154 protein-coding genes, 1 tRNA gene and 1 riboswitch (1 of these 156 only partly in view) are annotated in these 204614 nt (G+C 37.6%); of the genes, 62 read left to right on the top strand and 93 right to left on the bottom strand.

What is annotated here, in order from left to right; translation table 11 throughout:
• Nucleotides 1-180 precede the first annotated feature (180 nt).
• Nucleotides 181-1161 carry an acyl-ACP desaturase gene (locus J1905_RS21260; protein WP_173093376.1) on the top strand — a complete coding sequence of 327 codons (981 nt, stop codon included), beginning with the start codon at nt 181-183 and terminating at the stop codon, nt 1159-1161.
• 100 nt (nt 1162-1261) lie between these two features.
• Here J1905_RS21260 and J1905_RS21255 read toward each other — a convergent pair whose 3' ends face one another.
• The 15 genes from J1905_RS21255 to rpsA all read right to left on the bottom strand — a co-directional run bounded on the left by J1905_RS21255 (nt 1262) and on the right by rpsA (nt 22679).
• Nucleotides 1262-4624: a methylmalonyl-CoA mutase family protein gene (locus J1905_RS21255; RefSeq protein ID WP_214229229.1), complete on the bottom strand. Its 3363-nt coding sequence runs from the start codon at nt 4622-4624 to the stop codon at nt 1262-1264.
• A 119-nt stretch (nt 4625-4743) separates the two neighbouring features.
• Nucleotides 4744-6405, bottom strand: coding sequence for an alkaline phosphatase PafA (pafA, locus tag J1905_RS21250; protein ID WP_214229234.1), 1662 nt, complete (start codon nt 6403-6405; stop codon nt 4744-4746).
• Nucleotides 6406-6489: 84 nt separating this feature from the next.
• Complete coding sequence (locus J1905_RS21245; protein WP_214229228.1) at nt 6490-7776, bottom strand: bifunctional folylpolyglutamate synthase/dihydrofolate synthase; 1287 nt, start codon at nt 7774-7776, stop codon at nt 6490-6492.
• A 43-nt stretch (nt 7777-7819) separates the two neighbouring features.
• On the bottom strand, nt 7820-8635 hold the full coding sequence (locus J1905_RS21240) for an energy transducer TonB (RefSeq protein ID WP_214229227.1): 816 nt from the start codon (nt 8633-8635) through the stop codon (nt 7820-7822).
• A complete protein-coding gene (locus J1905_RS21235) occupies nt 8635-9036 on the bottom strand; it encodes an ExbD/TolR family protein (protein ID WP_214229226.1) in 402 nt (133 codons plus the stop codon). Before J1905_RS21235 ends, J1905_RS21240 begins: the two co-directional genes overlap by 1 nt.
• On the bottom strand, nt 9036-9746 hold the full coding sequence (locus J1905_RS21230) for a MotA/TolQ/ExbB proton channel family protein (RefSeq protein ID WP_108206839.1): 711 nt from the start codon (nt 9744-9746) through the stop codon (nt 9036-9038). Before J1905_RS21230 ends, J1905_RS21235 begins: the two co-directional genes overlap by 1 nt.
• A 5-nt stretch (nt 9747-9751) precedes the next feature.
• Nucleotides 9752-11176 (bottom strand): hypothetical protein, encoded by a 1425-nt coding sequence (locus J1905_RS21225; RefSeq protein WP_214229225.1) that lies wholly within the window; start codon nt 11174-11176, stop codon nt 9752-9754.
• A gap of 54 nt (nt 11177-11230) precedes the next feature.
• Nucleotides 11231-12934, bottom strand: coding sequence for a TonB-dependent receptor (locus tag J1905_RS21220; protein WP_214229224.1), 1704 nt, complete (start codon nt 12932-12934; stop codon nt 11231-11233).
• A gap of 11 nt (nt 12935-12945) precedes the next feature.
• A complete protein-coding gene (locus J1905_RS21215) occupies nt 12946-15963 on the bottom strand; it encodes a tetratricopeptide repeat protein (protein ID WP_214229223.1) in 3018 nt (1005 codons plus the stop codon).
• A 133-nt stretch (nt 15964-16096) separates the two neighbouring features.
• Nucleotides 16097-17029 (bottom strand): aspartate carbamoyltransferase catalytic subunit, encoded by a 933-nt coding sequence (locus tag J1905_RS21210; RefSeq protein WP_214229222.1) that lies wholly within the window; start codon nt 17027-17029, stop codon nt 16097-16099.
• A gap of 1 nt (nt 17030) precedes the next feature.
• Nucleotides 17031-17579, bottom strand: coding sequence for a bifunctional pyr operon transcriptional regulator/uracil phosphoribosyltransferase PyrR (gene pyrR, locus J1905_RS21205; protein ID WP_068891580.1), 549 nt, complete (start codon nt 17577-17579; stop codon nt 17031-17033).
• 85 nt (nt 17580-17664) lie between these two features.
• A complete protein-coding gene (locus tag J1905_RS21200) occupies nt 17665-18429 on the bottom strand; it encodes a CPBP family intramembrane glutamic endopeptidase (RefSeq protein WP_214229221.1) in 765 nt (254 codons plus the stop codon).
• A complete protein-coding gene (locus J1905_RS21195) occupies nt 18430-18951 on the bottom strand; it encodes a hypothetical protein (protein WP_214229220.1) in 522 nt (173 codons plus the stop codon).
• Between the two features lie 67 nt (nt 18952-19018).
• Nucleotides 19019-20629, bottom strand: a complete 1611-nt coding sequence (locus J1905_RS21190) for a beta-N-acetylhexosaminidase (RefSeq protein WP_214229219.1) — start codon at nt 20627-20629, stop codon at nt 19019-19021.
• A 115-nt stretch (nt 20630-20744) separates the two neighbouring features.
• Nucleotides 20745-22679 (bottom strand): 30S ribosomal protein S1, encoded by a 1935-nt coding sequence (gene rpsA / locus J1905_RS21185; protein WP_108206833.1) that lies wholly within the window; start codon nt 22677-22679, stop codon nt 20745-20747.
• 255 nt (nt 22680-22934) lie between these two features.
• Here rpsA and J1905_RS21180 point away from each other — a divergent pair, with 255 nt between their 5' ends.
• Nucleotides 22935-24284: a PepSY-associated TM helix domain-containing protein gene (locus J1905_RS21180; RefSeq protein ID WP_214229218.1), complete on the top strand. Its 1350-nt coding sequence runs from the start codon at nt 22935-22937 to the stop codon at nt 24282-24284.
• On the opposite strand, the gene J1905_RS21175 is transcribed toward J1905_RS21180, so the two are convergent.
• From J1905_RS21175 to J1905_RS21165, 3 genes are all read right to left on the bottom strand, one after another.
• Nucleotides 24265-25239, bottom strand: coding sequence for a GlxA family transcriptional regulator (locus tag J1905_RS21175; RefSeq protein ID WP_214229217.1), 975 nt, complete (start codon nt 25237-25239; stop codon nt 24265-24267). The two genes, J1905_RS21180 and J1905_RS21175, sit on opposite strands and share 20 nt — an antisense overlap.
• 137 nt (nt 25240-25376) lie before the next feature.
• Nucleotides 25377-26522: a PepSY-associated TM helix domain-containing protein gene (locus tag J1905_RS21170; RefSeq protein ID WP_214229216.1), complete on the bottom strand. Its 1146-nt coding sequence runs from the start codon at nt 26520-26522 to the stop codon at nt 25377-25379.
• A gap of 13 nt (nt 26523-26535) precedes the next feature.
• Complete coding sequence (locus J1905_RS21165) at nt 26536-28932, bottom strand: TonB-dependent receptor (protein ID WP_214229215.1); 2397 nt, start codon at nt 28930-28932, stop codon at nt 26536-26538.
• 315 nt (nt 28933-29247) lie between these two features.
• On the opposite strand from J1905_RS21165, the gene J1905_RS21160 reads away from it, so the two are divergent.
• The 3 genes from J1905_RS21160 to J1905_RS21150 all read left to right on the top strand — a co-directional run bounded on the left by J1905_RS21160 (nt 29248) and on the right by J1905_RS21150 (nt 32404).
• Nucleotides 29248-30270, top strand: coding sequence for a LacI family DNA-binding transcriptional regulator (locus tag J1905_RS21160; RefSeq protein ID WP_214229214.1), 1023 nt, complete (start codon nt 29248-29250; stop codon nt 30268-30270).
• 173 nt (nt 30271-30443) lie between these two features.
• Complete coding sequence (gene serC / locus J1905_RS21155) at nt 30444-31553, top strand: 3-phosphoserine/phosphohydroxythreonine transaminase (protein ID WP_214229213.1); 1110 nt, start codon at nt 30444-30446, stop codon at nt 31551-31553.
• Nucleotides 31550-32404, top strand: a complete 855-nt coding sequence (locus J1905_RS21150; RefSeq protein WP_214229212.1) for a sigma-70 family RNA polymerase sigma factor — start codon at nt 31550-31552, stop codon at nt 32402-32404. Before serC ends, J1905_RS21150 begins: the two co-directional genes overlap by 4 nt.
• Before the next feature lie 66 nt (nt 32405-32470).
• Here J1905_RS21150 and J1905_RS21145 read toward each other — a convergent pair whose 3' ends face one another.
• From J1905_RS21145 to cmk, 7 genes are all read right to left on the bottom strand, one after another.
• Nucleotides 32471-32674 carry a hypothetical protein gene (locus J1905_RS21145; protein WP_214229211.1) on the bottom strand — a complete coding sequence of 68 codons (204 nt, stop codon included), beginning with the start codon at nt 32672-32674 and terminating at the stop codon, nt 32471-32473.
• A gap of 77 nt (nt 32675-32751) precedes the next feature.
• Nucleotides 32752-34065 (bottom strand): sensor histidine kinase, encoded by a 1314-nt coding sequence (locus tag J1905_RS21140; RefSeq protein ID WP_214229210.1) that lies wholly within the window; start codon nt 34063-34065, stop codon nt 32752-32754.
• Nucleotides 34066-34093: 28 nt separating this feature from the next.
• Nucleotides 34094-34771 carry a response regulator transcription factor gene (locus J1905_RS21135; RefSeq protein WP_214229209.1) on the bottom strand — a complete coding sequence of 226 codons (678 nt, stop codon included), beginning with the start codon at nt 34769-34771 and terminating at the stop codon, nt 34094-34096.
• A gap of 89 nt (nt 34772-34860) precedes the next feature.
• Nucleotides 34861-36261, bottom strand: coding sequence for an efflux transporter outer membrane subunit (locus tag J1905_RS21130; RefSeq protein ID WP_214229208.1), 1401 nt, complete (start codon nt 36259-36261; stop codon nt 34861-34863).
• A gap of 10 nt (nt 36262-36271) precedes the next feature.
• Complete coding sequence (locus tag J1905_RS21125; RefSeq protein WP_214229207.1) at nt 36272-39448, bottom strand: efflux RND transporter permease subunit; 3177 nt, start codon at nt 39446-39448, stop codon at nt 36272-36274.
• A 45-nt stretch (nt 39449-39493) separates the two neighbouring features.
• A complete protein-coding gene (locus J1905_RS21120; RefSeq protein ID WP_214229206.1) occupies nt 39494-40660 on the bottom strand; it encodes an efflux RND transporter periplasmic adaptor subunit in 1167 nt (388 codons plus the stop codon).
• Between the two features lie 165 nt (nt 40661-40825).
• A complete protein-coding gene (gene cmk / locus J1905_RS21115; protein ID WP_214229205.1) occupies nt 40826-41506 on the bottom strand; it encodes a (d)CMP kinase in 681 nt (226 codons plus the stop codon).
• Between the two features lie 91 nt (nt 41507-41597).
• Between cmk and arfB the strand changes: the two genes are divergently transcribed.
• Nucleotides 41598-42008: an alternative ribosome rescue aminoacyl-tRNA hydrolase ArfB gene (arfB, locus tag J1905_RS21110; protein ID WP_214229204.1), complete on the top strand. Its 411-nt coding sequence runs from the start codon at nt 41598-41600 to the stop codon at nt 42006-42008.
• A gap of 3 nt (nt 42009-42011) precedes the next feature.
• Here arfB and J1905_RS21105 read toward each other — a convergent pair whose 3' ends face one another.
• From J1905_RS21105 to lon, 3 genes are all read right to left on the bottom strand, one after another.
• Entirely contained in the window at nt 42012-42965 is a 954-nt protein-coding gene (locus J1905_RS21105) for a lipid A deacylase LpxR family protein (RefSeq protein WP_214229203.1), read from the bottom strand.
• A gap of 65 nt (nt 42966-43030) precedes the next feature.
• Nucleotides 43031-43531: a hypothetical protein gene (locus tag J1905_RS21100; RefSeq protein ID WP_214229202.1), complete on the bottom strand. Its 501-nt coding sequence runs from the start codon at nt 43529-43531 to the stop codon at nt 43031-43033.
• Between the two features lie 41 nt (nt 43532-43572).
• The gene (gene lon, locus J1905_RS21095) at nt 43573-46044 is read right to left on the bottom strand and encodes an endopeptidase La (protein WP_214229201.1); all 2472 of its coding nucleotides are present in this window, start codon (nt 46042-46044) and stop codon (nt 43573-43575) included.
• Nucleotides 46045-46363: 319 nt separating this feature from the next.
• On the opposite strand from lon, the gene J1905_RS21090 reads away from it, so the two are divergent.
• Nucleotides 46364-46990, top strand: coding sequence for a tetratricopeptide repeat protein (locus J1905_RS21090; protein WP_214229200.1), 627 nt, complete (start codon nt 46364-46366; stop codon nt 46988-46990).
• 59 nt (nt 46991-47049) lie between these two features.
• Here the strand turns inward: J1905_RS21090 and J1905_RS21085 are convergent, their stop codons facing one another.
• Entirely contained in the window at nt 47050-47580 is a 531-nt protein-coding gene (locus tag J1905_RS21085; RefSeq protein WP_214229199.1) for a hypothetical protein, read from the bottom strand.
• Nucleotides 47580-49100 carry a 2,3-bisphosphoglycerate-independent phosphoglycerate mutase gene (gpmI, locus tag J1905_RS21080; RefSeq protein WP_214229198.1) on the bottom strand — a complete coding sequence of 507 codons (1521 nt, stop codon included), beginning with the start codon at nt 49098-49100 and terminating at the stop codon, nt 47580-47582. Before gpmI ends, J1905_RS21085 begins: the two co-directional genes overlap by 1 nt.
• A 212-nt stretch (nt 49101-49312) precedes the next feature.
• On the opposite strand from gpmI, the gene J1905_RS21075 reads away from it, so the two are divergent.
• From J1905_RS21075 to J1905_RS21060, 4 genes are read left to right on the top strand one after another with little or no spacing between them, the layout of a single operon-like run.
• The gene (locus J1905_RS21075; RefSeq protein WP_214229197.1) at nt 49313-49705 is read left to right on the top strand and encodes a DUF4783 domain-containing protein; all 393 of its coding nucleotides are present in this window, start codon (nt 49313-49315) and stop codon (nt 49703-49705) included.
• A gap of 35 nt (nt 49706-49740) precedes the next feature.
• Nucleotides 49741-50583 (top strand): carboxylating nicotinate-nucleotide diphosphorylase, encoded by an 843-nt coding sequence (gene nadC / locus J1905_RS21070; protein WP_214229196.1) that lies wholly within the window; start codon nt 49741-49743, stop codon nt 50581-50583.
• A 3-nt stretch (nt 50584-50586) separates the two neighbouring features.
• Complete coding sequence (gene plsY, locus J1905_RS21065) at nt 50587-51237, top strand: glycerol-3-phosphate 1-O-acyltransferase PlsY (RefSeq protein WP_214229195.1); 651 nt, start codon at nt 50587-50589, stop codon at nt 51235-51237.
• Nucleotides 51238-51247: 10 nt separating this feature from the next.
• A complete protein-coding gene (locus J1905_RS21060) occupies nt 51248-52075 on the top strand; it encodes a M48 family metallopeptidase (RefSeq protein WP_214229194.1) in 828 nt (275 codons plus the stop codon).
• Between the two features lie 366 nt (nt 52076-52441).
• On the opposite strand, the gene J1905_RS23665 is transcribed toward J1905_RS21060, so the two are convergent.
• The 5 genes from J1905_RS23665 to J1905_RS21040 all read right to left on the bottom strand — a co-directional run bounded on the left by J1905_RS23665 (nt 52442) and on the right by J1905_RS21040 (nt 57867).
• Entirely contained in the window at nt 52442-53125 is a 684-nt protein-coding gene (locus tag J1905_RS23665; protein ID WP_350027995.1) for an anthranilate synthase component I family protein, read from the bottom strand.
• Nucleotides 53110-53697: a chorismate-binding protein gene (locus J1905_RS23660; protein ID WP_250318162.1), complete on the bottom strand. Its 588-nt coding sequence runs from the start codon at nt 53695-53697 to the stop codon at nt 53110-53112. The genes J1905_RS23665 and J1905_RS23660 overlap by 16 nt, the downstream gene beginning before the upstream one ends.
• A 92-nt stretch (nt 53698-53789) precedes the next feature.
• The gene (locus tag J1905_RS21050; RefSeq protein ID WP_173093315.1) at nt 53790-55067 is read right to left on the bottom strand and encodes an adenylosuccinate synthase; all 1278 of its coding nucleotides are present in this window, start codon (nt 55065-55067) and stop codon (nt 53790-53792) included.
• 37 nt (nt 55068-55104) lie between these two features.
• Entirely contained in the window at nt 55105-55596 is a 492-nt protein-coding gene (locus J1905_RS21045) for a Fur family transcriptional regulator (protein WP_214229193.1), read from the bottom strand.
• A 63-nt stretch (nt 55597-55659) separates the two neighbouring features.
• Nucleotides 55660-57867, bottom strand: a complete 2208-nt coding sequence (locus tag J1905_RS21040) for a RelA/SpoT family protein (protein ID WP_214229192.1) — start codon at nt 57865-57867, stop codon at nt 55660-55662.
• A 315-nt stretch (nt 57868-58182) separates the two neighbouring features.
• Between J1905_RS21040 and J1905_RS21035 the strand changes: the two genes are divergently transcribed.
• From J1905_RS21035 to J1905_RS21020, 4 genes are all read left to right on the top strand, one after another.
• Complete coding sequence (locus J1905_RS21035) at nt 58183-58800, top strand: DUF4294 domain-containing protein (RefSeq protein WP_214229191.1); 618 nt, start codon at nt 58183-58185, stop codon at nt 58798-58800.
• A gap of 5 nt (nt 58801-58805) precedes the next feature.
• Nucleotides 58806-59282 (top strand): glutathione peroxidase, encoded by a 477-nt coding sequence (locus tag J1905_RS21030; protein WP_214229190.1) that lies wholly within the window; start codon nt 58806-58808, stop codon nt 59280-59282.
• Nucleotides 59283-59309: 27 nt separating this feature from the next.
• The gene (gene bshB1, locus J1905_RS21025; protein ID WP_214229189.1) at nt 59310-60026 is read left to right on the top strand and encodes a bacillithiol biosynthesis deacetylase BshB1; all 717 of its coding nucleotides are present in this window, start codon (nt 59310-59312) and stop codon (nt 60024-60026) included.
• Between the two features lie 70 nt (nt 60027-60096).
• On the top strand, nt 60097-61458 hold the full coding sequence (locus J1905_RS21020) for an acyl-CoA dehydrogenase family protein (protein ID WP_214229188.1): 1362 nt from the start codon (nt 60097-60099) through the stop codon (nt 61456-61458).
• Here the strand turns inward: J1905_RS21020 and J1905_RS21015 are convergent, their stop codons facing one another.
• The 9 genes from J1905_RS21015 to J1905_RS20975 all read right to left on the bottom strand — a co-directional run bounded on the left by J1905_RS21015 (nt 61459) and on the right by J1905_RS20975 (nt 67728).
• A complete protein-coding gene (locus tag J1905_RS21015; protein WP_214229187.1) occupies nt 61459-61863 on the bottom strand; it encodes a hypothetical protein in 405 nt (134 codons plus the stop codon).
• Entirely contained in the window at nt 61863-63194 is a 1332-nt protein-coding gene (lat, locus tag J1905_RS21010) for an L-lysine 6-transaminase (RefSeq protein ID WP_214229186.1), read from the bottom strand. The genes J1905_RS21015 and lat overlap by 1 nt, the downstream gene beginning before the upstream one ends.
• A gap of 223 nt (nt 63195-63417) precedes the next feature.
• Nucleotides 63418-63906, bottom strand: a complete 489-nt coding sequence (locus tag J1905_RS21005; protein ID WP_214229185.1) for a hypothetical protein — start codon at nt 63904-63906, stop codon at nt 63418-63420.
• Nucleotides 63907-64408: 502 nt separating this feature from the next.
• A complete protein-coding gene (locus tag J1905_RS21000; protein ID WP_214229184.1) occupies nt 64409-64996 on the bottom strand; it encodes a YdeI/OmpD-associated family protein in 588 nt (195 codons plus the stop codon).
• A gap of 26 nt (nt 64997-65022) precedes the next feature.
• Nucleotides 65023-65589: a DUF4256 domain-containing protein gene (locus tag J1905_RS20995; protein WP_214229183.1), complete on the bottom strand. Its 567-nt coding sequence runs from the start codon at nt 65587-65589 to the stop codon at nt 65023-65025.
• 12 nt (nt 65590-65601) lie between these two features.
• On the bottom strand, nt 65602-65985 hold the full coding sequence (locus tag J1905_RS20990; protein ID WP_214229182.1) for a DoxX family protein: 384 nt from the start codon (nt 65983-65985) through the stop codon (nt 65602-65604).
• Between the two features lie 6 nt (nt 65986-65991).
• A complete protein-coding gene (locus J1905_RS20985; protein WP_214229181.1) occupies nt 65992-66459 on the bottom strand; it encodes an SRPBCC family protein in 468 nt (155 codons plus the stop codon).
• A 6-nt stretch (nt 66460-66465) separates the two neighbouring features.
• Nucleotides 66466-66789, bottom strand: a complete 324-nt coding sequence (locus J1905_RS20980; protein WP_173093289.1) for an ArsR/SmtB family transcription factor — start codon at nt 66787-66789, stop codon at nt 66466-66468.
• Nucleotides 66790-66855: 66 nt separating this feature from the next.
• Nucleotides 66856-67728 (bottom strand): 1-aminocyclopropane-1-carboxylate deaminase/D-cysteine desulfhydrase, encoded by an 873-nt coding sequence (locus J1905_RS20975; RefSeq protein WP_214229180.1) that lies wholly within the window; start codon nt 67726-67728, stop codon nt 66856-66858.
• A 300-nt stretch (nt 67729-68028) separates the two neighbouring features.
• Here J1905_RS20975 and J1905_RS20970 point away from each other — a divergent pair, with 300 nt between their 5' ends.
• Together J1905_RS20970 and J1905_RS20965 are read left to right on the top strand one after the other, a co-directional pair.
• A complete protein-coding gene (locus tag J1905_RS20970; RefSeq protein WP_214229179.1) occupies nt 68029-69060 on the top strand; it encodes an RluA family pseudouridine synthase in 1032 nt (343 codons plus the stop codon).
• Nucleotides 69061-69900 (top strand): aminotransferase class IV, encoded by an 840-nt coding sequence (locus J1905_RS20965; protein ID WP_214229178.1) that lies wholly within the window; start codon nt 69061-69063, stop codon nt 69898-69900.
• Between the two features lie 34 nt (nt 69901-69934).
• Here J1905_RS20965 and J1905_RS20960 read toward each other — a convergent pair whose 3' ends face one another.
• From J1905_RS20960 to J1905_RS20940, 5 genes are all read right to left on the bottom strand, one after another.
• Complete coding sequence (locus J1905_RS20960; protein WP_214229177.1) at nt 69935-71257, bottom strand: sulfatase-like hydrolase/transferase; 1323 nt, start codon at nt 71255-71257, stop codon at nt 69935-69937.
• 137 nt (nt 71258-71394) lie between these two features.
• Nucleotides 71395-74568, bottom strand: coding sequence for an efflux RND transporter permease subunit (locus J1905_RS20955; protein WP_214229176.1), 3174 nt, complete (start codon nt 74566-74568; stop codon nt 71395-71397).
• Nucleotides 74569-74587: 19 nt separating this feature from the next.
• Nucleotides 74588-75754: an efflux RND transporter periplasmic adaptor subunit gene (locus tag J1905_RS20950; RefSeq protein WP_214229175.1), complete on the bottom strand. Its 1167-nt coding sequence runs from the start codon at nt 75752-75754 to the stop codon at nt 74588-74590.
• Nucleotides 75755-75765: 11 nt separating this feature from the next.
• Nucleotides 75766-77112, bottom strand: coding sequence for a TolC family protein (locus tag J1905_RS20945; protein ID WP_214229174.1), 1347 nt, complete (start codon nt 77110-77112; stop codon nt 75766-75768).
• A gap of 42 nt (nt 77113-77154) precedes the next feature.
• Nucleotides 77155-77739, bottom strand: a complete 585-nt coding sequence (locus tag J1905_RS20940; protein WP_214229173.1) for a TetR/AcrR family transcriptional regulator — start codon at nt 77737-77739, stop codon at nt 77155-77157.
• A 156-nt stretch (nt 77740-77895) separates the two neighbouring features.
• Between J1905_RS20940 and J1905_RS20935 the strand changes: the two genes are divergently transcribed.
• The 4 genes from J1905_RS20935 (at nt 77896) to J1905_RS23895 (ending at nt 81318) form a co-directional block, all read left to right on the top strand.
• Complete coding sequence (locus tag J1905_RS20935; RefSeq protein WP_214229172.1) at nt 77896-78816, top strand: DUF6263 family protein; 921 nt, start codon at nt 77896-77898, stop codon at nt 78814-78816.
• A gap of 74 nt (nt 78817-78890) precedes the next feature.
• A complete protein-coding gene (locus J1905_RS20930; protein WP_214229171.1) occupies nt 78891-79922 on the top strand; it encodes a fasciclin domain-containing protein in 1032 nt (343 codons plus the stop codon).
• Nucleotides 79923-79982: 60 nt separating this feature from the next.
• Nucleotides 79983-80936, top strand: coding sequence for a sugar phosphate isomerase/epimerase family protein (locus J1905_RS20925; protein WP_214229170.1), 954 nt, complete (start codon nt 79983-79985; stop codon nt 80934-80936).
• A gap of 103 nt (nt 80937-81039) precedes the next feature.
• Nucleotides 81040-81318: a CBU_0592 family membrane protein gene (locus J1905_RS23895; RefSeq protein ID WP_502928750.1), complete on the top strand. Its 279-nt coding sequence runs from the start codon at nt 81040-81042 to the stop codon at nt 81316-81318.
• On the opposite strand, the gene J1905_RS20920 is transcribed toward J1905_RS23895, so the two are convergent.
• The gene (locus J1905_RS20920) at nt 81271-81897 is read right to left on the bottom strand and encodes a TetR family transcriptional regulator (protein ID WP_214229169.1); all 627 of its coding nucleotides are present in this window, start codon (nt 81895-81897) and stop codon (nt 81271-81273) included. The two genes, J1905_RS23895 and J1905_RS20920, sit on opposite strands and share 48 nt — an antisense overlap.
• A gap of 187 nt (nt 81898-82084) precedes the next feature.
• Between J1905_RS20920 and J1905_RS20915 the strand changes: the two genes are divergently transcribed.
• From J1905_RS20915 to J1905_RS20900, 4 genes are read left to right on the top strand one after another with little or no spacing between them, the layout of a single operon-like run.
• Nucleotides 82085-85312 carry a SusC/RagA family TonB-linked outer membrane protein gene (locus tag J1905_RS20915; protein WP_214229168.1) on the top strand — a complete coding sequence of 1076 codons (3228 nt, stop codon included), beginning with the start codon at nt 82085-82087 and terminating at the stop codon, nt 85310-85312.
• A gap of 35 nt (nt 85313-85347) precedes the next feature.
• Nucleotides 85348-87138: a RagB/SusD family nutrient uptake outer membrane protein gene (locus J1905_RS20910; RefSeq protein WP_214229167.1), complete on the top strand. Its 1791-nt coding sequence runs from the start codon at nt 85348-85350 to the stop codon at nt 87136-87138.
• Nucleotides 87139-87172: 34 nt separating this feature from the next.
• Nucleotides 87173-88093, top strand: a complete 921-nt coding sequence (locus tag J1905_RS20905; protein ID WP_214229166.1) for a metallophosphoesterase family protein — start codon at nt 87173-87175, stop codon at nt 88091-88093.
• Nucleotides 88094-88099: 6 nt separating this feature from the next.
• Nucleotides 88100-89341 carry an alkaline phosphatase family protein gene (locus tag J1905_RS20900; RefSeq protein ID WP_214229165.1) on the top strand — a complete coding sequence of 414 codons (1242 nt, stop codon included), beginning with the start codon at nt 88100-88102 and terminating at the stop codon, nt 89339-89341.
• A gap of 66 nt (nt 89342-89407) precedes the next feature.
• Here the strand turns inward: J1905_RS20900 and J1905_RS20895 are convergent, their stop codons facing one another.
• Together J1905_RS20895 and J1905_RS20890 are read right to left on the bottom strand one after the other, a co-directional pair.
• A complete protein-coding gene (locus J1905_RS20895; protein WP_214229164.1) occupies nt 89408-89914 on the bottom strand; it encodes a molybdopterin-dependent oxidoreductase in 507 nt (168 codons plus the stop codon).
• 36 nt (nt 89915-89950) lie between these two features.
• The gene (locus J1905_RS20890; protein ID WP_214229163.1) at nt 89951-91942 is read right to left on the bottom strand and encodes a TonB-dependent receptor plug domain-containing protein; all 1992 of its coding nucleotides are present in this window, start codon (nt 91940-91942) and stop codon (nt 89951-89953) included.
• Between the two features lie 284 nt (nt 91943-92226).
• Between J1905_RS20890 and J1905_RS20885 the strand changes: the two genes are divergently transcribed.
• Genes J1905_RS20885 through J1905_RS20875 form a run of 3 tightly spaced genes read left to right on the top strand, consistent with a single transcriptional unit; the run spans nt 92227 to nt 94547 of the window.
• Nucleotides 92227-92595, top strand: a complete 369-nt coding sequence (locus J1905_RS20885; protein ID WP_214229162.1) for a YybH family protein — start codon at nt 92227-92229, stop codon at nt 92593-92595.
• 9 nt (nt 92596-92604) lie between these two features.
• Nucleotides 92605-93513 carry an energy transducer TonB gene (locus J1905_RS20880; RefSeq protein WP_250318161.1) on the top strand — a complete coding sequence of 303 codons (909 nt, stop codon included), beginning with the start codon at nt 92605-92607 and terminating at the stop codon, nt 93511-93513.
• Between the two features lie 50 nt (nt 93514-93563).
• Nucleotides 93564-94547 carry a 2-hydroxyacid dehydrogenase gene (locus J1905_RS20875; RefSeq protein ID WP_214229161.1) on the top strand — a complete coding sequence of 328 codons (984 nt, stop codon included), beginning with the start codon at nt 93564-93566 and terminating at the stop codon, nt 94545-94547.
• Nucleotides 94548-94552: 5 nt separating this feature from the next.
• On the opposite strand, the gene fmt is transcribed toward J1905_RS20875, so the two are convergent.
• Both fmt and J1905_RS20865 read right to left on the bottom strand, forming a co-directional pair.
• On the bottom strand, nt 94553-95461 hold the full coding sequence (gene fmt / locus J1905_RS20870) for a methionyl-tRNA formyltransferase (protein ID WP_214229160.1): 909 nt from the start codon (nt 95459-95461) through the stop codon (nt 94553-94555).
• 100 nt (nt 95462-95561) lie between these two features.
• Nucleotides 95562-96836, bottom strand: a complete 1275-nt coding sequence (locus tag J1905_RS20865; RefSeq protein ID WP_214229159.1) for an exo-beta-N-acetylmuramidase NamZ family protein — start codon at nt 96834-96836, stop codon at nt 95562-95564.
• 80 nt (nt 96837-96916) lie between these two features.
• On the opposite strand from J1905_RS20865, the gene J1905_RS20860 reads away from it, so the two are divergent.
• The 4 genes from J1905_RS20860 (at nt 96917) to J1905_RS20845 (ending at nt 102990) form a co-directional block, all read left to right on the top strand.
• Nucleotides 96917-98137, top strand: a complete 1221-nt coding sequence (locus tag J1905_RS20860) for an ABC transporter permease (protein WP_214229158.1) — start codon at nt 96917-96919, stop codon at nt 98135-98137.
• A 212-nt stretch (nt 98138-98349) separates the two neighbouring features.
• The gene (locus J1905_RS20855) at nt 98350-100914 is read left to right on the top strand and encodes a TonB-dependent receptor (RefSeq protein ID WP_214229157.1); all 2565 of its coding nucleotides are present in this window, start codon (nt 98350-98352) and stop codon (nt 100912-100914) included.
• Nucleotides 100915-100945: 31 nt separating this feature from the next.
• Complete coding sequence (locus tag J1905_RS20850) at nt 100946-102238, top strand: PepSY-associated TM helix domain-containing protein (RefSeq protein WP_214229156.1); 1293 nt, start codon at nt 100946-100948, stop codon at nt 102236-102238.
• 38 nt (nt 102239-102276) lie between these two features.
• The gene (locus tag J1905_RS20845; RefSeq protein WP_214229155.1) at nt 102277-102990 is read left to right on the top strand and encodes a DUF4198 domain-containing protein; all 714 of its coding nucleotides are present in this window, start codon (nt 102277-102279) and stop codon (nt 102988-102990) included.
• A 70-nt stretch (nt 102991-103060) separates the two neighbouring features.
• Here J1905_RS20845 and J1905_RS20840 read toward each other — a convergent pair whose 3' ends face one another.
• The 6 genes from J1905_RS20840 to J1905_RS20815 form a co-directional block, all read right to left on the bottom strand.
• On the bottom strand, nt 103061-103606 hold the full coding sequence (locus J1905_RS20840) for a YfiT family bacillithiol transferase (RefSeq protein ID WP_214229154.1): 546 nt from the start codon (nt 103604-103606) through the stop codon (nt 103061-103063).
• Nucleotides 103607-103637: 31 nt separating this feature from the next.
• The gene (locus J1905_RS20835) at nt 103638-104732 is read right to left on the bottom strand and encodes a winged helix DNA-binding domain-containing protein (RefSeq protein ID WP_214229153.1); all 1095 of its coding nucleotides are present in this window, start codon (nt 104730-104732) and stop codon (nt 103638-103640) included.
• Nucleotides 104733-104739: 7 nt separating this feature from the next.
• Nucleotides 104740-105690, bottom strand: coding sequence for a hypothetical protein (locus J1905_RS20830; protein ID WP_214229152.1), 951 nt, complete (start codon nt 105688-105690; stop codon nt 104740-104742).
• A gap of 295 nt (nt 105691-105985) precedes the next feature.
• Nucleotides 105986-108424, bottom strand: coding sequence for a phosphocholine-specific phospholipase C (locus J1905_RS20825; protein WP_214229151.1), 2439 nt, complete (start codon nt 108422-108424; stop codon nt 105986-105988).
• Between the two features lie 129 nt (nt 108425-108553).
• Nucleotides 108554-110044, bottom strand: coding sequence for a SusD/RagB family nutrient-binding outer membrane lipoprotein (locus J1905_RS20820; protein ID WP_214229150.1), 1491 nt, complete (start codon nt 110042-110044; stop codon nt 108554-108556).
• Between the two features lie 36 nt (nt 110045-110080).
• Nucleotides 110081-113224 (bottom strand): SusC/RagA family TonB-linked outer membrane protein, encoded by a 3144-nt coding sequence (locus J1905_RS20815; protein ID WP_214229149.1) that lies wholly within the window; start codon nt 113222-113224, stop codon nt 110081-110083.
• Between the two features lie 227 nt (nt 113225-113451).
• Here J1905_RS20815 and J1905_RS20810 point away from each other — a divergent pair, with 227 nt between their 5' ends.
• Nucleotides 113452-114744 carry a DEAD/DEAH box helicase gene (locus tag J1905_RS20810; protein WP_214229148.1) on the top strand — a complete coding sequence of 431 codons (1293 nt, stop codon included), beginning with the start codon at nt 113452-113454 and terminating at the stop codon, nt 114742-114744.
• Here J1905_RS20810 and J1905_RS20805 read toward each other — a convergent pair.
• From J1905_RS20805 to mnmC2, 8 genes are all read right to left on the bottom strand, one after another.
• Nucleotides 114741-116144: an aryl-sulfate sulfotransferase gene (locus tag J1905_RS20805; RefSeq protein ID WP_214229147.1), complete on the bottom strand. Its 1404-nt coding sequence runs from the start codon at nt 116142-116144 to the stop codon at nt 114741-114743. The genes J1905_RS20810 and J1905_RS20805 overlap by 4 nt on opposite strands.
• A 107-nt stretch (nt 116145-116251) precedes the next feature.
• Nucleotides 116252-117769, bottom strand: a complete 1518-nt coding sequence (locus tag J1905_RS20800) for a RagB/SusD family nutrient uptake outer membrane protein (RefSeq protein ID WP_214229146.1) — start codon at nt 117767-117769, stop codon at nt 116252-116254.
• A gap of 19 nt (nt 117770-117788) precedes the next feature.
• The gene (locus J1905_RS20795) at nt 117789-120815 is read right to left on the bottom strand and encodes a SusC/RagA family TonB-linked outer membrane protein (protein ID WP_214229145.1); all 3027 of its coding nucleotides are present in this window, start codon (nt 120813-120815) and stop codon (nt 117789-117791) included.
• A gap of 564 nt (nt 120816-121379) precedes the next feature.
• Nucleotides 121380-122189 (bottom strand): nucleoside triphosphate pyrophosphohydrolase, encoded by an 810-nt coding sequence (gene mazG / locus J1905_RS20790; protein ID WP_214229144.1) that lies wholly within the window; start codon nt 122187-122189, stop codon nt 121380-121382.
• An 8-nt stretch (nt 122190-122197) separates the two neighbouring features.
• Nucleotides 122198-122494, bottom strand: a complete 297-nt coding sequence (locus J1905_RS20785) for a hypothetical protein (RefSeq protein ID WP_214229143.1) — start codon at nt 122492-122494, stop codon at nt 122198-122200.
• A gap of 22 nt (nt 122495-122516) precedes the next feature.
• Nucleotides 122517-123629 (bottom strand): AI-2E family transporter, encoded by a 1113-nt coding sequence (locus J1905_RS20780; RefSeq protein ID WP_214229142.1) that lies wholly within the window; start codon nt 123627-123629, stop codon nt 122517-122519.
• Nucleotides 123630-123737: 108 nt separating this feature from the next.
• The gene (locus J1905_RS20775) at nt 123738-124691 is read right to left on the bottom strand and encodes an aldo/keto reductase (RefSeq protein WP_214229141.1); all 954 of its coding nucleotides are present in this window, start codon (nt 124689-124691) and stop codon (nt 123738-123740) included.
• A gap of 122 nt (nt 124692-124813) precedes the next feature.
• Nucleotides 124814-125485: a tRNA (5-methylaminomethyl-2-thiouridine)(34)-methyltransferase MnmC2 gene (mnmC2, locus tag J1905_RS20770; protein WP_214229140.1), complete on the bottom strand. Its 672-nt coding sequence runs from the start codon at nt 125483-125485 to the stop codon at nt 124814-124816.
• A gap of 52 nt (nt 125486-125537) precedes the next feature.
• Between mnmC2 and J1905_RS20765 the strand changes: the two genes are divergently transcribed.
• Nucleotides 125538-125873, top strand: a complete 336-nt coding sequence (locus J1905_RS20765; RefSeq protein ID WP_214229139.1) for an MmcQ/YjbR family DNA-binding protein — start codon at nt 125538-125540, stop codon at nt 125871-125873.
• 3 nt (nt 125874-125876) lie between these two features.
• Here J1905_RS20765 and J1905_RS20760 read toward each other — a convergent pair whose 3' ends face one another.
• Both J1905_RS20760 and J1905_RS20755 read right to left on the bottom strand, forming a co-directional pair.
• On the bottom strand, nt 125877-128336 hold the full coding sequence (locus tag J1905_RS20760; RefSeq protein WP_214229138.1) for a TonB-dependent receptor: 2460 nt from the start codon (nt 128334-128336) through the stop codon (nt 125877-125879).
• Nucleotides 128337-128582: 246 nt separating this feature from the next.
• Nucleotides 128583-128789: a hypothetical protein gene (locus J1905_RS20755; RefSeq protein ID WP_214229137.1), complete on the bottom strand. Its 207-nt coding sequence runs from the start codon at nt 128787-128789 to the stop codon at nt 128583-128585.
• Nucleotides 128790-128895: 106 nt separating this feature from the next.
• Here J1905_RS20755 and J1905_RS20750 point away from each other — a divergent pair, with 106 nt between their 5' ends.
• Nucleotides 128896-129546, top strand: coding sequence for a TetR/AcrR family transcriptional regulator (locus J1905_RS20750; protein WP_214229136.1), 651 nt, complete (start codon nt 128896-128898; stop codon nt 129544-129546).
• 33 nt (nt 129547-129579) lie between these two features.
• On the opposite strand, the gene J1905_RS20745 is transcribed toward J1905_RS20750, so the two are convergent.
• On the bottom strand, nt 129580-131616 hold the full coding sequence (locus J1905_RS20745) for a M13 family metallopeptidase (protein ID WP_214229135.1): 2037 nt from the start codon (nt 131614-131616) through the stop codon (nt 129580-129582).
• Between the two features lie 312 nt (nt 131617-131928).
• The gene (locus J1905_RS20740; protein ID WP_214229134.1) at nt 131929-132807 is read right to left on the bottom strand and encodes a DMT family transporter; all 879 of its coding nucleotides are present in this window, start codon (nt 132805-132807) and stop codon (nt 131929-131931) included.
• Nucleotides 132808-132922: 115 nt separating this feature from the next.
• Here J1905_RS20740 and J1905_RS20735 point away from each other — a divergent pair, with 115 nt between their 5' ends.
• Together J1905_RS20735 and J1905_RS20730 are read left to right on the top strand one after the other, a co-directional pair.
• The gene (locus tag J1905_RS20735; RefSeq protein ID WP_214229133.1) at nt 132923-135076 is read left to right on the top strand and encodes a S9 family peptidase; all 2154 of its coding nucleotides are present in this window, start codon (nt 132923-132925) and stop codon (nt 135074-135076) included.
• A gap of 145 nt (nt 135077-135221) precedes the next feature.
• Nucleotides 135222-137888, top strand: a complete 2667-nt coding sequence (locus tag J1905_RS20730) for a valine--tRNA ligase (protein ID WP_214229132.1) — start codon at nt 135222-135224, stop codon at nt 137886-137888.
• Between the two features lie 49 nt (nt 137889-137937).
• Here the strand turns inward: J1905_RS20730 and J1905_RS20725 are convergent, their stop codons facing one another.
• Entirely contained in the window at nt 137938-138540 is a 603-nt protein-coding gene (locus J1905_RS20725; protein ID WP_246254575.1) for a helix-turn-helix transcriptional regulator, read from the bottom strand.
• 310 nt (nt 138541-138850) lie between these two features.
• On the opposite strand from J1905_RS20725, the gene J1905_RS20720 reads away from it, so the two are divergent.
• From J1905_RS20720 to J1905_RS20710, 3 genes are read left to right on the top strand one after another with little or no spacing between them, the layout of a single operon-like run.
• Entirely contained in the window at nt 138851-139963 is a 1113-nt protein-coding gene (locus tag J1905_RS20720) for an efflux RND transporter periplasmic adaptor subunit (RefSeq protein ID WP_214229131.1), read from the top strand.
• Between the two features lie 6 nt (nt 139964-139969).
• Entirely contained in the window at nt 139970-143104 is a 3135-nt protein-coding gene (locus J1905_RS20715; RefSeq protein WP_214229130.1) for an efflux RND transporter permease subunit, read from the top strand.
• Nucleotides 143105-143123: 19 nt separating this feature from the next.
• Nucleotides 143124-144503: an efflux transporter outer membrane subunit gene (locus J1905_RS20710; RefSeq protein WP_214229129.1), complete on the top strand. Its 1380-nt coding sequence runs from the start codon at nt 143124-143126 to the stop codon at nt 144501-144503.
• 28 nt (nt 144504-144531) lie between these two features.
• Here J1905_RS20710 and J1905_RS20705 read toward each other — a convergent pair whose 3' ends face one another.
• Nucleotides 144532-144993 (bottom strand): type I restriction enzyme HsdR N-terminal domain-containing protein, encoded by a 462-nt coding sequence (locus J1905_RS20705; protein WP_214229128.1) that lies wholly within the window; start codon nt 144991-144993, stop codon nt 144532-144534.
• 46 nt (nt 144994-145039) lie between these two features.
• On the opposite strand from J1905_RS20705, the gene holA reads away from it, so the two are divergent.
• Nucleotides 145040-146065, top strand: a complete 1026-nt coding sequence (gene holA / locus J1905_RS20700) for a DNA polymerase III subunit delta (protein WP_214229127.1) — start codon at nt 145040-145042, stop codon at nt 146063-146065.
• A 26-nt stretch (nt 146066-146091) separates the two neighbouring features.
• Nucleotides 146092-147132, top strand: coding sequence for an NAD(P)-dependent alcohol dehydrogenase (locus tag J1905_RS20695; protein ID WP_214229126.1), 1041 nt, complete (start codon nt 146092-146094; stop codon nt 147130-147132).
• 55 nt (nt 147133-147187) lie between these two features.
• Here the strand turns inward: J1905_RS20695 and J1905_RS20690 are convergent, their stop codons facing one another.
• The 3 genes from J1905_RS20690 to J1905_RS20680 all read right to left on the bottom strand — a co-directional run bounded on the left by J1905_RS20690 (nt 147188) and on the right by J1905_RS20680 (nt 149790).
• A complete protein-coding gene (locus J1905_RS20690) occupies nt 147188-148528 on the bottom strand; it encodes a serine hydrolase domain-containing protein (protein ID WP_214229125.1) in 1341 nt (446 codons plus the stop codon).
• A gap of 93 nt (nt 148529-148621) precedes the next feature.
• Complete coding sequence (locus J1905_RS20685; RefSeq protein WP_214229124.1) at nt 148622-149221, bottom strand: hypothetical protein; 600 nt, start codon at nt 149219-149221, stop codon at nt 148622-148624.
• A gap of 68 nt (nt 149222-149289) precedes the next feature.
• Nucleotides 149290-149790: a hypothetical protein gene (locus tag J1905_RS20680; protein ID WP_214229123.1), complete on the bottom strand. Its 501-nt coding sequence runs from the start codon at nt 149788-149790 to the stop codon at nt 149290-149292.
• A gap of 108 nt (nt 149791-149898) precedes the next feature.
• Here J1905_RS20680 and J1905_RS20675 point away from each other — a divergent pair, with 108 nt between their 5' ends.
• A complete protein-coding gene (locus tag J1905_RS20675; protein ID WP_108206730.1) occupies nt 149899-150303 on the top strand; it encodes an EVE domain-containing protein in 405 nt (134 codons plus the stop codon).
• Nucleotides 150304-150332: 29 nt separating this feature from the next.
• Here the strand turns inward: J1905_RS20675 and J1905_RS20670 are convergent, their stop codons facing one another.
• Genes J1905_RS20670 through J1905_RS20660 form a run of 3 tightly spaced genes read right to left on the bottom strand, consistent with a single transcriptional unit; the run spans nt 150333 to nt 153547 of the window.
• Complete coding sequence (locus J1905_RS20670; RefSeq protein ID WP_214229122.1) at nt 150333-151532, bottom strand: cation:proton antiporter; 1200 nt, start codon at nt 151530-151532, stop codon at nt 150333-150335.
• A 41-nt stretch (nt 151533-151573) separates the two neighbouring features.
• Entirely contained in the window at nt 151574-152095 is a 522-nt protein-coding gene (locus tag J1905_RS20665) for an acyl-CoA thioesterase (RefSeq protein ID WP_108206728.1), read from the bottom strand.
• Nucleotides 152096-152134: 39 nt separating this feature from the next.
• Nucleotides 152135-153547, bottom strand: coding sequence for a phosphatase PAP2 family protein (locus tag J1905_RS20660; RefSeq protein ID WP_214229121.1), 1413 nt, complete (start codon nt 153545-153547; stop codon nt 152135-152137).
• A 101-nt stretch (nt 153548-153648) separates the two neighbouring features.
• Here J1905_RS20660 and J1905_RS20655 point away from each other — a divergent pair, with 101 nt between their 5' ends.
• A complete protein-coding gene (locus J1905_RS20655; RefSeq protein WP_214229120.1) occupies nt 153649-155139 on the top strand; it encodes an alpha-amylase in 1491 nt (496 codons plus the stop codon).
• Nucleotides 155140-155157: 18 nt separating this feature from the next.
• Here the strand turns inward: J1905_RS20655 and J1905_RS20650 are convergent, their stop codons facing one another.
• Both J1905_RS20650 and J1905_RS20645 read right to left on the bottom strand, forming a co-directional pair.
• The gene (locus tag J1905_RS20650) at nt 155158-156426 is read right to left on the bottom strand and encodes a type IX secretion system plug protein (protein ID WP_214229119.1); all 1269 of its coding nucleotides are present in this window, start codon (nt 156424-156426) and stop codon (nt 155158-155160) included.
• Entirely contained in the window at nt 156423-158351 is a 1929-nt protein-coding gene (locus tag J1905_RS20645; RefSeq protein ID WP_214229118.1) for an ABC-F family ATP-binding cassette domain-containing protein, read from the bottom strand. Before J1905_RS20645 ends, J1905_RS20650 begins: the two co-directional genes overlap by 4 nt.
• A 39-nt stretch (nt 158352-158390) precedes the next feature.
• Between J1905_RS20645 and J1905_RS20640 the strand changes: the two genes are divergently transcribed.
• Nucleotides 158391-159428 (top strand): quinone-dependent dihydroorotate dehydrogenase, encoded by a 1038-nt coding sequence (locus J1905_RS20640; RefSeq protein ID WP_214229117.1) that lies wholly within the window; start codon nt 158391-158393, stop codon nt 159426-159428.
• A gap of 250 nt (nt 159429-159678) precedes the next feature.
• Here the strand turns inward: J1905_RS20640 and J1905_RS20635 are convergent, their stop codons facing one another.
• The 3 genes from J1905_RS20635 to J1905_RS20625 all read right to left on the bottom strand — a co-directional run bounded on the left by J1905_RS20635 (nt 159679) and on the right by J1905_RS20625 (nt 160754).
• A complete protein-coding gene (locus J1905_RS20635) occupies nt 159679-159855 on the bottom strand; it encodes a spore protein (RefSeq protein ID WP_214229116.1) in 177 nt (58 codons plus the stop codon).
• A gap of 29 nt (nt 159856-159884) precedes the next feature.
• Nucleotides 159885-159955: transfer RNA gene (locus J1905_RS20630), tRNA-Cys, on the bottom strand.
• Nucleotides 159956-160010: 55 nt separating this feature from the next.
• Nucleotides 160011-160754, bottom strand: coding sequence for a TrmH family RNA methyltransferase (locus tag J1905_RS20625; RefSeq protein WP_214229115.1), 744 nt, complete (start codon nt 160752-160754; stop codon nt 160011-160013).
• On the opposite strand from J1905_RS20625, the gene tamL reads away from it, so the two are divergent.
• The gene (gene tamL / locus J1905_RS20620; protein WP_214229114.1) at nt 160745-163138 is read left to right on the top strand and encodes a translocation and assembly module lipoprotein TamL; all 2394 of its coding nucleotides are present in this window, start codon (nt 160745-160747) and stop codon (nt 163136-163138) included. The genes J1905_RS20625 and tamL overlap by 10 nt on opposite strands.
• Before the next feature lie 9 nt (nt 163139-163147).
• Here tamL and J1905_RS20615 read toward each other — a convergent pair whose 3' ends face one another.
• Genes J1905_RS20615 through J1905_RS20600 form a run of 4 tightly spaced genes read right to left on the bottom strand, consistent with a single transcriptional unit; the run spans nt 163148 to nt 169551 of the window.
• A complete protein-coding gene (locus J1905_RS20615; RefSeq protein WP_214229113.1) occupies nt 163148-163678 on the bottom strand; it encodes a hypothetical protein in 531 nt (176 codons plus the stop codon).
• Nucleotides 163675-166020, bottom strand: coding sequence for a patatin-like phospholipase family protein (locus tag J1905_RS20610; RefSeq protein ID WP_214229112.1), 2346 nt, complete (start codon nt 166018-166020; stop codon nt 163675-163677). The genes J1905_RS20615 and J1905_RS20610 overlap by 4 nt, the downstream gene beginning before the upstream one ends.
• Before the next feature lie 46 nt (nt 166021-166066).
• Nucleotides 166067-166540, bottom strand: coding sequence for a TspO/MBR family protein (locus J1905_RS20605; RefSeq protein ID WP_214229111.1), 474 nt, complete (start codon nt 166538-166540; stop codon nt 166067-166069).
• 32 nt (nt 166541-166572) lie between these two features.
• On the bottom strand, nt 166573-169551 hold the full coding sequence (locus J1905_RS20600; protein ID WP_250318160.1) for a glycoside hydrolase domain-containing protein: 2979 nt from the start codon (nt 169549-169551) through the stop codon (nt 166573-166575).
• A 175-nt stretch (nt 169552-169726) separates the two neighbouring features.
• Here J1905_RS20600 and J1905_RS20595 point away from each other — a divergent pair, with 175 nt between their 5' ends.
• The 5 genes from J1905_RS20595 (at nt 169727) to J1905_RS20575 (ending at nt 176429) form a co-directional block, all read left to right on the top strand.
• Nucleotides 169727-170974, top strand: coding sequence for a cystathionine gamma-synthase family protein (locus tag J1905_RS20595; protein ID WP_214229110.1), 1248 nt, complete (start codon nt 169727-169729; stop codon nt 170972-170974).
• Nucleotides 170975-170988: 14 nt separating this feature from the next.
• The gene (locus J1905_RS20590; RefSeq protein ID WP_214229109.1) at nt 170989-173343 is read left to right on the top strand and encodes a TonB-dependent receptor; all 2355 of its coding nucleotides are present in this window, start codon (nt 170989-170991) and stop codon (nt 173341-173343) included.
• A gap of 208 nt (nt 173344-173551) precedes the next feature.
• Nucleotides 173552-174754 carry a di-heme oxidoredictase family protein gene (locus J1905_RS20585; RefSeq protein WP_214229108.1) on the top strand — a complete coding sequence of 401 codons (1203 nt, stop codon included), beginning with the start codon at nt 173552-173554 and terminating at the stop codon, nt 174752-174754.
• Nucleotides 174755-174756: 2 nt separating this feature from the next.
• Nucleotides 174757-175203 (top strand): QcrA and Rieske domain-containing protein, encoded by a 447-nt coding sequence (locus tag J1905_RS20580; RefSeq protein ID WP_214229107.1) that lies wholly within the window; start codon nt 174757-174759, stop codon nt 175201-175203.
• The gene (locus J1905_RS20575) at nt 175200-176429 is read left to right on the top strand and encodes a hypothetical protein (RefSeq protein ID WP_214229106.1); all 1230 of its coding nucleotides are present in this window, start codon (nt 175200-175202) and stop codon (nt 176427-176429) included. Before J1905_RS20580 ends, J1905_RS20575 begins: the two co-directional genes overlap by 4 nt.
• Before the next feature lie 76 nt (nt 176430-176505).
• On the opposite strand, the gene J1905_RS20570 is transcribed toward J1905_RS20575, so the two are convergent.
• Both J1905_RS20570 and J1905_RS20565 read right to left on the bottom strand, forming a co-directional pair.
• Nucleotides 176506-179112: a DUF7133 domain-containing protein gene (locus J1905_RS20570; protein ID WP_214229105.1), complete on the bottom strand. Its 2607-nt coding sequence runs from the start codon at nt 179110-179112 to the stop codon at nt 176506-176508.
• A 34-nt stretch (nt 179113-179146) separates the two neighbouring features.
• Nucleotides 179147-180004, bottom strand: a complete 858-nt coding sequence (locus J1905_RS20565) for a 3-keto-disaccharide hydrolase (protein WP_214229104.1) — start codon at nt 180002-180004, stop codon at nt 179147-179149.
• Between the two features lie 210 nt (nt 180005-180214).
• Here J1905_RS20565 and J1905_RS20560 point away from each other — a divergent pair, with 210 nt between their 5' ends.
• From J1905_RS20560 to J1905_RS20530, 7 genes are all read left to right on the top strand, one after another.
• Nucleotides 180215-182389, top strand: a complete 2175-nt coding sequence (locus J1905_RS20560) for a DUF5916 domain-containing protein (protein WP_214229103.1) — start codon at nt 180215-180217, stop codon at nt 182387-182389.
• Nucleotides 182390-182557: 168 nt separating this feature from the next.
• Entirely contained in the window at nt 182558-184042 is a 1485-nt protein-coding gene (locus J1905_RS20555; protein ID WP_214229102.1) for a L,D-transpeptidase family protein, read from the top strand.
• A gap of 184 nt (nt 184043-184226) precedes the next feature.
• A complete protein-coding gene (locus tag J1905_RS20550; protein ID WP_250318159.1) occupies nt 184227-187538 on the top strand; it encodes a cytochrome c biogenesis protein in 3312 nt (1103 codons plus the stop codon).
• Nucleotides 187539-187555: 17 nt separating this feature from the next.
• Nucleotides 187556-188134, top strand: a complete 579-nt coding sequence (locus tag J1905_RS20545) for a 2'-5' RNA ligase family protein (protein ID WP_214229101.1) — start codon at nt 187556-187558, stop codon at nt 188132-188134.
• Nucleotides 188135-188189: 55 nt separating this feature from the next.
• On the top strand, nt 188190-189155 hold the full coding sequence (locus J1905_RS20540; protein ID WP_214229100.1) for a carboxylesterase family protein: 966 nt from the start codon (nt 188190-188192) through the stop codon (nt 189153-189155).
• A gap of 137 nt (nt 189156-189292) precedes the next feature.
• Nucleotides 189293-191563 carry a glycoside hydrolase family 95 protein gene (locus J1905_RS20535; protein WP_214229099.1) on the top strand — a complete coding sequence of 757 codons (2271 nt, stop codon included), beginning with the start codon at nt 189293-189295 and terminating at the stop codon, nt 191561-191563.
• 99 nt (nt 191564-191662) lie between these two features.
• Complete coding sequence (locus tag J1905_RS20530) at nt 191663-194314, top strand: family 78 glycoside hydrolase catalytic domain (protein WP_214229098.1); 2652 nt, start codon at nt 191663-191665, stop codon at nt 194312-194314.
• Between the two features lie 74 nt (nt 194315-194388).
• Here the strand turns inward: J1905_RS20530 and J1905_RS20525 are convergent, their stop codons facing one another.
• Together J1905_RS20525 and J1905_RS20520 are read right to left on the bottom strand one after the other, a co-directional pair.
• On the bottom strand, nt 194389-195825 hold the full coding sequence (locus J1905_RS20525) for a SusD/RagB family nutrient-binding outer membrane lipoprotein (protein ID WP_214229097.1): 1437 nt from the start codon (nt 195823-195825) through the stop codon (nt 194389-194391).
• 6 nt (nt 195826-195831) lie between these two features.
• Entirely contained in the window at nt 195832-198960 is a 3129-nt protein-coding gene (locus J1905_RS20520) for a SusC/RagA family TonB-linked outer membrane protein (RefSeq protein WP_214229096.1), read from the bottom strand.
• Nucleotides 198961-199211: 251 nt separating this feature from the next.
• Nucleotides 199212-199320, bottom strand: a riboswitch (SAM riboswitch).
• 167 nt (nt 199321-199487) lie between these two features.
• Between J1905_RS20520 and J1905_RS20515 the strand changes: the two genes are divergently transcribed.
• The 4 genes from J1905_RS20515 to J1905_RS20500 form a co-directional block, all read left to right on the top strand.
• Entirely contained in the window at nt 199488-202154 is a 2667-nt protein-coding gene (locus J1905_RS20515) for an alpha-L-rhamnosidase (protein WP_214229095.1), read from the top strand.
• A 53-nt stretch (nt 202155-202207) separates the two neighbouring features.
• Entirely contained in the window at nt 202208-203236 is a 1029-nt protein-coding gene (locus J1905_RS20510; RefSeq protein WP_214229094.1) for a GntR family transcriptional regulator, read from the top strand.
• A 119-nt stretch (nt 203237-203355) separates the two neighbouring features.
• Nucleotides 203356-204435 carry an L-rhamnose/proton symporter RhaT gene (gene rhaT, locus J1905_RS20505; RefSeq protein WP_214229093.1) on the top strand — a complete coding sequence of 360 codons (1080 nt, stop codon included), beginning with the start codon at nt 203356-203358 and terminating at the stop codon, nt 204433-204435.
• A 28-nt stretch (nt 204436-204463) separates the two neighbouring features.
• A protein-coding gene (locus J1905_RS20500; RefSeq protein WP_214229092.1) for a bifunctional aldolase/short-chain dehydrogenase crosses the window boundary here: on the top strand, nt 204464-204614 show its beginning. The gene runs 1970 nt beyond the window's last position; only the first 151 of its 2121 coding nucleotides appear in the window; its start codon is at nt 204464-204466; its stop codon lies off the right edge, out of view.

Below are 204614 nucleotides of genomic sequence, written 5' to 3'. Positions count from 1 at the left end.
AACCCTGTAGCTAATCACTACAGGGTTTTCTTGTTTATAGCTATTTCTAAGCTAATTGTTTAAATATTTAACCATAATCGCTTGATTAAGCCTTAGATTATTTCTTAATAAAGTATTTTCGTAACCATCTTTGTACAATAATTTTGGTATCTTTGATACAAATTTAAATAACATAAACGAATGAATTTATTCGCGGAAAAGAGAAGGGAAGTAATGTTACATATAGAAAGCTATATGCTTGATATGATGGAAACATACCTGAAACCGATTGATACAAATTGGCAGCCATCTGATTTTTTGCCTGATTCTACTAGTGAGACATTTTACCAAGATATTAAGTTTTTGCGTGAGAATGCGAAGGATCTTTCTTACGATCTTGTAGCTGTTCTAATAGGTGATACAATTACTGAAGAGGCATTACCTACTTATGAGTCTTGGCTTTGTATGGTTGATGGAATCACTAGAAATGAACAAGGGGGATGGATGAAATGGGTACGTCACTGGACTGCGGAAGAAAACAGACATGGTGATTTATTAAATAGATACCTATACTTATCGGGACGTGTTGATATGCGCCAGATGGAGATATCTACTCAGTATTTAATTGCTGATGGATTTGATATAGGAACAGGACATGATCCATATAGAAATTTTATATACACTAGTTTTCAGGAATTAGCTACTAATATTTCTCACAGAAGGGTAGCCTCTCTAGCTAAAAAAGATGGAGATACGTTGCTTTCTAAAATGTGTGGAGTAATTGCTTCTGATGAAGCGCGTCATGCTAAAGCCTATAAAGATTTCATGTCTAAAATATTTGAGGTAGATCCGAATGAAGCAATGATAGCTTTTGAGGACATGATGAGAAAGAAAATTGTAATGCCTGCTCATTTTTTACGTGAAATGGGTATGAAGATAGGTCAAACATTCGGACATTTTACTGATGCTGCACAACGCTTAGGTGTTTATACTGCGATTGATTATGTTGAGATTATGCAACAGTTAATTGAAGAATGGAAGTTGGATAGTATGCGCGACTTAAATGAAGCTGGCGAAAAGGCCCGTGATTATATCATGGCTTTACCTAACAGACTAATACGTGTAGCAGAAAGAATGAGTAATCCTACAATGGAATATAAATTTAGCTGGATACATTCTTAAAAAAAGGAGCTTTAATTAATACTAAAAAGGCGTGAGTTGTACAACTCACGCCTTTTTAGTATTAAGCATTTTTGGGGTTTAATCTGATACAGAATGTTTGTTACATATTCCGTCTATATTGGCCACCCACTTCATAAAGGGAATTAGAAATTTGCCCTAATGAACATATTTTACATACTTCCATCAGTTCATTGAATATGTTCTCGCCCGCTATAGCAACTTTTTGTAGTTTCTTTAAGGCGAGAGTCGACTGATCTATATTTCTATCCTGAAAGGCTTTTAGTGCTGTAATTTGAAATTGCTTTTCATCTTCTGTTGCTCGTATTACCTCTCCAGGGATAATAGTAGGTGAGCCATTCTTATTCAAAAAGGTATTTACACCGACTATAGGATACTCTCCGGTATGTTTTAATGTTTCGTAATAGAGACTTTCTTCTTGTATCTTACCTCGCTGGTACATAGTTTCCATGGCTCCTAGTACACCTCCTCTATCATTGATGCGTTTAAATTCTAACAGTACGGCTTCTTCAACTAAATCAGTTAAATCTTCAATAATAAACGCTCCTTGTAATGGGTTCTCATTTTTTGCTAAACCTAGTTCACGATTAATAATCAGTTGAATTGCCATCGCTCTGCGTACAGATTCTTCTGTAGGAGTAGTTATGGCTTCATCGTAGGCATTTGTATGAAGAGAATTACAGTTGTCGTAAATAGCGTAGAGTGCCTGTAAGGTTGTGCGTATGTCATTAAAGTCTATTTCCTGAGCGTGTAATGATCGGCCTGAGGTTTGGATATGATACTTCAGTTTTTGTGACCTGTCGTTCCCTTTGTATTTGTTTTTGATTGCTTTGGCCCATATGCGTCTTGCAACTCGGCCAATAACTGAATATTCAGGATCGATACCATTAGAGAAAAAGAAAGACAGATTAGGGGCGAAATCATCAATGTTCATTCCTCTGCTTAGGTAATACTCAACAAAAGTAAAACCGTTACTTAAGGTAAAGGCTAGCTGAGATATTGGATTTGCTCCTGCCTCTGCAATGTGATATCCGGAAATTGATACTGAATAAAAGTTACGTACTTTTTCTGTGATGAAATAGTTTTGGATATCGCCCATCATTCTTAATGCAAATTCTGTAGAGAAAATGCAGGTATTCTGCGCCTGATCTTCTTTTAAGATATCTGCCTGAACAGTGCCGCGAACTGTACTTATTGCATAGGCCTTGATTTTCTCGTATGTATCTGATGGCAATACCTGATCTCCGGTAATCCCAAGTAACATTAAGCCTAATCCATCATTGCCTTCAGGTAAAGATCCATTGTATGATGGTTTTTGCAGACCTCTGGACTGGTAGATAGAATTGATCTTATTTTCTACTTCCTTTTGTAGCCCATTTTCAACGATGTATTTCTCGCATTGCTGATCTATTGCGGCATTCATGAAAAAACCTAGCAACATAGGAGCAGGGCCATTTATTGTCATGGATACTGAAGTTGATGGGGCACAAAGATCAAAGCCTGAGTACAGTTTTTTAGCATCATCAAGTGTTGCAATACTTACTCCCGAGTTACCTATTTTGCCGTAAATATCAGGACGAATGTGTGGGTCTTCTCCATAAAGGGTTACAGAGTCAAAAGCGGTTGATAGGCGGTGTGCCGGCTGACCGAGTGAAACATAATGAAATCTCTTATTTGTTCTTTCAGGTCCGCCTTCCCCAGCAAACATTCGGGTAGGATCTTCACCTTCTCGTTTTAAAGGAAAAACACCAGCAGCATAAGGGAATTCACCTGGAACATTTTCTGTTAACAACCAGAAAAGAATATCTCCCCAATCTTTATAGCGGGGAAGAGATACCTTCGGAATTTGCAATTTAGAGAGAGATTCGTAAAAGAGAGGTTGTTTGATTTCTTTGTCTCTTACTTTGTAGGCAAAGAATTCTTGTTTGTACTTGCTTTTAGTTTCTGGCCATTCTCGGAGTAGTTTTTTACATTCTCCGTCCAGTTGTTCTTCTAAATGTTGATAAATCTCTTTTAATTGATTTTTTAACTCTTCCTCCGTTGAAAGATCAATGACACCTTGTAACTGATATAGTTTCCTAGCTATTGTAGTGTGTTTATCTACCCATTCGCTGTAAGTCTGACTAGATTCAGCTATTTCTGCAAGGTATCGTATTCTATCCGGTGGAATTATATAGATCTTTTCAGATTCGCCTCCTATGAGCTCCATTTGGGCTTTAAAATCGATTCCCGTCTTCTCTCTTATCTTATGCATAAGAGCAGTAAACAGATTGTTCATGCCGGGGTCGTTAAACTGCGATGCCATTGTGCCATACACTGGAATGCTGTCATCATCCGCATTGAAAAGATTATGGTTGCGTTTAAATTGTTTTCGCACATCACGTAAGGCATCTAAGGCACCACGCTTATCGAATTTATTGATGGCAACAAGATCTGCAAAATCGAGCATATCTATTTTTTCCAACTGAGTAGCGGCACCAAATTCTGGTGTCATTACATATAAGGAAACATCACAATGCTCCGTTATTTCGGTATCTGATTGTCCAATACCGGATGTTTCAACTATGATTAAATCATAGCCTGCCGCTTTACATATATCTATGCTTTCCTGAACGTTTTTTGATAAGGCTAAATTGGCTTGTCGGGTGGCCAATGAACGCATATATACCCTGGGATTGTTGATTGCATTCATCCTGATCCTGTCTCCAAGCAAAGCTCCTCCGGTTTTACGTTTGGATGGGTCGACAGAGATAATTGCCAATGTTTTGTCTTGTACTTCTATTAAGAAGCGTCTTACCAATTCATCCACTAAGGATGATTTTCCTGAACCACCTGTTCCTGTAATACCAAGAACCGGAGCATTGTTACTACTGGTAAGTTTTTTTAGTTCATTTACAAAGGATTGAGCCGCCTCAGGATCATTTTCGGCAACTGTTATTGCAGCGGCAATACTTTTGATATCTTTTTTAGGGATAGCTTTTAACTCACCATTTAATGAGGTTGTGGTAATGAAATCAGTTTGCTCAAGCATGTTGTTAATCATGCCTTGCAAGCCCATTTTTCGACCATCATCTGGAGAGTATATTCTTGTTATGCCATAAGCCTGAAGTTCTGCAATTTCAGAAGGTAAGATTACACCGCCACCTCCACCAAATATCTTAACATGAGATGCACCACGTTCCTGCAGCAAATCATACATATACTTAAAATATTCAATATGTCCACCCTGATAAGACGTCATTGCAATTCCCTGAACATCTTCTTGTATGGCGCAGTTTACAACTTCTTCTACCGAACGGTTATGGCCTAAATGTATTACCTCTACGCCGGAAGATTGAAGAATTCTTCTCATGATGTTGATTGTAGCATCATGTCCATCAAATAATGCAGCAGCAGTTACAAAACGAATTTTATGTTTGGGCTTATAGATTTCAATTTGTTCCATACCTTGTTTTATAATTGGTAAACAAAGGTAGCAAAAACTGAGCGTGAGGAGGTTATATTAAAAGCAAGAAGGCCACTCAAATACATTAATGAGTGGCCTTCTTGCTTCTACGGAGAATTTTATTGATGAGTTAGTTCTGTTATAGGTTCACCTATGCAGCCACTAGGCATTTGAATATGGAGCATTGCAGCTAAGGTAGCAGCTATGTCTGTCATATAATGAGTTTTATTGGTCTTTCCTGGTTTTACATTCCAGCCCATAAATACACATGGAATATGTGAATCATACGGAAACCATGCACCATGGGTTGTTCCTGTTTTACCACCTTCAAAGTAGTTTGATTTCAGTATGTAATAAACATCACCACTTCTGCGTGCATTGTATCCATTAGTAATGGCTTTCTTTATTGGTTCTGGTAGGGTTGAACTAGCCAATTTGCTGAGGTCTACAGCATCCATAATACCATCTTGCTCTTTTAACGTTTCAATAGTAAGTGACTTTATTGCATCAAAGTCAGCATTAGCATCTTTAATTGCCTGATGATTGAAATAGAACTGGCTATTGGTAGAAGTGATAATTGCTTTTTTAACTTTGAATTTCTCTTCAATAGTAGTGTTTAAGCTTTTAATTACCGGAGAATCATTGAATAATCCGCCCGGTAGTTTATTCTCAGCCATAAAGCCCGGAACATGCGCCGCGCCATGATCAGCCGACAAAAAGACAAGGTAATTCCCTTTACCAATTTTAGTATCCAGGTAGTTAAAGAACTGTTCAAGATCTTGGTCTAATCTAAGGTAAGTATCCTCAGCCTCTATTGAATTTGGTCCATATTGATGTCCAACATAGTCTGTTGCAGAACAACTAACTGCAAGAAAGTCAGTTGAGCCACTCTGACCTAACTTCTCTGCGTTAATAGCAAGTTTAGCCAATTCTAAAGTCATCGTATTTCCGTAAGGGGAACTTTTGATCATATCGTAGTTCTTACCTGCATACAACTTGAATGGATGAGGGAAAGTAGGGGTTTGCTCTCCTCTTGATTTTCCTTCGTATTCTTTGTCATCAGTAGTACTTTGGTTATAAGTGTCGATTGGATACAATGTATTCCAATTCTTCTCAAAGTACTTATCGGCCATTTTCAATTTGTTATAATCTGTTAGCCATGTAGGTAATTGAGTCATATAATGTGTACTGGTAATCCAATCACCGGTTCCACCATCATACCAATATGCTGCATTTGCAGAATGACCCGCCGGTAAAATTGATCCACGATCTTTTAATGAGATACCGATTACTTTACTTTTAAAATTTGTTGCTAGGCGAAGCTCATCAGTAATTGTTGTGGTAAGCATATTTTTTGGAGACATTAAGCCTGCTCTTGTATCGCTACCAACAGTTTTAACCGTAGTATCTTCAGCACAGTAAACACCACGTTTTAATTGTGGGTCATACCAATCGTTTCCAATTATACCATTAATGGCAGGAACTGATCCAGTATAGATACTTGAGTGGCCACAAGCTGTATAGGTAGGAGTGTAGGGAATAAACGTATTTTCAGCAGAGAATCCTTCGTTTACCATTCGCTTAAATCCACCTTCTGAATATCTGTTATAGTAACGGTATAGGTAATCCCATCTCATTTGATCTACAACTAATCCTATTACTAATTTTGGTCTGTTTAATGTAGTGGAAGATGTTTTCTTAGCAGGCGTTGCCTTTTTTTGAGCCATGGATCCTGCAGAGAACAGGGCGAGAACGGTAAATAAAAGGATAAATCTTTTCATCATTATATACTTCATTAAGTTTTGTTAGGAAATTTTAAAGTTAGTTACTTCATAATAAGTATTCTTTAACATTATGTAAAGTTTTTATGGTACTTCTGCAACGACAAAAGTGCTTCCTCCTATAAAGATCAGATCTTGTGGCTTGGCATCTTTTTTGGCTGCATTTATTGCCAGTTCAACAGTTGAAAATGTGCTTCCTTTCAGTTCATATTTCGCCGCTTCATCGGCAAGTTCTTGCACTGGTAAAGCTCTTTCGAGTTGAGGCTGACAAAAGTAATAACGCGCATTTACGGGAAGGAGATTTAACACACCGCTGATGTCTTTATCCTTAACCATCCCTATCACCATATGTAGATTATCATGAGGAGTACTATTGATGTTTTGCATTACTTCTGTTATGCCGGCAATATTATGGCCGGTATCACAAACTATCAGAGGGTGTTCGTCTAGTCTTTGCCAACGACCCATTAAACCGGTTAAACCTTTTACATTTTTTAGAGCAGAGTGCAGCGCATCATTATCTATTTTAAAGCTTAATGCTCTCAATGTCTCGACTGCTTGAATAACGGTTAGAATATTTTTTAACTGATAGGTGCCCGTAAGATCTAATAAGAGATCCTCGATAATTGACTTTCCATTTTCTGATATGGATATACTTAAATACTCATTGTTTTTTGTCGACTTTGTAAGTTGAATTTGCTGATCAGCAAAAGTTATAGGACTATTTGTTTCTTTTGCTTTTTGAATAAAAACCTGATCAGTTTCAGAATGGCTCTCGCCAATTACAACTGGAATGCCGGGTTTTATAATTCCGGCTTTTTCTCCTGCGATCTCTTTTAATGTATTACCCAGGATATTGGTATGATCAAGACTTATATTGGTGATAACCGAGAGTTCGGGTGTTATAATATTTGTTGAATCTAATCGGCCACCTAAACCAACTTCTATTATAGCTATATCAACATTCTGTTTCTCAAAATATGAAAATGCCATGGCTACGGTTACTTCAAAAAAAGAGGGGTTAATTTCTTCAATGATCTCCTGTTGTTCACCAACAAAGTCTATTACGAATTCCTTAGAAATCATTTCACCATTGATTCTGATGCGCTCTCTGAAATCTTTTAAGTGAGGGGAGGTGTATAGTCCGGTTTTGTAGCCGGCTTGTTGAAAAATAGCGGCAAGCATATGGGAAGTTGAACCCTTCCCATTTGTGCCACCGATATGTATCGTTTTAAATTTATTTTGTGGATTATCTAGCCTTTCGCACATGGCGATGGTATTGTGTAAGTCCTTTTTAAAGGCCACAGCACCAACCCTTGTGAACATAGGTAGTTTGCGGTATAAATAATCAATGGTTTGCTCGTAATTCATTTCTGATGCTTATTAACATCACAAAAGTATTAAAGCTACCGGATTATTTAACTTTAAAGTTGAAAACAACTACACCGATTTGAACATCGGGAGCAGTTTCTGATGGTGCTAAACGAGCACCAAGCAACGCTTCTTTACATTTTTGCCATAACTCTCTGTCGTTTAGGGTGGTTCCCTTAACTCCCGGAGTAGCATCTATAACAAGACCGGCTTTGTTTATTTTTATACGTACAGCAATTTTACCTGTTTTCTGGCCATCATCCTGAGGCGTAACCAAATTGGTAAACTTTCTTAATGCAATGGGAGTTTCGCCAAAACCAGAACCACCTTCGCCATAGTTATTGGCAAGTGGATCTCCATTTACACTTCCTTGATTCCCTGGTGTATCACCAGTTCCATCACCTCCACCAGTCCCTTTGCTCGATTTCCCTTTATACAAGGCGTTTACATTTACAGCTGGTTTTGAAGGCTTGGTCTCTGCATTAGTTGCAGTAGGGGTAGCTTCTTTTTTAGTTGCTTTGCTCTTTACAACTACAGCATCTTCAGAGTTTTGGGTAACGATCTCCTTTTCACTTGTTTGCGGAGTAGGAGTCTCTTTAGTTACTTCTTCTGGTGTTACTTTATCTGGTTTACGGTTATTTGCATTCGGATCGGCAGATGGCTCTTCGATACTGGTGTAATCTGACCCCATACCTGTAGGAGAAGTTCCATAGTTAACAACCATACCGCCCATACCTGCCTCTTCAGGCTCAAAACTTCCAATAACTATAAAGAAGCTTAAAGCAAGCAATGCAGCCATGATACCGGTAGATATTGCCAGTGCCTTGGGATAATTGTTTTCTTCTTTAGGATAAGTCATTATTTCTTAGGTTCTACAGCGAGTACAACTTTTAGTTTTAATTTGTTACCTACATCATAGATAGACATTACATTTTCAATAGAAACTTTTCTTTCAGCATAAACAACTATAGTTAAATCCGGTGATGCCTTTTGCATGGTTTCAACTACAGCTAGAATATTTTCAGGCTTAGTAGGTTGCTTGTCTACAAAATAATTTAATTTATCATCTATAGATATAGTAACGGTTTTTTGGGAATTTGATTGTTGTCCTGCTTCTGAACGTGGTAATAATAGCTTAACTACCTGTGGATTAACTACGGCTGACGCCAATAGGAAAAACAAAAGCAGGAAGAACATAATATCGTTCAGTGCAGAGGTATGTACCTCTACTGTTCCTTTATTTCTTTTGCGTAAATTCATTATTTTCCTGGCTCCTCTAATAGATCAATAAATTCAATAGCATCAGTTTCCATTCTTAAGATGATGCGTTCAACCATCATATTTAAGATATGATATAGTACATAAGCAATGATACCGATAATTAGTCCTGTTGCAGAAGTGATCATTTTGGTATAAAGACCTCCAGAGATTGTTCCGATTTCAATAGCTCCCTTAATGGAAACATCATGGAAAATAGTAATAACCCCAATAATTGTTCCTACGAAACCTAACATCGGTGCAATACCAGCTATAATTCCTAATATGCCAATATTCTTTTCTAGTTTAGAAACTTCTAGTTTTCCATTGTTTTCAATAGCAGCTTCAATATCTTTAATTGGGCGACCAATACGTTTTAGCCCTTTCTCTAGCATTCTTGCTAAAGGAGAGTTATTATTACGACATAAAGTTATTGCATTTTCTAGTCTCCCATCGTGGATATATTGCTTAATTTGAAGCATTAGGTTAGATTCAGTTTTAGAAGCTTTTCTTATTGTTAGGTATCTTTCAACAAAGATTACTAATCCAAGAAATGCCAAAAATGCTAGAGGTAACATTACCCATCCACCTTTAAATAAAAGGTCGATAAAGTGAAGTTCAGGTGGGGCAGTAGTAAGGGCTTGGTTTAAGTTATTAGCAGAATCAATAATCTTGTTAGCGGTATCAGTTGCACCTTGTAGTAAAACGATCATATTTATTATGGTTTGTGTGTGTTTTTATTTTGATATATATATATTCCCGGATCTTTTAATTTTGTAACGAGCAATTTGCGTCCTTCTTTTGCACTTTCTTCATCTTTAAATGTTGCAATGCTAATTTTTAATCTTCTTTTACCCGGCATAGTTGGGATAACTTTAGCCGTTATACCTATAGCCTTCATTTGGGCAATAAATCTGTCGGCCTCTTTTTGATTAATTACGGATGCGCCAATAACCTCCCAGGTGATCGGTCCTTCAATAGGGGCAACAGTTGTAGCGGTAACAGTAGGTGCTACTGAAGGTTTAGCGGTAACAGCGGCCAAGCTATCTTTTTTTAAGGAATCGGCAGTTTGAATTGCTTTTTCATTACTTAGTCTTAAGCTATCAGCAAGTGTGATTGAGTCGGTCTTAAGTTTATCATTATTTTTGATCAGATCAGAATTGTCACGAAGAACATTCTCCTGAAGAGTATCGGCTTGAATAGTCTCAGACTTATTAAGCACTGAATTAAACAACTCGGGCTTGATTAAATATGTAGCCACTCCAACAGCAAGGAGTATAGCAAAAGCAATAATAATCTTTACGTAAAGAGGAAGGCCTTGGTTTTGCTCTTCAACCCCAATTGATTCAATTATTTGCTTATCTAATGGACTTGGTGTGTTAAAGAAAGGTGGCGTTGCAACCTTTGGTATTATGGTTTCTTCAACCACATCCAAATTATCACTAATACCCTCAGGAGTTTCAATGGCAATTTGCTCAGCAGGTTTTGGAGTTATTTTAACTTCTGATATTTCTTCATAAACAGGCTGTTCATCAAGCGCAGGCTTTTCTTCGTGATGAACAACTTCTAACTCTTCAGATCCATCACTTAAGTCCGCGTTGTTGTCTTCAAGACTGAGTTGCTCCTCAGTAATTATAGGCTCTTGTTCAAACGAAGGTATTTGCTCCTCCGTCTGTTCTTCTGCTTTAACGTCACTAATTATTCCAGCTTCCCGAATACTATCATTGGTAGTGGCAATTGGTTCTTCTTTTAAAAGAGGTAATCCGTAAAAATCAAAACCAAAGTTCAATTGATCTTTAGGATTGAAAATTAAACTTCCAGGGATACCGGTTAAAGTCCCCATTTCTCCAAAATCAGCATTTTGTTTTTCAGAAAGCTGTTTTAAAGTTTCTGCTGCAAACTGATCAGTATAATAGGTTGCTGCCTCTGTTGATATATTTCTTTTTTTACTAATGTAGTTAACAAGAGATTGTGTTTCTCTAATCTCATCTGTAAAATCCAGTATATAGCTTGGAGGCAGAAATGAGTGTGCTTCAGCATCATACCTTCCTGGCGATTTCTTTTTATAAAAGGTACCCAGTCCAGAAATTCCCACCTCTTTACGGGTTTTTATAAGTTCAGTAAGGTATGATAAGATATCCATTCTGGTAAAAATAAATTTTAATTCCGTATCAACCAATTATTAATTAAAAACCTATTAGAATGAGTAGCTTATACCTCCGAAAACATTAAGTCCAATCACTTCATAATGTAGGTATCTGCTATACGATGTGTTTAGTAAATTGTTTGCTCTTGCAAAGGCAGAAAACTTATTGTTTATCTTGTAAGATACTCCGGCTCCTAAATCAACAAAGCCTTTTACGGTAACTACTCTTTCAGTATTAGGATCTGGTGTATAGTAAGGATTAGCTGGTGCTGCAGTATAAATTTTCGCTTTGCTATCATCTTGGATAGCCACAGAAGCATTAAGGGTTACTTTCTTATTAATCACATATGAAAGATCTGAACTTAAACGCATCTGAGGTTTAAACCAGCTTTGTGTTTCAGCAGCTGGTTTATAATCTTCAAAATTTAATTTACCAGTCCATTTTAATGCGTCACTTACCTGTACAGAAAGCTCTCCTTCTAATCCAATAAGTTTCATTGTTCCGAAATCGTAGATGACATCAAACTTATTGAAGTTTGAAAAATTGTTTACGAACAACGGCATGTCTTCAATGCTTTTGTGATAAACTCTGGCTTTGTATCCAAATCCAGGACCACCTGTTCCCTTAATACCTCCACTAATGCTCAGTTTTTCAATAGAGTTTCTGATGGTAATATTGTTGTTCAGGAATGGGTTGTCGTCTGTAAATTGTTTTAAAGAGTTACGATTTACATCGCCTTTTACTTCACCGAATATTTGTAGATAATCAGGTATTAATGTAAAGTCTGCAGTTACCGCAGGGAAGATTCTGGTAGATGAAAATGCTCCAAATTCTTGTACAAAGTTAATTCCTGCGGTTATTTTTACTCCGCTGGCTTGTAATCTTATGTAGGGGTTCAGTTTTAGAAGGTTGTTACCTACGCTTACTAATTCATCTTTAGTACTTCCAAATTCAGTTGATGCCGCAAGACCTAAATTAAAACTGCTGATCCTTTTATTTACATATCCATTTAAAACAACTGAGTTTTCTTTGGCATTAAATTTATCACTCCAGATATATCCGTTAAGTTTTAAGGCATAGCTAAGTGCATCAGGATCTTCAGTGTATTTATTAACAAGTTCGCCTTCTGCTTCAAAGAAATTAAGTGTTTGTTTCTCAGGGTTAGGATTTAAGGTAGGGTTTTCCTTATCAATTCCATAGAAATACAATCCATTTCTTTGGAAGTTAACACGACCACTTAGCGTAACAACATCACCTATACTACGACCAAAAACACTTAGTTTCTGCTGACTAGACTGTTGCTTATTTAGTTTTCCTGATTGGCTAAAATGCTGGAAGTAACCTCCGGCTTGCATTGCCTCATCACGTCCGATGTTTATATAAGCTTCACCAAAAATAGTCTGTGCAGACCCAAATCCACCTTTAACATAGTTATTTATTAGTTCTTCTTGTTTTGCAGCAACAACTTCCTGAGCCTGTAATTTATTAATGTCAGAGTTTAATTCTAACTTTCTATCCGTAAGGCTATAGTTAAATTTGGCTTTATATGTTTTTATGTCGTTTAAGTCTGGACTTCTTCTCAGCTTTACAGCTTCTGCTAAAATGGGTTTGTAAGGTCTTACAACTTCAATTTCTTCAGTAACAGCTTTATCATCCGTTTTCTTTTCAGTGGTTTTTGTATCCTGAGCTTTTAATCCTAAGGCTGCAGCCGTGATAAAGAAAAGGGTACTATATATTAATTTAGTTAATCTCATGTTGCTTAATCTTATTTAATTTTTTGTAATTTCTCTTTAGCAGTTGGAACGATGTCATCTTTACCATCATAGTTGTCGATAATACTTAAGAGAGTGCTTTTAGCTTGTAACTTATCTTTCAGGGCTACATAATTATCAGCCAATAAAAGGAATGATTTAGCTACCCAATAGTCATAAGAAGCCATGTTATTAATCAGATCAAAACATGTTTTAGTTGAAGTTTTGTAATCACCCTTTGCGTATTGAATGGCTGCGATATTGTATTTAGATTCGGCAGCTGCCAGAGTTTTAGTTTTACTAACCACATTATTAAAGGCTTTTACTGCACTGGTAGTATCAGCTTTTAACAAATATGCTTTACCGGCATATAGATCAGCACTGTTTTTTTCTTCTTCAGAGCCTTTTTCAGACTCCTTAATAAGCTGAACATACTTAATCATATCATCCGGCATATTTAAAGCGCTGTAAGCTTTTAGTAGATTATTCAAGGCATAGTTGTAATGCACTTTATAATCAGCTGTTGTTTCTAATCTTTTTAGGTAAACAATTGCTTCGTTGTATTTTTTCTGATCTAAAAACAACTGAGAGATACTTACTAATGATCGTTCAGTATAATCACTTGTCCAGTCATTAAGAATGTACTCATAATCGGCAACAGCTTCTAAAGGGCGACCGAGTTTAACTAAAGACTCAGCTCTTACGAACTTAGCCTCTTTGTCATGTATAGCTTTTGGATACTTGTCGAAATACGCATTAACCGCTTCAAAAGCACCTTTAAAATCACCTTTTAAATAAAGGTTGTTAGCCCCCTGGAAAACAATATTATCCTGTTCGGATTCAGTGAAGTTCCCAAGAGGAGTTGAGTTTGCATAAGTAATGAAACCTTGAGAGTCACCGCGATCAACGTAGATATTCTTAATAGATTCAAGCGCTTGTTTAGCCTCTTCGCTGCTGGCGTAATCTCTGATGACTTTTTTGAAAGATTCTAATGCCTCATCATCTTTATCCTGATTGTATTGTACAAGACCAATAGTAACTAATGCTCTTGGAACATAACTACTATTTGGATATTGGCTAACTAAACTAATAAGGTCAGTACTTGATTTATCGAAGTCCCCAATATTGAAATAAGTATAAGCAGTTTCGAAACCTGCATCATCAGCGTAATTAGAATTGGGGAACTGTTTAAGTAGATCCTGCATGGTTCCAATTTTAGCTTCATTTTGGTTTTCCAATCCCTGGATCATACCACGTTGAAACAGTGCATAATCCTCACCGGTAGATCTTGCATTAATGATCTTGTTATAATTTACAAGTGCATTTCCGTAGCTTTTATTAACAAAATAAGAGTCGGCCAGTCTTATAATGGCATCATTAACTGTTTTTTGATCTTTATCATTGCCTCCTAAAAAGCGTTCAAAATAGGTAGCCGCTTTTCCGTAGCTCTCATTTTCAAATGCAGCGTAAGCAAGTGCATAGTTCGCAAAATTATAAACACCTGTTTTATCTGCACCTGGCATTCCAAGGAATGTTTCGAAATGCTTAACCGCCTCACCAAATTTTCTTAATTCATAAGAAGCTTCAGCTTTCCAGTAGGTACTTAATGCGTGTATTTCCTTGTCTTCAGGGAATTTTTCAGAACGTAAAAACATAGACAATGCATTAGGGAATGCACGTTCATTATAAAATTCTAATCCTCTAAAGTAGGTTACTTTTTGATAAGCTTCCTGAGCTTCTGGAGACTTATTTTGTATTGGCTCAAGTATATCGATAGCTGCCTGATAGTTTTTACTGGTCAATAGAATTTCGCCCAATAAGGTTTTGGCTTCGTTTATTTTACGTGAGGTTGGGAACTGTTTTAAAAAATTTTGAGTGGCTTCAAGTGCTTGTTGGTTAAAGTCAAGCTCATAGCTTAATCTGGCATAGTTTATCCACGACTCTTCTTGAATTACTTTATCAAAATCAAGTCTCGATGCTCTGAAGAAAGCACTTCTTGCTTTCTCTTTGTTTTTTAGGACAATGAAAGAGCGACCTAAGGTGTACATCCCGCTTTGAAGGTAGATGTCATCTGTATCAAGTTTCTCTAATATAGCAACTGATTCAGGGTATCTCTTCAACTGAAATAATGAGTAGCCATACTGATAAATGAACAGGTTGTTTTTAACGTTCGATTTATCTTTGGTATAGAACTCTTTAAAATACTTTTCAGCATTTACAAAATCGGATTTTGCAAAATAAGAAGCAGCAATAAGGCTTAACATTTCAGCCTCATACTGTTGCTTAGAAGATTTAAGGATAGGTAAAGCATATTCCAATACATCATCATATCTTTCATCAAGATAGTACATCGAGGTTATGTAATATGGGTAACTAGACTCATATGTTGGAGAGCCTTTTAGCTTTTCAAAATTACTTAGCGCAGTTTTGTATTCCTTGTTCAGGTAGTTGATGTATGCAAAATAGTAAGTAGCACTTTCCTGAAAAGGAGACTTCTCTTTTTTAACAAGCTCAAATAATGGCTCTGCTTTTTCAATATCGTTTTGTACAAAATAAGCGTAACCCTGTTTAAACTGATATTCTAAACGCTGTTTACCAGAAAGCGTAGAAGGATCTGTTTTTTCAAACCATTCTAATGCTTTCTTATAGTTTTTCTGATCAAAATAAGATTTACCTACATGAAAATAGGCAAGTTTTGTATTAGAGTTAAGTGGGTAATCTTTTATGAAATTTTGGAACAAACTCTCAGCATCACTATTACCTAATTCTAATGCACAAACGGCAGCGTAGAATTTTGCATTTTCTTTTAGCAAAGAAAGTTCAGAATTACTCTCTTGTTGTGTACCTGGTTTTTGTCTAAGTTGTTCAACTAGTTTGAATTGCTGAGCTGCAGCAACGTATTTTTCATTGTCAAGCAGTTCAAGGCCTGTTTGGTAGTTTTTATTGAGGTTAACTAGTAGGCTCGACTGCCCATAACTTGCAGTAAAACCGCCTGCTAGTAACAGCGGAATAAAAAAGTATTTTTTTTGCATCTGATTTCAAATATGGTTGGTACTAATATAGATATAGTATTGTGTCTTCTTTACATAAGAAATTAACATGTGTTGATAACACAGGTTTAACGAACAGAAAAAGGAAATGGTATAAAAAAGCTGTTAAAGAAAGTTAATATCTTTGAGAAGCAAGTAGATAAAGTACTGCCATCCTAATTGCCACCCCATTTTCAACCTGTTCTAAAATGATTGATTGTTTGCTGTCAGCAACATCACTGGTAATCTCCACACCACGGTTAATTGGACCTGGATGCATTACAATGATTTCTTTATCTAGATTATCCAAAATCTGCTTATTTAAGCCATACATCATAGCATATTCTCTTAAAGAAGGGAAGTACTTAATGTCTTGTCTTTCCAATTGAATGCGCAGCATGTTTGCTACATCACACCAATTAAGTGCTTTAATTAGATCGTGTTCAACCTTTACACCAAGACTATGAATATGCTTGGGAATTAGAGTGGTTGGTCCGCAAACCATTACCTCAGCACCTAGTTTTTGCAGGCATAAGATATTAGAAATAGCAACTCTTGAATGAAGAATATCTCCAACGATTACCACTTTTTTACCAGCTACATCACCTAGTTTCTGACGAATAGAAAAAGCATCAAGTAAAGCCTGGGTTGGATGCTCATGTGCGCCATCTCCGGCATTTACGATTTGTGCTTTGATATGTTTACTTAGAAATTGTCCTGCGCCTGCATATGGATGTCTCATCACTACCATATCCACTTTCATAGCCAGGATATTGTTAACAGTATCTATTAAAGTTTCACCTTTACTTACAGAGGAAGAAGAGGCTGCAAAATTAACAACATCTGCAGAAAGTCTCTTTTCTGCTAGTTCAAATGAAAGCTTGGTTCTTGTTGAGTTTTCGAAGAAAATATTGGCAATAGTGATATCTCTTAAAGATGGGACCTTTTTGATCGGTCTATTAATTACATCTTTAAAATTATCTGCAGTTTCAAAAATCAATTCAATATCATTCCGGTTAATATCTTTGATACCTAAAAGATGTCGGGTTGATAATTTCTCTACTGCCATACTATTTATTGCTTTCTGATAATAAGATAACTTTGTCTTCTCCTTCGGTTTCTTTCCAACTTACCTTAACTCTTTGAGAATTTAGGCTGTCAACCTGCTGACCAATATAATCTGGTTCGATAGGTAGTTGTCTGGAAAAACGCCTGTCAATTAACACCATTAGCTCAACCTTTTCAGGTCTGCCATAAGCCAACAATGCATCCATAGCAGCCCTAATAGTTCTGCCTGTCCACAATACGTCATCTATTAGGATAACATTTTGGCCTTCAATTATAAAATCTATGGTATTGCTGTTTGCTGAAACTATTCCGTCCTTTCTCCTAAAGTCATCTCTAAAAAAAGTAATGTCTAAATTGCCTTTTTTAATATTGGTTTTCTTAAGGATTTGGGAAAGCTCTTGTTGTACCCTGTCGGCAAAGTAACTACCTCTTGGTTGTATACCTATTAAAACAGTATTAGAAAAATCGATGTGATTCTCAATTAATTGGTGACAAAGTCGCTTAATTGTGATCTGGAATTTTTGTCCGTCTAGCAGGGTTCTCTTTTGCATTGACTTAATAGTTGCACAAATATAGCCAAAAAGTTGTAACAGCAAACCTCTACGCAAGCTTTTTGAAAATATTCTAGATTTTTACTTATATCGGGACATCAAAAGCTAAAATCTCCATCATACATGCCGTGAGATTAAACGTGAAATGTATTATAATTCCATACCAAAGTGTATTTTCTCTAATTCTTATATGAGCCAGAACAATGGAAAATGGCAACATCCAGAAAAATGATATCATGCTGAGATGCATAAAAAAGAATAAAATTGAGGTGATGTATATAGCTTCTTTTTTGTCTACGATAGTAAGCAACTTTTGCATCAGATAGCCCCGATAAGCTAGTTCTTCAAATAATGCAGGGAATAAAGCAACTGAAATAATCATGATATATTTGCCGTATTTATGTGGTTTATATATGCTGTAAAAGGAGTAATCTGTATTGAAAAGTAATTGGTTTAAATGCTCAACAAGAAATTGAACTAAAATAGATGCAGCAATGCTTATTATAATGCAGACAATAGTTTTTTTAAGGGAAAAATTTGGCCATTTTAACAGATGCATATTCTCCTTCCAGTTATAAGAAAAGAACAGCATCGCTGTTCCTGCCAATATTATGTCAAAGAGAATTGCTTTAGATATATCGAAATTATCTGTCGACAATACTGCGATACAGCAGATAAGCTCTATACCAAAAAATAACCCGATCTGTTTAAGTCCGGGCCATTTTCTAGAGTCTATAAGGGTTTGGTCTTTTTTCTGCTCTTTACCACAAATGCTGCAATATTTATTGTTGATTGATATTAAACCATCACAATGGCTGCATTCTATTTGCTGAATTTCCTGCTTTTCCAATTAATTGATGTTCAGTTCTTTTTTTAGTTTGTCGACTTCTAAAACTGATCTAATCCCTTTTATCAAGTAAACAATAATGATCACCTTTAAAATAACGCCCGAAAATATTGTATTTGGATCAACAATGGCATTTAAAATATGGATAATCACATAAAGTGATAACCCCGATATCAGAGCTACTGTTGGTTTGGTTTTACTCCATATGCCAAAAACTAAAAAGGCTCCTATAAGTATTACTGAGGTAAATAGAATAGCAAATTTATCATGTTCGTCTTTAGCTGTAAAGTATCCAATTAAAAATGATATTACACTAAGTCCTGCAATCCAGTACAGCGATTTTCGGGCAGATTCAACATTGTTATTTAAATCTGCTAGATCGATTTCTTTGGCATTCCTTTCAGAATAAAAAAAGTCTTGTTCCTGTTGAGTTCCTTGGAGGGGGAAACCGCATCCATTACAAAATAAATCGGAGGGTTCAGGCTTGTTATTACAACAAGGACATGAGTTAGTATGGTATTCCATATAAGGCATTAATTTACTTAAAGATATAACTGTAACAGGTAATCACAAAATTAATTGAAACTTACCTTTACTTATTTACGTACCTTTTACTATAATTTATCTTTAATAGGTTGTAACGCTTAAATTGAGTGTTTAGCCTTTTCTTAAAATCGACATAATTGCGTTTGTTTTTCGGGCTCCATAAAACTTCACTAAGTGCATCTAATCTAGGGAAAAGCATGTATTCAGCTTTCGCTGGGTTAGCAATATATTCCGACCACAGGTTTCCCTGTGCACCCCAAATATATTCAGCTTCTTTGGTAGTAAGTTCTGCGGGTACAGGTTCATAGTCATATACAGTTTTTAATGGTAAAAATCTTGCTGCCGTTAGTGAGTCATCTTTCATAAATTGGGCATGATTAAAGTACATCGAATTTTCAGGAGTCATAATTACTTTGTGTTGTTGCTTTGCTGCTGCAATCCCACCCTTCTCTCCACGCCAGCTCATTACAATGGCATTAGGAGCAAGGCCACCATCTAGAATTTCGTCCCATCCGATAATAGTTTTTCCTTTGCTGTTTACAAATTTTTCCATTCTATGTATAAAATAACTTTGCAACCCATTTTCATTTTTCAATCCTTTTTCTTTAATCAGTTTTTGAGCAAATGCAGATTGTTTCCACCAGATTTTTGAACATTCATCTCCTCCAATATGTATGTATGGAGAAGGAAATAGCTCCATTACTTCAGTCAGTACTTCTTCCAAAAAGGCAAATGTTTTTTCTGTTGGTTGCAATACATTATTAAATTTATTGAAGATTCCCCATGTTTGAGCAACTTGAGTTGGGGTACGCGGAGTAGTTCCAAATTCAGGGTAAGCTGCTAAAACTGCCATACTATGTCCAGGCATTTCAATTTCAGGAACAATGGTAATGTATCTGTCTGCTGCATATTTTATTACCTCTTTAACTTCCTCTTGTGTATAATACCCTCCGTATCTTATTTTATCATTGCCTGTCCCGGGATAGAGACCGATAATAGTTCCATTACGCCATGCACTAATTTCTGTAAGCTTAGGATGTTTTTTTATCTCTATACGCCAGCCATGATCATCAGTAAGGTGCCAATGGAAGTAGTTTAATTTATGGAGTGCCAGATAATCAATATATTTCTTAACAAAGTTGACATCAAAAAAATGTCTGCTTACATCAAGATGCATGCCTCTGTAAGCGAAACGAGGATAATCAATAATCTCGACAGTGGAAACATCTAGTTTTTCAGTATTAACGGGTGATGATGGCAAGAGCTGTATAATAGTTTGTACAGCGTAGAAAATGCCCTGAGGAGAAGGAGAGCCTGCGTTTATTGTAGTTGAAAGGACAGAAACAGAGTACTTGTCAGGATTGGGATATAATTCGCGGTCTATAATTAAATTTATCGATCGCCGGGGACCAATTTTCATTAGTTCAGTAACTATAGGAAGTCTTAGGTTATAATATTTATAGATGTAATCTGATAAGAACTGTGCAGAAGGCTTTGCTTCAATGGTATTAATAAAGATGACCATGTTCTTATTTATACTGAATTTCTCATTAGGGGATGACCCTGGATTCATCTCAACAGGAGCGGGTATTATGTCCTGAGCATTTAGTTTAAAAGTGAGAATTATAAACAAAAATAAGCATAGGATTATTCTCATAGTAGGAGGTGTAATGTGTGTTGCTCAAAAGTAACAAATAAGTGCCCAAATATTAATGCAAAAAAAAGCCCCTCAAATTTTGAGGGGCTCTTAAATTATATAAAGTTAAATGGAACTAGCCTTTTTTAGCTTTGTTCTCTTCACCTTCCATTTGTTGTTTTAATTGTGCAAGCACGCCTAAATCACCTAATGTAGATTTTTCAACTGAATCTTTAACTTTTTTCACTGCACTGCTAGATGCTTTAGCTTCTTTTTTCTTAGTAGCTCTTTCTTCAGCAACAGCTTCAGCTTTAGCCTCTTCCCAGATACGGGCGTGAGAAACAACGATACGTTTAGCATCTTTGTTAAACTCGATGATTTTGAAATCATTAGTTTCTTCAGCTTTGATAGTAGTACCATCTTCTTTAGCCATGTGCTTAGTAGGTACGAAACCTTCAACACCATATGGTAAAGCAATAACAGCACCTTTATCAGTTACTTTAACAACAGTTCCTTGGTGGATTGAATCTACAGTAAAGATAGTTTCGAAAGTATCCCAAGGGTTTTCTTCTAATTGTTTGTGGCCTAAGCTTAATTTGCGGCTTTCAACATCTAATTCAAGAACAACTACGTCTAATGTATCACCTACTTTAGTGAATTCGTTAGGGTGGTTAACTTTTTTAGACCAAGAAAGATCAGAGATATGGATTAAACCATCAATACCTTCTTCGATTTCAACAAATACACCGAAGTTAGTCATGTTTTTAACTACAGCAGTATGTTTGCTTCCGATAGGATATCTTTCAGCAACATTTTGCCAAGGATCTTGAGTTAATTGTTTAATACCTAAGCTCATTTTACGCTCGTCTCTATCTAAAGTTAAAACTTCAGCTTCGATTTCGTCGCTAACTTTCAGGAATTCCTGAGGGCTGCGTAAGTTTTGAGACCAAGACATTTCTGATACGTGAATTAAACCTTCAACACCAGGAATGATTTCAAGGAAAGCACCGTAATCAGCAACAGTAACAATTTTACCTTTAACTTTAGAACCAACAGCTAAGTTAGCATCTAAAGATTCCCAAGGGTGAGGTGTTAATTGTTTTAATCCTAATGCAATACGTTTTTTCTCGTCATCAAAGTCAAGAACTACAACATTGATTTTTTCGTCTAAGCTCAATACTTCTTTTGGATGCTCTATGCGGCCCCAAGAAATATCAGTGATGTGAAGTAAACCATCAACGCCACCTAAATCGATGAATACACCGAAGTCAGTGATGTTTTTAACTGTTCCTTCAAGAACCTGACCTTTTTCAAGTTTAGATACAATCTCAACTTTTTGGCTTTCTAAGTCGTCTTCAATTAAGATTTTATGAGATACAACTACGTTTTTAAACTCGTGGTTGATCTTAACAACTTTGAATTCCATTGTTTTACCCACGTATACATCGTAATCGCGGATAGGTTTGATGTCAATTTGAGAACCTGGTAAGAAAGCCTCAACACCCATAATGTCAACGATAAGACCACCTTTAGTACGGCTTTTAACAAATCCGTTGATGATTCTGTCATTGTCAAGGGCTTCATTGATAGTTTCCCATGATCTCTGAGTTTTAGCTCTTTTACGAGACAAGATTAATTGGCCGTTAGCATCTTCAGGGGCTTCCACGAAAACGTCAACTTTATCGCCAACTTTCAAATCAGGTGTATCACGGAATTCAGAAGTAGATACTAAACCGTCTGATTTAAATCCAACGTTCAATACCACGTCCTTGTTGTTTATTGAAACAACAGTACCGCTAATGATTTCACCTTGAGTGATTTGATTGAAAGTATCGGTATACATGTCTTCAAACTTTTTACGGTCTTCATCAGAGTATTTTCCGAAAACTTTATCATCAGCATCCCAGTCAAAATCTTGATCAGGTGTTGCTAACGATGATTTGATCTGTTCGATCGACACTGAATCAGCTTCTGATTCAATGGTTTCTTTTTCAGCAAGACGAGCGTCTGCGCCTTGAAGTTCAGCTGTTTTAGCCTCTAGTTCTTTTTCTGCTACTTGTTTTTTAGCCATTAAAATTAAATCTCCTTTTCCCGTTAGGGACGGCAAAGATAATAATTAATATTTTTAAAGAAAAGATTTTTTTGATAAATGTTGTTGATTTAGAACAGATTGTGGTGATATTATCACGGTATTTAAATTTAACGATATATATATGTAATGTTCAGTCGTGGTAGTACTTTAGTTACAAATAAGTATTTAGAAGTAGTCTAAATAATTGTAAATTTATTTTACTTTTGCAGAAAACACCATCAATTCTTACAGTAAATGAAACAAGGGAGAACTAAAACAGCCTGGCAAAAAACACGCAAATTCTTTAACGACATTCACCTTTGGCTAGGTTTAGCCAGTGGTATCATTGTAATTCTTATTTGTTTAAGTGGTACTATCTATGTATTCAATACTGAACTTAAGGAAATGGCTTCACCTGAATTATATAAAGTAGAGGGCAAAGGAGCTAAACCAATGCAAATGGAGGCATTGATGGCAAGAGTTAAAGCGAGTACCGGTGGTAAGGTCACCTCTGTTAAAATACCGGCTGATCCTAACAAGACGTATCAGTTTATGGTTAAGATGAAAGATAAAGATGGAGAAGGAAAAAAGGACGGAGGAGATAGGAAAAAAGGAGCAGCTGAATTATCAGGACCTCCTTCAAAAGATAAAAAGAAAGGTGGTAAAGGAAAAGATGGACCAGGAGAAGGAAAACGCCCATCAGCCTTTGCAGTAAATCAATATACAGGAGAAGTACTTGGTAATGTTTCTGAAGCAAAAACTGCAACAGGAGAATTTATGAAAACTATGTTTAGTTTGCACAGATGGCTACTACTAGATAAAATAGAGAAACCATTGTTCGGTGAGTTAGAAAACCGCAAACTAGGTAGCTATATTTCAGGTACAGCTACGATCCTTTTCACATTAGGAGTAATAACAGGAATTGTAATCTGGTTTCCTCAAAAGATGAAAGCATGGAGACAGGGTTTAAAAGTGAAATGGAGCGGAAGTTGGAAAAGAACCAATCACGATTTGCATAATAGTTTAGGTTTTTATGCCTGCATATTTTTGTTTTTGATGGGTATTACCGGACCTCAATGGTCGTTTCCTTGGTATAGAGAAGCGTTAAGAAAAACATTGGGTACTTATCAGCCTGAAGGATTTGAACCTCCTGCTGATCCAGTTTCAAAAATCAACGCTGAGAATGCTAAATCATTAAGTATAGCTGAATATATAGATAAAGCTCAGGAAGTACTTCCTTACACCGGTGATTATTTGGTTTCGTTGCCAAAAGATTCTCTTTCAGCAATTGCCATTACCAAGAATCGTACAGGTTTTTTTGCTCCTTCAGCAGGGGATAAGTTATTGCTTGATCAATATACTGCCGGAGTTTTAAAAGTAGACGTATTTAAGGATAAGCCTTTTAACGAGAGGGTTTCAGGGTCAATTAAAGCATTGCATCTAGGTGATGTTTATGGTATGTTTACCAAGATAATCTATTTCTTTGCATGCTTAGTTGCTACCACATTGCCAGTTACCGGTACATTAATATGGCTTAATAAACTGAAAAAGAAACGCAAGCCTAAAAAGGTAAACCCTGTTCAAGCTATGCAGCCCGCACTTTAAATTTATCACGATAATCTTTAGGTGGCATTCCTGAATTCTTTTTGAACAGCTGCCTAAAGGTTTTAAGATCATTATACCCCGAGTTTAGCATAACTTCCATAATACTTTGGTTTGTTTGTTCAAGCAGTTTTTTTGCTGCCTCTATCCTGGTTTTCTGCAGGTATTCAATTAGTGTATTTCCTGTGGCATGTTTAAACCTACGTATAATGTTACGTCTACTTGATGGGATTTGTTTCAGTATATCTTCAATGGTTATTGGCTCGCTGTAGGTGTTTTCCATACAGTGTTGTATTTTCGACACCAAGTCATCTCCATGATCACGTATAGGGGTAAATGAACCAAAATGGCTTTGCTGATCGCGGTTCATATCAATTGAAAATATTTTAGCCACACGTACCGCTACATCCCTATTACAATAATTATGAATTAAGCGCAGTAACAGATGGAAACTACTTGTTGCTCCTCCACTGGTATAAATTCTTGTATCGTGGGTAACTACCGCATCCGGTTTAAATGTTACATCAGGAAAATAAGAAGCAAATGCTGTACTGGCATTAATGTGTGTCGTAGCTTGTTTGCCATTTAACAAACCGCTGGCAGCAAGTAAGAAAGCCCCAGTGCAGAAGCTAGCAATTTCAGCGCCCTTTTTGTATTGATGTTGCAGCCATGGTAAAAATTCAACATTCTCATTTAATGAGAGACTTATTTCTCCGGTATCAAAGGCAGGTATTAGCACGATGTCTTGCTTATCTGTTGCAGTTAAAAGTTTGGGAATATATTTCTCAAAGGTGGCTACTTCATTGGTGTAATCTCCTATATAGAATAGATTGAGATTAAAAATAGCATCCTTGCCATTGGATTTATAGTAATTATTTACAGTATCAAAAACATCTAAAATAGCAGCGATACTAAGTAGTCGATATTTTTTAGTTAACAGCAGTGCAACTTGTACCATGATTTTGCATTTAGATATGCAAATTAGGAAAAAATGTACAAAGAGTTTAAGGTTAAAGATTTGTTCAAGTATTGCTTGTTTAGACCAGAACTGATAAACAGGCCATTTTTATCAGTTCTGGTCTAAACAAGCTATTACTATGTGAGTGATTTTTTACTTTTCTTTTTACGTCCACGCCAAATAAGAAAGCCGGTTATAGGCAAACTTGCAGCAACAAGGCTGGCTGCAAAGGCCATTATCTTTCCTGGTAATCCGGCTATTGCGCCAATATGAATGTCATAATTCATTCTCATCATCTTATCTGCAAAGCTGGCATTAGCGAGTTTTCCGTATACATGTTTAACCTCTATTTCTTTTAACGTATATTGGTCGTAGTACAAGAAATCTGCCTGCCAGTAGGTGTCTGTATCCGGATTTATTGCAATTTCGATTGCCGATTTTTTGTTTTCAGGAACATGTACCTCCAAACCTCCAGTATATCCAGGCATATTGCCTAACGTTCTAGCCCATAAAATATCAATAGCAGGCTTACGTCCAATGGCAGAGTTAACCAATGTGCTATCTGAGAAGCTTTCCTCAAACTGGTTCAGCGTTTTACCTCCAGAGGCTATCCAGTAACTTGATTTAGCAAACCATTGAAAACCCATAACCAAGCCTGTAAAGGCGATAAAAATAAGGATCCATGTCATGTAAAAGCCAAACACGTTGTGCAGATCGTAGTTTACCCTTTTCCATTTGGCATTCCATTTAATAGTAAATCTTTTCGCGCTGGCGGCTTTGTTTTTTGGCCACCATAAAATCAATCCGGAAATTAATAGAAAGAAAAACATTAAAGTAGCACTGGCTAGAAGTGGCTGACCAATGTTTGGTGGGAGCCATAGATAGTAGTGACCCATGATCATTATTCTGAAGAAATCATCGTCCATATTTTTAACCTTAAGTACCTCTCCAGTGTAAGGGTTAAGAAATACGATCCAATAATATTCAGGGTTTTCGGCAAAATAGACTACACGTGTGGAGGCTCCTTTTTCATAGCTAACACTATGTGCATGTTTGCCTGGAACAGTCTTGTCAGCAATCAATTTTAATTTAGAAGGCTCAATAAAAGGCTTGTTTTGGATTTCTACGAAACGATATGGTTGGGTAACGTTTTCTATTTCACGTTCAAAGGCGAGTATGCAGCCTGTGATGCCTAGAAAACATACAAATAGCCCGGATGTTAATCCGAGCCATAAGTGTATTTGTCCGATCCAATATTTGAATCTGTTTTTCTTTTTATTCAATTTAACCTAAAGTTTAAAATTTATAAGATAAACTAAGTCTATAATTTCTTGGTGCTTCTGCTTGCCAATAGAACGTTTTTAGCCAACTGTAATATGAACCGGTGTACAAATACTTGTTAAGTACATTAAAAACATTAGCATTCAATCTCAGCTTACTGTTTTCCCAAAATAAGCCGCCGTCGACTTTAAAATAATCAGCTAAACGCACATCCGACTCACTCCAGGAATCTGTTTCACGATCGGCCAAGTAAGTAAATCCAGCTGATATGCCTGTACCTTTTAATGCTCCGTTTTGTAACTTGTAGCTTAACCAGGCATTGGTAGTATGTTTAGCGTACCCAGGAACGATATCTCCTTTATTTATATTCATACTTTCAGGTACATCACTACCCACTTTTGTTACGCGGGAATCAGTAAGGGCGTAATTTGCTGTTAAGGTTAAACCGGGTATGATTTCGCCACGAAGGTCGAATTCAATTCCTTGGGATCTTTTTTGTCCAAGTAAAAAGCTTTCAGGGTTGGTTGGTGAGCTGTTTACCGTAGCACTGGCTTCGCCATTTTTAATAATACGGTACACAGCTAATGTCGTGTTCCAGTTGCCATTTTTGCCCCAGTCTTTTTTAATACCGAACTCTAAATTATTACCAGTAATAGGCTTAACCTCACCACCACTTACCAATTTAGCTGCTGCTTGCGGTATAAATGCCTGGTCATATAAACCATATATTGATGTTTGATTGTCAATTGAATAACTTGCACCAAAGCGTGGAGTGAACTTTTTACCAGTTGTGCTGCCAAAGTAAAATTGTTTAACATAGGTGTATCTACCAGCGAGGGTTACTCTTAATTTATTGTCTGCAAAACCTAATTCATCTTGCGCATATAAACTAGAATATTCCTGAGAGATAACACCTCCCGCTGTTGTGGCGCGTGCTTCGAGATTTTGTGTGCGATCAAATTTAGGGAAACCGTTTGAAGGTACGCCATAATTAGGATTGTTGTTGTCAAAAGGCAAAGCCTCTGTGTCAAGGTCATGTGATTGACCCCAGTCTGCGAAATAGTTTTTGGTACCTATGTCAAATCCACCAAGAATTCTGTGCTTAATTGGACCAGTAGTTACATTGCCATTAATAAAACCTTGGGCCATGGTCATTTCACTTTTTGCATCCCATATGCTTGCATTACGTATTAGTGTGCCATTATCATTTACCCTAGTTGGCCACATTGAAGAGCCATTTTGCTGGTAGTTAAAATATGAAGCGGCAGCTGTTATTTTCCAATTATTGTTTAGCTCATGCGTAAGATTTAGAAATAAGCTATTGTCATTAATTTTGGTTAGGGGCAATCCAGGTGCTACTTGTGTGAAATTTTGAGGCAGTTTAGCATACCCATCGGTAGCAAATACGTAAAATGAACCAACATTGGTCATGGCAGCATGTTGGAGGGTATATTCAGCAGTAAACTTTGTTTTATCATCTATTTGGTAAGAAATAACAGGGGCAATGCTGTAGCGGTTATTTGATTCATAATCTCTGAATGATTTTTTGTTTTGACCGGCTAAATTTAAGCGGTATAGTAATTTACCATCTTTACTTAATTTGCCATCCAGATCAACGGTTGCACGGTACAAACCAAAACTTCCGGTAGTTAATGAAAGTTCGCCTTTTTCCTGACCAGTTGGTTTTTTAGTGACTACATTATACAAACCTGCAGGATCACCGTTTGAAACCATAAAGCCAGCAGGGCCTTTTACAAATTCAATGTGATCAACAAAACTCATGTCCTCCGTAAGAGGACCCCAGTAAGAACTTACCACGTTAAAGCCATTGCGCAATGCTTGTATTTGGGACCCACGCATGGTAATGTTGGTATACAAATCACCCCAGTGCTCAAGTCTAACCGCACCACTTACGTTGCGAATAAGTCCATCGCTCATGCTAATTACCTGCTGATCTGCCAAAGTTAAGGAGTTGACAATTTGAATGTTTTGAGGAATTTCTAATAAAGGTTGGTTTAATCTTAAAGAAGATGAAGGTTGGTCTACTTTGTATCTTTTGGCATTTGTAGATATGTTTACTTCTTCCAATGTACTAAGGTCTTCTCTCAATACAAAATCAACGATAGTATTTCCCGATTCTGTAATCTCTACTGTTTTTTCTTGAGGGCTTAAGCCAATAGCCGATACCCTTATGGTATATTTTCCAGTATTTACTTTTTTGATTTCATAGTTGCCGTTTTCATTTGTGGTAGCCCCAAAAGGCTTTCCAATTAATTTAACGGATACAAATGCAGCATTATGTCCATCTGATGTGGTGATCTTTCCGCTAATGCTGCCAGTTTGTTGTGCAATAGCGCTAACGGAGAGGAATAGAAGCGTTATAAGTAAATTAACTACTCTAAGATTATTCATTTATTTTTTTGTTTGTTTATTTGGATTAATTCTAATTAAATGCAAAGTAAGCGCCTAATTATTTATAATCAAAATTTATTTAGAATTAATCTAATTTGTGTGATTTCAAGAATTTTATAATTTTGATAAGATGTCTCTTAAGAAATAGATGTTTTATGAGGAAAACAGGGATAAATAATTGTTGATTCTGCATTTAGGTGAAACATAATTATACATTTTTATACAAGTTTAGACATGTGCATACATAGCTTTAATTGATGAGTAGGAAATAACCGCTGAATTACTATATTGCAGGATTAATACGGAATTAAACTAATGGAAAAAAAGGTTTCAATTAAAGATATCGCCAAATTATTAGGCATCTCAATCAGTACAGTTTCTTTTGTGGTAAATGGTAAAGCTAAGGAGAAGAGAATTAGTGAACCTTTAACTAAAAAAGTTTTAGAACTTGTTGAGGAATTGGGGTATAAGCCTGATGCCTTGGCCAAAAGTTTTCGTACTGGAAAAACCAATATTATTGGCTTTTTAGTTGACGATATTTCAGAACCATTTTTCTCTGGTATTGCAAGATTTATTGATGAAAAGGCATCTCAAAATGGTTATAAAATCATTTATAGTAGCACAAGAAATAACAAGACAAAAGCTCAGGAATTACTGCAGATTTTTCAGGATAGGCATGTTGATGGATATATTATAGCCCTTCCGAATGGGTTGGAAGATGAAGTTAAATCTTTAACCATGAGTAGAAAACCTGTTGTTTTGTTTGATAGATATTTTCCTGATATAAAAGCTGATTTTGTAATTATCAATAACCATCAAGGTACTTTTAATGCCGTTAAACACTTAAAAGACAAGGGATATAGAAATATAGGATTTATAACAATAGATACAATTGAGCAGCAAATGCTTGATAGGTTGAGTGGTTATGAAGATGCTGTTAAATCGGAGGGGTTAAAATCATGCGTTAAAAAATTAACTTACGGTTCTTCATCTGAATTAATTCATGACGTTGCAGATTTCTTAAAGGAGGAAAAGGGGCTTGATGCTATTATATGTGCTACCAACTATATTACCATGGCAGGTTTAAGAGCTATTCAGCAGCTTGGTTTAAAAATTCCTGATGATATTGCGCTATTGTCTTTTGATGATTTTGAATTGTTAGAATTCTCTGCACCCCCAATTACAGCTGTAGCTCAGCCTCTTGAGGAGATTGCTGAGAATATTATGAAAATTTTGTTAAAGAGATTGGGTAGTTCAAAGAGTGATGAAGAACAGCAGATTGAAGTTGTATTACCTACTGTTTTAAATGTCAGAAGTTCCACTGTAGTAAAACTTTAAACGCAGATTCTATTTTCACCTAAGAATTATATTTGGCTAATGCTAGAATTAGTTTGGTAGAGCCAATAAGATTTGGTTTATCTTCTTAATATAGGAGAGTTTACTGAACTTTATTCCAAACGCTTTTTTCAAAAAACTGCTTCCGACTTTTGCGGGTACCAATATAAACCGCAATGGCTAATAAAAAGTATAATTTTGGGGCAGGTCCATGTATTTTACCCGATATTGTTTTAAATGGGGCTTCTGATGCTGTTAAAGATTATAATAGAACAGGGATAAGTATTCTGGAGATTTCACATCGATCATCAGAATTTGAAAATGTAATACATGAATGCCAGAGTCTTGTTCGAGAACTTTTAGCTGTACCAGATAATTATAGTATCTTATTTTTGCAAGGAGGGGCTAGTACTCAGTTCTCTATGGTACCCATGTGCCTAATGCAACAGCATAAAAGAGCTTCCTACCTGGATACGGGATATTTTTCTTTGAAAGCTATAGCAGAAGCTAGGTTATTTGGCCCCGTCCATATTGTTGCTAGTTCTAAGGATAGCGATTATGACCATATCCCTTATGATTATTACATTCCTGGCGACTCTGCCTATTTTCATTGTACTTCAAATAACACTATTGAAGGAACAGAAATTTTTACTTTTCCTGAAACAGATGTGCCAGTGGTGTGTGATATGTCCTCTGATATTTTTAGTAGGCAAATTAATGTTGCTGATTTTGACCTGATTTATGCAGGTGCTCAAAAAAACATAGGTCCAGCTGGACTAACACTCGTTATTGTTAAAAAAGCGCTTCTGCAGCGCATTGAAAATTTAATTCCTTCAATGTCCGACTACCGCATTTATGAAGCGCATAATTCAATGTTTAATACTCCTCCTGTATTTTCTATTTATGTTGCGATGCTGAATTTGCGTTGGTTAAAGGGAATAGGTGGAGTAAAACAAGCGGAGCAAAATAATATAGCCAAGGCAAACCTACTTTATGATGTAATTGATAGCAGTGACTATTTCTATGGATTGGCAGATAACCCTGATAGATCCAGAATGAACGTGACTTTTAAAATGTACAATAGAGAGCGGGAGAACGAGTTTTTGAATTTCACAGAAAGCAGGGGGATACTAGGTATTAATGGTTATCGTTCCATCGGTGGCTTTAGGGCTTCACTATACAATGCTATGGAAATTTCAGGTGTAGAGGCTTTGGTGGAATGTATGACCGACTTTATGAGTAAGGATCAATTTAAGAGCTTTAAATTAAAATCAAATACAATATGAGACGACTAATGATCACCCAGTCTATTTTAAACAGGGATTCAGGAGAGCTATCGTTATACCTGAATGATATAAATAGAATTCCTTTGATTGGCCCGGATGAGGAGGGGGAGCTTGCGAAAAAAATTAGGGAAAATATGGAGGGAGCCAGAGATAAATTGATTAGGGCAAATCTTCGTTTTGTAGTTTCCATAGCAAAGACATTTCAAGGTAAAGGGCTTCCACTGACCGATTTAATTAGTGCTGGGAATATAGGACTTATATATGCTGCTGAAAGATTTGATGAAACTAGAGGTTTTAGATTTATTTCCTATGCCGTTTGGTGGATTCGCCAAAATATCTGGACATATTTACAAGAAAGTAACCGCATAGTAAGACTGCCAGGGAATAAAATATTAAACCTGTTGAATATTAATAAGGCCATCAATGCCTTTGAGCAAAAGAATGAAAGACTGCCAACTTATCAGGAGCTTAGTGAAGAAACCGGACTTTCGGTAGAGAAAATAGTTGATTGTATTTTAAGTTCGCAAAAGACATATTCCTTGGATATGGTGACGAACAATGAAACGGGTTATACTTTAATTGACACTATAGCTGACGAGAATTCGCCCACTGCTGATGCCTCTTTAATGCTTGAATCTTTTAATATAGATTTAGATAAAACTCTTAAGATATTACCTTTTAGACAAGAAATGATATTAAAAATGTTTTTTGGAATAGGGCAAACTGCACGAACTTTGGATGATATATCTGTGCTTTTTAATCGCAGTAAAGAGCGAGTACGACAGTTAAAAGATGAGGCATTGATAATTTTACGTCTTTACCTAAAGGGCAATCCTGAGCTTAAGTTTTAAATATAAAAAAACCGCCTGTTAATAGAACAGACGGTTAGACAAAACTATTGAACCTAATTATTTGCCTTATTTTTTATTTTCAGCTGGTTTTGGAGCAACAACTGCGGTGGTTTTTTTAACTGTAGCTTTTTTATGTGATCTGGTTTTGTGAGCTACAGGTTTTTGAGCAGCTGCAGTTGTTTGAGTAGCTGGTTTTTGAGCAGTAGGAGTTTGTGCAAATGCGCCAAAAGTTGTTGCAACTAATGCTAACGCTAAGATTGTTCTTTTCATGTCTAAAATTATTTTGTGTTAATTGTTAGATCAAAGTTGCAAAGTGAACATGAAGATTTAATGAAGATAGGAGAGGGTTAAAAAGGGAAGATAATCTCAACTGTTGTACCCTTATCTTTTTCAGATTTAATTGCTATTGTAATTTGATGGAATGCTGCAATGCTTTTGGCTATTGCCAGACCAAGACCATAGCTATCCTCCTTTTTAGACTGAAATTTTTCGAAACGAATAAAAGCATTTTCAACTTCCTCAGAACTCATTCCCTGGCCAGTATCGGCAATGTAAAGATGAAAGCCATCAGGTTCATTACTGCCGTAGATGTTTATCCGGCCAGACTGAACATTATATTTAATGGCATTGCTAACTAAATTACTTATCAAAGTGTGGAGTAATGAACGATTACCCGTAAAAGTATAATTTTCAGGAAGATTAATGCTTAGTGCCAATTTCTTCATAAGTAATCGGTGTTCTAATTCTTCATACACTTCGGTTACTGTTTCTTTTATTGAAATCTGATCCGGTTTGTTAAACTGATTGTTTTCAACCTTAGAGATTAAAAGCAAACTATTTATGATTGATTTTAATCGACTTAGTGTTTTTAAACAAGCAAATAATTTATTCTCACCTTCCTGAGTTAATTTCTCATCATTGAGCAAATTCTCTAATCGGGTACTTAAAATGGAGATTGGTGTAAGTAATTCATGAGACACATTGGCTATAAATTCCTTTTCCGTAAGAAAAAGAGTAGCAATCTTATTCATTAAAATGCTGATGCTTTTATCCAATATTTTGAAATCCTCTGTTGAGGTTTTTACGGGTTTATAGTTGAAGTTGATCGGATCATTTACCCGGTTTAATTTTTGATCAATGATCCGATAAAATGGCGCAAGTAAAAATTGTGTGAAAGCGAGGTCGGTTATTAAGGTTAGGATAACAGCTGCCAGTAATATGACAAATGTGAAGACCGAAATAGTATGCTCCAATTGAGATACTGCTGCCATAGTTTCACCTAGTTCAAGTTGGTATCTTTTACCTTCAAACATCAGATCAGTAGTTAATATCTGATACTCCTCCTCAATATCCTCAATACTGCGAACTTCTTGACTAAAATGGTTTTTAAGTGGTTTGTTATTTTGTTTAACCTCTTTTAGAATAATGTATTCTTCCTTAAGTAAATTGTAATCAGTAAAGGTTTTTTGTTGGGTAAGTAAATCATTAATCTCAACAGTGGAAAGGTTTGATACAAATTTGGCTTTCTTTTGAACTAATCGTTGCTGAAGGTGCTTTACCGAAATGTGATTTATGGATACCAGGATCAAGATACCTAGAAAGGTGATAATTGCAACCTTAGTTAGTGTGTTATATAAAGCAAGCTTAAATTGTAATTTCATAATTGAATTGCTTGAATGAAATTCTAAATTAGAAGTTGATTCTGTAGCCAATACTTCTAACGGTTTCAAACCATTCTATTTGAGCATATGCAGATAGTTTTTTACGTAAGTTTTTAACATGAACGTCAACAAAGTTCGAATCTGAATTGATTTCAAGAATATCTCCCCAAACATGTTCAGTTAAGTTTACTCTGGAAATTACTCTGTTTTTGTTTAATACCAGATAGTTGAAAATTTCAAATTCCTTATTCGTCAAATTAACCTTTTCTCCATTGAAACAAACTTTATGATTTTTAATGTCTAAAGTAAACTTGTGGATATTTATCTCATTCATTTCAAGTTTATGCTTGCGTCTGATAATAGCATGCATTCTCGCTAATAGCTCTGTTAAGGAGAAGGGTTTTGCCAAATAATCATCAGCACCGGCTTCCAAACCTTTAATGCGGTCATCAACATCACCTCGCGCTGTTAATATAATTACAGCATCCTCACGCCCACCTATTTGCTTTAATTGATGGAGTAATTCAAAACCGTCGCCACCCGGTAACCCTAAGTCAAGTAGAATAAAGTCATAAGAATTTACAAAAATCTTTTCTTCAGCCGTCGACTTTTTCCAGGCATGTTCAATTGTGTATCCTTCCTTGCCTAGAAATTCAGCCATTTCCAGCGCTAGTGTTTTTTCGTCTTCAACAATCAGTATTTTCATCAGAATCTAAACGCTAAAAACCTGCATGAGTATATTATTCTAAAATAATAAACCCATGCAGGTTTCCGTAATATTAATCAATTTGATTGCTATTTCCAACCGCCACCTAAGGCCTTGTATAAATTAACAATTGATTGAAGTTTTTGAAGTCTGTCATTTGTACTATTTAACTGTGCCGCCAGTAGGCTCTGCTCAGAAGTTAGAACATCGGTATAATTAGTTGCAGAGCTATAACGAAGTAATTCTTTTGTGTAGTCTACAGCTTTAGTAAGCGATGCAATTTGCTTTGCTCTGGTTGTTTCTTTTTCTGCAGCAGTTTGGTATGCAAATAATGCATTTGAAACTTCTTGTCCACTAGTTAAAAGTGTTTGTTGAAATCCGTAAAATGCTTGTTGTTGTTGAGCCTGGGCAGTTTTTAACCTTGCTTTATTTTGTCCTTTATTAAAAATTGGCTGTGTAATACCTCCAATTAAGTTATAAAAGATGGACTGGTCAAAGAAGTTTTTCAGATCAAGAGTTGATAATCCTCCGTTGGCAGTTAAAGTTAAAGCAGGGTAGAAGTACGTTTTCGCCGTATTTGTATTTTCAAATGCAGCTCTGAATGCAAATTCTGCGGACTGCACATCTGGTCTGTTTTGTAATAGTTGAGAAGATACACCTGCTTGCAAATTATTAAACGGTTGTTGCTCATCTAAAGTAGTACGGGTAATACTACCTGGCCCTTTTCCTAAAAGAATGCTAAGTGCATTTTCTGTTTCTTTTATCCCTTTTTTAAGATCAGGAATAGTTACTTGGGCTGCATATAAGTTTGCTTCACTTTGTACAACAGCAGCACCATTCACTATTGCTCCTTCTTTTAAAGATTTCATAGTCTCAACATCTGTTTCCCTTATTTTTACAGTTTGTTCAGTAATAGCTAGTTGCTTATCCAATGCAAGTAAGTTGTAATAAGTATTGGCAATGTTGGCTATAAGTTGCGTTTGCACGGCCCTTTTTGCAGCATCTGTTTGTAGTAACGAAGCATATGCTGACCTTTTAGCGCTGCTAAGTTTACCCCAGATATCCGCTTCCCAACTTGTACTCAATTGAGCCTTGTATGTTTGAGTCTCGGTATTGATATTTATTCCAGGAGGGAAGTTTAAAGCAGCTCTTGATTGTTTAGTATCTGTTACAGATAGATCAGCACTTAAGCTTGGTAAAAAAGCTGCTTTACTTAATCTTAATGCAGCTTCAGCAATTTTAATACGTTCTATCGCCTGCTTTAAATCTAGATTTTCATTTAAGCCTTGTTGAATTAAAGTTTGTAAAGTGGCATCAGCGAATAAGGTTTTCCAGGGTAAATTGGCAATAGTCGCAGTATCGGTGCCAGTGTTGTCGCGATAAAGGTCATTGCTGTTTAATGCCGGACGTTCATACTTTTTAGTTACGCAGGCAGTTAAGCAGAGTGTAGCAAAACCGATGATTATATAAGATTTATATCTAAAGTTCATGTGATTAATTTTAATGTTCACGGGTATCTATTGCCGGGAAATCAAGTTCTCCTTGTTCTTTAACAATCCCCTCCTCAAAAGGAGATTTGTTGCTTACCTTTTCTTGTAAAGTCTGGAAAATGATAAATAAAGCAGGGATAACAAATATTCCAAATATCGTTCCTATAAGCATACCACCGACAGCACCTGTACCAATAGATTTATTACCTGCAGCACCAACTCCTGTTGAAAGCATTAAAGGTAATAACCCAAGGATAAAAGCAAACGAAGTCATTAAAATAGGACGTAAACGTGCCGTTGCACCATTGATTGCAGAATTTACTATGCTCATACCTTTTCTTCTCCTGTCTACAGCAAACTCGACAATCAAAATGGCATTTTTCGCGAGTAGCCCAACAAGCATGATTAGGGTAATTTGAGTATAAATATTGTTGTCGATTCCGAAGATCTTATCAAAAATAAATACACCTGCCAATCCAATAGGAAGAGAGATTAGAACTGCTAGCGGTAATATGTAACTCTCGTATTGAGCACAAAGCAAGAAGTACACAAACACAACGCAAAGCAGGAATATAAAAATGGTTTGACTACCGCTCGACATCTCCTCGCGAGATAGACCTGAAAATTCATAACCATAACCAACCGGTAAGTGTATCGCAGCTTCTTCTTGCACAGCTTTTAGTGCATCACCAGAACTATATCCATTATTTGGATTTCCGGTTACTGCAATAGAAGTAAACAAGTTAAAACGAGAGATTGCCTGAGGGCCATAAACTTTAGTTAAAGTTATAAACTCACTTACAGGTGCCATTTTTCCACTCGCATTTCTTACATATATGTTATTTAAACTAGCCTGGTTTGCTCTGTATTGAGCATCAGCCTGGAACATTACACGGTATTGTTTTCCGTATTTATTAAAGTTTGATGCATAAACACCACCATAATAACCTTGTAAAACACTTAAAACATCAGTAACAGTTAGCCCTGCTTGTTTTACAGTGGCAACATTCACATCAATTTGGTATTGTGGGAAGTTTGGATTAAACGATGTAGACGCATATTGAATTTCAGGTCGTTTACTAAGCGCAGCTAAAAACTCGTTCCCTACAGCATTAAACTTATTAATATCTCCACCTGTTTTATCTTGTAATTGGAACTCAAAACCGCCACTTGTACCAAAACCCTGGATTGTAGGTGGTGCAAAGAAAATGACTTTGGCACCTTTGATACCTGCAGTTTTACCAAATAATTCACCGATAATCTGTTTCACGTCACGGGTTCTTTCATTCCATGGTTTAAGTCGTGAAATTACCATACCATAAGAACTACCTGATCCACTGATCATACTTCTACCAACTACTCTAATTGAGTTTTTAACCTCTGGAATAGAGTGTACAATACTGTCAATTTGTGCAATAACCTCATTAGTGCGCTCTTGTGATGTAGAAGCTGGCAATGAAATATCAGACATAATGGTACCCAAATCCTCATTAGGAACAAATCCTTTTGGAGTGGTATTCATTGTCCAAACTAAAACAACGGTGAAAACAGCTATACCTAAACCAGCAATCCATTTCCTTCTTGCAAGAAATTTAACAGATCTCTTGTATCTGTTGGTCATCATGTCAAATGATGTATTAAATCCTACATAGAATTTTTGCAGGAAGCTTTTCTTCTTATCATGATCTTCTTCATGTGGTTTTAAGAACAACGCACAAAGGGCCGGACTTAATGTTAATGCATTAATAGCTGATAGTATGATGGCAATAGCTAGTGTTAAACCAAATTGCTTATAGAATACCCCCGAAGAGCCCTGAATAAAACTTACAGGGATAAATACAGCAGCCATAACCAAGGTAATGGATATAATTGCACCTGTAATATCTTCCATGGCATCGATGGTAGCTTTCTTGGCTGATTTATACCCATGGTCGAGCTTGGCGTGTACTGCTTCAACTACCACGATGGCATCATCCACAACAATACCAATGGCTAGTACGAGAGCAAATAGTGTTAGCAAGTTTATGGTAAAACCAAAAAGGTTTAAGAAAAAGAATGTACCAATAATAGCTACCGGAACACTAATTGCCGGAATTAAGGTTGAACGGAAATCCTGAAGAAATATAAATACAACTAAAAACACAAGTATAAATGCTTCAACCAGTGTATGTATTACTTTTTCAATTGATGCATCAAGAAAATCATTAACGTTTACAAGTGGTGCATAATGAACACCTTTAGGGAAGTTAACTGATGCATCATCCAAAACCTTTATTGCACCTTCAATAACATCTTTTGCATTAGATCCAGCGGTTTGATTTATGGCGATACCTAATGCAGGCTTACCATCAAAACGTACAGAACTGGCATAACTTTGAGCTCCCAATTCAATTCTGGCAATATCTTTAAGTCGTAGAACCTGGCCATTAGCCGCAGTTCTGATAATGATATTACTAAACTCGCTTTCATTTTTTAAGCGTCCTGAATATTTTAGTGTGTATTGGAAAGATTGGTTACCCTGCTCTCCAAACTGACCTGGCGCTGCTTCAACGTTTTGTTCTGCAAGGGCTACGTTAATATCGTTTGGTACTAAACCATAAGTTGCCATTATCTCAGGTTTAAGCCAGATACGCATGGTATAATCCATTAAACCAAAAGCAGTAGCATCACCAACTCCATTAATACGCTTAATTTGAGGGATCAAATTGATATTGGAGTAGTTTTGAAGGAAGGTTTGGTCATAGGATGGATTATCACTGTAAATACCAAATATCAAAACGTTACTTGCTTGCTTCTTTGCTGTAATTACTCCGGAACGTGTAACTTCTGCGGGTAATAAACTAGTTGCCCTTGATACACGATTCTGAACGTTTACTGCTGCAAGATCCGGATTTGTACCCAGTTTAAAGTTCACAGTAATTGTAGCAGTACCATCATTACTAGCTGTTGAGGTCATGTAAGTCATATCCTCAACACCGTTAATTTGTTCTTCTAGTGGAACAACAACACTGTTCATTACAACGTCAGCATTAGCACCCTGATAGGATGCAGATACCTGGACAGTTGGTGGGGCAATTTCTGGATACTGAGATACTGGTAAGGTAATTAAACCTAGTATCCCCAGTATTACAATTATAATGGATATAACTGTCGATAAAACAGGTCTCTCTATAAATTTCTTAAACATATATTCTGTTTCAACCGGCTATTGCCGGATTGGATAAACTGTTATTTATTTTTTAAGATCAGCGAATACTGAATCTGTACTTTTCTCTTCCGGTTTGATCTCTGCACCATCTTTTAAGGATTGGAAACCTTCAAGTACAATCTTATCTCCGGCATTAAGGCCTTTGGTTACTACATAGAAATTACCTTTTGCAATTTCCATGATCTCGATTTCAGTGTTTTTAATGATTCCTTTACTATCAACAACATATACAAACTTTTTACCTTGTAAATCTGTAGTCGATTTTTGAGGGATGAGAATAACATTCTCTAAATGTTGAGGAATACGTACCGATGCGCTGGCACCACTTCTTAGAAGTTTATTTGGGTTCGAAAAAGTAGCCCTTAAGCTAGCAGATCCTGTGGTAGTATTTATTAGACCATTTATCGACTCAATTTTTCCATTCTCAGCATATGGGCTTCCATCTGCTAACACTAATGATACAGCCGGAATATTTTTCATCTGAGCTTCAAGAGTTGCACCTTTAAAGTTCCTTGAAAAGTCTAGTAGCTGCTTCTCATTTAGAGAGAAATAAGCATAAACCTTTGAAATGTTTGATACTGTAGTTAGTGGTTGAGCACTAGTGCCGCTTACCAAACTACCGGTTTTAAAAGGAATACTACCAATTACACCGTCAACAGGACTCGTAATTGTAGTGTAACCAAGGTTTACTTTCGCATTAACGAGCTCAGCTTTGGCTTGTGCCAATGCCGCTTTTCTACTTTGAAGAGTAAGTTGTGCTGCGTCAAGGTCATACTTACTAATGATATCCTTTTCTACTAGCGGTTTTGTTTTGTTTACTTGCAATTCGGCTGCATTTACATCCGCTTCAGCACTGCTGATCGCTGCGGCTGCAGTTCTAACCAATTGTTCATATTGTGGAGCATTAATACTAAAAAGCTGTTGGCCTTTTTTTACTACGGCACCTTCATCAACGTAAATTTTCTCAATAAAACCATCAACTTTTGGTCTGATGTCTACATTTTGGATACCTTCAATTGTAGCAGGATAATCTGTTTCAAGAGTGGTAGATTGAGCTGCTAATGCAACAACAGGATAGGCCTGGACCTGATTTGCAGCTCCGGCATCCTTTTTCTTATCATTACTTCCGCAAGAACTAATGATAAATAAAATTGGTAATAAAAAGTAAATAGATTGGATCTTTGTTTTCATTGTTGTAGCAGTTTTTTAGGATATTAACTATCGGGTTGCGAAATTATTGATACTTTAAAATAGATAAAACATCAAAATGTAATGTTTAGGCTACCTGAGCTTTTGTAACTAAAGCTTTGCAGAAAAGTAATGAAGTGATTAATTATTTGGCTAGAGTCAAAAAAATCAGACGGGTAAATGCTGGTGGGCCTGCTCAAGAGCAAAATTGAGTTGCTCTTCCTGTGTCAATTCAGTATTGTCAAGGATAATGGCATCCTCAGCCCGGGTTAAAGGGCTCTCAGTACGGGTAGTATCTGCATAGTCCCTGTGTGCAAGGTTTTCAAAAACATCTTCAAGTGAAGTTGTCGTGTCGCCCTTACTTTGTAATTCTTTGAAACGACGTTCAGCCCTGATTTTAGGGTCAGCAGTCATAAAGAACTTTACCTGTGCATCAGCAAATACTGTGGTGCCTATATCTCGGCCATCCATTACAATATTCTTCGATTTTCCCATGCGTTGTTGCTGTTTTACCATTTCTTTACGCACAAGCTTATTCGCAGAGACCTCGCTAACTCTTTCAGAAACAGGCATTTGTCTAACTTCCTCAGAAACTTCTTCTCCATTTAAAGTGATGTGAGATTCGTAATCCCTAGAGTGGAAGTTTAATTCGATGTGTTGAAGGGCGTCTTTAACGGCTTCATCGTTACTAATGTCTACTTGATTGCGGATAAAGAATAATGTAACAGCTCGGTACATAGAACCACTGTCAATATAAATAAAACCTAGTTTTTTGGCTAAAGCTTTTGCAAGAGTACTTTTTCCGCAAGAAGAATAGCCATCAATTGCTATAACCAGGTTTTTTCTCATATAAAGCAAAGTTAATATTTTGAAGAATGATTTTCAACCAAAATTTCTAATAAATTAAAATGGTGGTAGCAGAAATATTTACTTTTGCCATATGATACCCACTAAGGAAGATATTGTTAAGGTTGTGCTATTTAAAACTTCTCGAAGTGGAGGTAAGGGTGGTCAAAACGTAAATAAGGTTTCAAGTAAGGTTGAATTGATTTTAAATATCAATTCAGTTCCTTTCTTAAATGACGAGGAAAAAGCGCTTTTAAATGAGAGATTGGCTCATCGATTAGATCAAGAAGGTAACTTACACATCGTTTCTCAAGAAGATCGGAGTCAGTTAATGAATAAAGAGCGAACTATTGTTAAGTTAATTGCATTGCTGAAATCTGCACTTCATATTCAGAAAGATAGAAAGCCCACTAAGATTCCTAAATCAGTAATTAGAAAAAGATTAGCCGATAAACAAATAAAAGCGACTAAAAAAGAAAGCAGAAGACGTCCGCAGTTTGACTAATTTCTAATTAAACCGGTAAAACATACTGATCGATCCGAATTGGTGCGCTTTAGCAGAGCTTTTGATTTCTTTTGTTTTAAACAGCATTCCAAAATCAAATGTGAAGCGTTGAGAACTGTAATTAAATCCAACTTGTTGAGCAAAAACAATAGGTTTTACACCAAATGTAACCGGGCTATCATTGTTAAACATGCTTCCTTGAACTGTAGCGTCATATGCAACAAAGTTCAATTGCGGCTTGGCATAAAAGAAGATTTCTCTTTTTACTAGTGCCTTTGTTTTTGCATTATTTCCAATTACAGCATTTGTATAGGCTGAATTGAACAACTGGTTAATCCCTCCGGCTCTAAATAGAATTCCTGCACCAGCACCACTAAATGTAGTACCTACGTTTGCATAACCATCAAATGAAAAATCTATTGCATTACTGGAGGTACGGTGTAATAGCTTCGTATATTGAGCGGATAGATTCAGGGCCATTTCGTTTTTAATTTGATATTGCCAGCCATCAAGCTCATAAAAGCCCACTGTATTATGCAATAGTTCCTGCCCATCTTCACCTAATGAATTAGGACCCGTGGTACCTACTTCTACACTTGTTTTTAATACACTTTCATTACTATGAAACCAACTTAGGGCACCTCCAACATATAAATATCCGGCAAATGGCCTGTCCTGTTTTGTAGGGTCAGGTGCGTAACCTGAAATAGGATTGTACAATTTTTGCCCTGCAGATATCTCATAGATTTTCTTTTCTAGTCCGGTTTTTAGTTTACTCTGATCCATCGCTCTGCGATAATCAATAAATAAACCATTGGTATAATAACGATCCGAGCCTTGAGCAAGATAGGAGTCATTGTCGCTTTTAAAGCCGAACTCATTTTTATAGGTTTGAGCAGAAGCACCAAATGCTAATATAGAAAGGAATGAAAATAAGAGAATAGATTTGCTGTTCATTTGATGATTTTATAAAAAAAAAAACTCCGGTATAAATTACCGGAGTCTAATATAGTACTTAATGACTAAAATGTATATCCTAAACTAAGTCCACCATAATAGGGTAGAAAGAAGTCTTTACTAAAGACAGGACTCAAACCTGCTCTAAATGAAAAGCCACCATCAGCAGGCTGTACTCTATAAAAGAAACTTAGTGTTCCAATTACATTACTTTCATTTTTATTGAACAAAACTTCGCTATTACCGCTCGTTGAGATAAAAGTTGCACCTAAGCCCATTTCAAAAAACTTATTCCCTTTTCCCATCAAATAATTTAGGGAAAGTGGCACCGTTGTTATTTTATCTCCATCTTGAGCGTAGTAACCTATACCAGCTCTTCCGCCCAGTCCGTCTCTGTTATTGGTGAAACGGGAATCATAATTTGCGGTAAATGTTAAGCCTTGTCCGCCTAATTCAATAAAAATGTTTTGTGCTCGCTTTACTGCAGGGTCACTTTCCTGTGCAAAAACACTACCGAATCCTATTGCTAAAAACAGGATGGTCAGTAGTAGGGTATTTCTCTTCATCTTAAATAGTTTGTTTGACCGCAATATTAAACAAAAAATGATTAGTTGGCAATTGGGCCTAATTTAAGAGTAAGATTTTGAGGGTTTTTAACCTTTTCCTTAGTTAATGCAATTTCAATTACTTCTTTCATTTCAGATACATAATGGAAGTTAAGGTCTTTAATATAACTCTCTTTAATTTCCAGTATATCTTTCTTATTTGATTTGCAAAGAATAACATCTTTAATATTTGCTCTTTTTGCTGCAAGTATCTTTTCTTTTATTCCGCCAACAGGTAAAACTTTGCCACGTAATGTGATCTCCCCGGTCATTGCCAGATTAGGTTTTACTTTACGTTGAGTAAATGCAGAGGTTAGCGCTGTTAACATAGTTATACCAGCCGACGGCCCATCTTTAGGTGTTGCTCCTGCCGGAACGTGGACATGGATATCCCATTGGTCAAACAATAAATGATCGATGTCAAATAAATCAGCATGAGCTCTTAAATAAGCCAATGCTATTATGGCAGATTCTTTCATTACCTCGCCCAGATTACCGGTTAGGGTTAACTTCCCTTTACCTGGACTTAAGCTTGCTTCAATAAATAAAATATCACCACCAACCTGAGTCCAAGCTAATCCTGTTACTACCCCTGCAACTTCATTGCCTTCGTACAAGTCCTTGTCGTAAATTGGAGCACCAAGTATGCGCTCAACATCTTCAGTACTTAAATTAGGTTCATAAGCTTCATCCATGGCAATTTTTGTTGCCACACCACGTACAAGAGAGCCGATTTTTTTCTCTAAACCACGAACTCCTGACTCACGGGTATAATCTTCGATTACCTTTTCAATTAAATTACTTTTTAAAGCAATATCTTTTGATTTAATACCATGTTGTTCTTTCTGCTTTGGAAGTAAATACTTTTTGGCAATTTCTATTTTTTCTTCAATAGTATAACCATTCACCTCAATGATCTCCATACGATCCAATAAGGCTGGCTGTATAGAACTTAAAGAGTTAGCAGTTGCAATAAAAAGTACATTCGACAGGTCATAGTCTGCCTCAACATAATGATCATTAAATGCATTGTTTTGCTCAGGATCCAATACTTCTAAAAGTGCAGATGAAGGATCCCCTCTAAAGTCAGATCCTACTTTATCAATCTCATCCAAAACAAATACGGGATTAGCTGCACCTGCTTTTTTAATAGATTGTATGATTCTGCCGGGCATTGCACCAATATAGGTTTTCCTATGTCCGCGAATTTCAGCTTCATCACGTATGCCACCCAGAGCCATACGAACATATTTCCTGTTTAAAGCCTTTGCAATTGATTTTCCTAATGATGTTTTACCAACTCCCGGAGGGCCAACTAAACAAATGATAGGAGCTTTCATATCACGTTTAAGCTTTAGTACAGCTAAATACTCAATGATCCTCTGTTTTACTTTTTCCAGACCAAAATGATCTTTATCTAAAATGCGTTGTGCACGTTTTAGGTCAAAATTATCCTTGGTGAAATCATTCCAAGGTAAATCCAGAAGCAGTTCAAGATAGTTAATCTGAACAGAATAATCTGGTGCAGCAGGGTTCATTCTGCCTAATTTTTCAAGCTCCTTATTGAAATGACTTTCAATTTGCGAAGCCCATTTTTTCTTTTTAGCACGTACTTGCAGCGCTTCATACTCCAGATCTGAAGAATTACCACCCAGTTCTTCCTGTATGGTTTTTAATTGCTGATTCAGGAAGTAATCTCTTTGCTGCTTATCAAGGTCTGTTCTTACCTTAGATTGGATCTGGCTTTTAAGCTCCAACATTTGAAGCTCTAGTGTTAATAGTTCCATTACCATCGTAGCACGTTCACGCAGGTTGGTCATTTCAAGCATTTTTTGCTTGTCAGCCACATCTGCATTCATATTAGATGATATGAAGTTAATCAGGAAAGAAGTGCTCTCAATATTTTTTAACGCAATTCCGGCCTCACTTGGGATGTTCGGAGACAGTTGTATAATCTGGCTCGACATCTCTTTAATAGAAGCAACAAGGGCTTTAAACTCTTTGTCGCTTTTATGCTTAGCCTCTGTAAACTTATTGATAGTTACCTTAATATAAGGTTCAGATTGAACCTCTTCAATTAATCTGAAGCGTTGTTTACCCTGGATAATTACAGTCGTATTACCATCAGGCATTTGAAGCATTTTTATAATATGGGCAACCGTACCTACACTATTTAATTGTTCAAAGGTTGGGTCTTCTATTGAAACATCGCGCTGTGAAACAACTCCAATAATTCGATCTCCTTTATAAGCTTCTTTTATTAATTTAATTGATTTATCTCTTCCTACAGTAATAGGGATCACCACACCTGGAAATAAGACTGTGTTTCTAAGTGGGAGTATTGGCAGGACCTCTGGTGTTTCTTCATTGTTCATTTCATCTTCGTCTTGTTGAGACATCAATGGAAAGAACTCTGTATCTTCATTTATGATAGGTAGTGCATTGCTAAAATCAAACTGATCTTGTTTACTCATTAAATAGTCTTTCTTAAAATTAAAAAAAACGACAATCTGACAGCATGTCGCTTGCGAAATTATTAATTATATTGAATAGCTATAATTTCAACTCCTGTGCCAAAGTTAAGATAAGTTGTTTTCTATGTTAAAAAGTCAGATAAAAAATAATAATTTGGTGACCTATCATAATTTCACTTATTTAACGTTAACTATAACATATTTGTAAATGGTATGATAGTTGCCTATTGTAAATTCTGAGGTCCCTGGGGAAAAAATGTTTTAAAATTTGTTAGGGTATTGAATAAAACTAAATATATTTATTTTTTAATAAAATTTAATGAACTATTTCAAGCAAACAATTCTGGTATTACTCGTTATTTCGGCCAACAGCAGTATTGCACAAAACAATAACTACGATAAGTTAGGTATGCAAGCATGGCTTAAAGGCGATTATAAGGGAGCTGTAGCTCAGTTAGAAAAAGCCGATACAAAAGACCCTAATAATTCTAATGTTTTAAAAATGTTGGGTTATTCATACTACCAGTGTGGCGATTTTGAAAATGCAATAAATACATACAGTCGTTTTATAACTTTAAAACCTTCAGACTATTCTGCATACTATTATAGAGGTAAAGCTAGACTAAATGTCGCAAATGATCCTAAGGAATCATTGAATCAGATGAGAGAGAGCTTCTATCTTGCTGCAATTAAAGATTTCTCAAAAGCCATAGAGATAAATGGGGAAGAAGATCCTCAGTTGTTACAGAATAGAGGACTTGCCTTTAAAGATTATGGGATTTATAAATCTTATAAGATCAAAAAATCAGTAGAGAAAAAGGCTTGTGTTGCTTTATTTAATAATTCAGTTGCAGATTTTCAAAAAATACTACTGGTACAACCACAACGTAAAGACATTATATCTCTGATAGATTATGTAAAAGCTCAGGTAGCTAGTTTGAAGTAATAGCAGTATAACTTAATAATAAAAAAGACCAATTTGATTAATCAGATTGGTCTTTTTTATTATTTGAAAATCCCTGTAACTGTATAAGTCTTTTCAGATAGCAACTTAATATTCTGCATCTTCTTTATCTGGTACAAGCTATCGGGGTAGTAGGTTAAAGTGTCAACAGAGGTATATAAGGAATTTGTATTCTTTATTAGAAATTTAAATCCAGACACCTTATCTTTTTTATAAAAAACCAATAACTCCTTTACAGGTACTTTCTCATTATTTGAAGTATAGCGCTCCTGATCTTGCGATTTTTTGAGTTGAAATAAACCTTTCCACGAAGCTCGGTTAATATCAGCGTCAGAAAAAAGCGTTAATTCCTTTTTCCAGTCTGAGATTTTCATGGATTTGCTCTCTCCCTCGCCGTTTACATTTACAGCCTTGTTGATTAAAGGATTTGTTTTTGTAAGCCTAGCAGCTTCTTTTTCAAAATAACCTTTAACATCAAAATAAGTAAGATCATTCTTTTGTTTTTTATCAGCTGAATTACTACAACTGATAAAAAACAAAAGAATGCAAAATAATAAGATTGTGTTTCTCATTATACTAAACTGTTTCCAGTCATGATTTCTGGTTTTTGGATACCTAAAATTTGTAAAATAGTAGGGGCAATGTCACCTAATTTACCATCCGCAACAGTTTTGAAATCTTTATCTATTAAAATACAAGGAACAAGGTTGGTTGTATGAGCCGTGTTAACGGATCCATCACCATTTACCATATATTCAGAGTTACCATGATCGGCTAGTATAATAAACGAATATCCATTTTCAATTCCTTTATTTACTACAATTTCAGCACAACTATCAGCTGTTTCAACAGCTTTAACAACAGCGTCAAATACTCCAGTGTGGCCTACCATATCAGGATTAGCAAAGTTTAAGCAAACAAAATCAGGCCAGCCAGTTTCCAATTCTTTGCAAATTGCTTCTGTAATACCTGCAGCACTCATTTCGGGCTGTAAATCGTAAGTCGCTACTTTTGGAGATGGAATAAGGATTCGTTTTTCATTTTCGAATTCTTGTTCTCTACCGCCTGAAAAGAAGAAAGTTACGTGAGGGTACTTTTCTGTCTCTGCAATTCTGATTTGGTTTTTATGATTTTTTTCTAATACTTCGCCAAGAGTTTGAGAAAGATCATCTTTAGTAAACATAACTTTTACATTGTTGAAGCTTTCGTCATAAGTAGTCATTGTTACATAATACAATGGCAATTTATGCATTCCAAAATCTGGGTAATCAGCCTGACTTAATACAGAAGTAATTTCTCTTCCTCTGTCTGTTCTATAATTGAAACAGATTACCACATCATCAGGTTGTATAGTTGCAACTGGTGAACCATCCGGATTTGTAATTACAACGGGTTTAATAAATTCATCTGTTATACCATCTTTATATGATTGCTCTATTGCGAAAGCCGGGTCACTTGCAGTTTCACCGATTCCTTTTGTCATCAGGTCATATGCAAGTTTAACTCTTTCCCATCTCGAATCTCTGTCCATTGCATAATAACGGCCAATTAAGCTGGCTATTTTCGCCGAAGAAGTTTCTAAGTGGTGGTTAAGGTCTTTTATAAAGTTTAGTCCTGAATTAGGATCCGTATCTCTTCCATCTAAAAAAGCATGTACAAACACATCTTTCAGCCCTTGCTCGGTAGCAGCATCACATAATGCCTTTAAATGATTAATGTGAGCGTGAACACCGCCGTCTGAAACAAGACCTATAAAATGAACTTTCTTATTGTTGTTTTTAGCATAATTAAAAGCATCTAGTAAAATCTCATTCTGATGTAATGTTCTGTCGCTTATTGCTTTGTTGATTCTTCCCAGTTCCTGGTACACTACGCGTCCGGCACCTAAGTTCATATGTCCAACTTCCGAGTTTCCCATTTGTCCGGCTGGTAAACCAACAGCTTCTCCCGAAGCCTCAAGCTTTGAGTTTGGGTAATTTTCTAATAGAGAATCAAAGAATGGGGTGTTAGCGGCATAAGCAGCATCAGATTCGTCTTTTTTTCCATAACCCCAGCCATCAAGGATAAGTAATACTAGTTTCTTATTATTCATTATTGTCTACTTTTCGTTTATTAACAAAGATAAGTCTATTGTATCTTTTTTTAGAACCTAATTAAAATTCATATTAATATTTGTCTGTTTTTACAAGAACATGTCAATGTATTTTATGGTCAGGCATAAAGTGTAGTTTGTATTATAAGTCATTTTTATGCTATTAATGGCATAGTTTATGTGCATTAATATGTATTAGCTATTTAGAGATTATGAAGCCCCTACTTTCATTACTTATATTTTTTGTGCACTTTTCCTCTTTTGCAGCTAAACAAGCCGATATTATTGATGGCCTGTCGGCGCATTTTAAAGCCGGTAACTCAAAAGAAATAGCTGCAAATTTTTCTCCATCTGTTGATTTAATCATAATTGATGATGAAGATGTATATTCAAAAGCACAAGCCGAACAGATATTAAGAAGTTTTTTTACAAAATATGTACCACTAAAATCATCTGTAATTCATCGGTTAAATACCAATCCTAATTACAGATACGGAGCACTTTCTCTTGTAACAAAGAATGGAACTTTCAGGGTTTCCATAACAATGAAAAAGGCCGGCAATGCTTTTTTTATTACTGAATTGAGAATTGAGACTGAGAAATAGTTGTAAAATGCTATTTTTGGGTTTAAATTTAAGTTTTGGATAAGCAAATCATAGATCAATTTATAAAGAACGCAATTGCTGAAGATTTAGGAGATGGAGATCATACCTCCTTATCTACCATACCAGCAAATGCTCAGGGGAAAGCAAAACTGCTAATTAAAGAAGATGGGATAGTTGCCGGAGTTGAATTGGCATTGCAAATCTTCAGTCATATTGACCCTAGATTAGAAATAGAAGTATTTATCAATGACGGTGCTGCGGTAAAGTACGGAGATATTGTTTTAACGGTATCAGGTAGTACCCATTCTATTTTACTCGCTGAACGTTTGGTTTTAAACTGTATGCAGCGCATGAGTGGCATTGCAACAAAAACCAATCAAGTAGTAGCTCTATTAGGTAATTATAAAACAAAGCTTTTAGATACAAGGAAAACTACCCCCGGATTAAGATATTTAGAGAAATGGGCAGTAAGAATTGGTGGTGGAGTAAATCATCGTATCGGTTTATATGATATGATTTTAATTAAAGACAATCATGTTGACTATGCCGGTGGTATTGCTAATGCCATTAACTCTGCAAATCAATATTTAAAAGACAAGAATAAAGCTCTGGATATAGAGATTGAGGTTAGGAATCTATCAGAGTTGAACGAGGTACTTCAAAGTGGCAATGTAAATAGAATTATGCTGGATAATTTTACTTTTGATAACCTTAAAGAGGCTGTTAAATTAATCGACGGTAAGTATATTACAGAAGCCTCTGGTGGTATTACTGAAGAAAATGTTGCTGAATATGCTGCCTGTGGAGTAGATTTTATTTCTATGGGCGCATTAACCCATTCTGTTAAGAGTTTAGACATGAGTTTAAAAGCCTTTTAGGTTATGATTTCCATCTATTCTATTTCGGCAGTTCTTTTAGCCTACCTGTTTGGTTCTATACCAACAGCGGTTTGGCTTGGTCAGGCATTTTACGGTGTAGACGTAAGGGAATACGGGAGTGGTAATGCCGGGGCAACCAATACATTCAGGGTACTGGGTAAAAAAGCCGGTATTGCTGTAATGACAATTGATATTGCAAAAGGTTACACTGCAACTAAGCTTGCATACTTTATAGGTCTGTCCGTTACCGGCCCTCAAAATTCTTCTCAGTTTATTAATTATGAACTTGCCTTGGGTGTTACGGCGGTTATGGGGCATTTGTTTCCAATATTCGCCGGATTCAGGGGAGGTAAAGGTGTAGCAACTCTTTTTGGAATGATTTTGGCAGTTAACTTTACAGCAGCAATGTTTTGTGTTCTTGTATTTGTAGTAGTATTACTGGCAACTAAATATGTTTCTTTAAGTTCTATCTGTGCAGGGTTTACCTTTCCATTAAGTATAGTGTTTATCATCCATTCATCGATAAAGTCAGAGGTTTTGTATGGTATGTGCGTTTGTATACTTATTCTGGTTACCCACCAAAAGAACCTGGAACGACTACTCAAAGGCAAAGAATCCAAAGTGTATCTGTTTAAAAAAAGACAAATTAACTAACCTTAACCTAATGAAAAAGATATTAATAATAGGGGTAACCGCAATTGGACTGGCCTTTTCCTCATGCTCTACTGTTCCGTTAACAGGTAGGAGCAGGTTAAATTTAGTGAGCGACGATCAGGTATTGCCAATGGCTTTTCAGGCATATAGTGAATTCCTTACTGAAAATAAAACAGCTGTTTTACCAACAACAAATGCCCAGGCTCAGCGCGTTAAACGTATTGGAAATAGCCTTATCCTATCCGTAAAAAGCTATATGAATAATAATGGCTATGCGGATTTAATTAAAGACTATAAATGGGAAGTAAATGTTGTAGAAAATAAAGAAATGAATGCCTGGTGTATGCCTGGTGGTAAAATTGTAGTTTATACAGGATTATTGCCAGTTACACAGGATGATGCCGGTTTAGCAACTGTAATGGGGCACGAGATTGCTCACGCTATCGCAGGCCATTCAGCGGAACGTATGTCGCAGCAAATGGTTACTCAGGGAATAGGGGCTGCCGGAAATGTAGCATTATCAAAAAATTCAAAAACGCAGTCGATATTCAATACCTTGTATGGAGTAGGTACACCTTTAGTGATGCTTAACTACTCTCGTAATCAAGAGCTTGAAGCCGATAGGATGGGGCTTATATTTATGGCAATGGCAGGATACAATCCTCAAAGCGCAATTGCTTTCTGGCAAAGAATGGCTGCGGCCGCTCAAGGTAGCCAGAAACCACCTGAATTTTTAAGTACTCACCCTAGTGATGCAACCAGGATAGCTCAGATACAAAGAATCATTCCTGAAGCTCAGAAATATTTTAAATCTACAACAGGAAAACCAATAAAATAAATTTGATTATGCTCATCTTTTGAGCGTGTTGCATTAGAAAAAATAATCAGAAGTGGTAGTGATAAATTTCACTATCACTTTTTTTATGGAATTTTTTTGGGTTCGAAAGATGCGTCGTACTTTCTACCTATATTGTTCGGACCTCGTTCGGCCCTGGTCGAACGAGGTCCGAACAAGGTGCGTTTAAAGGTGGTGTTAGAGACGACTATATTTTAGGTCGATGACAGAGCCTTTTTACGACTCATAACTCATGTAATAAGAGTTTAAATAGGTTGCAATTCCAATTTAATTACAATCTCAATTCGTTCTTATTGATTTCAAGAATTAAATATATGAAAAATATAAGTGTATAGCAAATGTACTCGTTTAGTTTTCAAGTGTTTGCATTATCGCTGATGCTTTAAGCATGCACTCTTCATATTCACTTGCCGCATTTGACGCATATGTTATCGCTCCACCAACCTGAAAAGAAAGGTATTTTGAAGATGATTGATATAGTATACTTCTGATAATCACATTAAAATCGAAATCTCCCTCAGGAGTGATATACCCAAATGTTCCTGAATAAGCACCGCGACTACTAAATTCATACGCCTCAATTAACTCCATAGCTTTAATTTTAGGCGCTCCGGTCATTGAGCCCATTGGAAAAGCATTTCTTATAGCATCTATAAAATGTACCTCAGGGTTTAACTGACAAGTAACAGTTGATATCATTTGATAGACCTGGGGGAAACCATATATGCCAAAAAGTTCTTCAACAAGGACGCTACCCTTTACAGCACTTTTGGTTAAGTCGTTTCTCACAAGGTCAACAATCATTACATTTTCAGCTTGTTCTTTAGCGTCATTCTGTAAATGGAGCTTTATAAGCTCATCTTCTTTAGCATTGTTGCTTCTTTTGGCTGTTCCTTTAATTGGTTGCGTAATCAGTTTATTTCCTCTTTTACAAAGAAATCTCTCGGGACTTGCCGATAATATGTACTGATCATTTATTTTAAAAAAACCAGAAAATGGAGTGGGAGATACCTTTTTTAATCTATTATATATATATATAACGGATCTATGTGAGCATGTTCAGCAAAAAACTCCTGACAGAAATTTACCTCATATATATCACCTCTTACAATATGTTCCTGTAGTTGTTCAACAGTTTTGATGTAAAGTTCTCTTGATATTTTACTTTCAATTTTAATAGCAGAGTGGTGGGCTGTATTTTTGATACTGAGTGCTTCAATGTGATTTAATACGGTTTCTTCTCCAAGAATTATTTGAATCTCTCCATCAACCACTGCAATTAAATACTGAGGGACAAAGAAAAATAGGTCTGGAAAATTAAGGCCGTCAGCATTATTAGAACTTAGTTTTTCAACTTCGTTTTTGAGATCATAACCCAGTAGTCCGAACATCCAGTTTTTCTGGATATCATAGAAGTTTTTTAGCGCATCAAAAGCGGAACCGTACTTAAGATTGATTGAGTCTTTAACACCAACTGCCAATAGAAAATCAAATTTTCCATAAGCATCGGGATAACTATTTGAGTCATAACAACAGCAAACATCAAATGTGTTAGCCCATTGCAGTGCTTTTTGTTTAAACGAACCTAAATCCTGTACTTTCATTTTATTAGTGCAAATGTATAGATTCTGGATCAGAATAGCACAAATGAAAAAAGCGACTATTAGTCGCTTTTTTCATTTGTATTTCAGAGAAATTAGTTTAAAATAAGTGTTTGAACTCTATCTGGTCCAACAGAAAGATATTTCACTGGAACTTCAAGTTCTTTTTCTAAGAAAGCGATGTAGTCGCTAAGTTGTGAAGGAATTTCTTCAACTTTGCTTACTTTAGTTACATCAGTTTTCCAACCTTCAATAGCTTTTAAAACTGGAGTAGGTTTTACAGTGATAATATCATATGGCATATAATCAATGGTTTCTCCGTTGTGCTCATAATGTGTGCAAGCATAAATGGTATCAAAACCATCTAATACATCAGCTTTCATCATAATTAACTCAGTAACACCATTAAGCATGATTGCATATTTAAGTGCCGGAAGATCTATCCATCCACAACGACGGGCACGGCCTGTTGTTGCACCAAATTCGTGACCAACCTGACGTAAAGTTTCTCCAACCTCATCATCAAGTTCAGTAGGGAACGGGCCACCACCAACTCTTGTGCAATAAGCTTTAAAAATACCGTAAACGCTTCCAACTTTATTAGGAGCAATACCTAAACCAGTACAAGCACCAGCAGTAGTAGTGTTAGAAGAAGTTACAAAAGGATAAGATCCAAAGTCAACATCTAACAAAGTACCTTGTGCACCTTCAGCAAGAACAGTTTTTCCTTCTTTTAAATATCCGTTAACAAAATGCTCGCTGTCAACATGAGGGATGTTTTTAATGAATTCAATTGCTTCAAAGAAAGCAGCTTCTTTTTCAGTAAGGTCGTATTCGAAATTATAATGAGAAAGCATCTCTTTATGTTTCTCAACCAATTTATTGTAACGCTCTTTGAAGTCAGGAAGAGTAGTATCACCAACTCTCAAGCCATTACGGCCTGTTTTATCCATATAAGTTGGGCCAATTCCTTTTAAAGTTGAACCAATTTTATCCTTACCCATTTTTTGCTCATTTGCTGCATCCAACAATTGGTGAGTAGGTAAAATTAGGTGTGCCTTACGAGCAATAACAAGTTTGCCTTTTGCTACCGGATCATGACCGGCTTTTTGTAAGTTATCTAATTCTCTTTTTAAAATGATAGGGTCTATAACCACACCATTTCCGATTAGATTCATTGTTTTTTCGTTAAAAATACCTGATGGTATGGTATTTAAAACAAATTTTTTACCATCAAACTCTAAAGTATGTCCAGCGTTCGGACCGCCTTGGAAACGAGCTATCAAATCATATTGTGGACTTAATACATCAACAATTTTACCCTTGCCTTCGTCGCCCCATTGCAGGCCAAGAAGCACGTCTACTTGCGTCATTATTTAAATTTAAAAATGGAAATATAATAATTGAATTTTAACTTGCATGTTTAATACCGGCATTCTGAGTTTCCATTGATGCCTTAGCAGAGCAATCGAAGCAAACGCCATAAAGGTTTAAAGAGTGGTGTTTGATCTCGAATTTTAACAATTCGCCAACCATACTCTGAATCTGATGAATACGTGGGTCGCAGAATTCTACAACTTTACCGCAATCAATACAGATAATGTGATCATGTTGATGATAACCGTATGATTTTTCAAACTGAGCCATGTTTTTGCCAAACTGATGTTTGGTAACCAAATCACATGAAACCAATAACTCTAAAGTATTGTATACTGTAGCCCTACTAACACGGTATTTTTGGTTTTTCATATGGATATAGAGGGTCTCTACATCGAAATGATCATCTCTTGAATAAATTTCTTCTAAGATGGCAAAACGCTCCGGTGTTTTTCTCAGGCTTTTATTTTCGAGATAGGCTTCGAAAATCTTTCTTACCAACTCGCTGTTGTGGTTTGTAGACATAGTTTTTAAACTCCTTTCAAAGGTACCATTTTTTATATAAAACTCTATGATTTTTTAGCAATTTTAGGCATCGAAGCGTGTAACTCCCGTTACGCCTTTCACACGAAGCAGGTTTTCGATCAGGTTGTCTAAGTGCTCCTTATCATTTACAAAGATCATTATAGACCCATCAAAAATACCATTATCGGTATCTACGGTGATAGAACGCATATTTACCTTAAAATCATTAGAGATAACTTTTGTAATATTGTTAATTAACCCCACATCATCAATCCCAATAATGTGTAAACCTGTTAAAAATGTAAGCTCTTGTTGTTTGTTCCATTTCGCTTTCACCACCCTATATCCGTAGTTGGCCATTAATTGAGCTGCATTCGGACAATTTGTACGGTGTATTTTAATGCCTTCATTAACAGTTACAAAACCAAAAACGTCGTCTCCAGGTATCGGATTGCAACAAGCAGCTAAGGTATAGTCTATTTTTTGCAAGTCTTCTCCAATCAACAAAGTATCAGATCCAGGACCTTTTACCTTGTTAAGTAGGGTCTCAATTTTTTGGTGGTCATTTTTGTCAGAACCTCTATTTTCAATCTCTTTCTCACTTGCCAGGTAATCTTTTAGGTCTTTTACCTCAATTTTGCCATTTGCAACTTCTATGAAAAGCTCTTGTGTAGATTGTAGCTTAAAGAAATAGGTAAGCTTGTTTAGATTGTCGGTATTATAGGTGATTTTTAAAGATTTAAGCTTACGCTCTAAAGTTTCTTTACCTAAATCAGCTATTTTTCTTTTCTCTTCTTTTAGCGAAGATTTTATTTTAGACTTAGCCTTGGCTGTTACAACAATATTTAACCAATCTTCTTTCGGTGTTTGCTTGCTAGAGGTAATAATCTCTACCTGATCGCCATTTTGAAGCTTGTACGAAAGTGGTACGAGTTTATGATTTACCTTAGCGCCAATACATTTGGCACCTACGTCGGTGTGTATCTCAAAAGCAAAATCAAGTGCCGTTGCACCAAGTGGTAACTGTAACAAGGCGCCTTTAGGAGTGAAAATAAAGATCTCATCAGAGAACAAATTCATCTTAAAATCGTCCAGAAAATCCAATGCATTCGCTTCTGGATTATTAAGCATCTCCCTAACCTTCATGATCCATTGATCCAGACCATTGTCGTTACTAGACTCTTTATATTTCCAGTGCGCAGCAAATCCTTTCTCTGCAATTTCATTCATTCGTTGAGTACGGATTTGCACTTCTACCCACTGACCTTTAGGTCCCATAACAGTAGTGTGCAATGATTCGTAACCATTTCCTTTTGGTGAAGAAACCCAGTCGCGCAACCTGTCAGGATTAGGGCGGTAAAGATCCGTTACAATAGAGTAGGCCTTCCAACAATCCGCTTTCTCATGTTCAGGAGTGCTGTCTAATATAATTCTGATGGCAAAAAGATCATAAACCTCCTCAAAAGGAATGTTTTTGCTCTTCATTTTATTCCATATTGAATGGATAGATTTTGGCCTGCCGTAAATGTCTGCTGTTAAACCTTGTTCTGCCAAAATTTCATTAATCGGTTCAACAAACCTTTTTATGAATAACGTTCGTTCAGCCTTTTTCTCATTTAACTGAGTCGCAATGTATTTATAGGTATCCGGTTCAAGATATTTCATTGAAAGATCTTCCAGTTCCGATTTAATGGCGTATAAACCCAACCTATGCGCAAGAGGAGCATAGAGATAGATGGTTTCAGATGCGATTTTTAATTGCTTTTGCCTTGGCATAAAATCCATAGTCCGCATATTGTGCAGTCTATCAGCTAGTTTAATTAAAATTACCCTTACATCATCAGCAAGCGTAAGCAGCATTTTTCTGAAATTCTCTGCCTGCAAAGAACTGTTATAGTCAAATACGCCAGATATTTTGGTTAGCCCATCAATAATCTTTGCTGTTTTCTTGCCAAACTCGCGCTCAATATCTTCAAGAGTAATATCTGTGTCTTCTACTACATCATGCAGTAATGCACATACGATGGAGGTGGTTCCAAGTCCAATTTCTTCTGCTGCAATCTGAGCCACGGCAATTGGGTGATATATATATGGCTCTCCAGATTTTCTACGCATGTTTTTATGGCTTTCCAGGGCCATGTCAAATGCTTTTCTGATCTCCTTTTTATCTCCCCTTTGAAGTGTCGGCTTGCAGGCGCGTAACAGTGCCCTGTATCTTTTTAAGATCTCTTGCTTTTCTGCTTCTAAATCAATCACTAAAGCGTTTTTCATTCGTGTTTCTTTTTTCGGTGGTTATGAATTCTGCCAGCTACAGAACTCATTTTTATTGCTTTTCTACTAGTTATTGGTAATTAACGGCTGAGCTGGTTTGCCCAGTTGATTACGCTCCCTTTCATCAATATAAGTTTTTTATAAAGATGTAACTAATATGAGCAATAATTCTTCCAAATTTTAGTTTGTCATTATTTGGCAGGTATTGTATTTTTTACGTAAAAAATACGGCTCTTTATCGTTAAAAGATTATATTAGAGTTGAAAATGAAAACTAAAATATAAATTAGCTTTACCTTTATAGGGGTATAAATTTATGAAATTTTATAGGTTATTTATTCTGTTAATTGTCATTATTAGCGCTGCCCAAGCCAAGGCGCAGGTTAATGGCGTTACTATAAAAATGCCTGTACTTGGAAAAAATGATACAATTCGTGTTGCGGGCACTAATGATAATGGTGAAATGATACCATGGATACCGCTTCAGGAGGTGGTTATTTATGGGGTAAGGATATTCAAAACCCCAGCCGAGCGCGCTGCCTATAGCAGATTAAGATATAATGTAATGAAGGTTATGCCTTATGCACTGTATGCTAAACAGAGATATGAGCAGTTGGAAAAGGACCTGGCTTTAACAACAGAAAAAAAGGAGCAGAAAAAACTGGTTAAACAATGTGATAAAGAAATTAAAGACATGTTTAACAGAGAGATAAAAGAACTTACCATAACCCAGGGACAAATACTAACAAAACTGGTCGACCGTGAACTTGGTCGGACTACATACGATATTGTAAAAGAAACTAAAGGAGGATTTACGGCCTTCCTTTATCAGTCTGTTGCAAGAGTAGTAGGGCATAATTTAAAAAGTACATATAACCCACAGGAAGAGAGAGATATCGAATCCATCATTATTTCCTCAGGGTTTTATCAATAGAACCTATGGCTGATAATTCCAAAAGCATACACCAATTTAAAGCAAAACTGATTAATGGGTCCGATAAAAATCTTTCCGATTATAAAGATAAAGTACTTCTGGTTGTAAATATTGCTTCAGGATGTGGTTTTGCTCCTCAGCTAAAAGAATTACAGACATTAAGAGATGAATATAGAGCTCAGGGTTTTGAAGTGCTTGCTTTTCCTTCAAATGATTTTGGCCGACAAGAGCCTTTGGAAGGTAGTGAAATAGACACCTATTGCGAGGTTAACCATGGAGTACAGTTTCCTGTATTCGATAAAATCATGATTCGTGGAACCCATGCACACCCACTTTTTAAATTCCTAACTCAGAAATCGACCCCACGATGGAATTTCCACAAGTATTTAATCAATAAAGATGGAGAGGTGGTAGATTATTTTTTCCCGTTTACAACACCACTTTCATCTAAAATAAAAAAGAAAATACAGAAATTGCTTTAAGGCAATATTTTATAAACTACACACATCATGAAGTTAGATATATTGGTGCTTGCCGTTCATCCCGACGATGCAGAGTTAGGGTGTTCAGGAACTATAGCCAAACACATTGCCCTAGGTAAAAAAGTAGGAATAGTTGATTTTACCAGAGGAGAATTAGGTACACGCGGTACAGCAGAAACACGGGATGAGGAAGCCGCCGATTCTGCAAAAATACTAGGTATACAAGCCCGTGAGAATTTAAGATTTAGAGATGGGTTCTTTAAAAATGATGAAGAGCATCAGCTTGAAGTCATCAAAATGATCCGTAAATATCAACCGGAGATCATATTAACCAATGCTTTGCATGATAGGCATCCTGATCATGGCAGGGCTGGAGATTTGGCAAATGATGCTTGTTTTCTTTCAGGCCTGCCAAAAATAAGTACCGAACTTGATGGAGTGCAGCAACAAGCCTGGCGCCCTAGATTGCAGCTTCAATACATTCAGGATCGTTATATCAAACCAGATGTTATTATAGATATTACCCCATACATTGAAACTAAACTGGCCTCAATAAAAGCATTTAAAACTCAATTCTTTAATCCGGAATTGGATGGGCCGGATACTTATATTTCGTCTCCTGATTTCTTTGAAAGTGTGATTGGCAGGTCGCGTGAGTTTGGTAAATCTATAGGAACAACCTATGCTGAAGGTTTTACCTGTCGCAAACTTTTAGGAGTAAACAGCCTTTTTGATCTGATCTAATTAGTATATAATATTGGCCATACTCCAACAAAAGGAGTTAATTTCTGTTTTATCTGTAAAACAGTTTAATATGGCCAATATATTTTCTTCCCTAAAGAACGCGTACACGCTTTTTAAAAGTGTCGATTTTAAGAAACTTGAAGAGCTTTCTAAGAAGGTAGATTTACCTAAGATTATGGATTCTGTATCTAATCTTGATGATACTCAATTGCAAGGGCTCATGAAGATGATAGGAACACCTCATAAAAAGAGGGAACTTCCTCCAATTGATGGCGATTTTTACCATCTGGGTGATGAAGCTTTAAAAGATGAGGACAGAGCGCTTCAGTTAAAAGTTAGGGCGTTTCTGGAACGAGAAGTAAAGCCTATCGTAAACAAATACTGGCTTAGAGCCGAATTTCCTTTTGAACTAATTCCTAAAATTGCCGAATTAAATATCTGTGGTTTAACCTATGAGGGATACGGATGCCCCAATAAATCTAACCTTATGGAAGGTATGCTTGCCATGGAAATGGCAAGGATAGACACTTCTATTTCTACATTTTTTGGAGTGCAGAGTGGTTTAGCCATGGGGTCAATATATCTACTGGGTTCTGAGGCTCAAAAACAGGAATGGTTGCCAGATATGCAACAGTTGAAATTAATTGGAGCATTTGGGTTAACTGAACCTGAAGTAGGCTCGGGTGTAGCAGGTGGACTTACCACTACTGCTAAGCGACAAGGAAGTAAATGGATCTTAAACGGACAAAAGAAATGGATCGGGAATTCAACTTTTTCGGATGTTACTATAATTTGGGCCAGAGATTTAGATGATAATGAAGTAAAAGGTTTTCTGGTTAGAAAAGGCACAAAGGGATTTTCGGTTGAGAAGATGCAGGATAAAATGGCGTTAAGGATTGTGCAAAATGGATTAATAACACTTACCAATTGTGAGGTTGATGAGGAAGACCGCTTACAAAATGCGAATTCATTTAAGGATACGGCAAAAGTGTTAAAAATGACAAGGGCAGGAGTGGCATGGCAAGCTGTAGGTTGTGCCAGAGGTGCTTATGAAAGTGCGCTTAGCTATACGAGAACCAGAAAGCAATTCGGTAAGCCTATTGCATCCTATCAACTTATACAAAACCATTTGGTAGAAATGCTTTCTAACCTTACGGCCATGCAAACACTTTGTTTTCGCCTATCTCAGTTACAGGATCAGAATTTGCTTACAGACGAACATGCTTCATTAGCCAAAGTTTTCTGTTCAATGCGAACGCGCGATGTAGTGAGCAGAGCACGTGAGGTTATGGGTGGAAATGGCATCTTACTGGAGTATGATGTAGCTCGCTTTGTAGCCGATGCCGAAGCCATTTATTCTTACGAAGGAACTAAAGAGATTAACACCCTTATTGTTGGACGTGCTATAACAGGTTTTTCTGCCTTTGTGTAATTATTTAAATGGGGCCTTTTGTAAACTTGGATTGCCCATTGCTGTCTTTTCGTAAAGCGCAATGCAGTGTATGTTAAAGCTGTTGTCAAAGTTTACTTTACCGGCATATAATTTATCCGGCACTGGACTTCCTTCCAAAAAGTAGTACACTTTGGTGTTGCCTCCTTTATGATGGGGTTTAAAGTTGCCGTAAGTTGTCATTTCGCTCCATACGGTGTCTTTTACAGTAACAGCAAATACGTGTTGTATAGGGCCTGTATTGTTGTCGTTTCTATAGTGCGCGATTTCTTTGAATTCGCCCTTTAATCCATCAATTCCCGGTTGCGTAAACGTACCTTTTAACATCCATCCAACTAAAACCAAAACAAGTACACCCAAAAGGATATTAAAATACTTTCTCTGCATTATAAAGTCGGTAAAATGGTTTCCATAATACTTAAGCCCTCATCAATGTGTTTTTTCTCCATGCATAATGCAGGTCTGAATCTTATGGTTTGATTTCCACAGCCTAAGAACATTACATTGTGCTCCATGCCTTTTTTGATGAACTCATCACGCATGCTTTTGCTTGGGAAATCGAAAGCACAAAGTAAACCTTTGCCACGTACATTGCCGACTTTATCGTGCTTTCTGGCAAGTGACTGGAGGCTTTCTTTTAAATATTGGCCAACAACTGCAGCGTTATCACATAGATTGTCTTCGGCAACGATTTGAAGGATTTGAGATGAACGTACCATGTCTACTAAATTACCACCCCAGGTTGAGTTAATTCTTGAAGGAACTCTAAACACATTGCTATCTATCTGATCTACTTTATTGCCTACTAAAATTCCACATACCTGCATCTTTTTACCAAATGCAATGATATCTGGACGGGCTTTTTCACTATAATTTTGGTGGCACCAGAATTTTCCGGTTAAACCAACTCCTGTTTGTACCTCATCGTAAATCAGAAAAGCATCATTCTCATCTGCCAGAGCTTTTAATTGTATTAAGAATTCTTCACGTAAGTGATTGTCGCCACCTTCCGATTGAATTGGTTCCACTATGATTGCGCAGATATCGTCTTTATTGTCAGCAAAAGCTTGTTTTATCTGAGCAATGGATGTTTCTTCAGTATCAATAGCCACTTTTAGGTTTTCGCCATCTAATGGGAATTTTACTACCGGAACCGAAACCCTTGGCCAGTCGAACTTAGCAAACCATTTGGTTTTATCTGGAAGCGTATTGGTTAAACTTAGTGTGTAGCCGGTTCTGCCATGGAAAGCTTTTTCGAAGTGAAGTACTTTAAAGCCTCTTTCTTCTTTGTAGCCTTTGGCAAAATTCTTTTGGACTTTCCAATCCATAGCTACTTTTAGGGCATTTTCAACAGCTAGTCCGCCACCTGCTATAAAAAAAGCATGAGGTAAATAAGAAGGGATACCAATTTTAGAGAAAGTGTCAACAAATTGAGCATACTGCTGGGTATAAACATCAGAATTTGATGGGTTAGCTAATGCAGCCAGCAAAAGGTTTTTCTTGAAAGCCTCATCGTTTATCATTTTCGGATGATTGTATCCTAAAGGAACAGAAGCAAAGCAGGTGAAAAAATCAAGTAAAGAACGTTTGTATTTTGAGTCATAAATATAAACACCTTCGCTTTTTTCCATATCATATGTTAAGTCGAAGCCATCAGCTAAAATATGTTTACCTAAAGTTTCATTTACTTGCTCTGGAGCTACAGTTAGTTGATACATAATTTCTATGTTTTGGTATATATCAAATGTAATAAAAACCGCCAAATTAACAAATGCAGGCACTATTTGAACCTAATAATGCAAAAACTAGGTTTAAACAGTTTAAAGTTAGTTTTCTCATTTTCAACTGTGGTACTTAGCGTATGAAAAGGTGGGGGAGTTGTAAATAAAAACATTAATTGGGGGCAAACTCTAACTTAGTTGAGAGGATTTTTGTTTTTAATTAGTTATTATCAGTGGTATTTATAAAATAGTTCTGAATTGGGAATTCTAATAATGAATCAGCATATAGTAAGGTTTTCTTGTTGCCCTCTTTATATCCCCAAGAGTATTTAGTATGAACTTTGGTATCAACTGTTATTACATTAAAGTGGTCTAAATTTTTAAGATAGGGTGTGATACTTTTTGCAAATTCCTGAGCGAAGGCTAATTCATTTTTATCAATTTTTGGGTTGAGGACATATACCTGAAAATCTATTCTTCTTCCGTTAGCGGCACTTTTAACTCTACCTTTGATAAGGTCAAAGCTTATCCCAGAAAAATGAACACTATCAAATTGAAACTCCTTCCGTAAATTATTAATCACTTCTTGTTCGGGTACGTTGAATGCAATTTCTTCCTTAGAGTATGGGTTTTTTACATCAATATGGCAACTTGCCATGAATAGAATAAACCCAGGTAAAATCCTTAGGAAATATTTGTTTAAGAGCATGATTAGAATATTTGGTCAATCTAAAGGGAATTCTTAATCCGTCCTTATTTGTTCTAACCTTCTCAAATAGCTTTTAATTAATTCAACTTTTTTCCCGTCACATTTCAATTCAGCTTTGTGAAGCTCAGCTTTAAATAAAAGAATAAAGGTAGATTTTGTTGTGGAGGTTAATTTTTGATCTGATATTTTTTCTCCCATAATCTTGAATTATAATATAAATATATGTAGGAGATTTAAAAAATCCTAGTTAGTGGAGAATATTTTTCTCCACCTTCAATACAAGCCCTAAACAGTGTTTACCCTTCGGGGTGGGGACGAAGATTTCTTCAGTATAACGAAGTGGGGAAGAAAATTATTACACCTATATAATATAATTATAGGTAGAGAAAAGTATATCACTAAGATTCGCATTAATATCTTCGTCTAAATTGGCTGAATTCCATTATGTTCTAAAACGCAATAAAGAATATTTACTATAAATTTTACAAACTATGGGGTTAAGCTAACCTATTTGATCATTTAGTCCCTTGCCGCTTAGAATCTGCGGTATGTATTTTTCAACCCTCGACTCACGAGTTTTAGCTTGCTTAGGTGCAGAAAAATGAAGAAGATATGCTCTTTGTCGTCCAGGGGTTAATGATTCAAAAGCAGTTTTCAAGGCAGGCATTTGATCTAATTTATGTTGAAATTCTTGAGCAACTGCAAATTCAGTAGGCTTTTTGAAATCTACTTTCAAACCGGCTTTTTCCACTTCTATAGCTTCATAAATATGGGCTTTTAAAATAGCTTGAAGTTCAATTATTTCTCGAATATTGGTAAATCGAACCTGGCGTGCTGATTGCACATTCTCTGTTTGTTGGATTAAAATACCATCAGAATTGCTTAGTAAGGCGCCCTTGAAAAACAAAAGTGCACAGTATTCATTAAACACATGTATTAAAACGATGTTACTTTTTTCAAACATATAACAAGGAGAGCCCCACTTCAGTTCTTCTGTAAGTCCGCACTCAAGAACGATCAATCTCAAACATTCTATTTCTTCTTGCCACTTTTTGGCTTTGCTAAAATAAAAGTCAACCTTAGGATTCATTTTATGCTTTGGTTATTTGTACAAATTTAAACCCTTAATGATCCACGGAATGCTCTTGCGGCATAGTAAGATTCTGCACCGTTGTGATACTTGAATACAGTACCATAGCGATAATCGCAAAAGATGGCGCCACCGAGTTTTCTAATGTCATCGGGTGTTTTTACCCAACTTGATGTCTTTGTATCAAATTTTCCAAATTGCTGTAACTCGCGATACTGTTCTTCGGTTAAAATTTCAATGCCCATGGCAGCAGCCACATCAAGAGCACTACTTTCTGGTTTATGTTCTTTTCTTGAGTCCAGAGCCTGACGGTCGTAACAAAGACTTCTGCGACCTTTGGGGCTTTCTGTTGAGCAATCATAAAAAATATACTCGTTTGTTTGGCTATCATAGCTAACAACATCAGGCTCGCCTCCGGTTATTTCCATATCATCAAGTGACCAGAGTTTTTCAGGATTAGCTTCCAGTTTTGTTAGTACTTTGGCCCATTCAAGACTTTTATGACGAATCATGTTTTTCTCAAAACGGTTTTGTAAGGTTTTAAGTAGTTCTTCGCGTTGTTCTGCTGACAACTCTTTTTTATTTTTACTCATGTTGTCTTTACATTAAGGGTTAATTAAAGCGACTTTTCTATCTGCAGATCTAAAATACCAAGATACAAAAGTCAGGACTAGTAATAATACCGGGCCAAAAAATTCTTTTGCGCCATCTCCAATGGCTAAGTGAGAAAATACTGCTCCAGACATGGCAAAGAAAAATCCTGCATAAGCCCATTCTTTTAATAGAGGGAATTTAGGAATAAGCACTGCTATAACTCCCAATATTTTCCAAATGCCCAATAAGGTTAGGAGATACGAAGGATAACCCAAATTGGTCATCATATCTGTTTCTTCTTTCATTTTCAACAATTGCACAATTCCGGTTGATAGCATTCCTAATGCAAGCCAGATGGTAGCAATCCAATAGATAATTTTATCTCTTTTTTTCATAATGAGTTATTTTAATTTGTTAACGATGTCTTGTAATCGGTTATGTGCCATATTGATGCCCTGTGCAAAGGGTAGTTTAAGTATTTGGTCTCTAAGCTCAACTGATTTGTACACCACATGCATAATGAGCTGACTAGTATCCTCAGTAAGCTTTTCGAATTGTAAGAACTCAAGCTGTACTGCAAATGGTGTATTCTCCATTTCAAATGTCCTGGTGATTTTCTGATTCGGAACAAACTCGTGGATTACCCCATTGGCCTTAAGCACCACATTTCCTTTAGGATCACTGGTCTCAAATTGATAGCTGCCATGCCTTTTGTTTTCAAGTTTCAGCACTTTTGTTCCCATCCATTGCTCTACTACTTCAGCTTCTTCGTAAGCTTTAAAGAGCAATTCCAACGGTAAATCAAATGCTCTTGTTATTGTTATTTCTTGTTTGCCATCTTCGGCATGGATTTTTGTTTTCCGTTCCATTACATTCTATTTATTCGGTTTATAGTTTTTCATGATGTCTTCTAATTTATTAAACCGGTCATCCCACATTTCGCGGAATGGTTCAATGTAATCTGCTATTTCTTTCATCTTTTTAGGATTTAGGTGATAGAAAATTTCTCTTCCGTTTTGATCTTGCTTAAGCAATTCGCATTCAGTTAGTATTTGCAAATGCTTTGAAACTGTCGGTCTTGCAGTATCAAAATTTGCAGCTATGGCTCCCGCGGTCATTGCTTGCGAAGCAACCAATAGAAGTATGGCCCTTCTTGTCGGGTCTGCTATGGCTTGGAATACATCTCTTCTTAAATTCATTATGTAGCTATTTGACTACTAATTTAAGTGTAGTTATTTAACTACGCAAATGTTTCTGCATTTTTTTTAAAAAAACTTGTCTTTCATCCCCCAGATTCCCAGTAAACCGCCGGTATGAAGGGCAACTATTTTGTCTTCTTTATTAAAGTAGTTGTTCGCGTTCAGGTCATCAATTGCAAAGAACATTTTCGAAGTATATACCGGATCGATTAGCATACCCTCGGCAGCTACAAATTTTTTGATGTATTCAATTAAAGTAGGAGGAGTTTTGGCATATCCACCAAAATGATAATCCGTATGCATTACCAGTTGATCAACGTTTCCTGTATGTTTATAGATTTCATCAGCAATGAAATCGCCACCTTTTAACACGGGTACAACATGGAGTTGAGTTTTTAGCTTACGCTGATGGATACCTTTCAATAATCCGGCTGCGGTTGTTCCCGTTCCGGCTGCGCAAAACAAGTGATCTATGTCCTGAGGTAGTTCGGCAATGATTTCTGCGCAGCCTCTTACGGCTTCGGCACCTGCGCCACCCTCATCAACAAAATAAGCTTGTGGATCAGATCCGAAATGGTTTTCAAATAGAAGTGTTTTGTTTTTGTAACTATCTCTGCTGGTAAAAATTAAATTCATCCCAAACAGTTTGCAAAGTAAAAGCATTTCGTTGCTCACTTCTTCGCCACGTACAAATGCGGTGCTTTTTAGGCTTGCCCTGGCACAAGCAGATGCAGTTGCTACCAGGTGATTAGAAAATGCACCACCAAAAGTAACAATGTGATTTTTATTCTTTTTCTGAACGTCTTTTAATATGTATTTGAGTTTGCGCCATTTATTTCCTGAAATATATGGGTCAATTAAATCATCTCTTTTTACCAATACATGGTTTCTGGTAAGGTGCTTTAATTGATGTATAGGACTATAAATATCTGTAAACATTGTACAAATATAAATACCCTTTATTTAAGCATTGCTAATTAATGCTTGAAATAGATCTTTTTAATTAAATAAGGGAAAAAGTTAAGAATTACTTTTAAATTTTGAGTAAAATTTTTCATAGACATGATTATTTGGTATGAGCCAAGCTTGGAACAAATAATAGGCCAATTTCTTTTCTAAATATATTGAAGCTAAAGATTAGTTTTGCAGAACGAAATCGCCAGAAGCCTGAAATGTAATAATAACAGGTTACTGAATGTGCTTTTAATGATTAATTAACAGAAATAAAACACAATTTTAATGGAAAACAACAATAGCGGGCAAGAATTAGAAGAGCAGGATCTGTACGAACATTTAAACATTGTTGTTGATAAAGGACAGTCTTTATTGCGCATTGATAAGTTTTTAATGCACAGGGTAGAGAACGCCTCCCGAAATCGCATCCAAAACGCAATAGACGCCGGAAATGTTTTAGTTAATCAAAAAACAATAAAACCAAGTTATAAGGTAAAGCCTGCCGATGAAATATCAGTTGTGTTTCCTCATCCACCTAGAGATACTGAAGTTTATCCTGAAGATATTCCTTTAGATATTGTTTATGAGGACGACGATCTTTTAGTGGTAAATAAGCCGGCAGGTATGGTAGTGCATCCTGGATATAATAATTATACCGGTACCCTGGTAAACGCCCTTGCTTTCCATTTTGAACAATTGCCACAATTGCCGGGTAATGAAGGCAGACCAGGTTTGGTACACCGTATTGATAAAGATACATCTGGTTTGCTACTGATTAGCAAAAACGAGATAACGATGACCAAGCTTGCCAAACAATTTTTTGATCATAGCATTACCCGTAAGTATGTGGCTTTGGCCTGGGGCGATATAGAGCAGGATGGCACAGTTACCGGTTATATTGGCCGCAGTGCTAAAAACAGGATTGTGATGGATGTTTACGACGATGAAGAAAAAGGCAAGTGGTCTGTAACACATTATAGCATTTTAGAGCGTTTAGGATATGTAACACTAATCAGTTGTCAGCTTGAAACCGGAAGAACACATCAAATCAGGGCACATATGCAACATATAGGGCATGCATTATTTAATGATGTAAACTATGGTGGCGATAAAATATTGAAAGGAACTACTTTTAATAAGTACAAGCAGTTTGTACAAAACTGTTTCAATATTTTACCTCGTCAGGCATTACATGCACAAACTTTAGGTTTTATTCATCCAACTACTAAAAAGTATATGGAATTTGAAGCACCTTTGCCAACCGATTTCGATACAGCCCTAAATAAATGGAGAAACTATATCGTACAGCCTCAATAAATGCAGCAAGAATACATTTTACATAACGACGAATTTATATTAAAAAATCATCCAATTTTAAGTGCCGATAATCGCGGTTTTAGATATGGCGACGGCCTGTTTGAATCTATGCGAATGAACAATGGCAAGCTTAAATTTGCCGAATTGCATGCAGATAGGTTAAGCGCCGGAATGAAAGCCCTTAAAATTGAAGGGGGCAATTTGCTTGATGAATATTTCCTGAAACAAAAAACGGCTGAACTTTGTAAAAAAAATAAGCTTAAAGATAACGTTAGGTTCAGGTTGTCGGTTTATCGCGCAGGCGATGGGTTGTACACGCCAAACAGTAACAAATCTGGATATGTATTAGAAGCATCACCATTAACTGAAAGCACTTATGAGCTGAATAAAAAGGGACTAATTGTTGATGTTTTTGACGAATTGACAAAGTCTGTTGATAAGCTTTCGAATTATAAAACTTGCAATTCATTACTTTATGTAATGGCAGGACTATATAAAAAACAATACAATCTCGATGAAGCTTTTATTTTAAACCAAAATGGTTTTTTGTGTGAAAGCATCAGCTCAAATGTTTTTGTTGTTTATAATAAACAGATTTATACCCCGGCATTATCAGAAGGTTGCATTGCAGGAGTAATGAGAAATGTGGTAATGAATATTGCTAAAGCCAATGATATCCCATTAATACAGGCGCAAATAAACCCGGAAGTATTAAAAGAAGCTGAAGAAGTTTTTATTACCAACGCAGTAGGAGGCATCCGCTGGGTAATGGGCTACGGACGTAAACGTTATTTCAACGAAGTAACCCGACTACTTAGTGAGAAGTTAAATTCGCTTTAAAAACTATTGAGGGTGTCCTAAAAAGACACCCTCTTTACTTGTTAGGATAGTTGTCTAGTATTTTCAATAGCTTTTTGGCTTCATCAGGATAATCATCATTTAGATTTACCCTTTCTGCAGGATCTTCTGCCAGATTAAATAGTTCTATACCGCTTTCTTTGGTTCTTCTAAGTTTCCAGTCTCCAATACGGGCTACTTCCGGGACACCGTAATGCACATAGTAAATCGGTTGATGCTGAAACACAGCATTCTTTTTTGTGAATAAAGGTGCTACCGACTCTCCATCTAGCTTAAGGTTGGCAGGTAGTTTAGTGCCACTCCATTCGGCCAGGGTAGGTAATATATCAACGCTTGTAAAAACTTGTTTTTGAACCTGTGCTTGTGTATGTCCTTTCCAATATAAAATAAACGGAACCCTTGTGCCGCCTTCGTAAGTGGTTGCTTTGCTACCACGAAATACCCCGGCAAATCCGGCATGATTCTGACGGGTTTTGCCATCGCCAGCCATCCTTTCTGGATAATTAGTCCATGGGCCGTTATCGCTGGTAAAAATGAAGATGGTGTTTTCAGCTAGACCTTGTTGCTCTAAAGTTTTCCAAATTTGACTTAAGCCTCTGTCCATTTCATTAATAACATATCCAAGTTCTCCGCCATGTTTTAAATCACTGTTCTTTTTGTGGGCGGCAAAATACACCGGTAGATGAGGCATGTTGTAAGCGAGGTATAAAAAGAAAGGCGCTCCCTTTTTTTGTTTTTTGATATACTTTACTGCTTCATTGTTGTACAATGAGGTCAGAGAGCTGTCGGCTGGTTGAAAAATTTCGGGTTTATAGTTCCGATATAGTTTAATAGTTGTATCGGTTTTTACGTAAGGGCTGCGGTAATCGTGACTATATAATAATCCATAATAGTTGTCAAATCCCTGTTCCATTGGCAAGTTGGTTTTTTGATCGCCCAAATGCCATTTGCCAATCATGTTTGTTTTGTAGCCACCTGTTTTTAATATTTCTGCCAGTGTAAGTTCAGAAGCAGGCAAGCCTTGCTTGTCACCCGGCGATAAAGGTGCGGGGATGTTATATCTGGTAGGGTAGCGACCTGTTAAGAAAGCCGCGCGTGATGGAGAACAAGTTGGAGAAGCCAATGCAAAATTAGTCGCTTTAATCCCTTTAGCAGCTATCTGATCCAAAAAAGGAGTTTCAATAACCGGATTGCCATAACAGCCCAAATCGGCATAACCCATATCGTCTGTTAGCACAAATATGATGTTGGGTTTTTGCTGGGCAGATGCATATTGCAACGATGCAAAGGTGAGACTTGCGATGCTAAATAGGGTTTTTAATAGAGTTGATTTTTGCATGATAAAACTAAACCATTAGGCTGCTGATTAAACAGATAGGTAATGTAATAAAATACTTTCAGCATCAAATGCATAAATACAGAAAAAGCCAACCCTTGGGCTGGCTTTTTCTGTATTTAAACCTTACTCTTTAATGCTTAATCAGCATGTAAAGTGTTTTTATGATCTTCTGGTTTGTAAGAAGCCTGCAATTCGGCAAGTTTCTTTTTACCATAAGCAAATCGGGTTATCAATACAAATAGTACCGGAACAATAAATATGGCAAGGATGGTTGCCGATAACATACCCGCGGCAACTGTCCAGCCGATAGTCATCCTCGATACAGCACCTGCACCATGAGATAAAATCAATGGAATTACACCTAATATGAAGGCCAGTGATGTCATGATAATCGGACGTAAACGAAGTTTTACCGCTTCAATAGTTGCTGCAATAAGCTCCATCCCCCAATCCACACGTTCTTTAGCAAATTCGACAATCAGAATCGCATTTTTTGCAGAAAGACCAATCAGCGTAATTAAACCTACCTGAGCGTAAATGTTATTATCGAGCTTTGGTAAGAATGTCAATGCCAGAATCGCTCCAAACAAACCGAGTGGTACAGCAAAGAGGATTGAGAATGGAACAGACCAACTTTCATACAATGATGCCAATAGCAAGAATACAAAGACAATAATCAGGGCAAAGATTAATGTGGTACTATTACCAGCTTCTTTTTCTTCCAAACTTATGCCTGAGAAATTATAAGAATAATTTGCCGGTAAGGTTTGTTCGGCTACCTCTTCCATTGCTTTAAGGGCATCGCCAGAACTAAAGCCAGGTTTTGCAGAGCCTGTTACTTCGATAGATCTGAAGAGGTTAAAGTGGTTAATAATGGAAGCTTTTTCTACTACATTATAACTAACTATTGAACTTAATGGAACTGATACGCCTGATGCATTTTTAACATACAGACTGTTGAGATCCTCAATACCTTTTCTAAAATTAGTATCGGCCTGGGTTACCACACGGAAGTTTCGTCCATATTTGGTAAAGTCATTTACGTAGCTACTTCCAAGGTATGCAGAAATGGTGCTGTAAACTGTGCCTATTGAAACGCCCATTTTCTTAGCCTGATCACGATCAACGTTAACTTGGTAATTTGGAGTTCGCGCATTAAACAGGGTATAGGCCATTGCAATTTCAGGTCGCTGATTAGCTGCCATAAGAAACTTTCCTACGTTGGCCTCAAATACTTTTATATCACCTGTTTGTTTTTCCTGAATTTGTAGGGAGAAACCGCCACTAATACCTAGTCCTGGAATGGGAGGTGGGGCAACAGCAATTACGCTACCTTCTTTATCACCTCTAAATTCCTGAGAAATGTTTGCAATGGTTGTTGCCACATCACCCGGCCTGTCGTCCCAATCTTTTAACTGCACAAAGAATGTGGCAGCGTTAGATTTAAACGATCTGTTCAGGATGTTGATACCACCGATTGAGGTTACATTTTTTACTTCAGGATATTTTTTCAGAATGGTTTCTGTAATTCTTTTGATTACTGCATCGGTACGAGCTGCCGAAGCTCCTTCAGGTAAAGTAACACCCATCAAGAATACTCCTGCATCCTCATTCGGTATGAAACCTGATGGTTTTTTAGCAAATAAGCCAACGGTTCCTACATAAAGACAGATTAGGATAACCACCATTAAAGGCGCCTTTTTTAAACACCATTTTACTCCGTTTGAATATCTGCTGGTTACACCCGCAAACCATATGTTGAATTTAAAGAAGAATTTGTTTAGTCCTCTTGAATCTTTGTTCAGGTTCATTGGTGTAAGTAACAATGAACACAAAGCTGGTGTTAATGATAAGGCAATAAACGCCGAGATTAATACTGAAACCGCAATGGTAATGGCAAATTGTTGATACAAGAGCCCAACCATACCGGGTATAAATCCAACTGGAATAAACACGGCTGCAAGTATTAAGGCAATGGCAATTACGGGAGCAGTGATGTCTTTCATCGCCCTGCGTGTTGCATCAGGAGCCGAAAGCCCATCGTGATCCATGTAATGCTGCACAGCCTCTACCACAACAATCGCATCATCCACCACAATACCAATGGCCAGTACGAAACCAAACATGGTAAGTGTGTTGATCGTGAACCCGAAAAGGGTAAAGAAGATGAATGTACCAATGATGGATACCGGGATTGCCAGAATTGGAATCAATGTTGCCCTCCAGCTTTGCAGGAAGAAGAATACCACCAACGTTACGAGTATAAGTGCCTCTACAAGGGTGTGAACAACCTCGTTGATGGAAACTTTTACAATCGATACTGTTTCGTAAGCCACTACATAATCCAAATCTTTAGGGAAGGATTTTTTTAGCTCTTCCATGGCTTTGTCTATTCCATCGGCTGTTTGTACAGCATTACCACCAGGTGTTTGGTTGATGGCCATCATAGATGAAACTTTACCATTTATCTTAGAATTGGTTGAATAGGCAAACTCGCCAAGCTCTACTCTGGCTACGTCTTTTAGGTAAACCGCAGAACCATCGGTTCCGGTTTTTACGACAATATTTCTGAACTGCTCTTCAGTATTCAAGTCGCCATCAAGGATTACCGAGAACTCGAAAGTTTGGTTGCTATTTTGAGGAGGACCACCTACGGTACCACCCGGCATTCTTGAGTTCTGTTCTGCAATTGCAGCCGAAACGTCTGCCGGAGTAAGGTTTAGCCTTGCCAATTTATTTGCATCTAACCAGATACGCATACTAAATGGCTGACCAAATGTTTGGACATCTCCAACACCTTTAATCCTTAGTAAAGCGTCTTTTACATATAAATTCACATAGTTTGAAAGGAATTTCTGATCGTATGTGCCATTTGGAGAGTAAAGGCCAAGCACCATCAAAATATCGTTATTCGCTTTTTTTGTGGTAACACCTAAACGCCTTACAGCCTCTGGTAAAGATGGTTCTGCAATACCTACCCTGTTTTGAACATCTAGGGCAGCAACATCTATGTTTGTACCCACATCAAACGTAACGGTTATTGATGAACGGCCATCCGAAGTACTGTTGGACGAAAGGTATTTCATGCCCGGAGTACCATTTATCTGGCTTTCTATTGGCGTAGTTACAGTTTGTTCTACGGTTTGCGCATCAGCACCTGTATAGGTACCGCTCACGGTAACAGTTGGAGGCGCTATATTTGGGTATTGACTGATCGGTAATGTGGTGATCACAATGGTACCAATCAGAACAATCAAAAGGGAAATCACGATAGACGTGATGGGTCGCTTTATAAATACTTCTGATATCATATCTCTGAATTCTTTAAATCTATTTTTTAACTGCGCCTGCTGCTGGTTGTGCTCCCGGGGCCGCATCAGCTGGAGCGTCGGTAACTACAGCACCTGGTTTTACATTTTGCACCCCGTCTACCACAATTACTTCCCCTTGTTTTAGTCCACTTTTTACCACGACACTTGTATTAAACTGTTTGCCTAGCTTAATGATGCGTGGTTCAGCTTTACTACTATCACCTACTACAAATACGTTAAACTCACCCAGTTGCTCTATAACAGCTTTGTATGGGATTACCAGTTGATGTTCTGAAGATTTGTTTAGTGCCTTTAAATTTACAGTCATACCTGCTAGCAATCTTCCATCAGGATTTGGATAGCTGATTCTTACTTTGATGGTTCCAGTTTGAGGATCAACTGCACGATCGATAGCTGTAATGTGACCTTGGCCTTTATAGATGCTACCATCTTGCAATTGAACGTTGAAGAGTGAATCTTTTACTGCTGATCCGTCTTTTTGTAAACGCATAAAACGAGGAATCTCGGCCTGGTTAACAGCAATGTCAACCGCTATTGGATTATTGCTGGAAACTGTATTTAACAAAGTTGTACCCGGTGAAGCTAAAGCGCCTAATTTAACTTGAGAAATACCTATTGTACCTGTTAAGGGCGATACAATGATTGAGCGCTGTAAATCGTTTGCAGCTGATGATAGCTGCGCTTGTGCTGAGGCCACTTGGGATTCGGCATTTGCCAGATCGGTTAACGCATAATCAACACGTTGTTTGGCAACGGCATCCTGCTCTGCAAGTCTGGTATAACGATCTGCATCCTTTTTTGCTTTATCGCGATTGGCTTTGGCAACTGCAACACTCGCTTTAGCAGCAGTGTGCGCTGCAATATATTTTGTGCGGTCAATTTCATAAAGCTTTTGGCCTTTAGTTACTTTCTGCCCATCTTTTACATAGATAGCAGTGATATAACCACCAACCTGCGGACGTAGTTCAACTTCGTTTAAAGCAACTACCACTCCAGGGTAAGAATCTGTAGTGATTACTTCCTGATCAGTTACAGTTGCTTTAGTTACCTGTGTTGGGGGAGGCGGCCCTTGCTGCATACCAGCTTTTTTATCGCCACCACAAGAGGCTAATGTAACAGTTCCAAGTATTACGAAGCCGAGTTTTATGTAGTTTGTAGTATTCATTTGAGTTCTTATTAATTTACTATGATAGTTCCTAATGCCTGTTGTACGTCTAGTTTCGAAGAAAGCAGACTGTATAATGAGTTTAAATAATTGAGTTGGGCAGTTCGCAAATCTGTTTCAGATGTCATCAGATCCAAATAGGTTTTAATGCCTTCATCGTATTGAAGTTTAATTGTATTGTACACCTGTCTGGAAATGTCGACATTTGATTTTGCTGTTTTCCAATCGTTCAAATTTGCTTTATAAGTAGCCATAGCCTGTTCATATTGCGTATTGATACTGCTTTTTGCATTTAACAGGTCAAGGTCGATTCTTTTTTCCTGTAATTGAGATTTTTTGAGCTCCTGGATTCTTTTTGTTCCCTGAAAAATTGGAACACTAAGTTTTAACCCAAATACAGAACTTGGAAAGGACTTATCATAAAGGTTGCTGAAATCATTATTTAAATAGTTTGAGCTATAATTTATAAAACCAGAAATGGATGGCAGAAAGCTCCATTTATTGTAACTGGTGTTTAAACGTTGTAATTGTTTCTGAGTTTGTAGTAAGCGATATTCAATTCTGTTCTCATAAGCCTGCGTGGCATTGGTATCTAAGACAATACCTTGCTCCATACTGTCGGACTTTAAGTTAAGACTAAAGTCTTTATCTGTACCGTAGCCAATGATTTCTTTCAGGTAGGCATATTTATATTTAAGTAGCTCTTCAGTTCTTTTTTTATCAGCTTTAGAGTTGCTTAAGCTAATCTGCGCACGTTGAAAATCTGTTTTATCTACTAAGCCTTGTTCGTACTGAGCTGAAGCATCTTTCAATTGCTTTTCTAAGCGAGCAATGTTTTCGTTGATAATGTTTAACTGCTCTCCGCTAGTAAGGATATCAAAGTAGGCTTTACTAACATCAACAACCGTATTTATTTTGGTATTTTCTGTACTCTGCTTGTATTGCTGTCTGTAATATTTAGACGCTTTTGAAGCTTGAATAAGACCTGCATTTAGAAATTGCTGATCGGCTTGTAAAGTAAGCCCAGAAGTCTGCTTTGTGCCAAAAGTAATATAATTGGTTTCGCCGTTTGTAGTAAGTGCATTAACCTGTTGCTTAAGGTTATTGTTATAATTTGCATTTGCACTAATTTGAGGGAACCATCCTGAAAGCGCAGACTTGATATCGCGTTCACCAATCTCTTCATCGATTAGAGATTGCTTCACTCCGGGTCTGTTATTTAGCGCATAATCTATCACTTCCTGAAGTGTAGCGTTGCTGAGCTGTTTATCATTGTTTGCCGTTTGTGCTACCGACCTTTTGGGTAGCAACATGGGTAAACCAATAAGAAGCATTACGAGTAGTTTATGAATTTTCATATTTAAATGTGGAATTGAGTGTAGTTAAAGCCATTATATATATTATTGTCTTTTAATTCCGTCCCAAACAATCTGCACAACTTCCGTAATGTCATCTTCAGAGTATATCATTTGCTCTGATAATCTGAAGTTTGCAGCCGCAACTAACGTGCCTCTTATTGTTGGTCCGAGTAATCTTGGATCGATATTTTTAAAATATCCTCCATCTATCCCGGATTCAAAGAAGCTGATTATTTTTTCTTTAAATAAAATACTGTCTTTTTCTGGGAAATTCTTTGCGAATGGAGAGTTTACATATTGCTCAAGGAAAACCATTGCAGGTTCATTTTGTATGTAAAAATTGTACTGGTTATGCATGAGTTTAAAGAAACGATCCTTGTAAGGACTTGATTGTTCGTAACCTTCCATTAAAGCCTCTGTCAGTTGATCTCTAGTTCTGATGTAAAGTTCTATGATGAGGGTTTCTTTTGAATCAAAATAATGGTAGATAGTCCCTGCTGCCACCTGTGCGTGTTTTGCAATCTGACTCATAGGTGTGCCATGAAATCCGTACTCTTTAATGAGTAGTAGTGTGCTATTCAAAATAGCATCACGTTTGCTGCTGTTAGTTTCCAATTGAACGTTCATTCGGTAGCAAAGAAAAGAATTATTTAATATATATATACGAGTATAAAGGGAATGTTACATACAGATGATTTATTAGTGATATTATAGAAATGTCGCATTTTCGTGTAATTTTACTATAAGTATTGAACCTAATTATTAAAATCTAACTAACGCTTTATGAAAATATTCTTCAGTTTCTTTCTTTCTGTTTTTGTCTATTTTTCTTGTCAATCGCAAACTCAAAAGATTGAGTTAAAGTTAACTAAGGGGCAGTCTTATACTCAAAAAACTGTAGTCAAATCTGTAATTAAGCAAAAAGTTAATGATCAGGAAATAAGTATCAACATGACTATTACAGGCCAAATGAAATATTTGGTTACAGATTATGCCTCCGACATATACAGCATGAATGTAAGTTACGAAAATTTATCTATGAAAATGGTGCATCCAGGTGGGACATCTGTTTTTGATTCTGAAAGTACTGACGAAACAGATATCATGTCATCAGTTTTCCGTATGATGAAAAATAAACCGTTTCAAATAAAAATGACCAAAAGCGGAAAGATAGCTGAGGTTAAGAATGTAGAGGTGTTATATACTGGTGCATTTGATAAGTTTCCTCAGTTAACAGCCGAACAAAAAGAGCAAATTCGTACTCAGATTATGCAATCGTACGGCGATAAGGCCTTTAAAGGGAATTTAGAAATGTTGTCGGCTGTGTTTCCGGATCGCGCCGTTGCCAAAGGTGATACCTGGAATATCAAAACACAACTGGAAGCAGGTATGTCAGCAACTTTAGATGGGGTATATAAACTTGATGAAATTACAGCTACAGAATTTGTGATTAGTGGTGCATCTCTTTTTACGACAAAAAATAATGAGGTCGATACAGCAACCACTGTACTGCCATTTAAGTATAATATGGCTGGTACTATGAATTCGGTTATGAGAATCGACAAAAAAACAGGTTGGTTAATTGAAGGAAAAATTAGTCAGAATATTAAGGGAACAATGAGTATTAAAGCGAGTGAAAAGATGCCGGAAGGAATGACAGTTCCTATGGAAATGACAAGTGATATGGTATTTACTGATAAATAATAATTTGTTTTTTTCGGTAAAGAGTCTATCTTAACTCAACATAATAAATTATCACTTTTTAAATGCTCTCATTCATGATTAATCACTTATTTTCCTCTAAAGGAGGTACTTGTTTTGCTAAAAATGGAACCTATAAATCATTCTTAGCTCTTTTATTTACTGTCTTTATTTTCTCTTGTAAAAAAGATAAGCAAGAGACTGGCGATAATAAATCTCGCGAACCCCAACAGCTAATTAACAACATTACATCTAAATTGTCAGGGGCTGACAGCATTGCCAATTTTATGCAGGTGTTAAAAGATATTTTACTAAGTAAAGAGGAGGTATCAGAAGGTATTACAGTTTTTGCACCTTTAAATGATGATGTGGCAATTACTTCGGCTATGGTTAAAGATCATATTATTAAGGGATCATTTAATCATTATGAGTTGTATAATAAGAGAATCTTTACCACTTTGAGTGGAAAAGAATTAAAGATTAGTCGTTCGGCAGATACCATATGGATAAATGGTGTTCAGGTTGGAGGTAAACAGATTGTGTATAACGATAATGAGGCTGTGCATACAATGAAATCATCACTTACCCCTACAACTACTAAGGATGAATTACATACCACAACCATTGAAGTTACTGTTTGGGATGGTACTAAATGGAGCATTGCAAGCCCTAAAGGTGAAGTGATTTCAGGAGCAACAGTAAACCTTTATGCTACACAGCATGATTATACAGATGGTGCTATTGCTTACAGTAGTAAAACAAATGCCTCTGGCAAAGCTACCTTAAAGAGACTTGCTTCAGGAAGGTATTATATTGAAGCCTTTTATGGTAACAAAACGAATACATTTAGAAGCTCTGCAGAGCCATATTCAGGTTTTTATATGGGATATGCTATATCTGGAATTTTTCAATCAGATGCTGAAGTAAATGCTGGGGCAAAACAGAGTAATGCGGCTCCAGGGAATTTTAAGTGGGTTGATCTTAACAATGATGGTATAGTTGATAGCAGAGATTATTATGGTTTGCCATACGAAAGTACCGTAACTATTAGCGCGCTGACAAGAAAAACGGAGATTAGCATTGGTTTTTTAAACAATAAGAAGCCTTAAAAAAGGTTAGGAATATTTTTATATTCGTGAAAACCAAATATAAAATATTTAGCAAATTATATGAACCGCAGAAAATTTATCAACCTTGGCGCTCTTGCAGGAGCTGTTACTGTAGCACCAACAACTTATGTACTTGGTGAAACAGGATTATTAAAAGACAAAAAAGAAAAGCGTTATCAAAAGGGTGCAAGTCCTTGGCCAGTTTGCCTTGATACTGCAACAATAAGACCTGCGTCACTAAAAGATAAAGTAAAAATAGCTGCTAAAGCAGGTTATGATGCAATTGAACCTTGGGATGGAGAATTGCAAGAGTTCGAAGCAAAAGGTGGTAATTTAAAAGATCTTGGTAAAGAAATAAAAGACCTTGGGCTGTTTGTACCCAGTGTAATTGGTTTATGGAACTCATTACCTCCTACACAAGAGCTGTTCGACAAATCTTTAGTAGATACACGCAATCGAATGCGTATGGCAGCAGCCATCGGTGCTCAACATATCCAGACCATCCCAGATACCGCCGGTGAGAATTTTAACCAAAAATGGGTAGCCAATAGATATAAAGATATTATTGAAATTGGACTAAAGGAATTTAACATTCATCCAGCTCTTGTATTTGTAAAATACCAGCCCGTAAAAACATTGGGACAAGCTATGGGGATTGCATTAGATAGCAATCATCCTAAGGCGATGATCATTCCTGATACTTACCATATGTATATTTCTGAGGGTGGTTTTGAAGGATTGAAACTTGTAAACGGAAATGCCATCGCTATATTCCAATTCTCAGACGCACCCGCTTCTCCGGCAGTAGCCGATTTGGGAGACAAGGATCGTGTTTATCCTGGTGATGGGATATTGCCTCTGCCACAGATTTTAAAGGATCTTAAAGCAACAGGATTTAAAGGCTGTATTTCTCTGGAACTTTATAATCCTGAGTATTATAAGCAGGATTTGCAAAAGGTTGCAGAAACAGGGTTAAGAAAAACATTAGAAGTAATTAAAAAAGCAGGGGTTTAAAAACCCCTTTTTTATTTTTACTAATTTGGAAAATATGTTAAATCTATGTTTTTCAGTAGAAAAAAACTGCACATTTGCCTGTAGTTTTTAAAGGGGTATAGGTATGCTACAAATTATAATATCGAGTATTGGCTGGCTTGGCGTGGTTTTATGTACGTTAGGCTATTTATTATTAAGCGTAAAAGTAGTAACCCCTGATTCACTCAGCTTTCAGCTACTCAATATTGTAGGTGGACTGTGCTTAGTTACCACAGCTTTGGAAACTAACGATTTACCAAACGCTATGGCTAACCTACTTTGGATGTTCATTGGACTATATGCGTTAGGGCGACGGTTAAGAACTCAGAACGCTATCAGAAAGAACCGTAGCGTCAACTCCTAAAATCTGATACGCCTTACTCTTGTAATAGTCAAGCCGTTCTGCATAGGCCTTTTTATCGCTTTCTAAAGAAAGATAGAAATAAGCACCATCAACCAATACAAAAATTAAATCAGCAGCTGCTTTAGCATCCTCAACTTTTATGAGATCTTTTTGATTGCATTGTTCTATCATTGAAGTAAGGGCAAAGCGTAATGAGTCCAATATGGTCTTATATTTTGCTTTTATCTTTTTTTCTCTGAATGCTAAAGCATAAAAGGTATAAAACAAGCCATCGTCAAACAGTAAATTCCACTTTTTAGAGAAGAGCATGTCAATTGTTTTCTTCAAGTCTGAAAGTGTGGCTCCATCCTTGTTTTTAATAGTATATATTAAAAGATACCTTTCAAGTATATAATCAATAAGCCCATAAGTAAGATCTTCCTTAGTCTCGAAGTAGTGAATAATGAGGCTTGGATTGATATCCATTACTTTGGCAATCTTAGCTATCGAAGTATTTTCGTAGCCTTCAGTTTTAGCAACCTTATAAAATATCTTTATAATTTCTAGTTGTCTCGCCTCTTTGAGGCTCTTTCTTCCCATGGTAAAATTTATTCAGCCAAACTACTTAAAAGTAATTCTATTTCGCAAATTTATTTTTATAGATTGAATGTATGTTCAATTAATTTATTAATTTAGTTCTAACCTGCTGTTAACATTGCGAATGGATATTTGCGGCGCTCGAACAGTAATTAAATACCAAACCAAACAAATTAATTTTATTTCAATTATGAAAAAAAAGCTACTACTGATTTGCTTCATGCTTTTTGCAGCAAAGAGTTTTGCCCAGAATATCACCGTGAAAGGTGAGGTTTTGGATGCCGAAACTAAAGGGCCTATTCCGTCAGTTAACGTTAGTGTTAAGGGTACAAAACTTGGTACTGCTACAAACACGAATGGAATTTACACCTTAACAAATGTAAAACCCAATGCAACTCTTGTGTTTACCTACATTGGATACAAACCACAGGAAATTAATCTAAATGGGAAAACCCAATTAAATGTAACGCTTGCTCCTGATTTGAGTGACCTTCAAGAGGTAGTAGTAGTAGGGTTTGGAACAAAGAAGAAAATTAATATTGCCGGAGCAATAGATCAGATTTCAGGAAAGCAATTGGAATCACGACCAGTTTCAAATGTTATGCAAGGACTGCAAGGTATTAGTCCTGGTTTAAATATAACTTATGGTGGTGGTGCTCCCGGCACTGTGCCTGTAATAAACATCAGAGGGTATACTTCCATAAACGGAGGCTCACCTCTTATTGTAATTGATGGAATTCCAGCAGCAAGTAATGATGATATGTTAAGGTTAACTCCTTCTGATATTTCATCATTTACAGTATTAAGAGATGCTGCATCTGCAGCTATTTATGGTGCAAGAGCGGCTTTTGGAGTAATTCTTATCACTACTAAAAAGGGTGTAGCAGGAAGTACTAGGATAAGTTATAATGCATTAACAACCTGGGGTAGGTCAACGGTTCTTCCAAAGCCGGTAACTGATCCATATATCTATTCGAGAGTTTTGGAGACCTCTACTGATAATACTCCATGGGATTACGTAAACTATTCTGATGAGTACTATAAGTGGGCTAAAGAGAGATCGGATAATCCTTCACTTCCAGATACACGTATTGACCCAACTGATCCAAATAAAAACAGATGGGCATATATGGGTGATAACAACTGGTATGATTATTTCTTTAACAAGGCTAGTTTATCGCAAAATCATACATTGACTTTTTCAGGTGGAGCTCAGGTAAATAACTCCCCATTAACTTATTATTTATCTGCCGATTATACGAAAGAAAATGGTTTGAATAAACTTGCTCCTGATTTTTGGGATCGTTATGGTTTAAGATCAAGGGTAGGTTTTGCTCCTTTATCATGGTTGAAAATAGATAACAATCTTAATATTTACCAAACCAAAAAAGCACGTCCAAATACCAGTATTACCGATCTTTATTACTTGCAACCAACCGATGTAGCTACGAATCCTGATGGAACGTGGGCAAACACTGGGGCCGGTAGACTCGCTGCAAGATTGGTTGATGGAGGGAATAATCTTGAAACAATGTTTGGCTTCCAAAATATCACGGGTGCAACTGCTTCGTTTTTAAATGGTGATCTTCAGGTAAATGGTGATGCTTCATTTAAAAGAGAGTTATGGAAGTATCATAATGATTCGAAGAAGTTTAAGATAGGTTTCGGACCAACCGACATCCGGGAAGAGGGGGGTAATGGTTATGTAAGTGAGAGCAATGGCTACTTATATAACAATGCTTTTAACTTGTATACTACTTACAAAAAGACCATTGGGGACCACTTTTTTAGTGCGATGGTTGGTTATAATTCTGAGAACTATAATTATTCTACGGTTGATGCTCAGAGAGACTTACTGATGTCTTCATCTGTGCCTTATCTTAAATTAACTACAGGTGAAATAACACTTGGGACAAATTATAATGCGTATGCTAGTACTAGTGCCTTCAGTAGGTTAAACTACACTTATAAAGATCGCTATATTTTAGAGGCCACAGGAAGATATGATGGATCTTCGAGATTTCCTATAAGCCATCGATGGGGATTTTTCCCTTCTGCTTCTTTGGCTTGGATTGCTAGTGCTGAAGATTTTTTTAAACCTTTAGCCCCAGTTTTATCAACATTTAAACTACGCACCTCTTATGGTGATTTAGGGAATCAGGCTGCAGATTCTAATCCATATTTACGTGATTTTGGTTATATCCAAACGTTGCCGACCGGAACATCACCTTATCTGATAGGCGATTCAAGGAAAGTGGTTATTACTGGAGCACCTAAATTGTATGTTGATCCAAATACTTACACATGGGAGCGCGTTTCTACGCTTAATATGGGTACGGATTTAGGCTTTTTGAATGATAAGCTATCATTTACTTTTGATTATTTCATTCGCAATACAACAGGTATGCTTGTTGCTGGTCAGGAATTACCTGGTGTACTAGGTACGGACGTGCCAAAGCAAAATGCTGCTGATCTTAGGACAAAGGGGTGGGAGCTATCAGTTTCCTATAGAGATAGGTTCGATTTAGGCTCTAAGCCATTTAGTTTCGAAACGAAATTTTTTGTTTCTGATTCCCGTTCGAAGATTACAAAATTCAAGAACGATCAAAACTTATTATCTAACTACCGTGTAGGACAGACTATAGGAGAGATTTGGGGACTGCAAAATGATGGGTTGTTCCAGAGTAAAGCTGAAATAGATGCACTTGATCAATCTAGCATAATTCCATGGGGTGCACTTGAGATTATTCAGGGCTGGCCTAAATACAAGGATTTGGATGGCAACAAAAAAATAGAGAGGGGATTAAGTTCTAATGATCCGAAAGATCTTAAAATTATTGGTAATAGTACGGATAGATATAGTGTTGGTGCTAATCTAAATATGGATTGGAACGGATTCGATCTTTCTGTATTCCTTCAAGGCGTATTAAAAAGAGATTTTTATCCTCATCATTATTTGTTCTGGGGGCCTTATCAGCAGCCTTACGCTAACGTTTATCCTTGGAATCTTGATTTTTATAGGGCTACAGGAGATTCTCCTGAACAAAGAGCAAAACACTCAGCTTCTTATATAGCTGCAGGGTTAGCTGATGCAAATACCAATTCTTATTACCCGGTTATGCAATCGTGGCTGGCAGATGCTAATTACGGTTCAGGTTTAGATATTCCACAAACTAAATACTTGCTAAATGGGGCTTATTTAAGAATAAAAAATGTTTCACTTGGTTACACTTTGCCGGCTAAGTTTACTAATCGTTTTAAAGTTAATCGCCTTCGTGTATTTGTTACCGGAGAGAATCTTTATGAATTCTCTGCCATTAAAAAGTACATAGATCCTGAAGCAGTAAATCAAGGGTCTAGTGCATGGGCATATCCATATCAAAGAAGATATGCAGTTGGTTTAAATCTAGATTTTTAATAATTAGGGAGTTAACAAACATTTAAAAAACAGTTATGAAAAAGAATATATACATCCTGTTTGCAACAATTGCAGTTTTAATCACTGCATGCAAAAAAGGTAGCCTGGATCGTTTTCCGCAAACGGAGATAGCGCCAAATCTTTTCTTTAATACAGAAGAAGACCTTGCTTTATATGTTAACGGATTACTCTTAATGCCTGACAGAGGGAGCTATTTGAATGATCAAAGTAGCGATAACGTAGCAACTACAGCGGCTGTAGAAGTAAAGAATATAATGGCAGGCAATGCTAATGCACAGAATATAACCGGAGGATGGAATTGGAAAAGGCTGCGAGATATCAATTATTTCTTAGAAAACTATAATAAAGCAAAGGTTACCAGTGAAGTGAAAAATCATTACATTGGTTTGGCGAAGTACTACCGTGCACAGTTTTATCTGGATAAAGTACAGCGCTTTTCTAATGTGCCTTGGTATTCTGGTACGCTGAATCCGGATGATAAAGAATTGTTTAAGCCTAGCGATGCTCGTGCGCTAGTTATGGATAGTGTAATGGCTGATCTTGATTTTGCCTATAATCATGTGAGAGAAGGTGTGCCTGCAGGAACTCCAGGGAAATGGGCCGTTGGTGTATTTTATTCACGAGCAGCTCTTTATGAAGGGACTTATCGCAAATACCATACAGAGCTTAATTTAAAAGCAACTGCAAATGCCTTTCTTGAAACTACTGTTAAGATAACAGGGGAAGTAATGGCTTCTAAAAAATTCTCAATCTTTAATAAAGATCTACCTGATCAGGATTATGGAACTTTGTTTTCAAGTCAGGATTTGACTTCAAACCCTGAAGTGATTTTGGTTAATATATTCGATTTAGCTAAAAAAACAAGCCAAAATGTAAATGGTGTCGTATTTGGTGATTATGAACAAGCACCTGCAAGAGACCTTATACAAGCCTATTTAATGAAGGATGGTAGTCGTTTTACAGCAGTGCCAAATTATGATAAACTTGGGTTTGTAAAGGAGTTCGAGAATCGTGATCCACGTTTGGCTCAAACAATGGCTTATCCAGGTTGGATTAGGGTGCCTGATGCCCAACCTTACATCCAAAGGCTAAATAAAAATTTTACAGGTTATCACCAATTAAAAGGATACGTAAACAGTACTGATCAGACAATTTTAAATAGTGTCGACTTCCCTGTTTATCGCTATGCAGAAGTATTGTTAAATTACGCTGAAGCGTTAGCTGAGTTAGGTATATTGAACCAATCGCAGTTAGATGAGTCTGTTAACTTGATTAGAAAAAGAGCAGGTATGCCTAATCTTAATTTAGCTCAGGCAAATGCCTCTCCTGATCCATTATTACAGCAACAATTTAATAATGTTGAATCAAACCAAGGAGTGATTTTCGAAATAAGAAGAGAACGCAGGGTTGAGTTTGCTTTTGAAAATACAAGATATGATGATTTGATGAGATGGAACGCCGGAAAACTATTGGCCAAAAGCCCTGAGGGGATGTACTTTGCCGGATTAGGGAAGTATGATTTAACAGGAGATGGTGTTGAAGATATTATTTTAATCGATAAATCTCAGACTATTCCTGACGAAGACCATAAAGAAAAGAATTCATTAGGGGTAGTACTTAACTATTACCGTACCGGAGAAATAGGTTCAGATGCCACTGTATTTTTGAAAAATGGTACTTCAGGTGGTGCTATTGTAACTGAATCAGCTATTCGTAAGTTTGAGGAGCCTAAATACTATTATCGCCCAATTCCTCAGCAACAAGTTGTATTGAACAATAACCTAAAACAAGTATTTGGCTGGTAATAGCTAATAAGTCCATTTGGAAATAAAAAGCAAAATGACACTAAAAAGAAGATCTTTACTAAAGGCAGCAGGTTTAGCTGTTGGCGCCGTAGCAACCAGCGGCCTGAATGCCTTTGCTTCTAGCCCTGAAATACAGGACAAGAAAAAGAAAAAACTGGCACTTTCTGTAGCACATATAACCGACGTGCACATTGGAGAAGGTGAAAATGCCCCTGAGCGATTTAAAAAATGCTTAAAGCATATCATTACTAAGCACAAGCCTGATTTCTTCCTGAATGGTGGTGACTCTATTGGTGATGCATCGTATGACAATGTTGTATACGATCAGGTAATTAAGCAGTGGAGTATTTGGGATGATTGCCTGAAAACATTGGATAAATACGAAGTGCATAGCTGCATTGGTAACCACGATTCATGGTGGAAAGCGCCATCTAAAGAGCATGAAATGTATGGGAAAAACTATGTGGTTAAGCGCCTGAAAATCCCTAACAGATACTACAGTTTTTCAAAAAAGAACTGGCATTTCATAGTGCTTGACGGAAACAATGGTAATATCTCATTAGACCCGGAACAATATAGCTGGTTGGAGAAAGAACTGGAGCAATTACCGGCATCTACACCAACATTGCTAATGTCGCATTATCCAATTTTAGGAACCACTCAGGTTCTTGTAGGTGGAGGTCACTCTGACTGTAAGAAGCTAAAAGACCTGTTTCACAAGTATCGCGATAAAGTGAGAGTTTGCTTAAGCGGACATAACCACTTATCAGATAATACCCGTTATAACGATGTTTTATATTGCTGTAATGGTGCTATGAGCGGTTTCTGGTGGGGTAAGGGAGATGCTGAATCTGCCGGCCCAGGTTATTACCTGGAAACTCCTCCGGGGTATGCAATGCTGAGCTTGTATGAAGATGGAACAGTAGAGAATGAATATTATCCACACACTTATTAACATACCATGAGAATCCCATTTATTTTTACAGTTTGCTTTTTCTTGTCGGCAGCGGTTAATGCACAGCAAAGACAACAAAAGGTGGTTTACATTATTGCCGATGGTATTCCGGCTGATGTAATTGAAAACCAAAACCTGCCTAACTTTAAGAAGATCATACAGGCAGGATCTTATTCCAGAATGTATGTTGGTGGTGGGAAAGGTACTTACAGTGAGACGCCTACTATATCTGCAGTTGGATATAATAGTTTGCTTACTGGTACTTGGGTAAATAAGCACAACGTACCGGATAATGATATTAAAGCACCTAATTATAACTATCAAAATATATTCAGGTTGTTTAAAGCTCAATATCCTAATAAGAAAACTGCTATTTTTTCTAGCTGGACGGATAACAGAACCAAATTACTGGGACATAATTTGCCGGAAGCAGGAAACCTAAAGGTTGATTACTCTTTTGATGGCTATGAACTGGATACCGTTCGTTTTAAGCATGATAAAAAGGCAGATTATATGCACCGCATCGATGAACAGGTAATCGCAGATGCTTCAAATACCATTCATGATAAAGCTCCTGACCTTTCATGGATTTATCTGGAGTATACTGATGATATGGGACATGCACATGGCGATAGCCCTGAGTTCTATAATGCTGTAGGTATGTTGGATAAACAAGTGGGTAAGGTTTGGGATGCAATAAGCTATCGTCAGAAAAACTTTAAGGAGGACTGGTTAATTGTTATTACAACAGATCATGGCCGTGATGAAAAAAGCGGACGTGGACATGGCGGACAATCGGATAGACAAAGATCTACCTGGATGGTAAGTAATTATAAAAACCTAAACACTTATGGCCAGTATTTTGATCTTGGTGTGGTAGATATTATGCCTTCAATAGCTCGTTACCTGGATGTAAAACTACCTGATAGTGTAGCACAGGAAGTAGATGGTACATCGTTTATAGGCCCGGTATCTATTACTGCTCTTAAAACAATTTATACTCAGAATCATATCGACATTAGCTGGAAAGCCTTACAGAAAACCGGAAAGGTTAAAATCTGGTTGGCCACAACAAATGATTTTAAAACCGGAGGAAAAGATACTTATCATCTTTTAGGAGAAGTAGATCTTAGTCAGCAACACTTTTTCGCTAACGTTAAAGATTACCCTTCAGAGTTTTATAAACTTGTTATCCAAGCTAAAGATAATACTTTGAACAAGTGGGTATTTCCTGTTCAGGCAAAATAGAGATTTGCGTCATTAAAATACTAAAAAGGGTTCTTGCAATAGCGGGGACCCTTTTTAGTATAATTGTTACTGTGCATACTTAACCTGTATGCTGCTTATTTGTCTTATAAACCGCGCTTTTTTCTTCTCACCCTCTACAATAATTTTGAAAGGTCCTTCACTTTCAGGAAGTAAACTTCCGTCCTTTCTGGTGGCAAGCAAGATTTTTTTTTGTGAAAACTCTGGATCAGCCTCGGCCAATGAAAAAACTACCCGATAACCATCTGTAGCGCTTATGAGTAGAAACTTAGCCGCATTTTTCCCTCTTAATTCAGCTCCCAAGGTAACGCCAGCCAACCTAAGAATAGTAGCGAGTTCTACACCTGAATAGCTATGGTCTTTTTCATCATGGTCTGTGGCTTTAAGTTCCATTTTAACCATTTTATCCAAATCTTTTGCGGTTAATGTAAGTGACGTTTTTAATTCACCTGTTACGCTTAATGGGTTAAGATTGGTGGTCTGAGCTTGAGTAAATAAAGGTAGCGTGCTTATTAAAAGAAGCGCCAACAGGATTATGCTTTTGTATCTTTTCATTTGAATAGGTTTTATGTTTGTATTCATTTTGAGTAATTAAAGGTTATTGAAGGCTAGACTTACAAAATAATTTCTTCCTGCTTCGGGGAATCCCTCGCTTATGGTGTAATTCTTATCCAGTATATTGTTTATGCCCCCTTCGAGTGATACTGACTTATAGATTTTAATATGAGTGCCAATATTAGCTACTGCAAATTCTCCTGATTTGGTGCCGTAACTGGTGCTATATCTTGAAGAATTATACTCGCAGTTTGCCTGTATTGATGCGTAGTTTAAGCACTGGTAATTGGCCGAGACCATTATTTTATGTTCAGGGACATCTGTGAATTTAATAGCTTTGTTACTTATGTTGCTGCGGTGTAAATAGCTGTGTTGAGCTGCAATCTGTAAATCCTTTACAACGGTGTACCTGGCGGATAGTTCCGAACCATAAAACTCCGCTTCCCCTGTATTTTGCAATTGGTATATATTGGGCTGTACATTATTAACCTGCTGGATGGCATCCGAGATTTTACTGTAGAAAAGATTGGCTTCAAGCTCAAGTTTGCTATTGTAAATGGCCGAATAACCGGTTTCATAATGTGTTGCAGTTTCCGATTTAAGGTCGGGATTGGGGATTGCTGCGCCCATTCGGTAAGAGTAACGGTCTTTGATTGTGGCAAAGCGGGATTTACGTGCTACAGATACATTAAGTCTGCTTATGGTACTTAGTTGATAAACTGCGCCAAGCTGTGCATTTAACGCGTAATTCTCGTTTGCTGGTAGGTCGGTAATCTCCTTTGTGGTCGAGTTGTAATTCTGTGCCTGCATACTGTGACGCAGATTTAGACTAATGCCTGGCAATAAGCTTAGTTTTTCGGTAAGGCTGTAGGTATCTTCAATACTTGTGGAAACCGTATAATCTCGGAATTTACGTACGGGTTCACCGACATTGTTTTCTTTATGACGATCAGTTTTTAGGTGTACAGATGCTTTAAGCTCATGTTGTGCGCTTATATTATTCCCATATTCAACTGATCCACCAAACGTATCATCTTTATATAAACTCTGAAAAGAAGAGGGTTTCTTTTGTGTAGTGTAACTGTTGTCGTCAAATGCGCTAAGTAGATTGCTGAATTTATCGTAAAATAGACGTGTTTTTAGAAAACTGTTACTTGTAATTCCGGTGTTGGAAATGAAATACAGGCTTTCCTTATTCCAGTATGGCCACTGCCAGAAACGGGCCTTTTGCAAAGGATCGTTGCCTACGTAAGGCGGATTCCCTTTTTCTCCCTGTTGGTTTACATAGCTTATTGCGTATTCATTATTCGCACTGGGAGTAAAGCCAAACTTCAGTGTGTATTTTGAGTCTTCGCGAAAGGCGTTGTCTCGTATCCCTCCGTCTTCATATTGTTTTGCAGTATAATCACCAGATAGTGGGTATCCTTTTTGTTTAAGTTGAGATGCGCTTCCCTGTAAATAGAATTTGCCAAAATTGAAGCCTGCATTAAGATTTAGGCGATGTCCTTTGGTGCTTAGCCAGCCTGTACGGGCATCAATTTCAAAAAGTTTTTCGGGTTTTCTTGATATGATATTGATTGCTCCACCCATAGTGTTGGCGCCATAAGTAACTGATGAAAAACCTTTGGCTACATTGATCTGTGATACATCAAATGTTGTGAATCTGGCAAGGTCAACATATCCATCATACGGAACATATATTGGTATGCCATCAATGAAAACGGGGACTTGTCTCAGGTCAAAACCTCGGATAAGGACTACCGATTCATTTCTCGCGCCTACAGAGGCAAGATTTACACCCGGTAAGATATTTAGGGCATGAGATACGTCTAATTTGTTAAAGGATTCAATTTGGGAACTGGTTATTGTGTTCGAATGGCCGTTCTTTTTGCCATTAATATTGACTTCGCCAAGTTTGAAAATCCGCTTGGTTATAGCTGAAGTGTCTGGTGTTTTAGTGTTAGTTTGTTGTGCTGAGGCGTAAAGAAATGTGAAACTTAATAGTAATGATGAATAAAATTTTCGCATAATGATTGTTTTTAGGTTTTATGCTCATTTTATTTGGTTTTGTTGCTGTAAATGTATTGTTATTTGTTGAAAAAGCATAGAATAGTATGATGTAAATCATATTATTCTATGCTTTTTGTTTTAATGTTATTTATTTGGTTTGGTTTTATTGTGTTTTTTTTGGTTTCATTCCGGATTTTGTGGTGTTTTGCGTTTGTTTAGCTATTGGTCATGAGTTTGTTTGATAAGAGGATGACTTTTCTCATTGAGCTTTCGTTAACAAATTAGAATTGTTATTATTGCTTATGGATTCATCAGAGGTATTATTAATAAAGCAAGCACGGTTAGATTCAAATAATTGCATTGCAAAAAAGGACGTAGAAGGAGTATCCAAATACTGGCTGGACGATTTTGTACAGATCGCCGGAGATGGTAGCTATACCATTGGTAAAGCCGAAATCGCGGCTGATTGGAAATATATGTTCTCTAAAAGCAGTCCATTGTTTGAACGTATTCCTGAAACGATTGTTATTAGTAAAAGTGGTGATCTGGCATGGGAAAACGGCAAATGGAATTATAAAAATGCCCCGTATCATGGCAATTATGCTGCAATGTGGCGTAAAGTAAAAGGCAAATGGCTTACACAAAGCGAACTCTATGTTTCATTAAACTAATCTGGTCATATGGAAATTAATGCTCAGCCTTTACAAGAACAAAAAACAGCCTCAAAAAGTAAAAAAATCTGGACATGTGTTCTTCTAGCAGTTATAATAACATGTTGTTATTGGGGTGTGTTTTTGTCGATAGATAGTGCAAAGGCGTTAACAATTCCAGGAATATTTAGCCTTGTGTTTTTGCAGGGGATGTGGTTTGAATTTAAAGGTAAGCCTAGGTGGAATCGAGGAATTAATGGAGCGATATTGTTTGCCTTAACGCTCACTTTAGTTTTTGGAGTTGCTCAATTGCGTACGCTGTATAAGGAACAGCAGTTAAAAAAATATGGAGTAATTAGCTACGCCAAAGTTGTAGAAGTTTATAAGCAAAAGAGATTGAAAGGTGGCCCTGTGTTTTTGGCGGCAATTGAATATAAGATAAAAGGGAAAGATCACTATCAGTCGATTGATAATAAAAAACAATTATACGGAGTAAATGACACCTTGAAAATCATCTATTCCTCTCGAAATCCAGATATTTTAGACGTTAAACAGTATAAGAAATGGAATCATGATACTGGAAGAATTACCAGCAGTGCTTACCAAGATATGGCGGGTAATGCTCTGGTTAAAGAAGACTTTTTGAATGCACCACCTCAGTTTAGGGGAGGTATGAATGGCTTTGCTGCTTACTTAAGGAATAATTTGGTGTATCCACGACAGGCAAGAATAAAAAAAACAGAAGGAAAGGTTTATGTCTCTTTTGTTGTACAAGGTGATGGGACAATTACAGATGTAAAAGCAGAACGTGGAATAGGGGACGGCTGTGATGAAGCCGCAGTTGAAGTAATTAAAAACTCTCCGCCATGGCTACCCGGAGTACAAAATGGTAAGCCTGTGCGTGTAAAGTATAATATTCCAATCACTTTTACGCTTTAAAACCATTGATTAACGTATTTTGTTAACTTAGACTACATAACCTAAAAGATATGAAGATAGCAGTATTCAGCACTTACCGATATGACGAAGAATTTTTAACCCGATTTAATACTGGCCACGAGTTATCTTTTTTTACTGTTGCTTTAACAGAGGAAACAGTTAAACTGGCAGAAGGATTTGATGCAATATGTATTTTTGTGAATGACCGTGTTGGTTCTGATATTATAAAAACCTTGCATAAAGGAGGAGTAAAAATAATTGTTTTGCGTTGTGCCGGATTTAATAATGTGGCAATTGAAGCAGCAAACGAATTGGATATTCCTGTGTTAAGAGTGCCAGCCTATTCGCCAGAGGCAGTCGCAGAGCATGCATTGGCATTAATTCTTACGCTAAATCGTAAAACGCATAAAGCCTACAACCGTGTTCGGGAGGGTAATTTCTCTTTAGAGAAATTAATGGGTTTTAATTTACACGGGCATAAAGTAGCTGTAATAGGCACAGGAAATATAGGTAAGGCTTTTTGTAAGATTTTAAAAGGCTTTGGTTGTTTAATTAGTGCCTATGATCCTTATCCATCTATAGAACTTCAGGAAATCGGAGTGAAATATGGCACTCTACAAGAAACATTAAATGGTGCAGATATAGTGGCCCTTCATTGTCCGCTTACAGAAACTACCAAGCATTTGATTAACGAAGAAACCCTTAAGCTTTTTAAAGAAGGTGCAATGCTGATCAATACAAGCAGAGGAGCATTGGTTGATACCAAAGCAGTCATAGAAGCTTTAAAAACCGGACAACTTGGGTATTTAGGACTCGATGTATATGAACAAGAAAGTGCCTTGTTTTTTCATGATCACTCAGAAAACGTTATTCCGGACGACCTTATTACCCGACTCATCTCTTTCCCTAATGTATTAATTACTTCTCATCAAGGCTTTTTTACTAAAGAAGCAATGGAAGAAATAGCCCAAATTACATTTAAAAATGTAGATGCGTTTGTAAATGGAGAAGAATTGGTAAATCGAGTAAAATAGAGGTTTTACAAACGCATTCCTCTTAAAAACTCATCGACCTGCATTCGTTTTTTACCTTCGTACTGAAGATCGGTAAATTTGATAAAGCCATCTTTAGCCGCAAACTTTAAGTAAGTTTTACCGTCAGACAAAAAGCTTCCCGGAGAAATACCTGGTTCTTTTTCTTCAAGCTTTGCTTTAAATACTTTAAGCGTTTTGTCGTTTAGTTTAGTGAAAGCAGTAGGGTATGGACTTAACCCACGAATCAGGTTGTATATTTTGTGAACCGACTGATTCCAGTCAATTAAACAATGCTCTTTAAATATCTTTGGGGCATGTTTTAGCTCGTCGCTTTGCGGCTGAGGCTGCTCTGTGTAGCTTCCTTCGCCTATTGCTGTTACTGTTTTAACAAGTAAACCAGCACCAACGTTCATCAGCTTGTCATGTAAATCTCCAGCAGTTTCATCATCAGAGATAGAAACGCTTTCAGAGAAAATAACATCACCAGTGTCTATTTCGTGTTTTAAAAAGAAGGTAGTAACACCACTTTCTTTTTCTCCATTAATGATGGCATGGTTTATTGGAGCCGCACCACGGTATTGTGGTAGTAAAGATGCATGTAGGTTAATTGTTCCTTTTGCAGGCATATCCCAAACTATTTCGGGCAACATCCTAAAGGCAACAACCACCTGTAAATCCGCATTTAAGGTTTTTAATTCTTCAATAAACAAAGGGTCTTTTAGTTTTAGTGGTTGTAATACTTTTAGCCCTTTAGAAACTGCATACTGCTTTACCGCACTTTCCTGAAGCTTTTGTCCACGACCAGCAGGCTTGTCTGCTGCGGTAACAACACCGACAACATCAAATCCCGCTTCTACTAAAGCATTTAAAGAAGCTACTGCAAAATCGGGCGTACCCATAAAAACTATTCTCATGTATTTCGATTGTTTTAACGAAGGCAAAATAACTAAAAAATTAACGCATTTTGCTATGCATTTTCTTAGTCCTACAGATAGGATTCGTTATCCTTTAAACTTACGGATACAGCAAATACTTTTTGCGCATCGACTTGTATTGACTTAACCCCGGTTCCCAACTTGCTCTTATTTCTTCTTCAGATTTACCGGCAATAATTTGACCTCTAAAACTCGAAACTCCAATAAGTCTCTCAATGGTGCCCATTTGATTACTCAATTTAGAATTAAAGAAATCTGCTTTGTTTGGCGAAGCCTTATACAATTCAATAATCCATCCCAGGTTAATCTGTTTGGTTTTCCTAAACTCATCTACATCATAATCTCTGAGGTCTAAACCATAACAAACCTGATTCATAAATAATGGAGATTCAGACATTCCTTTAATGCTTTTTGGAGTAAAAGAAAAATTGTACTTGCCCTTTAAAAAAGGAGAACCAACAATTGTAAACGGAAATAGAGTACCACGACCATGATTTAAATAAGTACCCTCAAACAAGCAGGTTGTTGGATATAGTAAAATAGACTGTGCGGTATTTAAGTTTGGCGATGGTTTTACGGGAAGCTCATAAGGCGTGTCGTGAGTATAATTAGCTATTTTAATCACCTTAATTTTGCATTTTAGCTTATTATCCAACCAACCCTCACCATTTAGCATTTGCGCATATTCGCCAACAGTAAGTCCATGTACAATCGGAATGGGTTTTAAACCTATACCCGATTTGTGCTGCGGGTCCAATATTGGCCCATCTATATAAAATCCATTAGGATTCGGTCTATCCAAAATCAATACCTCTTTTTTATTAGCGGCACAGGCTTCCATTACATGTTGTAGTGTATTGATGTAAGTATAAAAACGAACGCCAACATCCTGGATGTCAAATATCATAATATCAATGTCTGCTAAATCTGCAGTAGTAGGTGCTGAATGTTTACCATATAATGAAACCACTTTGATACCTGTTTTTGTATCAATTTCATCATTAACACTAGTGCCGTTACTAGCATTGCCTCTAAAACCGTGCTCAGGCCCAAATATCTTTACCACCTTTACACCAAGCGCAAGTAAGCTGTCAACTGTTGTTTCCGCTCCAATAATAGAGGTTGGGTTTACAACCATCCCTACGCGTTTCCCTTTTAAATAAGGTACATACAATTCTGTTTGCTCAGCACCAGTACGTAATTCTTCTGTTTTAGTTTTATCAATGTTTTCGGCCTTTACCTTATATGGGTTTGGTACAGCAGGATTAAATGCAATTTTGGTGGATGATCCACAGGCCTGAAGAGAAACTGCTAATAGCGCGGAACTTAAAATATGTATAACGTGTGATTTCATTTGGTAACCTTTTTTAATTAAAATACTTTAAATCAAAATCAAATAAGCATTTTTGCTAAGTTACAATTTATTGCAAGAGGTTGAATACAGAATATTTCATAGCAGGGCGTATAGCCATAAAATCTGAGCGCACATTCTCAAAACTAATAGTTCGTATTGCTATAGCAGGAGTAATGCTCAGTCTTGCTGTAATGATGCTTTCTGTAGCAATAATTAAAGGATTTAAAACCGAGATACAGGAAAAGGTAAGAGGGTATATTGGTGATGTTAGGGTTTTTAAGTTCGATCTTAACAACTCATTTGAACTCTCACCTTTTGTACCCGAACCAGAAACCATAGCCAAACTTAAAAGTAACCCTGAGGTCGAATATTTTCAGCCCTATGCCACAAAACCAGCCATCATTTCGGCCAACGATGAAGTTGAAGGGATAAACTTTAAAGGTATCGACAAGACCTTTAACTGGGATTACATACGTAAACACCTGGTAAGTGGTACAGTACTAAATTTTGCTGACAGCACTAAAGCCATGCAGCAGATTATGATCTCTCAATTTACTGCCAACCGTTTAAAGCTAAAAACAGGCGATGATTTCATCATGCACTTTGTACAAGATCCTCCACGTAAACGCAAGTTTAAAATAGTAGGTATTTATAACATCGGGGTTGAAGAGATAGATAAAGGCTTTGTAATCGGTGATCTTAACTTGATTCGCCGTTTAAACAACTGGAAACCCAATGAAATAGGAGGTATAGAAATCAGAATTAAAAACTTCTCAAAGCTTAGATCTGTTTCGACAAACATCTACACCGAGTTGGAAACAAAGTTGAAATCCGAATCTGTACAAGAGTATTTTCCCGCAATTTTCACCTGGCTATCCCTTTTAGATGTAAACACAAAGATTATCCTTGCACTAATGATGGTGGTAGGAGTAATCAATATGATTACTGCTTTACTAATCATGATATTAGAACGTACCAACATGATTGGTATGCTTAAAACTTTCGGTATGACCGATTTCAGTGTTATGAAGATTTTCCTCTACAATGCACTCTATCTGGTAGGAATCGGTGTTGTGCTAGGCAATGTTTTAGGTCTGGGCTTAGCTTTTCTGCAAACCCACACTCATATCTTTAAGTTAGATCAAACGTCTTATTACCTGGCGTACGTACCAATTGAAATAAAATTTATAGATGTGTTAATATTAAACATCTGTACCATTGTAATCTGCTTTGTGGTACTCATTCTGCCATCATTGTTGGTTAGCAGAATAAGTCCGTTAAAAGCAATCAGGTTTAAATAATTTATTTCCTCAATACAAGTCAATTCAAGCTTGCACAAGCCATTTAGCACCCAATGCTATGGGATTAATTTATTATGTCGTTCCTTTTTATAAATCTTATTTGGACTTGTTCTAAATAACTCTATATTTGCAGACATAAAAAATAAGCCACACGGTTCGCACCCGTGTGGCTAACCGGAAAACCGGCTTACCTTTAATCGAACTTAAAAGTCATGCAAATTAAGAATTTTTTGCTATCAGGCATGCTATGTGCCTGCGTAATTGTTACAAACGCCCAGAATAGGCCCGACACTTCTGTCCTGGCTTCAAATTTTAAACCCCAAAATCCAATTCATGAAAAAACTTTACATCAAAGTAATACCACTAAATTAGTTCAGCCGTCATCTTTAAGAGATAATGAAGATCAACGATTTGGAACCGTAAGAGGCCGCATCACCACATCTGACGGAAGCATCGCGCCTTACGTATCTGTAGTGCTAAAAGGAACCTCTTTTGGCGCAATTTCTAATGAAGATGGTGAGTATCAAATTAGAAAAGTACCTGCCGGAGAATATACCATTGTGGTATCGGCTATAGGTCTTTACCCCAAAGAAAAACAAGTGACAGTAATAGGCAAATCCACAGTCATTGCTGATTTCTCCTTGAATGAGAACTTATCCGAACTGGACATGGTTCAGATCGATGGACATAAGAAAAAATTTAAGGTAGATAAAGTGTCTCCGTCCCTTAGATTGCAATCCTCAATTTTAGAAGTACCACAAAGTATCAAAGTAGTAACCAGTCAACTGATTGCTGACCAACAGGTATTTGATATTGTCGATGGTGTGACCAGAAATGTCAGCGGAACAATAAGAACAGGCCATTGGGATGCACAATATGCCAATATCTCTACCCGCGGAACATCCATCCCGGCTTTCAGAAACGGAATGAATCTAAAAATGCCATGGGGACCGCTTGCAGATGATGCAGCCACTATCGATCGTATTGAATTTGTAAAAGGCCCTTCAGGATTTATGATGGCCAATGGCGAACCAGGAGGTATTTACAATATCGTAACTAAAAAGCCAACAGGCGAAAACCGTAGTTCGGTAAGCCTAAGCGGTGGTGGTTTTAATTTAGGACGCGCGGCAGTAGATTTGGACGGCAAACTATCCAAAGATGGTAAATTGTTATTCCGTTTAAACCTAGCTGCTCAAACTAAAGGAAGCTACAACAAATATAACTATACAGATAAGTACATTATTGCACCCGTTGTCAGCTATCAGATCGACAGTAATACGCTTATTACTGCCGAATACACTACGCAACGTGTAGAGGCACAGGCTTTGGGTACTTATGGATTTTCTCCTAAAGGATATGGAGATACCCCTCCAAGCTTATTTATTGGAGACCCGGCTCTGGATCCAAATAAACTATCTGATCATAACGTTACCTTATATTTTAACCATAAACTAAATAGAGACTGGAAAGTAAATGCCCAGGTAGCTTACGTAAATTATGAGTTAAAAGGTGGTACACCCTGGCCTTCTAAAATTGCTGCCAATGGCGATATGATCAGATATCTGAACATCAGCGAGGAATTAGCAATTAACAAAAATGCGCAATTGAGTATTCAGGGAGAGTTAAAGACCGGACCAGTACTACATAGAATAATGGGTGGTATAGATATGGGAAATCTTAAAACCTGGGGCGACTTTACTGGAGGTAATCAGGACATCAGATTAACCCCTCTTAATGGAGATCAGGGAATATTCAATATCTATCAGCCAAGATATGGTATCCCTGCTGCAAACATTCCAATTTTTGATCGTTCAAGAAGCATTCAGGTACGTTCAGGTGCAAATACTTATGCTACCAACTTAACCTATACAGGCGCTTACATACAAGACGAGTTACGTTTCTTAGAAGAGAAACTACGTTTAACACTTGCAGGTAGATTTACACATGCAGTTACAGTTGGAAAAACCAATGCTACACAAATATCCGACAATGTGTTTAGTCCGAGAGTGGGATTAAGTTATTCAATTACCAAAGATTTTAGTGCCTACACTTTGTACGATCAGAGTTTCCTTCCTCAATCTGGTCAGGATTTTTACGGTAAAGTATTTAAGCCTGTTAGAGGAAATAACATAGAGTTTGGTTTAAAAAAGGACTGGTTTGATGGCAAATGGAACGCTACAGCATCTATCTACAAGATCACCAAAAAGAATGTGTTAACCCCTGACTTAGATCATATCGACCCGGCTCAAAACTGGAGAGTACAATTAGGCGAAATCGAATCTAAAGGTATCGAGGTTGATATTGCAGGCGAGATCGTTAAAGGTCTGAACGTAGTGTTGAATTATGCATATACAGATGCAAGAGTAACTAAAGACAATACAACTGATCCAGCAAAAAATCTTGTAGGATCTCGTCTGGCCAATTCAGTAAAACACATCACCAATGGCTGGTTGTCGTACCGTCTCAAAGAAGAAGGTTCTATTTTCAATGGCTTCGGTCTTACGGGAGGTTACCAATTACAACTTGACCGGTTCACCGGTTCAAATGCAAGGGAACCAAACCTTCCTGACTATATCAGATTTGATGCCGGTGCATCTTATGAGAAAGGAAAGATCACTATATCTGCTTTGGTAAACAACTTGCTCGATCGCAAATTGTTCACACAAGGCTCGTATACTAAACTAGCTACAGAAACCGCTACTGCTGTTTCTTATTACACTTACATCTACGAAATGCCTAGAAATGCAAGGGTAACCATCGCATACAGGTTTAAATAATTAGATAAGATCACTTCAAGAAATTAGAACAATGATTACCGGAAACAAAACTCCATCTCCAAAGAAGAAGAGCAAGGATTCTCTTTTTACCAGGGTCAATAAATGGTTGCACCTTTGGCTTGGCCTTATTTCGGGTGTCATTGTTTTAATTGTCTGTATAACAGGTTGTATCTGGGTTTTTAATGATGAGATTATCGGACTATTGGAGCCAGAAACAAAAATTGAATATCAGAATAAACCCGTACTTACGCCATCTCAGCTCACAACAATAGCTGCAAAACTTTATCCGGATAAAGTTGCTTCCTATGCCAACTACCAACAAGGCAGAGCAATTAATCTGAACCTAAGAGGAAAGAACGAAGAAGGCAAAAGAGGTAGTGGTACCACTTTAAAGATAAACCCTTATAGCGGAGAAGTAATTAGCAAAGTAGTCCATAAAAAAGGCGAAACAGACTTTTTCAGATTCATATTGAACGGTCACCGTTTCCTTTGGATGCCTTACGAAATCGGTAGGCCAATTGTGAATTACGGCACTATGATCTTCGTGGTTTTACTGATAACCGGACTGATCTGGTGGTACCCTAAAAAGTGGAACAAATCAACCCGCGATAAAAGCTTTAAAATCAAATGGGGTGCATCCTTTAAACGTGTAAATCTGGATTTGCACAATGTATTGGGCTTTTATTCCTTACTGTTTTTGCTGGCGATAGCCTTAACCGGAATGGTATACGGAATTAAATGGTACAGCGAAGGCCTGTACTGGGTAACATCCGGAGGCGACACCCTAAAGGAGTTTAAACGTTTGGAATCTGATTCACTACAAGCCAAAAAGTTTTATACGCCAGAGCGCGCTATGGATATTGCATGGAGTAAAGTCATAGCCAAACACCCAAAATCGCAAGGCTTTTATTACAACTTCCCCGATACTTCTAAAGCAAAATCTACAATAGGCATATCGGTATATCCTAACGCTGGCCAGTTTTACAATAGTCAGGGATACACATTTGATCAACATACACTTGAGCAGCTAAAAAGAGAAGATGTTTATGCAACTTCTTACGCTGAAGCTGGTTTTGGAGGTAAACTAAGAAAAATGAACTATGATATCCATGTTGGAAGTATCCTTGGTTTCCCCGGAAAAGTGTTGGCATTTCTATGCTCACTGATCGGCGCCAGCCTACCTATCACAGGATTCCTGATTTGGTACGGGCGCAAATTTAAGAAGAAGAGTAAGGCAAAAACGGAATCAGTAGCTAATTCAGGAGAGAAGCCTTTAGTGAAACCCATATTAAAAGTGCTTAATAAAGAGCCTGAACCTGCTTAAGCCTTCGAAAGTAATACAACATTAACCAATAAAAACATATGAAAAAGATAAACACTCTATTATTAACGCTGCTTCTAAGCGTTACAACAACCAGTATTTTTGCACATGCTCTGTGGATAGAAACAGCATCGAGCGGTAAAGTAGGGCAGAAACAAACTATAAAAGTTTTTTATGGAGAATATGTAGCCAACGAGAGAGACAGTGTGGCTAAATGGTATTCTGATGTAAAAGATTTTACGTTATGGCTAATTGGCCCAGATCAAAAAAAAACACAATTAGCACTTACGCCAGGAGTTAATCAGTTTGAAAGCAGCTTTACTCCGGAAAGCAATGGCGCATATACTGTTATGGTTAGCCACGAGGCTAAGGAACTTGGAGGCACTACGAAATATCACTTCCTATCAAGCGCAAGTATTTCTGTAGGTAAAATTGCTGCTGTTTCAGCTCAAAATGCCAATGTTTTAAAACTTCATATCGAGGATGTGTTATCAGCAAAAGTTAATAAACCTCTTCAGCTGAAAGCTTTTCTTAAAGATGCTGCAGCCAAAGGGAAAACAGTATCAGTGTTTTCGCCAAACGGATGGGCTAAAGAATTAACTACTGATGTAAACGGTGTTGCCGAGTTTACCCCGCTATGGGCAGGCAGGTATGTAGTAGAAGTTACTGATTTAGATAAAACCGCTGGTCAGCATAATGGTAAAGACTATAAAGCTACTTGGAAAGGTGCTACTTATAGCTTTGAGTTAAAATAAAAGACCAATAACATAAAAGCGTTCATCATCCTGAATTTATTTCAGGATGATGAACGCTTTTAAACCTTATCTACTCCCAACTCTGCCTTTTTTTCAATTCCGTAATATGAGCAAGATGATGACGGCAATGCCAATCATACAAGCCTGTATTTTCGTTGATCTTTATACTTCTGCCATGTTCAGGATGTATAAAATCTCTTTCTAATTCTTCTGTGGTAAGGGAATTTAGTAAAAATACCCATCGCTGATGAAGTCCCTCTAATATCTTTAGGCTCGATTCAACTGGCATTATCTTGCTATCAGAAAGCTCCGCCCATCTTTCTTCATAGTAAGCTTTAATAATCGGGCTATCCTCGGTTAAGGCCCACTTAAGTCTGATCTGACTATTCATATGGCTGTCAGCACAATGATGAACCACCTGTCTAATCGTCCAGCCTCCGGGTCTATAAGGCGTGTCGAGTTGAGCATCTGTCAAATGAGCAACCTCTTTCCTTAACGCCTCCGGAAACGAAGTAATAGTAGCAATATAACCATCCAATATGGACTTGGTAATCAGATCAGGTTTATCGAATTGCCCAATAGGATAACGTAATTTCTCTAATTCAGTTGAAGTCATTTTAGCTCTTTATTTATATTCAGCCCATCTTTTATTCACTATTACCAGTAAACTTAACAAATCGGTCTACAGCTTTCTTAACAAGGTCAGCTTTTACTTTGCTTAACTCTCTAAAAGGATAAGTCTCAACAATAACAGATTTGCCTTTGATGGTCCTTTTCCATGTTCCCTCGATAATGCCATCCACAATAATCATCCTGTCGAACACCGGGTTATTCCTTTTAAATTCACTGGTTATCTTTATCGGATTAAATATCGCAGTGCGATCAATGTATCCCATGCCATACTCGTCGTAATCGGGCATAAGGAAACTCTTTTGTGTCTTTTTAGTAGAAGGGGCGCCAAAAGAAGCTGCCATATCCAATGTTTCTCGAGATAGCCAATATTCATTATCCTCAAATGATTCCCGAGTAAATACAACCGAATCTAACATGGAAGCCGCTTTTTTTGCATCTGTAATCGTTAGCCCCGACCAAACTGAAAAATCCTTAAGTGTAGCCGGGCCTCTACTTGTAAAATACCGAGTAGCCAATAATAAAAGTGCCTCATCTTTATCAATTGATTTATTCCCAGAAGCCCTTTCATCAAACAGTGCATAAGTAAATTGTTTACCCTCTCGTTTACCGCTACAAACCAAACAATCCATTTCTGCATTCATCATTACCTGACCCATTTGCCTGCCATTTAGACTGATGCCATTATTCTGAAGTAGCTCATTTAAAGCAACGCGAGTAAGTTGATTGCCGCCGGTTAAAGCCTTGCCAATTATATTGTTACACTTTTTGTAGATTGTACTATTCAGCTCAAGTTCCTTGTCGTAATAAGCCATAGCCCTACGAATCCTGGGTGCAGTTAATTCAACCAACCACCTAATATCTTCAGGAGTAACAAAGTGCCATGTTGGGCGTAGCAGATGAGTCCTTAATATTAACCCATCATTAAAAGCCTTTTCTACATCAGCATCAGTTATACCATTTAAACGTAACCCAATAGCCCATTTAGACATTGCATATTCCTGTGCCTGCATAGCCACCATCCAGCTTACAATTTCTTGAGGACTACTAAACGAAGTTTGAGCAATCTGCTGATTAAAAAGCCTGTAATTAATAATATCAGAAACAGTCATATAGGTACTAGTTCTCGCAAACCAATAAATTTGATTGGCCTAAACGCTGACTGCCTCTGCTCGCAGGCACGGCAACCGTACCAACCGGCAGATAATTTACCGAAGCAACAGTTTTAGGAACATAAATTACCACTTCAGTTCTGGTATAAGAATGAGGAAGGTATTTAATGTAATAACCATCAGGATGCAAGCCCCATATGCCACGTGGGAAATCTGTATTTGGTTCAGCAGTGCCGGCAAGCATCGCCAATCGTTCTATTTGATCGTAAGATGAATTGGCTTGATAAAGCAAGCCCCGCATCTTGTTCTCAATTTCTACAATGGTTTTAGCTGGCTCTGGCAAGTTGTTCGTTATTTTCAGCATCGCTTCGCTAGATAAATAATCCATTATGCTACTGCTTAAGGCCGACAAGTCATTTTTGTTAAGCAATTTGGCAGCTACCAATTGAAGATCGGGAGACAGTTTGCTAAAGTTAGTTTTCGCTATTATTGCCCATAAAAGCAATTGCACTTTGCTTTGTTCAATTTCAGTGTGTTGCTCCCAATTTGCGATAAGTGTTCTGGCAATCGTCTCTTTCGGGCCAGCAAGTGGCGCAAACAAATACCCATCACCATTACCTGGGCCATGAGTTCCAGCCTTTAGGCAAAAGCTTTTAAAAGTTCCGGTATAAAAACCCGGTTTTAAAGTGAAGCCTTGTGCAGGTGTATAACTAGACGTTAAATCGCAAAGCTTCTTTTTAACTGAGTCTGCACCAAAGTTTACAGGCATTGTTTCAGTCTTATTGCAATCGTCAAAGTTGGTTGTTATTGGGTCACTTTGAAGTAGCTTAAGTTGTTTGCTATTAAGTACACTGCCTGCAGCGTTATTTAATGCTTCTTTTAATTTGCCGAATTGTGCATTGGCATTAACACAATAAACCAGTAATAATAAGATGAGGATAGGAGAGGTCTTTTTCATAGGAGTTTAATTTAAAACAGATGGTAAATCTATTATCAAATTTACTATAGTTTTTGCATTTTGTTTCTAGTAAAAGACTGTTTTTTTAACAAGATTCTGCTAGTCAATTAAATATAGTGTTGTCCGATTTACCTTAACGATGCATCATCCAAATAATCGGGATTAACAATTAATTAGCCTATTTAAATTTACCTATGATGTCATTGGTAAATTGTTTTACTTCGCAGCTTCACTGAAGTCAGAATGACGAGGGTACTTTAGCAAGTACCCTCGTCATGAGAACAGGGGAGCTGGTTTAAACTATATGCCCCATTAATGGATCTGTAAAGCTCTCTTTTGTGTGCTCTGCATGGCCGGCAAATTGCTGACTATAATCAGCATGCTTTTCTGCAGTTACAGTTAAATCGTACCAGCTATGGCTTGACTTAAGATCTATAGGAATAAAAATTTCTTCCTGATTTTTCTTTAAAACAGCTTTAATAGCTGCCTTTTTGTAGCTGTTATCTTTTACAAGCAAGTTAACTAAATCGCCATTGGCTAAACGTTTAACGTGTAATAATACATTGCCATTTACCCTGCTACCGTCTTTTTCGCTTTGGTACATTAACGAAACTTCAATTTTAGGATCGTTGGCACTGCCTTTATACCGGCGGTAAAAGCCATTGGCACTGTAAACTTTTAAATCATAAGCACCATCTTTAAAGGTGTTTAATGGCCAGGTATATTCTACAGTATCACCTGCATCGACGGTAAAGTTCCAGTTTTTATCGTTAGCGTAAACGATGAAACCCGCACCTTTGGCTTTGTCGCCAAAGAACTTGTTGCCGGCAGTGAAGTCAATTTTAAACTGATTGTTTGCTGTATCCAATACGCTATGAGCGTAAAGTTCGTATGGAATTGCGTTTGCAGGTTTAATTCCAGGCTCCTGTTTAGGCAAGTTGGGGTTGCCTTTAGGGTTTTTAATGATACCGGCAATGGTCAGCTGATCTAAGTTTTTAAAGTTATTAGGTAGCTTGGCAAATTTCGCTTTATGGATGCTCTCCAGAAAAGGTAATCTTTCAACTGCTTTTGGCAATGGGATGTTTTCACCGTTATAAGGTCTAAATATCGATGTTAGATCGCCGCAAAGACTTCTTCTCCAAGAGCTTATGTTGTCTTCATGTATCTTTTGGCCGGTTTTGTGACTTAAAAACTGCTCTAAAAACTGGATAGAAGAGGTATGGTCAAATACTTGCGAGTTAACGTATCCGCCTCTAGACCAAGGCGACACAACCACCATCGGCACTCTAAAGCCTAGGCCTAGTGAGCTTTCTCTATCGCTGTTTTCTCCTTTGTAAAGGTACTCCGAGCTATTGTCTAATGATTTTGAAACTATTCCGGTTTCAGGATTTTTAGGATCAGGAGATACAAATGGAGGAAGATGATCAAAGTATCCGTCGTTTTCATCGTAAGTAAGAACAAAGATGGTCTTTTTCCATACTTCAGGGTTTTTGGTTAGGATGTCTATGGCTTCTGAAAGGTACCAGGCACCATACCATGGCGCTCCCGGATGGTCAGAAAAGTTGCATGGTGCAACCAGCCACGAAACGGTAGGTAATTTTCCGCCGTCAACATCTTCGCGGAATTGATGTAGCACATCACCTTTAGGGATTTGGGCTGTTCTTTTAGTGCCATTATCATCGTAGGTAATGGTTTCCAAAGTGTGGAAATCAGGATCGTTACGGTTGGTTACAAAGGCTCTTTTATGTAGGTCTTGCTGCTCAGGAGTTAATTTGTCAAGGGTGTTTACCTCTAAAAATTCAATCTCCTTAGTTAGAAAGTCTAGTTTCTTTTTTAATTTATCGTCTGATTTGTCTTTTAATTTTGCTTCGACTTCGGTCTTTTCTTTACGCAGGCCGATCAAGTGTTCCGGATGTCTTTTTACATGGTATTGTTTAAAGAACTCCATGTCGTTATCTGTAAAGTTAGCCAACCAGCTGTCTTCTTCGTCCTCCAAACCAACACCAACGCTTAGTTCGTTTTGGTATATCTTCCAGTCTACATTGTGTTTAGAAAGGCGCTCTGGGAATGTACTCCACGAAACGTTTTCATTACCATCAATATAGCCGTTAGAGTGGTGTGCGGTAGAGGTTGCGTTCTGTTCTTCGCGGACTTTACCAGTCCAGAAAAAGCAACGGTTAGGGCTGGTTCCTGTTAAAATAGAGCAGAAATTATGGTCGCAAACGGTAAAGGCATCGGCAAGTGAATAGTAGAAAGGGATGTCCTCACGATTGTAATATCCCATGGTTAATGGCATATCTTCATATTCTTTATTGCCTGATTTTTTGGCTTCTAACCAGCCATCGTTTCTGCCATTGTTACGGGCATCGACCTGGTCTTCCCACGAATGTGGAAGGGAACTCATCCAGGTTGCTTTTGTATCTTTAATATTTAACCTGAATGGGGCATAGGTATGGCCTTTTTTATTGCTTTGCAACCATACTGGATATTGGTTAGGAAGGGTAATGGCTCTTGGGTCGTTAAAGCCTCTTACCCCTTTAAGTGTTCCAAATGCATGATCAAAAGATCTGTTTTCCTGCATCAAAAATACTACGTGTTCCGCATCTAAAAAGGTACTGCCTACTTTAGGGTTTATGGCCATTGCTCTTTGTATTGATGGTGGCAAGATACCTGCCACGCCCAGAGCGCCGGTTAATAAGGTTGCTTTCTTGATAAAGTCTCTTCTACTTTCCATTTTATTCAGGGTAATTGTGGTTCTTATTGTAATTGGTGGTGTTTTTTAATACGATCGTCATCCTGAAATAAATTCAGGATGACGATCGTAGCATATAAAAATATGAATTCTATCCTTATTTCACTGGCTTTATTTTACCCACCAAACTTGTTGGTTAATTTTATCGTTACCTGCACCGAACTGCGATTCAATTGCTTTTGAAACATTGGTTTGGTTGTTGTCATATTCCGATAAAGGATAAATCCAACGGTAAGGGATAGTAACTCCGACAGGGCGACGGAACTCAGGGTATCCGGTTCTAAGGTTGTCGTAAAAGGCACTCCATCCAGATTGGAAGAAGGTTCGTAAATACTTTTGAGTAATTATCTGCTCCATTTTCTGAGCTGTTGTGGTACTCAAAGCAAAGTTGTTTATCGGCAATGCCAGGTAATCATTTGCTTTTTCTTCCGTTACATAGGCCCCATAAAGTTTGGCGTAAGTTTGATAGAATTTAAAAGATGCTTTTACACCATTTTTGTAGTGTTGGTTTGCATCGCCGGAAATCCAGTTTCTTACAATTCCTTCGGCAATAATGAACTCTTGTTCTGAGTAACCCATTAGCACTAAAGGCTCATTGGTAGCGTCACTTGGGAAACGGTCGTTTACTTTAGATACTTTACCATCTGCCGCTTTTATACTGGTTTCAGCATATGGTGCAGCAGGATCACCACCTTCGTAAGAAGTAAAATCATCAATTGCTTTACCTGCTTCTTTACCAATTTTTGTTTGTGTGCAATACAGGAATAAACGTGGATCTTTTCTGTTTTTAAGGTGATCTATAAAGGTAGAGGACATGAACATGCCCGATCCGAACCCGCTTGAGTTGAACTCTGGATAGCGGTTTCCTTCCTGATCTAAGAAAATTAATTGGCCATCATTATCAGCATCAGTAGTGCCCAAAATGGGCTCACTTTGTACGATCTGAGCAAAGGTTTCTTTAACTTTCAGGTCGTTGTCGCTTTCTTTTTTAGACAAAGTCATTAGCACTTTTAGTCTGAAAGAGTTAACCAGTCTGCGCCATTTTGCGGCCTCACCTTTGTAAATGATATCGCCGGCAATAGGTGCGTTAGTGCCTTTAAGCATGGTATTTGCTTCGTCAAGTTCCTTAAGAATTCCTTTAAAAACGGTTTTCTGATCGTCGTAAACAGGAGGTTTGTAACCTGTCTGATCTTCTCCATTTAGGGCCTGACTGTAAGGTACATCACCGAAGGTAAGGGTTAGGTTGTAAAAGTAGTAAGCTCTAAAAAATTTGGCTAAGGCGATGTATGAGTTATCGTTAATACGAGTGGCTTCTTCAATCATCTTGGTCACATTTCTAAGAGAGGAGTAGGCATCAAAATCACCTCTTCCCCATTTAAAATATTGGCCTTCGCTTTCTCCGTCTGTTTGTACAAGCATGCGGGTTGCATACAAAGGCGAAGTACCGCTGTAGGCACGGAAGGTATCCCATTCTATTTTGGTTAGCAAAAGCTGAGGGTGGGTTTGTGTCGGTTTGTTAGGGTCTATGTTCATCAGATCCTGATCCTTGCATGATGACAGAAGGATTACCCCGGCTATTAAACTATATATTAGTTTTTTCATTGTTCTGTTGTTTTAAAGGTGGTAATGTGTTTGCTGTTAAAGTTTTACACTTAATGATAAGCCGATAAATCTTGCTGATGGATCTTGCAGGTTGTTGTCATCGCCATAATCAGGATCTAACAGTGGCATTTTCTTCCACATCAATGGGTTGTAGCTGTAAGCAGATACATGAACTGATTTTAAGCTTCCAATTTTTATAACCTTTGCAAGGTCGTAGCCTACAGATATTCTTCTTAATTTGAAGAATGAGCGGTCAAAAACGTTAGCAAATTTCTTGTTTTCTTCTTCAGTAACTCTAGCCTGGTATGGATAGATCTGACTCCATGTTTGCCAGTTTACAGCGGTAGTGTTTTTCTTATAGGTACGTGTATCAGAAAGTACTTTTCCGTTTACGTCTCTTTTAAGTTCTCCGCCAGTAATTACTACACCTTCTGGAACATAGATTGCTTTTCCGGCAGCGTATTCTGCATCTCTGAATTCAACAGAACTTGGGTGTTTACCACCCCACCACATTTTTTCGATAGTTACAGAACGCATAACACCACCCCATGCTCCATCGATATCGATGTTTACATCAAAGCCTTTTATCATGAACTTGTTTTGCAAGCCTAAGCGCCAGCTTGGATCGCTGTGGCCAAGGTTTACATTGAAGTTATCTCTTGTAGGTAAGCCTGTATTTGGATCTAAAATTACTTCGCCTGTAGCACTTTTTTGCCACACAGTTCCATAAAAGCTATCTGCTCTATCGTTTAGTTTCAGGTCTCCGAATTTAGGCTGGTTGTCGTATATTTCAGTTAGTTTTCTTTCAGAAGTACTCCAGTTTACAGCAATATCCCATTTAAAGTCATCGCGTTTTATGGCGTTGTAATTGGCCATTATTTCCAGACCCTGAGTTTTGTATTTGTTGCCGTTTACTTTACGTGTTTTAAAGCCAGATGCTTCTGATGTAGCCGGATCTATGATCTTGTTCTCATCTATTACATTGTAATAAGTAAATTCTAAACCAACCTTTTTAGCCAATGAGGTAGATAAACCAACTTCGTACGAGGTAGATTGCTCTGGTTTGATATTAGGATTGATAAGGCCAGCTGGGTAGGTAACTGATGGTGTTGTTCCGTAAGTTACGTCTTTTGTATAGGTAGAAGCGATGCTATACGGAGCAAGGTCGTCTGAGACTTTTGCCCATGAGGTGTAAAGTTTCAGGTAATCTAAGGCTTTAGGCATTTTTATATAATCTGAAACCATAGTACTTAAGGATGCAGATGGGTAAAAGTATGATCTGTTTTCTTTTGAAAGAGTTGATGACCAATCGTTTCTGCCGGTTAGGTTTAGGTAAACTGCATTGAATATATCGAAGTTTGCTGATCCGTATACACTTCGGATAGATTTCTGCTCCAGGTAATTTGTTGCCTGTACAGGACCTTGAGTGTTGTTTAAGCTGTAAACAAAAGGAACAATTAAGCCATCACTAGATGCATATTCTTGTTGTATATCTCTGTTAAAGGTAGATGCGCCCGCGTTTAGGGTGAAGGTTAAATCTTTAGAGATCTCTTTGTTGTAAGAAGCAAGGAAATCCAGATCGACGTTCATTTGCGAGTTGTTCCACATCTTGTAATCGCCATTTCTTGAATCGCCATAGTTCATGTACGACTTAGGGCTCTTCATGTTATCGAACGATTTCTTTTCGCGACCTGACGCTCTTGCCTGTAAGCTTAAGCCCGGTGTTACCTGCCATCTAAGTTTTGCCTGTCCGTTTAATACATTTCTGCTTGTTGCCTGGGTAAGTTCTTCTGAAGCGAAGTATGGGTTGTTGTACCAAGCGTAGTTATAGTTTGCCTGTCTGTAACCTTCCATACCCGGAACATACATGTGGTCTCTAAGGTCTTTACCGTTTACATCGTCGCCCATCCATATTAAGATGGTGTACATGTGGTTTTTAGGTCCGTATCCGTAACGTGGGTAGTTTGGAGAGCTAACTTTGTTGTAAGATAGGGTAGCGTCTAATTGTAGGTTGCTGGTAAGGTTAAATGAAGAGTTGAAGTTTATCCCGCCTGTTGTAAGTGAAGTATTTGGCACCTGACCTCTTTGGAATCCGTATTTACCTGATGCATAAAATTGTGCTTTGGCTCCTTTGTAGGCAACTGAGAAATCGTTGTTGGTTACTAGCCCAGGTCTTAGAAAATCGTTTAAGTTGTCGTGTCTAACCCAATCAGTAGGTACTCTTTCGTATTTAGATTTATCATCATAGATAGTTCCTTTAACGTTTCCGTACCATTCAATAGTTTCGCCGGTTTGTTTGTTTCTTAACGGGCTGTTCCATTGTGCTATTTTAACACCTGGTTGAAATTTAGGTCCCCAGATCATATCACCATCAGAGATACCACCATCTTCACCGTCCCAGAATTCATACTTTCCATTAGATCCGTTTCCGTATTCAGTTTGTGTTTCAGGAAACACAGTGAAACCGGCAGTAACCATGTTGTTGGTATTGATGTTGATTTCCAGTCCGTCTTTATCTGCATTTTTTGTAGTGATTAAGATTGCTCCGTTTCTACCTCTTGAACCGTATAAGGCAGATGCTGTAGTACCTTTTAATACGTTTATGTTGGCAATGTTATCGCCAGAAACATCAAAAAAGTCTGTTTCAACAGGGATACCATCTATCACAATAAGTGGGTTTTTACCTCTTAAAGAGAAGCTTGGAGCCTGGAACATCCCTGTAGGGTTGTTTACTGTTAAGCCAGCAACTTGTCCGGTTAGTGCATTACCGATGTTCATCGTTTTTGATTCTGACAATACATCTGTTTTCACCTCCTGTGTTGCGTATCCAAGCTTTTTCTTTTGTTGCTTAATACCAATTGCGGTTACCACTACCTCGCCAAGTGTTTTAGAGTCTTCTTGTAAGGTAATGTCTAGTTGCGATTTACCTGCTACAGGAACATTTTGGGAAATGTAACCCAGGTAAGTAAATGAAAGGGTGGCATCTGCAGCTGCAGAAATACTGTATTTACCTTCGAAATCTGTAACTGTAGCTTTTTTTGTGTTTGCTACGCTTACGCTAACGCCGGGTATGCCGCCGCCATTGGTGTCTTTTACGACTCCCTTGATGAGGTTTTGTGCTAATGCTGCCTGAGCGAAGAGAAGGTACATCACACTAAATAAAAGTAGTTTTCTTTTCATATTGGAGTTTGGTTTTTACAGCGCAAATCTAGAACGGTGCTGTAATCTCAATATGAAAATGGGATTATGGTTTTGTGATTTTGAGGCGGAGGAAAGCGAATGCTTATAACTTAAAGGTTATAGATTAAATTAATTGTTAACTATGTATTAGGTTTCTGTTTGCAATGAATAACGATGTTATTTTATTTCCGTAAATTTGCGCCATTATAATTTAATATTAGGAAACTGTGTCGTTAGATAAATTAAAACTAAGCAAGCAGCTGGTAACAGCAATGAATGATGCCGGATATATATCTGCTAAAGAAATTCAGGCAAAAACTATGTCCAGAATAATTGGTGGGCAAGATGTTATTGCTGTTGGTCCTGAGGGCTGTGGTAAAACCACAACCTATGTGCTTGGGGTTTTAATGCGTTTAAAATACAGTACCGATGAGGCTCCAAAGGTATTAATTCTTGTTCCGGATCAGGAACGTGTGCTTGCAGTAATTGAAGAGTTTAAGCTTTTAAGTAAGAACCGTAATCTGCGTATTATTGGCCTGTACGGTACAGGAGGGATGGATGAAGTGATTCAGGAGCTGTTAGATGGTATCGACATTGTTGTTGCTACGCCTACCAGAGCACGTGCGGTTTATTTAAAATTAGGCCTTAACTTAAACAGATTACAGATGCTGATCGTTGATGATGCTGAAGTAATTGTAAAACAAGGAATGCAGTTGCCGGTTTGCGAATTGGCAAGAAGTGCAGGTAAGGTTCAACAGTTAATTTTTACTACCGTTGTTCATGATAAACTGAACCATATGATTGATCAGTTTACGAATTTCCCTACCACTATAGAGGTTGAGGATTTGGGAGATAGTAAAGCCATAACACACGACCTTTTGCTATATCAGGTGCCTAATTATAAAACAAAGGTTAACTTACTGAACCTGATGTTGCGTAATGATGAGGTGTTTGATAAGGTTGTAGTTTTTGTGAATTCGCGCTTAACTGCTCAAAAATTGGGTAAAAGCTTGCATTCAGCAAAACCAGGTGCAGTTTCTGTATTGAACCCGTTGTTTTTTGATGAAGAGGGTTTTGACCATATAGAAGATTTTAAAGAGACTCCTGAAGCCAGAGTTTTAATAGTAGCCAATGAAGGGTCTGCTAATGTAGACCTGTCGGGCATTCCATTTATATTCCACTTTGAGGTTCCTGAGCAAAAAGAGCAGTTTTTGAGCCGGGTAGTAAAATCAGGAGAGGAAGAGCTTGTGGCTATTACTTTTGCTACTGATATGGAACTGGTAGATTTAAGGAAGATTGAGCAATCATTAGGTGCTAAAATTCCGGTTATGGATTTGCCTGAAGATTTAGTGATTGATAAAGTTGTTAAAGCTTCTACAAAAATTAAGACTGTAAAAGAAACCGTTGATGGTCCTAAAGGTGGTGGTGCTTTCCATGATAAAAAGGAAAGCAACACCAAAGATTACAATTACGGAATAGGTCAGAAGGCTAAAATGACCATGAAAAAGAAACACGGTTAATTTTCTATATACGGCGCTAATTTTTCTTTAGGTATAAACTCTACTCGATAAGGCATAATACTACTTTTCAGCATCCAAAGGAAGGTTCCTTTGAAGTTGGTAAGTACTACAGTATGCCTTTTTGAGGTGCACTGTAAAATTGTAGTATCCGCTACCAGATAGGAGCTTCCCATGCGATCATTATATATTTCCTGTGGAAGTTTTGTTTCTGTTACTAATTGAGAGGTCTTGTCGCTTTCATTTAGCTTAAATACGAGTGTTCTGCTAAGTTTTTTACTGGTGCCATTGTCGAACAGCATCAGGTTGCCTTGATTGTTCATGTGAACCGAATGGCCTTGATCAAATGCACTTCCTTCGGGCATTTTGAAGTCGCCATCTTTACCGAATTTCCAGATTACTTTGCCTGTTTTAGCATCTAGCTTCCAGATTTGTCCGTTGTTGTAAAAGGAGATCAGGTAGTTGCCATCTTTATCAAAGCTTAGGCTATTGGCGTGCATCCAGTCTTTTTTATCTCTCATTAAGTTCTTGTCCTTTAATGGGTCGAGCTCATCAAACACCTTCCAGCTCCATATTTTCTTGCCGTTTCTATCCAGTACTAAAATGCCGTCGCTTTTTACGGTGTCTTGTTTACTGCCACCATATTTGCTCAGATCCATTATCTTTTGTTCTACGCATAAGGTAACTACCTGGTTTTGCTTGTTTAATATGATTTCGTGATGTACGGTTTGTTTAAAGTCTTTTTCTCCTTTTTTTAGGTGCAGCAGGGTGTCGCCGTTTAAAGATACTTCCAGTATTTCGTTGCCATAGCTGGTTGGATATTCATCATTACCAAGAATTGAAAGTAAGGTTTTGTTTTGTGTAAAGTGGGTGGTTTTAAAGCCAGTTCCATTTACCTGATGATACCATTTTATTGCTCCTTTAGCATCTATTATGAAAATAATGCCTGGTATTTCTCTTCTGTAAATGAGCATATAGCCTTCTTTAAAAGAGGTTGGGATTACTTTCGGATCGGGAGCATAAACTTTAAAGAAGTCCTGTATCCACATTGGGAAGTCAGTTGTTTTAAAGTCGTAGGTTTTGCTGATAGCCTGGCAGCTTTTGGCCTGCGTAATTACGCGATATTGGTATTCTTGTTTGGGTTTTAAGTTGGTCATCACTATGTGGTGATGCTTTTTGTTTGTGGAAACAGGAGTTCTTGATAACTGTTTTTCTTTTCCTTTTACCCAATATTCAATTGAAATATCCAAAGGTTGTTTGAGTTCTATGTCTGCATTTACTCTTAGGCTATTTCTGTCAGGAGCACTGAGTTTTATTTCTATGATTTGTTCTTCGCACTGATTGGAACAGGCGCTTAACAGGAACAAAAAGAATACAGGAATCAGTCTCTTGATGAATAGCATATGAATAGTTTTTAGTAGTAGTACAAGGTAAAGGGAAATTGTATAGAAACAAAAATCGGGATACAACAATGTTGAAGTTGTTGTATCCCGATTAAATGTATTAATTATTAAAGTCTTCCTGCATTGTTCAGGTTAGGGTTTAAATCAACCTGAGTTTGAGGATAAGGGAAATACCTGTGTTTAGCAATATCAATTGCAGCTGGTTTGCCAACTGATTTTAGATAAGCGTTAACTACTTCCTGGTATTTACCCATACGAATTAAATCTGCTCTGCGTTTGCACTCAAAGAAGAATTCCCATCCGCGTTCCTGTAGGATTTTATCGCGAAGGCTTTCTTTAGTATAAGTGCTTGCATCACCAAGTAGGGTTGCTTTTGAACGTCCTTTTACTGAGTTGATAAGATCTATACTTGCTTTTGTTGGACCATTTACTTCGTTTAATGCTTCTGCTTTGCAAAGAACGATATCTGCGTAGCGAAGAATTGGAATACCGTGACCATCATAATAGGTTTTAGAACCAGCCGGATCTGCATATTTTTTAGTAGCAACGTCTGGTAGGTAGTATTTACCGGCAGGAGGTGTAGTTTGTCCTGCAGGCGCCTGCATGTAATCTAAACCATCAGTTCCCTTGTAGCTATAAAAGAACATTTCACGACGCTCATCATTTGGAGCATATGAATTCCAGAAGCTCCAGCTCACTGCATAATATTGCCAGCGATCTGTTACAACCGGATTGTTTAATGGACCAAAGTGGTTCATTAATTCAGTTGCATCATTTAATGCATCAGCCAATGAACTGAAGATAGATTCTTTACACCATTTGTTGCTTTCGGCAAATAGACCAGCATATGTTGGAAATAGCTCATACTGGTGTAGGTCTTCTATTTTTTGAATGGTTTCTAAAGCTTTTGGCCATTGGTGTTCTCTCATATACAGTTTTGTAAGTAATGAAAGGGCAGCTCCTTTAGTTGCACGACCAACGTCATTGGTAGGGTAAATTGCTTTTCCTTCGTAGTTAACAGGAAGGTTTTCAGCAGCAGTTACTAAATCATTTATTAAGAAAGTGTTGATGGTTTCAAGACTAGCTGGGGGCAGTTTTTTTGTATAATCTGCTTCTTGCATTTCCTTTTCAGTCATCAAAATAACCGGACCGAATTCGTCTGTTAAATCGATGTAGGCCAAGGCTCTTAGGAATTTAATCTCTGAAAAATATTGGTTTGTTTGTGCTTCTGTAAGCGTTTTTATTTTTGGAATATTGTTTAGCGCATTATTTGCATCGGCAATTAATTTGTATTGGTGCTGATATGCAAAGTTTATGTATTTATTGTTGTTTGACCATTGCGCGTCAGAAAGCTGTGAGATATCTCCTGATTGAAATGAGTGACCAATATCAGTTGTAAAGTCTGTAATGGCCATTTGAAATCCTGCATAGTATTGATAAGAATCACTTACACCGCTTGGCTGTTTTAATCGGGCATAGACTCCATTTACTGCCGCTACTGCATCAGAATTTGACTGAAAAGCATTTGCGTCGGTTAGCAGACTATATACTTTAGGATCTGCGGTTTTTTTACATGAAGCAAGACCTATTAAACAAGCTGAGAATAAAATTATAGTACGTTTCATAATTGACAATTGTAATAGGTTAGAAATTTAATTTAAGACCAAGAGTGAAAGAACGGTAAGCTGGATAAGCATTGAAATCCAAACCCGCTCTTAAATTAGCGCTAGTAGGATCAGAACCATTATTATTAGAACTAACTTCTGGATCAGAACCTGTGTACTTGGTTATTGTAAATAAATCTTGGGCTGTAAAATAGATTTTAGCATTACTCACTCCTTTTAAGAATCCGATTTTTGAAGTAGGAATGTTATAGCCTAAACTTAGATTTTTCAACTTCACATAAGATGCGTCCTCAACAAACCTTGAGTTGATGTAGCCACCATATTTAGAGGTGAAGTATCCATTTCTTGGAACATCAGTGTTGTTGTTTTGTGGGGTCCAGCGTTGTAAAGCGGCTGTACCTGTGTAAGTTTCCAACAATAAACGATTCATGTTATACAAGTCTGCACCGAAAGCTCCTTGAAAAAATACACCTAGTTCAAAACCTTTGTATGTGAAACTATTGTTGAAACCCATAACATAATGGGGATAAGCATTTCCTAATATTTGACGATCGCTTGAAGTAATTAATCCATCACCGTCTAAATCTTTATATTTTGGATCGCCGGGTTTAGATAATGGTTGTGGGGTGTAAGTTTCACCTGTTTTAACCACACCGTCGTAAACATAACCGTATAATTGGCTTAATTCTTTACCTACTTCAAGTTTTGAAAAGTCTGCCGCTGGTACGCTTCCATCAGGATTAGCTGTTTGAGAGATAATGTAAGGTCTGCCATTTAAATCTATAGCTTTTTGTTTATTGTAAGCAATGTTTAAAGTAGTACTCCAAGTCATATTATCTGTCTCAATATTTCGGCTATTGATAGAAAGCTCTATTCCTTGATTTTGGATTGTTCCTCCATTAATAAGTTGAGTTGAAAATCCATAGATCTGCTCTGTTGGCATATCTAGTAATAAACTTCTGGTTCTCTTGCGATAATAATCGGCTGTAACAGTTAGGCGATCTTTTAGGAAGCCCATATCTACACCTGCATCAAATTGTGAGTTAGTTTCCCATAGTAAATTTTCATAAGGTAGACGATTAGCAACAAGTGCACCGTAAAAGTCACTTCCTTCGCCTAGAGAAACTCCATTTGGAGCATATGTAGCCATATAGGTATATGGAGGAACCCTGTCATTACCTGTTTCTCCGTAACCCGCTCTAACTTTTAGATTAGAAAATATTTTGTTATCTTTCATGAAGGCCTCATCACTTACTCTCCATGCCAATGACCCTGAAGGGAAGTATCCAAGTCTTTTCTTAGAAGAGAAGATTGAAGAAACATCATTACGGAAGGTGAAAGTAGCTAGGTATTTACCCTTGAAAGCGTAATTTAAACGACCAAAATAAGCGTATCTTATGTCCTCCCCTTTATAACTGATAGCTCCGATTCTTTCGGCACCTCCAGCAAGATTGTTATAAAGATATTTATCAGTAGTGAATTTTTGTACCTGAGTAAAGTGTCTTTCATTTTGATCGAACTGATAAGAAAAACCTCCAACTGCAGTAAATGAGTGCACATCATTAAATACTTTTTTATAAGTAAGGTATGTTTCAAATAGATTACGAGTTGTATTTAATTCATTAACAGAGGCCTGTCCCTTAACTTTTTCTCCAGATACAAGAGTCATAGGTAGGTAGGTTCCTTCTTTTGTAGCTGAAAACTCTGTTCCTCCACTAACGTGTAAAGTTAAGTCATCAATAATCTGTAAATCGCCAAAAATGTTAGCAGTAATTCTATTATTATAGCGATCATTGGTAGGTTCAAGTAGCCATGCTAAAGGATTGTCTTTACCATTTCTACGAGCATATGTTCCATCTGCATTGTAAGGTGCAATAGCAGGAGAAGTAAACATTATGCCATACAATACGTTAGATGGGACGATATTACCATCGTAAGTTTTGTATTGAGAAAAAGATCTTGCCGCATATGCATTGGCACCAACAGTAAATCTTTTACTAACTTTATGATCAATATTGAAACGGCCTGAATAACGGTCGAAATCAGTTTTCTTTAATGCACCTATTTGTCCGAAGTAATTTCCTGATATTGAGATACGGGTATCTTCATTACCTCCGCTAATATTTAGGTTGTGGCTCTGTACACTTGCGTTTCTTGTCGCAAGGTCAAACCAATCAGTATTGGTTGTGCTTGCCAAATCTGCCGCAGTATATTCAGGAGGATTACCTTGTTCAATGGCTTTTGCATTAGCTATTGCTTTGTAGTCGGTTGCATTCATTAAATCAGGTTTGCTTTTGATCCTTTGAGTTCCATAATAGCTTTCAAATTCTACTACTGATTTCCCTGCTTTACCTCTTTTTGTAGTAATAAGAATAACTCCATTAGCACCACGGGCACCGTAAATAGCTGTTGCAGATGCGTCTTTAAGGATTTGAATGTCCTCAATATCACTTGGCGAGATGGTTTGTCCTATGTCAGTAATAAAACCATCAACTACATACAAAGGCTCGTTGGTAGATTTAATAGAGTTACCCCCTCTGATGCGGATAATCGTATTACCTCCTGGAGCTGAGCTAGCCTGAGTAACCTGTACTCCCGATGCACGGCCTTGAATAGCTTGTGCCACGTTTGCGGTAACACCACCTAGGTTTAAATTCTCTTTTGAAATGGAGCTTATAGATCCGGTAAGGTCTTTTTTCTTAGAAGTACCATAACCAACAACAACAACCTGATCCAGTTCGTTTTGAGTTTCTTTAAGTGTTACGTTTATTTCTGATTTAGTTCCAACAGTAAATTCCTGTGGATCGAAACCAATAAACGAGAATTGTAAAACACTTTGAGCATTTGGTACAGTAATGGTATAACTACCGGAACCATCCGTAAGTGCTCCAGTTTTGCCACCCTTTACCTTAATGTTAACTCCGGGTATGCCTTCTCCTTTGGCATCCGAAACTTTCCCATTCACCTTTACTCCGGTTTGGGCATAACCCTCTATGGAGAGGAGAAATGTTATTAATAATGAAAATAGTAGAAATTTAGATTTCATATTTATTGGTTTATATGTTTATTGTTTTAGTTTTTGAAAGAATGGAATTGATTTTAGGAGCGTTCTTTCTGTAATTAAAAAACAAGGCGTAGGGATATCTGTGCTGAAGCAAAAATGAAAAAAGTCAATAAGGAAGTCCCTATGAAGTTTCATTATAGTTTAGGTTAGTAGTTTAGTTTTTTTCCACTCAGATCAACATTTTAAATGCATGAACTGATGTAACGTATTAAAAGTGAAGGTAGAATTAATAATAGTTGGGAACTATTGAATTGTAACATAAACGTTGCGCAAACGTTTGCTTTGTCTTTTTTGTAGAGAACTACTGTCGGAATTTAAAATGCGATTAATTTATCGTTAAATTTATCGCATTTTAGAAACGTATAAAATACCTCGTTGTTTGTTTTTTTGCAGCTGTGAGCATAAAATAGTTGATTTAATCCTTTTTAAATGTAGAATCGGGTGGTTTTGCCAAGGATTAAATAAACTAGATTTTTATGTTATTGTAAATGTCAATATATCAGTATGTTAGTTTGAATGCAAACGTTTGATATACTTTTGGAGTCGTTACTTTAAGCTTTTGGCTTCATTCCAATAAATATCCATCTCAGAGAGGGTCATGTCATTAAGCGATTTGCCATTTTCTTTTGCCTTACTTTCCAGGTATTGGAAGCGTTTGATGAATTTTTTATTGGTTTTTTCTAAGGCATTTTCAGGGTTGATGTTAATGAAACGAGCATAATTAATTAGCGAGAATAATAGGTCACCAAATTCAGCTTCTGCTTTTTCAATATCGATAGTGGCATCGTCTGATACGTTATATTCATCTTTAAATTCCTGTAATTCTTCTTCAACTTTTTCCCACACCTGTTCCTTGTTGTCCCAGTCGAAACCAACACCTCTTGCTTTTTCCTGAATGCGACTCGCTTTTACCAGAGAGGGCAAACTAGCCGGTACTCCTGACAATACAGATTTGTTACCTTCTTTAAGTTTTAGTTGTTCCCAGTTGCGTTTCACATCATTTTCATCCTGTACCTCTACATCTCCATAGATATGGGGGTGTCTGCTGATTAGTTTGTCACACACACTGTTAAGTACATCAATTATGGTAAAATCATTGGTTTCAGAAGCAATGCGTGCGTAAAATACAAGGTGCATCATTACATCTCCCAGTTCCTTTTTTACCTCATCCAAATCTCCCTCAAGTATAGCGTCAGATAACTCATAAGTTTCCTCGATAGTTAAATGTCTTAGTGTTTCCATGGTTTGCTTTTTATCCCATGGACATTGAGTACGTAATGTATCTAATACTGTTAATAGTCGTTGAAATGCCGAAGCTGGATCGTTTGCGGTAACTGGCGGTATATTATTAGGCATTGGGTGTTTTATTTTATGACGTTAAAGGTAACCATCATTGTGGTTAAAAAAAGAACAAGAAGACCGAATATAAATATAATGTCGGCCGTTCTTTCTAATCCATAATTTGCAGGTCCTCTTCTTTTCATGGATAGAAATGAAAGAATACATGCTGTCATAAATAGAATAATTGCAAGAGCAGTAGTTTCATCAATGAGGGTACTATCACTCATTTTTGCGACCTTAAGGGAGGTTAGTACTATAAAACAGAGGCCAAGTAAGGTGGCAGAAGTGTTAAGTATATGTGGAGTTCTGTTTTCAGGCATTTAATGCATGTTTAAAATTTGTTTATTCTTGTTCTTCGAGCTTAATGTTTTTGGTTAGGCGATACACTTTACGTTTTTTCTGTGGTTTTTCTTCTCCACCAAGCAAGATTCCCCACGGTTTTAGCGAGTCTACACGATCAAATATTATCTTCAACATTGCCAGATAAGGGATGCACAAGAACATACCTGATATACCCCATATCATTTCGCCAACTACTATGCCTATAAAGGCAAATAAGGCATTTATTTTTACTTTTGATCCAACTACCAATGGCATCAATACATTTCCATCCAATGCGTGGACACCTACAAAGGCTGTTACTACAAACAACATTTTAGCCGCACCTGCAGTGGCAAAGGTGATCAGTGAACTAATTAATAAAGCGGTGAAAATGCCAATGTAAGGTATAATGTTAAAGATACCGGCTATTAAACCTAGTAGAACTGCATATTTCACATTTAAAATCCAGAGTACTAAAACCATCAATAGGGTTACAATAAACATTTGGAGGAATAACCCTGTAATGTATTTCTTGATAATGTATTGGATACGTCTTAGTATTTCATTAACCTTATCTGCATGTTGCTCTTCAAATACGGAGGTTAAAAAGGTGAAAAGTACTTTACGGTAGTTTAAAATGAAAAAGGTAAAAAGGAGTAGGAATGAAAGGAAAAGCAGGGTAGAGGATAGGGTAAGTAACGTTGCTCCTAAAACTGTTGCACTGGTAGAAACAGCGCTGCTGGCACTATCTTTTAAATAGTCTATTTGCTTTTTGGTATTGATGTTAAAGGTGTTGGATATCCAGTTCTGGATATCGTGAAAAGAGGTTTCTCCTTGTTTTTTTAGTGCAGGCCAGTCTTGCCATAAATCTGTAAGTTGATTGGCTAAAAAGTATAAAATACTTGATATAAAGGCAATCATTAGTATCACAGATACAATTGAAGCCAGACTTCTTTTAAAGCGCCATTTTTGCTCCAGAAAATTAGAGAGTGGCAGTAAAAGTAATGCCAATAGAAATGAGGTTAGCAGTGGTGCCAGTAATGTTTGTCCTAAAATAGCCAGGTATCCTAAACAAATGATTGCAAATAGCACTAATGCTAGTTTGGCATAAAAAGGGAGTGCGATGTTCCTCATAGATGATTGGTTGAACCTAGTTAGTGAAAGTTTAACGTAGGGAAAATTAACTAAAAACAAACGCCCTGCCAAATATTTAGCAAAGCGTTTGTTTAATTAAAAGATATGTTATTCCCAGGTACTTGCCTCATCCAGGATTGCAATGTCTTCAACGTTTAATTTTAAGGTTGCTGCTTTTTTGAGATCCTCTAATTGACCTAAACTGGTTACACTTACAATTGGAGCAGTTATTGACGGACGGGCTATTAACCACGCTAGAGCTATACTTGCCTGATCTGCACTGTATTGTTCTGAGACTTCATCAAGAGCCTTTAATATTTTAAAACCTCTTTCATTAAGGTAGTTTTTAACTGCCCTCCCTCGTTGACTTTTGCTTAAGTCTTCTTCTGAGCGGTATTTTCCTGTTAAGAACCCACTTGCAAGGGCATAATAGTTAATTGTCCCTAATTCGTTGTCCAGTACGATTTGCTCATAGTTTTTTTCGTACCCTTCACGCTGATACAGGTTGTATTCTGGTTGCAGGGTTTGGTATTTAGGGAGATTAAGTTTCTTTGCTATTTCTAGTGATTCAATTAAACGCTCTGGTGAGAAGTTAGAGGCCCCAACCCACCTGACCTTGCCTTCTTTTATTAATTGATGGTATGCCTCTAAAGTTTCTTGTATTGGCGTATCGAGATCATCGTAGTGAGATTGATAAAGATCTATATAGTCAGTTTTTAATCTTTTTAAAGAGTCTTCTACTGCCTGAAAGATATACTTTTTAGATAAACCTTTTTTATCTGAAGGCAATGGAGCCCCAACTTTTGTGGCAAGTATAATCTTATCTCTGTTCTTTTTCTGGGACATCCAGTTGCCAATTATTGTTTCTGATTCGCCACCGGAGTTTCCGGGTACCCATGCGGTATATACATCTGCTGTATCAATAAAGTTAAAGCCCGCATCAGTAAAGCCATCAAGTATTTCAAATGATCTTTTTTCATCGGCAGTCCAGCCAAATACGTTCCCTCCAAAAGCTATTGGATAAACAAATAGGTCGGAATGTCCTAGTTTTCTCTTTTTCATGTGTTGTAATTTCTGTTGTTAAGGGTCTCTTGCACAAGAGCACTATTACTTAACTAACAAAATTAACAGCGTCGTGTTTCTAATATCGTTGGTAGTTTGTGGTTTATAGATAACTATTTGGTTTAAAATGTTTTGGTTGCTCTTAGCATTTCCCGTTTTCCGGGTGCTCCGGGTAGTTTTTCTATGGTAAAGCCGACGGCTTTGAGTGCACGCTTAAGTTTTCCGGTGATGGCATAAGTAACAAATATTCCTCTCGGTTTTAAAAACTGACAGGTATGGGTAATGATTTCGTCCGTCCACATTTCAGGTTGATGCTGAACTGAAAAGGCATCAAAGTAAATGAGGTCAAACCTTTGTGTTGTCTCAAACCTATGAAGATAAGTTTGTACAATTTTAAGTTGCTGATCAGGCAACAGGTTTACCGCTTGCAGTAATGCTTTTCCGTAGTTGTCAATCAGACTATTCCAAATTGCATCTGATACGTATGCATTGTAGCCTGTTGATTCTAATTCTTCAATCCTTAAAGGAAATGCCTCTAGTCCCGTATATTTAAGTATTATTTGGTGTTCTGTACAATGAGCAATGCTCATCAAAAAATTAAGACCTGTACCAAAACCAACCTCTAAGATGGATATTTCTTCATCTGGAAAGCTGGTTATTGCATGTTTTAAACCGGCATCAATAAATACATGTTTGCTTTCTTGTAAGGCTCCGTGCTTGGAATGATAATTTTCGCCAATACTTTCATTGTATAGGGTGTTTGAACCATCGGCAGTTTGGATAAGTTTATTCATCCATACAAACTTAGATAAAATAGTTTTTAACTTTAGGTCTTAATTGCTTGTTATGGATATTGAAACATTTAGAGATTACTGTCTGAGCCTAAAGGGAACTACCGAGGGCATGAAATGGGATCATCTTTGCTTTATGATAGAAGAAAAAATCTATTTGATTATGTCTCTTGAGGAAGGTCGGTTGTCTATTAAATGTGATCCTGATGAGTTTGATATGCTGGTAGCCAGACCTGGAGTGCAGCAAGCATATCATATGGCAAAGCGACAATGGATATCTTTAGATAGTCTGGAGGTATTGCCCGACCCTGAATTGAAAAGCAGGGTAGCAGAATCCCGAACCTTTGTGCTAAGAAAGCTCAGCAAAAAGGTTCAGGAGAAGTATAACTAGCGTCTATTTGCCTGATTTAACCCTTCGGCCTTCTGACTCAGAACCGCCAGAACGCTGACGGGCTGCTTTGATATCATTACTTCCAAAGCGGTAAGTGCATGTTAAGCGGAATACCTGGCTTTCCCATCTTTCATTAACAACATAGTTTTGTGAAGATAGGGCACTTGTAATTACACTTTTTTGCATTTTAAATAGATCATTTGCTGCAAGTTTGACATTAAGTTTTTTATCCAGAAATGTTTTACTTATGCCTAAATCAATGCCGTATTGAGGGTCTATCAATATGGTGCCGTAAACCTGTTTAGATTGATAAAACCCACTCAACTCTACATTAAGTGTTGGGTTTAGGGTAATGGTTTGGGTTGTATTGAAGTTAAATGCAACTCTTCCACTTTGATATGGTTTGCCTAAAAGGTCTGGTGTTTTAAAATTATTGTAGAAACCTGTGAAGTTATTATTACTGCTCCACCATTTGGCTATTTGTATTGGATAACTAATGTTCAGGTTGTATGCATCCTGTGTAGCAAGATTCTGATTAGATATGAAGATTGTTTTCTTAACTGTATCGGTTAACAGAACATCAGAAATTACATCAGTAGTATGACTGTATCCAAAGGTTACGTTTAAGGTTTTTTTGTAAGAATAAGATAGTTCAAAGGCATTGGTATATTGTGGTTTTAGGAATGGATTACCAAATCTATAAGTATATAAGTCAAGGTAATAAATGAATGGGTTTAATGAGCCATAATCAGGGCGATCAATTCTTCTGCTGTAAGAGAATCCCATATCATGATCTTTTGATAATTCCTGGTTGATGAATATACTGGGGAAAAGATTGATATAGTGTCTGTTTACTACTTTTTGCTCTGTAAGCGAATTTCCTTTTGAGTTGGTTTGTTCGGCTCTTAAACCTAATTGTACAGATGTTGTTTTAAACTTTTTACTAAAGTTAGCGTAGGCAGCATTAATGTTTTCGTCGTATAGGAACTGATTGCTGCGTTTTGTATCATTCTGCCATTGATTGTTTTCATAATTCTCAAATATGAAGTTATTGTCGGTTTCTACAAAGCTTGATTTTAAACCAACTTCGAGTTTCATCTCTTTGTTAATAGGATAGGTGTAATCAGTTTTTCCTGCCCATATTTTAGTTGTTGATGGCGTAGCATTTCTGAAAATATAATCGGGTTTAGAAGTTTGCCCTTGGTTATTAAAGTATCTGTTGTTGAAATTATTATCCTGTCTGCCGATATGCTCTGAATAATCAGCGTCGATAGTTATCTCTTGACCAAGGCTATCTATTGTTCCCTTATAGTTCAGATTATACGACATGCCGGTATACTTATACTTATTTGGGTTTTGTGCCACCACAGATGAATCTGTTTTGGAAGGCTGATCGCCTATTAAAGTAAGTACATCTGATGCGTTTTTTCCGTTTGCATTATATCCATTAAAAGCAAAGCCAATAGTGTTCTTGTCGTTAATAAAATAGTCTATGCCACCTTTATAGTTGCTATTATTTCTGCGTCGTATGTTGCTGTTGGTTTGATCAAAATAGGTTTGATCGGTTGCCGTATTGTTTACCCTTACAATATCTGTACTACCAAATGACTTGTTGCGACCGTAATCGTAATTTCCAAAGACATTGATTTTCTTTTCGCGGTGATTTAGGTTTAGGCCACCATTTGCTTTGTAGTATTTGCCATAGCCCACACCTCCAAGTACAGATCCATTGGTGCCATAATTTCGGTTCTTTTTCAATTTGATGTTGATGATTCCGGAGTTACCTGCTGCATCATATTTTGCTGAAGGGTTGGTGATTAATTCGATAGATTGAATGGCGTTACCTTCAGTAGATCGAAGTAAGTTGGCCAATTGCTCTGAAGATAGATAAGTAGGTTTGCCATCAAGCATTATTGTTACTCCTTGCTTACCTTTTAGGCTAATTTTGCCATCTTTATCAACAGTAACGCCAGGAGATTTCTGTAAAATATCGAGCGCTGTATTACCTGCCGCCAATGCACTATTCTCTACATTTATTACGGTTTTATCAATTTGTCTTTCTATCAGTGGTTTTTGTTTAACAATTTCAACACCTTTTAGTTGTTTTGCGTCTGTAGCCAATTGCACATCGCCCAGTTCATGAGACTTTTTGGTTGGACTTATAATGTAAGGACCCTTAAATACCTTTTTATACCCCACTACATAGATGGCTATTAGGTAACTACCCTGTTTAATTTCTTTTAATTGATAAGTGCCATTATCGGAGGTGAGTGTACCTTTTATAGCAGTTGAATCTTTGACGTTTAACAAGCTGATAGTAGCATATGGAAATGCTTTTTGTTGTTCGTCTAAAACTTTACCGGATATTTCTCCAGTTGTATTGTCTGTTTGAGCATTTGCGACTGTAAATAGCAGAGTGCTAAGGAATAGGACAAGAAGTAAAATGTATTTATTAGGTTTCATAATATGCATAGTTTTTCCACATACGCTTTTAAGCATATTAATCGAATATGTGAATGGTTTTGTGATTCTTATTTAGTTATTTATAAGATGCTCAAATGGTGTAAAAGGTTACAGTGCAGATGAAAAAAAATGAGAAACCGTATTTTAAGTAGTTAATTTGCAGATTCCTGTAAATAAAAATGACCCGAAATTACTTCTAGGTCATTTGAATTGTTGAGCGTTGAGTTTATATTTTTGATCTGTTTTTTATGAATCAGATTTTATAATTACTTCTTCGGTTTTACTAAAATTCCAAACTTGTCTTTGCTCCATTCTTTCTATAACTAGTGAAAAGTACTTCTCATTTTCGTTGATTTCCAGTACGGTGCCTAAATTCACTAGAGAGTCTCCGATAGCCAGTTGTGAAATACTAATGGCTTTTAGTGCTTGCATAGGTTCCGATACGTAATTCATAATGAGAGGTTATGGTTTGGTTACTTAAGTAATTAAACTTTCTCAAAAATACTTGTTAGAATTTTTCTAAGTGGTGACATACGTATTTTTTTATTAATTTTAGCCCATGGAGAAACCAAGAAAGCGTATAGCTGGAGCAATCAGAGATAAAGAAAGAACAATGCTTAAATTGATTGCTGCGGTTGGTGAAATCATTAAAAATGAGGGCTATACGGCATTAGGGGTTAATAATATTGCTAAAAAAGCAGAGGTTAATAAGAAGTTGATTTACAGGTATTTTGATAACAATGTAAATAATTTGATAGAAACCTATGTGAAGACAAAAGACTATTGGATTGGCTTGTCGGGGGATATGGAAAAGCTTATGGCCGAATCTCAAATTGACAATGGCAGACCAATGGTTAAGACCATTTTAAAAACTCACCTTAGTTTTTTTTATACTGAAGAGGAGATGCAGAAGATCGTAATCTGGGAAACCAGTGAGAAAAACAAGCTAATGAAGGAGGTTGGTCTAAAGCGAGAAGCATTTGGCGAGGAAGTTTTTAAAATGTTATTGCCTCATTTCGACAAAACTGCTATTGATTTCCGTGCTATTATTGCATTACAGGTATCGGGTATAATTTTTATGGTATTGCAGGCTAAGGCTAGTGGAAATCCATTTTGTGGAATTGATATCAATAATCCAACTGATATGGACCGAATGTTAAAATCGTTGGATCAGCTTACTGATTTGTTATACGATAAAGTTAAAAATTAAAATAAAGGCGCTTGCAAAAGCGCCTTTATCAATTTACCACATTCTAATTCTGTCTTCAGGTTTTTTGTATAATTTATCACCTGGTTTAACATCAAACGCTTCATACCATGCATCCATATTTACAGGAGCACCAATAGTTCTGTAAGGGCCTGGCGAGTGCGGATCTGTTTTAATCAGCTGCGCTGCACTTTCTGGTAAAATGTTGCCTCGCCAAACTTGTGCCCATGAAAGAAAGAAACGCTGATCTGGTGTGAAACCATCAATCTTTTCGTTCGACTGGCCCTGTTTTGTTAATTTAAATGCGGTGTACGCCGCGTTAAGGCCTCCAAGGTCACCAATGTTTTCGCCCATGGTTAGTTTTCCAATTACGTGGATTGTATCTAATACGGTGTAAGCATCAAACTGTTCTCCTAATGCCTTTGTTTTAGTTTCGAACTTGGTTTTATCTTCATCTGTCCACCAGTTACGCAGATTACCATCTTTATCATACTGGCTTCCTGAATCATCAAATCCATGAGACATTTCGTGCCCAATTACTGCACCAATACCACCATAATTAACGGCGTCATCAGCATTAGGATCAAAGAAAGGAAATTGCAGAATTCCTGCAGGGAATACGATTTCATTCATTGTTGCACTGTAATAGGCATTAACGGTTGGAGGAGTCATTCCAAAACGGGTGCGATCTACAGGTTTGCCTAGCTGATCTATCATTTCTTTATAACCCCATTCACCTGCATTTCTTAGGTTTTGGAAGTAAGTTGTGCGACTAATAACCAAACCATCATAGGTTTTCCACTTGTCTGGATATCCAATTTTTGGAACAAATGCATTTAGTTTAGCAAGTGCTTTTTCTTTTGTTGGGGCACTCATCCAATCCAGATTTTTGATTCTGATTTCAAATGCTTTTCTCAGATTACTGATAAGCTCAGTCATCCTTAATTTTGCATCTGGTTTAAAGTATTTAGCTACGTAAAGTTGGCCTAATAGTTCTCCAATTGTACCATCTGTTAATTGCGACATTCTCTGCCATCTTGGAGTTTGAACTTTTTGTCCGCTTTGTACCTGATTAAAAGCAAAGTTTGCAGCCACAAAAGGAGAGCTTAGGTTAGGTGCTGCATTTTTTAGAATGTTCCATTCCAGATATGTTTTCCAATCTTTAAGCGGTATACTCTTTAGTATTTCGTCAAAAGCCACAAAGAACTTAGGCGAAGAAACAAGTATGGTATCCTGTGTGTTTACTTTTAGTTTAAGTAGCATCTTTGCCCAATCAACAGACGGAGTGGTTTTACTAAAATCTGCAACGATGAATTTATTGTAGGTTTTATAAGGATCACGCATTTCTACACGAGACATTTGAGCATCAGCTAATCTCTTCTCTATCGACATTACTGTTGTTGCTTTTTTCTGAGCCTCTGCACTTTTGTAGCCAATTAAGCCAAAAAGGGTAGTCATATAGGTTGTGTATGCCTCACGGATTTTCACACTTCTGCTGTCATCTTTCAAATAGTAATCGCGATCTGGAAGCGTGGTGCCTCCTTGTCCAAGCTGAGGTACATATTTGGTTACATTTTTCCTATCCTGACCAACGCTAAATCCAAACATAGGAGAGGCAAGTCCACTTACACGCATATATGCCGTGTGGTCTAAAATATCCTGAATGGATTTAAGCTGTTTAATTTTTTCTAAATCTGCTTTAATTGGGCTGTAACCTAGTTTCTCAATTGCTGAGCTATCCATTGCGGCTGCGAAGAAATCACCCACACGTTTTTTAACTGATCCCTCTGGCGCAGATTTATCTGCAGCAGCATCTTCTACAAGCCCTTTTACTGCATTGATGTTGAAATCCCTTAACTGGTTGAAAGTTCCCCAACGGGTTTCTTTAGCCGGAACAGGGTTGTTTTTAATCCATGTGCCACTGGCATAGGTGTAAAAATCATCTCCAGGTTTTACGCTGAGATCCATATTGGCAGGGTCGATAAATTTTGCAGGAGATTGGGCGTTGGCTGTATAGCCGGTCGCAAGAATTCCTAAGGCAGCAATGTGCCTGGTCAGTTTTGAAATATTCATAAAGTTAGTCAACAGGTTTTATAACACTTTACCTATGCAAGAGAATTCCTGCTACATGTGGTGCTTATAATTACATCAATGCGGTAAATGTAATAAATACTGAGAAACAAGTATTTTGTCTATTGAAAATATTACTTGTTAAACCAGTAGTAGATTTTAGTTAAGCTGAACCGCCTAAGTAAGGATCCTGTAAAGAAAAATAGTTTTATCGCTTTCATGACTAAGTCAGTTATACCTATTTAACATATTTTAACATATTTTATTGTGTGAGGGTTGTAAAATATGTTCTATTGTTTGGTAGATATGAGCTACTTATTGCTTCTTGGCTAGACTCATTTTTTTTCGCTGACCAAGATATAGTCCAAAAACAACAAGTAAAGTTCCAACTACTGTGTACATGGTAATAGGCTCATTCATTAGCCACCACGCATAAAAGAAACCGAAAAGCGGACATAGAAATAGCCATAATGATGCCTTTACCGTATCTATTTTTAATAAGTAGAACCAACAGATAAGGCCAATAACAGATACAGCAAGACTTAGCCACAATGAAGAAAATATCAATCTTTGATCCAGGTGTATGTCTGAAAAATCACTAAAGATAAAAGTGAAAGGAAGTAGGAATATACCTCCAAGTGCCACCTGCCATCCGTTGATCAAAATATTGGGTAGGGTCCATTTTACTCTTGCATAATATACACTTGCAAAGGATACGGAGACCATACTTAGCATCAATAAACTGACTCCCATAATGGTTGTACTGCTATCTTTTAATAATGGATAGGTAGCAATTCCGATACCTACCATACCTATTATAATGCTAAATACTTCTTCTTTTGATGGTTTACGACCAATTAACCATGAAGACAGTAGCACAATTAATAGTGGGTTTGTAGAAGTAGCCAAACTGCCGATTCCTGCTGCGGTATATTTCATGGCGCATACATACAAGCCCAAGTACACTGTTGTATTTAAAAGGCCAAATATGGCAAGGTGCTTCCACTCTTCGGCAGTAGGTAATTTATATGATTTGTTAAATATATATCCAACTGAAAGTAATACAAAGCCTGCAAGGAAGAAACGAATATTTGCAAGAACCAACGGGGGAGATGATAAAATGCCAAACTTTGTGGCTACTGATGCAGAAGCCCACAGCATTGCAAATAGTAACCCGATAAAGATATTTTTCATTAATAAACTATTGTTTTCTATTTATGATGTTTTTCACACATCAAAGGTAATCAAGCGAACGATGTAATTTGCGATATTTTGTATAAGTTTGGCGCCAACTTATTATTTGGTATTGATGAAAAAACTGATTTTATGTCTTCACTTGTTGTCGATTGCTTTTTATGGTATAGCCCAGAATAAACAATTGACCATTCAGGATGCAATGAGTAATGCGCGCACTACTTTGGCTCCGGAAAACCTTTCTCAAATTCAATTTATATACGGCACAGAGAATTATGTGTACGCAAAACGGGTAGGGGGTGAGCCGGTGTGGATGAGTGGTAATTTTAAAACTCAGCAGGAACAGCAATTTTTATCGTTGGCTCAGTTAAATCAGAAATTTAAATCACTTCAAAAGGATACGTTAAAGTCGATGCCTTTTATTCAATTTAATCAGGGACCAGACTGGGTATTAACCATTAACGGAAGTAAGGTTGCTTTTAATCCAACAAAGAATACTTATAACGTTGTTATAAATGCAACTATTGCTAGCAAAACTAACGTAGAAGAAAGTAAAGCTGGGTATATCGCATATCTGGATAATTTCAATTTGTTTGTGGCTAATGGTGCTGATCAGAATCAGGTAACTAAGGATGGTAGTAAGGATATTGTTTATGCTTCGTCGGTGCATCGCGATGAATTTGGAATATCAAAAGGAACGTTTTGGAGCAATAGTGGTAAATCGCTTGCTTTTTATAGAATGGATCAAAGCATGGTTTCGGATTATCCAATTATAGATTGGACTACAAGACCTGCCAAAAATGTAAACATTAAATATCCTATGGCTGGTGATAAAAGTCATGAGGTAACTGTCGGAGTTTACAATGCAGTAACTAAAGCTGTGGTTTACCTTAAAACCGGTGAGCCTGTTGAACAATATCTTACCAATATTGCGTGGAGCCCGGATGATAAATACATCTATATAGCTGTTTTAAACCGTGGACAGAATCACATGAAGTTAAATCAATATGATGCAACAAGTGGTGATTTCGTTAAAACATTATTTGAAGAAAAGGACGAGAAGTATGTAGAGCCATTGGAGCCTATGCTGTTCCTTAAAACTGATCCTTCTAAATTCATCTGGCAAAGTAACCGTGATGGATGGAATCATTTGTATTTATACGACTTAAACGGAAAAGTATTAAAGCAGTTGACTAAAGGTGACTGGGAAGTGCTTGATGTAAAAGGTTTTAATGTAAAAGGAGATCAGTTGTTTTATGTCTCTACAGAAGAGTCACCAATTACCCGTAATTTATACGTACTTAATTTAAAATCAGGTAAATCAAATAGGATTACACAAGGTCGTGCGGTACATAATACACAGGTAAGCACTTCTGGGAATACTGTGATCGATAATTACAGCAGTCCGGAGCAGCCTAGGGTAATTCAGTTAATAGAAACTGCAAGTGCTAAAACAAAAACATTATTAAAAGCAGTTAACCCATTAGCTGATTTTGCTACTGAAAACTCATCTATCTTTACTATAAAAAGTAACAGTGGAGACGATTTGTATTGCAGTTTATATAAACCAGTCGGTTACGATAGCACAAAAAAATATCCTGTTATTGTTTATTGGTATGGTGGTTCTCATGCGCAACTTATCTTAAATTCATGGAATGCCGGAGCTGGAGATTATTGGTTCAGGTATATGGCTGAGTGTGGTTATGTGGTATTAACTATCGATACAAGAGGAAGTGATAACAGGGGTAAAGCTTTTGAACAATCGATGTTTCGTAGAGCTGGTGATGTGCAAATGGAAGATATGGTGAAAGCCGTTGATTACCTGAAGGCATTACCTTATGTCGATTCTGCTAACATGGGGTTATTTGGATGGAGCTTCGGAGGTTTTGGTACAGTTGACTTTATGCTTACTCACCCAGGTGTTTTTAAAGCTGCCGTTGCAGGTGGTCCGGTAATAAACTGGAAGTTTTACGAAATAATGTACACTGAACGCTACATGGATACGCCTCAGGAAAACCCTGAAGGTTATGCCGCTACAGATTTGAGTAGCAAGGTTGATCAGTTAAAAGGAAAACTGTTGTTAATTCATGGTCTGCAAGATCCGGTTGTAGTACAGCAACATTCCGTGGATTTTGTTAAGAAAGCTGTTGATAAAGGTGTTCAAGTTGATTATATGATTTATCCTGGTCATGAGCATAATGTAATTGGTAAGGACAGAGTTCATCTGTATCAAAAGGTTACGGATTACTTTAAGCAAAATCTGAAGTAAAGGTTTATTTCACTTGCTTTTTCCCAAAAAATTCAGTGTTATGAGCTGACATGGAAAATCTTCCCTTCAAGATTTTGAGGAAGCGAATAGCATCTGTGTTTTTTATTCTTATTTTTACAGCCAAATCTGATACTTTTTCAAAATAATGAGCATTTCCACAAAATACGACCCGGCGGCAACCGAAGATAAATGGTATAGCTACTGGATAGAGAAGAACTTTTTTCATTCTGAGCCTGATGAGCGTGAGCCATATACTATTGTAATACCTCCTCCAAATGTGACTGGTGTTTTGCACATGGGACACATGCTAAACAATACAATTCAGGATGTACTGATTCGTAGGGCGCGTATGCAAGGTAAAAATGCTTGCTGGGTACCTGGAACAGATCATGCATCAATTGCTACTGAGGCTAAAGTTGTTGCTATGCTTAAAGAAAGAGGCATCAGCAAAAAAGACCTTAGCAGAGAAGAATTCCTGAAGTATGCATGGGAATGGAAAGAAAAATACGGAGGTATTATTCTTGATCAGTTGAAAAAACTAGGCGCAAGCTGCGACTGGGAGCGTACCCGTTTTACTATGGAAGACGATTTGTCGGAAGCAGTAATTGATAGCTTTATCCATTTATATAAAAAGGGAAGAATCTATCGTGGTGTGCGTATGGTAAACTGGGATCCTGCAGGTAAAACCGCAGTTTCTGATGAAGAAGTTATCCGTAAAGAGGTTAATCAAAAACTATACTATATAAAATATTCGGTATCTGGAACCAATGATTTCTTAACCATTGCAACCACTCGTCCGGAAACAATCATGGCAGATGCTGCCATTTGCGTTAACCCTAATGATGAGCGTTACCATCACCTGAAAGGTAAAAAAGTATTTGTACCATTAATCAACCGCGAAATACCTGTTATTCAGGATGAATATGTAACGATGGATTTTGGAACAGGATGTTTAAAAGTTACTCCAGCTCATGATCTGAACGATTATGAATTAGGTGTTAAACATAAACTACCTGTAATAGATATATTAAATGAAGACGGTACATTAAATGAGCTTGCTGTTGTTCTTGTTGGTGAAGATCGCTTTATAGCAAGAAAAAAAATTGCCGTTTTATTGGACGAAGCTGGTCATTTAGATAAAGTTGAGGATTATAAGTCGCAGGTAGGTTTTTCTGAACGTACCAATGCAGCTATTGAGCCTAAGTTATCTATGCAGTGGTTCTGTAAAATGGACGAAATGGCCAAACCAGCATTGAGAGATGTATTGGAAGGTGATGTTAAGTTAATCCCTGAAAAGTTCGTAAACACTTACCGTCATTGGATGGAGAATGTTAGGGATTGGAACATCAGCAGACAATTATGGTGGGGACAACAAATTCCTGCATGGTATGATGACAAAGGCAATTGGGTTGTTGCTAAAACTAAAGAAGAAGCACTTAATGAGTTTTTAAAACTTAAAGATATAGATGGCGTATTTACTGAGGCTGAAGCTAACGGCTTTAAACATCAGTTGGCTCCTTTTGTAAGTCAGGATCCTGATGTAATGGATACCTGGTTCTCATCATGGTTATGGCCAATATCTGTATTTAATGGTTTTAAAGATCCTGACAATAAAGATATTAACTATTATTATCCTACCAATGACCTTGTAACTGCTCCTGAGATTTTATTCTTCTGGGTAGCTCGTATGATCATGGCTGGACATGAGTTTAGAGGTCAAAAACCTTTTACAAATGTTTATTTAACAGGTATTGTAAGAGATAAATTAGGCCGTAAAATGTCTAAGTCGCTAGGTAATTCTCCTGATCCAATTGGGTTAATTGAGAAGTATGGCGCTGATGGAGTAAGGGTAGGTATGTTATTGTGCTCTCCAGCCGGAAACGACTTAATGTTCGACGAAAGCTACTGTGAGCAAGGCCGTAATTTTGCCAACAAAATCTGGAATGCTTTCAGATTGGTTAAAGGTTGGGAAGTTGATGCAAATCTTGAAAATCCTAATCAGCAAGCTATATTGTGGTTCGAGAATCGCTTTAATGAGGCTCTTGCTGAGATTGAAGATAACTTTAAACAATACCGCCTGTCTGAGGCATTGATGGCATGTTATAAATTGGTATGGGATGATTTCTGTGCCTGGTACCTTGAAATGGTTAAGCCTGCTTATCAACACCCTATAGATGCTGAAACTTTAAAAGTGACCATTGGTTTCTTTGAGAAGATTCTAACGTTGTTACATCCATTTATGCCTTTCTTAACAGAAGAACTATGGCATGATGAGCTTTTCGGCGAGAAAGGTGAATTGGAGTGCTGTATTGTAGCAAGCTATCCTGTTGTTGGTAATGCTGATGCACAATTACTTAAAGAAGTAGAGGTGATTAAAGGTTTGGTTGCTGAGATCAGAAACGTTAGAAATACCAAACAAATTTCACCTAAAGAAGCACTTCCTTTAGCTATTAAAGTAAACTCTGCTTTAGATTTTGAGAAATGGTTAAACATTGTGTTCAAACTGGCTAACATTAACCAGGTTGAGTTTGTAAACGATAAGATCCCGGGAGCTGTAAACTTTATGGTGGGTAATGATGAGTTCTTTATTCACTTAAATGAAGCAATCGATGTTGATGTTGAAATAGAGCGCCTAAACGGAGAACTTACTTATTTACAAGGTTTCTTGAAATCTGTAGATGCTAAGTTAAGTAATGAGCGTTTTGTACAAAATGCAAAACCGGAGATCATTCAGAACGAACGTAATAAGAAGGCAGATGCTGAATCGAAGATCAATACGATCGAAGAAAGCCTTGCCGCTTTAAAAGGATAATTTTAATGAAGAGGGTGTATCATATAAATCATGATCACCCTCTTCACTTTTAACTTGCCTTCTTTAATGTTATACGGTATGCACACCTTCTGTCGCCCGCAATAATGTGATTTACCCTTGTAATATCTACATCCTTACCTAGTACGAACTTAAAGGTATTTAGTTCTGAAGAACAAAAACCCTGACAAACTTGTGCGGCTGCGCAAATTGGGCAGTGATTCTCTATTAATAAATAGCCCTGTTCATCTTTACTATACTCAGCCATGTAACCTTCTCGGGTACGGATATCTGCGAGCTGAGATATACGACCTTCCAGGTCAGTAACGGACTGCAATTCATTTGAATATTTTTCTTTACCGGCTTGCTCACCTGCTGTTATCACTTTGTCTAGCGCTTCATCGCCTAGTGTAGCTTTTACCAGTTGTATTAATTTAACGGTTAGCTCAGCATGGGTGTCAGGAAAACCTGCGTTTCCCTCTTCAGTTAAACTAAAGTATACTGTAGGCCTGCCAACTCCTTTCGATTCATTGGTCGACTTGATTAGACCCTCCTCACTTAATTTAATAAGCTGTAGGCGCGCACCTTCACTTGTAATCCCAAGTTCCTTTGAAATTTCTCCCGCGGTTAGTGCACCACGGGTTTTTAATAGCATTAAGAATCGATTTGTCTTCATAATCTAATAAAACAAGTGTTTAGTTGTTTTATTGACAAAAGTACTAACTTTGCTTAACTTTTTAATGATATAAGGAATTATAATTTGACCTGATCTCCAATGTAACCCTTATAACTACTTTACTAATGATTAGAACCTAAGAATATGAAATCAATTTAACACTCAATACTTAACTAAATAATTCAACACTTAATTCAAGCGGTAAATAATCGCTGTTAACCTTAACTGCCAAAAAAGAGATTTTTTAGGAGACGGGGAACTTTTATGCCCTAAAAGAAAAATTACATTTATGAAAACAATACAATTACTCTCATTAATTGCCGGAACGCTGCTGTTTGAAGCCTGCGGACCAACGCAAAGTCAAACACAGGAAGAAACCATTCAGGAATATCCGGTTTCCATATTAGAAGCTAAAGATGCTGTTCTCAATACCGACTATACTGCAACCATTCAGGGACAGCAGAATGTAGAAATAAGGCCCAAAGTAGATGGTTTTGTAGAGCAAATACTTGTTGACGAAGGTGCTGTTGTTAAAAAGGGGCAGCTTCTTTTTAAAATAAACGCTCCGCAGTACGAACAGGAAGTAAGGACTGCTGCTGCTGCCATAAAAAATGCAGAAGCCGAAGTGAATACGGCGAAAATGCAGGTAGAGAAAACCCTGCCACTGGTAAAAGAAGAGATCATTAGCGATTATGAGCTTAAGCAGGCAAACTTTAATTTACATGCCAAGGAGGCTGCTTTAACTCAGGCAAAAGCAAGTCTGGCAAATGCCCGTACCAATCTCGGATATACCAGCATAAGTAGCCCTGCCGATGGGGTAGTGGGAAATTTACCCTATAAAACAGGTAGTTTGGTGGGCAGTTCATCACCTCAACCACTAACAACTGTGTCAAACATTGCCAGTGTTTTTGCTTATTTCTCTTTCAATGAAAAACAGTTTTTAGACTTTACAGAAAGTAATAAAGGGAAAACCATAAAGGATAAGTTAATGAGTATCCCTCCGGTAACGCTCTTGCTAGCCAATGGATCAGAGTATTCAAGAAAAGGGAAACTGGAAACCTTAAACGGTTTAATCAACACAGAAACAGGTTCAGTTAATTTGAGAGCAAGCTTTCCTAATCCGGATGGCTTGATTAGGAGTGGAGCCAGTGCTCTTATTCGCATTCCATTAAAAGTAAACAATGCACTATTAGTCCCGGCTAGGGCAACCTTCGAAATGCAGGAAAAGACGATGGTTTACACAGTTAAAAACGGGACAGTAAAAAGCACGGAGATAGAGATAATGGATGTCCCTTCAGGCGAATTTTATGTAGTAACGAAAGGATTGAACCCCGGCGAGCAGATTGTGACAGAAGGAATGGGAAGTTTGAAAGATGGAATGAAAATCAAACCAAAACACTAAAATATTATGTTAAAGAAATTTATAGATAACCCGGTATTGTCTACCGTTATATCGGTTATCATTGTTATAATGGGATTGCTAGGGCTATACTCCTTACCTATTTCCCAATACCCAGACATTGCGCCGCCTGCCGTAGAGGTAAGCACATCCTACCAGGGAGCCAGTGCAGATGTAGTTATGAAAAGTGTAATTGTTCCACTCGAAGAAGAAATCAACGGAGTAGAGCATATGACATATATGACTTCTAAGGCAAGTAATGATGGTAGTGCCAGCATTACCATAAACTTTAAGCAAGGTACAGATCCGGATATGGCTGCAATTAATGTGCAGAACAGGATTACTAAAGCCACAAGTTTATTGCCTGCCGAAGTAATAAAAGTGGGTATTACTACCAGTAAGAGATTGAATAGTGAGGTTTTTAGCTTTCTCTTGTATAGTGAGGATGGAAAGTATGACCAGAAATTCCTTGATAACTATTTGAAGATAAATGTGATGCCTCAAATTAAAAGGGTTGAGGGAGTAGGAAATGCAGCTGTATATGGTGGCATGGATTATAGCATGAGAATCTGGCTTAAACCGGATGCAATGGCTGCTTATGGACTTATCCCGTCTGATATAACAGAAGCGCTTGCAGAACAGAATATAGAAGCTGCGCCAGGTAAGGTAGGAGAGAACAGCGGTCAGCCGTTTCAGTATACGCTAAAGTATACCGGCCGACTTGAAAAGCCTGCTCAGTTTGAAAATATTATCCTTAAGTCGGTAGGCAACGGACAGGTACTTAAATTAAATGATATAGCTCAGGTTGATATGGGCTCTTTTACTTATTCCAGTACAATAATAGCTCAAGGTCATGAATCGCCCTATGTGGCAATAAACCAGACTTCCGGCTCAAATGCCAACGAGATTATAAAGAAATGCATTAAAATATTGGATGATGCTTCATTAACCTTTCCCAAAGGCGTAAAATATAGTGTGTTTGCCAATGCAAATGAGTTTTTAGATGCTTCAATTTCTAAATTGATTATTACCATTATTGAAGCTTTTATATTGGTGTTTATTGTAGTATTTATCTTTTTACAGGATTTCCGCTCTACATTAATCCCGGCTATTGCTGTTCCGGTAGCTATTATAGGAACGTTCTTTTTCCTTAAGCTTTTTGGGTTTACCATTAACCTGCTTACACTATTTGCCTTAGTATTGGCCATTGGTATTGTAGTAGATGATGCCATTGTGGTAGTAGAAGCGGTGCATGCAAAACTTGATCAGGGAGCTAAGTCAGCTAAAAAAGCTACCATGCATGCCATGAGCGAAATTAGTGGAGCTATCATTTCAATTACACTCATTATGGCTGCGGTGTTTGTTCCGGTAACTTTTGTTACAGGTTCTGTAGGGGTGTTTTATAAACAATTTGGTTTAACACTTGCTGTGGCCATTATCATATCTGCGGTAAACGCACTTACATTAAGCCCGGCACTGTGCGCATTGCTGCTTAAGCCTCACGACGAAAATCATCAACAGAAAACAGGCTTTTTACAGCGCTTTTATGCAGGATTCAATGCCTCATTTAGCACCATGACAAACCGTTACAAGAAATCGGTTATCTTCCTGATCGGAAAAAAGTGGATTGCATTTGGGATCATCATCGCATTTAGTCTCTTGTTCTGGTTTTTAGTTAAAACCACTCCAACCGGATTTGTACCTAATGAAGATAGCGGATCTATATACGGTAACGTGATTTTGCCTCCTGCAACTTCTTTAGAACGAACCGAATTTATCGCTAATAAAATTGACAGCATTGCCAGGTCTATCCCTGAAATTGAATTGTCATCAAGGCTTGCGGGTATGGATTTAATTAGTGGTGCGGGAAGTTCATACGCAGCTATCTTTATTAGATTAAAACCATGGAAAGAACGAACAAAAAAGGGGCAGGATATTAAAAGTATCGTGAATCAGCTGTTTGCTAAAACTGCGGAAATTAAGGGAGCAAGCATCATATTCTTTGCCGCACCAACATTACAAGGGTTTGGAAATAATGATGGTTTCGAGTTTCAGTTGCAAGATAAAACCGGAGGCAGCTACAAAGCCTTTGATGCGGTAATTGGCAAATTTATGGCCACGTTAAATCAGCGTCCTGAAATCATGTATGCCGCTACGTCGTACAATACAAGTTTCCCTCAATATGAGGTTAATGTAAACGTTGCTAAATGTAAAGAAGCGGGTGTTCCTGTTAATCGGGTGCTTGGAACTTTGCAAGGTTACCTGGGCGGTATTTATGCGTCCGACTTTAACCGTTTTGGTAAGCAGTACCGCGTAATGATTCAGGCAGAAGCAGAACAGAGAACAAACAAAGAGGCAATCAATAGAATATATGTTAGAAATGATAAAGGGGCAATGGCTCCGATATCGGAGTTTATTACACTTAAAAAGGTTTACGGACCAGAATTTTTAAATCGTTTTAACTTGTTCACAGCCGGTGCAGTAAATGGGGCACCTAAACCGGGTTATAGCTCTGGCGATGCAATAAAGGCAATTCAGGAAGTAGCAGCCCAAACTTTACCGCAAGGTTATACCTATGAATTCTCTGGTTTAACATTAGAAGAGTTGTCTAGCGGTAGTCAAACCCTATTAATCTTTATGCTCAGCTTACTGTTCATTTATTTCTTGTTAAGCGCACAGTATAAAAGCTACATTCTGCCATTTTCGGTATTACTTTCATTACCTATAGGATTGGCCGGAGCATTCTTGTTTGCCCGTTTATTTGGGCTTGACAATAATATATTCCTGCAAATCAGTTTGATTATGCTTATTGGTCTGCTTGCAAAAAATGCGATCCTGATTGTAGAGTTTGCCTTGATGCACAGACTTAGTGGAATGAACTTAATCCAGTCGGCAATTTCTGGTGCTACCGCGAGGTTAAGGCCAATTTTGATGACTTCATTTGCCTTTATTTTCGGCTTGCTTCCACTGATGGTAGCTACTGGTGCAGGAGCGCTAAGTAACCGCTCAATAGGTACTGCAGCAGTTGGAGGGATGTTAATCGGCACAGTGTTCGGAATATTTGTAATTCCTGCATTGTTTGTGGTTTTTCAATCGCTACAGGAGAAAATATCCGGTGTACGTAAAAACAATGAAGTTTTGTAATCCGTAAGAAATGAATACAATGAGAAAATATATAGGGCTGGTAATTTTGCTGACAGTATTGGCTTCGTGCCAGGTGTCAAAGAAATACGAAAGGCCAGCAGTAAATACCAGCAATCTTTACAGAGATCAGCAGAATACGGACACAACTACTATAGCCACAATGCCCTGGCAAAAGTTGTTTAACGATCCTCTTTTAATAGAATTGATAACAGAAGGGCTGCAGCAAAATTTGGATTTAAAGATAGCTGTTGAACATATCAATGTAGCCAGAGCAAGTTTTAAACAAAGCAAAGCTATCTTTTTACCAGACTTAAACGGTAATGCAAGTATAACCCAATCAAAGCTAGCTTTTCCGCAAGGCTTTGGTATCATCAGCTCCTCAACTCAATATGATGTAGGACTAATAGCTTCTTGGGAAGCAGATATCTGGGGTAAGTTAAGAAGTAGTAAGCGCAGCGCATTGGCAGGTTTATTGCAAACTGAAGAAGCAAGAAAGGCGGTGCAAACACAATTGATCTCTGATATCGCAAATAATTATTTCACGCTTTTGGCATTGGATGAGCAGCTGATGGTTTTAGAGAAAACAGTGGTTAACAGGAAAACAGATGTAAGTGCTATGAAATCTTTAAAAGCAGCCAACATCGTAACCGGTGCAGCCGAGGTACAGAGTGAAGCCAATCAGTATGCCGCGGAAGTGGCTATACCACGCTTAAAAAGGCAGATCAGAGAAACTGAAAATGCGATGAATGTTTTACTTACTCGTCAGGCAGGCTCAATAGACAGGAAATCTCTCGAATCTCAGCAATTGCTTTTGGATTTGAATATTGGTATTCCTGCACAATTGCTTCAAAACCGACCTGATGTTAAACAGGCAGAGTATGCTTTTATGAAAGCTTTTGAAACAACTAATGTTGCCCGACAATCATTTTACCCGTCACTGAACATAACGGCCTCAAGTGGTTTTACCAGTTTTAGTTTTAAAGATTGGATTACACCATCAGGCTTGTTTGCAAATATTGCAGGAGGAATAACGCAGCCCATTTTTAACAAAGGAGCAAACAAAGCAAGGTTAGCAACGGCGAACGCTGCTCAACAGGAATCAGCGTATCTGTTTCAGAAATCCTTATTAAAAGCAGGGGAGGAGGTTTCTAATGCACTGTTCTCTTACCAAACAGCAATTGAACAGCAAAGCATTAGAACCAAACAATTGCAGTCGTTACAGAAGTCTGTAGATTTTACCAAGAAACTATTGCGTTATAGTTCTGCCACAAATTACACAGATGTATTAACGTCTGAACAGAATCTGTTGTCGGCAGAGCTAGACAATATTGGAGATAAATTACAACAGTGGCAAGCAGTAATTAGCCTTTACCGCGCTCTTGGCGGTGGTTGGCAATAAAAAATAACATAGAGAACACGGTTTGTTTTTATAGAAACTGATATTCAGGAAGCTCTTTTATAAAAACAAACTGTTCCTCTTTGTGGTCTATCGTTGCATAACAATGCATTAATCCGTTAGTTACTACCAACCATTTTGCCTTATGGATGGAGTTGTATCTTGATGCCTGATCAAAGGTAGCTTGAGTAATTTTTACAGAAGGCGCTTTACATTCAATCACCATTATCCTTTCGCCAAGCCTATTAAATATCACAATGTCGCTTCTTTTTTGAAGTTGATTTAAGTTAAGGCCGCCCTCTATTTGAATAAGTGACTTTGGAAACTTCTTTTCCAGTATCAAAAACTGGATGAAATGTTGCCTAACCCACTCTTCTGGTGTAAGTACTAAGTGTTTTTTTCTTACTTCGTCGAAGATAAAATAACGCGACTCCTTTAATGTAATTTTGAAAGGATATTCCGGCAGGTTAAGTGCTGTAGGTGTAAATGACATTTCTGTAAAAATAGGCAAAAAAAATTATCTAAGTTTACACCATAATATGAGTGCTGCAGATATAATCAAAGACATTAAAGCCAGAAAGTTTAAGCCTGTATATTTACTACACGGCGAAGAACCTTATTACATCGATCAGATCATCCATTATATGGAAAGCAATGTGTTGAATGATATGGAGAGGGGGTTTAATCAGACTGTTCTGTATGGGAAAGATACAGATATGGCTACCATAATGAACGCTTCCAAACGCTATCCTATGATGTCTGATTATCAGCTAATCATTGTAAAAGAAGCTCAGGATTTGAAGTGGGCTAAGGAGACTGAGGGCAGCAGTAAAGAGGCTGAGTTTGTGCTCAATTACTTTGACAAACCTATGCCTACCACCATTTTGGTGCTGGGTTATAAGTATGCCAATTTCGACAAGCGTAAGAAGATTTATAAAGCCATTGATAAGAACGGCGTGATATTTCAATCTGAACTGGTAAGAGATTATAAATTGGCAGGGTGGATAGACGATCTTGTAAAAGAGAAAGGGTATAAAATTGCACCACAGGCTTCGGCTTTAATGGCCGAATATCTGGGCACAGACCTTTCAAAGATTGCTAATGAAATCGAGAAACTACTTTTAAATATCACCAAAGAAACCACAATTGATACTGATCTTGTTCAAAAGAACATCGGGATCAGTAAAGAATACAATGTTTTTGAATTGCAGAAGGCACTGGCGGTAAAGAATGTTTTAAAGTGTAATCAAATCATTAATTACTTTGCCGATAACCCTAAGGCTAACCCAATGGTTATGGTTATGGCCAACCTGAATTCTTATTTCTCAAAGATCTTAAAATACCATTACCTACAGAATAAAGGAGATGCAGCTAAAGAATTGGGTGTAAATCCATACTTCGTTAAAGATTACGAAGCAGCAGCCCGTAGCTATAGCCTAAACAAAACCTTTGATATCATTAGTTTACTAAGGGAGTACGATTTAAAGAGTAAAGGGGTTGATAGCACAGGTAATACTACAGATGGCGAGCTGTTGAAAGAATTGTTGTTTAAAATGCTACACTAATCGTTTTTCAATAAAATAAATTAACTATGATACAAGCCAAAGGATATGCAGCACAAGATGCTGAAACAGACTTAGCAGCCTGGAATTTCGAGCGTAGAGAAGTAGGACCTCATGACGTTCAACTGGAAATATTATATTGTGGAGTTTGTCACTCCGATCTTCACCAAATAAAGAACGATTGGTTTCCTGGAGTATTCCCAATGGTACCTGGCCATGAAATTGTTGGTAGGGTAATTAAAGTGGGGGATCATGTAAAGAAGTTTAAAAAGGATGATCTGGCCGGTGTTGGATGTATGGTAGATTCTTGCCAGACTTGCGAAAATTGTCAGGAAGGACTAGAGCAATATTGCCTTGAGGGTAGTACTCAAACCTATAATAATAAGGGTAGGGATGGCGTGCCAACTTATGGAGGCTATTCAAACAACATTGTTGTTCGCGAGGAATTTGTACTTCATATTTCAGATAAATTACCACTTGCTGCAACAGCTCCATTGCTTTGCGCAGGTATTACTACATACTCGCCCTTGCGCCACTGGAAAGTTGGTAAGGGGCATAAATTAGCCGTTTTAGGTCTTGGTGGTTTAGGCCACATGGGCGTTAAGTTCGGAGTAGCTTTTGGTGCAGAAGTAACGGTGCTAAGTACATCAGCTTCTAAAGAAGAAGCGGCTAAAGCTTTAGGCGCACATCACTTTGTAGTGACTTCTGATTCCGCTCAGGTTGATGCCGTAAGAGGTTCATTTGACTTTATCCTTGATACTGTTTCAGCAGAGCACGATATGGATATGTACTTGTCATTACTAAGAACAAGTGGTACGCAAATTTGCGTTGGTGTTCCATCTCAGCCTTATGCAATTCAACCTTTTTCACTATTAGGCGGTCGTAAAAGTATTGCAGGTTCTGGTATTGGAGGCATCGCTGAAACTCAGGAAATGCTTGACTTCTGCGCTGAACACAACATCGTTTCAGATATTGAAGTTATCGATATTAAGGATATAACAGCATCGTATGCAAGAATGCTTAAAGGCGATGTACGTTACAGATTTGTAATTGATATGGCTACGCTTTAATATTAGCATATAATTATTTAAAAAGCCATCGGATATCCCGGTGGCTTTTTAAATTCTATTGATCTTTTGTTAGTACAAAAGTAGCTCCATTTTGTTGAAAAGTCATTTGTTTCTTTTCAACATCAAAAGTTCCAGTGATACCTGCAGATTCTAGGGTAAACACATTCGCTTTTACAGGTTCAAGCGGAAAGGCTGACTGTCCTGTTGCCTGGCCGTAAAGAATACCATCTTTCTTAGTGATCGCAATTTTAAAAGGTAATTTATCTGTTGAATAGATGCCTAAGTATTGATCGAGGTCTTCTGGTTTAACAGAAAATATATTAGCATACGAAGGGATAGTGTAAGGCTTATTAAACGCTATACTAAGCACGCCGATTGTCACATTGTTCATTAGGGTGTTTACTCCATTTGCGGTAATAGCAATTGCAGTTTTGTCTGTTGGATAATATGCAAGTACCGATTGGAAACCGTCTATTCCTCCATTATGTCCATAACCTTGTCGTTCATAAAAAGGTATTACAAACATTGCCATCCCATAATTTCCTTGCAGAGTTTTCATTTGCGTAAGGCTCTCTTGACTAATCAGCTTGCCGTTAAACAAGGCATCTATAAACTTTACCAGATCTGAAGGGGTGGAAACCAGAGCTCCGGCACCACAAGGAATGCTCATATCTGTCTCTGAATCTGGTGTCCAGCTACCAATCCATTTATAAGAATTGGCCTCCTTATTTGAAGGGTTGATTTTACCTCCATAATAGGTGTCTTTTAGTCCTATTTTATTTGTTATTCTTGCTTTCAAAGCTGCAGCATAGGTTTTCTTATCAAGTTTTTCGATAATAAAGCCTAGCAGTACGTAATTGGTGTTACTATATTCGTGTTTGCTTCCCGGCTCAAAGACAGAGGCATGTTGAAACTTAGCCAGTAGTTCTTCCTGACTTACCTTTTGTGCCAGAGTAGCAACGTAACCCGGATCGTTGGTGAAATTAAATAGTCCACTACTATGGTTCAATAGATTCGCAATCGTAATTTTCTCAGCATTGGGTAATTGAGGGAAATAGGTAGACAAAGATGTTGTAAGGCTAAGTTTACCTTCCTGAATCAATTGAAAGATCATTGTTCCGGTAAACATTTTGGTGATAGATCCAATTCGATATTTTGTTTGTGGGGTAGCGGCTATAGGTTTGGCACTGCTACGGTCAGCATCACCAATTGCTTTACTATAAACAAGCTTACCATCATGCATTACCGCAAGGCTCAACATCGCTTTATTGTTTTTTTCAAGAGTATTGAGTAAGCTATCGAGCTTTGTTTTATTGAGAGGGGGCGAAGCTGTTTGAGCACAAGAGCTAAAGGCAATAAAGAATAGAAGGGATAAGAAAGCTGTTGTTTTTTGCATATTGGATTAGAATATTAGAATAGCAAGATACAGAAAATTGATTTCTTTTAAATGGTCAAAATTAAGACTCTAAATGCTTTAGGGATTTATACTTCACTCTTTTACGTGCTTCCATAAATTCCTTTTTAACACTTTAAACTTGTTGTTCTTGAATGTATAAAAATCTGGCCCCTGATTCCACGTCTCTATTCCTCGGTCATAATATAATACTTTATAATCAACCCTAACGGTATCACCATACGTGGTAAGTGTTATGTACTTATACTCAGAGAAAGATGATGCGCCACTAGGTCTTTGATAACAATCTTGCTTTAAAATAGCTGTTGCGACCTTATCCTGTGGAAAGTACTTTTTGATTAAAAATTTATGCTTATCTGATCCTTGTTTGCCAAGACCAAGGTTACTAGTTAAGTCACAATTTACACCATTGCACATAGTGCCGTTCATAGCGGAGTAAAATGCTGCCAATGCTATTAATGGTTCATTTAATCTCTTAATCTCATTTTTATTAACAATACCAGGTACATTCTTAGTTTGTGTATAAATCCTATAAACAATACGCTTACTTGTTGAATTGTAATGCTTAATTGGGATTTTTGTGTTGTCTGCGTTTTTGATGAAACTTGATGTATGCTCGGAAGGCAAAGCTCTTAATGATAGTGTAATTAAGAGAAGAAGTAATATAAGTTTCATTGGATATATAGCTAGTGTGTTGAGTTCTTCTTATTAGCAATGAAAAATTGGCTTTTTAGGCTTGCTATTTAATCCTCTCTAATGTATACCTCGTCATAAATTGTAGACCCGCCTACAGTGCCAACTGTATGAAGCTTGTCACCCTCAACCGTCAATGCGTAGTTCACTTTCATGGTTTCAAACCCTTTAAAAGCTGCATATTCAGTAAGCTCTTCATATTTTCCATTAACAAGAGTATAGTGTCCGCCTGCAACCGAAGTAGCCAATTTCTTATTGTCATAATCCTTGATCTTCTTCTCAATAATTACAACAAATGTTTTAGGAGTTAGTATTTTTCGCTGGAATACCGTACTGCTATCACCCATGAATACTTCGCCGTTATCGTAAGTGACTTTCTGTGAAATGAGTTTCCAAGTCCCAATATGATCCTTGTTCGCAGATTTCTTCGCATTAATTGATTTTAAGGAAGTTTTCTTAACAGCTACTGTCGTTTTCTTTTTTGTTTGAGCAAAAGTACTGGCTGATACACAAGCGCACAGCAATGCGCAAATAATTAGTGTTCTTTTCATGGAGTGGTTTATTTATTTGGTTATAACTAATATAAGAAACATTTCATATCTATATTGATTCAAATTCTCTCCGATTTGTTAGCTTTGAGGTTTAAAAATAGAAAACAAATGAATCATTGGTTAGTAAAATCAGAGCCTTTTAAATACAGCTGGGAAAAATTTAACAAAGACGGCAGAACCTTTTGGGATGGTGTACGCAACTATCAGGCGCGTAATAACCTGAAAGAGATGAAAGAAGGCGATCTGGTTTTATTCTATCACAGTAATGAAGGTAAAAATGTAGTCGGCATAGCAAAAGTGGTAAGGGAGTTTTATCAGGATCCAACTACCGACGATGCTAACTGGGTTGTAGTAGATCTTGCGCCGGTTGAAGCATTAAAAAATCCAGTAAGCCTGGAGCAAATTAAAGCAGAAGAAAGCCTAAAAGATGTTTCCTTAGTTAGACAAGGCAGATTGTCTGTGATGCCCCTTAAAGCAGAAGAATTTGATAAAATACTAGAAATGGGAAGCTAAAACAAATAGCTAACATAGAGGAACTAAAGTCAATGTACCCCAGAATAAGGTTCTGCTCTTACATATTTCTTAGTTAAGAGCAGGCCTACACTCATAATCAAGCTCGAACCCAACACCACCACAAACAAGAAAGACGTCCCTATTTCAGGAATTTTAAGCGCATGAGGCAAGTTAAAGTACAGTAAAATACTAATCAACCCTCTCGGGGCAATAAAACTCTCAGCACCGCTGTTTTCCCTTCTAAATATTTTAAGGTATATAACCCTAATCACAAAGATAGAGGCGAGCATAATCAACCCATTCACAATAACAATTTGATCATTCAATTGATAAATGTTCATTGTAAAACCGAATATCACAAAGAAAAACGTTCTTAAAATAAAAGCACTTTCAGCCGATAACTGATGTAGCTGAGTTAAGTCGGTGGCTAAGTTCTTGTAAATAAATTTACTCCTGAACCACGCATATTTAATGGTATCCGCATTGTTCAAAAACAAGCCAAAAGAAAGTATTAAAACAAGGGCCGACAAATGATACGACTGCCCAATCGCATACACCATTATCAATATAGAGATGATCAGGAAGAACTTAATGTGATGCGCTATTTTCCCCATAATATACAACAGCACAATGCAGGAAATAGCCGATAACACAACTATCAATATCGTATTTAACCCCAATCCTGTAAACGAAGAGGTAGAAATATGAGGATTAGAAATAGCAAAGTTAAATAGTATAATTCCCAGAATATCAGAAAACGAAGACTCATAAATAATGAACTCTTTGCCCTTTTTTGATAACGCTGCGGCAGATGGAATGGCTATAGCAGAGCTGACTACACTAAAAGGAATAGCATTGCTAAAGCAGGTGTAAAGATCACGACCGGTAATCTCGTATATAATAAAGGTGATCACAGAAACCGAGGCAACCAGTATTACCAGAGCCGATAGAAATGCACCTTTAATAATTTTATTCTTATCCCGATCATACTTCAGTTCAAGCGAACCCTCAAAAACGATCATGATTAAACCCACAGTACCGAGGGCAGGTAAGATCTTTAGAAAATCAAAAGTTTCAATCTTAAGATTATCTACAAGTACGCGTAGACCTATTCCTAAAATCAGTAGCAATAGTACAGAAGGCAATTTAGTTTTACTGGCAACAAGGTCAAACAAATAAGAGAAGATGACCAGTCCGCTTAAAATAATCAGTGTAGTGTAGGTCGTCATTTTTCCTATTTATTTCATAACAGCATTCCCGCTGTTATTGTTTACTCCTTAAAAAATAGGGCTTTCAATTCAATAGCATCATTCGGCAACATTTTACCACTCAATATTAAACGCAATTGTCTTCTTCTTAAAGCCCCGGCAAATAATTCAATTTCTTCCTCAGTTTCAGGTTTTAATTCCGGAACAGGGATCGTTCTTCCACTCTGGTCAACAGCTACAAAAGTATAGTAGGCTTCGTTAGATTTTACCCTACTTCCCGAAGGGATATTTTCAGCCCATACATCAAGTCTTACCTCTACAGAAGTATTAAATGAACGGGTAACCTTGGCTTCAATAGTAATTACATCACCGAGTTTTATGGGTTGTTTAAATGATACATTATCCACAGACGCGGTAACCACAATTCTATTGCAATGTTTTTGAGCCGATATTGCCGCTGCAATATCCATCCAATGCAATAATCTTCCACCCATTAAATTATTAAGGGTGTTGGTATCGTTGGGTAAAACCAATTCATTCATTATGGTGAAGGAATCCTTCGGATTTTTAGCTTTTGTACTCATCTCAGCACAAAAGTAATCAAAATTCAACATACATCACTTTTACCAGATAAAAGCAGTAAGCCCCAAGCCAAAAGTAATGTGGTCAAACCGTGTTCTCGATTTTCCCGTAGGAAGCTCATTATAAACAGGATTGCCATCACCATTAAACCCCTGTAACACATTGAAATTAAACTTATGAGCGGAGTTAAAATAAGTGCCATACGCTTTAATGGCAACATTCGGTCCCACTCTTTTTTGTACGCCTACACCAGTAGTCCAGCTCAACGCAACTTTGGGCTTGTACACCAAAACAGGTACTTCTGGTCTATCATATTCCTCAGTATATTCATCTTTAAGCTGTATAATCACATTACCTTTGCTTCCAGATGAGATGCCGGTATTAATTTTTGCAGTTATAAACCAGTTATTCGGCAACGGATAACTAAAAAAAGGCCCTGCGTTTAAATATCTAACACCAAGTGCCTGAGTAAATATATCCTCGCTTATTTCTGTTAAATAATCGTCTAGTTCCAAACGATTTGGATGAACAGGAAAACTGGTAAAAGCAAACTCACCGCCTAAGCCGAAATGTTTATTTAAAAAATAAGCCCCTTCAAAACCGAAGTTAAACCCTTTCTTGGCATAAAAGCTCTTAGAATCTGGTCCTAAATCTCTACTTGTAGCCAGCGCATAACCCAGATGCACCTCTATAAAGCTTGGGTTACTGTTAATCGGAATAGAATTGTTTTTTAATGGAGCTTTGATACCCTGTCTTTTAAAAATCTTATCTGCTACCAGATAGCCGAGCTCTGTAGACAGAATCCCGATACCCGCTCCGGCAAGCATATCACCTACCCAATGCCTGTTATTTAGTCCTCTGCCAAGCCCGGTGGCAGTTGCCATTGCATAACCGCCTACACCAAGTAGGGGATAGCCCTCTTGTCCATATTCCTTATCCAAAACTGCTGCATTCATAAAAGCCATGGCAGTATGCCCCGAAGGAAAAGAATTTCGAGTACTTGCATCAGGCCTTTCTATCCTGGCAGTGTGCTTTATCCCATTAACAATAGCTCCCATAATCCCAATAGAAAAAGCATATGAAACAAACGCCCGTTTCGGACTGCTTCTACCTTTTACGTTAAAGGCTTTCAGAGCCAAAGTAGTTGCCGCAGGTGCGTATTGTAAGTAATCATCGTAATGATAACGGAAATCTGGAATGTATCGGTTTCTTACTTCTCTAATTTCAGCTCTATAAGGCCAACTAATGGCAGTAGCCCCAAACATAATGGCTGGAACTGTTGTTTTCTGAACAAGGTTGTTTTGCCAAAAAGAATTAACAGGTGCTGGTTTTAAAACTGTGTCTGCATATTGAGCGTTAGCCGAGGTAGCCGTCAAACCAAAAAAACAGGTTAGTAAAGTAAAACTGATTTTGTATCTTAGGTATATGTTGTTTTTCGGTATTTTCGCTTTCATTAATCCCTTAATAAATAGTTGTCTGGCGCAAATAAATATAGCAATGCTAAAAGAATTTGCCAATTATTTAATTAATAATTATTCGCCGTTATTGTAGCAGCATGAAAAATCAAACGCTGATACAATATTTTCACTGGTATTATCAAGAAGATGTTAAGCTATGGGCGCGGGTAGCCGAAAAAGTATCCACACTTGTTGATTTAGGAATTACAGGCGTCTGGCTGCCACCTGCTTACAAAGCAACCTCAGGTGATACCTCTGTAGGTTACGATTGTTATGACCTCTTTGACCTTGGCGAATTTGATCAGAAAGACTGCATCGCCACCAGGTACGGAACCAAAGAAGAATACATAAATGCAATCAGCACCTTAAAAGCCAATGGTATAGCTACAATTGCCGATGTGGTACTTAACCATAAAGCCGGAGGAGATGAGCTTGAGAAAATAAAAGTGCGCAAAGTAGATCCTCAAAACCGTAAAGAATTCATTTCGCCGGTTATAGAAATTGAGGCATGGACTAAATTTACCTTTCCCGGCCGAAAAGAAAAGTACTCAAGTTTTATATGGGATTACCACTGTTTCAGCGGCCTCGATTTTGCAGCTAATTTAAAAGAAGGAGGGATCTTTTCCATACAAAATGAATTTGGCGAAGGTTGGGAGGATGTACCTTCTAAAGAACATGGCAACTACGATTACCTGATGTTTAACGATATAGAATCAAGAAATCCGGCAGTAAGACAAGAGCTAAAGGAATGGGGCGAATGGTATTACAATACCTGTGGGATGGATGGTTTTAGGATGGATGCAGTAAAGCACATTTCCCATAAATTTTTAAATGAGTGGATAGACCACATGAAGAACACCCTTAAAAGAGAGTTCTTTATAGTAGCCGAAAATTGGGTGGTTGATAATGTAGAAGACCTTGAAACGTACATTGAACTTACCGAAGGCCGGATGCAACTCTTCGATTCTGTGTTGCACCACAATTTATATGTTGCCAGTCAGGAACATGAAATCTACGACCTCAGCAAAATTTTCGAAGGAACCTTAACAGAATTAAAGCCATGTTTATCAGTCACATTTGTTGATAACCACGATTCTCAACCTTTGCAGGCACTAGAGTCATATGTAGAGGCTTGGTTTCGTCCATTAGCATATGCACTTATCCTTTTACGTGAGCAGGGGATGCCCTGCATGTTCTATCCCGATCTTTATGGCAGTTCCTATAAAGACAAAGACCAGAATGGCAATGAAGTAGAGATAGAACTCTCCGCAGTATTTGAACTGCCTAAGTTATGCGTTGCCCGTAAAAACCTTTCCTATGGCATTCAGCGCGACTATCTGGATCATCCAACTTGCATCGGATGGACGCGAGAAGGCATAGATGAGTACCCTCATTCCGGCATTGCTGTATTGATGAGCAACAGTGGCCCAGGCATTAAAAACATGGAAATGGGACTTAAACATGCCAACAAAACCTTTATAGATGAGCTTGGCAATATAACCGAACCTACGGTAGTAAATAAAGATGGATGGGCAACATTTCTATGTGCCGAGAAAAGTGTTTCTGTGTGGGTACTAAAGCCCGATTAAAGCCAGATTAAGACTTACTTAACGTTTTACGTTGCCAACGTTCGAATAGCCTATTAATTCTTCCCAGCGCATGCCCGGTTTTTTATAATAAGCAAATACCTGATAGGTATTTAAAGTTTCAAAGAATGAGCCCTCAAAAACTGTCTGATCAATTTTTCCTGTATCCTTATTTAACCAAACATATTTGTAGTCGTAAAGCCCTTGTTTAAGCAATATGTTTCCATAAAAGCGCTTGCGCGACGAGTCATAGTTAAGCTTGCTGGCATCGTTTAAAACATAATTGTTAAAACGGCCAACAACATAAGCATCACCATTTGGGGTAGGAGGCACGGCATTTAAAGTGAAAAGAACATTCGCGTAATCACCCTCAGTTGGATCATCGCTACCTTCCTTATTTCTGATAAAGAAATTACCATTTTCATCAACCAAATTGCTGTATTTAGCTTTACTGGTATTGATGTCCTGAAAAAGAACAACATTAGTGGTAGAGTCTTTAATTATATCCTGCACGTTGTCGCCTTTGTAGCGCAAGCTGCGGATATCAAACTTTCTAAACTCATTGCCTGCAGGAAAATCATTACTGTTTATTTCATTGTAAGCCAATGAACCCGGCTTAATAAAGTTTGGTTTTGTGTTTACAATTGTCGTCTGCGGATTTCCGTTTTGCATCACTATCGCTTTCAAATCTGTATACGGGTTCTGAATTGGCGATTGGTGTAAAATAGTGAAGTTAACTTTTTGATTGCTAAAACGAAGCGATACCTGCGAACTGGCCACCACATCTACAGCGATATTGGCCGTGTTATTTACAACATAAAACTGCTGAGAAATAACCGGTTTCTGCTGATTGCCCTCTTCATAAACCTTTAAAATATAGTTGCCCGAAATTTTAGGTTTAATCTGACTGTTCGGTAAAGTTAATTGGTAATGGGTGTACTTTTGGATAGTCCCAAAAGAGTATTTAAAATCACTGATCCTGTCCTCAGTTAAGGTTTCCAGATAATCAATGGTTGATAAGCGAGATGATTTCCAGTCCGAAGTGCAATGCTCAACTGTGTACCAGTAGTTTTTGCTGCCAGCATTCAGGTCGTCAAATGAAAACACTAAGAATTCGGCTGATTTTAAAGTAATTACCGGTAAGGATTGTTCTTTTTGCGAGTTGTAACACTGTACCGTTTTTATTTGAGGTTGGTACACTTTGTTCTCATATACAAATTGCTGATTTTGAGCAACAGCAATTTGTATACTTAACAATAGCAAAAAAAATAATCCTGCGGGTTTTATCATTTACTTTCTAATTCCATTATGTCAGAAGCCAGGTCTTCCCATGTATTTTGGGCCGTATCTAACTTATGTTTGGCAGCTAGATATCTCTTATTTGCTTCGGCAAGTTTGCCTGCATCCGAATAAACTGCCTCATCAGCAAGCTCAGCCTCAACAGCTTTAACGTCTGATTCAAAAGAAGCAACCTCAACCTCAATCTTTTTCAATTGATCGTTTAGCTTTTTAAGCTGTTGCACAGTGTTTGGCGCAGCAGGCTGTTTTTGTTCAATTGCTTTTTTAACCTCTTTTACCTCTTTGTCAGGTCTAACAGGAATGTCAGTAGGTTTTGCAGGAGGTCTTTTGCTGTTCCACTCTTCGTATTCAGCATAAGTTCCAGGGTACTCTTTAATGTCTTTATCCTCAATGAACCAGATTTTATTGGCAACATTATCTAAGAAATACCTATCGTGAGATACTGCAATAAAAGTACCTTCATACTGTTGTAGAGCCTGAATAAGGATATTTACAGATTGTATGTCAAGGTGATTCGTCGGCTCATCCAGAATCAGGAAGTTAGAGTCAGTTGTTAGCGATTTAGCCAAAGCAACCCTCGATTTTTCACCTCCAGATAATACACGGATTTTCTTAAACACATCATCACCAGTGAAAAGGAAACATCCCAATATACCTCGTAATTCTGTGTCAGTATGTTTAGGCGCAAAAGCCTGTAACTCTTCAAGAATGCTGTTTCCAAGGTGTAACGACTCCAATTGATGCTGCGCAAAAAATGTAGTAGTAACGTTATGACCAGTTTCACATCTACCTGTAAAGCCTTCAGCCTCAGCAATAATTCTTAATAAGGTCGATTTACCTTTACCGTTAGCACCGATCAAAGCAATTTTATCACCTTTCTCAATGATACCTTCAGCATTTTCAAGAATATCCACATTAGGGTAGCTCTTTGTAGCACCTTCAATTGTAACTACGTGACGGCCTGATGGTTTAGAGAACTTAAACTGGAAGTTTACAGTAGGGTTGTCATCATCAACATCCTCTACGCGTTCCATTTTATCCAAAGCTTTCATCCTCGACTGAGCCATTTTAGCTTTAGAAGCCTTCGCTCTAAAACGCTCAATTAAGCGCTCTTCCTGCTTAATTTTAGCCTGTTGATTTTTGAATTCTCCTTTTTGAATTTCACCACGCAATGCTTTTTCTTCAAGGTAGAAACTGTAATTTCCAGCATAAGAAGTTAACTTTCCTTTGCGAGATTCAACAGTTTTGTTCACCACCTTATCTAAAAAGTACCTGTCGTGAGATACAATTACAATAGCACCTTCAAAAGTTAAAAGGTAAGTCTCTAACCATTTAATAGACGGTAAGTCCATGTGGTTGGTAGGCTCATCCAGTAACAAAATATCAGGAGTTTGCAATAGAATTTTAGCAAGCATAACACGCATACGCCAACCTCCAGAGAAGGTATTTAGCGGCCTTAACTGATCCTGAGTACTAAAACCCAAACCGGCTAGAATCTCGTTAGCTCTATATTCTATATTATACCCGTCTAAAGCTTCAAATTCCTGTTGCTTATCGCTCAGTTTATTTAAAACTTCTTCAGAATAATCTGTTTCTATTTTTTTAAGTAGTTCTTCAATCTCATCGTGCAATTGGTTTTGGCGTTCAAAAGCCTCCATTGCAACGTGTAATATGCTATGGTGAGAATCGTAAGAAAGCAAATCCTGGTTTAAGTAACCTATCTTTAAGTCTTTAGACATAGAAATAGTACCCGAAGAAGGAGCATACTCACCTACTATTATTTTTAAAAGTGTAGATTTTCCTGTTCCATTGGCACCAATTAGCCCAACTCGGTCTCCCGGTTTAATGTGCCAATTAGCCTCGTCATATAAAGCTCTGGAGCCTATCAGGAATGTTAAGTCGTTTATCGAAATCATGTGGCTGCAAAAATACAAACAAATTCCTATCTTCGTCCCATGTACCGTTTAATTAAGCCTATATTTTTTCAATTTGATCCCGAAAAAGTCCATTATTTCGTCGTTAAGCGATTGAAATGGTTTCATGATCACTTCCCGCTTGGTCAAACTATCCTTAGAGGGAGCTTTGATGTTAACATTAAGGGACTTGAGCGTGAAGTTTTTGGTATTAAATTTAAAAATCCTGTAGGTCTTGCGGCAGGTTTTGATAAAAACGGAGAGTACATAGAAGCGTTAAGCGATTTAGGTTTTGGCTTTATAGAAGTTGGAACAGTTACACCTTTGCCTCAGCCGGGTAATGATAAACCAAGGATGTTCCGCTTGCAAGACGATGACGCAATTATCAATCGAATGGGCTTTAACAACAAAGGTGTAGATACCCTTGCTGAAAGACTTAGATTGTTAAAAAGCAAAAACAGCGACATCGTTGTTGGCGGTAACATCGGTAAAAACAAAAATACCCCTAATGAGGACGCACTTAGCGATTATCTAAAATGTTTCGACCGTTTATTCGACGTAGTCGATTATTTTGTAGTAAACGTAAGTTCTCCAAATACGCCAGGGTTGAGAGCATTGCAAGAGAAAGAACCATTGATGGAGCTGTTGAATACTTTACAGCAACGCAATAGTAAAAATAACATCAGCAGGCCAATCCTGCTTAAAATAGCTCCAGACTTGACTAATGAACAGCTCGACGATATTGTCGAGATTGTAATGACGACAGGCATCGCAGGAGTTATTGCTACTAACACAACTATTGATAGGAGTACTTTGCAAAGCCCAGAGCCACTTAGAAGTGAAATGGGGGGCTTAAGCGGTAAGCCACTAACCAATCGTTCTGTTGAGGTGGTAAGGTATTTGTATACTAAATCAAACAAGGCATTTCCAATCATTGGTGTAGGAGGGATTCATTCTCCTAAAGATGCGCAAGCTATGCTTGATGCAGGTGCTTCATTAGTTCAGCTGTATACCGGTTTCATTTATGAAGGCCCGGGACTGATCAAAAGAATCTGTAAAGAGCTGGTTCGGAAACATTAAAATATTTCGTGGAATAACAGGAGTTTGAAGCCAATTGGTTTGTGGCTAGACTGCCTCGTGCCTTCAGTTTCGAACTGCTTCATGGTGAGTCCGTGTTTTTGGCGGTAATACATGGACTCACCATGGACTTACCATGGACTCAACATGGACTTGCACCAAAGGCTGGTCGAACGAATTATCGGAAACTAAGGGCATAAAAAAACACCTTTGAGTATCAAAGGTGTTTTAATTTCTTTTAGAAAAGACTTACTTATGCGTTAGTAGTAAGTTTTAGTAAAACAGCGTTGTTTTTAGCTAACTGATCTTTTGTAGATTGACGTGAACGGCTACCTAATTCGATGTTAGTAGCAAGCTTTAAGTTCTTCACATCCAACTTAGCGAAAGTTTTATTTCTTCTGTCTTTTCTTTTTAATCTTGTAACTGCCATGTTAATCTTTTTTATTTATTATAAACTTGAGGTCGAGAGCGGATTCGAACCGCTGTAGGAGGTTTTGCAGACCTCTGCCTAGCCACTCGGCCACTCGACCCTACTGATTTTCAGGTTGCAAAAATAGTAAATAATACTTAGGATGCAATTTATTTCTAAAAATTTCTGCAAATATCTGCACAAAGAATTGCCGCCGATATCGCAACGTTCAATGACTCAGCGCCTCCCACTCTCGGAATAGTTACCGGATTTGTAATCAGATTTATTATCTCAGGTGAGATACCTTGCCCTTCGTTGCCTAAAATTACAATTCCTTCCTTCCCCCATTTTGTTTCATAAAGGCTGGTTCCGTTAAGAACTGCACCAAAAACAGGTACTTTTATGTCTTTCAAAAGTGTAGGAAGGTCTTCGTAATAAACATTTACTCTGCTCAATGAACCCATTGTAGCCTGCACTGTTTTTGGGTTATAAATTTCGACAGTGTTATTAGAACATACAATTTGTTTAAAACCAAACCAGTCGGCTGTACGAATAATTGTACCAAGGTTGCCTGGGTCTTGAACTCCATCAAGCACTAAAGAAAACGAACCTTTTAAACTACTGATATCCAAACTATGGCTTTTTGGAATATGTACCAGTGCAAGTACACCTTGCGGCGTTTGTAAAGTACTAATCTTATCCAGTTCCGCGTTGTTTACTTCAAATAACTTTATATTTGCAGGCAAATTGGGCAGTAAAGACTGATATTGAGCCAGATAATAAATACTATGTATCTGATATGAAGATTCAATAAATTCTACAATAGATTTTATACCTTCAATAATAAATATCCCATTTTCTTTACGGTACTTTTTTTGATGTAACGATTTTATAAAACCTATCTGAGATTTTGAAAGCATACTATAATAATAAAGCGAATGTCCAATTTCATGCAATATTACTATTTATTCTTGTTTTTGTTACGGGATGCTCTTCAACAAAATATATTGCAGACGATCAGGCTATCGTTAAAAATGTAGAAATTGATAGCATAAACAAAGCTTTTGAAGAAGAAGCATTCAACTATATTCAAAAAGATATCAGACCAACATCAACAATAGGTATCAATGTGATCATCTATAACATGTTCAATACCAAAGATGGTCGTTATAAAACTTCAAACATAAGGCCACTTGGTACACCGCCTCCGATTTTGGACAGTACATTGGTTGAGATTTCGCGTAGTCAGATAGAAAAGTTTCTGATGAGTAAAGGCTATTTTATGGCTAAGGTGAAATCTGAGGTAAAAGTGAAAAATAAAAGGGCAGAAGTTTTTTTTAAGGCCGACCCCGGACCTGTTTTTTATGTCAACAAAATAAAGGTTGATATTCCTGATTCAAGCATTAAAAAGTTTTACATGGATAGTAGAGCTACTCAGACCTATTTGAGAGAGGGAATGAGATATGATGATGATTCTTTGGCGCATGAGCGGGATCGTATTTACACTGTGATGAAGGGGAAAGGCTATTTTGATTTCGTAAGACCTTATGTAAAGTATGAAGTCGATTCGAATTTAAATTCCAGTAAAGCCAACGTTACTTTGCTTATTGATAATCCGAGTGATAATCCTAAGCATGAGCAATATTACATTGGTGAGGCCAACGTAATTATTGCGCCTAATTCTGATGGTTTTCCTGATACGCTTACCATGAACGACAAAATGATCAGAGGTTTAAGGTATACTGATCTATCTAAAAAGTTCAGGAGAAACCCTATAGTTAGGTATAATTTTCTGCACAGTGGTGATATGTACAGCATAGATAATGAGAATCTTACCTATGATAGAATGTATGAGCTTAACGTTTTTAAAAATGTTAAGATAGATTATAACCGGCCAAAAGACAGCCTAAATAAAGTATATCCGGTTATTCAGTTGATTCCTCAAAAACTAATGAGCAACCGTGTAGAGGGTGAGGTTCCTTTTAATGCTGGTACAGTTGGTTTTACCTTATCAAACACTTATACCAATAACAATCTGTTCCGCGGTGCAGAGAGATTCGAGTTTCAGGTTAAAGGTGGGCTGCAGTCTAGAATTGGACAAGGGAACTCGCTATTTCGCGATATTTATCAGCGTGATTTCTCTATTAGTGCTAACCTTACTGTTCCAAGACTAATGTTGCCGCTTATTACTGCCAGACCCGGCAGAAGAGGTGGGATGCCTCATACCATATTCTCTACCAGTTATGTGTATGCACAGCAAAAAAGTTTTTTTGAGCGGCATGTATTTCTAAGTTCCTTAACTTATGAGTTTGTGGAGTCGAAATCTAAATATCACTCTGTTACACCTTTAAACTTTGAGTACAGGTTTGGTGGGCTTCTTTTTGATAGAAATGATCCTAACAATCAGACTGAGTTACTTAAGAATTTTTACAATCTTTTGCTTTTAAACAGAAAGGACATTACCCTCGGTATTAAATACACCTACTCCCTAAATGCGGATAAATTGTTGTCGAACGAGAGCTTTATCTATTTTAGAGGAAGTATGGATATGGCCGGTAATATGTTGCAATTGGCCAGCAAGATTGCGGGTGTAAAATCTAACCCTAAAGATAGTGTGTATGCTAAAATATTCGACTTGCCATTTAATCAGTATATGCGGCCAGAGGCAGATTTACGTTGGTATAAAGGCCTTGGAGGTGATAAACAGTTTGTTGCTCGTATAAATAGCGGGATTAGCTATGCTTATGGTAACTCTTTGGCTATTCCGTTCGAGAAATTGTTTTTTGCAGGTGGGTCAAGCGGAATCAGGGCGTGGCAGGCAAGAACATTAGGCCCGGGAAATTATGATAGAGGAAAAGAATTAACTTCTGATACTGCCAGGAGAGCATTATACGGACTAGATCAACTTGGGGAGCTACATATTGAGGCAAACCTGGAGTACCGATATAAATTGCTAAACAAATTCTTTGGTGCCAAATTAAAGGGGGCTATATTTTTAGATGCGGGTAACGTTTGGAACGTTTCTAATACGGGTGTTAAGTCAACATATTTCGACTTCAAAAAACTGGGTAGCCAGATTGCATTGGGTACAGGCATGGGTTTCAGGTACGATGTACAATACTTTGTATTTAGGTTTGATATAGGTTTAAAACTTAAAGATCCTCAGTTTGAAGGTTCGGAACAATGGATGTTTAAACGCTTCTTTACCGGTAATAAGAAGTTTAAAGACGACTACTACCTAACCCATAGTCCGGATAGGTACCGCTTTGTGCAATACAATTTTGGTATAGGAATGCCTTTTTAAGTCCTCTGATTAAAACAATCGCTTTAAGCCATCAAATATAGTTTCGAAGAAAGTTGAGAGGTTTAAGCCATTGCTATGGTTAAAATAGATAAAGATTAATAGGATAATCACAGCGGCTATAATGAATTTTCTGAATGCAAAGGCTAAAAAGACAATCAGGGCAGGGAACAATACAAGCCACATGCTGTTAATCACATAAGGAGTTAAGGTGCCATCCTTTTTATAAACATACAGCAGCTTGCTGTGTGTGCCTTTATCGTTTTGATGTTTAATGTATACAAAGGCAGATTTCTCCAATTGTAATGGAAGCACACCAACACCACCGTTAAATTTAATCTCTTGCGTAAAACCACTCACTGTAAAGGTGTAAGTGCCATTGATTTTTTCTATTGGAACATCTAAAGAGTCGGCCGCTATAATGGCAAGTTTGCTGTTCTTAAGCAGGCTTTCTTTAACAAGAAAGTTATTGATGTCTGAATTTTGAGCGAAGCCCGAAACAGATATTACTAACAGCAAAACCAACAGATATACTCTTCTCATTCTATAGATCGTTTATTGTAAATCAGATACCCCAAATGTAGTAAAACCCCGTTTCTTTTTATTGGATCGTCGTATAAATTGTAACTAAGGCTTATTGGGCCAACAGGGGTGTGGTATACCAGGCCTGCAGTAGCGGCATATTGCCATCTGGTAAGCGGTTTCATGCGGTCCACTGCCTGGAAACCTATTTTTTCAAACTTCTGGTACGGCAAAAATACATAGCCTTCAACCCTTAAATCAAGGTTTCTTTTAATGCTGTATACATTTTTGATGCCGCCTGCAAAGTAACTTGTGGCCCTGAAGTTCTCTAAAAATACCGATCTGCTGTCCTGAAGTGGATAAAATGCAGGAGACGCAAGTATGGTTGAGTAATAGTTTGAAAACAATGGCTGGTTGGAAATTACAGCTTCTAATAGGTAAGCTAAAGAGTATTTAGGTTTAGTAAGGAAGTAGTTCTCATCGCTAACTTTTAAGTTAAACCATTGCCTGTATTTCCTATCGACCTTAGTTTTGTCGGCTGTAAACACAGGGGATATAAGGTTGCCATCGGTAAAGTCGCTATCCGTAATATTGCCGGGGGTAAAGCTCTCTCTACCTGCAAAATAATTAAGGCTTAATAAAAAGTTACGCCCTTTGCTGGCGTATTGCTTGCGATTAAAAGTATACTGTTCAAAAGCAAACGTAGATTTGGATGCATTAAATATGGTTTTATCTAACCGATTGCCGACCTCAAATGTATTGTTCGGACTATATCCATCGTAATTGTTAATAAACGAGGTGCTCAGCGTTACCTTGGCATTGCGGTTTAGTGGAAAACCAATCTTTAAATCTACTTTTCTGTCTGTTTGCTCAATATAAGTAGGATGAGGGTTTTCGATAAAAATGGAACTGGTTTTGTAATAATCGAAGTGATTATAAGTCATTTCCATGGCAAGGAACAAGGGGAGCCTTGATGGGAAATCGACTCTGCCACTAACTTGCAACGACTCGTAAAAACGTCCGGAATATAGGTTTGTGCCGAAGGTATACGATTTCCGGTCCAGGTAATTGTACTGCATACCTAAAAACACATTGCTGATTGGTCTTGAAGCTATATTTCCACCGAAATCTATTTTAAAGCTCTTTTGAGGTTTGGCTACAATTTCAAAGTTGTAACTGTCGGATATTGGGTTATAGGTTATTTTGGGGTAAATAGTTTCAAAGGTTTCGTCGGCAACCAGTTTATAATAGCCTTGTTTAATGTCTTCAAGGTTAAAAGTATTTTGGTCTCTTTTAAAAAGACGTTCGATATATTTTTTCTGTTGGTCATTTACGCCTGAAACGGTGATACTACTAAAAACAAGGTTAGGTTTTTTATTATTGAACTGAGTTCTTTTAATCATCAGATCTCCGGTGGTTACCCTGCGGCTTATCTTTTTCTTGATCTGCTCCATGTCAGCCATTGTTGCATCGTAACCTTGTTTTATTAGTGCTGCTACAGGATTAAAATTGGTTACAGAATATCCCCTTAGATTTGGCTGAATGTAAATGCCATTGGGGCCAATAAGCGTAGAATCTGATTTAGATAGGAACATGAAAACCATGAGGCGATTCATTAAACGCTCATCATTATTTTTAGGATATTCATTAAAGTTTTTTGAGGATACGTTAGAGCCAATGATGATGTCAGGATTAAAACTCTCCTTCATTACATCGGCTGGGAAGTTGTTGTACAAACCACCATCAAATACGTATTTGTCGTCTAGTTTTATTGGTCGGTAAATAAGTGGGACAGTCATCGTGGCTCTTACGGCTTCGGTTAAACTGCCTTTTTTTACGGTAATGCTGTTTTGCGATAACACATCAGAAACCATGCAACGGTATGGGACAAACAGATTGTCGAAGTTGTCTTTAGCTATAGCCGATGCCTGTGAAAACAGTTCTAACAGTGCAAAATTTAATGGGATATCATTAACCAGATTAGACCTGAAATTTATCCTTAAGTTAGAATCTACAGAAAGCTTGGCGGTAATTACCGAAGGGTTAATGCTTTTCTTTTGAAAGAAAAAGGTGTAATCGCTGTTGTATTTTCCGGTTACCCAATCTTGAAAATCGCTGCTTAATGCTATTTTTTCTATTTGTGTGGGCGAATAGCCTGCAGCATACATGGCACCAACAATTCCCCCCATAGAGGTTCCGGTAATGTAATCTATCGGAATGTTGTTTTCTTCGAGTGCTTTTAATATCCCGATATGGGCTAGTCCTTTTGCACCACCACCACTTAATACTAAGCCTACTTTTTGCGCATTTACATTTAATGCACCTATAAATAGAATCAGTAAGAGTAATCTTTTTATAAGCATAGCATTCTAAAAATAAGAGTTTTATTTCATAATGCCGATCTTATTATCAGTTTAACGAGAATATGCTGTAGGTTAAAAGTGTAGCGAAACTAACCCATAAAATATATGGAATGAATAACAAGCCTGCAGTTTTATCAATTTTATAGAATACTCTGGCATTTATAATGATTGCAGTAAGAAGGGCTACAACTTCAATAAGTGCAATGCCGAGTTCATGTGCATAAAAGAACAGGAACGACCACATTAAATTTAAAATAAGCTGTATAAAGTATAATGCAATGGTACGTGGGAAATGCTCAACTTCCTTTCTTTTTAGCCAAACCAAATAGGCCGAAATTCCCATTAGAATGAAAAGGGTAGTCCATACCGGAGGAAATAGCCAGTTTGGTGGATTAAAAGAGGGCTTGGCTAATGTTACATACCAGGTTTTTACAGATTGAGCTGTAAACCATGCGCCGATAGCACCGATTGCTAAAGGAATAGCGATATTAATAATAAAGGCGAATGGTTTAAATCTCATGTTTCTGTACAATTTGTGTGCAATGTTACAAGTTAATTTTGTTTAACAACAATGATCCAGCCTTTGTTTTTTGTAACCAGTATTTCGTCGGTTGCCGAAAAGGTTCTAGTGGGTTGAAAGTTTTTAACCTCAGGAGCAGTAATCGTTGCCTTTGCAGGATCAATTCCTAATGCTTTCCAATCTATGTTTAGTTTTATTTTGGTATCTTCTTTAGCCCAACTTGCAAGCGCTATTAGTACACTGTTGTCTTTCTTGTAAATGGTGGCAATTACATCTGGGTTATTGGTTTTAACAGGATTGTTTTCTACCCAATAGCCGATCATTTTAGTGCCTTGCATACCAAAGTCATCCCAAGCTTTCCATATTGCACGCGGATCTGCGCCGTCGCTCCATGGCATACGGTTAGTCATGCCATAAACCATTCCTCGCCATGCGTTACCGCCGTCCTGTAGCATTTCGCCCATTAAACCGAAAGGTATGCCCGATGATTCTGTTAAAAAGAAATCAGGACTGCTTTTCTCGTAGTCGAAATACTCTCCAAACCACAAGCGGTTTAGGTAAGGGAAATGCTCCATGTACAGGTTTGCACTGTTGTTAAAACCATCGCTTTTGTTGTACTGGTTTGCCGAGTGAAGGTCAATAATGCCTGGGTGCCCATTTTGAGTAAGCACACTTTTTACGCGTTTCATGGTTGTTCTGTCGAAGGCAACATCATCAAGGTATAGGCCATCGATGCCAACGTTATTAACCAACCAGTTCATGCCTTCAACGTAGTAGTTATGCCAGCGGCTCATTCCACTATTCACTACGGCTGCATCTTTAATTTCCGGAACATACCATGCCGCGATGTAATCGTCGCCAAGGTGTTCTTGCAACCATGAATAACCGCCACCTTTTCCTGGCGAGTAAATCTCGTGACCTAAGCTGCGCAATGGGAATGTTTCGTAAGCGCTGTTAGATAATTCGCGAACAGTATTGTATATTTTTACCTTAAGCCCTTTTGAATGCGCTTCGTCAATATAGCTTTTCATTTCCTTATGGGCAATGAATGGGTAGTTGATGAATGGGTTAATAGGGGTGGCGTGGTGTATATTTATTAGTGTTGCACCTGTTGCTTTAATGGTATCCAGGTTGTTGTACTTGTGATAAAAGCGGTTGCTCCACTGGAAATCAGTATTGATAGGATGGAAAGGGGTAATCAACAACGTGAAGTTGTAATATAAGGTGTCGCCTTTTTTCATTAGGCGTTCTCCGCTGTAGTTGTCGGCCAATATAGACTGTCCTTTTTTAGCGATTTTAATACCGCCTTTACCATAGTTACCCCACGATGTTGGCAATAATAATGGCTTCTGTAAGTAGAAGTTGGTATTTAAAGGACGGACATAGTGGTTGTCTCTTAATGAATATTGCACACCTGCATTCACATCACCAATCCATGCGCCATCTTGGTTTTTGTTGGCCACGTCCCATTTCCAGTTCAAAGAATCTGGTCTGTAACCGCCTTTTTGACCAAGGCCCATCATGTATTTTGCAGCCTGAGGGCTGAAAGGAAAGTGCAGACTGATATTGTCTAGTTTTATATCATTTACGGCGATGAACTTAACGGTGTAGGATACAAAACCATCAAACTCAAGAGCCGCATTTACCTCCATATTTAAACTATCAGATGTGCTTTTTGCAGTCCATTTTGCAATACCAGCTTGTTTATCTGTAAAGGCAATTTCGGGAGTATTAAACTTGATGTCTTTATGGTTTGATCTGGTTACATGAAAATGAACCGGTTCTACTAGGATGTTTTTAGGCGTAGCAGATAGTTCAGTCATTTCTGGCGTAAAAAAGGTTTGGATCTGAGCAGGTAAACCATCCTGATTTATAGTAAACTGTCGGCCTAGTAAAGCAATGGTTTTATCTTTTATAACCAGAGGGATGTAAGGTGCGATAACCTCGTTTTTCTCTGCCATGGTGGAGTTTAACCACTTTAAGCGAGTTTGTTTTTGAGGTTCATTTATACCTCCGTCAGCTAAAACTGTGTTGTTTACCGTTAATGAAATTTGAATGGTTGTACTGGCCGATCCTTTGGTAGTAGTGGTCACCGTACCTGTATATGTACCTGCATTAATGTCTTTTGGAATATCTGCAAGTATCCACAGCGCCTGAACTTTGTTCTTGGCTACGTTTACTGTTTTATGTAATGGACTGCCATCCCAGTTAACGCCATCGGTGTTTAAGCAAGAAAATGCTTTTGCAGAAATGGCTTTGCCTGTTTTACTTTTTAGATCGCTAAAAACAACTTTAACATCACTTAAGTCTTTTTTAACCGGGTATATGCCAAGCTGATAGGTGTAGTTTTCTCCTTTTGAAGCAGTTCCTGAGAAGTTGTTTTTAAGCCCTTTGGTAATCCATTGTTGTGGCAGATCGTTCTGCATCTTTATAGGATTAAGCCTGTCTTCTGTAAAAACGAAATAGTCCTTTTGAGGATGTTGTTTAATCAGGGCCTTAGTTTCTGCTGCAGTGGCAATCACTTCCATAGGGTAAAAACTGCTCATGGCATTAATGGCCTCTATGCGTACAAGCTTAGCCGGGATAGCATTAACTGTCGATTTTGGCCACTGACTAACTGTTGCTTTTCTATACTCCGCATTTGGGTAATTCGAACGACCTTCTACCTGGTAAGGCATGTAGTAAAGGTAATAGGTGCCCGGGCCTGATGTTGGCTCAAAATAAACTGTGCCTTGTTCTCTGTTAATGTTTAGAGCTTTTACGTTTGCGATTTTGCTGTTTGTTTTGGCATCAACAACCCAGATGTCCTTAAGCTCTGGATGGGTATCTCTCCGTCTCCATTCGATAGTTGCCTTGGCTACATTCCCTGCTCCACCTACCGTTAGGACAGCCCTGTGGTTCCCTAAAGAATCCGGGTTCCAACTGTCGTTTGCGATACCATATTTGATTTGTTGAGCGCTAACTCCTGTAAATAGGAATAAGATGAAAATGACTACTAAAGATGGTTTCATTGTTATTTTTAGATTTAGAGGTAAAAGTAACCATTCTGTAAATAGACTGGTAAAGGACTTATATGTTATTTGTTAGTAGTAGTTTTTTTGAGCCGATTGCAGAATTTCCTACGTAAAACGTCTTTTTTTTAAAATAAAAGATGGAAGTTTGTTTTCTTGAATAATTTAAGTTTAAATGAGCAATAAAAAAGGATTTACCACTACCATACTTCATTCAGACCGTCTTTTGAAGCCAGAATTCGGTGCATTACATCAACCTGTTCATAACGCAGTAACCTGGGGATACGATGATGTCCAGGGATTAGTAAATGTATTTCAAAACAAAACAAAGGGCTATGCTTACTCTCGTCAGGGTAACCCAACTACTACCGCACTTGAGCACAAAGTAACTCAAATGGAACAAGGCCTGGCATCTGTCTCTTTTTCGACCGGAATGGCCGCTATTTCTTCAACTATTCTTGCTTTAATGAAAGCAGGGGATCATATTATTGCCAGTTCATATCTGTTCGGTAATACCAGAAGTATTATGCAGACTTATATGGATTTGGGTCTGGATATCTCTTTTGTTGATGCAACAGATGTTCAGAATATTAAAAATGCCTATCAGGAAAACACTAAAATGGTATTTGTAGAAACCATTGCAAACCCTGCTACTCAGGTTGCAGATCTTGGTGCTATAGGTGATTTTTGTGAGGACAAAAAATTAATCTATGTAGTAGATAACACCATGACCTCTCCTTATTTGTTCCGTCCGGTTGCAGTAAAGGCGAGCCTTGTTATCAACTCTTTAACTAAATATATTGGCGGTCATGGTAATGCATTAGGTGGAAGTGTAACTGATACCGGCTTATTTAACTGGCTTAACTTCCCGAACATTGCGCCAATAATCCGCGAGCAAATCCGTCCGGAAATGCAAGGTTTAACGCAGATCAGAAAAAGAGGACTACGTGATGGCGGTGGTACACTTGCCCCTGAAGCAGCACACAGTATTTCTGTAGGTGCTGAAACCATTGCTTTAAGGCTAGAGCGCGCTTGTAGTAATGCTGCTGCACTTGCCGAATTCCTTGATAAGCATCCTTTAATTAGCAAAGTTTATTACCCTGGATTGAAGAGCCACCCTCAGCATGAGCTTGCTTCTGATTTATTCCTTCGTTATGGCGGATTAATGAGTTTCGCACTTGTTGATGGTATCGATTGCTTTAAATTCTTGAATGAACTTCAATTGGTGATCAAATCAAGTAATCTTGGTGATACCCGTACACTTGCCATTCCAGTTGCTCATACCATATTCTTTGAGTTAGGTAAGGAAAGACGCGATGAAATGGGAATCCCTGATTCTATGGTGAGGTTGTCGGTAGGTATCGAAGATATTGAAGACCTTCTTGGAGATTTCAGCGCTGCTTTTGCCGCTGTTTCTAATTAATAAGCTGATATATAATGAACAAAATACTAGCATGCTTGTGTTTAAGCATATTCATTTGTTTTGCAGCGACTGCACAACAAAATAAGATTTCAGGAACAGTTAAAGACGCTAAAGGAGTTCCTGTTGTTGCCGTAACGGTACAAGTGTTAAATACAAACCTAAGTACGGTTACAGATTTAAAGGGTTCGTTTGAAATTGTGAATGTTCCTTCGCGTAAATTGAACTTAAGATTTACAGCTGTAGGTTATGCTGCGGTAAATAAACTCGTAGCCGATTACAACAAGAACCTTGATGTTACTTTAGAAGATGCTGACTTGAGGTTGGATGAAGTGATTGTTTCTGCACAAAAAACTGAAGAAAATGTTCAGAACATTCCTGCCAGTATATCAGTTTTATCATCAACAAAAGTTAGCAATTACAGGATTCAGAATACTAGAGACTTAACAGCTATCGTTCCAAATCTTTATAGCAGTAATCCCGGCGACGGAAGAAATGTAACCTCCATCAGAGGGATTGGTACAACTTCTTACGATCCAGCGGTAGCCACTTATATTGATGGTGTAAACCAGTTTGGCTTGGATACTTATATCGCTTCATTGTTTGATGTGGAAAGGATAGAAGTATTGCGTGGTCCTCAGGGTACACTATACGGAAGAAATGCGATGGGCGGTGTAATTAACATCATCACCAAACAACCTACAAATTATACAACCGGTTTTGCAGGTGTTGATGTTGGTAACTATGGTCAGCAACGTTACAGCGCAGGCATCAGAACCGCATTAATTAAGGATAAGCTATTTTTTGGTGCAGCAGGCTTGGTTAATAGACAAAGTGGGTTTTATACCAATGAGTTTAATAATTCTAAATTTGACCGTTTGCATGGATACTTAGGTAATTATTACCTGAAATTTCAAGGCAGCTCAAAGTTTGCTTTAACTTTAAATGTTAAACATAACGAGAACCGTAATGATGGGACTTTTCCATTAGCAACCTCTGTTGGCGATGCATTAAGTAATCCTTTTAAAGTAAATCAGAATGCTTTAACCACCATGTTCGACAACCTGTTTAATGTGTCTTTATCTGCAAATTACGCTGGCGAGGATTTCAATTTTACTTCGCAAAGTGCATATCAGTCTAATTATAGATATTATAATATGCCGATAGATGGTGATTTCTCTCCGATAGATGGTATCACGGTTATTAACAACTACGGTAAAGATTGGAACAAAATACAGGTTTTAACGCAAGAGTTTAAATTCAGCTCGCCTTCATCATCAGATTCGAGGCTTAAGTGGGTAGGTGGTGTGTATGGGTTTTACCAACATAACCCTGTAAAACAGGGGACGTTTTTTGGCGAAGATGGTGAAGCTGTAGGTGCACCTGTTCCAAATCTTTTGAGTGTTAGTGTTAATAGAGGTAAAAGCTTTGGATTAGCGGCTTATGGACAAGTTACCTATGCTATTACAGATCAGTTATTGGCTACGGCAGGTTTGCGTTTCGATTATGAGCATAAAAAACAAAGTGTAGTAGGAGAGTTAGTGGTGCCGGGTGAGGATGCTATGATTTTTCCAAAAGATACCACTGGTAAAGCTAATTTTAATGCATTATCACCAAAAGTGAGCCTTGCTTACTCGTTTACAGCCGATCATAATCTTTATGCAACTTACAGCAGAGGTTTCCGCGCTGGTGGACTTACACAATTGGTTTCTGATCCAGATATAAAACCTTTGGTTGCTTATAAACCTGAGTACAGTAATAATATAGAGGTAGGATCTAAAAACACCTTTTTCAATCAGCGTTTAAGTATTAATGTTGCCGCTTTTTACGTGAAGTTAACAGATGCGCAGACCCCTGTGTTAGTCTTGCCAGATGCAATAACAGTGACCAGAAATGCCGGAAAATTAAGTAGTAAGGGTATTGAAGTTGAGCTTTCGGCCAAACCAGTTAAAGGATTAAGTGTTGATTATAACTTCGGCTATACTGATGCAAAATATAAATCGCTGAGCTTGCCAGTAGACAAGCAGACTGTAAATTTTGATGGTAATAAGCAGGTTTTTACACCTGACTTAACTTCAATGTTTGCTTTGCAATACAGCTATCAGATTGAAGGCCTTAATGAGCTGAATTTAATTGCACGTGGTGAGTGGGCATTTGTTGGGGATCAATTTTTCGATCTTCAGAACAGATTTGAGCAAAGGGGCTATCATTTGTTTAATGCTAAAGTTGGTGTTACTAACAAAAGATTTGATGTGTTCTTTTGGGGAAGAAACCTGACCAATAAAACATATGTAGATTATGTTTATGATTTCGGTGCTGCCCATTTGGGTAATCCAAAAACATATGGGATTTCATTAATCGGTAGATTTTAAGAAATATACTTATAGCTATAAAGGAGCCCAGGCATTTTTCCTGGGCTTTTTTTGTTGCTTAAAATCTTGTCATCATCATGGCTAAGGCCGGGATGATGACAAGATTAAATGATTGTAAGCGTGCTATGTGTATTAAAGTTAGAGTAATCTAAATTTAATATTAGATTTGTCTTTTTTTATAATTAGATTTACAGAATAATTATAAAATATGTCAACACGATTACTTCTTATTTTCGGCTTTGTCCTCAGTTTGGTTACCTTAATGGTGGCCTGTCAGAAGATTATGCCATCGGCACCTGCCGAAGACGAACTGCTCGATGGACCAGTAGAGGGATTAACCTACGAGCAAAGCCAGCGTTTTTTACTAGGCGATGTGGCATTCAATGATGAAATATTTACACCAGAAAAAGGACTTGGGCCAGTGTTTGTAGCCACTAGCTGTGGTAGTTGTCATGCTGGCGATGGTAAAGGACATCCTTTCACCACCCTTACCCGTTTTGGTCAGGTTGATGAAACCGGAAACAAATTTCTACATCAGGGAGGTCCCCAATTACAGAACAGGGCAATACCAGGGTATAAGCCAGAGCAAATACCTGCAGGTGCTACTTTTTCCAAATTTACTCCGCCGGCAAATACCGGATTGGGTTTCTTTGAACTTGTTTCTGATGCTGATATTTTGGCAATGGCCGATCCTAATGACGAAGACAATGACGGGATTTCGGGTGTGCCTAACTACAGTCACTTAGCAGCATATGTTGTCCCACCTGCTAATGCTATCCCTAAAGACGGAAAATATATTCATCGCTTTGGTAAAAAAGGCGCAGCCTATAACTTGTTACACCAAACAGTTAATGCATACAATCAGGATATAGGTATAACCTCTAGTTACGATCCTATTGATGTTTATACGCATCTGGCAATTGATCCTGAGATCTCCACGCAAACAGTAAACGATGTGGTATTTTACCTGCAAACGCTCAAAGCACCTATTCAGCGGAATCAAAATGACCCGGCTGTTCAAAGAGGGAGTCTAATCTTCAATCAAATCAACTGCGCTGGATGCCATAAGCCAACCTTAAAAACAGGGCCTTCACCAGTTGTAGCTTTATCAAATACTGAATTTCATCCATATACCGATTTGCTTTTGCATGATATGGGGCCGGGGCTTGATGATGGATACACAGAAGGATCAGCAAAAACTTTCGAATGGCGCACACCTCCACTGTGGGGCTTAGGTCTTTCAATAAATTCACAAGGTGGACAGTACCACTTATTACATGATGGAAGAGCAAAAAGCATTGAAGAAGCTATACAGATGCATGGTGGCGAGGCTACAGCATCCAGAGATAAATTTGCAAAGCTTTCAGCTAACGACAAAAATGACCTCATTAAATTCTTAAAATCACTATAACCATGCAAAGAAAAGATTTTATAAAAACATGTGGTTTTGCCTGCTTAGGAGGTATAGGAATTTCTACACTTTTAGAAGGCTGTGCAACTGCTAAAATATCAACAGGAGCAATAGCCGGTGATGATCTGGTTGTGCCATTAGCTGATTTTGAAGTGAAGCAGGGCAAGAAAAAACAATTCAAGAGATATGTTGTCATCAACAACGATCAACTAAAATATCCAATATGTGTGTATCGCTTTAATGAAAGCACTTTTACAGCCTTGTGGTTGGAGTGTACGCATTTGGGAGCAGAACTGCAGGTATTTGGTGATAAACTCCAATGCCCAGCTCACGGTAGTGAATTCGACAATAAGGGCGTGATGCAACATGGCCCTGCAGATGCGAATCTGCGCACTTTTCCAATAATTGTTGAACAGGATCAACTAAAAATTTCCCTAAAAGCGGTATGAAAAAACTAGTTACTATATTAACCCTCATTCTCATCACTGGTTTTTCTGTGCGGGCTCAGATTGATCCTAAACTTTTGAAAAGCCCTGTAAGAGATACTACAAAACAAATCTTAAATATGGATGCTGTTTATGAGCGTCCCTTTATAACTGTCGGAAAATTACCTGTCTCCGTTGGTGGCTATATGGAAGCAAACTGGCAATACCAGGGAACAGATGGAGTTTCTGATGGACACCAGTTTCAATTCAGAAGGATGACCTTGTTTGTGGCTTCAACCATTAGCAAACGCATCAAATTCTTATCAGAAATAGAATTTGAACCTGCCGAGAAAGAAATAGCCATAGAATTTGCAGCCCTAGATCTGGAGCTACATCCCATGCTGAACTTAAGAGGGGGGATGATCATGAATCCAATAGGTGCATTTAATCAAAATCACGACGGCCCTAAATGGGAGTTTACCGATCGTCCAATTGCTATGACCCAAATGTTGCCTGCAACATGGAGCAATGCTGGATTTGGTATCTACGGGAAATATTACAATACTGATTGGATGTTTGGATACGAGCTTTATGCATCAAGCGGATTTGATAATTCAATTATCGCCAATGGCGAAAACAAAACCTTCTTGCCGGCTGCTAAGGAAAACGCAGAGCGGTTTGAGGAAATGGCAAGTGGCGAACCTCTGCTGACCGGTAAAGTGGCTGTCAGACACAATAAGATAGGTGAAATTGGGCTCTCTTATATGGGGGGAGCCTATAATAAATGGCGAAACGATGGGATTGTTGTAGATGATAAAAGAAGATTGGATGTATTCGCAATCGATTTTAATACGACCTTGCCAAGACTCAATACTTTTATTACTGCAGAATGGGCCTGGATAAAAGTAGATGTTCCGACAACCTATTCGCAGCAATTTGGCAACAAACAGCAAGGTGGCTTTGCAGATATTGTACAGCCGGTATTAAAAAGGAATATGCTTGGTTGGCAAAATGCAACCTTAAGCCTTGCATGCCGATTAGAATATGTTGATTGGAACATTGGGAAATTTAGAGAAACCGGAGGAAATATAGGCGATGAATTGTGGAGTATAATGCCTGGCGTTAGCTTTAGGCCACGACCTCAAACAGTATTGAGGTTTAGCTACAGGGCGCAGTGGCAAAAGGATCTTTTGGGTAATCCCCCAGCCAGAACTTCAGCATTGCAATTCGGCTTGTCTACTTATTTTTAACTAAAGCATACTTAACTAAAAATGCCCTGTAGGAAACTCTACAGGGCATTTTTTATAAAAGTTTAATTACTAATCCTTATTTCTTTTGCTGAGAAAGGAAAGTTACAAGCGAAGCAAGTTCCTCATATGATAATGAGTTAGCTAAACCTGCAGGCATCATAGATGAATCCATTTCTTTACGAGATAAAATATCACTTGCTTTAATAGTGAAAACTTCACCGGCAACATTACGCATTACAACCTTAACAGCTGTTTCTTCAGTAATAAAGCCCATGTAAGTTTTATCTCCTTTAGCAGAGATCATCACAGTAGCAAAACCTTGCGAAATTGATGCATTTGGTTTAAGGATAGATTCAGCAATTTGCTCACGATTCATAATTGAACCGATTTGTCCCATAAATGGACCTTTCATTTTTTCACCTTTGCTAATGCTATGGCAAGCAATACATCCCTGACGGGTAAATAATGCTTTACCTTTAACCGCGTCACCATCTAAACTATTGATGGCCAATAAAACATCCTCGATAGATGATTTACCAACCTGACCTTTTTGATTCTTGATTTTTTCAAGATCTACTTTAGGCTCTTCAACAGTTGCAACTTTGTCTTCAACACCAAATGCAGCAATATCCATGCGGTTACGCTCATCTAAGTCAGTAAAGAATTTTTTGCCATTAGCATCTGCTTTTTCCCACTCTCCTTTTAAGAAATTTTCAATAGCAGGAGAAGCTACCCAAACAACGCCTTTGTAGTATGGGCCATGAGAATCCGGTCTTGTTCCCCACCACCATGAAGCATCATAAACATCCTCTTTTTTATAAAGACGAGCTAGAGTAATTAGAATCTGTTTCTTTAATTTATCATCAGAAGATTTCTGATAAGCATTAATTAAGCCATCAACAGCTTTCTGATCGTGCATGTAACGTAAAGTCCATAATGCAATAGTTGAGTTTTCGCCATTAATAGCGGCAACAGTAGCATCAACAGCTTTAAGATTTATTAATGCCTGAACAGCTAAATGAGGTAACACGATAGCCGAGTTAGGCGTAGCATGTGGACCTTCAACATCTTTAGCCGGTTGTACAAATGATGCAGGAACTTTAGTCTGCAATAGGGCAGAAGCCGTTTCTGTATGACCTAAACGACCTAAACCAATAACTGAAATTGCCTGAACACGTGGCGAAGCATCCTTAAGACCAGCTAAGAAAGGTTCAGTTGGAACATTTTGTAAGTTATTTTTACGATCAGCAAGTGCTTTTAAAGCAAATTCTCTGACGCTATCTTCTTTAACAAAGGCTAACAAAGCAGGAATTCCATCCACTCCTGCAGCTTGTGCGTAAGTGAAAATACCTGCAACACGTACTTCCAAAGGAAGTTTTTTGTCAGACGCAACTTTTAAAGCAGCAGCGGTAGCTTGTTTGCTAGCACGTGCAATTAACTCTTGCGAAGCACTTAAACGACCTACAGCACTTCCAGATTTAAGCAATTCTGTTAATTGTTTAACTGAAGCTTTTGCCACATTTGGAAATGCTTTATAAGTAAAGTTGTTAGGCACGGCACGAACTACATAACCTTTGCTTGGGCTACCAGAATAACCAGCGCCATCCCATGCAGCAAGATAAAGACGGCCAGAACCATCAACATCTAAATCTGTAATTTGAGGAAGTTTAATAAACTCTTCTTCTTTTTGAGTGAAAGTAGGGCCATCAGCTGTAACTCTGTGGATATACAACATACTTCTTCCCCAGTCAGCCATCATTGGTACATTGTTGTATTTTTCAGGCCAGTTTGGCTCGCTCATATATAATGCGCCAGTACCAGAACCACCACCAACATCTACAAGAGCTGGTAATATCTCATCAGTAAAGTGTTGAAACAATACAGGATATCCGTATTCTCCAGATTGGATATGGTGCGAGAAGCGCACATTCCAGCCACCACCATCATTCGTGTTTTCTCTAGTGAAAACATTCATGTAAGGGTCAATAGCAACATCGTAAACATTACGAGTTCCATGAGTATATACCTCCATTTCAGTTCCATCAGGACGAACGCGAACAATACCACCACCTAGCATGGTCATTTTTTTACCAGAACGATCTACTGCATCATGGAAACCAAAATCCCCAACAGCGATATAAATCCATCCGTCGATACCCATTCTAATTCCATTAGTAGCGTGGTCAGTTCCACGTTCCTGAATGTATTTAGCATTACTTATGTGCTCGATAAGAGGTTTAGCAGGGCCATCGGCCTTACCATCACCATCTTTGTCTTCAAAAACTACCAGGTCCATACCTGTAGCCTTACCTGTTTCTTTAGAGAAGGTAGTGTGTAATACAAAAACCTTATCGCCTTGAGCAATAATACCACGAGGGTTATCAACCATAGCAAATTCTATATGCTGGTCCATTTTACCATCATTGTCCTTATCAATCAATTTAAGGATGCGACCTTTATTAGGATCTTTACCTAAAGATCCAATCATATCAACGCCAACAAAAACTTCGCCGCTTGCTGCAACGGCTAAGCAAGCCGGACTGGGCGTAACATCAGGCCCCGCAAATGGAGTGATTGTTAATTCAGGTGGATCAAAAGAAGTAGTTTTAGGTTCGCCAAAAAAGCTTTTTAATCCCAGGAACAATACCAGAGAATAAATAAGACTTAAAGAAAATTTAATCATTTGTGTATTCTATTAGGTGTTTACTATAAGTGTGTTATTGTTTAGCTACTCTTTTTTCTGCCATTAGTTTTTGAACTACCTCTTGTAGCTTAGCAGGGTTTTTGGCATATTTTTCTAAGTTGATGATTTCAACTTTTCTGAAATCTACCGGATGGCTTTCGCTTTGTAACGAGATAGAACCGCCTGTTAAAAGCTGACCTTCTGCAGCACCACCAACAGGATCTAATTGAGGTCTGTTGTAACGCAATACCTCTTCTCCATTAACGTAGTGTACAATTAGTGAGTCACCAAGGGCAAGTACTTCAACACGTACCCATTGTTCGCCATTAAAAGTTTTAGAGTTAGATTCGATGCAGTGCGTTTTAATCACTTTACCATCTTTTACAAACTGAGTACCTGGGGTACAAAGGTTTGCAGTTGAACGCTCGCCATTACCTGCGCCGCCTAACAACTGAACTTCGATAGAATTAGGGAAATCCTGATCTTTTTTCATCGTTTTGGGATCCTGACCATGAATCATGATACCACTATTGCGGTATGCCCATCCTGGTCCACCTTTTACCTGATCACCTGTAAAACGATATTCTACTCCAATCAGATAATACGAGTAAGGTTTTTTGTAAAACAAGTGACCGTACTGCTCATCAAAGTCGGTGTACTTGTCGTATCTAACCTGAATATTTCCGTCTTTAACACTAAAAGTGTTCCCGAAATTATCATTTAGATCATGCTTTCTAATCTTAACATCCCAACCATTTAGGTCTTTTCCATCGAAAAGTTGTTCCCATTTTGGGCTGGGTGATGGCTGTTTAACTGAACAGCCTAAGAAAACAAGGGGTAAACTCAGGGTAATCGCCACCCTGATCATTGAAGAAATGAAGTTTTGTTTCATTATTGTGGTTTATGTGTAGGTTTTTCAGCGTAAACTTATGAATAATCTTTTTTACGCAGGGATATTTTGTTATTTCCGCTTATACTTTTGTTAATTTTTATAATGTTTTTAAGAATAGAGGCGTCAATATCTTGATTATGTTACAATTGTGATGTTGCAGCCCCTTTCTTTTTTTTATACTTTGGTCCTCTTAACCGAATCAAACCTACCGTGCGAATTAACCTCTTTTTAGTTGCTTGTTTCTTCTGTTTATCTCTTTCAGCTCAAAAAAAGAACGATGCTTATCAATTAAAAATCAACAAAGCTTCATCAACCATCAAAATAGACGGTGCTATAGATGAACAAGCATGGCAAGATGCAGATGTAGCATCTGATTTCTATATGATTTTGCCAATGGATACCAGCTATGCAAAAGTGCGTACCGATGTGCGGATGACCTACGATCAACAAAACCTTTACTTATCAGTAGTAAACTATAATGGTGCACCCGGATCTTATATGGTGGAATCTCTGCGTCGTGACTTTTCCTTTCTTAAGAATGACAATTTTATCATGTTCATGGATCCTTTCGACGATCAAACCAATGGTTTCGCCTTTGGTGCCAATGCCGCCGGAGCACAATGGGATGGTCTGATGTACGATGGAGGAAAGGTAGATCTGAGTTGGGACAATAAATGGCATTCTGTAGTAAAAAACTATCCGGATAAATGGGTTTTCGAAGCTGTAATCCCTTTTAAAAGTATCAGATATAAGAAAGGTATAACCAAATGGGGAATAAACTTTGGCCGGAACGATCTAAAAACCACCGAGAAAAGTAGCTGGGCACCAGTGCCAAGACAGTTTCCGTCAGCTTCTTTAGCCTATACCGGCACATTGGTGTGGGATATGCCTCCGCCAGATCCAGGTACTACTGTTTCTTTAATTCCCTATGCACTTGGTGGTGTTATTAAGGATTTTCAGGCCGATAAGCCAGCAACATGGCGTAAAGATGTAGGGCTTGATGCAAAGGTGGCTATTACCTCTTCCCTAAATCTCGACCTTACTGTAAACCCCGATTTTTCGCAGGTTGATGTTGATAAACAAGTAACCAACTTAGATAGATTTGAGTTGTTTTATCCTGAAAGAAGGCAGTTTTTCCTGGAAAACGGAGATCAGTTTACCAATTTCGGATATTCGGGCATTCGCCCATTCTTTTCCAGAAGAATAGGATTAGGAGTGCCCATTAAATTTGGAGCACGCTTAAGTGGTAAATTAAATAAGGACTGGAGATTGGGTGTAATGAGTATGCAAACAGAAAAGCAGGGCTCAACGGCTTTACCTGCTCAGAACTTTACGGTGGCGGCATTGCAGCGTCGTGTGTTTGCCCGTTCTAATGTTGGCTTTTTATTGATCAACAAGGAATCTTTAAACTATAATCCAGGTGATTTGACACCTGGTACAGCCACTTACTCCAAGTACAATAGAAACTTCGGGATGGAATATAATCTTGCTTCGGCAAATAACTTCTGGACCGGAAAGGCAATGGTACTTAAATCGTTTAGCCCCGGAAAAACTGGCCGTGATTGGACACACGCTGCTAATTTACAATACACAAGCGGTAAATGGAATATTAGTTGGCAGCATGAATATGTGGGGCGTAATTATACTGCCGAGGTAGGTTATGTGCCACGTCAGGGTTATATAAAAATGGCACCTCAAGTTACGCGTCTTTTCTTCCCTAAAAAAGGACCAGTGCTGAGCCATGGTCCCCAAATTTCATCAACCAATTTCTTTGATGAGAATATGCATCGCACCGACAATGAACTATTGGGTTCTTATGGCGTGGTATTTAGAAGTAGAAATACACTTACTGTATGGGGATCTGGTACTTATATTAAATTGTTGCAGCCATTTGATCCTGTAAGTACAAAGATAGATACGCTGGTAGCCGGAAGTGAACATAACTGGAGTACTGTTGGGGTCGATTATGCTTCTAAACCTTCGAGCCTATTCACTTATACCTTAAACGCTCGCTATGGCGGATACTATGCCGATGGTAAGCGATTAACCTTAGGTGGTGAATTTGGCTATCGTTTTCAACCTTATGTTAGTATTGCCCTCAGTGCAAATTATAATAAGCTGGATATGCCAAAACCATGGGGGTATAACGACTTTTGGTTGGTAGGGCCGAGGTTGGATGTGACCATGACAAATACATTGTTTCTTACCGGCTTTGTACAATACAATGAACAAATGAAGAATATGAACGTGAATACCAGGTTCCAATGGAGGTATCGCCCTGCATCTGACTTATTTATTGTTTATACTGATAACTATTTGCCAGAACCTTTTGCTGTGAAAAACAGGGCTTTAGTCGTGAAATTAGTGTATTGGCTAAATATTTAGCAAATCTTCATCAAATCTTCATAATTGGTGAGTACGTTTGTGATGAGAGCGTTAATTTAAATGACCTGCAGCATTAATTTGTTGCGGGTTGTTTTATGCCTTGTCAGTAGTGATTTCATAAAACAACTTATAACGGTTGTTTGTTAGACTTAAGCAAATCTCATCGAGATGTTTCAGACAGATCACCCCCTCAAACTCCCTTTTTGGAGGGAGACAGCCATTATTGTAATGACTTGTGCACTGTTTTGTCTCTCTTGTACAGTTAAACGTAGTTTTAATTCAATTCCACCAGTTAAGCTAAATAAGGTAGCCTCTCCCGTTATTAAACAAATAGATAGGATAGATGTAGCTACTGAGTTTAAAAAGATTTTTGAGGCTCGACATCTTGCTTTCAGCTATCCGGATCTGATAGACTCTTTTTATAAAAGCAACAACTATCAGCCTGTTCTTGTCCCCAGGTTTATGCCAGAGCATCAATTGCAAACCTTAGAGGATTACCTGATAAATGCTAATCTCCATGGAATAGCGCCAGAAGTTTTCTCAATAAGCCGTGTAAAAGATTTGCTAGGTAGTTATAGTGATAAAAAATCGCGGGTAAAAGAACGAGAGGTTTATCGGAATACTATGGAGTTGGAATTGCTAGTGGCAGATGTAATGATAAAGTATAGTATAGCCATGCAGTTTGGTCTTGTAGACCCGGCAAGGGTTTACTCAAATTACAGCACACCAACATTGAGACCTGATAGTATGAGTATTATGCAGGTCTTAGAAGTAAAGGATATTAAAACTTATTTGGATAGTGTACAGCCAAAAGAGCCTGATTACATCGCTTTGCAAAAGGCACTTAAAGCAGAAAGTGGAGTAGAAAATGATACCATGTATCGTGTGCTGGTAGTAAATCTGGAACGATTAAGGTGGAAAAACAAACCTGCAGCCCAGAAGTATGTAGTGGTAAATATTCCGGAGTTTACATTGAATGTAATAGATAGTGGGAAATCGGTGCTTAGTATGAAGGTTTGTGTGGGAGAACCAGTAGAGAATAAGCAAACTCCGCAATTGGCTAGCATGATTTATAGTGTACAGATCAATCCGGTTTGGAATATCCCGCAGAGTATTGCCAGCAACGAGATTATTAATTATGCTAAAAGGAACAGGTACTATTTTGCCAATAACGATATCAATGTGTATAAAAATGGCAAGCAGGTTTATGACCCTGAATCGATAGATTGGAAAACTGAAGAAACAGGTGCTTATTCTTTTAAACAGCAACCTGGCGAGCAGAATCCTTTGGGCAGGATTAAGTTTTTATTTAATAATGAGAGCAGTGTTTATCTGCATGATACTCCTGTGCAATCGCCCTTTAAGCAAGATGTAAGGGCGGTAAGTCATGGATGTGTGCGCGTGGAACAGCCTTTGAACCTAGCTTATGCGTTATTTGGTAAAGGTGATAAGTTTGATCAGATAAAGAAAGGAATGGCTAATGGTTATCCGAAAGCAAAATATATCGGACTGGCTGTTAAAATACCTGTTTGGATTAACTACTGTACAGCCAAGGTTGATGAAAAAGGGAAGGTCCGTGTTTTTAAGGATATCTATAGTTTGGATGATGCTTTGTATAGGAAGATATCTTTTCCGTTTTCTCAGCTTTATTAGTGCTTCTGTAATTTCTTTGTGAGAATGACATAGATTTTAGTCTTATTTTTGCCATAAATTCATTTACCCTTATTTTTTTTGATTTGCTAGGGGCATCTTTGCCACCAATTATAATACACAAATCATTTTTTCGGGTAAGGCTCAGAAAATCTTATCAGTAGAAATAAAAACAGAAACAATAATAATGATTCAAAGGTTAGGTAAAATTCTCGTTTCAACCCGTACCACGGGTGTGATGTTGTTGCTTTATGCTTTTTCTATGGCTATGGCCACTTTTGTGGAAAATGACTATGGCACATCAGTCGCTAAAGCACTAATTTATGACTGTTGGTGGTTTGAATTGATTATGGTAATTCTGGTGTTGAACTTTATTGGGAACATTGGCAGGTACCAACTTTTGCAACGTAAGAAATGGCCTTTATTGGTATTCCACCTTGCATTTGTGCTCATTTTTATTGGTGGATATATCACCAGATACATAAGTTTTGAGGGGTCAATGCACATCCGAGAAGGCGAATCTAGTAAAGATATTATTTCTGATAAAACCTTTATTAAGGTGCAGATAGGTAAAGATGACGCGGCGCTTGCTTATGATGATGTGCCTGCTAATTTAACCTCTAACCGCATTCCGGTGTATTTAAAGCCTTTTAAAAAGACGTTTACCTCTGAGTACGATTACAATGGAGAGCGTGTTAAGTTAAAGGTTGTCGATTTTTATGCAAGAGCACAGGATTCATTAGTTCGGGGAACTACTGGTAAGCCAACCTTACACCTTGTTGTACTTGAAAATGGTAAACGTGTAAATAAATATATTCCTACAGGTGGTGTGCAGTTGATGCAGAACATGTTGGTTTCTTTTAACAAAGAAACTCCGGGAGCAATTAATATATCAGATGCAAGTGGTGCGCTTCAGATTTCTTCTCCATACGAGGGTAATTATATGATTATGGCTACACAGGAAAGAAAACCTGTTGTTGGTAATAATGTTGTTCAGCCTTTCAATTTAAGAAGTTTGTATACTTATGGAGGACTAGCATTTGTTGTTCCTGAGCCTGCAATACCGGGTCGTATTATGTATTTTGAGGGAGATAAGAGAACTCATGAGCATGATTTAGATTTGGTGAAAGTACAAATCACTACACCAACTGCTGTTGATACGGTTTCGTTTTACGGCGGAAAAGGGATGACGAATTTCCAGCATCAAAGCGAAGTTGGTGGTTTAAGGATTTCCATGGCTTATGGATCTAAGATATATAAAGCGCCATTTGAACTTAAATTGGTAGATTTTAAGATGGAGAAATATCCGGGTAGTAATAGTCCGGCCTCTTACTCTTCTGATGTAATGATTATGGATGGAGCTAATGAAACACCGTATAAAATATTTATGAACCATGTGTTGGATCATTCGGGCTATCGCTTTTTTCAGGCAAGTTTTGATGAGGATGAAAAAGGTACTATTTTGTCTGTAAACCATGATTCGTTGGGTACAAACGTTACTTATGTTGGTTATATTTTACTTTTCTTAGGCATGTTTGTTACGCTATTCTGGAAAGGGACTCATTTCTCGAAATTAAATGAGCAGTTAAAAACGATCTCTAAATCGAAAACATTGTTGTTGTTGCTTTTCTTCCTGCCTGTTGGCGCAGCTTTTAGTCAGAAGATAGATATGCACGGTACTGATGGTACAACTACTCATGTTCATGAAAATGGTGAGGTTCACGACCATAATCACAATGTTGTACCAAGTGCGGCTAATGCTGTGATGCCGGGTGATAGTGGCGCATCTGAACACAAACATGAGCATAATGATACGCAACTGTTTTTGCCGACTAAAACTTTAGATCCGGTACAATTCGCTTCGTCTATTAAAATTGATGCGGCTCATGCTGATAAATTTGGCCATTTATTGGTGCAAAATATTGATGGTAGGATTGAGCCTGTTAATACGATGGCGCTTGAAATCCTTAGGAAATTACACCGTAAGGATCGTTTCCATACGTTAAACGCTAATCAGTTTTTCTTGTCTATTTCGACGATGCCTTTTAACTGGATCAACGTTCCGTTGATTAAGGTAAATACTAAAGGTGGTCCTGATTTACTTAAAACTGTGAATGCGAGTCCTGAAGGTTATACTTCGATGGTAAATCTGATAAAGATTAATCCTGATGGAACTGCTGAGTTTAGATTAAAGGACGCTTATGCAAAGGCATTTGCTAAGAAACCGGCTGAACAGAATAGTTATGATAAAGATGTGATTGATCTGAATGATAAGCTACAAGCTATGGAGCAATTGATTTATGGTCAGTATTTACGTGTTTCTCCAATTATTGGTGATGCGAATAATACCTGGATTGCTATGACGATCACTGATTTGGATAGTATTTCGGTTAAACCAAGTGCTATTAGTCGTTATGTTAGGTCTGTAAATGAAGCGCAAGTATCGGGTAACTGGTCTTCGGCTGATGCCGCGTTGAAAGATATTAGTGATGCACAACAAAAATATGGTAAGAGTGTAGTGCCTTCACAGTCGAAAATAGAATGGGAAATCAGTTATAATTCATGGAATATATTCCTGAATTTGATGATTACTTATGCCATTTTAGGGGTAGTGATACTTTCGCTTGCCTTTATGAAGCTGTTTAAGAATTCTAAATCGCTTGATACTCTGGTTAAAGTAGTTTTAATACTGATTGGCATTGCCGCAACTTTGCAGGCTGTTGGTTTGGGAGCGCGGTGGTACATTTCGGGGCATGAGCCTTGGAGTAATGGTTATGAAGCAGTATTGTTTATCAGTTGGATAGGTGTTTTATCTGGCCTGCTGATGTATAGAAACAGTAATGCGTTTATACCTGCTGCGGGGTGTTTAATTGCTGTGATTTTGATGGGTTTTGCGCATGGCGGTTCTCAGATGAATCCTCAGATTACTCCATTGGTTCCTGTGTTAAAGTCGTACTGGCTGATGATTCACGTAGCAATTATTACTTCTAGTTATGGTTTCTTTGGTTTAAGTGGATTGATTGGAACGGTGGTATTGATACTTTATGTGATTGATAACAATAAAATTGGTGCAAAGGTTAAGGCTTCGATAACTGAGCTAACAATTGTTAATGAAATGTCGTTAACGGTAGGTTTGTTTTTACTTACTGTAGGTACATTTTTAGGTGGTGTGTGGGCAAATGAGAGTTGGGGACGCTATTGGAGCTGGGATCCGAAAGAAACATGGGCGTTTATTTCAGTTATTGTTTATGCGTTTGTGTTGCACGTTCGTTTAATTCCAGGCTTAAGAAGTAAGTACTTGTTTAACTTGTTGTCACTTTTGGCCTTCTCTAGTATCATCATGACTTACTTTGGGGTGAATTACTACTTAACTGGTTTGCACTCGTATGCGCAGGGTGATCCTGTACCGATTCCTTCGTGGGTGTATGTTACACTGGCGGTAGTTTTTGCATTGGCATTTGTTTCTTATAAAAGGTATAAGGCCAGGAGTAAGAAGTAATCTCATATCTTTAAGTTATGAGTAAGATTTATTCAGTAGCGATATATCCTTTTGGAACTGTAATGGATGAGGTGAGGGCTTTGAAGGATGACCTGGCCTCCTTAATTGGTTGGTTTGGAAGTAGAAATTCAAAAGCCCATATCACAATTTGTGAATTTAATGCAGATTCTGAAAGGCAATTGGAGGTTGTTAAATCTCAACTACATAATATTTGCGATACTGAATCACCTTTGAACTTAACATTTGACCATCTAGGTGCATTTGAAAAAGGGGTAAATAGTGTAATTTGTTTATTGCCGGACAATGAATCGGAAACTATACTTAAGCCACTTATGAAGAGGATTCAGAAAGGACTGAAAGTTAAGTTGACTCATAGCAGTTCTAATCCTCATATAACAATAGGTAGAAAGCTGGATGCAGAAAAATTATCTGTGGCAAACACCTTTTTTATGTCCAAGGCAATAAATCTAAACTTTTGCGGCGACAGAATAGTTCTTCGCGTTCGTGAGGGTAATAGCCAGTTTGTCGTAATTGAAGAGTTTGTATTTCAAAGCAAGCCTAGCCAGCTTTCAGATGAGCAATTGTCATTGTTTTAGATATAATTTGGTAACATTCTCGTATATTAAGAGTCTGATTATTAAATTGTTTAATATGAAACTCCTATTCTCTTTCCTTATCGTTTTCAATTTGTTGTGTAGCGTTGCTTTTGCCCAGCAAACTCAGGAAAAATATATCAACGAAATAAAGTACCTGCTTTATTTACCTGAAAACTATAACAAAGACGATCAACAAAAATTTCCTATGGTATTGTTTTTACATGGAAGCGGTGAGCGTGGAGATGATGTAAACAAGGTGGCGGTAAATGGTTTGCCGAAGCTGATCGCCAATGGGGAACAGTTTCCTTTTATTGTGGTATCGCCACAAGTTCCAGAGGGAGAACGTTGGGAAAGCACGGATTTAATGCGCTTGATGAAGGACATTAAGAAGAAATATAGAATTGATGAGGATCGATTGTACTTAACCGGTTTGAGCATGGGCGGTTATGGTAGTTGGGATATGGCTATGAAATACCCTAATATGTTTGCTGCAGTTATACCGATTTGTGGGGGTGGGGATGTATCTAAAGTTTGGACCATTAGACATACACCAGTTTGGGTTTTTCATGGTGGCAAAGATAATATTGTTCCGCTAAAACAGAGTCAGGATATGGTTGATGCATTGAAGCCTATTAATCCGGAAGTTAAATTCACTATTTTTCCTGAGGATGGTCATGATAGTTGGACTTCAGCTTACAACACAGATAGTTTGTACACCTGGATGTCGGGCATCAAAAAGTTTAAATACAGCAAGGTTCGTGTAGATCAGAAAATATTGGATACTTATCAGGGTTCTTATTATAATGATCTCGCCAATGATACATTGAAGATTACCGTTACAACCGGAATAGTTACTATGATTAGGAAAAAAGGTGTGATTGAGCTTAAGCCTTATGCAAATGATAAGTTTTTTGTAAATGAAAATGATCCGGTGGATGTTGTGTTTTCCGGCAAAAATCGCAAAAGGGAGCTACTAATTAATGCTGACAGACAGTATTTCTATAAGAGGATTGGTGATTAAAATTTATAGGTATTATCAGTGATCATTACCTGTGCTATGTTAAAATTCCTTAAGATGATGTAAAAATCGCTGAATTTTCTTGTGCTTTATTTAGGTATTATTGAAGAACTTTTTACACTAAACCTGTATATCACAAAATGAAACCACACAAGAAACAAATTTATGCACTATTTATTTTCCTGCTATTTCAGCTTAGTCTGACTGCTCAGGTAAAAAAAACAGAGCAAGTCGTACAGGACTTAAAACTGTGGGATAATAAGCCTGCCAAAGATTGGATGACTGAAGCGTATCCGATAGGTAATGGCAGAATAGGCGGGATGGTTTTTGGAGGGGTTAGCCAAGAACACATTCAGTTTAATGACAATACCTTATGGTCAGGAGATGAAAACGACAGGGGAGCTTACCAAGCTTTCGGTGATATATTCATCGATTTTGAGGGTAGGGATTCGAGCTTTACCAATTATAAAAGGGAGCTTGATCTAAATACCGCCTTACATAAGGTTCACTATTCACAGGACAATATCAAATTTAACAGGGAGTATTTCTGCAGTTTTCCGAGCAAAGTAATGGTTCTTCGATATACTGCCGATAAAAAAAATGCTTACTCGGCTGTTATTGGACTTAAAGATGATCACGGCGCACAAGTTTCTGTTGATGGTACAACTTTAACGTTTACCGGACATCTTGGAAATGGTATGACCTATCAGGCGACTGCTTTAGTAAAAATAGAAAACGGATCGAGCACTGTGATTTCGGATAAAAACGGAAGTGCAAAGTTGAAGGTTAATAAGGCCGATGCTATTACCATAATCTTTACAGCTGCAACAAATTATAGCAATAAAAGGGAGTTAAACTGGAAAGGTGAGGAGCCTGGTATTAGGATCAAGCAGATCTTAAATCTAGTTGCTGCTAAGCCATATAAAACGTTGTTGGCTGATCATGTGAAAGATTACCAAAACTTATTTGGTAGGGTATCATTGAATTTAGGTGCAACAAACGCTGCTAACCGAAGTTTACCAACAGGAGCACGGGTTATCAATCATAATAAACAAGCAGATCCGGAATTAGAAGCGTTGTTGTTTCAGTACGGCAGATATTTGTTGATTGGTTCTTCGCGTAAAGGTGGGTTACCAGCCAACTTGCAAGGCTTGTGGAATAATAGTTCAAATCCGCCTTGGGGTAGCGACTACCATTCTAACATCAATATCCAAATGAATTACTGGCTTGCTGAGCCTACTAATCTTTCGGAATGTCATGTTCCATATCTGGATTACGTAAATAGCATACGTGAAGTTGCGAAATTACATACCAGGAAAGAATATGGTGATGTACGCGGATGGACAGTGAAAACAGAAAACAATGTTTTTGGAGGCGATAGTTTTTTATGGAATACTCCGGGTAGTGCATGGTATGCACAGGCGCTTTGGGAACATTACGATTTTACTAAAGATAAAAATTATCTAAAGACATTTGCTTATCCAATTTTAAAGGAGGTTTCTGAATTTTGGGATGATCATTTAAAGAGAAGACCAGATGGGACGATAGTGGCTCCAAATGGTTGGTCGCCAGAGCACGGCCCTAAAGAGGATGGTGTGTCGCATGATCAGCAGATTATTTACGACTTGTTTACCAATTATATTGAAGCAGCTGATATTTTAGGTATTGATGGAGATTATAAGGCTCATATTGCTGACTTGAAAAGCAAATTGCTAAAACCAAAAATTGGTAAGTGGGGACAGTTACAGGAATGGGAAACTGACCGTGATGACCCAACTGATAAACACAGACATGTTTCGCATCTTTATGCGCTGCATCCTGGAAAACAGATCAGTATTACTCAAACTCCTGAGCTTGCTAAGGCAGCTAAAGTAAGTTTGTTGGCAAGGGGCGATGAATCGACAGGATGGTCTATGGCTTGGAAAATGAACTTCTGGGCAAGGTTGCAGGATGGCAACCATGCTTATGTTATCCTTAATAATTTTATTAAGCTTGCTGGTGGATCTGGCACTGATTATAACGGAGGTGGTGGAATTTACAGCAACTTGCTTTGTGCACATCCTCCATTCCAAATTGATGGTAACTTTGGCTACACTGCAGGTGTTGCAGAGATGTTGTTGCAGAGTCAAACAGGAGAAATTCAATTGTTGCCTGCTTTACCTAATGCATGGGCAAATGGTGATGTTAAAGGTTTAAAGGCAAGAGGTAATTTTGAAATTGTTGATATGCAGTGGAAAAACGGAAAGATTGTTAAGTTGTCTGTGAAATCTTTATCTGGCGGAGATTGTAATCTTCGTGTACCTAATGCTTTGAAGTCTGTTTTTGCAGTGAAAAACAGCAAAGACGAAAATGGATATAAGTATGGCTTTAAAACTGTGGCGGGTAAAGTTTACAGTTTTGTAGGTCAGTAATGAATAAAGACAGGATAGTGCATGACACATATGTCGAATTAATTATGGATAATAGTGAGTTATTTGGGCTTTTCCCAAAAACTCACTATTAAGCCGGATATGAAATTATGTGTTAAAAAGTTGCTGCAGTTTTTTGCAGTATTTGCGCTCTTGTTTGTTTTTAATCTTACTGTTTTTGCTCAGAAATTAAGTGTTAATGACCTTAAGGTTGAGCATTTGGAAGATCCTTTAAGTATAGAAACCCTAAAACCGAGGTTTAGCTGGAAGATAAATTCGACAGTGAAAAATACTTTGCAATCTTCTTATGAGATTAGGGTTGGTGCAAGTAAAGCTTCTGTTAAGTCGGGTAAAGACTTAGTGTGGAAAGCTAATGTTGCTGGCGATCAGTCTGTATTGATCGATTATGCAGGAACTGAATTGCAATCTAAAAAACGATATTACTGGCAAGTTAGGATAAAGGACAATCATGGCAATACTTCGGCATGGTCTGAGCTCAGGATTTTTCAAACAGGTCTGGTAGATTCTGATTGGACTGCACAATGGATAACAGTATCTGGAAAGGATACTTCTAAGGTTAGTCCACTATTTAGAAAAGAGATTTCTTTAAAAAAAGAAGTTAAGTCGGCCACGGTTTATGTTACTGCTAAGGGCTTATATGAGGCTCAGATAAATGGTAAACGAATAAGTGATAGCTATTTTGCACCAGGATGGACTAGTTATAACAAACATCTTCAATATCAGGTATACGATGTAACTGCTTTTCTGAAAAAGGGTAGTAATGCAATAGGTATTACCTTGGGTGATGGATGGTATAAAGGGCATATTGGTTTTGCTGGTCAGCATAATTTTTATGGTGATACCAGAGCATTGCTTTTTCAGCTTGAAATAGAGTATGCGGACGGAAGTAAGGAAACTGTGCAGACAGATGATCAATGGAAATCATCTAATGGGCCGATTTTAGGTTCTGATATTTACAACGGCGAAACTTATGACGCAAGGTTTGAGAAAGAGGGTTGGGCATTGGCCGGCTACAAGGAAGACCAGACCTGGACTAGGGTAAGAACTTTAAGTAAAGGCAAGGAACAACTGGTGAGTATGAGTGGTCCTCCGGTTAAAAAGCATGAGCAGTTTAAAACTTTAAAGATAATTAAAACACCGAAAGGTGAAACAGTTGTTGATTTTGGACAAAATTTGGTGGGCTGGGTTCAGCTGAAAGCCAGAGGTGCCGCTGGAACAAAAATAACGCTTAGTCATGCTGAGGTATTGGATAAAGAAGGTAATTTTTATACTGTTAATTTAAGGTCGGCAAAACAGCAGAATAATTATATCCTTAAAGGCGCAGGTGAGGAAGTTTTTGAACCTCATTTTACGTTTCAAGGTTTTAGATATGTGAAGGTAGAAGGGTATCGGGGAGAATTGAAGGAAAGTGATCTTACTGCTATTGCTTTGTATTCTGATATGAAAACTACGGGTAAGTTCACGACTTCTAATCCGTTGTTGAATCAGTTACAGCATAACATTCAGTGGGGGCAAAAAGGAAACTTTGTTGATGTGCCTACGGATTGTCCGCAACGGGATGAACGCTTGGGTTGGACTGGTGATGCGCAGGCTTTTGCCGCCACTGCAGCATACAATATGGATGTTGCAGGCTTCTTTACCAAATGGCTTAAGGATGTAAAATTGGATCAGTTACCAAATGGTAGTGTTCCTTTTGTGGTTCCAAATGTTATTGGTGATGGTTCATCTGGCGCAGCTGGATGGGCTGATGTGGCAACCATCATTCCTTGGGATATGTATGTGGCGTATGGTGACAAAAGGATATTGGGAAGTCAATATGAAAGCATGGTGGGGTGGGTGAAGTTTATGACTTCAGCCTCTAAAGACAACCTTTGGAATACAGGTTTCCACTTTGGCGACTGGCTTTTTTACAGACCTGATGATGATGGCAGGGCTGCGGTGACTGATAAGTATATGATTGCTCAAACTTTTTATGCGCATTCTACCCAGTTGTTGATTAATGCTGCAAGGGTTTTGGGTAAAAAGGATGATGAAGTAAAATATACTTCACTTTTAGCGGATATTAAAGCTGCGTATGTAAAAGAATATATGACTCCTAATGGGAGGTTGATTTCGGGTACACAAACGGCTTATGTATTGGCTTTGCAATTTGATATGTTGCCTGAGAATTTAAGGCTAAATGCTGCCGGACGTTTGGTGCAGAATATCAGAGATTATGGTAATCATTTGACTACCGGGTTTCTTGGGACGCCTTATTTATGCCATGTGTTGAGCAAGTTCGGATTTGATAATGTTGCTTATGATCTTTTGATGCAGGAGACTTATCCTTCGTGGCTGTATCCTGTAAAGATGGGGGCTACAACAATTTGGGAGCGCTGGGATGGTATTAAGCCAAATGGTAGTTTCCAGACTCCGGATATGAACTCTTTTAACCATTATGCGTATGGTGCAATTGGTGATTGGATGTATAAAACTATTGCTGGTATTAATGCAGTAGCTGATCAGCCTGGGTATAAGTATATAGTTATTTCTCCAAAACCAGGAGGTAAAATTACGAATGCAGCTGCTGAATTAGAAACGGTTTATGGTATAGTGAAATCTGCGTGGACTCTGGAAAATGGTTTGTTGAAACTAGATGTTACCATACCAGCTAATACTAAAGCAAAAATCGTGTTACCAGGAAATACTCAAGAGATTGGTTCTGGTGTTTATCACTTTGAAAGTAAGATTTAAGTGGGGATTAAACAAAAAAGGGTCTGTATCATGATTAATGATACAGACCCTTTTTTGTTTAATTTGTTGTTATGTTATTTAACATCAAACCATAGTTTAGTAGTAAGTAGGTCTGCGCCTTGTCTGGCTACTGCGGTTTTGTAATTTGCACCATTAAGTGATTGCTCACGTCCTGGGTATATAAATCTTACTGGTAGCTTTCCACCTAATGTGCCGGCAACTGCTGGTGCAAGTTCAGGATAATCAAGTCTCCTCCACTCGGCAAAGGCTTCTAATCCCTGACCAAATAGAGCGATCCATTTCTGATCTCCAATAGATTTTTTGTAGTTAGTAGCATCGTATTTTACCGCTGGAAGATTCGTGTAAGTTGTGATGGCACCTTCTGTTATTCCGTATTGTCTTAATGACTCTTCTACAGCTTGTTTATAAAGTGCCGCCGCATTTTCAGTGCTAAAACCGCGCGCAGCTATTTCTGCACGATCAAATAATACTTCAGAATAGCTAATGATAACGGCAGGGGCGGATGGAGCAAGGAAATAAACACCTGGTTTAGATGTTTTGTTTAATCCAAGGCTATTGGCATCACTTGTAAGTAAACCATTGGGAACACCAACATAAGTTTCTGGTGTAGCATCTTGAGTTGGACTAGCAAATATTGGCAGGCGAGGATCGCTTAAGCTTTTCAGTTTATCTACTATTGTTTTGCTGATTCTATGGTCGTTACGTGTATCAAAGGTATTGCTGATCGGGTTTTGATTAGGAGAGGTTGAATATACCAATTGTGCTATTTCAGCATTGCTGCTAATGAAATCACCACCTTCAGCTTTAATTTCAGCAAGTACAGCTTTGGTTTTTTCTGGTTCACGATCTGCTATACGTAGGGCGATACGTAATCTTAGCGCATTTGCGAATTTCTTCCAACGATCAATCTTTCCTCCATAAATGATATCACCGGCAATCGCTTTACCGTCTAATTTTAAATCAGCTTGTGCCGATTTTAAGTCTTCAAGCAATCCGAAATAAACATCTTTTTGTGTATCATATTCTGGGGTTACATTTTGCTTGATCTGTATAGATTGAGAATAAGGGATGTCTCCGTAGGCATCAGTAAGTAAAAGGAATGTCCAAGATCTTAATACTTTAGCTACACCTTTGTAATTGGTGTTTTGCTGAGCATCAGCTACTGAAATTAGCTTGTTAAGATTGATGATGCCTTTTGTATAGCCCGTGTTCCATAAGTCCTGAAGATCAGTATTGGCAAAGATGTAACGATCGGCATCAGTGTACTGTATTTTTGACCATTGCTGGATAAATAACAGACTTGAGTTGATGTTGTTGGTACCCCAATATGCATCAGCAGTGTTTTTTATTGCACCGGTTAACAAATAATCAGGCAGTGGATTTTCTGCAGCATTAGGGTTTTTATTGATATCTGCCAGTTCATCTTTGCAAGAGGTGAAAGAGGTTGCTATGATTGCAGAAAATAGGATTGGAATATATTTGAATTTCATGATGTTCTAGAATTTAAAATTAAGGTTAAAACCAAATGATCTTGTTGTTGGAAGTGTTAAGCTTTCCAGACCTTGAGCATTGCCTGTATTTAAGGCAGTTTCAGGATCGATGTTTGGTACGTCTTTATGAATAATCCATAGGTTACGTCCTACTAATGAAAATGTGGCATCTTGCAAGCCGATCTTTTTAACAAATTGAGCTGGGATATTGTAGCTTAGTTTTACCTCTCTTAGTTTTATGTAAGAAGCGCTGTAAACAAATTGCTCATCTGCTTTTGTTGTAGCTTTGTAGTACTCTTCGGCAGGAATGATTTTACTGTTCTTTGTACCATCTGCCAATACGCCATCAAAAATCATCCCATCGTTAAATGTAGTGCCACCTACTGTGTAGGCAAGTCCGCCATTTTCAGCATTTCTTCCCCTCATAGTACTTGCAAGTACTCCTGTGTAAGTTCCAGTAGAGTTAGTTCCTGAGAATATTTTACCACCAATTCTGGCGTCGACAAGGAAGTTTAAATTGAAGTTTTTGTAAGTAAAGCTATTTGTGATTCCACCTACCCAGTTTGGTGTAAATTTACCAAGGATTTGTTTTGATGGATTAATAACAGGCGTACCATTAGCATTTACCACAATTTGTCCGGCTGCATCACGTTGATAAGCTGTTCCGAAGAAAGTTCCGTAAGGTTGGCCTACTGCTGCAAGTACATCTAAAGTTCCACTGGTTCCAATTGTATAGCTGCTGATGCGGCCTTCTTTATCTAACTCAGTAACCTTACTGCGGTTAAGTGAATAGTTTAAATTAATGTCCCAACTGAAATCTTTATGTTTAACAGGGGTTAAGCCAAGCTGAATTTCTAAACCTTTGTTATTCATACTTCCACCATTAATCTTTTTTTGTAAATATCCGGTTGCGGAACTTACGTCAACACTTAAAATTTGGTTGATACTGTTGGTGTTGTATACACTAAGGTCCAGCTTAACGCGGTTGTCAAACAATCCTACTTCAAAACCTGCTTCTGTTGATTTGGTGATCTCTGGTAAAAGATCTGGATTTAGAGCGAGAGGATTGGCTGATTGTTGTGGGTTTCCGTTGAATGGAGCAGTAAAGCTATATGCATCCATAAGTTGATAAGGGTCTGTTGCTTTTCCTACTTTAGACCATCCTCCTCTTATTTTAGCAAAGCTAAGAACATCATTTTTAATGTCGAAAGCTTCAGTAAGAATTAAACTTCCGTTAACAGAAGGGTAGAAGTAAGATAAATTTGGTTTTGGTAAACTAGAATCCCAATCGTTACGGGCTGTTAAATTGATATAAGCATAGTCTCTAAAGCCTAATTGAGCTGATCCAAAGTAACTATATGTTTTAAGTTTGCTATAAAAGTTTGAAGATACTAATGGGTCTCTTGAGTTACTTAATGTGTACAAGCCGTTTACAGCTAGTTTAGTTGCTTTTTGATTGTTTTGTTCGAAGATGGAAGTTCTGATATTTGCACCTGCCAAAACATCTAATGAGAAGTCTGAGCTTAGTTTTTTAATGTATTCTAAGCGACCCTCTGTATTGTTTTCATTAACTGTGTATGAATCTTCTTCATATGAACCGAATGGGGTACCATTTGTTCCGTAAGCAATTTTAATCTTTCTACGGTCTGTGTAATAATCGTTTCCTGTTCTGAAGTTGGCTGATAATGCGCTGGTGATTTTGTAATTCAATTCTGCACTACCAATGATACGATCCCGTTTCTGACCAACTGTATTTTCATAAGCAATGAAGTAAGGATTGCTATAGTAACTGTTGTTCCAGTTAAAATCGTTTCCATTCTCGTCCTTATAGTTTTTAAGCTTGCTAATGTCTACTTGTCTTCCGAACCACGTAAATTGAAGCATCGGACCTGTTGCACGTTTTCCACCGGTAGCAGGCAGGTTATCTGCATTGCTTTTGATGTAGTTTGCAGAAGCATTTAATGTTAATTTAGGTGTAATTCTGTAAGTGGTGTTTAATAATAATGAATTCTTGTCCTGAGAAGAGTTTGGTAATATACCGCCTTGAGTAAGGTTGTTGTAAGAGAAGCGGATATCTTGTTTTTCTCCTGATCCGGCAATAGCGATACCATTATTAAGGGTATAACCTGTCTTGAAGAAGTTTTTAACATTGTCTGGGTGTGCGATAAATGGAACTGCAACACCTTTAGAGTCAAATTGAGGGATTAGACGGCCGTCTAATGCTGGTCCCCAGCTTTCATCAACACCGTCATTTATGCCTCCACCTTTTCCATCTACAAAGCTAAATTTGCCACTTGTTCCTTGCCCGAAAGAGTTTTGATAATCAGGTAGGGTTAGCAAGTTTGAGAATGTTGTATTTGAGTTAACACTGATACCCAGTCCTTTTTGTCCTCTTCCTGTTTTAGTTTTAATAAGTATAACACCCGCTGCAGCTCGTGATCCATACAATGCTGCTGCATTTGGGCCTTTTAGTACGCTGATAGACTCGATGTCTTCTGAGTTGATATCAGAAATGGTATTTGCAAAATCTCTTGATCCACCTGTGCCAAGGTTTTGTGAGTTATCAACAGGAACTCCATCAACAACAAAAAGTGGTTGGTTGTAGCCTGAGATGGAAGTTTCTCCACGAATGATAATTCTTGAAGAACCCATATCACCCTGACTGCTGGTGGTTTGTACACCTGCAATTTTTCCTGCCAGCGAATTGACTATGTTGGTTTCTTTCGCTGTTGATATATCCTTAGATTTTAGTTCCTGAACTGAGTATCCCAGAGATTTTTTCTCTTTGGAAATGCCAAGGGCTGTAACAACAACTTCACTTAAAGCATTGGCGGAAACATCAAGCTTAATATTTAATGTAGTGCTTGCAGCTGTAACGGTTACTTCTTTTGTAGTATATCCGATATAGGAAACATTTAATATATCATTAACATCGGCAGTAATAGAGAATTTACCGTTATTGTCGGTAGTGGTTCCTGTTTTTTTACCTTTTACGGTAATTGAGGCACCTGGGATGGTCTCTCCATCTGGGTTACTAGTAACAGTACCGGTTACTTTAACAGATTGTGCCTGTACAGTTTGTAGGAAAAAAAAGGATAAAAGAATCCCTACAAAAAATTTGTATGTTTTTAACATTTGAATTAAATAAATGGGTGTATAATAAATTCTTTTAGTTGCACTAGATATTGCAGCAGTGCATTCGTTTTTGACCGGCCATAAAACCGGCAGAGGAATTGTTAGGGGGAGATGAGCAGCGCATTTCTTTTTGGTGTACTTTCTGTGTCATGTTTTTATACATTTATTGTTTAGGTCAGCCCTTCACATACTTGTCTTGAACAGAATTAGATTTGGTTAATGATGGTTGATAAGTAGTATTACACTATTTAATCTTATCTCTTTCGCTTTGCAGCGAATTGGAATTAGCACCTTTTACAATGAATTGTAGAGGTTGCTAAGACATCATAGGGCCAATCCCTCAGTCTTTCTTGATAAGCAGGAAGTTTTAAGAACCATTTGCTGGCACAAAGATATAAATAATCTAGTAATCCTATAGGATTTAATAAAATAATTATTTTGTATTTTGAGCAGGACAGTACGGGTTGCTGAAAATGCACAAGAAAATTAACATTGTAAACACACTAAATTTCACTTCAACTATTTTAATGAAACTTCTTTATTCCTTTTTGCTCATGCTCTCTGCTTTTTCTGTTGTAGAAAAGGCTTATTCTAATGAAACTAAACCGTCGGGTTTACAATGCGAACATTTAATAAATCCAATAGGTGTTGATTTATTAAACCCGCGTTTATCATGGATGATGACGGATGATCGTCAGGGTGCTAAACAAACTGCTTATAGGGTTATTGTAGGTAAAGATTCTGCAGAGGTTGTCAGAAAAAAAGGGCTTGTATGGGAGTCTGGCAAAGTAGTTTCTTCTGCCAATCTTGTTAATTATAATGGAAAACCACTGGAAGCTTTCACCAAATATTTTTGGGCAGTTGAACTTTGGGATAAAGATGGTAAACTTATTTCGTCTGCTCCGGTAGCTAGTTTTGAAACAGGGATGATGAAAATTGGTAACTGGAAAGGTACCTGGATCAGTGACGGAAATGATATAGAAAAACGTGAGGCTCCATATTTTAGAAAAGTATTTCAACCTGCTAAAAAGGTTAAATCGGCAAGGGCATATATTGCTGCAGCCGGTTTGTATGAATTATATCTGAATGGTAAAAAAGTAGGGAACCACAGACTGGATCCAATGTATACTCGTTTTGACAGACGTACTTTATATGTTTCTTATGATGTTACTGCTCAAATTCAGAATGGTAAAAATGCTGTTGGTGTTTTACTTGGAAATGGTTGGTATAATCATCAATCTATAGCGGTATGGAATTTTGATAAGGCACCATGGAGAGCAAGACCTACTTTTTGTTTGGATTTAAGAATTACTTATGAGGATGGGTCTGTTGATGTAGTTTCTTCTGGTGACGGCTGGAAAACTAGCTCGAGCCCAATCGTGTTAAATAATATTTATACTGCTGAGCATTATGATGCCCGTAAAGAACAACCGGGATGGAACACTGCAGATTTTGATGATAAGAAATGGAATGGCATTTCGTTAAGGGCAGCACCATCAAATAATCTGGTAAGTCAGGTAATGCAGCCAATTCGCAATGTTGAGGAAATTCCTTCTAAAACAATGCAAAAGGTGAATGACACAGTATACGTGTTTGATCTGGGACGCAATATTTCTGGTGTTACCAAAATTAAGGTAAATGGCGAGAAAGGAACCACCATTCGCATTAAACATGGCGAACGTTTGTATGCAAATGGAAGAGTTGATCTTTCTAATATCGATGTTTACTATCGTCCGAAAGACAATACTGATCCTTTTCAAACGGATATCGTTACCTTATCTGGTAAAGGTGAACTTGAATTTATGCCTAAGTTTAATTACAAGGGATTTCAATATGTTGAGGTGACTAGTAGCAAGCCTATTCAGTTGACTAAGGAAAGCATTACAGGTTATTTTATGCACAGTGATGTTACTCCGGCAGGTAAAATAAGTTCTTCGAATAAGTTGATCGACAGGTTATGGTGGGCAACTAATAACTCTTACTTGTCTAACTTAATGGGATATCCTACTGATTGTCCGCAAAGAGAGAAAAACGGATGGACTGGTGATGGGCATTTTGCTATTGAGACCGGACTGTTCAACTTTGATGGCATTACGGTTTACGAAAAATGGCTTGCTGACCACAGAGATGAGCAACAACCTAATGGCGTGCTTCCGGATATTATACCTACAGGTGGATGGGGTTATGGATCGGCAAACGGAACAGACTGGACAAGTACAATTGCTATAATTCCTTGGAATATATACATGTTTTATGGTGATAGTAAATTGCTTTCGGATTCTTACGGCAGCATTAAAAGGTACGTGAATTACATAGCGCAAATTAGTCCTAACGGATTAACAACTTTTGGTAGGGGAGATTGGGTGCCTGTTAAGTCGCAATCTTCATTAGAATATACTTCTTCTACTTATTACTATGTGGATGCAGTTATTCTTGCAAAGGCTGCAAAAATGTTTGGCAAACAAGCGGATTACAGTTACTACAGTAACCTTGCTGAGAAAATTAAAAAAGCAATCAACGATAAGTATTTAAACCGTGCAACGGGTATTTATGCATCGGGCGTACAAACTGAATTGAGTGTAGCCCTGCAATGGGGATTGGTACCTGAAGAGCTTAAAACAAAAGTTGCAGAAAATCTTGCTAAAAGAGTTGCAGCAGATGGAATGCATCTTGATGTGGGTGTGTTAGGTGCTAAAGCAATATTAAACGCATTGAGCGATAATGGTCAGGCTGAAACTGCATATAAATTGGCAGCACAGGATACTTACCCTTCGTGGGGATGGTGGATTGTTAATGGAGCAACTACTTTGTATGAAAACTGGGATATAAAAGCAGAAAGAGACATCTCATTAAATCACATGATGTTTGGGGAAATAGGAGGCTGGTTCTTTAAAGGTTTAGGAGGGATTCATCCCGATGAGCAACAGCCTGGATTTAAGAATGTTCAACTTCGTCCTAATTTTGTTACGGGATTAGAGCACTTTGAAGCAGAGCATGACGGACCTTATGGTAAGATCGTTTCTTCATGGAAAAGATCAGGGAATGCTGTGGTTTATACAGTAACTATTCCTGCAAATTCCAGTGCTACAATTACTTTTCCATTATCAGATGGTAAAAAGGCATATAAGGACGGTAAAGCTGTTACGGCTAAAACTAAAGTTGGGGCAGGTAAATACCAGTTCGAAATTAGGTAATACTTATTTGTCTGATATCAGGCAATTGCATTAAATTACTTACTTTTAGAAAGATGAAGACAAAGTTTTTTGATTTTATTCATATTGATGAGTATTCTGCAACTCCAAAATATTTGCAGTTGTCGAGCGCAATAATAAAAGCTGTTGAACTAGGTAAACTAAAGAAGGATAATTTATTGCCCTCTATTAACGAACTGAGTTATAAACTGGAGATATCCCGAGATACTGCTGAAAAAGGATATAAGTATCTTAAAAACATTGGCGTAATTAATTCAGTACCTGGTAAAGGCTATTATATTTCCAGTATTGATTTTAAACAGAAGCTGAAAGTATTTCTGCTTTTTAATAAGCTTAGTGCACACAAAAAGATCGTTTACGATGCGTTTATTGCCGCACTAGGCGAAGATGTTTCAGTAGATTTTTATATCTACAATAATGATTTCAGACTTTTTAAGAGATTTCTAAATGATAAGAAAGAGGAATATTCACATTATGTGATTATTCCTCATTTTATTGAAGGTGAAGAATACGCCAGAGATATTATTAATACCATTCCAAAAGAAAAGCTGGTTTTATTAGACAAAAAAATTAAGGGTGTTGATGGTGATTATGCGGCTGCATACGAGAATTTCGAAAAAAATATATATGATGCTTTAGAGCAAGCACGTAATGAGCTTAGTAAATATCATACATTGAAGATTATTTTCCCTAAAAGAAGTTACTTTCCGAAAGAGATTTTAGATGGTTTTCATCGTTTTTGTCAGCAATATGCTTTTTCACATTACGTAGTTAGTGATATATCTCGGGAGCCGATAAATGAGGGGGAAGCTTTTATTAATTTAATGGAAGCTGATCTTGTGAATTTATTGGAAAGACTGATTAGTATGAAGTTCAAAATAGGGAAGGATGTAGGAGTGATATCTTACAATGAAACGCCTTTAAAGAAAATTTTATTGAATGGTATTACTACTATTTCTACTGACTTTAAATTTATGGGTACTGTGGCTGCTAATCTTATACTGGACAACTCCAGACGTCATGTTGAAGTACCTTTTTACTATACCCGCAGAGCATCAATTTAATTATTTTTAGGCTGTAGTGCATTTATTTGCACTTCTTCATGATAGTACATGACAGTTTTAAAAATCTACTTGTATAAATTAGGACTATTATTTTTAACCAAATATAAAGTTCAATAAATATGCAAGCAATTTTCGGGGTTATTTTCCATTTTATAGGGGGCTTTGCCTCCGGTAGTTTTTATATTCCTTATAAGAAGGTTAAGGGATGGGCCTGGGAAAGTTACTGGATTGTGGGTGGTGTTTTTTCGTGGTTGCTTGTGCCGCCTTTGGCAGCGTGGCTTACCATTCCGGGTTTTGCTGATATCATTGCTGCAACTAATGGCAAAATCTTATTGCTTACTTACTTTTTTGGAGTGCTTTGGGGAATAGGTGGATTAACTTATGGTCTTGGAGTTAGATATCTTGGAGTTTCTCTGGGTAGTTCCATTATCCTCGGATTATGTTCTGTTTTCGGCGCAATAATACCTTCTATATATTACGATTTTAATCCAAAGGCTGGTAAAGATAGCTTTTCGGATATGTTGAACAGCCAATGGGGACAAATGGTTTTACTGGGCTTAGTAATCTGCGTTATAGGGATTATAGTTTGTGGTAAAGCCGGTGTAATGAAAGAAAAAGATCTGGTAGCTGCAGGTAAAGGAGATCCATCTAATAAGGAGTATAAGATTGGTTTGGGCCTTGTTGTGGCTATTATCTCAGGTGTCCTAAGTGCTTGTTTTGCCTTTGGTATTGATGCGGGTAAGGATATGGCTAATGTTGCTAATGACGTTTGGAAAAGTACGCATCCTGATCAGGGAGAGTTTCTTTTCCAAAACAATGTAACTTATATCATCATATTATGGGGCGGATTAACTACCAATCTTTTCTGGTGTATGATGTTGAATTTCCGCAACAAAACTTTCGGCGATTATTCTAACAAAGAAACACCTCTATTAAAGAACTATATATTTTCTGCGCTTGCGGGTACGACATGGTTTCTACAGTTCTTTTTCTATGGAATGGGGGAAAGTAAACTAGGTAACGGAGCCAGCTCATGGATACTGCACATGGCATTTATCATTTTAATAGCTAATACCTGGGGTATTGTGTTAAAGGAATGGTCGGGTGTTAAAAAGAGGACTTTTGGTACCGTAATAGCCGGTATAGCTATCATTATTATTTCTGTGCTTATTGTTGGCTACGGAAATTCGATCAAATAAAAACAAATTTAATTAATGAAATATTTTTATGACTGTTAGAACAACTGATTTTAAACATGTAAGTTATTTGTGGGATGATGCAAAGGCCGCTGAAATGGCCGGTGATGAGGTTGCATTGTTAATCTACCGTTCAAATTTATTAGGCGCTGATTTGAGGCTGACAAATTATGGGGGTGGGA

Origin of the sequence: Pedobacter sp. B4-66 (genome assembly GCF_018492665.1) — a bacterium.
In the GTDB taxonomy this organism is placed as follows: domain Bacteria; phylum Bacteroidota; class Bacteroidia; order Sphingobacteriales; family Sphingobacteriaceae; genus Pedobacter.
The sequence above is the reverse complement of the archived record's forward strand: the minus strand, read 5'-3'. Positions and strand labels throughout refer to the sequence as shown.

Coding starts and splice junctions, on each gene's coding strand:
- J1905_RS21260 (WP_173093376.1), top strand. CDS start 181: ATGAATTTATTCGCGGAAAAGAGAAGGGAAGTAATGTTACATATAGAA.
- J1905_RS21255 (WP_214229229.1), bottom strand. CDS start 4,624: ATGGAACAAATTGAAATCTATAAGCCCAAACATAAAATTCGTTTTGTA.
- pafA (WP_214229234.1), bottom strand. CDS start 6,405: ATGAAAAGATTTATCCTTTTATTTACCGTTCTCGCCCTGTTCTCTGCA.
- J1905_RS21245 (WP_214229228.1), bottom strand. CDS start 7,776: ATGAATTACGAGCAAACCATTGATTATTTATACCGCAAACTACCTATG.
- J1905_RS21240 (WP_214229227.1), bottom strand. CDS start 8,635: ATGACTTATCCTAAAGAAGAAAACAATTATCCCAAGGCACTGGCAATA.
- J1905_RS21235 (WP_214229226.1), bottom strand. CDS start 9,036: ATGAATTTACGCAAAAGAAATAAAGGAACAGTAGAGGTACATACCTCT.
- J1905_RS21230 (WP_108206839.1), bottom strand. CDS start 9,746: ATGATCGTTTTACTACAAGGTGCAACTGATACCGCTAACAAGATTATT.
- J1905_RS21225 (WP_214229225.1), bottom strand. CDS start 11,176: ATGGATATCTTATCATACCTTACTGAACTTATAAAAACCCGTAAAGAG.
- J1905_RS21220 (WP_214229224.1), bottom strand. CDS start 12,934: ATGAGATTAACTAAATTAATATATAGTACCCTTTTCTTTATCACGGCT.
- J1905_RS21215 (WP_214229223.1), bottom strand. CDS start 15,963: ATGCAAAAAAAATACTTTTTTATTCCGCTGTTACTAGCAGGCGGTTTT.
- J1905_RS21210 (WP_214229222.1), bottom strand. CDS start 17,029: ATGGCAGTAGAGAAATTATCAACCCGACATCTTTTAGGTATCAAAGAT.
- pyrR (WP_068891580.1), bottom strand. CDS start 17,579: ATGCAAAAGAGAACCCTGCTAGACGGACAAAAATTCCAGATCACAATT.
- J1905_RS21195 (WP_214229220.1), bottom strand. CDS start 18,951: ATGGAATACCATACTAACTCATGTCCTTGTTGTAATAACAAGCCTGAA.
- J1905_RS21190 (WP_214229219.1), bottom strand. CDS start 20,629: ATGAGAATAATCCTATGCTTATTTTTGTTTATAATTCTCACTTTTAAA.
- rpsA (WP_108206833.1), bottom strand. CDS start 22,679: ATGGCTAAAAAACAAGTAGCAGAAAAAGAACTAGAGGCTAAAACAGCT.
- J1905_RS21180 (WP_214229218.1), top strand. CDS start 22,935: ATGAAACAAGGGAGAACTAAAACAGCCTGGCAAAAAACACGCAAATTC.
- J1905_RS21175 (WP_214229217.1), bottom strand. CDS start 25,239: ATGGTACAAGTTGCACTGCTGTTAACTAAAAAATATCGACTACTTAGT.
- J1905_RS21165 (WP_214229215.1), bottom strand. CDS start 28,932: ATGAATAATCTTAGAGTAGTTAATTTACTTATAACGCTTCTATTCCTC.
- J1905_RS21160 (WP_214229214.1), top strand. CDS start 29,248: ATGGAAAAAAAGGTTTCAATTAAAGATATCGCCAAATTATTAGGCATC.
- serC (WP_214229213.1), top strand. CDS start 30,444: ATGGCTAATAAAAAGTATAATTTTGGGGCAGGTCCATGTATTTTACCC.
- J1905_RS21150 (WP_214229212.1), top strand. CDS start 31,550: ATGAGACGACTAATGATCACCCAGTCTATTTTAAACAGGGATTCAGGA.
- J1905_RS21145 (WP_214229211.1), bottom strand. CDS start 32,674: ATGAAAAGAACAATCTTAGCGTTAGCATTAGTTGCAACAACTTTTGGC.
- J1905_RS21140 (WP_214229210.1), bottom strand. CDS start 34,065: ATGAAATTACAATTTAAGCTTGCTTTATATAACACACTAACTAAGGTT.
- J1905_RS21135 (WP_214229209.1), bottom strand. CDS start 34,771: ATGAAAATACTGATTGTTGAAGACGAAAAAACACTAGCGCTGGAAATG.
- J1905_RS21130 (WP_214229208.1), bottom strand. CDS start 36,261: ATGAACTTTAGATATAAATCTTATATAATCATCGGTTTTGCTACACTC.
- J1905_RS21125 (WP_214229207.1), bottom strand. CDS start 39,448: ATGTTTAAGAAATTTATAGAGAGACCTGTTTTATCGACAGTTATATCC.
- J1905_RS21120 (WP_214229206.1), bottom strand. CDS start 40,660: ATGAAAACAAAGATCCAATCTATTTACTTTTTATTACCAATTTTATTT.
- cmk (WP_214229205.1), bottom strand. CDS start 41,506: ATGAGAAAAAACCTGGTTATAGCAATTGATGGCTATTCTTCTTGCGGA.
- arfB (WP_214229204.1), top strand. CDS start 41,598: ATGATACCCACTAAGGAAGATATTGTTAAGGTTGTGCTATTTAAAACT.
- J1905_RS21105 (WP_214229203.1), bottom strand. CDS start 42,965: ATGAACAGCAAATCTATTCTCTTATTTTCATTCCTTTCTATATTAGCA.
- J1905_RS21100 (WP_214229202.1), bottom strand. CDS start 43,531: ATGAAGAGAAATACCCTACTACTGACCATCCTGTTTTTAGCAATAGGA.
- lon (WP_214229201.1), bottom strand. CDS start 46,044: ATGAGTAAACAAGATCAGTTTGATTTTAGCAATGCACTACCTATCATA.
- J1905_RS21090 (WP_214229200.1), top strand. CDS start 46,364: ATGAACTATTTCAAGCAAACAATTCTGGTATTACTCGTTATTTCGGCC.
- J1905_RS21085 (WP_214229199.1), bottom strand. CDS start 47,580: ATGAGAAACACAATCTTATTATTTTGCATTCTTTTGTTTTTTATCAGT.
- gpmI (WP_214229198.1), bottom strand. CDS start 49,100: ATGAATAATAAGAAACTAGTATTACTTATCCTTGATGGCTGGGGTTAT.
- J1905_RS21075 (WP_214229197.1), top strand. CDS start 49,313: ATGAAGCCCCTACTTTCATTACTTATATTTTTTGTGCACTTTTCCTCT.
- plsY (WP_214229195.1), top strand. CDS start 50,587: ATGATTTCCATCTATTCTATTTCGGCAGTTCTTTTAGCCTACCTGTTT.
- J1905_RS21060 (WP_214229194.1), top strand. CDS start 51,248: ATGAAAAAGATATTAATAATAGGGGTAACCGCAATTGGACTGGCCTTT.
- J1905_RS23660 (WP_250318162.1), bottom strand. CDS start 53,697: ATGAAAGTACAGGATTTAGGTTCGTTTAAACAAAAAGCACTGCAATGG.
- J1905_RS21050 (WP_173093315.1), bottom strand. CDS start 55,067: ATGACGCAAGTAGACGTGCTTCTTGGCCTGCAATGGGGCGACGAAGGC.
- J1905_RS21045 (WP_214229193.1), bottom strand. CDS start 55,596: ATGTCTACAAACCACAACAGCGAGTTGGTAAGAAAGATTTTCGAAGCC.
- J1905_RS21040 (WP_214229192.1), bottom strand. CDS start 57,867: ATGAAAAACGCTTTAGTGATTGATTTAGAAGCAGAAAAGCAAGAGATC.
- J1905_RS21035 (WP_214229191.1), top strand. CDS start 58,183: ATGAAATTTTATAGGTTATTTATTCTGTTAATTGTCATTATTAGCGCT.
- J1905_RS21030 (WP_214229190.1), top strand. CDS start 58,806: ATGGCTGATAATTCCAAAAGCATACACCAATTTAAAGCAAAACTGATT.
- bshB1 (WP_214229189.1), top strand. CDS start 59,310: ATGAAGTTAGATATATTGGTGCTTGCCGTTCATCCCGACGATGCAGAG.
- J1905_RS21020 (WP_214229188.1), top strand. CDS start 60,097: ATGGCCAATATATTTTCTTCCCTAAAGAACGCGTACACGCTTTTTAAA.
- J1905_RS21015 (WP_214229187.1), bottom strand. CDS start 61,863: ATGCAGAGAAAGTATTTTAATATCCTTTTGGGTGTACTTGTTTTGGTT.
- lat (WP_214229186.1), bottom strand. CDS start 63,194: ATGTATCAACTAACTGTAGCTCCAGAGCAAGTAAATGAAACTTTAGGT.
- J1905_RS21005 (WP_214229185.1), bottom strand. CDS start 63,906: ATGCTCTTAAACAAATATTTCCTAAGGATTTTACCTGGGTTTATTCTA.
- J1905_RS21000 (WP_214229184.1), bottom strand. CDS start 64,996: ATGAATCCTAAGGTTGACTTTTATTTTAGCAAAGCCAAAAAGTGGCAA.
- J1905_RS20995 (WP_214229183.1), bottom strand. CDS start 65,589: ATGAGTAAAAATAAAAAAGAGTTGTCAGCAGAACAACGCGAAGAACTA.
- J1905_RS20990 (WP_214229182.1), bottom strand. CDS start 65,985: ATGAAAAAAAGAGATAAAATTATCTATTGGATTGCTACCATCTGGCTT.
- J1905_RS20985 (WP_214229181.1), bottom strand. CDS start 66,459: ATGGAACGGAAAACAAAAATCCATGCCGAAGATGGCAAACAAGAAATA.
- J1905_RS20980 (WP_173093289.1), bottom strand. CDS start 66,789: ATGAATTTAAGAAGAGATGTATTCCAAGCCATAGCAGACCCGACAAGA.
- J1905_RS20975 (WP_214229180.1), bottom strand. CDS start 67,728: ATGTTTACAGATATTTATAGTCCTATACATCAATTAAAGCACCTTACC.
- J1905_RS20970 (WP_214229179.1), top strand. CDS start 68,029: ATGGAAAACAACAATAGCGGGCAAGAATTAGAAGAGCAGGATCTGTAC.
- J1905_RS20965 (WP_214229178.1), top strand. CDS start 69,061: ATGCAGCAAGAATACATTTTACATAACGACGAATTTATATTAAAAAAT.
- J1905_RS20960 (WP_214229177.1), bottom strand. CDS start 71,257: ATGCAAAAATCAACTCTATTAAAAACCCTATTTAGCATCGCAAGTCTC.
- J1905_RS20955 (WP_214229176.1), bottom strand. CDS start 74,568: ATGATATCAGAAGTATTTATAAAGCGACCCATCACGTCTATCGTGATT.
- J1905_RS20950 (WP_214229175.1), bottom strand. CDS start 75,754: ATGAATACTACAAACTACATAAAACTCGGCTTCGTAATACTTGGAACT.
- J1905_RS20945 (WP_214229174.1), bottom strand. CDS start 77,112: ATGAAAATTCATAAACTACTCGTAATGCTTCTTATTGGTTTACCCATG.
- J1905_RS20940 (WP_214229173.1), bottom strand. CDS start 77,739: ATGAACGTTCAATTGGAAACTAACAGCAGCAAACGTGATGCTATTTTG.
- J1905_RS20935 (WP_214229172.1), top strand. CDS start 77,896: ATGAAAATATTCTTCAGTTTCTTTCTTTCTGTTTTTGTCTATTTTTCT.
- J1905_RS20930 (WP_214229171.1), top strand. CDS start 78,891: ATGATTAATCACTTATTTTCCTCTAAAGGAGGTACTTGTTTTGCTAAA.
- J1905_RS20925 (WP_214229170.1), top strand. CDS start 79,983: ATGAACCGCAGAAAATTTATCAACCTTGGCGCTCTTGCAGGAGCTGTT.
- J1905_RS23895 (WP_502928750.1), top strand. CDS start 81,040: ATGCTACAAATTATAATATCGAGTATTGGCTGGCTTGGCGTGGTTTTA.
- J1905_RS20920 (WP_214229169.1), bottom strand. CDS start 81,897: ATGGGAAGAAAGAGCCTCAAAGAGGCGAGACAACTAGAAATTATAAAG.
- J1905_RS20915 (WP_214229168.1), top strand. CDS start 82,085: ATGAAAAAAAAGCTACTACTGATTTGCTTCATGCTTTTTGCAGCAAAG.
- J1905_RS20910 (WP_214229167.1), top strand. CDS start 85,348: ATGAAAAAGAATATATACATCCTGTTTGCAACAATTGCAGTTTTAATC.
- J1905_RS20905 (WP_214229166.1), top strand. CDS start 87,173: ATGACACTAAAAAGAAGATCTTTACTAAAGGCAGCAGGTTTAGCTGTT.
- J1905_RS20900 (WP_214229165.1), top strand. CDS start 88,100: ATGAGAATCCCATTTATTTTTACAGTTTGCTTTTTCTTGTCGGCAGCG.
- J1905_RS20895 (WP_214229164.1), bottom strand. CDS start 89,914: ATGAAAAGATACAAAAGCATAATCCTGTTGGCGCTTCTTTTAATAAGC.
- J1905_RS20890 (WP_214229163.1), bottom strand. CDS start 91,942: ATGCGAAAATTTTATTCATCATTACTATTAAGTTTCACATTTCTTTAC.
- J1905_RS20885 (WP_214229162.1), top strand. CDS start 92,227: ATGGATTCATCAGAGGTATTATTAATAAAGCAAGCACGGTTAGATTCA.
- J1905_RS20880 (WP_250318161.1), top strand. CDS start 92,605: ATGGAAATTAATGCTCAGCCTTTACAAGAACAAAAAACAGCCTCAAAA.
- J1905_RS20875 (WP_214229161.1), top strand. CDS start 93,564: ATGAAGATAGCAGTATTCAGCACTTACCGATATGACGAAGAATTTTTA.
- fmt (WP_214229160.1), bottom strand. CDS start 95,461: ATGAGAATAGTTTTTATGGGTACGCCCGATTTTGCAGTAGCTTCTTTA.
- J1905_RS20865 (WP_214229159.1), bottom strand. CDS start 96,836: ATGAAATCACACGTTATACATATTTTAAGTTCCGCGCTATTAGCAGTT.
- J1905_RS20855 (WP_214229157.1), top strand. CDS start 98,350: ATGCAAATTAAGAATTTTTTGCTATCAGGCATGCTATGTGCCTGCGTA.
- J1905_RS20850 (WP_214229156.1), top strand. CDS start 100,946: ATGATTACCGGAAACAAAACTCCATCTCCAAAGAAGAAGAGCAAGGAT.
- J1905_RS20845 (WP_214229155.1), top strand. CDS start 102,277: ATGAAAAAGATAAACACTCTATTATTAACGCTGCTTCTAAGCGTTACA.
- J1905_RS20840 (WP_214229154.1), bottom strand. CDS start 103,606: ATGACTTCAACTGAATTAGAGAAATTACGTTATCCTATTGGGCAATTC.
- J1905_RS20835 (WP_214229153.1), bottom strand. CDS start 104,732: ATGACTGTTTCTGATATTATTAATTACAGGCTTTTTAATCAGCAGATT.
- J1905_RS20830 (WP_214229152.1), bottom strand. CDS start 105,690: ATGAAAAAGACCTCTCCTATCCTCATCTTATTATTACTGGTTTATTGT.
- J1905_RS20825 (WP_214229151.1), bottom strand. CDS start 108,424: ATGGAAAGTAGAAGAGACTTTATCAAGAAAGCAACCTTATTAACCGGC.
- J1905_RS20820 (WP_214229150.1), bottom strand. CDS start 110,044: ATGAAAAAACTAATATATAGTTTAATAGCCGGGGTAATCCTTCTGTCA.
- J1905_RS20815 (WP_214229149.1), bottom strand. CDS start 113,224: ATGAAAAGAAAACTACTTTTATTTAGTGTGATGTACCTTCTCTTCGCT.
- J1905_RS20805 (WP_214229147.1), bottom strand. CDS start 116,144: ATGCTATTCATCAAGAGACTGATTCCTGTATTCTTTTTGTTCCTGTTA.
- J1905_RS20800 (WP_214229146.1), bottom strand. CDS start 117,769: ATGAAACGTACTATAATTTTATTCTCAGCTTGTTTAATAGGTCTTGCT.
- J1905_RS20795 (WP_214229145.1), bottom strand. CDS start 120,815: ATGAAATCTAAATTTCTACTATTTTCATTATTAATAACATTTCTCCTC.
- mazG (WP_214229144.1), bottom strand. CDS start 122,189: ATGCCTAATAATATACCGCCAGTTACCGCAAACGATCCAGCTTCGGCA.
- J1905_RS20785 (WP_214229143.1), bottom strand. CDS start 122,494: ATGCCTGAAAACAGAACTCCACATATACTTAACACTTCTGCCACCTTA.
- J1905_RS20780 (WP_214229142.1), bottom strand. CDS start 123,629: ATGAGGAACATCGCACTCCCTTTTTATGCCAAACTAGCATTAGTGCTA.
- J1905_RS20775 (WP_214229141.1), bottom strand. CDS start 124,691: ATGAAAAAGAGAAAACTAGGACATTCCGACCTATTTGTTTATCCAATA.
- mnmC2 (WP_214229140.1), bottom strand. CDS start 125,485: ATGAATAAACTTATCCAAACTGCCGATGGTTCAAACACCCTATACAAT.
- J1905_RS20765 (WP_214229139.1), top strand. CDS start 125,538: ATGGATATTGAAACATTTAGAGATTACTGTCTGAGCCTAAAGGGAACT.
- J1905_RS20760 (WP_214229138.1), bottom strand. CDS start 128,336: ATGAAACCTAATAAATACATTTTACTTCTTGTCCTATTCCTTAGCACT.
- J1905_RS20755 (WP_214229137.1), bottom strand. CDS start 128,789: ATGAATTACGTATCGGAACCTATGCAAGCACTAAAAGCCATTAGTATT.
- J1905_RS20750 (WP_214229136.1), top strand. CDS start 128,896: ATGGAGAAACCAAGAAAGCGTATAGCTGGAGCAATCAGAGATAAAGAA.
- J1905_RS20745 (WP_214229135.1), bottom strand. CDS start 131,616: ATGAATATTTCAAAACTGACCAGGCACATTGCTGCCTTAGGAATTCTT.
- J1905_RS20740 (WP_214229134.1), bottom strand. CDS start 132,807: ATGAAAAATATCTTTATCGGGTTACTATTTGCAATGCTGTGGGCTTCT.
- J1905_RS20735 (WP_214229133.1), top strand. CDS start 132,923: ATGAAAAAACTGATTTTATGTCTTCACTTGTTGTCGATTGCTTTTTAT.
- J1905_RS20730 (WP_214229132.1), top strand. CDS start 135,222: ATGAGCATTTCCACAAAATACGACCCGGCGGCAACCGAAGATAAATGG.
- J1905_RS20725 (WP_246254575.1), bottom strand. CDS start 138,540: ATGCTATTAAAAACCCGTGGTGCACTAACCGCGGGAGAAATTTCAAAG.
- J1905_RS20720 (WP_214229131.1), top strand. CDS start 138,851: ATGAAAACAATACAATTACTCTCATTAATTGCCGGAACGCTGCTGTTT.
- J1905_RS20715 (WP_214229130.1), top strand. CDS start 139,970: ATGTTAAAGAAATTTATAGATAACCCGGTATTGTCTACCGTTATATCG.
- J1905_RS20710 (WP_214229129.1), top strand. CDS start 143,124: ATGAGAAAATATATAGGGCTGGTAATTTTGCTGACAGTATTGGCTTCG.
- J1905_RS20705 (WP_214229128.1), bottom strand. CDS start 144,993: ATGTCATTTACACCTACAGCACTTAACCTGCCGGAATATCCTTTCAAA.
- holA (WP_214229127.1), top strand. CDS start 145,040: ATGAGTGCTGCAGATATAATCAAAGACATTAAAGCCAGAAAGTTTAAG.
- J1905_RS20695 (WP_214229126.1), top strand. CDS start 146,092: ATGATACAAGCCAAAGGATATGCAGCACAAGATGCTGAAACAGACTTA.
- J1905_RS20690 (WP_214229125.1), bottom strand. CDS start 148,528: ATGCAAAAAACAACAGCTTTCTTATCCCTTCTATTCTTTATTGCCTTT.
- J1905_RS20685 (WP_214229124.1), bottom strand. CDS start 149,221: ATGAAACTTATATTACTTCTTCTCTTAATTACACTATCATTAAGAGCT.
- J1905_RS20680 (WP_214229123.1), bottom strand. CDS start 149,790: ATGAAAAGAACACTAATTATTTGCGCATTGCTGTGCGCTTGTGTATCA.
- J1905_RS20675 (WP_108206730.1), top strand. CDS start 149,899: ATGAATCATTGGTTAGTAAAATCAGAGCCTTTTAAATACAGCTGGGAA.
- J1905_RS20670 (WP_214229122.1), bottom strand. CDS start 151,532: ATGACGACCTACACTACACTGATTATTTTAAGCGGACTGGTCATCTTC.
- J1905_RS20665 (WP_108206728.1), bottom strand. CDS start 152,095: ATGAGTACAAAAGCTAAAAATCCGAAGGATTCCTTCACCATAATGAAT.
- J1905_RS20660 (WP_214229121.1), bottom strand. CDS start 153,547: ATGAAAGCGAAAATACCGAAAAACAACATATACCTAAGATACAAAATC.
- J1905_RS20655 (WP_214229120.1), top strand. CDS start 153,649: ATGAAAAATCAAACGCTGATACAATATTTTCACTGGTATTATCAAGAA.
- J1905_RS20650 (WP_214229119.1), bottom strand. CDS start 156,426: ATGATAAAACCCGCAGGATTATTTTTTTTGCTATTGTTAAGTATACAA.
- J1905_RS20645 (WP_214229118.1), bottom strand. CDS start 158,351: ATGATTTCGATAAACGACTTAACATTCCTGATAGGCTCCAGAGCTTTA.
- J1905_RS20640 (WP_214229117.1), top strand. CDS start 158,391: ATGTACCGTTTAATTAAGCCTATATTTTTTCAATTTGATCCCGAAAAA.
- J1905_RS20635 (WP_214229116.1), bottom strand. CDS start 159,855: ATGGCAGTTACAAGATTAAAAAGAAAAGACAGAAGAAATAAAACTTTC.
- J1905_RS20625 (WP_214229115.1), bottom strand. CDS start 160,754: ATGCTTTCAAAATCTCAGATAGGTTTTATAAAATCGTTACATCAAAAA.
- J1905_RS20615 (WP_214229113.1), bottom strand. CDS start 163,678: ATGAGAAGAGTATATCTGTTGGTTTTGCTGTTAGTAATATCTGTTTCG.
- J1905_RS20610 (WP_214229112.1), bottom strand. CDS start 166,020: ATGCTTATAAAAAGATTACTCTTACTGATTCTATTTATAGGTGCATTA.
- J1905_RS20605 (WP_214229111.1), bottom strand. CDS start 166,540: ATGAGATTTAAACCATTCGCCTTTATTATTAATATCGCTATTCCTTTA.
- J1905_RS20600 (WP_250318160.1), bottom strand. CDS start 169,551: ATGAAACCATCTTTAGTAGTCATTTTCATCTTATTCCTATTTACAGGA.
- J1905_RS20595 (WP_214229110.1), top strand. CDS start 169,727: ATGAGCAATAAAAAAGGATTTACCACTACCATACTTCATTCAGACCGT.
- J1905_RS20590 (WP_214229109.1), top strand. CDS start 170,989: ATGAACAAAATACTAGCATGCTTGTGTTTAAGCATATTCATTTGTTTT.
- J1905_RS20585 (WP_214229108.1), top strand. CDS start 173,552: ATGTCAACACGATTACTTCTTATTTTCGGCTTTGTCCTCAGTTTGGTT.
- J1905_RS20580 (WP_214229107.1), top strand. CDS start 174,757: ATGCAAAGAAAAGATTTTATAAAAACATGTGGTTTTGCCTGCTTAGGA.
- J1905_RS20575 (WP_214229106.1), top strand. CDS start 175,200: ATGAAAAAACTAGTTACTATATTAACCCTCATTCTCATCACTGGTTTT.
- J1905_RS20570 (WP_214229105.1), bottom strand. CDS start 179,112: ATGATTAAATTTTCTTTAAGTCTTATTTATTCTCTGGTATTGTTCCTG.
- J1905_RS20565 (WP_214229104.1), bottom strand. CDS start 180,004: ATGAAACAAAACTTCATTTCTTCAATGATCAGGGTGGCGATTACCCTG.
- J1905_RS20555 (WP_214229102.1), top strand. CDS start 182,558: ATGTTTCAGACAGATCACCCCCTCAAACTCCCTTTTTGGAGGGAGACA.
- J1905_RS20550 (WP_250318159.1), top strand. CDS start 184,227: ATGATTCAAAGGTTAGGTAAAATTCTCGTTTCAACCCGTACCACGGGT.
- J1905_RS20545 (WP_214229101.1), top strand. CDS start 187,556: ATGAGTAAGATTTATTCAGTAGCGATATATCCTTTTGGAACTGTAATG.
- J1905_RS20540 (WP_214229100.1), top strand. CDS start 188,190: ATGAAACTCCTATTCTCTTTCCTTATCGTTTTCAATTTGTTGTGTAGC.
- J1905_RS20535 (WP_214229099.1), top strand. CDS start 189,293: ATGAAACCACACAAGAAACAAATTTATGCACTATTTATTTTCCTGCTA.
- J1905_RS20530 (WP_214229098.1), top strand. CDS start 191,663: ATGAAATTATGTGTTAAAAAGTTGCTGCAGTTTTTTGCAGTATTTGCG.
- J1905_RS20525 (WP_214229097.1), bottom strand. CDS start 195,825: ATGAAATTCAAATATATTCCAATCCTATTTTCTGCAATCATAGCAACC.
- J1905_RS20520 (WP_214229096.1), bottom strand. CDS start 198,960: ATGTTAAAAACATACAAATTTTTTGTAGGGATTCTTTTATCCTTTTTT.
- J1905_RS20515 (WP_214229095.1), top strand. CDS start 199,488: ATGAAACTTCTTTATTCCTTTTTGCTCATGCTCTCTGCTTTTTCTGTT.
- J1905_RS20510 (WP_214229094.1), top strand. CDS start 202,208: ATGAAGACAAAGTTTTTTGATTTTATTCATATTGATGAGTATTCTGCA.
- rhaT (WP_214229093.1), top strand. CDS start 203,356: ATGCAAGCAATTTTCGGGGTTATTTTCCATTTTATAGGGGGCTTTGCC.